The following is a 230,686-nucleotide window of genomic DNA, read 5'->3' as shown; positions in this document are numbered from 1 at the left end:
ATCGCACATCAACATCAGCGCCTGATAATGCTTTTCACCGTTCACCACTTTCTGCGGATTATTGATCCTCTCTGTCGAACTGTATTCCGGCCAGTCGTCAGGGTTATTGACCAGTTCAGGATCGACCATGCGCTTGAAGCGATCCGGCACATAAAAGGGCTCATGCGGATCAAAACTCTCTATTTGCAATAACCAGTTATCCTGCTGATAGTTTTCCGCCAGGAAAGCCAGCCCGGCCTGATAACAGCGCGCCTGCGGGAAATCTTTCTCTTCACGCATATAACTGCGGTTAATCTGATCGTGCTCGATCATATTACGGCGCAGCGGTTCGGCGTTTTTCCATGAATCCAGTTCACGGGCGCCGTCGAAGCCAATCTTCGCTTTCCAGAGATCCCCCTCCTGCCCGCGCATAAACTCATAACTGCTGTAGCGATTATGGTAGGTCGCCCCGCCATCTTCCCAGTAGTGCTGATGGTCGGTAATTAAATGGCAATAGACGCCGTGCTTTTTAATGATTTCAAAAATAGAGTCATCAAAGGGTTCCAGCGGCCCCCAACTGCGATGCAGGAAATTCAGCCGTCCGGTATGCAAATCGCGTCGGGCTGGCATGCAGGGCATTGAGCCAACATAGAAATTATCAAAACGAACGGTTTTCCCCTCCAGTCGTTTAAAATTAGGCAGAGGAAATGCGTCGGCCTGATAAGCCGGGAGCTTATTACGACGCAGGGTATCAAACATCAGCATAACAACTTTCATATTACTCCCCATCCCCGAGCAGTTTCATGCAGATCGCCTGATGATTTTTTTTGTTCAGGGTATAAAAAATCATCGAAAACAGTGACAGGAGTTGCCCGCAAACCGGCGTCAGGACCATCAAAATAAGCAATCCATGTAATGTTCCCGCCGTTTGCGCCTGCGCGCCGGGTAGATAACCAATAAGATCAAGGACGCCGCCCAGCACAAAGGCACCCAGCGCAGAACCAAATTTGTTGGAGAACGTTAATGTGGAGGAGGCAATTCCGGCGGCATTCTTTTTCGTTTTCCAGCGTAATTCATCCGCGCAATCAGTGACCATCATCCAGGTAATCAGCGACCCGCCCTGACAAAACGCCATCACGCAGGCGAGAAGTATCAAAGTAAAGGTGACATTTTCAGGCGAGAAGGTGAGCCAGAGTATCAGCGAGGGAACCATGGCAATAAAACAGATGATCACAAATGCCGTTTTATTTCCATAGCGAGATACTAACCACTTAACCAGCAGATATATTGATGCGCCAAACAGCATATTCAGTAATGCTCCCGTCGCAACCAGCTTTGTATTGTGGAGAACCCACGTATAAAACTGAACGGTCACCCCGGCGGTAATCGCTAAGGACAGCGTGTTCGCCGAAGAGGCCAACGCCAGGCATCCCAGTGAACGACTACGAAAAGCCAGCGACAGCTGTTTGAAAACGGCCACCACAATATTCTGCTGTTCACCCGCCGGGTCGGTCTGTAATCCCTTTTCATCGTGCACAATACGTTGCCAGTTATCCTGTCTACGGGCGCCGTAAGCGCAAATCCAGAATCCCAGCGTGGTCACGACCCCAAATAAAATGCCGAGGTAGTGATAGCTATGAAAATCAACCACCACATTACCCGTCGCATCCCGGGTCTGGCTGAATGCAGATAAAATATAAATGCCGCCCGCGCTGACGATAAACTGGGCGATAATCCCGGTAAATTGCTTGAATAACACAATATTACTGCGTTCATTGACCTTGTCTGTAATGTAGGCCGTTAATGAGTGGTACGGGATATTCGACACGGTAGAGACAAGGGAGTAGAGCATATAAACGCAGGCGATATAAACCACCCTGCCCGTCGCGGAGAAATCCGGAGAGGCAAAAACCATCCAGGTTGTAAAACCCAGTACCGGTGCTGATGTGATTATCCAGAAGCGGTATTTACCCAGTCGCGTCCGGGTTCTGTCACCCATCGCGCCCATCACCGGATCGATAAACGCATCAATCCCCCGTGCGGCAAGCGTGATGGCGCCCACCGTGGCCGGATTCACACCATAGACATCAGAAGCATAGGTAATAAAGAAAACCAGCATCGCGTAAAAACTGAGGTTGGAGGCAAATCCGCCCCCCATTGCGTAGCAGAGTTTGTCAGAGACCGTCAGACGTTCCATTTTATTATCCTTGTATTTTGTATGGCCTCCTTATTGTTAAAAAAGAGAGACTCGGGACGACAATTGTTTGCATCCTGAACCTATAGTAAAAACCTATAATCCCCCGCGCCTGCGCATCGCGTGGGTAAATAATATTTTGTAATTATTCAGTTTTTATTCCGCAACCGTAACCGGCATTGATTAAACACGCCGCTGGACAATATTCATATTTGTGACCCTGGTTCAATTTCCGCCACCGACAGTACGGGTGGCGCAATGGCCTGACATTGGCCCACACTCTGTCTTTACGCTCCTCTGTTCGTGATGTCTGGCATCCGATTGTGCCGCCCGGCTCAACAAACCTTCGGGGCCAACTTGACGGTCATGCCATGAACCTCAGTCCTGGCGTTTTTATACACAATTTGACATAAGGACAGGAAATATCGACTGTTGTGGGGTAAGTCCATTTTGTCAGGTAACGAGGCAGGCTATACTCTTTCAAACACTCATCTCAGAGGCAGCAACTGGCGTGAAGGATATGTATTACAACGATGAAGGGATCAATGCGTTAATCCAGAATGAACTGAATGCGTTCATTAAGGACTACAAAAATACGATCTACGCATATGCGATTATGAACAAGAAAGATCCCTCGCAAATGCAGATTATCAATAATAATCCTGAGTGGTTTAACATCTATCTTGAAAGAAAATACCAGTTTATTGACCCTGTTATTATTAGGGCTTTAAGCAGTGTTGAAGATTTTTTCTGGGAGAACAAGGTGCTGCTGGCGAACGGTTATAACCTGACGCGCATTTTCAGTGAAAGTTCTGAACACAATATTTATCAGGGTCAGACGTTTCCCCTGCATGACTATCTGAATAATCTTGTCGTATTATCCATCATCAGCCAGAAGGATTCGGGGATAGAGATGGAAGCCTGCCGCGCGCACTTCATGCATTTTCTCATTCAGTTACATCAAAAGACCCTTAATCTTTACAGTAAAGTGCATCAGAAAAAGAACGTTTTTTTGTCACCGCGCGAACGACAAATTTTGAAGTGGGTTAGTGCGGGTAAAACCTATGCCGAAGTCTCGGTTATATTGTCAATTGCAGAGCGAACCGTGAAATTTCATATGAGCAATGCAATGAAAAAGCTGGGCGTAAACAACGCCAGGCATGCGGTTAAACTTGGAATGGAGCTCAGATTACTGGATAACTGAACTCCGTGCGGGATTACAGACGGCGAAGTTGTTGAAGTATCTCGCGGAGCCAGTGGCTGGCCTTATCTTTGCTGATGATGCTCTCAATTGCGCTTTCACTCGCCGGCATAAAAATATAGTAGATAGTTTCACCTTTCTCAGAAAGTCCTTTCTGAATCACGTCAATTTTCCAGTTCGCATGCCGGAAAATGGCATACATACCGCGACTGGCAACGGCGAACATGCCCCGATACTGTTTCTTCATGCAATAGACAATCATTGCCAGAAACAGTGCCTTACTGGCGGGCATCCCACGAAGGTTTCCGCAATCACGTCTCTCTTTATCTAAAAACAGGCGGCTCACTTCACAGCAGGGAATATCCGTAGGGAGCGTAATATTATCGAAGTACTCATGGAATATTTCGCTGATCATCGTCGGTTGCGTGGCATCGATAAATCGGGCGCCGCACAGGATTTCTCCCTCATGCATCCCTAACAGGTAAGTCGTGTTTTCGTTATCAAATTGATCCTTTTCCAGGCCATCAGTACATTCTACTTTCCAGTTGAGCCGCTCACGAAATGTTCGGTTTCTCAGGCGGTAGAGTTCAGTGGCAAAACCTGACGGCAACTCATCGCGATCAAGCAAAAAAAACTCAACAAAAGAGTTCATTTATTCATTCCTGATAATAACATTCCGAAATTATTATCCCCTGTCTTTTAGGACAGCTTTTTTTCAGGTCGGGTCTTCCTTATACTTAAAAAATACCTGACTAATAGCGCTCGCGGCACATACTAGTCAGGCGGTCAAAGACCAACGTAACACCAGGGATAAATCCACCCGAGATTATCTAACATTTAGACTCCCGGGTACAGAATGCAATAAGCACTTAATCAATAAAAAACTATTAAAACACGACAAATATCAAATATTTTACCTTATTATATTGCCCCTTGTATTTTCAAGGGGTAATATTTAAGGTTGAGTTAACTATTAAGCTCAATGCTGTTCCTCGCTCGATCACATCCTTTTACATCACGCGCCATTTTCTCTTTCTGTCCCTCTACCTCCATCCTTATTTCTCTCTTGTAAGAAAATAGTCCTGTTTGCAAAGATTGCGTGAGATCAGCGGAAGTTACGCTTCCGTAAGATGGTCGAATTTTATCCTTCCGATGAATAATCTCGCAGAACGTGCGCAACGCGGATGCGGTAAAAAGAGAATATCGACTCCCGGCCTTCCCTTTGCGCTGCCCGGTGTTTCATGTTGCTCTTCCACACCGCGACGGCGTCTTCACTCTCCCACCAGGAAAGCGATAAAATCTTCCCTTCCGTACTCAGGCTTTTGAAACGCTCAATCGAAATGAAGCCCTCAATATTAACAAGTTCGTTCCTGAGTTCAGCGGCAAGCTGTAAATATCGCTCCTGCTGAGTCGGTACTGCATCCGCTTCAAAAATCACCGCTATCATAACAATCTCCTGGGTTAGCATTTCCGCTACTTTAGCGGTAAGTACCGGGCAATACTTCGCTGAAGACCGAATCATGCCTGGTTAGGGATCATGACGGCACATCCGCATTGAGCTTACTGTAGAACCCCTGTTCCAGTTTCGTTTCCAGTATTGACTGGACCTCAATCGCCAGGTTTTTATAGAACTCAGACAGTTCATCATCCTTACAGAGCAGGACAATTTTGCGGCGTTCTTTGCGATTGTTGATCCGGATGATCTTCAGCGAGTCAGTAAAGGCGGGAAGTGTGGTAATAAACAGCGGCGTGGTCAGCGTCCATCCGTAGCCGCAGGAAATTAATTTCAGAATGTCATCAGCATTATCCATTTCAAACTGGATAGACGGAGACAGGTTATTCCATTTCAGCCAGTTGAGCGTCTGGATGCCGGTCGGCGTATTGCGGGTATAGGCGATGTAGTCCCTGTTTTTACACAACTCTTCCAGCCGCGTTTCCGGCCAGGCTTTGGGACAAACGCACAGAAACTCCTCTTCAATCAGCGGGTACATTCTGACATTAGGCGGCATCTCGGTATGCAGCATCGTGATGGCCAGGTTAATGCTGCCCGTATTCAGCGCAGAAAGCAGCCCCGATGCTGTACCGGTAACCTGGAAAATATGTTTCACCTGCGGTTGCAGGAAGGTCAGGATATCCAGGCCGATAGATTTACCGATCGAATCCACAAAGCCGATTTTCAAATGTGAAATATGCCCGTGACTGATCGCGTTGATATGTTCCTGCAGATAAACACCGCTATCGATAATCTTTTTTCCCAGCGGGTACAGCGCCTGCCCGGCTATCGTCATCTGAATGGGTCGCTGTGAACGGTTAATCACTTCAGTCTTTAAGCCATTTTCCAGATTCGCGATCTGCTGAGAAATCGAGGATTGAGTCAGGTTGAGTTTCTTTGCCGCAGCGGTAAATGACCCCGTCTCAATGACTGCTAAAAACGCCTGTAACTGCTTAAAATCGAAGTTAATATCCTTCATTACCGCCTCTACTATTACATTTTTTAATAATGAGTATTTATCTTTTCAATGCTTTTTTTTCTTTGAGCCACTTCAAATTATCTGTACTGCCAGCCAATTAAGGTAGCGATACACCTTAATACAGGAAGAGACATAACGATGCGTGAAGAAAAGGATCTATTAGGAACGTTAATGGTGCCGGAGGAAGCCTACTACGGTATTCAAACGCAACGGGCGGTACTGAATTTTTCAGTTTCGGGGAAAACGGTCGGGGACATTCCGCATTTCCTGTGGTCAATCGCCGCGATAAAACAGGCGGCTGCTCAGGCCAACGCGCAAATTGGCGCGTTGGATCAGCAGAAAGCCGCCGTCATCGTGACGGCGTCGCAGGAGGTGATGAACGGCGATTTTGACGCCCATTTCCCGATTGATATTTTTCAGGGCGGCGGCGGCACCTCGACCAATATGAACATGAATGAAGTGGTGGCTAACCGCGCGAATGAACTGCTCACCGGCGTACGGGGATATGATGCGATTCACCCAAATACGCACGTTAATATGGGACAGTCGACCAACGACGTCATTCCTGCGGCGATGAAAATGACCAGTCGCATGAATATCAAGCATTTGCTGGTGCAACTGGAAAAACTGGAAGCCGTACTGGCGGATAAAAGCCGTGAGTTTGCCGACAAAGTGAAATTAGGCCGCACCTGCTTACAGGATGCGGTGCCAATGACGTTTGGCCAACAGTTTGGCGCCTATCGCACACAGGTCAACCGGCTTAGGGAAAAACTGGCCGAGGTCAACGAGGAGGCGCTGTATTTACCCCTGGGAGCGACGGCGATTGGTACGGGGTTGTCCACCCATGAGGGATATCTTCCGGCGGTGTATCAATGGCTGGAGACCCTCACTGGCGAGCCATATCGCCCGGAAGCGGATTTTTTCGATGGTCTGCAACACGGTGATTTCTATATTGAATTCTCCGCACAGCTCAAGAAAATCGCCGCCTTTCTCTCTAAAATGGCGACCGATTTTCGTATTCAGGGTTCAGGGCCGCGCGCCGGTTTTAATGAAATTATTGTCCCTGCCGTGCAACCGGGTTCGTCCATCATGCCGGGCAAAATTAACCCGGTCATGCCCGAACTGATGAATCAAATTGCGTATCAGGTTATCGGTAATGACGTCACGGTAACCATGGCGGTTGAGGGCGGCGAGCTTGACCTGAACGTGTGGGAACCGGTGTTGCTAAAGGCGCTCTTCGAATCCTGCTCGTTACTGAGCCGGGGGATACCGCTGTTCATCGATAAATGTCTGAAAGATATCGCGATAAATGAAGAAGTGAGTGCTCGCTACGCAGAGGAAAGTACGGCGCTGGCCACCGTCGTGGCAACCCTGTTTGGCTATCAGGTGGGATCGCGAATTGCAAAAACCGCGTATCAACAGCAGTGCAGCGTAAAGCAGGTCGTGCTGGCAGAAAAACTGCTGACACCGGAACAGGCGGATTATCTGCTTGATCCGATGAATATGACCGATCCGCAAAAGAGTACGGCAGCGATTAAACGTTATCAAACAGAAATGAATATGTCGTAATCATCTGTTATCGAGAAATAAGCGTTAACTGCAGGTAATGAATATTCCCTATTCATTACCTCGCCCTCTCGTTGCCGATAAATAAAATATAACAAAGAGCAGGTTAATTATATGGTGATATTACATGTCGTTTTATTACTGGGAACCATCATGCTTGCCGCCCGCTGGGGCGGAATTGGCGTCGGGTTTGCCGGCGGGATCGGATTAGCGATTTCGGTATTTATTTTTGGCGTTCCGGCAGGTTCTCCACCTGTCGACGTGATGCTGATTATTCTGTCTACCATTGTGGCGCTCTCAGCCATGCAACAGGCCGGCGGAATGGATTATCTCGTCACCCTGACCGAAAAATTACTGCGCCATAATCCCGGCTATCTTAATATTCTTGCCCCCACCGTAACGTTTATTCTGACGGTACTGTCCGGTACTGGTTATACCGCCATGTCGGTGATGAACGTGATTCAGGAAGTGGCGAAAGACAACGGTATCCGACCCAGCCAGCCGTTAAGCTCTGCGGTTGTGGCTTCGCAACTCGGGATTACCGCCTCCCCGATCTCTGCCGCCACGGCGATTATGTACGGCACCGTTGAGGTGATGGGCGTGAGCTTCGGCGACGCAATGCTGATTATCCTGCCCACCGCGTTATTTGCCATGCTGATCGCGGCGTTCATTGCCAGCAGACAAGGTGCCAAACTGGCCGACGATCCTGTGTGTCAAAAAATCATGCAGGAAAATAAAATTGTGCTGAATAAACAGGCCAGCCGCCCTATTCCCGCCAGAGCAAAATCCTCGGTTGCCATATTTCTGGTGGGAGTGGTCTTCGTGGTCTGTATGTTGCTGTTTAAATCCCTGATTGGGCATACCATTAATTCCCGCGACTTAATCATTATTACGATGTTTGTCGTGTCCACGATCATTATTTTCACCTGCAAGCTGGACATGAAAGAGCTGAAGAACTCACCGATATTTAAATCCGGCGCGGAATCACTGGTGGTGGTATTAGGGATTGTCTGGCTGAGCAGCACGCTGATCGGTGCCCATATCGATGAGATTAAAATGGAAGCCAGCGACATATTACGCGCCTGGCCGTTCTTACTGGCGGCGGTATTTTTCTGTACCAGCGCCATGCTGTTTAGCCAGGGGGCAACCAGCGCATTGCTGATGCCTATCGCCGCCTCCATCGGAATTAGCCCGGAGGCAATATTAGCCAGTTTTGTCGCGGTCAGCGCACTTTATATCACGAATATTTACCCGACAACCGCGTTTGCGATAGCCACTGATGATACGGGTTCATTTCTCAGTTCGCGCTGGAATGGCTCAAAGATCGTTAATCACCCCTTCTTCCTGCCGGGATGTTTATCGATTATCTTCTCGGTACCATTTGGCTTTTTACTGGCACAGATGATTTTGTAATGGCGAAGACAGAACAGACCTGCCGTTGGCGGCTTTCTCTATCCCCCACGACATCACCAACGTAACCGTATTAAATATGTCGTGATGAACAGCAGAACAGGTTGAGGTTAATCTGTTCTGCTATTCATCCATATGTTAGTTATTCGGCAACTACTGGTATGTCATCGTAAAAGACAGTACGCCATTAGCCGTCCCTGTGGTGATGTGATCGCCCGTCTGGTAGTAACGCGCCTTAAGCGGGACCGTGAAACCGCCCCCTGTGCTCGATGTCCCAGCCGCCACATCGGAGCCCAACCTCATTGGCTGGTTGTTATAAAGCAGTTGGATCCCGACCCCTGTGGCGGCGTTACTCCCGCTGGTCGTATTGATGACGCCTTTCGTTGCGTCATTAATATCGCCTTCCATCCTGACGCTGACGGCGGTTCCGGCATTGCAGGTCATCGGCAAATTGAATGACTGGGTATATGTCTCTCCCGGCGTCGTTCCTTTGCCATTAAAGGCGTTTTTATCAACCTCTTTCATATCGACAGGGATGGATGCCGTGGTCAGTTTGCAGGCTGGCGTGGTCACCGTGAACGCATTGATATTGACTGCGGCTTCTGGGGATTGCCAGAGCAGCGAGTTATTCAGCAATATCAACGACCCCACCATTCTTGCCGATATCGTACCAGAACCGGTCTCCGTCGCCGTTTTATAAAATGTCACCGTGACCGAACCATTCAATCCGGGACTTATCATTCCCGTGGTATTTTGACAAAGCCTGGCGGTGTTAATATCGCCCCGAATCGTATTCGCCCCCGTTACGGCGGCATTCCCTCCGGCACACTTTGCCGTCGAGCCGGAAATCGCATAGCCAATACCGTCAACGTTGGTTTTATAGACCCGTACCCCATTGACCATCGAATCGAAGGTACCTATCGCCTTTACGCCAAATGTTTGATTGGAAATAACCCCGTCCGCTGAATCAAAACAACTGAACGCATTCACTGTCGGCGTCATCATCTGCGTACCAATAACGGCCCCCACCGGCAGATCCCTGGAGATAGTGATATTCTGCGGCGATAAGGTTGTTGATGGCGTGACCGTCGAACAATCCCACGCCAGCGTAGTCCGTGAAAACAGTCCCAGAGCTACCCACAATAAACTCACTATAATTCGATTCATCTTACTCTCCACTTACCTGCACTCCGCGGTGACGTTATGCGTTTTGTCAGAAGCCTGCGCAATCTGATAATGTGCCAGACAACTTTCCCCAGCCCAGTTCACCACCACGGAGCCTTTTTCCGGTGCACCGCTAAACCAGACTCGCTGACGATCGTCAATAATCCCTTCTGGTGTATTGTCGCGATGGTTAATTGTTGCCGTCGCCCCAAACGGAATCGTTTTGCCCGTCAATTGCAGCAGGATTCGGTAGCCGGTAACGGTCGGGAAATCGGCCAGGGTCAGCGCGCCTTTTGTTGGTACGACGGTCTGCGTGTCATTCAACACATCCGTATTGTTGTTCAACCTGTCGGTATTTAGCGTCAGACTGTTCTGTCGATATGGCGCAACGTACGGCACAACGGCAAAACCTTTACTGTCTGTGTAAATGCCGCTGTTATTCGCCACTTTCACATCAGCGGCATTCTCGGCCTTCACCAACGCCATTGTCTCGCCAAGAGGTTGAGTCGCGGAGACGCCATACGGATGAACCACCAGTCCCCCCATTGCGCCAACCGAGACCTGACGATTATCGCGAGAGTAGTTATAACCAAGCTGATATTCACCATGCCGGCCCTTATAATTCGCCGACGCACTGCCCGTCACATCTGCACCCTTACTGTTGTATCCCTGCTGTACGTTCCAGTTCAGATTGTTGTCTTCCAGCGCGGTACCGGACAGCCCAACCTGTGAAGTGGCGTCGCCTTTTTTATTCGCGTTTGCCGATAGCGTCATCCAACTGTTTGGCAAGAAACGTGAGAACGGAATCTGCATCGTAAAAGAGACGATATGATCGTTGTCGTTGTGCCAGGGACCACGGGAATAGCTATAGTTCAGGCCATAATTAATATTGTTAATACTGGTGTTGTAACCCAGACTGACGTTACGCTCGGTATCACCGCCCCAATAGTCCTGGTGCCAGGCCGAAAGGTTGATATTCCCGAAATCGCCAAGCTGCTGGTTCAATGTCACCTGTGCCTTACTGCGTTTGTTACGCTGATAACGCCAGTCATTGCCTTCCAGAACGTTATCGCTCGCCATCCGGTATTTATTGACATCACCATTCGCTTCCTGAAAATCATGAAAGCCGGAAGAGGAATACCGATATCCCATCAGACTCAGCGAGGTGCCCGTTGATGAAAAATCTTTGGCATACTGCGCGCGAAGCGAGATACCACCTTCCGTTTTGCCTGGCATCTGCGTATGAGCAAAGGTAGTGTCAAAAGAGAACGAACCGAAATCGCCCAATCCTTTGCCGATACCAATAGCCCCGGCCTGGTAATCTCTCGACGCCAGCGTGCCGCCATATATTGTGGTGTCCCACGGCAACCCGTAGCTCATTGTGGTCTGAAGAAAATCCGGTTCTTTATCTGTACTGTTTGATGCACGATATTTTCCCACTGCCAGAGCATATTTAAACTGGCCCTCACGCTGCATGATCGGCACAGCCGAAAATGGCTGAATAAACTGATGCACCGAACCATCTGCCTCACGCACAACCACGGTAAGATCACCGCTGGCAGCAGTAGGATAGAGATCATCAATCACAAACGGGCCTGGCGGAACATAAGACTGCCAGATAATATTCCCGCCCTGACGAATGGTGACTTGTGCGTTACTTTGCGCAATGCCACGGACTACAGGCGCAAACCCCCGAACGCTTTCCGGCAACATGGTGTCATCCGAATAAATTTGCGCGCCACGGAAGTGAACACTGTCGAATACACCAGACTGCGTATAACCATCCCCCATACTGAACTGGCTTTTCAGCACTTTAATATCACGCTCCAGTGACGTGCTGAGGGTATTCCAGCGCCCGTCCCCTTCGTTATTGTTATATGTCGAGTAATTACGCAACCGCCAGGGACCGACGTTAATCCCACTACGCAGGTTTAGATAGCTGTCATTACGCGAATCTCCCTTGCCATGGCTGTTGGCAGCAGAGAAGTTATAATTCAGGAACAGCATATTCAGTCCATCGTCCCACTGTTCCGGTGCAACGGAGCCGCGTGGATCGCGCTGCATATATTCTTGCGGCACCGAAATATCCAGACGCATCCCATCAAACTGAAAATTGAGTTGGCTCCCGGGGAGTAACGCACCAATATTATCGATGGTCGCGGAATCCTCCATACTCATCCAGTCAGGCTGTGCGTTACGCTTCACACCCCATTTCACGAAATCGGCGTAGGTTAAGGATGGTGCCAATTCACTCTCTTTACCCAGAAAGCTGATATCACGAGATTCGATATAATTTCCGTTCAGATAGACATCAATGTGATAAATACCGGGAACCTGTCCGTCAGTTTTGCTGAAACGGGAGATATCAATATCACGTGGAATATTCCCTCGGGTTTCAATGAGATCGGGTGAAAAATAATCCTCAGCCAACACGGTTGATGCTTGTGTAAACAGATAGACCATGACTGATAATTTCGTTAACGTTGCAAAACCTGAAACCGTATTGAGCTGGAGCATAAGCATTTAACCTACATTTTAACTTTTTGTTCAGTCGTGACGCCTCCAAAATCATTAATCGCACGCCACGATACGTCACCGCCGTTTATCCCCGATAGGGGTAGCGTGACGGTTTGAAATGGTAATACCATTGGAGGCTTAGTGATCGTCTTGCCGTTCACCTTTATTTCATTGAGCGACACGCTATAAGGCGTTGGATTATTTACAGTTAATTTCCCACCCTCACGTGAAAAAATTAACTGCTGGTATGCCAATGACGGATCGCCTTTTAACCCGGTGGGACGATAAAACAGCTTCATTTTGCTTTTTACCGCGATCAACAATTCATTTTTCGCATCCGGTGAGGATGAGGGAATCGCTTTGATATTCAGCCAGTAAACGCTTTCTCTGTCGGTTGGTAAGTTATTTTCAGCCAACATGACGCGAACAGAGTTCTGCGCATTTGGATTTAATTTAAACAAAGGTGGTGTAGTAGTGAATTCGCTACCACTCTCATCACCATTTTCACTTTTACTCACCCATGACTGAATTAAATACGGTTTATTGTCCGGATTTTTAACACTGATTGCAGCCTGACTGGCATTACCATTATAAATAAGACGAGTACCGCCTATTTCAACACCACTAATTGCCGCTGTTGAGATAAATATCATCCCTATAGCAACCGTGTTATATAATTGCTGAAACATGAGAATTCCTGCTTAATTACTCAGGGCCACGAGTGGCCCTGCTTTTACTGATAAGTTACGGTGAAAGAGGTTGACGACTTGGCCGACCCTGCTCCGACAACGCCTGTGGCCATATATTTCGCGAAATAGGTCAACGTATTGTCGATGTCTTCCTGCAATGCCACGCTAGCCGAAGAAGTACCGACCGGGATCAATGTCGCGCTGTCCTGTTCATAAATAGCGACGCCAACATTTGTCGCAGTCTGACCTGTGGTCAACGCCAGAATCGAAGGGTTAGTCGTATTGGTGGTACCGTCAAATCGAACACTGGCGCTGGTTACACTTGCCGGACAGGATTTCAGCACAATGTTGAAGCGCTTAGCGGCAGCTGTTGCACCACTTCCACCAGAAAATGCCGCCGTTGAAACGGTTCCAAGCTCAACGGGTTGTGAAATCGCGGAAGGATCCACCACACACGCCGTTCCCGTAATGGTTCCGTTAAAGTTAATTACGCCATCGGCTGCATATGTCGCCTGTAGAGCAGACAGCGATAAAATCGCAGAAATCAGTGCTAATTTTTTCATATCGTAAAATCCTGATAGTTAAGTTAATATTTAATTAAAAGCGTTGATGTTAAAAACAATTATTTCTGCACTCACCTCCTCTGCATATTCTCGTTTCCCGACATTAACGCAACAATTTATGTAAGGTCAGGCTCATGAACACAGGGTTTGCACATTCTTATTCGCGCGATATTTCGATACAGAGATACACGATTACCGAGTTGAAGTTTAAATATCAGACTGCGACGGTGTGCATAGAATGTCTTCATCGACATGCCCAATAACTCACCAATCTCATTCGCCTCCATTCCTTTTTGTATACAATCAAGAACTTCACTTTCCCGGAATGAAAGCGTGTATTTCACCCGATAAGCATACCTGGAGTCATTGACAAACAGGCATGAGAGGATTTCATTTATCCGGCGTCTCTTATCAATGAAAGTTATATCTCTCAAATGGCATAACGCGTAGTAGTCGAGATCATTGGTGATAAATGCAATGATCTTCCTGCCAGGAAACAAATACTCTGTACTCCGTTGAAGGAGCGACTCATCGACATCGACTATAGTGTAATTTTCATCAATTAACTCCGGCGTTAACAACGCACTTATGCCGACAATAAAAAAATAATCATCAGAAAAAACGGAGTCTGACAATTTCATAGAACTTCCCTTTTCGACACTTCCTGCTTGCTGTTTTAACGTCTGTAAGTCGCCACATGTTTCGCTGTAAAATTTACAGAAAATAATTCAGCATGACATCACAAAAGTCGTGGATTTCGTAAGAAAACATAAAAACGATCGTTTCTACTATCTTTTTACTTTCAAAAGAACAACGATCCACACCTGGCTATTTTTGTCAAAACAAAAACCCAGAATATGCAACAAAAAACAGAATTAAACACTAGCTATATGGATAGGTTTGGTTTAATGATCCGGGCGTGTTTGATAGTTGAAACTTGTAATAAACCAAAACATGGATTTTTCTTAGGAAATATACCAGGTTTAATTAACTAATTTTATTCTGTTGGAACAGGGCTTATTTTACCTGGTTAACACAGGAGCAACATCAGCGATGCCTTATTATTCTGTCAGGCACCGCCTACACATGTAGGAAGGAAAATTAAGGTGTGAATTTCTCGATTGCCTGCTCCAGCTCGTCCAGTAGTGTCTGGATATACTCAAGCTCAGCAGGCAGTTCGGTGACAGTCATTGCGTCCGGGAGTTTATCCTCCAGAGACTGTGAAGCCTTCATTAAAGTCTCAACCCCCAATAACTGAGCAGTCCCGTTAATGCGATGAATATGATGTTTAACCAGACGATAATCACCAGACTCACTGGCGTTATAAGCCGCCGTTAAATCACAGCGATTTTCTTCCTGCGCATCTTTTAATGCGCGAAGCATCAATGCCCGATTCCCTTGCGCCAGCATCGCCAGTCTTTCGAGATCAAATGCCGTGTCGTGGGTATCACTGACGCCGGAGAGTAAATGAGAGAGTTGTGACAACGTGATGGGTTTGAAAAGACAAGCATTCATGCCCGCCGACAGACAACGTTCGCGCTCGTGCTCCTGCGCCGTTGCCGTGAGCCCCCAGATGACAAGCGTCGTATTACTTTTTCTGACCTGGCGGGCAAGCTCAATACCATCCATAACCGGCATATTGAGATCGGTAATCAACAAGTCATAATTTCCTTGCTGAAGATAATGCAATGCAATCTCGCCATTGTCGGCTTCATCAGCGATGATACCCAGCGTCATAAGCTGACGTTTCAAAAGTAATCGGCTGAAAGGAAGGTCATCCGCGATTAATACCCGGAGTGTTGTTCCTTGCAATACTGGCAGAGGCGCGTCAACGTCCGCAACGGTAGGCGTGATATCAAACGACGTCTGGACTGGCAGGCTCAACGTAACGGTCGTCCCCCGATTCACCTCACTTTGCAGTTCGATTGTCCCTCCCATTTGCCTCATTAATCCCCGACTAATGGCTAATCCGAGCCCCGAACCGCGGTGATGTTCTCCCGCTATTCCCTGGCTAAAGGCGGTGAATAAACGACGTTGTTCTTCTTCGCTCATTCCCGGCCCAGAATCACGCACCGAGATCACCAGCGTTTGCTCACGCTTGACCGCAGAAATTCGCACATCACCACGTTCGGTAAATTTCACCGCGTTACCGATAATATTGGTGAGAACCTGCCCCAGTAATTGGGGATCCAGTCGCATCGCCTCGCGTGCCTCTAAACGAGAATCGTAACGTAGCGCGATCCCTTTTTGCGCCGCCAGCGCGCTGAATAATGCAATGTTGTCTTGTATCAGGCTGTCCGGATATTTCCACTGGGGAACGGTCTCTAATAAGCCCGATTCGATCTTCTCCAGATCGAGGATCTCGCCAATAAGTTTTAATAACGAACGTGAGGCCTGGGCCGCCTGGTCCACTGATGCTTTATCTTCCGGGCTAAACTTCGCAGGAGAAAATTGCAGGAGTTCAAGAAATCCCATAATGGCACTTACCGGGGTTCGTATCTCATGGCTCATGTGAGAAAGAAATTCCCGCTTCTCTTCATTGGCCCTGAGAGCCCGGTTTCGTTCCTCTTGCAGTAAGCGTTGAGAACGTTTTCTGATACGAACTTCCCGCACCAGATAGACTGCCCATAACAAGGTGCTGAGTACCAGTAACGACGCTAAGGTAGCCACCAGATAAAAAGGCCTGTTATATAATTCCCAGGTATCTATTTTGACATCCGGCAGACGAATCCATTTACTGACGATCTGCAGGACCTCTTTTTGCGGAATATCATCTAACGCTTTATCCAGAATTTGCCGTAACTCCGGCTCAGAGCGGGGCACCGCGAAACTGATTGCCGCGGGTTCTTCTCCGGTAAGCGGTATCCAGGAAAGCTGATCGGGATAGTAATGCTCGCTCAGATAACGCGCGGTCAGCTGATTCGAAATGGCGGCATCCACTTTTCCTGTTGCGACCAGATTCAATGCCACGCTGGAATTTTCCACCTCTTCCCACACAATGCCTGAATATTTCGCCTTCAGTGTGGCCAGTAAAGTGTGATCGGCGCTGATTGCAACATGGTTACCGGGCCGCAGCGCATGCTCTTTACTTTCCTCTTTTCTGATCACGGCCACGAACTGTGTGGTGATAAATGGATGCGTAAAAGAGAGATAATCTTCTCGGCTGAGATCATAGGTAGCTGCCTGCACAATATGCCAGTTACCTTTCTTCATCTCTGCGACCATCTCTTTATTCGATTTGACGACCACCGTCTCAAACTGAATACCCGTTTGTAAGCCAATCAAATTAAGGACATCGCCAACAATACCCCGCGTTTGCTGGCTTCCATCAACCATCGTGTAAGGGGCAAACCAGGGATTGATAATCACACGGAGTGTTTTGTGATTATTTAACCACTGCTTTTCGCGTGGCGTCAGGTCCAGAGGTTCAATCAGGAAGGAGAGATTGCCTTTATCAATCATCGACTGGGCAATTTGCCCATGGATGTTTTCATCAATTGCGCTAAGGGTATTGTTCACAATTTCCCGCAGCCGTTGCTGTGCGGGCAAAAATAAAAAGTAGCTCTTTCTCTGTGGCGCAGGCCAATACTTCACCGTTGTCAGCGCAAGACTGAACTCCTGGGAAAGCCAGGTGCTGGTCGTGAGTGAATCGCCGAAAAACCAGGCATTGCGCCCATTATTAACAGAATTCAGCGCTTCCTGGTAACTGCCATAGTTATCGATCTCGGCATCGGGAAAGGACTGGCGGATAAAATCGACATCTGGATAGTGATTAACAATCGCTACCCCCGTACGTTGTGCGCTCTGCAATGGCGCCATAACGTTGCCAAGAGAGGTGACTAAATTGGGCCAGGAATGAATCAGTGGCAGAGAAACCTGAACACTTGCTTCACGCCAGGATTGACTCTCCAGCCCGGTCAATACCATATCGACCTCTCCCTTTTTTAACGCCTCAACAGCGTCAGCCTGATCCGGATACGCCATCACACTTATTCGTGTATTAAGGGAATGTTGAATCAATGCCAGATAATCAGCATTCATTCCCCGATAACGTCCAGTCAGCGTTGTCATAACAAGCGGCGGCTGAACGGGCTCATAAACGGCGACTCTGAGACTTTTTTTCTGCTGCAACCAGCGTTTGTCATCCTCACTCAAATAAACCGGTACAGGCGATATATAATTGAATCCTGATAGTTCCAGCTCAACGGGAAGTCTTAGTTGTGCGTAAACAGCACGCCCGCCGATGGATAAAATAATGAGCACCGCCATCAGCCATTTATTTATCATCATGTCAGCTTATTCTGATGAGCAAACGAGAGCAGTTCGATTAATGATTTACAGCCGAGTTTTTCCATGAGCCGCGTTTTATAAGTACTGACGGTTTTACCACTAATATGCATCGCCTCACCAATTTGCGAATTGTCCAGACCGTTAAGCACATGCCCCATGACTTTCATCTCTTGTGTCGAAAGGGATTCCAGACGCTGCGCATCGGTGAGGATTTCGGAGGCTTCTTCGGAGAAAAATGGAAAATAGGTATACCCATTCTGTGCGGCATTAATGGCCGCCAGGATATTATCCATGTTCTGCTTTTTACTGATAAACGCGTTCGCTCCCGCCTGTGCACAGCGCTTGCTGAAGTAACGATCGTTTTTCGCTGAGACGACCACTAACACGCCGTGATAGTGATTCGCTCTGAGTTTCTCCACCAGCTCTACCCCATTGACGCCGGGGATCTCAACGTCAATAACCACAATATCCGCAGTCGTTTTTAGCAAACTCTTCAGCGCAATCGCCCCGTCCTCATACTCTCCGAGAACCGTAACGCGATCTTTCTCCAGTACACCACGAATAGCCATACGCGCCAGAGGATGGTCGTCCACGATAATTGCCGTGCGGGAACGCATTCCACTCATAATTCCCCCAAAGATCGTGATGTTCTAAACACGCTATGTCATTAATAATAGCGTAAACGATACGGTAGATTACCCTCTACATTAACCTTTGTCGTGCGGAGTACTTCACTGTTCTCATCACTTCCCCCACCCTGGCTGTATATATTTCACTGGATACTCACTCATATGCGATCGTGATGACTGAGGCTATTGCACATCATGAAGCGATGTTCTGAATGTTTAAAACCATGCCGTTGAATCCACTATCCTTACAAAAATGGAAAAGAAATTATCTGGCAATGTTAAAACGAGGCAGAAATTGGCGGGTCGTTTTAATCCTGATATTTCTGTCACCCTATGCAAGAAACGCATAGCGCGAAACATTCTGGCATTTTCCCCATATCCCTATGGCTGGTAAGGTCATTGAGTTCGGGCCACTTCTGGCCTGTCGCAACAAACACACATTATCAAAAAAAAAACGGGGTTCGCTATGGCGCAACAAGGGGAACAGGCGGCGCTGCCGCTTGCAACAGAAAAGGTCGGACTTAAGGGATATCTGGCATTTTTTCTGACCATCATTTTCTTTTCCGGCGTATTTTCCGGAACGGAAGGTTGGTGGCGTGTTTTTGATTTTAGCGTGCTGAACGGTTCGTTTGGTCAGATCGCGAATGGCGCGGCACAAACGACCGTCACCTTCCGGGGCGCGGGCGGTACGGGCGCAAAAGATGGTTTTCTTTTCGCGCTGGAACTTGCGCCGTCAGTCATTTTGTCACTGGGCATTATTTCTATCACCGACGGTCTTGGCGGATTGCGTGCGGCGCAACAACTGATGACGCCGATCCTGAAGCCGCTGTTGGGCATTCCGGGCATCTGCTCGCTGGCGCTTATCGCTAACTTACAAAATACCGATGCGGCTGCAGGTATGACGAAAGAACTGGCGCAGGATGGTGAAATCACCGAGCGCGATAAAGTCATTTTTGCCGCATACCAGACCAGCGGCAGCGCGATTATTACCAACTATTTTTCCTCTGGCGTTGCCGTCTTCGCGTTTCTGGGAACGTCTGTTATCGTCCCGCTGGCCGTGATTCTGGTGTTTAAATTTGTCGGCGCCAACCTGCTACGTATCTGGATCAACTTTGAAGAACGCCGTAACCCAACGCAAGGAGCACAAGCATGACCACTCAGGTACGCAAAAATGTCATGGACATGTTTATCGACGGTGCCCGCCGCGGCTTTACAATTGCCACCACTAACCTGCTGCCAAACGTGGTGATGGCGTTCGTCATTATTCAGGCGCTGAAAATCACCGGTTTACTTGACTGGGTTGGACACATTTGTCAGCCCGTCATGGCACTTTGGGGACTTCCTGGTGAAGCCGCCACCGTGCTGTTAGCGTCGCTGATGAGTATGGGCGGCGCGGTAGGCGTTTCCGCCAGTTTGCTCACTGCAGGAGCATTAAATGGTCACGACGTCACGGTTCTGCTCCCGGCGATATACCTGATGGGTAACCCGGTACAAAACGTGGGTCGCTGCCTCGGTACCGCCGAAGTGAACGCCAAATATTACCCCCACATCATTGCGGTATGTGCCATCAACGCATTACTGTCGATCTGGGTTATGCAGCTTATTGTTTAAAAAGGGAATTATCATGCCTGATTTATCCTTCGCAGAATTTACGTTACTGCAAGGTGCGCACCTTTATACCCCTGAAGATCAGGGGATTTGCGACGTGTTTCTCGCCAACGGCAAGATTATTGCCGTTGCACGCGATATCTCGCCTCACATTGTGCCGGATTGTAAGGTTATCAATCTCCAGGGACGGATCCTGTGTCCTGGCTTTATCGATCAGCATGTACACCTGATTGGCGGCGGTGGTGAAGCGGGCCCCACGACCCGAACACCAGAAGTCAGACTGAGCAGACTGACCGAAGCCGGGGTCACGACCGTCATTGGTTTGCTCGGCACCGACTCCGTAACCCGTCATCCGGAATCACTGCTGGCGAAAACCCGAGCGCTGAATGAAGAAGGGATCACCGCCTGGATGCTAACCGGCGCTTATCATGTCCCTTCACCGACGATCACCGGTTCCGTCGAAAAAGATGTGGCGCTGATCGATCGCGTTATCGGCGTAAAATGCGCCGTCTCTGACCACCGCTCTGCCGCGCCTGGCGATTATCAACTGGCAAACATGGCAGCAGAATCTCGTGTGGGTGGCCTGCTGGGCGGCAAACCGGGTGTCAGCGTGTTCCATATGGGCGACAGTAAAAAGGGGCTCAAACCGCTGTACGACATTCTCGAAAATAGCGATGTGCCGATGAGTAAGCTGCTTCCCACCCACGTAAACCGCAATGAGGCGTTGTTCGAAGAAGCACTGGCCTTTGCGCTCAAGGGCGGCACCATCGACATCACCAGCGGTATCCCCGATCCGGTTGCACCGGCTGAGGGGGTTGCTCGCGCAGTCAAAGCCGGTGTACCGCTTGCCCGGATAACGGTCAGTTCTGATGGTAATGGTAGTCAGCCGTTGTTTGATGATGCCGGAAAACTCACCGGAATTGGCGTGGCGGGCTTCGAGAGCTTGCTTGAAACCGTGCAATCGCTAATCAACGATTACGGATTTACCCTGACCGACGCACTGCGTCCGTTGACGACCAGTGTGGCTACCTTTCTTAACCTGTCCACTAAAGGCGAAATCGCCCCCGGTAAGGATGCCGACCTGCTGGTGATGACGCCGGAATTGTGTATTGAGCAGGTTTATGCTCACGGCAAACGCATGGTGGTTGACGGGAAAGCCTGCGTGAAGGGTACTTTCGAGTAAGCGCAATCGGTTGTCAGCCGTGTGAATGCCCGTAAAATGGCGCAGACAGACGGCTGACAGGTGATGATAAATGGATGTGAGTGGTGCAGGTTTGTATAACATTGAAACGAAATGGCTTTATGACTTTCTGACGCTGGAAAAGTGCCGAAACTTCTCCCAGGCCGCGATTATTCGTAATGTCTCGCAACCCGCCTTCAGCCGTCGTATTCGCGCCCTGGAAAACGCGGTCGGGGTTGAATTGTTCAATCGTCAGGTCTCGCCACTGCAACTCTCCGAACAGGGCAAAATCTTTCACTCTCAGATACGTCATCTGCTACAACAGCTGGAAAGTAACCTGGCTGAACTCCGTGGCGGCAGCGATTTCACACTGCGTAAAATTAAGATTGCCGCTGCGCACTCCCTTTCACTGGGGCTGTTACCCGGTATCGTCAGCCAGATGCCAACCCAGTTTACCTGGTCGGTTGAGGCGATCGATGTCGATCAGGCGGTCGATATGTTGCGGGAGGGGCAAAGCGACTTTATCTTCTCTTATTATGACGAAAACCTGCTCCAGCCACCGTTTGCCAATATTCACTTGTTTGAGTCACAACTGTTTCCCGTCTGTGCAAGCGATGAAAACGGAAAACCGCGATACACACTCGACCAACCCGCGTTCCCGTTGCTCAACTATAGCCAGAACTCCTATATGGGGCGGCTTATCAACCGAACGTTAACCCGCTATACCGAGCTGAGTTTCAGTACATTTTTTGTCTCTTCGATGAGTGAATTGCTTAAGCAGGTTGCGCTGGACGGTTGTGGAATCGCCTGGCTCCCGGAGTATGCGATTCGTCAGGAGATTCGTAATCGACAGCTCATTGTGCTGAACCAGGACGAGCTGATTATTCCTATTCAGGCTTATGCTTACCGGATGGATACGCGGATGACGCCCCTGGCGGAGCGGTTCTGGAAAGAACTGCACCATCTGCATACTGTCCCCTGAGCGCAATTCAAACGCAGGCAACCTGCTGCACAGGCTCATCCATCTGCGTATCTGGCCATGACTCATACCAGCGAATGGCGGCGTGTACCAGAGACGCGGTTGAGTCAATAAACCGGCACCCAAAATTGCTCTCATGCCCGGCCACAATTAACGGGATCTCGGTGCAGCCCATAATAATGATCTGCGCACCATGGGAAATCAGTCGCTCAATTTGTGGAAACAGCAACCTTTGCGCGGTGGCTTTATCTCCGCTTTTCAATGCGTAAATTGCCTGCATCACCTGCGCCTGCCCCGCCTCTTCCGGCTGAATCAGTGAGAGCCCCTGCGCAGTCATTTTTTTCTGGTATAACCCTGTCGCAAGCGTGGCGTTTGTTGCCAGCAGGCCGACGCGAGTCACGCCGGGAGGAATTTCACTCAGCGTGGCATCCAGAATGCTGATCATTTCCGCCTTTGCCACTGCCCGTAAATCATCAAACCAGTAGTGTGCGGTGTTACAGGGTATGACGATACACTCAGCCCCTGCATCTTCCAGCATATGCAGATAACGCTCCAGATAGTGCAAGGGAGAGGGGCCGCCAGAAAGCAGACAGGCTGTACGATCGGGAATGTCCGGGATTGAGCTAACGATGAGCGGGATATGTTGCTGATCGCAGTTGGCGCTGCGCAATTCAACAAATTTTTCCAGCATGTCCGCCGTTGCTGCGGGCCCCATGCCGCCCAGAATCCCAATGGTATGTTTCATCATCTGCACCGTGCTTTCTCTGTCATTTCAATTGACACTATCACCTTGATGCTTATGTAAAAAATGCCATTTTCTAAGCAGCTATGCGTAAAAGTTATCACCTGACAGACGCGAATCGGTTTACACAGACTACTGTCTGCGCTCCCGGGCACCAACGACGTACCGGTTTCTGTAGCCTGCCTCACTAAACAGTGACTAAACAGCGAACACCCCGTTTCGGTTTTGTAACACGCGCCCGGAAATTAGCGATACCCGCCACAAAATTCACATATCACTCATCTTGATGAAAGGAAGCATATTGCATTTGCACAGTGAGTCGGATAGCGTCTGTAACGTTACACTAAAACGTTACAGAAAACAGAATCAGCGACTTTTTCGTTAAACCAGCTGGCTGCGTCCACCTTGCCAGATGGCGTTATCACGACCTCTACACTGTGAGAAAGGATAATCATGATGAAAACAACCCCGTTTCGTTCAGCCAGACGTTTTCTGGCACTCGCTTGCCTCAGTAGCGCCCTGATTGCAGGCAGTGTGCTGAGCACTTCAGCACAGGCAGCAATCAATTTTCGTGTTTACTCGTCTCTGCCAGGAGATGACTCCTCTGCGCACTATATTTGGTTCAACCGCTTCCAGGAAAACCTTAATAAAAACGAGAAGTTAAAAGGACAGATTAAGCTTAATTACTTTGCCAACGCCATGCTGGGAAAAGAAGCCGATGCAACACAGCAGGTCCGTATCGGCGCCATTAACATGATGATTTCAGGGACCTCAATCTGGGCCACGCTGGTGCCGGAAGTCGGTGTGCTGGATCTGGGATATCTGTTTAAAGACTATGACCAGGTCGGGAAAGCGCTGGACGGCAAAGCCGGTGAGCAGCTTTCTAAACTGATGATGGATAAAGCAAACGTAATGGTGCTGGGCTATGGCTATAACCTTGGCGCGCGCAACGTGTACACCAAAAAGGCAATTGAAAAGCCGGAGGATTTAAAGAATCTGAAAATCCGCGTACTGCCGGTGCCTAACTTTATCGCCACGCTGAATCACATGGGGGCGGTGGCCATTCCCATGCCGGGCGGAGAAGTCTATTCCAGCCTGCAAATGGGCGTGATCGATGGCGTCGAGCATGATGCGCCCACCATCTATGCCAGCAAATATTATGAAATCATCAAAAATGGCACGTTGACCCGCCATAGCTATAACCCGCTGATGATTGCCATGAACAAGAAGAGCTTCGAGCAGATCCCAGAGTCATTACGTGCCGACGTGCTGGCCGCAGCGAAAGAGGCCACGGAATACGAACGCCAGCAGGCCAGCCAGAAAGAACTGGAAGCGATTAAAAACCTGGAGGCGAAAGGCGTCACTTTCCGGGAAACCGATCGCGCGTTCTTCGCACAGGCCGTACAGCCTGTCTGGAAAGCCTTCCTGGATAAATACCCGGATCTGAAACCGATGGTGGACGAGATCAGCGCCGCCGCGCCGAGCGACAAACCATAAGCCGAGCATCGTCGGCCTGTGGCGTTTAGCGGGTCGGCGATGTTGCCCACACAAACCATGAAAGGAGTTCATCATGGCTGATATCCCGATGAAAACAAAGGATGAAAAGTCTTTGTTGACGCTGTTGGGGCGGCTGAGTCGATTTCTGACCACGTTAACGTCCTGGGCCGGAGCGCTGGTGTTGTTTATCAACGTGCTGGTGGTATTTGCTTCGGTGATCTGGCGCTACGCCCTGCATTCACCGATCCACTGGGCGGAAGAGGTGGCGCGAGCGTTGATGATTGCGCTGGTCTTTTTTGGCGTCGCCACCTCAACCGGCCGAGGCGGACACATTGGCGTCGATCTGTTCTTACGCTTTCTGCCAGAAAGCGTTCGCCCTTACGTTGTTCATGCCAGCCGCTGGATCCTGTTTCTGGTCTCCGTTGGACTGGTCGTTTCCAGTTACGATCTGGTGCAGGCCGCGCGACTGCAAACCACCGAGACGGGTCTGCCGCAGACCATTTACGTGATTCCGGTATTAATCGGTTCCGTGGTGATGATGGTGGCTGCGCTGGAACATGCGCTGCATGAACGCGCAAAAGTGGTGTTGCTTAGCGGCGCAGGGATCATTGTGCTGGCGGCGCTGGGTTATCTGAAACTGTCGCTGATGGCCGATCCGGCCAGCGCGGCGGCGGGCCTGATGCTGATTTGCTTCGTGCTTGGCATTCTGGCCGGTGTGCCAATCGCCTTCACACTCGGCATGTCGGCAATGGTCTTTTTTATCTGCGACCCTTCCCTGCCGTTTGTCTTTTTCTCCCAGCAGGTAGCGGCGGGCGTTGACCACTTTGTTCTGTTGGCGATTCCGTTCTTCTTGCTCGCCGGAGCGGCAATGGAAATCAACGGCATGTCCACGCGTCTGGTCGAACTGATTGTGCGTGGTATGGGACGCTTTCGCGGCGGTCTGAACATGACCACCGTACTGTCGATGGCCTTTTTCTCAGGCATCTCCGGTTCCAAACTGGCGGATGTGGCCGCCGTCGGCGGAGTGTTAATGCCTGCGGTACGTCGCGCGAAGCAGGACAGCGAAGAAGCCGCCGGGGTATTTGCCGCCTCCGCGGTAATGGCGGAAACCATTCCACCCTGCGTGAACCTGATCGTGATGGGCTTTGTCGCCAATATTTCCATCGGCGCGTTGTTTATCGCAGGCCTCATCCCTGCAGCTTGCCTGTTGGTGCTGTTAATGGTCGCCGCCAACCGTTTCGGCGGGAAAATTAACGTCAGCGAAGCCTATCCGGTATTACGCCCGCGGACTCAGCTTTACCTCGGTGCCGCTGTCGGTCTGGTCATGATCTTCATGATTGGCCGCGGGGTCATGATGGGGATCGCCACCTCCACGGAAATTTCCGCCTTCGCAGTGATCTACGCCATTGTGGTGGGTCGCCTGGCGTTTGGTGAGCTGACGCTGAAAGCCACAGTGAAAATGTTCGTTGATATTGCGGCAATGTCCGGCGTCTTGCTGTTCATCGTGGCCTGTGCGACCAGCCTTTCTTATGCCCTGACCATTCAAATGATCCCACAACAGATCGCTGAACTGCTGGTTGGCATTGGCATGGAGCAAGGGGCCTGGCTGTTCCTGATATTGACCATTGTTATTCTGATCATCTTTGGCGCGGTTCTTGAAGGTGCGCCTGCGCTGATCATTTTCGCCCCGATTCTGGTGCCAATAGCCATTCAGCTTGGCTTTAACCCGCTGCACTTTGGCATTGTGATGATCATGGCGATGGGCTTTGGTCTGTTCTCACCGCCGATCGGCCTGGGTCTCTATACCACCTGCGCCATTTGTGGCGTGGAGATGAAGCACGTCATCAAACCGATGGCGAAATATCTGGCGGTGGTTTTTGTCGGCATCATTATTGTCGCCATGGCGCCACCATTAACCACCTGGCTGCCCGGACTGGCCGGCTACTGATAATGAAGTCCTGTATTTGCCACGCTCAGGTGGCAGGGATATCCACGCACAAAAAACGGTAAAACGATGTCACGTCATTACCTGATGCCGTTTAAATATGAATAATGGGAGTATGAAATGGGATTATTAACGGGTAAAAAAGCGTTTATTACAGGTGCAGAACAAGGCATTGGTAAAGAGAGCGCGAAAAAACTGATTGAGGCGGGATGCGATATTTATATTCATTATTTCAGTGGCGAAGAAGGCCCACGGGAATTAATGGCGCTCGCCGAACAGCAAGGCTGTCGCGCGGCCTGTGGTTTCGCCGATTTAACCGATGAAGAAGATGCAGCCCGCTGTGTGGCACAGGCAGCGGAATTCCTCGGCGGTATCGATATTCTGATCAATAACGTTGGCGGCATTATTGCCCGCAAATGGCTGGGTGAGATTGAGCCACATTTCTGGCGCACGGTGATCGACGTCAATATGACGACGATGCTGAATGTCACTCAGCAGGCATTACCGTGGCTGAAGGCCGCGCCAGACGGCGCCAGTATTGTTAACCTGGCCTCCCTGGCCGGGCGCTCTGGCGGCCATGCGGGTTCTCTGGTCTACTCCACCACCAAAGGCGCGGTGCTGACCTGGACTCGCTCGCTTGCCGCGGAGCTCGGTGAACACGGCATCCGCGTCAATGCCGTTGCGCCGGGACTGATTCTCGGCACGCGTTTTCATAATCAGCATACTACGCAGGCCTCTGCCGAGCAGACAATCCAGGCCATTCCTCTGGGACGCGCGGGCACCCCGGAAGATGTGGCAAGGGTCATCTGTTTCCTCGCTTCTGAATATGATGGCTTCGTTTCCGGTGCCACCATCGATATTAACGGCGGTATTTACCGGGCATAAAAATGCGGCGGGCGATAATGCCCGCCAGTTTTAAAAGGTATGACATATGATCAAGTCAGATATTATTCATCCTGATTTATTACAGGCGCTGGCACAGTGCGGACACAAGGCGAATATTTTAATCACCGATGCCAATTACTCTTTTCTAACCAATACTTCTGCGCAGGCACGGATTATCTGGCTTAATTTCACTCCAGGGATGATCGGGAGCGTCGTCATTCTGGAGAAAATCCTTGGCTATATTAATGTGGAAAAAGCCACGTTAATGGCAAGCCCGGCGGATTTTGATAATACGGTCGAGCGTGAATACCGTGGCATGCTTTCTGAGGCGATCGAAGTTGAACATGTTGAACGTAACGCGTTTTATTCGCTGGCCAAATCGTCTGACACGCTCCTGGTCATCGCCTCCGGCGAAACCCGCCGCTTCGCCAATATTCTGCTGACCGTAGCCCCAACGCTGGTATGACAGAGCGAGAAGAACGTATCGTTCTTCTCGTGCCTCGCCGCTACTGTACCGATTGTCGGGAAACCAGCGACGGAGGGAACAGAAACTCCTCTGGCGGAATGGCCGGATTTTCAGTCCGCTCGATCAACCGCTCCACCATCACTTCTGCCATCTCCCGAAGCGGCGGCATGATGGACGTCAGGCCAGGGAAAACCAGTCCGGAGAGCGGAATATTGTCGATGCCCACAATAGAGATCTGTTCCGGCACATGGATCCCGGCCTGATGCAGACCAGCCATCAGCCCAATGCCCAACGCATCGTTGATCGCGACAATACCATCCGGGAACACCGGCTGCTGGCTGATTTTTAACGCCAGCGCCCGCCCGAGTTCTGTCATTTCTGTGTCGCCATAGGCCGCCATGGCCTGGCCTTCAACGATCATTCCTTCCCGATAAAGCCCGTGGTCTTGCACCGCGCGGAGAAAGCCCTCAATTTTGTGCGCACGGCTGGGGGTCATCCCTTCCACCGTGGCAAACGCGAGGCGACGGCACCCCTGTGCAATCAGGTGTTCTGCTGCCATTCGCCCGGCCTCAATGTTATCCATTGATACACTGTCCAGCGCAAAATGACCCGACTGAGCACGCACAGGCATACGGCCATCATAGTTCACCATCACCATGCCCTGCTCTGCCGCTTGCGCAAAATGCGCTTTTTCAATATCGCAGGCGGCAACGATAATCCCGCGGACGCCGTGGGAAAACATGTCGTCCAGAAAGGCTTCTTCTTCTTCAATTTGTCGGTAGGTATTTCCAATCAGCACCCGCAGTTGGCGCTTTTTGGCGGCCAGATCGACTTCACGGGCCAGGGCAGCAAAGCTGGGATTCACAATGGACGGCACCAGCAGACCAATCATTTTGGCCTGTCCGGTCTTGAGCTGTTGAGCCACCCGGTTTGGAAAGTAATTCAGCGTCTGCATGCTCTGCTGGATACGCGCCAGGGTTTCAGCCCGCATTTGATCGGTCCGACCGTTGAGCACATTGGATACCGTACTGACGGAAACGCCAGCATGCTTTGCGACATCACGAATATTCGCCATACATCTCCTTTGCGGCAATCGATGAATGGCGGAAGACACTCATACCCGGCATCGCCATCTTCTCAGGAATTATGAACTACAACGGTTTAGTGTAACGTTACAGACGGAGCTGTCAATGCAATGTATCAGGCATAATTAAGCAAGTGAACCACTCGCTGGCACTGGATGCGCTGCTGATTGCAGTCTGGCGACATAAACCTGACGACGAGGTTATCGTGCACTCAGACCAGGGCAGCCAGTACGACAGTGGCGACTGGCGGCGGTTCTGTTGGACCAATAACCTGGCCTCCAGTATGAGCCGACGTAGTAACTGCTGGGATACTGCGGTGGTCAAATCGTTCTTCAGTTCGCTGAAAAAAGAACGCCGTTATTCGTTAAGTGATAACTTTCAGATACAGTGCCGGTTAATCACGCTACTTAAACCCGGGAATCCCCTGACCGGGGTGTGATTGCATTGTGGCACATCAGAAGGAATTATTTCTCCAGTTCTCATGAACGCATGTCAATTAGCAGGACTGGATAGTCCTGCTCGGTTTATTATTTGAGTACGTATTATTTGATCGGCATTGTTTAAATAAACGCTAAACAACCACTCATTTAACATGGAGATACTGCTTTTATCCGTTAAGCTGTTCTGGCTAACAAACGAACAGCACTCCTGGAGGAAGCTGTCGACTCGAAATGGAAAACTTTTGGCCACCCGTGGCCTTTTTTCCTACCGTCCCAACCGTTATGTTAGCCCCATGACAACTGGCCTTGCTCACAGTGACCTGGTTTGTGGAATAACTCTTGTTTTCATTGCTTAGCCGCCTGCGCAGGCGGCTCTTTTTCAAGGAGGTAGCATGCCACTCAATAAAATGAAGCGTCATGCCATACTCCATACGCTCTCTATACCTGAACGTAAACTGCGCCCCCTAAAATGGCTTGCTCTCATCTCATCTCTGCTATTTATTTTACAACTGGCAATTGAGAGCCTGCTCTTAAGCGAATAGCAGAATAGTAATTCCTGTCCAAAGACTCAATCTGGAATGATTTTCTGATACCTGTCGGGTACAGAGCACAAATATTAACGTATTTTTTCAGCAATATAAGTTATACGTAGGGTTGTACCTTTGTTCAATTTCACAGATACAGGCCTGACTGACAGAGTGTGAATAAGGAAATGAGCCGTGGAAAACTATACGCTTCATCGTGGCAGACTTATCGACCATATCCAGCTCGTGGTAAACAACTTTGACGCAAGCAAAGCATTTTACACTGCTGTGCTGGCGGAACTTAAGATCCCCCTGGTTATCACAGATGACGATTATATCTGGGCTGACGAACTGGTCATTTCATCGGTAAAAAGTTCGGGGCCTGGAGGGGTGCCTACAGGACGGCACCATCTGGCCTTTCAGGCCACAGACCGTGAATCGGTGGACGCATTTTACCGCGCAGCGCTAAATCATGGCGGACGTGATAACGGCGCCCCCGCCGAACGAACCTACCATCCCGGATACTATGCCGCTTTTGTTCTGGATCCGGACGGTAACAATATTGAAGCTGTTTACCATGGTGAGGGCGATCGCAGTGCCCGCTCTGTAGAAATCAGCTTCACTGTCTGAGAAAACAGGGAGCATATTTTCCCCCTGTAGCTCCCGAAAACCGCAATGTAGAGCTTTATCTATGACCGTTATTCCGGTATCAGCTAAAGACTCGTTTGTCTGGCTGATCAATGATAACCCGGTGGCAATAGCCATCGTAACCCACAGAATGGACAAAGCGCATCTGACCGAATTTGGTGTGCTGCCCGAGTACCGGAGCCAGGGACTGGCAAAACAATGCTGATGTATCTATGCCAGAAATGCTGGCACCATTATTTACTGCGGCGGGTTATCAGGCTGAACCGTTATGCCAGTTTGAAATGGAACTGACATTTTAAACTATCGTTATGCTGCATTCCGGATGACAGGAGAACAATGATGAGTTGCAAGTTTGAATGGATCAATGAGCCCGCCGTATGGTGCTACGAAAATAACGCCCTGTCGGTAATCACAGATGATCACACCGATTTCTGGTGCCGTACCTGGTACGGGTTTGAGCGTTTTTCAGGTCACATCTACGCCACTGACGTAACAGATGATTTTACTTTTCAGGTCAGGATCCGCGCAGACTTCACCACACTCTATGACCAGGCTGGAATTATGATGCTCTCTGACGAACAGCACTGGCTCAAAGCTGGCATCGAATTTAACGATGGAGCACCTGCAATCGGGAGTGTACTCACGCAGGGATATTCCGACTGGGCTACAGGGCTCTTTCCCGGGGATCCGAAGGAATTCTGGCTGCGTCTGACCCGTAAAAAAGATGCGTTACGATTGCAATACTCCTCAGATGGACAGCACTGGCCATTACTTCGCTTATGTCATTTTCCCATGGGCCCAGTAAGAACGGGCGTCATGTGTTGTACACCTCAGCGCCAGGGGTTGGAGGTAGAATTTCTTGATCTCAGACTGACTCCTGCGATGGATAAAGAACTGCACGATCTGAGTTGATTAAAATCAAGGGATTATAAAAAAACGGAGAACCCGTTTATGAAGCCATTTACGGGACGCCTTAGCAGGTATGGCAGCGTTCTATTATTTCCACTGGCGATGGTCATCTACGATTTTTCAGCCTATCTGACCACGGATCTCATCCAGCCGGGCATCATCCACATCATCCGTGAGCTTCAGGCTGATATCACTCTCGCGCCTGCCTCTGTCAGTCTTTATATGGCCGGAGGTCTGGCGCTCCAGTGGCTCCTCGGTCCTCTCTCTGACCGGATTGGTCGCCGTCCCGTCCTGCTCACTGGTGCAATGATCTTTGCCCTGGCCTGTCTGGGCATGATGTTTGTCACCACGATCGAGCAATATTTTATTGCCCGTTTTATACAGGGAACCAGTATTTGCTTCATCTCCACCGTTGGTTATGTGTCAATACAGGAGGCCTTTGATGAAAAGGATTCCATCCGTATCATGGCTGCTCTGACCTCAATCGTATTGCTTGCGCCTGTCATCGGCCCACTGGCTGGAGCAGGTTTGATGTCCTTTATGTACTGTGAGTTCAACTGATGGACGCAACACACTTGTTGAACCGTTCTGCGGGTGATTATTGCCAGCATCATCGTCGCGAATTTTATCAAAGACCCCACTTCACCGCGCTTTATCTGGCGTACCGTTCCAGTTCAACTAAGCGGGCTGTGTATCCTTCTGCTTGGTAATCTGGGTTGGCCGCATGTCTGGTTATGGTCGGTGATGGGAATAAGTATTTATGCCCTCGGGACAGGAATGCTGTATCCCGTCCTGTTCCGTTTTGCGCTTTTTTCTCATTCCCTGCCTAAAGGCACCGTATCAGCAACCATTAACATTATTGCATTAAGTTTTATGGCGACCTCAGTAGAGCTGGCCCGCTGGTTCTATTTTCAGGCTGGTGGCAGGATAGCTTTCCATTTTCTGGCGATGGTGGCAGGAATTATCGTCATGATACTGGTTTTTCGTTTGTTAAAACTACGCCAGCAACATCTGAATCAGACCGTCTGAGAATATGAGTTACGGCTCTGCCAGCAAAATTGGCAGGCTAATAGATGGGGCTACGGCCCCATGTCCTGCATGGTACAGGTCGCTTCGAAACCGAACCTCCGGATGGTTTCAAGCATGGCCGCTGGCTTGACACAGTTTTGCTGCAACTGCAACTTGGTGAAGGAATAGTGCTCTGCCAGAAGATTCGGGTCTTATGCTCTGAGGCAGGAATAAGGGAGCATCTGCCCCCTTCATCTTTATTTCAATCGCTTACCTGTTTCATCAACGACTTTCTCGCCATCTTCCTTAGCAAATGCGCCTTTTTGCGCATCCGGAAGAATATCCAGTACCACTTCGGAAGGGCGGCAAAGGCGCGTTCCCAACGGTGTCACCACAATCGGGCGGTTAATCAGGATCGGATGCTGCAACATAAAGTCTAGTAATTGGTCGTCAGTAAACTTATCTTCCGCAAGCCCCAGTTCTTCATAAGGCTCGACGTTTTTACGCAGCAAAGCCCGGACGGAAATGCCCATATCCGCAATGAGTTTGACCAGCTCATCGCGAGACGGTGGATTTTCAAGGTAATGAATAACGGTCGGTTCATTACCGCTGTTGCGGATCATCTCAAGCGTGTTACGCGACGTACCGCAGGCCGGGTTGTGATATATGGTGATGTTGCTCATATCAGTATCTCATTACAAAGTGAAAGAGAGACGTAGCGCCAGCGCCGCCAGCGTTACAAACAGCACAGGCAGAGTCATAATAATCCCGGTGCGGAAATAGTATCCCCACGTGATGGTCATATTCTTCTGTGAAAGTACATGCAGCCAGAGCAGCGTTGCAAGGCTACCAATAGGTGTAATTTTCGGCCCCAGATCGCAGCCAATCACGTTAGCGTAGATCATCGCCTCTTTAATAACGCCGGTTGCAGTGCTTCCCTCGATAGAGAGCGCGCCAACCAGCACCGTAGGCATGTTGTTCATAATGGAAGACAGGATTGCTGTCAGGAAGCCAGTCCCCAGCGTCGCGACCCAGAGTCCTTTATCCGCCAGTACGTTCAGCACACCTGAAAGGTATTCGGTTAGTCCGGCGTTGCGCAGACCGTAGACCACCAGGTACATCCCCAGTGAGAAGATGACTATCTGCCAGGGTGCGCCACGCAGCACTTTGCCGGTGTTAATGGCATGGCCTCGTTTCGCCACAGTAAACAGTATTACCGCCCCAACTGCAGCAATGGTGCTAACGGGAATCCCGAGTGGCTCGAGGACAAAGAACCCAACCAGCAGAAGAATCAACACTATCCAGCCAGTTCTGAAGGTTGCCAGATCTTTAATCGCGTTTGTCGGTGCCTTAAGGAGAGCCCGATCGTAAGTCGGCGGGATATCCTTGCGGAAGAACAGATGCAGCATCACCAGCGTGGCAACAATGGCGGCAATATCCACCGGCACCATCACCGATGCATATTCAGTGAAGCCCAGACCAAAGAAGTCCGCCGAGACGATATTCACCAGGTTCGACACGATAAGCGGCAGGCTGGCAGTATCGGCAATAAACCCGGCAGCCATGACGAATGCCAGTGTCGTACCTTTACTGAACCCTAATGCAAGCAGCATGGCAATGACTATCGGCGTCAGAATCAGTGCCGCGCCATCGTTGGCAAACAGTGCCGCCACCGCTGCGCCGAGCAGGACGATATAAGTAAAGAGCAAACGGCCACGACCATTACCCCAACGTGAAACATGCAGTGCCGCCCATTCGAAAAAACCAGATTCATCGAGCAGCAGGCTGATAATAATTACGGCAATAAAGGTTGCCGTCGCGTTCCAGACGATATTCCACACCACCGGAATATCGCTTACATGCACAACGCCAGAAATCAAAGCCAGTCCTGCGCCCAGCGTCGCGCTCCAGCCGATCCCTAAACCCTTAGGCTGCCAGATAACCAAAACAATGGTCAGGACAAAAATAACGCCTGCCAGTAACATACATCCTCCTGACAGGGCGACTTTGCCGCCCTGTAAATACTAAAAAATTAACTCATCAACTTTCTGAGCTTTTCAATACCGGCGGGCTCTGACGCCAATACCGGAACGAGCGCTATACGGTCAGCGTGCTGATTCTTAACAACCTCAATCTGAGGCCGTTCCTGCCGGGCACGCTGGCAAAGCAACGGAGAACGCGTATCCGCAATGGAAAGGCTGTTATTGATAATCCAGCCCCACGGATGAATCCCCGCTCTTTCAAGGTCAGACTGCAGGTTTGCCGCTTCCAGCACCGGTGTGGTTTCAGGAAGCGTAACCAGCAGAACTTTGGTTCGCTCTGGGTCCTGAAGCTGCATCATTGGTGTGGTGAAATGTCCCTTTTCACCCATTTTTTTGGCAATTTCGCGGTGATACGCCCCAGTGGCATCCAGCAGCAAAAGCGTATGCCCGGTTGGTGCCGTGTCCATGACCACAAAACGCTTACCTGCTTCACGAATTACCCTTGAAAAGGCCTGAAAGACGGCAATTTCTTCAGTACAGGGAGAACGTAAATCCTCTTCCAGTAGCCGTTTCCCGGCCTCATCCAGATCCCTGCCTTTCGTCTCAAGAACATGCTGACGATAGCGTTCAGTTTCATCGTGAGGGTTGATTCGGCTGACCTGCAGATTCTTGAGGCTGCCGTTCAGCGTTGTACTCAGGTGCGCAGCAGGATCAGAGGTCGTGAGATGCACGTCAAATCCCATGTCTGCCAGCCTTACGGCTATAGCCGCAGCCATCGTGGTTTTCCCTACGCCACCTTTGCCCATCAGCATAATCAGGCCGTGTTCACTGCGAGCGATATCCTCGACCAGGCCAGAGAGCGATAAGTTTTCAGGCATGTACAGAACGTTCGTTGCCGGGAGCGGTAACGCCTCAGAATGGATATCCAGCAGTCCCTTCAATGCGGACACACCAACCATATTGACTGGCTGGAGTAATAAGGTATCTGTCGGTAGCTCAGATAAACCGACAGGAAGATTTGCCAGTGCCTCCTGCTCCCGTTGCCATATCGCAGCGGCAAGGGCGTCATGCTCTGCTTCGGCTTTAGGCAGCACACCATTAATCACCAGGTACTGGTTTTTCAGGCCAATTGCAGCCAGTTCTTCATGGGTGCGGGCGACTTCCTGCAGCGTAGATTTTTGCAGTCGTGCAACCAGAACCAGGCGGGTACGTTCAGGATCGGATAACGCCTCTACTGCATGAGCATACTGCTCACGCTGCTTTTCCAGACCGGCCATTGGGCCAAGACAGGAAGCACCATCTGGATTACTTTCAATGAAGCTACTCCAGGCACCGGGAAGCTGGAGAAGGCGAATCGTGTGGCCCGTCGGCGCTGTATCAAAAATAATGTGATCGAAGCGGGTCAGCAGGGAAGCGTCTGTCAATAAGCCGGTGAACTCATCAAACGCCGCAATCTCAGTGGTACAGGCTCCTGAAAGCTGCTCGCTGATACTGTTAACAACGTCATCAGGCAGAAGACCTTTGATAGGATCAACGATTCTGGCGCGGTATTGTTGGGCGGCTTCCTGCGGGTCGATCTCCAGAGCGGAAAGTCCAGGAACTGCTGTCACTGGGCGAATGGTATTACCGATAGCCTGATCGAATACCTGGCCGACATTGGAAGCTGGATCGGTACTGACCAGCAAAACCCGCTTCCCCTGTTCGGCAAGGCGGATAGCCGTCGCGCAGGAAATGGACGTTTTTCCTACACCTCCCTTACCGGTAAAAAACAGGTAAGGCGGGATGTTCTGTAAGAATTTCATATGTCCTCCTGACATACTCAGCAACAGGAAGTATTACCACCACAGCAGCTGGTGGGCGCTAACCCAACCTTCTCCAGCGGAATGCCGAACCAGCGAGCCAGCTCAGCGCGTTTTGGGTATCGCCCTGCCATCACCGTTTCGCCGTCCAACAGCAGCAGCGGAAGCCCTTCTGCTCCAGATGCTTCGAGGAATGCTTTCGCTTTCTCGTTCTGAACAAAGCTCATGGGCTGCTGCGCCAGGTTGTAACGTTCAACCTGTACGCCACGTCCTTTCAGCCACTGCACATCCGCAGAGAAATCAACCAGAACTTGATCAACATCTGAACCACAAACGCCGGTACTGCAGCACATCGCAGGATCAAACACGGTTAACGTTTTCATCTTTAACACCTCACATCCGTAAAAACATATATGTACAGGCAAATTTTTTAGATACAAACAGCCTTACCACTGCCAGAGCAGTTTGCTGATGCCAGCTTACGGGCGATGGCCTGTACGTCGTCCTGTTGGCTTAACCAGGCCTGCTCAATCACCTGAGCGGCCCAGGAAGGAATATGCGGGGATAAACGGTAGTGAACCCACTTGCCCTGTTTGCGATCCAGCAATAGTCCACTTTCCCGGAGCATTGCCAGATGGCGGGAGATCTTGGGCTGTGACTGTTCCAGCGCCGTACAGAGATCGCACACGCACAGCTCTCCCATCTCTCTGAGCAGCAACACAATGCCCAAGCGGGTTTCATCGGAGAGGTTTTTGAAGAGTTGTAGAGATGATAATTGTGGCATAAGTCCCCCCGGCTATTGTTTCGCAATATCTCGCTGTAACCGTACAGTGTCAAATTATATTTGAATTTCCATATATGAATAAAGCAAGACTTCTCACTAACCCTGTGAGGGTTATACCGTCGGTTACAGTAAGGAACTCAGCAAGGAGGCTTTAAGCTATTTCCCTTTGGATTCAGTAAACTGGAGAGTTTTAAGTATGAAGTGTCATGGAGCGGGCGAAGGGAATCGAACCCTCGTATAGAGCTTGGGAAGCTCTCGTTCTACCATTGAACTACGCCCGCTTTGGAGTGCGTAAGGCATTATAAACCTTACGCTCTTGTTGGCAAGGGACAGACCAGCTGACTGGCGATTAATTCACCGTCAGCACTTCGGTTTGCTGCCCTGCGGCGGCAGGTAACGCAGTGGGTCGATGGCCGTCGCACGGTAGCGAATCTGGAAGTGCAACCGCACCGAGGCCGCATCAGTACTGCCCATCGTGGCGATTTTCTGTCCCGCCTTCACACTTTGCCCGTTATTCACCAGCATCGTGTCGTTGTGAGCGTAGGCGGTAATGTAATCTTCACTGTGTTTAATCATAATGAGATTACCGTAGCCCCGCAGTTGGTTGCCCACGTAGACCACCTTCCCTGCCCCGGCGGCATAAACCGGCGTACCGCGGGCAGCGGAAATGTCGATCCCCTTATTCCCTCCATCCGCAGTGGAATAAGGCAGGATCACCTTACCGCTGGCAGGCCACTGCCAACAACGTTGCCCTACCGGTGGCCAGGACGATTGCGGCACGGAAGAAGACGGTCTCGCGGAGGCTGTTTTGGTAGACGACTTTTTAGTGGATTTCGATGAGGCCGTTTTCGAACCACCGAGCTTCAGCTTTTGCCCAACTTCAATGGTGTACGGCGGCGAAATACCGTTCAGACGCGCAAGGTCTTTGACGCTGGTGCCTGTTGTGCGTGAAATACGGTAAAGGGTATCTCCCCGTTTGACGGTATAAACGGCGCCAGAATCAGACGATTTGCTCCCCGAGCAGCCCACGACAAGCAATCCCGCACAAAGCAGCATGGCAATACCCAGGCTATTTTTCTTCAGGCGTCCTGCGCTCAAAACCGTTCCTCGCAATATTCACAGACGCCATATGATAGCAGCCATAATCCGGATGCCAAATTTATTGAATCGGTATGTCCCCTCATGGACCGCCTGATAAACGCTATCACCGCCACTTACCGTGTATCACAATGAGTTGATTAAACTCATAATGATACGCAAAGTGCTCATCGTCAAAGGTCGGATCCCTCTCCCGACAGACCATATTATTATCTCCGTCACACTTCCCTTTTCTCACGGCGCAACTTTGCGCTTCTGGCGTAATTCTTGCCTGATTTAACGGTTGTTCAGGAACCGAATTGTTAAATCAAGGGGACGTTTATGGATGCGCGGGAAGCAACCGTTACCGGAGAGTCATGCATGCGCGTGGATGCCATCGCTAAAGTGACCGGGCGGGCTCGATATACTGATGATTACATGATGGCGGGCATGTGTTATGCCAAATACGTTCGCAGTCCGATTGCCCACGGTTACGCCACCAGCATCAACTGTGACGAGGCGAAAAGCCTGCCCGGTGTACTGGCCGTGTTTACCTGGGAAGATGTACCGGATATTCCCTTCGCCACGGCAGGGCACGCCTGGACGCTGGATGAGAACAAACGTGACACCGCCGACCGTTTTCTGTTGACCCGCCACGTACGCCATCATGGCGATGCGGTCGCGATTGTTGTGGCAAGGGACGAGTTAACCGCAGAAAAAGCGGCCTTGCTAGTGAATGTGGTATGGGAAAAACTCCCGGTGATCACCACGCCAGAAGCGGCTCTGGCGGATGATGCTGTCCCTATTCACCCAGGCGGTAATTTGCTCAATCGCAGTGAAATGACCACCGGGAATGTCCAGCAGGCCATTGATGCCGCTGATTACCAACTCCAGGGACATTACCAGACGCCGGTGATTCAACATTGCCATATGGAAAGCGTCACTTCATTGGCCTGGATGGAAGATGACTCGCGAATCTCCATCGTCTCCAGCACGCAGATCCCACACATCGTACGCCGGGTCGTGGGCCAGGCATTGGGCATTCCGTGGTCATGCGTGCGGGTTATCAAACCTTACGTCGGCGGCGGATTTGGAAACAAGCAGGATGTGCTGGAAGAACCCATGGCCGCTTTCCTGACGCGCAAACTGGGCGGTATTCCAGTGAAAGTCTCTCTCAGCCGTGAAGAGTGTTTTCTCGCTTCCCGTACCCGCCATGCGTTCACGATGGATGGACAGATAGGGCTCAATCGCGACGGCACGTTGCAAGGCTATCGTCTGGATGTTCTGTCAAATACTGGCGCTTACGCCTCACACGGGCACTCCATCGCCTCGGCGGGCGGCAACAAAGTGGCCTATCTCTATCCCCGTAGCGCATACGCTTACCGTTCCACCACCTGCTATACCAATCTTCCTTCCGCTGGCGCGATGCGCGGCTACGGCGCGCCGCAGGTGATCTTTGCCGTAGAATCGATGCTGGATGACGCCGCAACGGCGCTGGGTCTCGATCCGGTCGAGGTTCGGTTGCGCAATGCGGCCTGCGAAGGCGACACGAACCCGATTACCGGCAAACGCATCTACAGCGCGGGGCTCCCGGAATGCCTGCAAAAAGGCCGCGCGCTGTTTGAGTGGGACGCCCGTCGCGCTGAATGTCTGCACCAGCAAGGCAACATCCGCCGGGGCGTCGGCGTCGCCTGTTTTAGTTATACCTCCAACACCTGGCCGGTCGGCGTGGAGATCGCTGGTGCCCGTCTGCTGATGAATCAGGACGGAACGATCAACGTGCAGAGCGGAGCCACGGAAATCGGTCAGGGGGCGGATACCGTTTTCTCACAGATGGTGGCGGAAACTCTCGGCGTACCGGTCAGCGATGTGCACGTTATTTCCACCCAGGATACCGATATTACCCCCTTCGACCCTGGCGCCTTCGCCTCTCGCCAAAGCTATGTCACCGCACCGGCACTGCGCAAGGCAGCACTTCAACTGCGCGATAAGATCCTTCTTCACGCTGCCGACATGCTGCATCAGTCCGTCATGAGCCTGACGCTGACGGCAGGCCACATCGTCCTTATCGATCGCCCGGACTCACCGTTGCTGTCCTTAAAAGAGCTGGCGATGGATGCGTTTTATCATCCGGAGCGCGGCGGTCAGTTGTCTGCGGAATGCTCGGTGAAAACCACCACTAACCCACCGGCGTTTGGCTGCACGTTTGTCGATCTGAGCGTCGATATCGCCCTGTGCAAGGTCACCATCAACCGCATCCTCAATGTCCACGATTCCGGCCATATTCTGAACCCTCAACTGGCGGAAGGTCAGGTGCATGGCGGGATGGGAATGGGCATTGGCTGGTCGCTGTTTGAAGAGATGATCATCGATGGGGAAAGTGGTCTGGTGCGTAACCCGAATCTCCTTGATTACAAAATGCCGACCATGCCTGACCTGCCGCAACTGGAGAGCGCATTCGTTGAAACGCAGGAGCCGCAGTCGGCGTATGGACATAAATCCCTCGGCGAGCCGCCCATTATTCCTGTTGCTGCCGCCATTCGTAACGCAGTGAAAATGGCCACAGGCGTTGCAATTGATACGTTGCCACTGACGCCAAAACGGTTATATGCGGAGTTCCACCAGGCTGGCTTGATTTGAGGATATGATCATGTTTGACTTTGCTTCTTATCATCGCGCTTCAGACATTGCCGGGGCTGTCAGCCTGCTGGCGCGCTATCCGCAGGCGAAACTGCTCGCCGGCGGAACCGACGTACTGATCCAACTTCATCATCACAATGCGCGTTACCGTCATATCGTCGATATCCATGATCTGCCCGAATTACGAGGCATTACCCTGTCGAAGGAAGAGAGGTTGCGTATCGGTTCCGCCACCACCTTTAGCGAGATTATCGAGCATCCCGTCGCGCAACGACATCTGCCAGCCCTGTGTGCGGCAGCTACCTCCATCGCCGGACCGCAAATCCGTAATGTCGCGACCTACGGCGGGAATATCTGTAATGGCGCAACCAGCGCAGACTCGGCCACGCCAACGCTGATTTATGACGCCACGCTTGAGATCGCCTCGCCAAAAGGGGTGCGTTTTACCAGCATCAACGGTTTTCACACCGGCCCCGGAAAAGTTGCTCTTGAGCAAGATGAAATCCTTGTCGCCTTTCATTTTCCACCGCAGCCGAGGGCGCATACTGGCAGCGCGCATTTTAAATATGCCATGCGCGATGCGATGGACATCTCGACCATTGGTTGTGCGGCACGATGCCAACTGGATAACGGCGGTTTTAAAGAACTTCGTCTGGCATTCGGCGTTGCGGCTCCGACGCCAGTTCGCTGTCAGCATGCGGAGAGCGCGGCGCAAAATGCGCCATTGACCCACCAGACGCTGGACGCGATCGCCGAATCCGTTCTGCAGGACGTCGCCCCGCGATCTTCCTGGCGGGCAAGTAAGGAATTTCGTCTGCATCTCATCCAGACGATGACCCGGAAAGTGGTTACTGAAGCCGTTGTCGCGGCGGGAGGAAAGCTGCAATGAATGACACTAACCGAATCACGCTGGAATGCGTCATTAATGATCACCCTTTTCAGCTCAGCATCATGCCGGGGATGCCGCTCTCTGAACTCCTGCGCGAACAAGGGTTGTTGAGCGTCAAACAGGGATGCTGTGTCGGTGAATGCGGAGCCTGTACGGTGCTGGTTGACGGTACAGCCATCGACAGTTGCCTGTACCTTGCCGCGTGGGCAGCCGGAAAACAGATCCGTACCCTGGAAGGTGAATCGGCTGGCAGTCAGCTCTCGCGTGTTCAGATGGCTTATGCGACATCCGGTGCCGTGCAGTGTGGTTTTTGCACGCCGGGTCTGATTATGGCGACCACCGCATTGCTGGCAAAACCGCGGGAAAAACCATTAACCATTCTGGAGATCCGTCGTGGTCTGGCGGGGAATTTGTGCCGTTGTACTGGCTATCAGATGATTGTCGATACCGTCCAGCGCTGCACTGAGCCTGAATAATTAACACCGCATCCTTCAGGCTGCCTCCGGGTCAGTAGCGTTCACACACTCGCCCCCTGATGCAACCTGAACGCGGTTGTGCGTTGAGTTATGCGTTCAGCAGCTCGTACTTTTTAATTTTGCGATAAAGCGTGGCAATCCCAATGCCTAACTCATCCGCCACCTGTTTTTTGTTGGAGTGGCGAGATAGCGCTTCGCGAATCATCTGCTTTTCCATCTCTTCCAGCGCGGTTCCGCCGGTATCCTCAGACAGCAACTGCGCCGCATGAGCGACCGCTCCAACGGATTCCGGCGCTTTACCGTTGTTGATCAGATTTGGCGGTAAAAGCGTACTGTCGATCACCTCGCCTGAAGGGACCACGTTGACCAGATATTCCATCAGGTTGCTTAATTCACGCAGATTTCCCGGCCACTGATGGTGTCTGAGCAGGGTCACCACATCCGGTGCAATCCCCGGATAGACCAGCCCTAAACGGCGAGTATGCAGATGTAGGAAATAGTGCACCAGTAGCTCAATATCATCCTGTCGTTCACGTAGCGGGGGCAGAGTCAGTGGGATGACGTTCAGTCGATAGAACAGATCTTCGCGGAATTTGCCTTCGGCGATAAACTGCCCGAGGTTCTGATTGGTAGCTGAAATAATGCGGATGTCGACCTGAACCGGACTGCTCGCGCCAAGCGGCAACACTTCCCTCGCTTCAATCGCCCTGAGCAATTTAGCCTGTAGCATCAAGGGCATATCGCCAATTTCATCGAGAAACAGCGTTCCACTGTTTGCCGCCTGAATCAGGCCCGTTTTCCCATTGGCGGAGGCGCCGGTGAATGCGCCTTTAACATAGCCAAACAGTTCACTTTCCAGCAACTGTTCCGGTATCGCCGCGCAGTTGATGGCGATAAACGGTTTATTGCGTCGATCGCTGAGTTTGTGAATGGCGCGCGCGACCACCTCTTTTCCGGTGCCGCTCTCCCCCACAATCATGACGCTGGACGGACTGGGGGCAATACGGCCGATCAGCCGCTTAAGCTGGCGCATAACCCGGCATTCACCCACCAGTTGTTCAATATGCGGTTCATCGGTGGCAATCGATACAGAGGAACTGGTATGCGACTGATGGAAGGCCATCAGGAATAACTGCCGTCCCTGCACATGATGCAACTGACCAATGATCAGTTCACTTTTATCATCCCAGGAGACGATATGCTGCATATGCCCGTGCGTGAAATTACTTTCAAACGTTAATGGCCGAAACCTGACCGACTTTCCCACCATATTATTCTGCACCGCACCAAGAATTTTTAACGCGGTTTGATTCGCGAACTGTACGCGGTTGTCTTCATCAATGACCAATACACCTTGATCCATATTCTCGATCATTGTCGAAAATATTTTACTGATGTTGTCACTCCCACTCTGATCTTCGAGAAGTTTTGAAACAAAAATAGTGGATATATGGCGAACACAGTCTGAAAACTCGCGCAGGTTGTCATTGATATGTTCCTGCTGTTCATGCGTTACGGCAATCAAACTGATCACTCCTACACAGCGGTCCTGCAGAATGACGGGGGTTCCCAGAAAAGCCTTCTCGCGACAGTTATCTTTGCTATCGCAGCCTTCACAGAGCGGGTCAAAGCGGGAATGCGTCACAACCTTTTCTTTTTTACTTTCCAGCACATAGCGCAACAGTCTGGAGTTACCGCTCAACGGGCGTCCGAGGTATTTCCCGTAAGCGCCGGTTCCCGCGACGCGGCAGAGGTTATCATCGACGATCTCAACTTCGAGTTGCAAAACGCTGGCAAGCATTCTGGCGAAACGCTGAATGGTAGGTTGAATCTGCATCAAAATGGACTGCGTTGTTGCAAGCACCATAGTCTTACCTTCCGGAATCACTTAAATGATTGATCATTGAAGACATTGATGGTTCGTAGAATATAAGGATACTAACTCAGACAAAATTTGCTTTGATAAAAACACAGGCTCTTTATCATTTTATAATGAAAATATGCAAGAGAAATCACATTTCTATATCAATATGAGAATCAGCGCAGTGAGTTTATCAAACTGACGGTATTTACTCTTCATCCGGGTATTATTCTGTCAGTCAGTTCATTGACACATTGCGTTATTTATTAAGCCAAACGTTTTCGTATATTCATGACGAATTACAGATAGCTTTATTCTGTGATCAGTGCCACATATTGCCTGATGATTTCCTATTTATCCGCCGTCGGATTCATTTTGGCACGCTTATTGTTAGTCCCTGGTATATCGGTGATGCCGCTTGTCATTACCGCGAATAAGCCACCTTGCCGTCATTCCACTACCAGGACCTTACCATGAAAACTGTTAATGAGCTGATAAAGGATATCAATTCGCTGACCTCACACCTTCACGAGAAGGATTTTTTGCTTACGTGGGAACAGACGCCGGATGAACTGAAACAAGTCCTGGACGTCGCTGCTGCGCTGAAGATGCTGCGTGCCGAAAACATCGCGACCAAAGTCTTCAATAGTGGATTAGGGATTTCCGTTTTCCGCGATAACTCCACCCGTACCCGCTTTTCTTACGCGTCCGCCCTTAACCTGCTCGGCCTGGCTCAGCAGGATCTGGACGAAGGAAAATCACAAATCGCACACGGCGAAACCGTCCGCGAAACGGCCAATATGATCTCCTTCTGCGCCGACGCCATTGGTATTCGCGACGACATGTATCTTGGTGCGGGCAACGCCTATATGCGTGAAGTCGGCGCCGCGCTGGATGACGGCTACAAACAGGGCGTGCTGCCGCAGCGTCCGGCGTTAGTTAACCTGCAATGCGATATCGACCATCCAACACAGGCGATGGCGGATTTGGCCTGGCTACGTGAACATTTTGGTTCGCTGGAAAACCTTAAGGGTAAAAAAATCGCCATGACCTGGGCCTACTCACCCAGCTACGGCAAACCCCTCTCTGTGCCACAAGGCATTATCGGTCTGATGACCCGCTTCGGTATGGACGTCACCCTGGCGCATCCGGAAGGATATGACCTGATCCCGGACGTGATTGAAGTGGCGAAAAACAACGCGAACGCGTCCGGCGGCAGCTTCCGCCAGGTCACCAGCATGGAAGAAGCCTTCAAAGATGCCGACATCGTCTATCCGAAATCATGGGCGCCTTACAAAGTGATGGAAGAACGTACCGAACTTCTGCGCGCCAACGATCACGCGGCCCTGAAAGAGCTGGAAAGACAGTGTCTTGAGCAAAACGCAAAGCATAAAAACTGGCACTGCACTGAAGAAATGATGCAACTCACCCGCGACGGCGAAGCGCTGTATATGCACTGCCTGCCCGCGGATATCAGCGGCGTCTCCTGCAAAGAAGGGGAAGTCACCGACGCCGTATTCGAAAAATACCGCATCGCAACGTACAAAGAAGCCAGTTGGAAGCCCTACATCATCGCCGCGATGATCCTCTCCCGCAAATATCCGAAGCCAGGCGTACTGCTGGAGCAGTTGTTGAAAGAAGCGCAACCACGCGTGAAATAACCCCCTGAGCCGACCTGCCGGTCGGCTCTCCTTTCCGGAGGCCAAAAGGATAGGATATGTCCGTTTTCTCACTGAAGATCGATATTGCCGATAACCGCTTTTACAACGGTGAAACATCGCCCCTTTTTTCGCAAAAACAGGCCAAAGTGGCTCGCCAGTTCCATCAAAAGATCGCTGGCTACCACCCAACGCCGCTCTGTGCGCTGGATGACCTCGCCCAACTGTTTGGCGTGAAAAAAATCCTCGTCAAAGATGAGTCAAAACGCTTTGGACTGAACGCGTTCAAGATGCTCGGCGGGGCTTTTGCCATCGCCTGCCTGTTGTGTGAGAAATATCATCTTGATATTGAGACGCTCTCTTTCGAACAGCTCAAAAACACCATCGGCGAAAAAATGACGTTTGCCACTACCACCGACGGTAACCACGGTCGCGGTATTGCCTGGGCGGCACAACAACTCGGACAACATGCGGTGGTTTACATGCCGAAAGGCTCAGCGCAAGAACGCGTGGACGCCATTCTCAACCTCGGCGCGGAGTGCATTGTCACCGACATGAACTATGACGATACCGTTCGTCTGACCATGCAGCACGCTCAACAAAACGGCTGGGAAGTGGTGCAGGACACCGCCTGGGAAGGTTACACCAAAATCCCCACCTGGATTATGCAGGGCTACGCCACGCTGGCCGATGAGGCCGTTGAGCAAATGCGCGCCCTGGACGTCACACCGACCCACGTGCTGTTACAGGCTGGCGTTGGCGCCATGGCGGGCGGCGTGCTGGGCTATCTGGTCGACGTCTATGGCCCGCAAAACCTGCACAGCATTATCGTCGAACCGGACAAAGCGGACTGCATTTATCGTTCCGGCGTGAAAGGCGACATCGTCAACGTTGGGGGAGATATGGCAACCATCATGGCCGGTCTGGCCTGTGGTGAACCTAACCCGCTCGGCTGGGAAATTCTGCGCAACTGCGCCACCCAATTTATCTCCTGCCAGGACAGCGTCGCCGCGCTGGGCATGCGCGTGCTGGGTAATCCTTTTGGCAGCGACCCACGGGTGATCTCCGGCGAGTCCGGCGCCGTAGGATTGGGCGTTCTGGCTGCCGTCCATCATCACCCACAGCGCCAGGCCCTGATGGACAAACTGGCGTTAGATAAAGATGCCGTTGTGCTGGTCATCAGTACCGAAGGCGATACCGATGTGAAGCACTACCGGGAAGTGGTCTGGGAAGGCAAACATCCGGTCGCACTGTAACCCCCTATTGGAAAACGCTCCCCAGGAGATTCGGGAGCGAACACTGGAGAAAAGTCATGGCTAAGCACATTCCTTTTAAACTGATTCTTGAAAAAGCAAACGACTACAAAGAAGACATGACGCGTTTCCTGCGCGACATGGTCGCCATTCCCAGCGAAAGCTGCGATGAAAAACGGGTTATCCATCGCATCAAACAAGAAATGGAGAAAGTCGGTTTCGATAAAGTCGAGATCGACCCGATGGGCAACATTCTGGGATACATCGGCCATGGCCCGCGCCTGGTCGCAATGGACGCGCATATCGACACGGTCGGTATCGGCAACATCAACAACTGGAATTTTGATCCCTATGAAGGGATGGAGACCGATGAACTGATCGGTGGACGCGGCACATCTGACCAGGAAGGCGGCATGGCGTCCATGGTTTACGCCGGGAAGATCATTAAAGATCTCGGTCTGGAAGATGAGTACACGCTGCTGGTCACCGGCACGGTACAGGAAGAGGACTGCGATGGTCTGTGCTGGCAGTACATCATTGAGCAATCCGGTATCCGTCCGGAGTTTGTTGTCAGTACCGAGCCGACTGATTGCCAGGTTTATCGTGGACAGCGCGGGCGCATGGAAATACGCATTGATGTGCAGGGGGTCAGTTGTCACGGTTCCGCCCCGGAACGCGGCGATAACGCCATTTTTAAAATGGGACCAATCCTCAACGCGTTACAGGAATTGTCACAACATCTGGCTTATGACGAATTCCTCGGTAAAGGGACCTTAACCGTTTCCGAAATCTTCTTCACCTCGCCAAGCCGCTGTGCAGTGGCGGACAGTTGCGCCGTCTCCATCGACCGTCGTCTGACCTGGGGTGAAACCTGGGAAGGCGCGCTGGAAGAGATTCGCGCCCTGCCGGCTGTAAAAAAAGCCAATGCGGTGGTCTCGATGTACAACTATGACCGCCCTTCCTGGACCGGGCTGGTTTACCCGACCGAATGCTACTTCCCAACCTGGAAAGTGGAAGAAGATCATTTCACCGTCAAAGCGCTGGTCAATGCCTATGAAGGTCTGTTCGGCAAAGCACCGGTGGTCGACAAGTGGACGTTCTCCACCAACGGCGTATCGATTATGGGACGTCACGGTATTCCGGTGATCGGTTTTGGTCCGGGTAAAGAACCCGAAGCCCACGCGCCAAACGAAAAAACCTGGAAATCACATCTGGTGACCTGCGCCGCGATGTACGCTGCCATTCCACTGTCCTGGCTGGCAACGAAATAACGATCCATCTGTCTCCCCCGGTTTACCGGGGGATTTCTGGAGTGTGCTATGCGCGTATTGATTAAAAATGGCATTGTCGTTAACGCCGACGGACAGGCTAAACAGGACCTGCTGATTGAGAACGGTATCGTTCGTCAACGGGATGCGGAGATTACGCCGCCCCCTTCGTGTGAAGTGATTGATGCTGCGGGATGTTACGTTTTTCCCGGCGGCGTGGATGTACATACGCATTTCAATATCGACACCGGCCTCGCCCGTAGCTGTGATGATTTTTTTACCGGCACCCGCGCCGCGGCGTGTGGCGGTACAACAACCATTATTGACCATATGGGATTTGGCCCGTCAGGCTGTCGCCTGCGCCATCAACTGGAAGTCTACCAGGGGTACGCCGCGCACAAAGCGGCGATCGACTACAGTTTCCATGGCGTCATTCAGCACGTCAATCATGCCATCCTCGACGAGATCCCGATGATGGTGGAAGAAGGCATCAGCAGCTTCAAGCTCTATCTGACCTACCAGTACAAACTCAACGATGATGAAACCTTGCAGGTGCTGCGCCGTTTGCACAAGTCCGGCGCGCTGACCACCGTCCACCCGGAAAACGACGCCGCCATCGCCAGTAAACGGGCCGAATTCATTGCCGCTGGCTTAACGTCGCCACGCTATCACGCCCTGAGCAGACCGCTGGAATGTGAAGCCGAAGCCATCGCCCGGATGATTAACCTTGCGCAGTTAGCGGGAAACGCGCCGTTGTATATCGTCCACCTGTCCAATGGCCTGGGATTGGACTATTTACGCCTGGCGAAAGCGAATCATCAGCCCGTGTGGATAGAGACCTGTCCGCAATATCTGCTGCTGGATGAACGCCGTTATGACGGGGAAGACGGTCTGAACTTCATTCTCAGCCCGCCGTTACGCAATGTACGCGAGCAGGACAAGCTCTGGTGCGGCATCAGTGACGGCGCCATTGACGTGGTGGCGACTGACCACTGCACCTTCTCAATGGCGCAGCGCCAGCAGATCTCAGGCGGCGATTTCAGCCGCTGCCCGAATGGTTTGCCCGGCGTGGAAAACCGCCTGCAACTGCTCTTTTCTGAAGGTGTGATGAGCGGGCGAATTACCCCTGAACGCTTTGTCGCGTTAACCAGCGCGACGCCTGCCAGGCTGTTCGGCGTGTGGCCGCAGAAGGGGCAACTGGCACCTGGCGCTGATGGCGATGTGGTGATTATCGATCCCCGCCAGAGCCAGACGATCCATCATGCTCACCTGCACGATAACGCTGATTATTCGCCCTGGGAGGGGTTCCGCTGTCAGGGTGCGATTGTCAGAACGCTGTCGCGTGGCGAAACGATCTTCTGCGATGGCGTCTTTACAGGGAAAGCAGGCCGGGGCCGCTTCTTACGACGTAAGCCGTTTACCCCGCCCGGCGTGGGTGAAACAGATAACTGTGTATGATAAGTGAGGAAAAATGAGGAAGAAAATTGTTCTCGCGCTGGGTGGTAACGCGTTGGGTGAGGATCTGGCCGGACAGATGCAGGCCGTCAAAATCACCGCGCAGGCCATTGTGGATCTCATTGCGCAGGGTCATGAGGTTATCGTGACTCATGGTAACGGGCCGCAGGTGGGTATGATCAACCAGGCATTCGAAGCCGCGGCAAAAACAGAGGCGCACTCGCCAATGCTACCGATGTCCGTCTGCGTGGCATTGAGCCAGGGCTATATCGGTTACGATCTGCAAAACGCGCTGCGCGAAGAATTGCTCTCACGCGGGATGCACAAACCTGTCGCCACACTGGTGACGCAGGTAGAAGTCGACGCCCACGATCCTGCGTTTCTGAACCCCACCAAACCCATCGGTTCATTCTTCACACAGCAGGAAGCGGAACAGCTGGAAAAACAAGGTTATACGCTTAGAGAAGATGCCGGACGTGGTTATCGTCGTGTCGTGGCCTCGCCTAAGCCGGTGGACATCATTGAGAAAGAAACCGTTAAGGCGCTGGTTGAGGCCGGACAGGTGGTTATTACCGTGGGCGGAGGCGGTATTCCGGTGATTCGCGAAGGCAACCATCTGCGGGGGGCCAGCGCGGTGATCGATAAGGACTGGGCCAGTGCCCGCCTGGCAGAGATGATCGACGCGGATATGCTCATCATCCTGACGGCGGTCGAAAAAGTGGCTATTAACTTCGGTAAAGAAAATGAGCAATGGCTGGATCGCCTGTCGTTGAGCGATGCGGAACGCTTTATCAGCGAAGGGCATTTCGCTAAAGGTTCTATGTTGCCGAAAGTGGAGGCCGCAGCGTCGTTCGCCCGCTCCCGCCCCGGTCGGGAAGCCTTGATCACGGTGCTCAGTAAAGCGAAAGAAGGGATTGAGGGAAAAACCGGAACGGTTATCTGCCAGTAATATGATGCGTTTTATTCGCCGGGGGCGCTTTGCGTACCCGGCCTGGCGCCTCCCAGGCCGGATAAACATAGCGCCATGTGGCCATTCGCATTACGCCACTTCAAGCACCTCATTTGTTGACTTCACTCCCTGATGCATCAGCATCATGAGCGCTTCCAGCACTCCGCCGCCTATCGCTCTCGCTTTATCAGAGACGCTGGTAAAATCCGCCGTCTCGCCGCGCGGGTCGATATCGCCGATTTTAAAACCGCCCACCACCGCCAGCCCGTCACTTAACAGGCCGCGCACCATCCCCGACAGCGGTGCCATGATTTCGTTTTCGCCAATCCAGGCAATCACCTCGCCCTCTTCTACCAGATCGCCTAATTTCACTCTGGCGCGCATGATGCCTGCGGCGGGTGCACGAATCACCCGTCGTGCGGTATGCCCCATGATATTGCCGGGTATCCCGGTATTTTCCTGTGCACAACCGGCGTAAATCACCTGACCCAGCCAGTGTCCACGATTTGTTTCAATCACCGCATGGCAGTCTTCACCCGCAGTAAACCCAGGCCCCAACGCAATGGTCACAGGAGCCATATCTTTTCGCGTACCCAGATTTTGTTTTGCCAGAATCGCATCCACTACGCAGACGGGTTTCAGTGCGTCAATCAGCGAACCGGCTGGATCGACCAGAATCGGGATAAAACCACGCTCGGCTAACGCCGCCGCTTCTGCTGACGAGGTGGCCAGTCTTGCCGTCACGCCTTCCACGATCATTTCACCATCAAAGACGGCCTGCGCGAACGCAACGCTGCGGCGAATGACGGTCGGTTTCTCCACTTCCAGCATGATCACTTTGAAACCGGCATGGAACAATCGCAGCGCCACGCCGCTGGCGATATCTCCCGCGCCACGAATCACCACCCGCTGATGGCCGGACGGATGCGCGGTGCGCATCATCAGTCCACCAGGCGCATTATTTTTAACCTGTAAGATCTCCGCCAACACGCTGACCGCAATCTCCTGCGGCGTTTCAGCACCAATGTTGTAACCCACCGGCGCATGCAGGCGGGCAATGTGCTCTTCACCGACGCCCTTCTCCCGTAACTGACGCATAAACAACTGCACTTTACGACGGCTTGCCAGCAAACCCAGCCACGCGACGGGTTGCTCGATCAATTTGTCCAGCGCTTCCCGATCCTGATTGTTCGTCGCGATAAGCACAAAGTTGTCCGGACGGATCTCCAGCGCATCCACTGCCGCGGTAAAAGAATCGGCATGTAACAACTGTACCGAGGGAGGAAAAGCGTCCGGGTTAACGCTTTCGCGATAAACATCCGCTACGGCAATATCAAACCCTAACAGCGCTGCCCCCTGGGCAATCGCCCGGTTGACATGCCCGCCGCCGATTAACACCAGTCGCGGGCGCAGGCCGTGCACGCTAATAAAAACCGACATCGCGCCGCCGCAGTCCGAGCCAACGGCATCGGCGCCGTTGCGGGCCATCCGGCCATGAAACATACGCGGCTTTCTTTCCTGTAACGCCAGCAGCGCTTCGTCGATCACCTTGCGCTCCACCATGCCTCCGCCGATAGTCCCGACGATAGACCCATCCTGATGTACCAGCATCTGTGCCGAATGGCGGGGCGTGGACCCCCGGCTATCGACAATCTGCGCCAACGCAAATGGGCGGTTTTGCTCTTCAAGTTTTGCAGCCTCTGTGAAAATATTCATACAGACCTCAATGGATATCTTTTCAGGAACCCGGTGTTCCCGGCGTCGCTATCTCACAAATCTGCGCGTGATTGCAGGCGTTTCCTGTGCATTCCCCAGCCAGATAGCCTGCACATCACCGTCTGACAACAGTTGGATGAGCTCGCGTTCATCAATGGCATTCTCAGATTGAGAAAAACGATTGAGAAACCAGACGCGTCGACTGGCTGGCGGGGCATTTTTGAATGCTCCCTGTGGATGCTGAACCAGGCGAACCAGCGCCTTCAGCGATAAGGGGGATCCCTCCGTCAGGCCTGTCATCCCGGCGAACGGCGACCAGCGATGCACCTGCTTTGCCCCCACGCGTTTCCCCAGCAGGTGTCCACCCATAACGGCAATCACGCAGCAACTGCTTTCAGGTATGCAAGGTTCGTGCTCATCTGGCGCTTTAAGCGGCATTCCGCGTGCGCCGTCTGCCTCGACGAGAACCACGTCACATTCCGATCGTCTGGCTAAGGCATCGATGGCGTCGGGTGAGAAACCACGTGCTTTTCCCAATGGGGCTTTCCACGACCGAAAGCAGGTAATGATGGGTTGCATTAACACGTGATACGGCAACCCGGCGGGCTCCCGACAGAAAAGGGTCGGCCAGGAGTGGTCTGGCAGAAACATATGCGTCGTCGTGGTGATGAATACCCGTCGACCTGATAACTGAAAGAGATGAGCGAGCCAGAAAAGCGTACTGGTTTTCCCACCCGCACCGACAATTGAAATCACCGTTGGCCGTTTCTGTGCACCTAAATCAAAGAATAAAGAAGCATGCCCCGGTATACTCATAAGCCTCTCTGAAGTGACATAACATCTAATAGACATTATGGAATCGCCATGCCTGTCGTCGACTGTATAATTACTGCTGCTGGGTTATCATCCAGAATGGGAAAATGGAAAATGATGTTACCCTGGCACGCAGGAACAATTCTTGATGCAAGTATCAAAAACGCGCTGCAATTTTGTAACCGGGTGATATTAGTTTCTGGTTACCGCGCCACGGAGATACATAATCGCTATGCGAATCAGCCTAATATTATTATTACGTACAATCCGGATTATGCTCAGGGTTTATTTACGTCAATTAAGGTTGGCGCTGCCGCCGTGAACAGCGGGCACTGCTTCATCACGCACGGTGACATGCCTGAACTGAATAACGATATTTTCCGTAAAATCTGGGCGTTACGTAACGATAACGCACTTATCCCTTGCTATCAGGGCCAGCCCGGCCATCCTGTATTACTTTCCAAAAAATGCCTGTTGCAGGCCATCTCACAACCGGATGTCAGCAATATGCGTCAGGCATTGCTGCGCGGAAAACATAATCTTATTGAAATAAACGATGCCCGAATCACTCTGGATATTGATACACCAGAGGATTTTATCAATGCGCAGAATCGACACAAATAAATAGGAAATACGGAGTTAAACGATTGCGTTCAAATATTCCCCGATTCATTTTTCACTTATCATAATGATAAGCGATCGCCATTTTTGAGAAAACAGAATGCGATGATGAAATACCTTATCGCCATACCTCTCCCGGCTGATTTTCATTCTCATTTAGCGTTTGTGAGATATTTCACAAAGCGGACTTAAGATTAGAAGCGCCTCACAAAATTATATTTTTATGGCTCTGCTTTGTGAGTAGTGGTGCGAATGTTGCTCTATTTCTCCAAACCGCCGGCTTTATCAGTCCCGGTCAACCAATGACATCTATGAACACGCGCACCTTCCGGTTGTCTTGCCACGACCTGAAGAAAGCCGAGTAAAGCTAAGGAGAGGGGTATGGGGGATATAATGCGTCCGATTCCGTTTGAGGAACTTTTGACGCGCCTATTTGATGAATATCAGCAGCAGCGCTCGATCTTTGGTATTCCTGAGCAGCAGTTCTATTCACCGGAAAAAGGCAAATCGATAAGCGTATTTGGTGAAACCTGTGCCACCCCCGTCGGCCCCGCCGCCGGCCCGCACACCCAGCTCGCACAAAATATCATCACCTCCTGGCTGACTGGCGGTCGGTTTATTGAACTCAAAACAGTGCAAATTCTCGATCGGCTCGAACTGGAAAAACCCTGTATTGATGCGGAAGATGAGTGCTTCAATACCGAATGGTCGACGGAATTTACCCTGCTGAAAGCATGGGATGAGTATCTTAAAGCCTGGTTCGCCCTGCATTTACTGGAGCAACTGCTGCAACCTTCAGGTAGCGATACCGGTAAATCGTTCATTTTTAATATGAGCGTCGGCTATAACCTCGACGGCATCAAGCAACCGCCCATGCAGGCGTTCATCGACAACATGATGGACGCATCCGCGCACCCTAAATTTGTGCAGTACCGCGACACGCTACAGCGATGGCTGCACGATGAAACATTCCTCGCGCGCCACGGGTTGAACGCACATCGGGAACGTCTACAGGCGCTGCCGGGACGCATTCCCACAAAACTGGTGCAGGGCGTCACGCTGTCCACGATGCACGGCTGCCCACCGCACGAAATCGAAGCCATCTGCCGCTATATGCTGGAAGAAAAAGGGCTGAATACCTTTGTGAAGCTGAATCCGACGCTGCTGGGCTATTCACGCGTACGTGAAATTCTGGACAGCTGTGGCTTCGGTTATATCGGCTTAAAAGAAGAGTCATTTGAGCACGATCTGAAGCTCACCCAGGCGCTGGAAATGTTGCAGCGCCTGATGGCGCTGGCAAAAGAAAAGTCGCTGGGTTTTGGCGTAAAACTCACCAACACCCTGGGCACCGTCAATAACAAAGGTGCGCTTCCCGGCGAAGAGATGTATATGTCTGGCCGGGCGCTGTTCCCGCTCTCAATCAACGTGGCGGCCGTGCTTTCCCGGGCCTTCGACGGCCAATTGCCCATCTCCTATTCCGGCGGCGCCAGCCAGTTGACCATCCGCGATATCTTTGACACCGGCATTCGTCCGATCACCATGGCGACCGACCTGTTAAAGCCAGGCGGTTATCTGCGACTCAGCGCCTGTATGCGTGAGCTGGAGTCTTCAGATGCGTGGGGAATGGAACATGTCGATGTCGAACGACTGAATCGACTGGCGGAAGAGGCCGTCACGATGGCCTACACCCAAAAACACTGGAAACCTGAAGAGCGCATTGACGTGGCCGGCGGCTTGCCGCTGACCGACTGCTACGTCGCCCCGTGTATTACGGCCTGCGCCATCAAACAGGACATTCCGGAGTATATTCGCCTGCTGGGCGAGCAGCGTTATGCCGACGCGCTGGAACTGATTTATCAGCGAAACGCCCTCCCGGCAATCACCGGTCATATCTGCGATCATCAGTGTCAGTACAACTGTACCCGTCTGGACTATGACAGCGCTTTGAACATCCGTGAACTGAAAAAAGTGGCGCTGGAAAAGGGGTGGGATGAATACAAACAGCGCTGGCACAAACCCGCAGGCTCAGGCTCACGTCATCCGGTTGCAGTCATCGGTGCGGGTCCGGCCGGGCTTGCGGCCGGTTACTTCCTTGCCCGGGCAGGACACCCGGTGACGCTATTTGAACGCGAAGCCAACGCGGGCGGCGTGGTGAAAAATATCATTCCTCAGTTCCGTATTCCGGCAGAACTCATCCAGCACGATATCGATTTTGTCGCCGATCACGGCGTGAAGTTCGAATATGGCTGTGCGCCAGATCTGACCGTACAGAGCCTGAAAGAAAAGGGGTTCCACTACGTTCTGATCGCAACCGGTACGGATAAAAACAGCGGCGTGAAGCTCGACGGCGATAACCCCAACATCTGGAAATCGCTTCCCTTCCTGCGTGAATACAATCAGGGAACTGCGTTGACGCTCGGTAAGCATGTGGCGATCGTCGGCGCGGGCAACACGGCGATGGACTGTGCCCGTGCGGCACTGCGCGTGCCGGGTGTGGAGAAAGTCACCGTGGTCTACCGCCGTTCGTTGCAGGAGATGCCCGCCTGGCGTGAAGAGTATGAAGAAGCCCTGCACGATGGGGTTGAGTTCCGTTTTCTCAACAACCCTGAACGTTTTGATGCGGATGGCACACTCACCCTGCGCGTCATGACGCTCGGAGAGCCGGATGAGAAAGGACGGCGCCGCCCGGTTGAAACCGACGAAACGCTGACGCTGTACATCGATAGTCTGATTACCGCCATTGGTGAACAGCAGGATACCGAAGCACTGAATGCAATGGGTGTTCCGCTTGACAGCAAAGGCTGGCCAGAGGTGAATCACAACGGCGAAACCCGCCTCACCGACGTGTTCATGATTGGCGACGTCCAGCGTGGTCCATCATCCATTGTTGCCGCCATCGGCTCTGCGCGTCGGGCCACGGATACCATCCTCTGGCGGGAAAATATCCGCTCCCACCATGGCGATAAACGCTGGAATAACGTCAGCCCCGCTGAAATCTATCAGCGTAAAGGCGAGATCGCGGTCGCGAAGGTCGATAAAGATGACCGTGACGCCTTTGTCGCCCAGGAAGCGGCCCGCTGCCTTGAATGCAACTATGTCTGCAGCAAATGCGTGGATGTCTGTCCGAATCGCGCCAATGTGTCAATTCCTGTGCCGGGATTCCAGAATCGCTTCCAGACGCTACATCTGGATGCTTACTGCAACGAATGCGGTAACTGCGCTCAATTCTGTCCGTGGCAGGGCAAGCCGTATAAAGACAAAGTCACGCTCTTTAGCCTGCCACAGGATTTCGACAACAGCAGTAACCCGGGTTTCCTGGTGGAAGACGATCGGGTCAGGGTCCGGCTGAATGACCAAAGCTGGGTATTAAACATCAGCCATGATGGGCAGTTCGCCAGCATCCCGCCGGAACTGGATGACATGTGCCGCGTCATTAGCTATGTCCACCAGCATCACCATTACCTGTTAGGCCGCGTGGAGGTGTAATCATGTTGATTCTGAAAAATGTCACCGCCGTACAACTTCATCCGGCCAGCGTGCGTGAAGGGGTGGATATTGCAATCGACAAAGACGTTATTGTTGAGGTGGGTGACGCCCTGACGCAGCGCTATCCGCAAGCGCAATGGAAAGAGATGCATGGGCGAATCGTGATGCCAGGCCTGGTCTGTGCGCATAACCACTTCTACTCCGGTTTATCGCGCGGGATCCAGGCCAATATCGCCCCCAGCCCGGACTTTATCTCAACGTTGAAAAACCTGTGGTGGCGTCTGGATCGGGCGCTGGACGAAGAATCGCTCTACTACAGTGGGCTGATTTGCTCACTGGAAGCGATTAAGAGCGGATGCTCTGCGGTTATCGATCACCATGCTTCACCGGGCTACATCCAGGGCTCGCTCTCTACGCTGCGTTCAGCCTTTTTAAAAGTCGGTCTGCGAGCAATGACCTGCTTTGAAACCACCGACCGTAACGAAGGTATCAAAGAGCTACAGGCAGGCGTCGAAGAGAATATTCGATTCGCCCGTCAGATAGACCATGCGCGAGAGAGCGGTAGCGAGCCGTACCTGGTGGAAGCGCACATTGGCGCGCATGCCCCCTTTACCGTGCCCGATGCCGGCCTGGAGATGCTACGCGAGGCCATCAACGCGACCGGGCGCGGGCTTCACATCCATGCGGCGGAAGACCGCTACGATGTCTCCCACAGTCATCATCTGTACGGTAAAGACCTGCTGGTCAGGTTGGCGGAATATGGGCTCATTGACCGTAAAACGCTGGTCGCACACGGCTTGTACCTGTCTGCGGAAGATATCGCCCTGCTGAATCAGCAAGATGCCTTCCTGGTACACAATGCCCGCTCCAACATGAACAACCATGTGGGCTATAACCACCACCTTACCCATATTCGCAATCTGGCGCTGGGGACGGACGGCATCGGCTCCGACATGCTTGAAGAGATGAAATTTGCCTTCTTCAAACATCGCGACGCGGGCGGTCCTCTGTGGCCTGACAGCTTTGCGAAAGCACTGGCGAACGGCAACGAACTGTTGCACCGCAACTTCGGAGAAAAATTTGGCCAACTGGAAGCCGGTTATAAAGCCGATTTAACCCTTCTCGACTATTCGTCGCCGACGCCGCTGATCGCTGAAAACGTTGCCGGGCATATCGCTTTCGGTCTCGGTTCAGGCAGCGTGCACAGCGTGATGGTGAATGGCGTGATGGTGTATGAAGACCGTCAGTTCACTTTCGATACCGATTCCATTTATGCGCAGGCCCGAAAAGCCGCCGCCAACATGTGGCGGCGAATGGATGCGCTGGCATAGCCCATACCCTCTCCTGAACGGGAGAGGGAGTGATGAGGAATGATGATGATTGAACAATTTTTCAGGCCCGACTCCGTTGACCAGGCGCTGGAACTCAAGCGCCGCTATCAGGAGGACGCCGTCTGGTTTGCCGGGGGCAGCAAACTTAACGCCACGCCAACGCGTACCGATAAGCGGATTGCCATTTCATTGCAGGATCTGGAACTGGAGTGGATCGACTGGGACAATGGCGCATTGCGTATCGGGGCGATGACTCGCCTGCAACCGTTGCATGACGCCCGCTATCTCCCGGCGGCACTGCGTGAGGCGATAGGCTTTATCTACTCCCGCCATCTTCGCAACCAGTCGACCCTCGGCGGCGAGATTGCCGCGCAACAGCAAGAGTCCGTGTTACTCCCCGTCCTGCTGGCGCTGGACGCCCAGTTGGTGTGTGGTGATGGCGAAACCCTGTCGCTGGAAAGCTATCTCGCCGATCCACGCGATCGCCTGCTCACCGAAATTATCATTAAAGATCCCTTCCGCCCTTGCGCCACGCGCAAAGTGAGCCGTTCACAGGCCGGATTAACCGTCGTGACAGCGGCGGTCGCGTTAACAGAACACGGTGGCATGTGCATCGCGCTGGACGGCGTGGCGGACAAAGCACTGCGCCTGCGTGACGTGGAAACACAAACGCGAGAAGGTACGGAACTGGAACAGGCGGTCGCAAACGCCCTGTTCCCACAGGATGATATTCGGGGCAGCGCGGCCTATAAGCGCTATATCACCGGCGTGGTTGTCGCCGATCTGTATGCCGACTGTCTGATGGCCGGGGAGGACGTTGTATGATGATTCACTTCACATTGAACGGCATGGCCCGTGAAATGAAGATTAACCCGGGCGAAAACGTACAGAAGCTGCTGTTTAGCTTCGGCATGCACTCCGTGCGCAACAGTGATGACGGATTCGGTTTCGCCGGTTCGGACGCGATTCTCTACAACGGTCGCATCGTCAATGCCTCATTACTGATTGCCGCGCAGTTGGATCACGCGGAGATTCGCACCAGCGAATCACTCGGTCAATGGAATGCGTTGAGCCTGGTACAACAGGCGATGGTGGATGTCGGCGTCGTGCAGTCCGGTTATAACGATCCGGCGGCCGCATTGATCATCACCGAACTGCTGGAACGAATCGCGAATCCTACCCGTGAAGAGATTGACGATGCGTTGTCCGGCCTGTTCAGTCGTGATGCGGGCTGGCAGCAATATTATCAGGTGATCGAACTGGCGGTGGCGCGTAAAAACGATCCACAAGCCCGTATGACTGTCGCCCCCACTTTCCGCGACGATCTCGCGGTGATTGGTAAACCCTGGCCAAAAACCGATGCGGCCAAAATGGTCCAGGCCAAACCCTGCTATGTGGAAGACCGTATCACCCCAGACGGCTGCGTAATTAAAATGCTGCGCAGTCCGCACGCCCATGCGTTGATCACTCATCTCGACGTCAGCAAAGCCGAAGCATTGCCCGGCGTGGTTCACGTGATCACCCACCGCAACTGCCCGGACATCTATTATACGCCCGGCGGGCAGAGCGCGCCTGAACCCTCCCCGCTTGACCGCCGCATGTTCGGCAAAAAAATGCGCCATGTCGGCGATCGTGTTGCCGCCGTGGTTGCAGAGAGCGAAGAGATTGCGCTGGCCGCGCTCGAACTCATTGATGTGAAATATGATGTGCTTAAGCCGGTATTGTCGATAGACGAAGCCATGGCAGACGATGCACCCGTCGTACACGATGAACCGGTAGTGTACGTTGCAGGCGCGCCACAGACACTGGAAGAAGATAACCGCCATGCCGCCCAACGTGGCGAGCACATGGTCATCAACTTCCCGATTGGTTCACGCCCGCGGAAAAATATCGCCGCCAGCATTCATGGTCATATCGGCGATATGGAGAAAGGGTTTGCCGAAGCGGATGTGATCATCGAGCGCACTTATCACTCCACACAGGCGCAGCAGTGTCCGGCAGAGCCTCACATCTGTTTTACGCGCATGGACGGCGATCGCCTGATCATTCACGCCTCAACTCAGGTACCGTGGCACCTTCGCCGCCAGGTTGCCCGTCTCGTTGGCATGAAGCAGCACAAAGTCCACGTCATTAAGGAACGCGTCGGCGGTGGCTTTGGTTCTAAACAGGACATCCTGCTGGAAGAAGTCTGCGCATGGGCGACCTGCGTGACCGGACGCCCGGTCTATTTCCGCTATACCCGTGAAGAGGAGTTTATTGCCAATACCTCCCGTCACGTTGCAAAAGTCACGGTCAAACTTGGCGCGAAGAAAGATGGTCGCCTGACGGCGGTCAAAATGGACTTCCGCGCCAATACTGGCCCATATGGCAACCATTCGTTGACGGTGCCGAGCAACGGCCCGGCGCTCTCGTTACCGCTGTACCCCTGCGACAACGTCGATTTCCAGGTCACCACCTACTACAGCAATATCTGTCCGACGGGGGCGTATCAGGGCTATGGCGCGCCGAAAGGCACCTTTGCGATGACGATGGCGTTAGCCGAACTTGCCGAACAACTGCACATTGATCAACTGGAGATCATCGAACGCAATCGGGTTCACGAGGGACAGGAACTGAAAATTCTCGGCGCGATCGGTGAAGGGAAAGCGCCAACCTCCGTTCCTTCCGCCGCCAGTTGCGCACTGGAAGCGATCCTGCGTCAGGGACGGAAGATGATCGACTGGTCGTCGCCCAAACCACAGGACGGTGACTGGCGTACCGGTCGCGGGGTCGCCATTATTATGCAGAAATCAGGGATCCCGGACATCGATCAGGCGAACTGCATGATCAAACTGGAGTCCGATGGCACTTTCATCGTCCACTCCGGCGGCGCAGATATTGGCACCGGGCTGGATACGGTTGTCACTAAACTGACGGCGGAAGTGCTGCACTGTGCGCCAGAGGAAGTGCATGTCATTTCCGGCGATACTGACCATGCACTCTTCGACAAAGGCGCTTACGCCTCATCCGGCACCTGCTTCTCGGGGAACGCGGCACGTAAGGCAGCAGAAAACCTGCGTGAGAAAATCCTCTTTCATGGGGCGCAGATGCTGGGTGAACCCGTTGCTGATGTTCAACTGGTAGCACCTGGCGTTGTACGCGGCAAGCAGGGCGAAGTGAGTTACGCTGAGATCGCGCACAAAGCGGAGACGGGAACTGGTTTTGGCACGCTGGTCGCCACGGCCAGTTACATCACCGCAGACTTCGCATTTCCGTATGGGGCGAACTTCGCCGAAGTCGCGGTGAATACCCGAACCGGCGAAATCCGTCTCGACAAGTTCTACGCACTGCTGGACTGTGGCACACCGGTCAACCCGGAACTCGCACTCGGGCAAATCTACGGTGCGTCAATGCGGGCCATTGGCCATAGTCTGAGCGAAGAGATCCTCTATGATGCCGAAGGCCATCCGCTGACCCGCGATCTGCGCAGTTACGGTGCGCCAAAAATTGGCGACATCCCTCGGGATTTTCGTGCCGTTCTGGTGCCAAGCGACGATAAGGTTGGCCCCTTTGGTGCCAAATCGATCTCTGAAATTGGCGTTAACGGCGCGGCACCGGCCATTGCCACCGCTATTCATGATGCCTGTGGCGTATGGTTACGCGAATGGCATTTCACACCGGAGAAAATACTGACCGCGCTGGAAAAAATGTAACAACGTGGGCCGCTCAGGCGGCCCGCTCACATGACTCAATAACGATTAAATGCCGTCTGCGGAAATGAGATAAGCCGTTCTCAGGGCAACCTGCGCCTCAAATTCGCAGAATTTAATTCTGCTGATTCAGATGATCAAATTTACTTATTAAGGAGTGAAGGGATGTCTGATATATCACGTGCAGGCTCAGATCTGATTTACGAACTGGAGGATCGCCCTCCCTTTCATCAGTCTATTATCGGCGCGATCACCCACCTGCTGGCCATCTTTGTCCCCATGGTCACGCCCGCATTAATTGTTGGCACCGCGCTGCAGCTCTCAACGGAAACCACCGCCTATCTGGTCTCAATGGCGATGATTGCATCTGGCATCGGCACCTGGCTGCAGGTCAATCGCTATGGCATGGTCGGTTCCGGCTTACTCTCGATTCAGTCGGTCAACTTTTCGTTTGTCACGGTAATGATTGCACTGGGCAGCGGGATGAAAAACGATGGATTCCACGAAGAGTTGATCATGTCATCGCTGCTTGGCGTTTCATTTGTCGGGGCATTTCTGGTGGTGGGATCGTCTTTCATTTTGCCTTACTTGCGCAGGGTCATCACGCCGACCGTCAGCGGAATTGTGGTGCTGATGATTGGCCTGAGCCTGATTAAAGTCGGGATTATCGATTTTGGCGGCGGCTTTGCGGCGAAAAGCAGCGGCACCTACGGAAATTACGAGAATATCGGCGTCGGGTTGCTGGTGCTGATCGTGGTGATCGGTTTTAACTGCTGCCGCAGTCCGTTACTGAGAATGGGCGGCATCGCGATCGGGCTGTGCGTGGGTTATATCGTCTCTTTGTGCCTGGGCATGGTGGATTTCAGCAGTATGCGCAATCTGCCGTGGGTCACCATCCCGACCCCTTTTAAGTACGGTTTCCAGTTCAACTTTCATCACTTTCTGGTGGTGGGGACCATTTATCTGCTCAGCGTGCTGGAAGCCGTCGGCGACATTACCGCGACCGCGATGGTGTCCAGACGCCCCATTCAGGGAGATGAATACCAGTCACGCCTGAAGGGCGGCGTGCTGGCCGATGGGCTGGTCTCCGTTATTGCCTCTGCAGTGGGTTCACTGCCATTGACGACCTTTGCGCAAAACAACGGCGTTATCCAGATGACCGGCGTCGCCTCTCGCTATATCGGCCGCACCATCGCCGTCATGCTGGTGCTGCTTGGACTGTTTCCCATGATTGGCGGCTTCTTTACCACTATTCCTTCGGCGGTGCTGGGGGGCGCGATGACGCTAATGTTCTCGATGATCGCAATCGCCGGGATCCGCATCATCATCACGAACGGGCTTAAGCGCCGTGAAACGCTGATTGTTGCCACCTCGTTGGGACTGGGGCTGGGCGTCTCCTATGACCCGGAAATATTCAAAATCCTGCCGGCCTCAATTTATGTGTTGGTGGAAAACCCCATCTGCGCGGGCGGTCTGACCGCCATTCTACTGAATATCATTCTCCCAGGAGGCTACCGGCCTGAAGAAGTGCTGCCGGGCATCGTCTCCCCGGAGGAAACGGATTAACGGTAAAGGAGTTTACGATGTCTGGAGAACACACGTTGAAAGCGGTACGCGGCAGCTTTATTGATGTCACCCGCACCGTTGAAAACCCGGAAGAGATCGCCTCAGCGCTGCGATTTTTGGAAGACGGATTGCTGCTGATTCGCCAGGGAAAAGTCGAATGGTTTGGTGAGTGGGAAGCAGGAAAACAGCGGATCCCTGACGCCATCCGTGTCCGTGACTATCGCGGAAAACTGGTCGTGCCGGGATTCGTTGATACGCATATCCATTACCCCCAGAGTGAAATGGTCGGTGCCTATGGCGAGCAGTTGCTGGAATGGCTGAATAAGCACACCTTCCCGACCGAAAGACGCTATGAGGATCTGGAATACGCACGCGAGATGTCAGCTTTTTTCATCAAGCAACTGTTGCGTAACGGCACCACCAGCGCGCTGGTTTTTGGCACGGTGCATCCGCAGTCCGTGGATGCGCTATTTGAAGCCGCCAGCCATATCAATATGCGCATGATCGCCGGCAAAGTGATGATGGATCGTAACGCGCCGGATTATCTTCTGGACGACGCCGAGAGCAGCTACCTGCAAAGTAAGGCGTTGATTGAGCGCTGGCATAAAAATGGCCGCCTGCTGTATGCCATCACGCCGCGCTTTGCCCCGACCTCGTCACCGCAACAGATGGCGATGGCGCAGCGTCTGCGGGAAGAATATCCCGACACCTGGGTACATACCCATCTCTCTGAAAACAAAGACGAAATTTCCTGGGTTAAAGAACTCTATCCTGAACATGACGGCTATCTGGATGTGTACCACCAGTACGGGCTGACCGGCAAAAATTGCGTCTTCGCCCACTGTGTCCATCTGGAAGAGAAAGAGTGGGATCGCCTGAGCGAAACCCACTCCAGCATCGCCTTTTGTCCGACCTCAAACCTCTACCTCGGCAGCGGTTTGTTCAATCTGCAAAAAGCCTGGAGGAAGAAGATCAACGTCGGTATGGGAACCGATATCGGCGCCGGTACCACCTTCAACATGCTGCAAACGCTGAACGAAGCCTACAAAGTGGTGCAACTACAGGGGTACCGACTCTCGGCATACGAAGCCTTTTACCTGGCGACGCTCGGCGGCGCGAAAGCGCTGGGCCTCGACGATCTGATTGGTAACTTTATGCCGGGCAAAGAGGCGGACTTTGTGGTGCTGGAACCGACAGCGACGCCGCTGCAACAACTGCGCTATGACAACTCTACATCCCTGGTCGACAAATTGTTCGTGATGATGACGCTGGGCGACGATCGCTCAATTTACCGCACTTACGTCGACGGACGTCTGGTGTACGAACGGACCTGACAGAACGCTAACATCCTGCTGAGGACATCATTATGTCTGGAGATATTCTGCAAACCCCCGGCGCGTCGAAACCACGCAGCGCGCTGGATAATTACTTCAAGATTACGGCGCGTGGCAGTACCGTGCGTCAGGAAATACTGGCCGGGTTGACCACCTTTCTGGCGATGGTCTATTCGGTCATAGTCGTGCCCGGAATGCTGGGGAAAGCGGGATTCCCACCCGCCGCCGTCTTTGTCGCCACCTGCCTCGTCGCAGGCTTCGGCTCGCTGTTGATGGGCCTGTGGGCCAACCTGCCGATGGCGATTGGCTGTGCTATTTCGCTGACCGCCTTCACCGCATTCAGCCTGGTGCTGGGACAACACATTTCTATTCCTGTCGCCCTCGGCGCGGTTTTCCTGATGGGGGTCATTTTTACCGCTATCTCGGTCACCGGCGTCCGGACCTGGATCTTACGAAACTTACCCATGGGTATCGCGCATGGCACAGGGATTGGCATCGGGTTGTTCCTGTTGCTGATCGCGGCGAACGGCGTCGGTATGGTGATTAAAAACCCGTTGGAAGGGCTTCCGGTGGCACTCGGCGCATTTACCTCTTTTCCGGTTCTGATGAGTCTGCTGGGTTTGGCGGTCATCTTCGGGCTGGAGAAATGCCGCGTCCCTGGCGGGATCCTGCTGGTGATTATCGCCATCTCGATTATCGGATTGATATTTGACCCTGCCGTTAAATATCACGGCCTGGTCGCCATGCCCAGCCTGAGCGGTGAAGACGGTAAGTCTCTGATTTTCAGTCTTGATATCATGGGCGCCTTACAGCCTGCGGTGCTGCCCAGCGTACTGGCGCTGGTGATGACGGCGGTATTTGATGCGACCGGCACCATCCGCGCCGTCGCCGGACAAGCGAATCTGCTGGATAAAGACAACCAAATCATCAACGGCGGTAAAGCGTTGACCAGCGACTCCATCAGCTCCGTATTCTCCGGTCTGGTGGGCGCAGCGCCGGCCGCCGTCTATATTGAATCCGCTGCGGGAACCGCCGCCGGTGGAAAAACAGGACTGACCGCCGCCATCGTCGGCTGTTTGTTCTTGCTTATCCTGTTCTTATCGCCTCTCTCTTACCTCATACCCGGCTATGCGACGGCGCCTGCGCTGATGTACGTCGGCTTACTGATGCTCAGTAATGTCTCAAAACTGGATTTCAATGACTTCATCGATGCGATGGCCGGTCTGGTCTGCGCGGTCTTTATCGTCCTGACCTGCAATATCGTCACCGGCATTATGCTCGGTTTCGTGACGCTGGTTGTCGGTCGCGTTTTTGCCCGGGAATGGCAGAAGCTGAACATCGGTACCGTCATTATTACCGTCGCGCTGGTGGCGTTCTACGCCGGCGGATGGGCTATTTAAGCGAGGCTCCGCGCCAACGCGCGCGGAGCTGTTCTATCGGCCTCGCCATTCAGGAGAAAACGCATGAGCGCCATAGATTCCCAACTTCCCTCACCGTCGGGGCAAGGCCGCGCCACCGATGAGGTCGACCGTATATTATCGCCTGGCAAGCTGGTTGTCCTCGGTTTACAGCATGTGCTGGTCATGTACGCAGGCGCGGTCGCTGTACCGCTGATGATTGGCGACAGACTCGGCCTCAGCAAAGAAGCTATTGCGCTGTTAATCAGCTCGGATCTCTTCTGCTGCGGGATCGTGACCCTGCTGCAATGTATTGGCATCGGTCGCTTTATGGGGATTCGCCTGCCCGTGATTATGTCGGTGACGTTTGCCGCGGTGACGCCGATGATTGCGATTGGCATCAATCCGGATATCGGTCTGTTGGGCATTTTTGGCTCAACCATTGCCGCTGGCGCGATCACCACACTCTTAGCGCCGCTTGTCGGTCGCCTGATGCCCTTATTTCCACCGCTGGTAACGGGCGTGGTGATCACCTCGATTGGTCTGAGCATTATTCAGGTGGGCGTTGACTGGGCTGCTGGCGGAAAAGGTAATCCTGAGTATGGGAATCCGGTCTATTTAGGGATTTCATTTGCGGTCTTAATCTTTATTTTATTAATCACCCGATTTGCCAAAGGCTTCATGTCCAACGTCGCGGTCCTGCTGGGGATCATCTTTGGCTTTGCGTTGTCATGGATGATGAATGAAGTGAATTTGTCAGGCCTGCACGATGCCTCGTGGTTCGCGATTGTCACACCGATGGCCTTCGGCACCCCTGTCTTTGATCCGGTGTCGATTCTGACCATGACGGCTGTGTTAATCATTGTGTTTATTGAATCGATGGGGATGTTCCTGGCGCTCGGCGAAATCGTCGGTCGCAAACTCTCATCGCAGGATATCATTCGCGGCCTGCGCGTGGATGGCGTCGGGACAATGATTGGCGGACTGTTTAACAGCTTTCCCCACACCTCATTTTCCCAAAACGTTGGCCTGGTCAGCGTCACGCGCGTGCACAGTCGATGGGTCTGCATCGCTTCCGGCGTCATCTTAATTTTGTTTGGCATGGTGCCGAAAATGGCGGTTCTGGTCGCCTCCATTCCGCAGTTCGTCCTCGGCGGCGCGGGTCTGGTGATGTTTGGTATGGTACTGGCAACCGGGATCCGCATTCTCTCGCGCTGCAATTACACCACGAACCGTTACAACCTCTACATTGTGGCCATCAGCCTGGGCGTCGGCATGACGCCGACGTTATCGCATGACTTTTTCTCTCGCCTGCCTGCCGTTCTCCAGCCGTTACTGCACAGCGGAATTATGCTTGCCACCTTCAGCGCTGTCGTACTGAATCTGTTTTTCAATGGCTACCACCACCATACCGGGCTGGTGCAGGAATCCGTCTCGGATAAAAACCTGAAGGTCAGAACGGTTCGAATGTGGTTACTGATGCGCAAGCTGAAAAAAAATCAGCAGGATGAATAGCATGAATCTCTTTTGGCGCTGCCTGATTACCTTGCTGTTGCTCATGCTGATGTCGATACCCGCCATTTCTGACGGCATTGCGCTGGGTATCGAAAGTCGCTTCCGGTTTATGCTGCTGTTTTTCTAAAATCACGCCCCGCTCCCGACATCCGTACCGCAAGATGCGGATGTCACATTCCTGTGTTAAACGCTCCCGGCGTTAATCATTTCATCGTGAGATCTCATATACTGGTGTGCGCTTGAGATTGACAGTGAGACATTATGCGACAGGAACACGTCATTTTACTGGATGCACAGGACACCCCTTCCGGCACGCTGGAAAAATATACCGCCCACACCGTTAACACACCATTGCATCTCGCCTTCTCCTCCTGGCTGTTCAATACAGAGGGACAGCTTTTGGTGACTCGCCGTTCGCTGGAAAAAAAAGCGTGGCCAGGCGTCTGGACTAACTCGGTCTGCGGCCACCCTCAACAAGGTGAAAGTCACGAAGAGGCTGTTATCCGCCGCTGTCGTTATGAGCTGGGCGTAGAGATTGCCAGTCTGACTCCCGTCTACCCGGCATTTCGCTATCGCGCGACCGATCCCAGTGGGATCGTCGAGAATGAGGTCTGCCCGGTCTATGCAGCACGGGTGACCAGTGAACTGCAGGTCAATCGCGATGAAGTGATGGATTATCAGTGGAGCGATCTGGAGGAGGTTTTACGCGGAATTGACGCGACGCCGTGGGCTTTCAGCCCGTGGATGGTGATGCAGGCGTCAAACGATACGGCGCGAGCGTCACTCCTTAACTTTAGCCGTCAGCAATAAAAAACCCCGGCATGTCAGCCGGGGTTTTTTATTAGCCGTCGCCGTGAAGCTTATTTGACCGGACGCATCGCCGGGAACAGGATCACATCACGGATGGTGTGGCTGTTGGTGAACAGCATCACCATACGGTCGATACCAATACCCAGACCCGCGGTCGGCGGCAGACCGTGCTCCAGCGCGGTGACGTAGTCTTCGTCGAAGAACATCGCTTCGTCGTCGCCCGCCGCTTTCGCGTCAACCTGATCCTGGAAGCGCTGCGCCTGATCTTCCGCATCGTTCAGCTCGCTAAAGCCGTTACCGATCTCACGACCGCCGATGAAGAACTCAAAGCGATCGGTGATTTCCGGGTTCTCGTCATTACGACGCGCCAGCGGAGACACTTCTGCCGGGTATTCGGTAATGAACGTCGGCTGAATCAGATGCGCTTCGGCCACTTCTTCGAAAATTTCCGTCACGATACGGCCCAGACCCCAGCTCTTCTCGACCTTGATACCGAGAGATTCAGCGATCGCTTTGGCGGAGTCGAAGTTATCCAGTTCAGCCATTTCCGTTTCCGGACGGTATTTCTTGATAGCCTCGCGCATAGTCAGTTTTTCGAACGGTTTGCCGAAGTCGAACACTTCATCGCCGTAAGGCACTTCCGTTTTACCCAACACGTCCTGCGCCAGCGTACGGAACAGAGACTCGGTCAGTTCGATCAGATCTTTATAGTCCGCATAGGCCATGTAGAGTTCCATCATGGTGAACTCTGGGTTATGACGCACGGAGATCCCTTCGTTACGGAAGTTACGGTTGATTTCGAATACGCGCTCGAAGCCGCCAACCACCAGACGCTTCAGGTACAGTTCCGGCGCAATACGCAGGTACATGTCCAGATCCAGCGCATTGTGATGGGTGATAAACGGACGCGCAGACGCGCCGCCTGGGATCACCTGCATCATCGGGGTCTCAACTTCCATAAAGCCGCGACCGACCATGAACTGGCGGATGCCTGCCAGGATCTGAGAACGCACTTTAAAGGTGTTGCGGGATTCATCGTTAGAGATGAGATCCAGATAGCGCTGACGATAACGCGCTTCCTGATCCTGCAAACCGTGGAATTTATCCGGCAGCGGACGCAGCGCTTTGGTCAACAGACGCAATTCGGTGCAGTGGATAGACAGTTCGCCGGTTTTGGTTTTGAACAGCTTTCCTTTGGCGCCGAGGATGTCGCCGAGATCCCATTTTTTGAACTGCTCGTTGTAAACACCTTCCGGCAGATCGTCACGGGCAACGTACAGCTGAATGCGGCCACCCACGTCCTGCAACGTCACAAAGGACGCTTTCCCCATGATACGACGGGTCATCATGCGGCCTGCAACGGACACCTCGATGTTCAGCGCTTCCAGCTCTTCGTTCTCTTTCGCATCGAAGTCAGTATGCAGTTGGTCTGAGGTGTGATCGCGACGGAAATCGTTCGGGAAGGCGATACCCTGCTCACGCAGGCCAGCCAGTTTCTCACGACGCGTTTTCAGTTCGTTATTAAGATCGGCTACCGCGTCAGCGCCCTGTGCGTGTTGTTCAGACATGTTGGTTCCTCATAACCCTGCTTTCAAACTTGCTTCGATAAATTGATCCAGGCTGCCATCCAGCACCGCCTGCGTGTTGCGGGTTTCAACCCCGGTACGCAAGTCTTTAATGCGGGAGTCATCAAGGACGTAAGAACGGATCTGGCTTCCCCAGCCGATGTCGGATTTAGTGTCTTCCATCGCCTGCTTCTCAGCGTTTTTCTTCTGCATTTCCAGTTCATAAAGCTTCGCTTTCATCTGCTTCATGGCCTGGTCTTTGTTCTTGTGCTGGGAGCGGTCGTTCTGGCACTGCGTCACAATCCCGGTCGGGATGTGGGTAATACGCACCGCGGATTCCGTACGGTTAACGTGCTGACCGCCCGCACCGGATGCGCGATACACGTCGATACGCAGGTCCGCCGGGTTGATTTCGATATCAATATCGTCATCCACTTCCGGGTAAACGAACGCGGAGCTAAACGAGGTATGGCGACGACCACCGGAGTCGAACGGGCTCTTACGCACCAGACGGTGAACGCCGGTTTCCGTACGCAGCCAGCCGTAGGCATATTCGCCAGAAATCTTAATGGTCACGGACTTGATCCCGGCCACTTCCCCTTCTGACTCTTCAATAATTTCGGTCTTGAAGCCGCGTGCTTCTGCCCAGCGCAAATACATACGCTCCAGCATGCTTGCCCAGTCCTGCGCTTCAGTACCGCCGGAACCGGCCTGGATATCGAGGTAGCAATCGGCGCTGTCATATTCGCCGGAGAACATACGGCGGAACTCCAGTTGCGCTAGTTTTTCGTCAAGCGTATCGAGTTCAGCAACGGCTTCGTTAAAGGTTTCTTCGTCGTCGGCTTCTACAGCCAGATCCAGCAGGCCGGAAACATCTTCCAGACCCTGAGACATTTGGTCGAGGGTGTCGACAATCGCTTCAAGCGAGGAACGTTCCTTACCCAGCGCCTGTGCGCGTTCGGGTTCGTTCCAGACGTCAGGCTGTTCCAGCTCGGCGTTTACTTCTTCCAGACGCTCTTTCTTGGCATCATAGTCAAAGATACCCCCTAAGAACGTCAGAGCGCTCCGTGAGGTCCTGAATGCGGTTTTTTACCGGATTAATTTCAAACATGGTCTGATTTCTTTTATTGGACTTGTCAAAATGCGGTGATAAGAGCGGGATTGTACCCAATCCACGCGCTTATTTATAGAGAATAGTGACGGGAAATTGGTCAGATTACACGGGCCAGATATTATCGATGATGATCTGCAAACTGCGGTTGCCGCGAAATTCGTTAATATCCAGTTTGTAGGCCAGATCGACTTCGCGCACGCCGTTATCCGGCCAGCAGGCAGTGTCGACGTTAAAGGCGATGCCGTCTAACAGCGGTCCTCCGCCAACGGGTTCGACCATCACTTTCAAATGTCGCTCGCCAACCAGACGCTGCTGAAGCAGGCGAAAACGCCCGTCAAACAGCGGTTCCGGGAACATTTGCCCCCACGGACCGGCATCACGCAGCAGTTGCGCAACCTCCATCGTCATCTCCGCGGCGCTGAGCGGGCCGTCAGAGACCACTTCCCCCTGTAACAGCGAGGGATCCAGCCATTCCGTGACCAGCTCGCCAAAACGCTGCTGGAACAGGTCGAATTTTGCCTCTTCCAGCGACAGTCCCGCCGCCATCGCATGGCCGCCGAATTTAATCATCAACCCCGGATGCAACGTATCCAGCCGCTCCAGCGCATCACGCATGTGCAGTCCCTGAATGGAACGTCCGGAGCCTTTTAGCGTGCCATCGCCAGCCGGTGCGAAAGCGATCACCGGGCGGTGAAAACGCTCTTTAATGCGCGAGGCGAGGATCCCGACCACCCCCTGATGCCACTCAGGATGATACATCGCCAGACCTCCGGGCAGCGTTTCGCGACTGCGTTCCAGCTTCTCGCACAGGGTCAGCGCTTCCGCCTGCATTCCCTGTTCAATCTCTTTACGGGTCTGGTTTAACGCATCCAGTTCGTTAGCCAGTACCCGCGCTTCGCCAATGTTATCGCACAACAGCAGCGCCACGCCAACGGACATATCATCCAGCCGACCCGCCGCATTCAGACGCGGACCAAGCGCAAACCCTAAATCGCTGGCGGCGAGTTTTTGCGCATCACGGTTGGACACTTCCAGCAACGCTTTGATCCCCGGACGGCATTTCCCGGCACGAATGCGGCTTAAGCCCTGCCAGGTGAGGATTCGGTTGTTGGCATCCAGCGGCACCACGTCCGCCACAGTGCCCAGCGCGACCAGATCGAGCAGATCCGCCAGGTTTGGCGGCGCAATGCCGCGTTCGTCAAACCAGCCTTTGTCGCGCAGGAAGGTGCGCAGGGCGAGCATCAGGTAAAACGCCACGCCCACACCGGCCAGCGATTTCGAGGGGAAATCACAATCGGGCAGATTCGGGTTGATGATGGCTTCGGCGGCGGGCAGCGTCTCGCCCGGCAGGTGGTGATCGGTGACCACGACCGGGATCCCCAGCGCCCTGGCGTGATCCACACCGGCATGGGAAGAGATACCGTTATCGACGGTGACGATCAGCTGCGCGCCACGCGCATGGGCCTGATCGACCACTTCCGGACTTAAGCCGTAACCATCCTCAAAGCGGTTTGGCACGAGGTAGCTGATGTTATCGCAGCCCAGAGCGCGCATACCCAGCACGCTCAGGGCGGTACTGGTCGCCCCATCCGCATCGAAATCGCCGACAACAATGATGCGCGTCCCCTCGCGAAAGGCGTTATAGAGAATTTCGACCGCTTTTTCGACGCCACTCAGTTGCTGCCATGGCAGCATGCCTTTGACGCTGCGCTCAAGATCCTGAGCACTGCGTACGCCACGGCTGGCATACAGGCGACGTAGCAGCGGCGAAAGGTCGGCAGGCAGTTCTACCGACTCATCGACTTCCCGCCGACGAAGTTGTATCTGTTGTTTCACGCGAATTACTTACCACTGGTCTGTTTTTGGTGCTCGTCAAGAAACGCTTTCATCTCTTTCGGTCCCTGATAGCCTGGCACGACATAGCCGTTGCTCAGCACAATCGCAGGTGTACCGCTTACGCCAAACTGTACGCCCAGCGCATAGTGATCCGCGATGTTCACCTCGCAGGTCGCCGCTTTCACGCCTTTGCCTGCCATCGCGTCGTCAAACGCTTTGGCTTTGTCTTGCGCGCACCAGATGGACTTCATATCCTGCTCGGCCTGACTATCCAGTCCCTGACGCGGGAAGGCGAGATAGCGCACGGTAATGCCCAGCGCATTGTAATCCTTCATCTCTTCATGCAGCTTGTGGCAGTAGCCGCAGGTGATATCGGTAAAGACGGTAATGACGTGTTTTTCCTGCGGCGCCTTATAGACGATCATTTCGTTTTCCAGCGCGTTCAGATGCTTCATCAGCAGCTGGTTGGTCACGTTGACTGGCGTCGCGCCGCTGACATCGTACATTGGCCCCTGAATGATGTGTTTACCATCTTCAGTCACATACAGCACGCCGCTGTTGGTCAGCACCGTTTTCATCCCGGCAACCGGGGCGGGTTGAATATCCGTGCTCTGCACGCCCAGTTTCGTCAGAGACTGACGGATCGCGGCGTCGTCGGCGTGTGCCAGGCCGGAAAACGCAGTGGTCAGCAGGGTAAACAGCATTAAACCTTTTTTCATAACCTTTCCTGTTCGCTCAGCATTCACGCTCTTGGGTGATGCTGTTGATGAAGTTGACGCAGGCGCGCTGTCGCAACATGAGTATAAATCTGCGTGGTGGAGAGATCGCTGTGACCCAGCAACATCTGCACCACGCGTAAATCGGCGCCATGATTGAGCAAATGCGTGGCAAATGCGTGGCGTAAAACGTGCGGCGACAGCTTTTCACTGTCGATTCCCGCTAAGACGGCATAGTGCTTAATGCGGTGCCAGAAGGTCTGGCGCGTCATCTGCTGCGCGCGCTGGCTGGGAAACAGCACGTCAATCGATACGCCGTTCAGCAGCCACGGACGCCCATGTTCCAGATACGTCTCCAGCCAGTACACCGCCTCTTCGCCCAATGGCACGAGACGCTCTTTATTGCCTTTACCAATCACCCGCACTACGCCCTGACGCAAGCTGACATCGCTCATCGTCAGTCCGACCAGTTCAGACACGCGCAGTCCGGTGGCATATAAAATCTCAAGCATGGCTTTATCGCGTAACTCCAGCGGTTGGTCAACCACGGGAGCTTGTAATAACCGTTCTACTTGCGCTTCACTGAGATCCTTCGGCAGACGCTGCGGGAGCTTGGGCGATGCCAGCGTCGCGCTTGGATCGTCGGTGCGAATTTTCTCGCGGTAAAGATGCTGGAATAGCCGCCGCACCGCGCTCAGCAGTCGTGCGGTACTGGTAGCTTTATACCCACCGTCCATCCGCTCGGCCAGCAAGGCCTGCAGATCATCACTTTGCGCGGTTTCCAGCGACACCTGACGGTGCGCGAGCCACTCCACCAGCATGGTCAGATCGCGGCGATAGGCGCTCAGCGTATTTTCCGCCAGATTTTTCTCCAGCCAGAGCGCATCAAGGAATTGTTCGATGCGCGCAAGATCCTGTTCCACATCTGCTCCTTTGATTCTGCAGTCTGCCATTATGACTCAATGATACGGGTTTCTGGTACACTACGCGCAAAGTCATAGCAAGTATTGAGACGTTTACGCGATGAATATTGGTCTTTTTTACGGTTCCAGCACCTGCTACACCGAGATGGCTGCGGAGAAAATTCGTGACATCATCGGCCCGGAACTGGTGACGCTGCATAATCTGAAAGATGATGCCCCGGCCCTGATGGAGCAGTACGATGTGCTGATCTTAGGCATTCCCACCTGGGATTTCGGTGAAATTCAGGAGGACTGGGAAGCCGTCTGGGATCAACTGGACGAACTCAACCTCGAAGGCAAAATTGTCGCGCTTTACGGTATGGGCGACCAGTTAGGCTACGGCGAGTGGTTCCTTGACGCGTTGGGCATGTTGCATGACAAACTGTCGACCAAAGGCGTCAAATTCGTCGGTTACTGGCCTACCGAAGGCTATGAGTTCACCAGCCCTAAACCGGTCATTGCCGATGGGCAGTTGTTCGTCGGTCTCGCACTGGATGAAACCAATCAATACGATCTCAGCGATGAGCGTATTCAGGCGTGGTGCGAGCAGATTCTCGGTGAAATGGCCGAGCACTATTCCTGATAACCGTTTTGCCGGATGATGGCGTGAACGCCTTATCCGGCCTACATGACACACCGCATCGTAGGCCTTAAAGCTGCCCGCCATCAGGCATTCGTCGGCACTACCCTTGCGTCGACGGTTGCATCATCAGGCGGCGTAAATCTCGCCATTCCGCCTTATCCATACTGTCAGCCGCGAGCCACAAATGCTGGCGTTTACCGGTTTCTGAGCGCAAGCGCAGCATCATGCCGGTTTTGATCATCCACGGTGCACTGACGATAAGCCAGTCCTGCCCCTGCCAGCGGAGTCGTCCATCCATCAGAAGTTTGACCTCTCCCTGACGGGCGTTAATTCGCCGCTGGCTGCGGACACAGTCAAATACCACCAGCGAAAGCAGTATCAACCACAGCGGCGTGTAGCTCAGCGGCCATGGCATTAATAGAATCGCCGCGGCCACCAGCCCATGCAGAAGGAGTGATAGCCACTGTGCGCGCCATGAGACGCGGAGATCAGATTGCCACAGGACCACGATCCCGATTCCGTGTCTGGATGAGTCGTACCATCTGCTCCAGTTCAGCATCTGCCGGTTTACCGTGATTCATCAACCAGTTGAATAAATCCGGGTCATCACACTCCAGCAGGCGGATAAAAATACGTTTTTCATCATCACTCAACGTGTCGTATTCATGTTCGAAAAACGGCATGATGGAAATATCGAGTTCACGCATACCGCGTCGGCATGCCCAGTGAATACGTGCTTTATTGTTAATATCCATGTTCTTCTTCCTGTCTCACTCAAATGAACTACCCGGCTATTGTAACGTGTTTTTCATCCTGTTTTGCGGGAATATCCGTAACCACAAGCGCGATCGCTAATTAAATCCCCAATAAGTCAATGGGTTCATGTTTTCTGAATGCCGCCTCGCAATCTGTAAGATAAGGCACAAATGGGACTATCAAAGCGCTTGCATTGGGCCATAGCTCTTTTACCATTAGTCATTATCACTGCGTTAAGCAAATCAGGACATTTTTATGGCATTTACTCCATTTCCACCTCGTCAACCCTCAGCTTCAGCGCGTTTGCCCTTGACGCTGATGACGTTAGATGACTGGGCGCTGGCCACGATTACCGGGGCTGACAGCGAGAAGTATATCCAGGGTCAGGTGACAGCTGACGTGAGTCAACTGACTGAACACCAACACGTCCTGGCCGCCCACTGCGACGCTAAAGGAAAAATGTGGAGCAACCTGCGGCTGTTCCGCGACGGCGACGGTTTTGCCTGGATTGAACGCCGTAGTCTGCGTGATGCGCAGGTGGGCGAACTGAAAAAATACGCTGTGTTCTCGAAAGTGACGATTGCCCCAGACGACGAACGCATACTGCTGGGTGTGGCGGGTTTCCAGGCGCGTGCCGCACTGGTGAATCTGTTCAGCGAACTGCCCGACAGCGAAAAGCCTGTCACGCATGAAGGAGCGACGACCCTGCTGTGGTTTGAACATCCGGTAGAACGCTTCCTGTTGGTTACCGATGTGGCAACCGCGGAAACCGTAACCGAAAAACTGCGTGGTGAAGCCGAACTGAATAACAGTCAGCAATGGCTGGCGCTGGATATTGAGGCCGGTCTGCCGGTGATTGATTCAGCAAACAGCGCGCAGTTTATCCCGCAGGCGACTAATCTCCAGGCGCTGGGCGGTATCAGCTTTAAGAAAGGCTGCTATACCGGTCAGGAGATGGTGGCGCGAGCGAAATTCCGCGGGGCGAACAAACGCGCGTTATGGTCTCTGGCGGGTAAGGCCAGTCGTGTACCGGAAGCGGGTGACGATCTTGAAATGAAAATGGGTGAGAACTGGCGTCGTACTGGCACCGTCCTCGCGGCAGTGCAACTGGATGACGGTCAGCTACGGGTACAGGTGGTGATGAACAACGATATGGAGGCCGACAGCGTATTCCGCGTGCGCGACGATGCCAACACGTTGCACATCGAACCGCTGCCCTATTCACTGGAAGAGTAATTCATCAGCACCTGATGGCGCTTCGCTTATCCGGTCTACGGGGAATAGTCGTAGTCCGGATAAGACGGTAAAGCATCACATCACGCCTGTCCTACGTACAAATAGATGGCCAGAAAGTGGCATACGCTGCCGCCCAGCACAAACCCGTGCCAGATAGCATGGTTGTAGGGAATACGCTTACTGACGTAGAAAATCACTCCCAGCGAATAGACCACACCGCCTACGGCCAGTAGCGTTACGCCGCCCACCGCCAGTTTGATCGCCAGTTGATACACCACAATCAGTGACAGCCACCCCATCGTCAGATAGGTCACCAGCGACAGCACTTTAAACCGGTGGGCTATCGTCAGTTTGAATAAAATGCCGAGCAGCGCCAGACTCCAGATAACGATCATTAGCCCACGCGCCAGCGGTGAATTTAGCCCAACCAGCAGAAACGGCGTATAGGTCCCGGCAATGAGCAGGTAAATCGCACAGTGGTCGAATTTTTTCAGCCAGATCTTCGCCCGCTGATGTGGTATCGCGTGATACAGGGTCGACGCCAGAAACAGCAAAATCATGCTGCCGCCGTACAGGCTGTAACTGGTAATCGCTGTCGCACTGGCATTCATGTCCACCGCCTGCACCAGCAACAACACCAGACCGACGATACCAAACACCAGCCCAATACCATGACTGATGCTGTTGGCGATTTCCTCTGCCAGTGAATATCCTTGCGCGATTAATGGCTTCTGGACCATAACTTACTCCGGAGAAACGAACTTGTTCGTGATTGCGCCTCTAGCGTAACTGAGAATGGTTCCAGTGAACACCTGTTAGCTAAAATAAATATCATTTTAAAACTAATCGTTATAAATCAAAATGTTGAAACGAACTTTTCAACTAACAGTTGTTCATTTAATTCAAAGGCATTTAAAATCAATCACATAAAACTGTGACTGATTCGGGTAAATCTCGCCAATCACCCGCTTCAGTTCCTCCAGCGTCATGTTTTCCTGTTGTGCATGTTTTTCCGTCAACGTGTCGAGCGTGACGGTTGACGTTCCCAGCACCTCAATTGTGCAAAAATAGCCATCGTCCTCGAAACGCCCTACCCGCAGAATGTCACCGGTCCTGAAGTGAGATTCTGACTCATCACGAATAGTGATCGTTTTACGCCCTGCCAGAATGTCGTCCTGGAAACGCTGAAAAAAAGTGATGTCATTTGGCTGCATGTTATTATTCCCTTTAGGTAAAATCTGATGAGTGAGTATTGCCATAGTGAGTATGTTCTCCCACGCTGCCATCGCCAGTCTCAACAACATTGAGATGTTGGTCTACAACTATGTCATCAAGAACCGTGACAAAGTCATGTACATGACCATTCGGGAGCTGGCTGAAGCGGCGGGAGTATCGACCACCACCGTGTTGCGTTTCTGTCGCAAGTTTAATTGTGAAGGCTACTCTGAATTTCGCGTACGCTTTAAATTATATTTAGAGCAGAACGAACCGCAACAGGCTAATTTTGGCGCCAGCGAAATTATCAGTTTCTTTAAAGGCGTAAATAACGATGAATTTGAACAATTACTCGATCAGGCTGTAGAGATTATTTTATCGTCCGAGCGCATTATATTTGTCGGTGCCGGTACCTCAGGTGCCCTGGCGAAATATGGCGCGCGTTTTTTCTCAAACGTCGGGAAATTCAGCAACCACATTGATGATCCTTATTTCCCGGTGACAAACGATATGGCACGTAATGCGCTGGCGATTGTGTTATCGGTCTCTGGCGAAACCGAAGAGATCCTGCGCTTTGCCAGCCAGTTCAGCCTGCATAACTGCAAAGTGCTTTCGATTACCAGCCATGAACACTCGCGCCTCGCCAAACTGGCGGACTTTAATCTCTCCTGGCATGTGCCGCAAACCCGCATTGCTGGCGTGTACGATATCACCACGCAAATTCCCGTTATTTATATTCTCGAATCCCTTGGCCGAAAGCTGGCGAAAAAAATAGCGTAAAAAAACAGACTGTTTTTTGGCGGTAACAAATTACCGTTTCGCTATTTTGTTATATCGTGACATTTACCTTCCCTTTGTTAGACTCAAATCAGTTTGTATTAATTTGAGATGACGCAACGATGAAAAAACTCACCTTACCAAAAGATTTTCTCTGGGGCGGCGCGGTTGCTGCACATCAGGTTGAAGGCGGCTGGAACAAAGGCGGTAAAGGACCGAGCATTTGTGACGTTCTGACCGGCGGCGCGCATGGCGTACCCCGTGAAATCACTCAGCAGGTGGTGCCGGGTAAATATTACCCGAACCACGAAGCGGTCGATTTTTATGGTCACTATAAAGAAGACATCAAGCTGTTTGCCGAAATGGGCTTTAAATGCTTCCGCACGTCCATCGCCTGGACCCGAATCTTCCCACAAGGTGACGAAACACAGCCAAATGAAGAAGGGCTGAAATTCTACGACGACATGTTTGATGAATTGCTCAAGTACAATATCGAACCGGTCATTACCCTTTCTCACTTTGAAATGCCGTTGCACCTGGTTCAGCAGTACGGCGGCTGGACTCACCGCAAGGTCGTTGATTTCTTTGTTCGTTTTGCCGAAGTGGTGTTTGAACGCTATAAGCATAAGGTCAAATACTGGATGACCTTCAACGAAATCAACAACCAGCGCAACTGGCGTGCGCCGCTGTTTGGCTATTGCTGCTCTGGCGTTGTTTATACCGAGCACGAAAACCCGGAAGAGACCATGTACCAGGTGCTGCACCACCAGTTTGTTGCCAGCGCGTTAGCCGTGAAGGCGGCGCGTCGCATCAATCCGGAGATGAAGGTGGGCTGCATGCTGGCGATGGTCGCGCTGTATCCGTTCTCCTGCAAGCCAGAAGACGTCATGTTCGCCCAGGAATCCATGCGCGAGCGTTATGTTTTCACTGACGTTCAGTTGCGCGGTTACTACCCGTCCTATGTCCTCAACGAGTGGGAGCGTCGCGGCTTTAACATTAAAATGGAAGACGGCGATACCGCGATTCTGCGTGAAGGTACCTGCGATTACCTCGGCTTCAGTTACTACATGACCAACGCAGTGAAGGCCGAAGGCGGCAGTGGCGATGCCATTTCGGGGTTCGAAGGCAGCGTACCGAATCCGCACGTCAAAGCCTCCGACTGGGGCTGGCAGATTGACCCGGTGGGTCTACGCTACTCGCTGTGCGAACTGTATGAACGTTACCAGAAACCGTTGTTCATCGTTGAAAACGGCTTTGGCGCTTACGATAAAGTCGAAGACGATGGCAGCATTAACGACGACTACCGCATTGACTATCTGCGCACCCATATCGAAGAGATGATGAAGGCGGTCACGTATGACGGTGTGGATCTGATGGGTTACACGCCATGGGGCTGTATCGACTGCGTCTCTTTCACCACCGGCCAGTACAGCAAACGTTATGGCTTTATCTATGTGAACAAGCACGACGACGGCACGGGTGACATGTCCCGTTCACGCAAGAAGAGTTTCGACTGGTACAAAGCCGTGATCGCCAGCAACGGCGAGGTGCTGTGAGCTTTTGCCGGATGACGGTGTAAACGCCTTATCCGGCCTACATGCTCTTTCGGGAAAGGGAATATAAGCCGGATATCGCGCAGCGTTATCCGGCAAACATTACATTACTTCCCGCCCGCCAGTTCCAGAAAACTGCCCGTGACATACGACGCTTTCTCGCTCAGCAGCCAGGCAATGGCCTGCGCCACCTCTTCCGGCTGTCCGCCGCGCTGCATAGGTAACATCGACTTCACGCGATCCACCCGTCCAGGCTCGCCGCCGGAGGCGTGGATTTCGGTGTAAATTAGCCCCGGACGCACACCGTTGACCCGTATACCCTGCGCCGCCACCTCCAGCGCCAGTCCCGTCGTCAGAGAATCGACAGCCCCTTTCGACGCCGCATAGTCAACATATTCCCCCGGCGCGCCCAGCCGCGACGCCGCTGACGACACGTTCACAATCGCCCCGCCGTGACCGCCGTGTTTGTGCGACATCCGCTTGACCGCTTCGCGACAGCAGAGGAAATACCCCGTCACGTTGGTCGCTAACACGCGGTTAATCCGCTCGGCAGAGAGGTTTTCGATTGTACTTTGTTCAAACAAAATTCCGGCATTATTGACCAGCGCCACCAGCGGCTCATTTTCACGGTCGATCGATTCGAACATCGCCACGACCTGCGCTTCGTCACTGATATCTGCGCGCAGGGTAAACGCGTTCCCGCCAGCGGCGACTATCTTATTCACCACCTCGGTGGCAGCCCGAATATTATGATGAAAATTAACGGCAACCGTGTAACCCTCATCTGCCAGCTGCAACGCGGTCGCGCGCCCAATGCCACGACTGCCGCCGGTAACCAGTGCGATTCCCATAGCGTTCTCCCGATATGAAAAAGCCGGGTGGCGGCTTCGCCTTACCCGGCCTACAAATGATTTACTACCGTGGCAAAATTACTGGTATTCGCTCATCGGCACGCAGGAGCAGAACAGGTTACGGTCGCCATAAACGTCATCAAGACGCTTCACGGTTGGCCAGTACTTGTTCGCTACACCCGCCGGGAAGACCGCCACTTCACGGCTGTAACCGTGATTCCACTCTGCTACCAGCTCGTTTTGGGTATGCGGCGCGTTAACCAGTGGGTTATCTTCCAGCGTCCATTCGCCGCTCTGCACGCGATCGATTTCCGCACGAATCGCCAGCATCGCGTTGATAAAGCGATCCAGTTCCACTTTGCTTTCTGATTCCGTTGGCTCAACCATCAGCGTACCCGCGACCGGGAACGACATGGTCGGCGCATGGAAGCCGTAGTCGATCAGGCGTTTGGCAATATCCAGTTCACTGATACCGGTCGCTTCTTTCAGCGGACGGATGTCGAGAATACACTCGTGCGCCACGCGACCATCGCGGCCGGTATACAGAACCGGGAATGCGTCTTTCAGACGGCTGGCAATGTAGTTGGCATTCAGAATTGCCACCTGACTTGCCTGCTTCAGTCCTTCGGCGCCCATCATGCGGATGTACATCCAACTGATTGGCAGAATTGATGCGCTGCCGAACGGTGCGGCAGACACCGCGCCCTGACGGGTCAGCATCCCTTCAATCTGCACCACACTGTGGCCTGGTACAAACGGCGCAAGGTGCGATTTCACGCCAATCGGTCCCATGCCTGGGCCACCGCCGCCGTGCGGAATGCAGAAGGTTTTGTGCAGGTTCAGGTGCGAAACGTCAGCGCCGATAAATCCCGGCGAGGTGATACCCACCTGAGCATTCATATTTGCGCCGTCGAGATAAACCTGACCACCGAATTGATGCACGATCTCGCACACTTCGCGGATCGTCTCTTCGTAAACGCCGTGGGTAGACGGATAGGTCACCATGATGCAAGAGAGATTTTCGCCCGCCTGAGCGGCTTTTTCACGCAGATCGCCAAGATCGATATTCCCGTTCTTATCACAGGCCACGACCACTACCTGCATCCCCGCCATCTGTGCGGAAGCCGGGTTAGTCCCGTGCGCAGAGGCCGGAATCAGGCAGATATCGCGATGCCCTTCATTGCGGCTTTCGTGATAATGGCGGATCGCCAGCAGACCGGCGTATTCCCCTTGTGCACCAGAGTTCGGCTGCATACAGACGGCGTCGTAACCGGTCAGTTTGACCAGCCAGTCAGAAAGCTGACCAATCATCTGATGGTAGCCTTCCGCCTGTTCTGGCGGGCAGAACGGATGCAGTTCGGCAAATTCCGGCCAGGTAATCGGGATCATTTCCGCTGCCGCATTCAGCTTCATGGTGCAGGAACCCAGCGGGATCATCGCCTGATTCAGCGCCAGATCTTTGCGCTCCAGCGAGTGCATGTAGCGCATCATCTCAGTTTCACTGTGATAGCGATTGAATACCGGGTGGCTCAGGATGGCGTCATCACGCAGCATACTTTCCTGAATTGAACGACTGTCGTGCGCCACCTCTTTGTCCAGGGTGTCGATGTTCAGACCGTGGCCGTCACCCAGCAGAACCGTAAACAACTGCAAGACATTTTCACGGGTGGTGGTTTCGTCAAGCGTAATGCCGACTGCGTTATGGATATCACTGCGCAGGTTGATTTCTGCCGCTTGCGCACGCGCCAGCACTGCGGCTTTGTCCGCCACTTCCACGCACAGTGTGTCAAAATAGTAGGCATGACGCAGTTTCAGCCCTTTTTGTTGCATGCCCACGGCCAGGATATCGGTCAGACGGTGGATACGATTCGCAATGCGTTTCAGGCCAACCGGGCCATGATACACGGCATACAGGCTGGCGATATTTGCCAGCAGTACCTGTGAGGTACAAATGTTGGAGTTCGCTTTCTCGCGGCGAATATGCTGCTCACGCGTCTGCATCGCCATACGCAGCGCGGTATTGCCCGCCGCATCTTTCGATACGCCGATAATACGGCCCGGCATGGAGCGTTTGAATTCATCTTTTGCTGCAAAAAATGCCGCGTGTGGACCGCCATAGCCCATCGGTACGCCAAAGCGTTGCGCAGAGCCGAAAACAATGTCCGCGCCCTGTTTGCCCGGCGCGGTCAACAGCACCAGCGCCATAAAATCGGCAGCAACGCTGACGATCACTTTGCGTGATTTCAGTTCGCTAATCAGCGTGCTGTAGTCGTGGACTTCACCGGTGGTACCCACCTGCTGTAACAGCACGCCGAACACATCCTGGTGATCCAGTACTTTCGCCGCATCATCCACAATCACGTCAAAACCAAAAGTTTCCGCACGCGTACGAACAACATCCAGCGTTTGTGGATGCACATCTGCGGCAACAAAGAAACGGTTCGCGTTTTTCAGTTTGCTGACGCGCTTCGCCATTGCCATCGCTTCTGCAGCCGCAGTGGCTTCATCGAGCAGCGAAGCGGAAGCCATGTCCAGACCGGTCAGATCCAGTGTCACCTGTTGGAAGTTCAGCAGTGCTTCCAGGCGGCCCTGAGACACTTCCGGCTGATAAGGCGTATAGGCGGTGTACCAGCCCGGGTTTTCCAGCATGTTACGCAGGATAACCGGTGGCAGTTGCACGGCGGTATAACCCATGCCGATGTATGACGTGAAGCGCTTGTTACGCCCGGCGATGGCCTTTAATTCTGCCAGCGCGGCGTATTCGGTCGCCGCCTCGCCCACCTGCGGCGGGGTTGCGAGCTGAATGTCTTTCGGCACAATCTGGCCGATCAGCGCGTTTAACGACCCGGCACCAACGGCATTCAGCATCTCTTGCTGTTGCGTGGCGTCCGGTCCGATGTGGCGTTCAATGAAAGCGCCGCTGTTTTCAAGCTGGCTTAACGTCTGTGTCATGGGCGATGGTTCCTGAAACGTGCAGTGAATCGTGATTGTCTCTGTCTGCGAGCCCGGTTGCGCTAACGCTTACCGGGCCTACGCATGCCTTCCAGGCCGGATAAGCGCAGCGCCATCCGGCAAAGGCAGATTTACTCGTCTTCTAACAATGCTTCGTACGCAGTGGCATCCAGCAGCGAGTCCAGTTCGCTCTCATCACTGGCTTTGATTTTGAAAATCCAGCCGTCGGCGTACGGCTCGCTGTTCACCAGTTCCGGGGAGTCGCTCAGCGCATCGTTAACGGCCACGATCTCACCGCCGATCGGCGCATAGATATCAGAAGCGGCTTTGACAGATTCGGCAACCGCGCAGTCATCACCCGCGCTCACGGTCGTGCCGACTTCCGGCAGGTCAACAAAAACCATGTCGCCCAACAGTTCCTGAGCGTGTTCGGTAATGCCAACGGTGTAAGAGCCGTCAGCTTCTTTGCGCAGCCATTCGTGTTCTTTACTGTATTTCAGTTCTGCTGGTACGTTGCTCATCAATCAATCTCCAGAAAAGGATGAATCACGCGACGGCTTTGCCGTTACGCACAAAAACAGGTTTAGTGACTTTTACCGGCATTTCGCGGTTGCGAATCTGCACAATGGCCGTTTCGCCAATTCCCTCAGGGACGCGCGCCAGCGCGATGCTGTAGCCCAGCGTCGGTGAGAAGGTACCGCTCGTGATAACGCCTTCCTGCTGATTGCCCTGGGCATCGGTGAAACGTACCGGCAGTTCGTTACGCAGCACACCTTTTTCGGTCATCACCAGACCAACCAACTGCTCGTGGCCTTTTTCACGCTGGAGTTCCAGCGCTTCACGCCCGATAAAGTCGCGATCGGCGGGTTCCCAAGCAACAGTCCAGCCCATATTAGCCGCCAGTGGAGTGATCCCCTCATCCATCTCCTGGCCATACAGGTTCATACCCGCTTCCAGACGCAGCGTATCGCGCGCGCCCAGACCACACGGTTTCACCCCCGCTTCCACCAGCGCACGCCAGAAATCCGCCGCCTTTTCATTCGGCATCGCAATCTCATAGCCCACTTCACCGGTATAACCGGTCGTGGCGATAAACAGGTCGCCGGCCTGCACGCCGAAGAACGGTTTCATGCCTTCAACGGCTTTGCGCTGCTCGTCAGTAAACAGGGATGCCGCCTTCGCCTGCGCGTTAGGCCCCTGCACCGCGATCAGCGACAGGTCATCACGCACGGTAATGTCGATGGCATAAGGTTCAGCGTGTTGGGTAATCCAGGAGAGGTCTTTTTCGCGAGTGGCGGAGTTAACAACGAGGCGGAAGAAGTCTTCGGTAAAGTAATAGACAATCAGGTCATCTATCACGCCGCCCGAGGCGTTAAGCATACCGGAATAAAGCGCCTTGCCGGTTTTCGTGAGCTTTGCCACATCGTTCGCCAGCAGATAACGCAAGAACTCCCGAGTGCGACTGCCGCGTAGATCGACGATGGTCATGTGCGACACATCAAACATTCCGGCATCGGTGCGAACCGCATGGTGTTCATCGAGCTGAGAACCATAATGCAGCGGCATCATCCAGCCGTGGAAATCGACCATGCGCGCGCCGCATAGCGTGTGTTGTTCGTACAAAGGCGTCTGTTGAGCCATCTTGTCCTCATTGAATAAGCGGGGCTGACCACCCTTTCGCAGCGAAAATTGTCGCCACGAAACCCGGCATCGACGTCACTCCTGGACTCCGACGCAAACGTTCTCTTTGCCCCTGAACTTACCACCGAAATCCACGCTAAACCATAAAACAAAATTAACCATCACATTAGCTTATGACCAAAAACCACCAAAACACCATCAGCATAAAAAACCATTGAAAAGGCCATTAATAAAGATAAATGATAAGCACTCATCCATAACAGCCGCACATATCAATATTAAACGCTAAAAAAATGTCAAAACTGGCGTTGCGAGAAAATCATGACATTAGAAAATATAATGCGAAAAGAAGAGTGAAATTAGTTTATTTCAAATGAGGAAAGCCTCCCGGCGAAGACGCCGGGAGAAGGAAATGTGACGGGTTTCAAATTCTTTAAAAAGAGGGAATGCTTAGCGAAGCCACTCAGGCAGATCGTTTAATCCCATTGCCTGACGGAGAAGTTGCGGTTTAACGCCCGGGAGCGTATTAGCCAGTTTCAGCCCTATATCACGCAGCAGTTTTTTCGCCGGATTCGTCCCCGCAAACAGCTCGCGGAATCCCTGCATGCCCGCGAGCATCATCGCGGCGCTGTGCTTACGGCTACGCTCATAGCGACGCAAATAAAGGTACTGACCGATGTCTTTACCCTGACGATGCAGACGTTTGAGTTCATCCACCAGTTCTGCTGCATCCATAAAACCGAGGTTTACGCCCTGTCCGGCCAGCGGATGGATAGTATGCGCAGCGTCGCCCACCAGCGCCAGACGATGCGCGGCAAACTGACGCGCATAGCGTCCTGTCAGCGGAAACACCTGGCGGTCGCTTTCCACCTGACACAGCCCCAGACGATTATCAAACGCGATGTTCAGCGCCTGATTAAATTGCTCATCGCTAAGCTGCTGCATCCGTTCAGCCGCTTCCGGCGCAAGCGACCAGACGATGGAGCACAAATGCGGATCGCTGAGCGGCAAAAACGCCAGAATGCCTTCACCGTGAAACGCCTGACGGGCAACAGCACCGTGCGCTTCTTCGGTGCGAATAGTCGCGACCAGCGCATGATGGCGGTAATCCCAGAAGGTCAGCGGAATGTCTGCCTTATTGCGTAGCCACGAATTCGCCCCATCGGCGCCAATCACCAGACGCGCGGTGAGCATTGCGCCATCTTTCAGCGTCAGGAAGGCTTCGTTTTCCCCCCACGCCACCTGCTGCAATTCGGCAGGCGCCATCAGCGTGATATCGGAGGATTGCTGCGCTTTTTGCCACAGCGCGTAATGGATCACGGCGTTCTCTACGATATGGCCCAGATGGCTGTAGCCCATGCTTTGGTCATCAAATTCAATGCGGCCAAAGCTGTCCTTATCCCACACTTCCATCCCGTGATAACAACTGGCGCGACGAGCCACAATGTCTGACCAGACGCCCAGACGGGTAAGCAGTTTTTCACTGGCGGCATTGATTGCCGACACGCGAAGCGCAGGATCGGCATCCATCGCCAACGGCTGCGGTTCGCGCTGTTCGAGCACAGCGACACGTAAACCGCTGCCCTGTAACCCGCACGCGACAGCCAGGCCAACCATGCCTCCACCCACGATTGCTACATCAACACTTTGCACTGTTTACTCCTGGAAATCGGAAACCGCCATCGGGCGTCATGTTCGTATAAATACCGGATGGCGCTTCGCTTATCCGGTCTGGAGATGTTTACCGCGCCACCCAGCCTAACGTCCGCTGCGCAAACGCATTGCGGGCGGGAGGGCATAATTCCATGGTCATCAGTCCCATGTTGCGCCCAACAACCAGCGGCGCCCAGCGGTTGGCAAACAGATGGACCAGACTGTCCGTCACGCCGACCGTAGCCTGGCGATCCTCCTGACGACGCTGTTGATAGTGCGAGAGCACGGCGTAATCACCGACGTCCCTGCCCGTTGCCTGCGCTTCAGTCAGCGTTTCGGCGAGGCTCATGACATCGCGCAGTCCGAGGTTGAACCCTTGCCCTGCAATCGGATGCAGCGTCTGCGCGGCGTTACCCACCAGCACGGTACGGTGCGTGAACGCCTTCGCCGCCGTGGTGAGCGACAGCGGATACGCGCTCCGTTTGCCTGCGTGCGTGATTTTCCCCAACCGCCAGCCAAATGCCGTCTGGAGTTCGCGACAGAAACGTTCATCTGACCAGCTCAGAATCTCCTCACGGTGTTCCAGCGGATGGCACCACACCAGCGAACTGCGCCCTTCAGACATCGGCAGCATCGCCAATGGTCCATGCGCCGTAAACCGTTCAAACGCGCGGCCATTATGTGCAACGGCGGTTGAGACGTTAGCAATCACCGCCAACTGCTCATAGGGTTCCTGTTGCCAGTCAACGCCGCAGGCGGTGGCCAGCGCTGAACGGGTACCATCCGCTGCCACCAGAACGCGTCCGACGATCGTTTCGCCCGTCTCCAGCGTGACATTCACCTGGTCTTCGGTACGCGACACGCTGGCAACCCGATCCGGGCAGTGCAACGTGACGCCAGGCGCTTTTCGCAGCAGAGCAAACAGGCGTAACCCCACGTCATGCAGCTCAACCACCTGACCCAGCGCCGGAATGCGATAGTCCTCAGCGTGGAGCGTCACAAAACCGGCATGACCCCGATCGCTGACGTGGACGGTATTGATCGCGGTGGCGCAGTCGGCAATTGCCTGCCAGACGCCAATGCGTGCCAGTTGTTGGCAGGTCCCCGCCGCGAGCGCAATCGCCCGGGCATCAAACCCGGGATGACTGTCCGCTTCGGGGGCAGTCGCTTCAATCAGATGAACCGGCAGCATCCCCTGACTCAACCGGGAAATCGCCAGCGCCAGCGTCGCGCCCACCATGCCACCGCCAACAATGATCACGCTCATGCCTTTTTCGCCGCCGCCATTAACGCTTCAATCTCATCCGCCTTTTTGACGACGCCAGCGGTCAGATTTTCGTTGCCGTTTTCGGTGATCAGAATGTCATCCTCAATACGGATCCCGATCCCCCGATACGCTTCCGGGACATCGGCATCAGGCGCAATATACAGCCCTGGTTCAACGGTAATCACCATTCCTGGCTTCAGGATGCGGGAACGATCCTGCTCATATTCGCCGACATCATGGACATCCAGCCCCAGCCAGTGGCTCAGACCGTGCATAAAGAACGGACGATGCGCATTATCGGCGATCAGTTGATCCACTTCGCCCTGCAAAATACCCAGCTTCACCAGCCCGGTAATCATAATGCGCACGACTTCGCCGGTGACTTCCTGAATCGAGGTGCCCGGACGGTACAGACGCAGGCTGGTTTCCAGTGATTCCAGGACGATGTCGTAGATTTCACGTTGCGCCGGGGTAAATTTGCCATTCACCGGGAACGTTCGGGTGATATCCCCGGCATAGCCCTGGTATTCACAACCTGCATCAATCAGCACCAAATCGCCGTCGCGCAGTTCACTTTCATTTTCGGTGTAATGCAGAATACAGCCATTTTCACCGCTGCCCACAATGGTGTTGTAGGACGGATAGCGTGCGCCGTGGCGAGTAAATTCGTGGTGAATTTCGCCTTCCAGGTGATACTCAAACATCCCCGGACGGCATTTCTCCATCGCCCGGGTATGCGCGAGTGCCGTAATTTCTCCGGCGCGACGCATCACCGCAATCTCTTCGGGCGACTTAAACAGGCGCATTTCATGCACCATCGGGCGCCAGTCGATCAGGGTCGACGGCGCTTTCAGGTTCTGGCGCGAGCCTTTGCGCAGTTTTTCCAGCGCGGTGAAGACAATCTCATCCGCATACGCATATTCGCCCTGCGCGTGATACACCACGTCCAGACCATTAAGAAGTTGAAAAAGCTGTTGATTAATTTCGCTGAAGGCCAGCGCGCGATCCACCGCCAGTTTTTCCGGCGCGGCATCTTGCCCCAGACGTCGACCAAACCAGATTTCTGCAGTCAGATCGCGAACGCGGTTGAACAACACGCTGTGGTTATGGGTATCGTCGCTTTTAATCAGTACCAGAACGGCTTCCGGTTCGTTAAAACCGGTGAAATACCAGAAATCGCTGCTCTGGCGATACGGGTATTCACTGTCCGCGCTGCGCGTGACTTCCGGCGCGGCAAAAATCAGCGCGGCGCTGCCTGGCTGCATTTGCGCAAGCAGTGCCTGGCGACGACGTTGGTATTCCTGCGGTGTCATGACGTGGCCTCCATTATCGTTTTCTTTTTAGTGTAGGGTCGGTTTACGCACTTCCGGTGCGGTCGGCGGCTGACGAGTGAAGGTATCGTGGCACAGCAGCGCCGCGACACGCACATACTCGATGATCTCTTCGAGCGACATCTCCAGCTCTTCCTGATCTTCCTCTTCGTCATAGCCGAGCTGCGCGATATTGCGCAAATCGTCGATGGCTTCGCCCGTTTCTCCGGTCACTTTATCGAGCTTCGGCTGCGTGACGCCGAGGCCAAGCAGGAAGTGATTAACCCATCCCGCCAGTGCGTCTGCACGATCGAAAACGCTCACGTCATCGCCTTCAGGCAGATAAAGCTGAAAAAGGAAACCATCATCTTCCAGCGCGTCGCTGGTCGCGGAGTGCATCTTACGCAGCGCCTGAGCCAGTTCATGACCGAAGGCCAGCCCTTCGTTCGTCAGGTCGTGAAGCAGCGGCTGCCAGGAGCTGTCGTTATTACCACCGCAAATCATCCCGCTGATCAAACCGTGCATTTCCGCTGGGGTCAGTCCGGCCCCTTGTTGGTTCAAATACTGGTTCATTTCACTGTAACCAGGCATTTCGTTCTGTATAGACATAAGCATTCGTCATCAAAGGGAGGATATTCATGGTATGCTACCACTTTGGACCCTGGTGAACCAGAATAGGGCTTGTATCTTCACACCAGGGTAGCTATAGTGTCGCCCCTTCGCGGACCCAGGGTCTGGAGACGAAGGCAGCACAGTCAATCAGCAGGAAGGTGGCATGTCTGCACAACCCGTCGATATCCAAATATTTGGCCGTTCACTGCGAGTGAATTGCCCGCCTGAACAAAGGGATGCGTTGAATCAGGCTGCGGACGATCTGAATCAGCGGTTGCAAGATCTGAAAGTTCGCACTAGAGTCACAAATACTGAGCAACTGGTATTCATTGCTGCACTGAATATTAGCTACGAACTGGCTCAGGAAAAAGCGAAGACCCGCGACTACGCGGCGAGCATGGAACAACGTATTCGGATGCTCCAACAGACCATTGAACAGGCACTGCTTGATCAGGGTCGCATAACCGAAAAAACGAACCAAAACTTTGAATAACACTTTTCGGTTTACTATGGTAGAGTGACCGTGAAGACAAAAATTTCTCTGAGATGTTTGCAAGCGGGCCAGTCCCCTGAGCCGATATTTCATACCACAAGAATGTGGCGATCCATGGTTGGTGAGCATGCTCGGTCCGTCCGAGAAGCCTTAAAACTGTGACGACGCATTCACCTTGAACCAAGGGTTCAAGGGTTACAGCCTGCGGCGGCATCTCGGAGATTCTCCTTCTACCTGGCGACAGCCATGACATTACTTTCTGAACTCCCTTTATCACGACAAACCATTCGCCAGATGATTAGGCAACGTCGTCGTGCGCTCACACTTTCGCAGCAAATCACCTTCGGTCAGCAGGCCGCAACACGCATGCTTGCATACCCTCCCGTAGTGATGGCGCACACGGTCGCCGTGTTTTTGTCATTTGATGGCGAACTCGATACTCAGCCCCTAATTGAACAACTCTGGCACGCGGGAAAACGCGTCTATCTCCCGGTCCTGCACCCATTCAGCCCCGGTAATTTGCTGTTTCTGCACTATCACCCGCACAGTGAACTGATCACTAATCGGCTGAAGATTCAGGAACCTAAACTCGACGTTCGTGATGTTCTGCCGCTTTCGCAACTGGACGTGCTGGTCACGCCACTGGTGGCGTTTGATGAGTACGGTCAGCGTTTAGGGATGGGTGGCGGATTCTACGATCGCACCTTGCAAAACTGGCAACAGCATGGTCTGACGCCCGTAGGGTATGCCCACGACTGTCAGCGTGTGGAGAAATTGCCGGCAGAAGAGTGGGATGTCCCCTTACCGGCCGTCGTAACGCCGTCAAAAGTGTGGGAGTGGTAAGCGCTTCTTTGCTGATTGACACCGCCGTTTTTTTGACCTAAATTTCCTCGGTAAGGGTGAGGGAGGCGAACCTCCCTCCTGCGTTTTCGCTGTTAATATGCTGGCCAGGCGATGATTAACAGGATAAGCAGCATGATGACATAACTCATCATCGTCCCTTTCCTTTTTAGAGCCCCTGCTTCGGTAGGGGCTTTCCCGTTTCAGCGTCGTGCTGCGCCTCTATCGTAAATTCCTTTTGTTGATGTACAACGCGTAGCGAAGCCTTTAATCATCAATTGCGGCAAGGCACGAAAACAAGATGTATACGTTACAAAAAGGATGGCGATGTCGGGAAAACGAAAGGAGAAAGGAAGAAATGACGGGCAGACTCAGCGCCTGCCCGCATCGGTAAGGATCAGTACAACAGGCGCGCGCGAATAGTGCCCGGAATGGCCTTCATCGCCAACAGCGCTTTCTCGGCGACTGCTTCATCCGCTTCAATGTCGATAACGACATAACCCATTTGCGCCGACGTTTGCAGATACTGCGCGGCAATGTTGACGCCCTGCTCGGCAAAAATCTGGTTCAGGGAAGTCAGCACGCCAGGACGGTTTTCATGGATGTGCATCAGACGACGCCCGCCGTGGAGCGGCAGCGACACTTCCGGGAAGTTAACCGCAGAAAGCGTAGAGCCGTTATCAGAATACTTCGCCAGTTTACCTGCCACTTCCAGACCAATGTTTTCTTGCGCTTCCTGAGTGGAACCTCCTATATGCGGCGTCAGAATCACGTTATCAAAGTCGCAAAGCGGTGAAGTGAACGGATCGCTGTTGGTTGCCGGCTCGGTCGGGAACACGTCGATTGCTGCCCCTGCCAGGTGTTTGGTCGCCAGCGCATCGCACAGCGCGGGAATATCTACCACGGTGCCACGTGCGGCGTTGATCAGCAGCGAGCCAGGCTTCATCAGCGCGATCTCTTTCGCGCCCATCATGTTCTTCGTTGAGGCGTTTTCCGGCACGTGCAGGCTGACCACGTCGCTCATGTTGAGCAGTTCAGACAGATGCTGAACCTGAGTGGCGTTACCCAGCGGCAGCTTGTTTTCAATATCGTAGAAGTAAACGTGCATCCCCAGCGATTCCGCCAGAATACCCAACTGAGTCCCGATGTGGCCATAGCCAATAATGCCGAGTCTTTTACCACGTGCTTCAAACGAACCGGCAGCCAGTTTATTCCACACACCGCGGTGCGCTTTGGCGTTTGCTTCCGGTACGCCGCGCAGCAGCAGTAGCAGCTCACCAATCACCAACTCCGCCACGGAACGGGTGTTAGAGAACGGCGCGTTAAACACCGGAATACCGCGCTTTGCTGCCGCCTTCAGGTCTACCTGGTTGGTGCCGATACAGAAGCAACCGATAGCGACCAGTTTTTCCGCCGCGTTGATCACCTCTTCTGTCAGATGGGTACGGGATCGCAGGCCAATGAAGTGGGCATCACGGATGGACTCTTTCAGCTCTTCAGCATCCAGTGCCCCTTTGTGAAATTCGATGTTGGTATAACCTGCTGCCCGAAGGCTATCCAGCGCCTTTTGATGCACGCCTTCAACCAGCAGAAATTTAATCTTGTCTTTCTCCAGCGATACCTTTGCCATTTCCCGACCCTGTCTTTTTATGCAATCTGATATTGTGTGTGTGGATTTGCATCCGCCTTTCAACATATCAAAAATAATTATTGCGGCAATATGAACGTTTGCGTCGCTCTGTTGAGGAACGTTCATTCAGTGGCAAATGCCAGAGGAAAATGCTGGGGATAAGTTTTTCTTTGGAGAAATCAGCAGGGCAAGATTCAAAACGTGATACATGTCACCAAATTTGCCCTGCAAAAAAATTTTAACCGGGGAAGCGCTCCCCTGGTCAGATCATTTCACGATGGTTTTGACGCCGTCAGCGGTCCCGATTAACGCCACATCCGCGCCACGGTTAGCAAACAGGCCGACAGTCACCACGCCGGGAATAGCGTTAATGGCATTTTCCATCGCCACCGGATCGAGGATCTCCATGCCGTGCACATCAAGGATCACGTTACCGTTGTCAGTCACCACACCCTGACGGTATTCCGGACGACCGCCCAGTTTGACTAACTGGCGAGCCACTGCGCTGCGCGCCATTGGGATAACCTCAACCGGCAGCGGGAAGTTACCCAGAATATCCACTTCCTTGGACGCGTCGGCGATACAGATAAATTTCTTCGCCACGGAGGCAATGATTTTTTCACGGGTCAGCGCCGCGCCGCCGCCTTTAATCATCTGCATGTGACCGTTAATTTCGTCCGCGCCATCAACGTAAACGCCAAGGCTGTCCACTTCGTTGAGATCAAACACAGGGATGCCGAGGCTTTTGAGTTTTTCGGTTGAGGCATCCGAGCTGGAAACCGCGCCTTCAATCTGACCTTTCATGGTGCCCAGCGCGTCAATAAAGTGCGCGGCTGTTGAACCGGTACCTACCCCTACAATGGTGCCGGGCTGTACATACTGAAGTGCCGCCCATCCTACTGCTTTTTTCAGTTCATCCTGCGTCATGATTGTCTCGCCTTTGTGGAGAAAAATTCACGCGCATTATAGACCATTGCGCGGAAAAATCTTCCCGACCCGCTCGCAGGCTGCGGATTTCGTCTTTACCCAATGCAAATTTATGTCATAGTGCAGAACAAGCAAAAATTTCAGGAGTGTGTCAGATCAATGAAACGTCCGGACTACAGAACACTACAAGCACTGGATGCCGTTATACGTGAACGCGGGTTTGAGCGCGCGGCGCAAAAGCTGTGCATCACCCAATCTGCCGTTTCGCAACGCATCAAGCAGCTTGAGAATATGTTCGGACAACCGCTGCTGGTCCGCACCGTTCCGCCGCGTCCGACCGAGCAGGGGCAAAAACTGTTGGCGCTGCTTCGTCAGGTCGAACTGCTGGAAGAGGAATGGCTGGGCGATGAGCAGACCGGCTCCACGCCGTTGCTGCTGTCGCTGGCGGTTAACGCCGACAGTCTGGCGACCTGGCTGTTACCGGCCCTGGCGCCGGTACTGGCTGACTCCCCTATTCGTCTTAACCTGCAGGTGGAAGATGAAACCCGCACCCAGGAACGTCTGCGTCGCGGCGAAGTGGTAGGCGCGGTGAGTATTCAGCATCAGGCGCTGCCCAGTTGTCTGGTGGATAAACTCGGCGCGCTCGACTATCTGTTTGTGGGTTCCAAAGCGTTTGCCGAACGCTACTTCCCGAACGGTGTCACCCGCTCCGCGCTGCTGAAAGCGCCTGCGGTGGCGTTTGACCATCTGGACGATATGCACCAGGCCTTCCTGCAACAGAACTTTGATCTGCCGCCGGGCAGCGTTCCGTGCCACATCGTCAACTCTTCGGAAGCCTTTGTGCAACTGGCGCGTCAGGGCACCACCTGCTGTATGATCCCGCACCTGCAGATTGAAAAAGAGCTGCAAAGCGGTGAACTGATCGATCTCACGCCAGGCCTGTTTCAGCGCCGGATGCTCTACTGGCATCGGTTTGCGCCTGAAAGCCGGATGATGCGCAACGTCACCGACGCGCTGCTGGCCTACGGTCACAAGGTGCTGCGTCAGGACTGAGCCGGTCTCATTCCGCGGTGTAGAAGTGTCTGAGCTCATCGAACTGCATGGCAAATTCGATGTAGCTCATCAGCGCGGGAGAGTTCAGCTTACGGCTGGGATACACCAGCCAAAGATCGTTTCCCGCCACTGTCCATGGCGCCAGTACCGGTATCAGAGCGCCCTTTTCGATTTTATCTTCCAGCATAAACGCCGGCAGCAGCGTGATCCCCGCCCCTGCGATGGCGCTTTCGCGGGCATAGACCAGATTATCCGTCAGATGCACCCGCTCAGGCATGTACTGATAGTCTTCATCACCGCGATGAAATAACCACTCAGCCCAGGCTTTGTGCGCGATGCAATGGTGTTCGACCAGTTGACGGGGATGGTTCAACGGCGCATAACGTGACAGATAATCGGGCGAGGCCAGCAAATAGCGCGGGCAATGGCCAATCATACGTCCGATCAGCGAGGAATCCTGCGGCTTACCAGTGCGCAACGCGACGTCAAAACCGCTGTCCACCAAATCCAGCAGTTCATCGGAGATACTGACCTCAAGATAAACATCGGGGTAGCGTTGCTGGAACTGCGTGTTCAGGCGCGCGAGCAGTGTCGCGCCAATGCCCGCCGGCGACGTGATGCGCAATCGTCCGCTGGGGTTGTCGCGCAGGCGCTGAACCGCATAATCGGCGCGTTCGCTGGCAGCGAGTATTTCCCGGCAGTGCACCAGATAGTGTTCACCGGCGTAGGTCAGGTTCAGTTTGCGGGTGGTACGGTTGATCAGGCGAATGCCAACGTGCTGCTCAAGCTGGCTGATACGCTGACTGACGCTCGACTTCGGCAGCCCCGCCTTTTGCGCGGCGACGGTAAAGCTGCCGTGTTCGGCGACCAGGGCAAACAGCGCCATATCCTGCAAGTGCTTAAACATCGCGTTCACCCCTGGCGAGGATCACCCCTGCTCACCCATCATCTCTTTGACCAGCTCGACGCAACGCAGGAAACGGCCATCGTAATCCGCCTCTTCGACATGCACGAAGTCGATATTGTTTTCGCGCAACATCTCCACCAGCAGCGTCTGAAATTCTTTGCGATCCACTGAACTACCGAGGCTGCGCAGACCGTCCGCCACCCACGGCGTGTTATTTTCCAGCAAGATCACCAGGTCGAAGCGGTATTCATCGATCAACGCCTGCACAAACGGATGTTCTCGCCCTTCGTACTTTTTGCAGAAGGCCTGAGTCGTGACGAAGTCGGTGTCGACAAACGCCACTTTATTGGCGTACTTCACTGCAAAATCAATGTACTGCGCGTGGCCCAGCGCGATTTTATCGTAGTCAGAATATTGTAGCGCCATCTCATCCCCCCCGAGGTGAGAGAAGACATAATCCCGGCCATACTCCCACGCACTGGTGGTATTGAAGATATTCGCCAGCTTATTGACCAGCGTCGATTTCCCACTCGATTCTCCGCCCAGCACCGCCACGGTACGCACGAAGAACGGCTTCACTTCGGTAGGAATATATTCCCAGTAGCGGAAGGGGTTTTCACGGATTTGCGCGCCGCTGATGCTCATAAAGGTCCGTTTCGGGTCGATAAGCACCGTTTCGATACCCAGATGTTCCAGGTACTGCGGGGCATCGGCTTCCTCTGAGGTATAGATCCAGTTTGGCGCAATCCCCTTCTCCGCCATAAACGCTTTGATGCCCTTACTCCAGACGTCCCAGCCGTGCGGATACGGCTCCATCCCCTCTTCGTTGAAGGCATGAATGCGGATATTTTTCTGATATTTGAACGTTTGTAACAGCCAGCGCAGACGATCCGGCACGGTCGGTTGCTGGGACATGGCGCTGTCTTCAAACAGCGCGCGGTCGCGCGTATCGTCATAGCCCATGATGATATGCAACTCGTCCACCTGGCTACAGGCGCGCTGAATCAGATAGATATGACCGGTGTGCAGCGGATAAAATTTGCCGAACACCACACCGATATTTTTCTGCTGCCGGGGAAACTCCAGCCCCAGAAAACGGTGCAACGCCTCCAGCTTTTGCGCGCTGGGGCTTTTGATCTTGGCATTGAGAAGTTGGCTGAGATAGCCCTTGGTCATTCCACTGGCATCCGCCACTTGTTGCAGGGTACAGCCCTTTTGCTTGATCGCGGTTTTCAGATAATCAAATGACGACATGGGTAACCTCCGTTTCACTCATTATAAGTCGTCAAACACGTTTAACGCATCCGCCAGCTTCTTGACACCAAAAACCTGCATCCCTTCCGGCGTTTTTTTCGGCACGTTAGCTGCCGGAACAATCGCGCGACGGAAACCATGTTTTGCGGCCTCGGAAATACGCTCCTGACCGCTGGGCACCGGGCGAATCTCTCCTGCCAGCCCCACTTCGCCAAACACTACCAGGTCCTGCGGCAGCGGCCTGTCGCGCAGGCTGGAGACCATCGCCAGCAGCAGCGCCAGATCCGCGCTGGTCTCTGTGACTTTGACGCCGCCCACCACGTTAACGAACACGTCCTGATCGGCCATTTGCAGACCGCCGTGACGGTGCAACACCGCCAGCAGAATCGCCAGACGGTTCTGCTCCAGCCCCACCGCGACGCGACGCGGGTTGGCCATCATCGAGTGATCGACCAGCGCCTGGATCTCCACCAGCAGCGGTCGCGTCCCTTCCCAGACCACCATCACCGAACTGCCGGAGGTGACTTCATCGCCACGACTCAGGAAGATCGCCGAAGGGTTGCTCACTTCGCGTAGTCCCTGTTCGGTCATCGCGAAGACCCCTAACTCATTCACCGCGCCAAAACGGTTTTTGTGGCTGCGCAGGGTACGAAAACGGGAATCGGCATCGCCATCCAGCAATACCGAGCAGTCGATGCAGTGTTCAAGCACTTTTGGCCCGGCCAGCGAGCCGTCTTTGGTCACGTGGCCCACCATCACAATCGCCACGCCGCGCGTCTTGGCAAAGCGCGTCAGGTAGGCCGCCGTCTCACGCACCTGCGCCACGCTGCCGGGTGATGACTGGATATCCGCCATGTGCATAACCTGAATGGAGTCGATCACCATCAGCTTCGGCTGCTCTTCTTCTGCAATCAGGCAAATCTGCTCAATACTGGTTTCCGAAAGCATGTTGAGATTGTTGGTCGGCAAACCGAGGCGGTGCGCGCGCATTGCCACCTGCTGCAGGGACTCTTCCCCGGTGACGTACAGGGTTTTCATCTGCTCCGCGAGCTTGCACAGCGTCTGCAATAACAGCGTGGATTTACCCGCGCCGGGGTTACCGCCAATCAGAATCGCACTGCCGGGAACGACGCCGCCGCCCAGCACGCGGTCAAACTCTTTAAAACCGGTGGAAAAACGCGGCAGCTCTTCCAGGCTGATATCGGAAAGCTTCTGAACCTTTGCAACGCCAGCGCTCCCGGCATAACCACTCAGTCGCTCATTACGCGCCACCGTCGGCGATGCAGCCAGGCGCACCTCGGTGATGGTGTTCCAGGCATGACAGGCGCTGCATTGCCCCTGCCAGCGCGGATAATCCGCCCCGCATTCATTACATACAAAGGCGCGTTTTGGAGCTTTTGCCACGGTTTACCTCGTTATCTCTGTACCGCCTGTGTGCCGGATGGCGGCGGCGCCTTACCCGGCCTACACCTTAATACCAGCCGGTATCTCAATTATTTCTGGTTCATGCTGCCGGAGAGAATGCAGAACACCCCCATCAGGTCAGCGTGACGGATAGTAATCTCCGTCTTTTCATTCACTTTCGGCTTGGCATGGTACGCAATCCCCAGCCCCGCCGTTTTGATCATCGGCAGATCGTTGGCGCCATCGCCAATCGCCACGGTCTGCGCGATCGGGATTTCATATTCCTGCGCCAGTCGGGTCAGCGTTTTGGCCTTATACTGCGCATCGACGATATCGCCAATCACGTTGCCGGTAAATTTACCGTCCATGATCTCCAGTTCATTCGCCACTGCCGCCGTTAGCCGCAGTTTCTCACGCAGATATTCGGCAAAGAAGGTAAAGCCGCCGGAGGCGATTGCCACCTTCCAGCCTAGTGTTTCCAGCTTCAGCACCAGTTGCGTCAGGCCTGGCATCAGCGGCAGACTTTCACGTACCTGATGCAAAATATTGGCATCCGCGCCTTTCAGCGTCGCCACACGACTGCGCAGGCTGGCGGTGAAGTCGAGTTCGCCGCGCATCGCCCGTTCGGTCACTTCCGCGACCCTTTCGCCGGTACCGGCCAGTTTGGCGATCTCATCAATGCACTCGATCTGAATCGCGGTGGAGTCCATGTCCATCACCAACAGGCCAGGAGTACGCAAATGCGGGATTTTCCCCAGCGGCGCAACGTCTAATTGCGCATCATGCGCCAGTTTCGTCGCGCGAGGCGTGAGCGAACCGGCAAGGCGAATGACCTGATAGTCCTCGACACACCACGCCGCGACAATCACCATCGCCGCGCCCAGTTTGCTCTGGTACTGAGTCAGACGTTGTTTATCCAGCCCGCGTCCGTACAACAGCCAGCCGCTACGTCCAGCGTGGTAATCCAGTGGCATCACCTCGTCACCACTCAAAGAAAGGGGCAAACCTGGCCATAAAGAGACATCTTCAGGCAAATCGCACCAGGTAATGTTAGGCATTAAAGCTCCTGTAAAATCGTTCGGGCCGGGAAGGTTCACGGGGAAAATAACGCATGAGGCTACCCTGTAACCATCGCTTCTGGCAACATTAAGCCTCAAATTTTCAGCAGGTGGAATATGGCTCGCGCAAAACTGAAATTCCGACTTCATCGTGCAGTGATTGTATTGTTCTGTCTCGCACTGCTTGTTGCGCTCATGCAGGGCGCCTCCTGGTTCAGTCAAAATCACCAGAGACAGCGTAATCCGCAGCTTGAAGAGTTGGCGCGCACGCTGGCGCACCAGGTCACGCTGAACATCGCGCCGCTGATGCGTACCGAAACGCCTGACGAAAAACGCATCAAGACGATTCTGCAGCAGTTAACGAAGGAAAGCCGCATACTTGATGCCGGCGTTTATGATGAACAAGGCGATATGATTGCCCGCGCAGGCGAAAGCGTAAATGTGCGCGACCGTCTGGCGCTGGACGGTAAAAAAGCCGGCGGCTACTTCAACCAGCAGATTGTTGAACCCATCCAGGGGAAAAATGGCCCACTGGGCTATCTTCGCCTGACGCTGGATACGCATACCTTAGCCACTGAAGCTCGGCAGGTGGACAACACTACTAACATTTTACGCCTGATGCTGCTGCTTTCACTGGCCATCGGCGTGGTGCTGACCCGCACTCTGCTGCAGGGTAAACGAACCCGCTGGCAGCAATCGCCCTTCCTGCTCACCGCCAACAAGTCGGTGCCGGAAGAGGAAGAGAGCGAGAAAAAAGAGTCATTCGTTACAGGAAAGGAAAACTGACATGTCGACACTTCGCCTGCTTATTTCTGACTCTTATGACCCCTGGTTTAACCTGGCGGTCGAAGAGTGTATTTTCCGTCAGATGCCCGCCACTCAGCGAGTGCTGTTTTTGTGGCGCAATGCCGATACGGTCGTCATTGGGCGTGCGCAAAACCCGTGGAAAGAGTGCAATACGCGGCGGATGGAAGAGGACAACGTGCGCCTGGCGCGCCGCAGCAGCGGCGGTGGCGCGGTCTTCCACGATCTCGGCAATACCTGTTTCACCTTTATGGCCGGGAAGCCGGAATACGATAAGACCATCTCGACGTCAATTGTCCTGAATGCGCTTAACGCACTGGGCGTGACGGCTGAAGCCTCAGGACGTAACGATCTGGTGGTGAAAACGGCGGATGGCGACCGTAAGGTTTCTGGCTCAGCCTACCGCGAAACCAAAGATCGCGGTTTTCATCACGGCACACTATTGTTGAACGCCGATCTCAGCCGACTGGCAAACTACCTGAATCCAGACAAAAAGAAACTGGCGGCCAAAGGCATTACCTCTGTACGCTCGCGCGTGGCGAATCTCACCGAACTGTTGCCGGGCATCACCCATGACCAGGTGTGTGCGGCGGTAACCGAGGCCTTTTTTGCCCACTACGGCGAACGCGTTGAAGCGGAGGTGATCTCCCCGGACAACACGCCCGATCTGCCGAACTTTGTCGAAACCTTCGCCCGCCAGAGCAGTTGGGAGTGGAACTTCGGGCAGGCACCGGCCTTCTCGCATCTGCTGGATGAACGTTTTACCTGGGGAGGAGTCGAACTGCACTTTGACGTTGAGAAAGGGCATATCACCCGTGCGCAGGTGTTTACGGACAGTCTCAATCCGGCACCGCTAGAAGCGCTGGCCGCACGTCTTGAGGGCTGCCTGTATCGTGCCAGTGTCGTACAGCAGGAGTGCGAATCTTTGACGAGGGATTTTCCGGAGCAGGAAAAAGAGTTGCGGGAATTGTCAGCGTGGATTGCACAGGCGGTGCGCTAATAAAAAGCCCGCTGGCACTGCTCAGCGGGCCTGGAAAACCGTAGGCCGGGTGAGGCGAAGCCTCCCCCCGGCACACCAGGTCTTACGCTTTATCGCCCAGCAGAACGGATTCCAGCGCGATTTTAATCATGTCGTTGAACGTGGTTTGACGTTCAGCCGCCGTCGTCTGCTCGTGCGTACGGATGTGGTCAGACACGGTGCAGATAGTCAGTGCTTTCGCGCCAAATTCTGCCGCCACGCCGTAGATACCCGCCGCTTCCATTTCCACGCCCAGGATGCCGTATTTTTCCATCACGTCGAACATTTCGCCGTCCGGAGAGTAGAACAGATCCGCAGAGAACAGGTTGCCAACGCGTGCGTCCACACCCAGTGCTTTTGCCGCGTCAACCGCGTCACGTACCATGCCGAAATCAGCAATCGCGGCAAAATCATGGTCTTTGAAACGAATGCGGTTCACTTTGGAATCGGTGCAGGCACCCATACCAATTACCACGTCACGCAGTTTTACGTCCGGACGCACAGCACCACAGGACCCTACGCGAATGATTTTCTTCACGCCGAAATCGGTGATCAGCTCTTTGGTGTAGATGGAGCAGGACGGGATACCCATACCGTGACCCATGACGGAGATCTTACGGCCTTTGTAAGTCCCGGTGAAACCTAACATGCCGCGAACGTTGTTTACTTCGCGTACATCTTCAAGGAAAGTTTCCGCAATGTGTTTTGCGCGCAGCGGGTCGCCCGGCATCAAAACGACGTCAGCGAAATCACCCATTTCTGCATTAATGTGAGGAGTTGCCATCTTCAGTTCCTTTTGTATTGTTGTTTTTGCCTGATGCCGGCTATGCCTTATCAGGCCTACAAAACGTATTCAAATACCCTAAGGATTTCGCGTTGTAGGAAGGCGACGAATTCGTGAATCCCCGGGAGCATAGATTAACTATGTGACCGGGGTGAGCGAATGAAGTCAACGCATCTACAGCGCGAAAGACAACGGGTATTACAGCATGTTTTTACCGTATTCCATTGGCGACGTGCCAAAGTACGAAGCGAGAGTCTGACCAATATCCGCAAAAGTTTCGCGGTGGCCTAACGAGCCCGGTTTTACTTTCGGGCCGTACACCAGCACCGGAATGTGTTCACGGGTGTGATCGGTACCGGTCCAGCTCGGATCGCAGCCATGGTCAGCGGTCAGGATCAGAATGTCATCTTCACCCACCAGCTCCATCAGCTCCGGCAGACGGCGGTCGAACAATTCCAGACCGGCCGCATAACCGGCGATATCACGGCGGTGGCCCCAGGAGGAGTCGAAGTCAACGAAGTTAGTGAAGACAATCGTCTTGTCACCCGCTTCTTTCATCTCTTTAATAGTGGCGTCAAACAGCGCGTCCAGGCCGGTGGCTTTCACTTTTTTAGTGATGCCGCAGTTGGCGTAGATGTCCGCGATTTTACCGACGGAAACTACGTGGCCGTCTTTCTCATCAACCAGTTTCTGCAACACGGTAGGCGCTGGCGGTTCAACGGCCAGATCGTGACGGTTGCCGGTACGCTGGAAGTTACCCGCTTTGTCGCCAATGAACGGACGCGCGATGACGCGACCGATGTTGTAACCGCCTTCGGTCAGCTCTTCACGGGCGATCTCGCACAGCTCGTAAAGTTTATCCAGGCCAAACGTCTCTTCATGGCAGGCAATCTGGAACACGGAATCCGCGGAGGTATAGAAAATCGGTTTGCCGGTTTTCATATGCTCTTCGCCCAACTGGTCCAGAATCACCGTACCGGAAGAGTGGCAGTTACCGAGATAGCCCGGCAGGTTCGCACGTTTGACCAGTTTATCCAGCAGTTCCTGCGGGAAGCTGTTTTCGTGGTCGCTGAAATAGCCCCAGTCAAACAGAACCGGCACACCGGCGATTTCCCAGTGGCCAGACGGCGTATCTTTACCGGAAGAGAGCTCATGCGCCCAGGCGTATGCACCAATCACTTGTGCGTTAGCGTCCATACCGGCTGCGATTTTACCGGTAGACCCTTCATGCGCTTTCACCAGACCCAGGCGGGTCAGGTTTGGCAGATTCAGTGGGCCTTTACGCCCTTTGTCAGCCTCGCCTTTGGCACAGGCTTCAGCGATATGCCCCATGGTGTCGGAACCGACGTCGCCAAAGCGATCTGCGTCTTCCGTCGCACCAATACCAAAGGAGTCCAGCACCATAATAAATGCACGTTTCATCTTGTTCTCCATTCATCTGCGCTGCAAAAAAGCGATCAGATCAGTATATAGCTATTCGGTGATACGACGATAGACCGTTGGTGTGCTTTCAGGCGCTTTATCGTCAAGGATAATTGCCGCTTTGACGGCTTTCGCCGCGTCCTGCCAGCTGGCTTCATCTTTCGCGTGGATCACCGCCAGCGGACGCTGCCCGTCTACGCTGTCGCCAAGACGCGCCATATCGGTAAAGCCGACGCTGTAATCAATGGTATCCGACGCCTGGCGACGACCGCCGCCCATCGACACCACCGCCATACCCAGCGCACGCGTATCCATCGCGCTGACGAACCCTTCGCTATCAGCGTAAACCGCTTTACTGAGCATTGCCGTCGGCAGGTATTTCGCGTAGTTCTCCACGAAGTCGGTCGGGCCTTTCTGGGCGGCAACCATCCGGCCAAAGATCTCAGCGGCTTTACCGTTATCCAGCACCGCCTGCAATTTCGCCCGCGCGTCAGCGTCGTCTTTCGCCAGATTGCCGGAGATCAGCATTTCAACACACAGCGCCATCGTCACATCGAACAGGCGTGGGTTGCGGTATTCGCCGGTCAGGAACTGCACCGCTTCGCGTACTTCCACCGCGTTACCCGCGCTGGACGCCAGTACCTGGTTCATGTCGGTCAGCAGCGCGGTGGTGCGCACGCCAGCACCGTTCGCCACGCCCACAATCGCTTCCGCCAGCGCTTCAGAGAGCTCATAGGTCGGCATAAACGCGCCGCTGCCGACTTTCACATCCATAACCAGCGCATCCAGCCCTTCCGCCAGTTTTTTCGCCAGAATGGAGCCGGTGATAAGCGGAATGGAATCCACCGTTGCAGTAATATCGCGGGTGGCATAAAAACGTTTGTCCGCCGGTGCGAGCGAGCTGGTTTGCCCGATGATCGCCACACCCACGTCCTTAATGATTTCGCGGAAACGGTTGTCGTCCGGGAAGATGTCGAATCCCGGAATAGCTTCCAGTTTATCGAGCGTACCGCCGGTATGACCCAGCCCGCGACCTGAAATCATCGGAATGTAGCCGCCACAGGCTGCGACCATTGGGCCGAGCATCAGCGACGTCACGTCGCCCACACCGCCGGTGGAGTGTTTATCCACGATCGGGCCGTTCAGATTCAGGCTCTTCCAGTCCAGGACGGTTCCTGAATCCCGCATTGCCATGGTCAGCGAAACGCGTTCTGGCATCGTCATATCGTGGAAGAAAATGGTCATCGCCAGGGCGGCGATCTGCCCTTCTGAAATGGTATTGTCACGAATACCATTGATAAAGAAACGAATTTCTTCATCGCTCAACGCATGACCATCACGTTTTTTACGAATAATTTCTTGTGCGAGAAACACGATAACCTCCCGATTAGGGCCGGGTAAGCCATGTGCTCCCCGGCGAGTCGTATTGATGCCGGATAGCGGCTAACGCCTTATCCGGCCTACGATGGGCAATTCAAATTTAGTAGCTGCTTGCGCTCTTACCATCGCCGTGACCCAGCGCTTTCAGCAGGCTTGCCAGCAGACTGGATGCCCCAAAGCGATAGTGACGAGAATCCGCCCAGTCCGCGCCGAACAGTTCATCAGCGATAGCCAGGAACTGCTGAGCATCTTCTGCGGTACGCACGCCGCCCGCAGGTTTGAAGCCCACAGTTTTGGATACACCCATATCGCGGATCACTTCCATCATGATGCGAGCACTTTCCGGCGTGGCGTTTACGGGTACCTTACCGGTAGAGGTTTTAATGAAATCCGCACCTGCTTTGATAGAGATTTCAGAGGCCTTACGAATAAGCTGCTCTTCTTTCAGCTCACCGGTTTCGATGATCACTTTCAGCAGCACGTTTGCCGCCGCGCACGCGTCTTTACAGGCTTTCACCAGATCGAAGCCGACCTGCTCGTTACCAGCCATCAGCGCACGGTACGGGAAGACCACGTCCACTTCATCCGCCCCGTAAGCAATCGCCGCGCGGGTTTCCGCCAGCGCGATCTCAATATCGTCGTTGCCATGCGGGAAGTTAGTCACCGTCGCAATACGGATATCCGGGGTGCCCTGCTCTTTCAGCGTTTTACGCGCAATCGGGATAAAACGCGGATAGATGCAGACTGCTGCCGTGTTGCCAACCGGAGTTTTCGCCTGATGACACAGGGCGATCACTTTTTCATTGGTGTCGTCGTCATTCAGGGTGGTCAGGTCCATCAGTTTCAGTGCGCGCAGGCTGCTTGCAGTTAAATCGCTCATAACATTCTCCAACGGCGTCGCCGTATAAAATTCTCACCTTGCGAGTCTGTTAGTATTCTAACATCGACTCACCGTTACACTTCGATATACATCACAGTTAATGAAAACTACGTACAAATTTGCATTGCTGTAATGAGATCAACTTCAAAAAATAGTCCTTTTCTGTCGATTTCTTCTCCACTCAGGCGCATCAGGATCAAAGTGCTGACAGCACATCTTTCTACAATGACGTTATGATCTTCGGCCTATAAAGGAATTACGATGCCTACGACCCATGAAACCGCGCTGCAACAACGTTGCCAGCAAATCGTCACCAGCTCACTCCTCAGTCCGGAACAGAAACGTCATTTTCTCGCGCTGGAAGCAGAGAACAACCTGCCTTACCCTTCACTGCCCGCCGGGGCGCGCCAGGCGCTGGACGACGGGGTTATCTGCGATATGTTCGAAGGTCACGCACCGTATAAACCGCGCTATGTGCTTCCCGATTACGCGCGTTTTCTGGCCAACGGTTCAGCCTGGCTGGAACTGGAAGGGGCGAAAGATCTGGACGATGCACTGTCTCTGTTGACCATTCTGTATCACCACGTGCCTTCCGTCACATCGATGCCGGTTTACCTGGGGCAACTGGATACGCTGCTGCAACCATATGTGAAAATTCTAACACAAGAAGCGATTGATATTCGAATAAAACGTTTCTGGCGGTATCTCGACAGAACGCTGCCTGACGCTTTTATGCACGCCAACATTGGCCCGGCAGATACTTCCATCACCCGGGCTATTTTACGCGCCGATGCAGAGTTAAAGCAGGTTGCGCCTAATCTGACGTTCATCTACGACCCGGAGATCACCCCTGATGATCTGCTGCTGGAAGTGGCAAAAAACATCTGTGAATGCAGCAAGCCGCATATTTCCAATGGGCCGGTAAATGATAAAATTTTCACAAAAGGTCACTATGGTATCGTCAGCTGTTACAACTCTCTGCCGCTTGCCGGTGGCGGCAGCACGCTGGTTCGTCTCAATCTGAAAGCCATTGCCGAGCGCAGCACTTCTGTCTATGACTTCTTTAACCGCACACTGCCGTACTATTGTCAGCAGCAAATTGCCATCATCGATGCGCGATGTGAGTTCCTCTATGAAAAATCACATTTCTTTGAGAATAGCTTCCTGGTGCAGGAAGGTCTGATCGATCCACAACGTTTTGTGCCGATGTTCGGTATGTACGGCCTGGCGGAGGCGGTTAACCTGTTGTGCGAAAAAGCGGGTATGAATGCGCGCTACGGCAAAGATGAGACGGCGAACGATCTGGGCTATCGCATCAGCGCCCAGCTTGCGGATTTTGTCGAGAACACGCCGGTGAAATATGGCTGGCAGCAGCGCGCAATGCTGCATGCCCAGTCAGGGATCAGTTCAGATATTGGTACTACGCCGGGCGCACGTTTGCCCTATGGCGATGAACCGGATCCGATCACCCACCTGCAAACCGTCGCACCGCACCATGCGTATTATCAGTCCGGTATCAGCGACATTCTGACGCTCGATGAGACCATCAAGCGTAACCCGCAGGCGCTGGTGCAACTCTGTCTGGGCGCGTTCAAAGCGGGAATGCGCGAGTTTACCGCCAACGTCAGCGGCAACGATCTGGTCCGCGTTACCGGGTACATGGTGCGCCTGTCGGATCTGGAAAAATACCGCGCCGAAGGCTCGCGGACCAATACCACCTGGCTGGGGGAAGAGGCCGCACGCAATACGCATATTCTGGAACGCCAACCTCGTGTCGTCAGTCATGAACAGCAGATGCGCTTCAGTCAGTAAGGTTATCCCGTTCTCCTGCGTGGACGGGCCGGGCAGTCGTCTGGCCCTCTTTCTGCAAGGGTGCAATCTGCGCTGTAAGAATTGCCATAACCCGTGGACGATGGGACGCTGCAACGACTGCGGCGAATGCGTTCCACAGTGCCCGCATCAGGCGTTGAGTTTCAGTACAGGGAAAGTTATCTGGCAGGCTGACGTGTGCGAGCAGTGTGATACCTGTTTGCAGATGTGCCCGCAGCAGGCAACGCCGATGGCGCAAACAATGAGCGTGGACGAGGTGTTGCGCCAGATCCGCAAAGCATCATTGTTCATTGAGGGAGTCACCGTCAGCGGCGGCGAAGCCACAACGCAGTTGCCTTTCGTTGTGGATTTGTTTACGGCGATTAAGGCCGACCCGCAGCTCCGGTCGCTGACTTGTCTGGTCGACAGCAATGGGCTGTTGAGCGAAACCGGCTGGCAGAAACTGCTACCGGTTTGCGATGGCGTGATGCTCGATCTCAAAGCCTGGGATAGTGAGCGCCACATCGCACTCACCGGTCGGGATAACGCGCAGATCAAGCGCAGTATTACGCTGTTGGCGCAGCGAGGAAAGCTGGCAGAACTGCGCCTGCTGGTCATCCCCGGGCAGGTGGATTATCTGCAGCACATTGATTCACTCGCCGCATTCATCGGACAACTGGGAAATGTCCCGCTACGACTGAATGCCTTTCATGCGCACGGGGTATACGGTGAGGCAAAATCCTGGCCGAGCGCGACGCCACAAGAGGTGGAGACGCTGGCGCAGGCATTACGGGAACGCGGCGTGACTGAGCTTATCTTCCCTGCACTATATCTCTAGAGTAAATAATGCTGTCGTATTGCGATACAGCGTCTCAGCGATCGCCTCTGCGGGTTCCGGGCGCAGTTCGCATAACACATCGAACACTCTCGCCGCCTGTTCCGGACGATTTGGCTGCCCCTGAAAACCATTCAACGGCATATCCGGCGCGTCGGTCTCCAGCAGCAGCGCCTCCAGCGGCAATCGTGCCATCACGTCACGGGTTTTACTGGCGCGCGGATAGGTTATCGTGCCACCGACGCCGATTTTGTATCCCAGTTGTACAAAGCGTTCGGCCTGTTGCAGGCTGCCGGCGAATCCATGCACCACACCCGTACGCGGTAAATCATGACGTTTAAGATGCATCGCCAGCGTGTCATGCGTGCGCCGGGAATGGAGGATCACCGGAAGATCGAACCGTTTTGCCAGCGTCAATTGCGCTTGCAGAAACCGCTCCTGCTTCGCAAATTGCGGATCGTCGCGATACCGATCCAGGCCTATCTCACCAACAGCGACCACCTTTGCCGGACGCTGTTCCAGCGCCTGTCGCAGCCGTTCGAGATGCTCTTCCGTATGCTGTTCAATCACAATCGGATGTAAACCGAGCGCGGCATAGAGAGGCGAAAAGCGTTCCGCCAGCGCCTGCACGCAGGCAAAGTTTTCCGCTGCGGTGGCCGGAATGATGATCTTCTCAATGCCCGCCTCACCCGCGAGTTGCAGGCTGTGGGTTTCATCCCCGGTAAAAGGCGGAAAATCAAAGTGACAGTGGGTATCGATAAAGCGAAAACTCACGCCAGATCCTCATTGCTGAATGTCGTATCGTTAGCCTGCGGCGCATCGCTCACCACCGCAGCATGGGTATCGTTGACCACCGGTGCTGGTGGAACCACCACTGGCGTCGGCGTGACGATTTGCGGCAGATGGCGTGATAACGGCGGTTCCGCTGCCAGTAGTTTTCCCACGGTCGCCAGGAAGTAGCGCCCACACAGCCGCCCGGTTTTATAATCTTCCCGCAATGCCGGAATCCGGCTTCCCAGCGCCATACTTTTTAGCGGCTTCGGCGGGTAGATTTCAAAGATCTTCAGCTTGCCCGGCGGTTTTTCAATGAATCGCTGAATTTCCGTATAGCTGGCTTCGTGGTGTTGAACCAGATTGAGCAGCGGCTGCAGGCTGCTTTCGCCCAGCCAGCGCTCCATCCGCTTGAACCACTGCGGAGTGTAATACATTTGCGAAGGCACCGTCCGAATCACCACCAGCGTTTTCGCCCCCTGCTTCACGGCCTCACGCACCGGAATGGCATCGCTGATCCCACCATCCAGGTAATTGATCCCCTCCAGCGATACGCCGCTACGATAGAACCCAGGGATCGCGCTGGACGCCCGGATCAGATCGAGCCAGTTTTGCGTATTGGGAGAGAAATAGTACGGTGTGTAGTCATCACCCCGACAGGCGCACATGTAAAACGATTTCCCGGTTTCGAACAGGCGCGAGGCGGTATCCATCTGTAACGGCATCTGACTGGCCGTAGATGCCACCAGCCAGTCGAGATCGATCAGATTCCCGCCGCGCACGAAGCGTACCGGGTCAAAGAATTCCCGTCTGGTGGTATAGCGCATGATGACTTTGCGCCCGTAGCCGGGCTGGTTGCACAGATAGGCCGACAGGTTTTGCGCCCCCGCCGAGGTGCCGTAATAGAGATCGAACGGATTAAACTGCGCGCGCATGAACTCGTCCAGTACACCTGCGGTAAAGATGCCACGCTGCCCGCCGCCCTCGCAGACCAACGCCAGGCGACCCGGTTTGAACCTTCTTAATGACAACGGCGCAATATTGCCGAGCGTGACGGGTATACGCTGCCCCACCTCTGCCTTCCTGTTTCTTATTACGTAATGTGCCAAAATAACGCAAATAGACGGCGGCTAAAACCGAAAAAGCCAGTCCACTGGACTGGCTTGACAGCAAAATCGTTGTACGCTTTACGCGCTAGGGCCGCTTACGCCCTGTAAACAGGCTGACCAGGAAGAGAATAATCCCGACGACGAAGACAATTTTCGCCGCGCCCGCTGCCGTACCGGCCAGTCCACCAAATCCCAGAGCGGCGGCAATTAACGCGATAACCAGAAATATAATGCCCCAACGAAACATACGCTTCTCCTTTACCATAGTTAATGTCGACCGCTTGATATGAGCGCTCAGGCTGCTCATTCACGCTATTGTTTGTGTAGTGCTAGTGCTCATGACGTCCTCCGACCGGGGCCGGAGGAGAAACCGAAGACTTACTGCGCTTTCAGATCGTTTTTGACGCTTTTTACGCCATCAACGGCTTTCGCGATGCTCTCAGCGCGCTCGATTTGCGCCTGGGAATCCACGGTGCCGGAAAGCTGGACCACACCATCGGTCGTTTCTACTTTCACTTTGCGAGAAGGAACGATGTCATCCGCCAGCAGTTTCGCTTTGATCTCGCTGGTGGTTGCCGTATCGCCGGCATAGCCTTTTACGGAGTCTGATTTGCTGTCGCGCACGTGGAGTTTGTCACTGACGGAGGTTACGCCTTCAACACCTTTCGCCACGGTCACGGCCGCTTCCGCCTGCGCCTGGCTTTCGACGAAGCCGCTCAGCGTTACGACTTTCTGCTCGGTTTTGACGGAAATATCGGTACTCTTAATGTTTTCATGATCCACCAGTGCCGCTTTCACTTTGGCGGTAATGGCGCTGTCATCCATGAAATTACCGACTTTATTCATAGAGCTATCGACTTTCTGCCCTGCACTTTCTACACCGGATTGCGCTTTATCCATTGTGGTGTTTTCTGCATACGCAGAACCCGTTGCCACAGCGGAGGTCAACATCACGGCCAGCAGAGTTTTAGAAATCTTCAGTCTTGTCATAGTCATCGATTTTTTCCTGTATGGTTTGCTCATAATTTGAGCTCAGGCAACATAAGGTTGCATTGCTGAATATGGTGAAAAATTCACCCAGCTCAGAAGTCAATGGCGGCGGTCACAATCACGCAACAGAAAAGGTGATGATGGTGCGCTGACAGGTGCCCCTCTGAGTCAGTTATTAATATCGTGACTACACCAGACATTAGCTTTAACTACTTAGATTCACGAGTTGAACGGTATTTAAAGCCAATGTTTATGTCATCACTTTGTTAAATATAGATCACAATTTTGAAAAAGCGCGGAGGATTGCATAAAAAACAGGCAGTCATAAGCAAAACAGAGGGATTTAAGAACATTCCGCAAGGGGATAATAAGGCTGGAAAAGTCGCAGGGCGCAGCGGTAGCCGCGCCCTGAAGGGGTAATTAGTGTTCGCGCGTCTTACGGAACTGAACGTCTGGATAACGCTCTTGCGTCAGGTTGAGGTTCACCATCGTCGGTGCGATGTAGGTCAGGTTATCACCGCCATCCAGTGCCAGCTGAACTTCATTCTTACGCTTAAACTCTTCGAATTTCTTCGCATCAGCACATTCCACCCAGCGTGCCGTCGCCACGTTGACAGATTCATAAATGGCTTCAACGTTGTACTCGCTCTTCAGACGGGCAACAACCACGTCGAACTGCAGTACCCCGACCGCGCCCACAATCAGATCGTTATTGGCGATCGGGCGGAACACCTGTACCGCACCTTCTTCGGAAAGCTGTACCAGCCCCTTCAGCAACTGTTTCTGCTTCAGCGGATCTTTCAGGCGAATACGACGGAACAGTTCCGGCGCGAAGTTCGGTATACCGGTGAACTTCATCATTTCACCCTGGGTGAAAGTATCGCCAATCTGGATTGTACCGTGGTTGTGCAGACCGAGGATATCGCCCGGGTAAGCCTCTTCTACATGCGAACGGTCACCGGCCATAAAGGTCAGCGCGTCAGAGATCACCACGTCTTTGCCGATACGGACCTGACGCATCTTCATGCCTTTTTCGTACTTGCCGGAAACAACGCGCATGAATGCCACGCGGTCACGGTGTTTCGGATCCATGTTGGCCTGAATTTTAAAGACAAAGCCAGTGAACTTCTCTTCTTCCGCTTCCACCACGCGCGTATCGGTCTTGCGTGGCATTGGCGCTGGCGCCCACTCCACCAGACCATCCAGCATGTGGTCAACGCCGAAGTTACCCAGTGCGGTACCAAAGAAGACCGGGGTAATTTCGCCCGCCAGGAACAGCTCTTTATCAAACTCGTTAGAGGCGCCCTTCACCAGTTCCAGTTCGTCACGCAACTGCTGCGCCAGATCCTCGCCAACGGCCGCGTCGAGATCCGGGTTATCCAGACCTTTAACGATGCGCACTTCCTGAATGGTATGGCCTTTACCCGTCTGATACAGATAGGTTTCATCTTTATAGAGGTGATAAACCCCTTTGAACAGCTTGCCGCAGCCAATCGGCCAGGTGATCGGCGCACAGCCGATTTTCAGCTCGTTCTCAACTTCATCCAGCAACTCCATCGGGTCACGGATGTCGCGGTCGAGTTTGTTCATAAAAGCCAGGATCGGCGTATCGCGCAGACGGGTGACTTCCATCAGCTTACGGGTACGATCCTCAACACCTTTCGCGGCGTCGATCACCATCAGACAGCAGTCCACTGCCGTCAGGGTACGATAGGTATCTTCGGAGAAGTCTTCGTGCCCCGGGGTGTCGAGCAGGTTAACCAGGCAGTTGTGATACGGAAATTGCATCACGGAGGTGGTAATGGAGATCCCACGCTGCTTTTCCATTTCCATCCAGTCTGATTTCGCATGCTGGCTGGAACCACGGCCTTTTACCGTACCGGCAGTCTGGATCGCCTGTCCGAACAGCAACACCTTCTCAGTGATAGTCGTTTTACCCGCATCCGGGTGAGAAATAATGGCAAAAGTGCGGCGCTTGGCCACCTCCTGCAAATAAGGAGACAACGTCATAGTTCATTCTTCTTGAGTAAACGCGGCATCGCACCGCGCATGTTGAATACGAAAAATTGCGGCTATTTTACCCATCAGCGGGGGGGAGGCAATCAGTGTTTACACAGGAGCAGCTCCAGTTCGTGTAATGACGATACGGTCCAGGTCGGCTCGATGCCTTCGGGCTGCTCGCGATGATGCGCATTCAGCCAGCAGGTAGAAAGCCCGGCGTTGATGCCGCCAAGAATATCGGACGCGGCGGTATCTCCAACCATCAGCACCCGATCACGATCGGGATTGCCCGCCTGCGCCAGGGCGTAATCAAAAATCTTCGGATCCGGCTTCGCCACGCCCACTTCTTCAGAAATGACCAGCAAATCAAAATAGTCGCGTAGTCCCGTGCGCTCCAGGCGGATCTGCTGTAAGGAGGTGAAACCGTTGGTAATAATGCCAATTTTGGCTTTGCCGCGTATCGCATTGAGCAGCGAAACGGCCCCTGGCAGCGGCGCGCAAATTTCGGCCATCGCGTTCATAAAGGCATCGTTAAGCGAGCCCGGTTCCACCTTTAACCGTTCTGCCCAGCTCTGGAAGCGGGCATGCTGAAGCTGTAATGAGGTGATCGCGCCGTTCTGATAATCCACCCATAGCGGTTTATTCACGGCCTGGTAGTCCTGAAAATCCTCAGCGGTAAAGGTGATGCTGTAGTCGAGAAACATCCGCTGTAAGCCAGTAAACGAGTCAAACGTGAACAGCGTTTCGTCGGCATCAAAGAAAATCCAGTCCCACTTCATCATTACACCTTCTTTTACATACTGATTGGCAGTGCCATTATGATGGCGTCCTCACGACCGTCAGCGGTCGGATAATAATTGCGGCGAATCGTTGCCTCGTTGAAGCCTAAGCTTTCATACAGTGCGATGGCGGCAACGTTGGAAGCGCGAACCTCCAGCCACAGCGTCAGGACGCCGCGTTTTTCTAATTCATCAATGAGATGTTCCAGCAGCGCTTTCCCTATTCCCCGGCGCTGAAAGTCGGGATCAACGGCAATGTTGAACAGCGTAGCTTCATCCAGCACTACCTGCGTAATGGCAAACGCCGCCATTCTCCCCTCTACCGTCAATTGATAGTTGAGATAACGCTCCCCCTGATTACTGGCAAACGTGTGCTCACTCCAGGGAAACGCATGGGCGCGCTTTTCAATCTGAAACGCGGCGGGTAAATCACTCTGACTGAGGGAAGAAATCGTGTTCATGTGTGCAGATTTGTTGCCATAGTGCGGCGCGTGCCGTTGGGTTTACCCGCAATTCATCAAATGCCGGCGTTGCAATCTGCGCGCCTTCCAGCGTCAGCGGCGCATCTGTACCCACTCGCCAGCTGTTGCAGCGGCTGCCCTGCGGCAGCATCGCGACGCGTTCGGGCGTCACCTGCAATACCTGATCGGGGCTCAGCGTTAAGGCTCGCAGAATGTCACTGACCAGAGGTTCTGTCAGCGGCGGCAGTGTTTCACCGACCATCACCAGACGGACGTGCGCAGGAATGGAAATCGCGATCTCTCCCTGCAACGCGCCGGGGCGACGCAGCGACCACTGGGTAATGCCCAGTTGCTGTAACTGCCAGTCTCGTCGGGTTGTCATAGCGAATCGCTCCTGTATTCAGGGGCGCAAATATAGCAAATTAGTCGAATAGACGCCATCAAACGTCTATAATCGCCCGCTGTATGAATTAAGGAGTTTTCCATGTCTGCTTTTACCCCGGCAAGTGAAGTCTTGCTGCGCCACAGTGATGATTTCGAACAAAGCCGTATTCTGTTTGCCGGAGACTTGCAGGATGACCTGCCCGCGCGCTTTGAAAGCGCAGACCGCCGCGTGCATACCCAACAGTTCCACCACTGGCAGGTGCTGAGCCGCCAGATGGGCGACAACGCACGTTTCAGCCTTGTCGCACAAGCGCAAGACGTTGCCGACTGCGACACCTTTATCTATTACTGGCCGAAAAACAAGCCGGAAGCCCAGTTTCAGTTGATGAATATTCTGTCGCTGCTTCCTGTGGGAACCGACATTTTCGTAGTCGGTGAAAACCGCAGTGGCGTACGTAGCGCCGAGCAAATGCTGGCGGAATATGCCCCGCTGAACAAAATTGACAGCGCGCGTCGTTGCGGCCTGTATCATGGTCGTCTGAAAACGCAGCCGATGTTTGATGCCGATAAATTCTGGGGCGAGTACCACGTTGATGGGCTGACGATCAAAACCTTGCCTGGCGTCTTCAGCCGCGATGGTCTGGATGTCGGCAGCCAGTTACTGCTCTCCACGCTGACACCACACACTAAAGGTAAAGTGCTGGACGTCGGCTGTGGCGCAGGTGTACTTTCTGTCGCGCTGGCCAGTCACTCGCCGAAAGTGCGTTTAACGCTCTGCGACGTCGCCGCGCCGGCGGTGGAAGCCAGTCGCGCCACCCTGGCGGCGAACGGCATTGAGGGTGAAGTCTTTGCCAGCAACGTCTTCTCTGAAGTGACGGGACGCTTTGATATGATCATCTCTAACCCACCGTTCCATGACGGCATGCAAACCAGCCTTGATGCCGCACAATCTCTGATTCGCGGTGCCGTACGTCATCTGAACAGTGGCGGTGAACTGCGCATAGTTGCTAACGCCTTCCTGCCGTATCCGCAGGTACTGGATGAGACCTTTGGCTTCCACGAGGTCATCGCCCAGACCGGACGCTTCAAAGTGTATCGTACGGTCATGACCCGCCAGGCGAAAAAAGCCTAGTCGCGATAACGGCCATGCGAATGGCCGTTGAGAGGGATGACAAACCTCATCCCGATACCGGACAAGCAGAGAACACCTCATTAAAAACAAGGAAAATCAACTCATTGATTTTCGGCTGATAACCACAAAGAAGGAAAAACCACGTTTTTTCCTTCTTTGTCAGCAGTCTGAACGGCCATGTGAATGGCCGTTTTTGCAGCAATCACCGCTATCCTACGTAATTAACTATTGACGAAAAACTGAAAACCACTAGAATGCGCCTCCGTGGTAGCGATTCTTTTTAAGAATCGATGGTATGCGAAGGTGGCGGAATTGGTAGACGCGCTAGCTTCAGGTGTTAGTGTCCTTACGGACGTGGGGGTTCAAGTCCCCCCCCTCGCACCATAAACCACGTTGATATTGCTCGCACTGGGCGAAGGTGGCGGAATTGGTAGACGCGCTAGCTTCAGGTGTTAGTGTTCTTACGGACGTGGGGGTTCAAGTCCCCCCCCTCGCACCAACGAGGCGATATCAAAAAGTAAGATGACTGTGCGAAGGTGGCGGAATTGGTAGACGCGCTAGCTTCAGGTGTTAGTGTCCTTACGGACGTGGGGGTTCAAGTCCCCCCCCTCGCACCAATTATCTTACCTTCCTCTCCAGAACATTCGTGATTATTCATCCCTGATTCCAGTTCATCATCACCAGCATCATTCCGCCGATCAACACAACGCATGATGGTAACAATACAAAGTGCCGCAAATGTTTGTGATAAAGCATAGCCGGTGTCAGCAGTAACCCGAATACAATAATGATCTTCCATGCCCCGAGAGAAAGATCGGCAAACGCCAGCCCGGCAATCACGATCCCCGGCAGCAAGACTCCCCATCCACTGCCCAGCGCCCGTTGCAACATGGTTTCACCTCTCATACCGATAATGATAACCAATATCATATGATAAATTTTCTCATTTGTCAGTAATCCATAGACCACTTACATGAGCTTTACTTAAGTAATGATGACACGAATTATTTAAGGTGATAAATTGCACAGCGGTAAACATAGAGACACAATAATCTGAACTTAAGCGAGCATCTTCTCGCCCATTATTTGTGTGACCTGAACAGTGTAATTGTTAGATAAATAATGACGTTAAGATATGACTGCACAATCCTGGCAAACTCTGCGCACGAAAAAATACCAACTCTCTCTGCGACTCTTTTTGTTTCTCAACGCTGTTTCCGCGTTGTTTGCCGTAGCCTTTCCGATCTTTCCCAGTAAAACCATCTCCACACCAGGATCTCTCATCCTTGTGCTGAGCACTGCGTTACTGACATGGCATGTAAAGTATGCGAAGAAGCGGATTAATCTCCATGCTATCTCGCTACTCTTTGGTGGGTTATGGGCAGCGCACATTACGCTGAAATACCTGGCTCAGCAGAATCCTGACTATTCTTTTTTGCTGGTTGCACTGCTGACGGTGTTATTTATTGGCTCAATTGCTTTTGCCAATAATATCATCGCTTTCACCCTTCATTCGCTGCCATCCTTATTCGTCTGTTTATGGCTAAACGGCCACGAACATGGCCTGCAGTTACTCTTTTTTATGGCCCTGCCCATGGCCGGTATCGCGATTCAGCATGTGATTCAAAAGCGCTATGACGACTTCGCCCAGCAACTGATGTTCAAACTGCTCGCCGAAAAAGAGACACTGACTGACCTGAGCATGCTTGACCCATTAACGGGCCTGTACAATCGGCGGGGACTCCAGCATAAGCTGAAAGCCGTGCTGGAACTCGACACGCATGAACATTACGTTTTACTGATCGACATCGACCATTTCAAAGCCTACAACGATCACTATGGGCATATGATGGGCGATCAGGCGCTGATCCGCGTTTCTGCTGCGATCCGCAACGCTGTACGTTCACGTGATGTCGTCGCCCGGTTTGGGGGGGAAGAGTTTATGGTGTTACTGACGGCGATCGACCCACAAACCGCCCGCACGGTAGCGGAACGCATCCGACAGAATGTTTACGATCTCAAAATTCCCCATATGTTCAATGAGAGCGTCGCAACTCACGTCACGATCAGTATCGGTATTGCGCCTCTGGTGGGGAGCGATGTCGAAGGAGCCATTCTTCATGCCGATCAGGCGCTCTATAAAGCTAAGGATTTGGGCCGTAACCATATTTTAGTCAGTGACGATCCGGGTATCGCCTGACGAACGATAGCGCATTCGTGCGCCGTTAAACGTCAGCTGACAAAGATCTTGCTATCGGTTATCGCTATCGTTAGGATTGGCAATCATTATCATTTAGATTACCATCCAGACTATGGCCTATCGTTCCGCACCGATCATTGACGATGTCATCTGGCGAACGCATCTCCAGCCACAGATGCCCTCGCTGGCCGAAGCCGTACGCGCAACCATAGCCCAGACGCGTGAGCATCTGCTGGATTTTATCCGTCTGGATGAACCCGCACCACAAAGTGCGATGACGCTGGCACAATGGTGTCGCCCCTGCGAGCTTCAGTCTCTGCTGGCAATTTACTCCGATCATATTTATCGCAACCATCCCACGCAATCGCGCGAAAATAAGCCGCTAATCTCGCTGTGGGCGCAGTGGTACATCGGTCTGATGGTACCTCCCCTCATGCTTGCCCTGCTCACGCAGGAAACAGCCATTGATGTCTCGCCCGAACATATCCACGTTGAGTTTCACGAAACCGGGCGTGCTGCGTGCTTCTGGATCGACGTACATCAGGATCAACTGGCGACAACGCAATCCCCGCAGGCACGCATGGAAACGCTGGTTAAGCAGGCGCTGACGCCGGTCATCCAGGCACTAGAGGCGACCGGAGAGATCAACGGCAAACTTATCTGGAGCAATACCGGCTATCTGATTAACTGGTATCTCACTGAAATGAAACCGCTGCTGGGTGAAACATTGTTGAATACGCTGCGCCAGACCTGCTTCTTTGAAAAGCAGTTGTCCTGTGGGGCTGACAACCCGCTCTGGCGTACGGTCGTCCCTCGTGAAGGCGTCTTGGTACGCAGAACATGCTGTCAGCGTTATCGTCTGCCGGACGTTCAGCAGTGTGGTGACTGTACGCTGAAGTAGTCAGGGAGCGTTCGCCCCCTGATGATAACTACGCAATCTGCTCGTTTTCCGCGTCTGAACGTTGTGCCTCTTCCGCCTCTTGTTCCAGCAGTTGCTTCTCGTACACTTTAAAGAACGGGAAGTAGATGACGGCTGAAACGATTGCCAGAAGCACCACCAGAATTGCAGCACGATAATCCCAGCCTAATGCCCACGCGGCTCCGACTGGCGCTGGCGCAGTCCATGGCACAACCGAAATTACACGACCAATCAGATCCAGTTTCATCGCCGCCCATGCCAGCACGGCGTTCACCATCGGCGCTAACAGGAAAGGAATAAAGAACACCGGATTCATAACAATTGGCGTACCGAAAATCACCGGCTCGTTAATGTTAAAGATACTGGGTACTACGCTCAGTCGGCCTATTGAGCGCAGATGTACGGAACGACTGCGCAGATAGCAAATCACCAGCCCCATCGTCGCACCCGACCCGCCAATCACGATGAAGAACGTCCAGAATGCCTCCATGAAAATATGCGGTAACGGTGCCCCCTGCGCCAGCGCAGTCTGGTTCATACCCAGGTTGGTCAGCCAGAACATTTGCAGCATCCCGGAGACGATCGCCGCACCATGAATACCGGCAAACCACAACAGATGACCAATCAGTACCGCCAGTAAAATCGCTGGCAGAGAATCGGCAGCGGATACCAGCGGTTTGAAGATGGACATAATGGCTTGTGGGATGAGCATGTCGAACTGTGCCTGAATCAGCAGGCTGAGTGGGTACAATGTCAACACCACCACCAGCACCGGGATCAGCAGATCGAATGAGTTTTTGATCATCGGCGGGACCTGATCGGGTAAACGAATGCCGATGTTATGCGCTTTCAGAAAGCGCATCATTTCTACGCAGTAAAGCGCCACCAGAATCGCCGTAAAAATCCCCGTTCCGCCGAGGCTGTCCACCGGCAGAGTGCCTTTTGTTTTAGGCGCGGCGACCAGTAAGAACGCCATGATAGAGAGCATGGCGCACATGAACGGGTCCAACTGATATGACTTGACGTAATGTTTGCCCAGGTTATAGGCAATGGCGGCACAGATGTAGATCGACATGATCCCCATGGTCATATCAAAGGGGGTCAGGATCTGCCCTTCAAACTGCTTCGCCAGATCCAGCCAGGTCCGGGCAAAGCCCCAGGTGGTATCGGGTGAAAACGGAGGATAGGCAAATACCAACAAAAACGATCCGACAATCATAAATGGCATCGCAGAGATAAAGCCGTCACGGATAGCCATAACATGACGCTGTGAAGAAATGCGCCCGGCAATCGGGCTGACATAGTTTTCAACAAACCGGAAAATCACATTAAAGACTGCATGGTTGGTAGATTTCATAAGTGGCTCTTTTTATGTGATACAGAGGAAGTGACAGCTCCAGTATTAATCGCTCTTTCGAGGACTGCAACCGGTTACGGTAACCGGTTTCCGTGAATGTGAAGAGGATCGAAAAATCGCCCATGTTGCTGGTTTGTTACATTAAAATATTTACAGTACTGGAAGACTTATGCCAAATTACGCCAGCAGTTTTCTGAAGCGTTGAGGACTGTAGAAATGGTGTCAGGAGAATCAAATGAGTCTGCAATCGGTACGGCAATTTTTAGCCGAACATGCCCCGGATATTGAAATCATTGAATTAAATCAAAGCACCGCGACGGTTGAGCTGGCGGCAAAAGCGCATAACGTACAGCCCGGACAGATAGCGAAGACCCTTTCGTTGAAGGTTAAGGACGCCATCATCCTGGTCGTCGCCAAAGGCGATGCAAGACTGGACAATAAAAAACTCAAAAGCACTTTCGGTGCCAAAGCCCGTATGCTGAGCAGTGATGAAGTCGTCAACGCGACGGGACATACCATTGGCGGGGTTTGTCCTTTCGGGCTGGAAACCCCGTTGCCTGTTTATTGTGACGTCTCTTTACGATCGTTCACCGAAGTCCTTCCGGCCGCCGGTGCCACTCATAGCGCAGTGCGTATTACGCCAGAGCGCATGGCTGAGCTGACTTCCGCCACCTGGGTTGATGTGTGCCAGTAAACATCAACCCTTTGCTTTCGCGGCGATTAAAGCAGAATATCCGCCGCATGCAGTAAACTGGCGTCAGAATTGACGCCCAGTTTCGACATCACATTAAACTTGTGCGCCCGGATGGTTTTAATATTTCGCGCCAGTTCTGTCGCGATTTGCGGCATTGAATAACCGCAGGACATGAAGCGCAAAATCTCACGCTCTGTCGGGCTCAGCATACGACTCTGATTGAGATACCAGAGATTGCTGTTACTTTCGCTGATCCGCCGCGTACCGCCTAGCGCAGTAAATAACGCCTCCTGCAGCGCGGGGAGCGAAGCGGCTTTGCTCAGTACGCCATCCAACGGTAAGGGCGACAGTGCACTGATTAAACGCGCTTCAACATCATCATCCGCGATCACCAGGCGACGCATGCCGGGATAATTTTCAGCCAGTTCGATCAGACTCATCAACCCCACCCGCCTGTCTTTTCTGATCGAGGAGAGAGAGAAAATAATGGCAGAAAAAGCAGTCGTACCCATCGCCTGTTGAAAATCATCCAGCGTCAAATAGAGGTGTAATTTATATTGGCTATCAAACGTTGCGTTAAATAAACTCTGAATACCAATACCACTCATAACACATTTTTCTATGAGTGCGACATTTCGCGTACAGTTTCTATTTTCCATTCTGCTGTCTCTCCATATACTGAAGGTAAATTCAGCTCCCTGGCTCCCTGAGAACTGTTAATCCATGCGTACATTTCCGCATTACTGTGTATTGATAATCGGCGCATCGCGCTATTTTTTTGGGCGCTGATGGTTTTGTTACTTTTTTTAAGTAATGCCGGGTGATGCTGCCAACTTACTGATTTAGTGTATGATGGTGTTTTTGAGGTGCTCCAGTGGCTTCTGTTTCTATCAGCTGTCCCTCCTGTTCAGCTACTGACGGGGTGGTGCGTAACGGCAAAAGCACTGCCGGACATCAGCGCTATCTCTGCTCTCACTGCCGTAAAACATGGCAACTGCAGTTCACTTACACCGCTTCTCAACCCGGTACGCACCAGAAAATCATTGATATGGCCATGAATGGCGTTGGATGCCGGGCAACCGCCCGCATTATGGGCGTTGGCCTCAACACGATTTTACGTCACTTAAAAAACTCAGGCCGCAGTCGGTAACCTCGCGCATACAGCCGGGCAGTGATGTGATTGTCTGCGCTGAAATGGACGAACAGTGGGGCTACGTCGGTGCTAAATCACGTCAGCGCTGGCTGTTTTACGCGTATGACAGGATACGGAGGACGGTTGTGGCGCACGTATTCGGTGAACGCACTATGGCGACGCTGGGGCGTCTTATGAGCCTGCTGTCACCCTTTGACGTGGTGATATGGATGACGGATGGCTGGCCGCTGTATGAATCCCGCCTGAAGGGAAAGCTGCACGTAATCAGCAAGCGATATACGCAGCGAATTGAGCGGCATAACCTGAATCTGAGGCAGCACCTGGCACGGCTGGGACGGAAGTCGCTGTCGTTCTCAAAATCGGTGGAGCTGCATGACAAGGTCATCGGGCATTATCTGAACATAAAACACTATCAGTAAGTTGGAGTCATTACCCAAAAAACAAAACAATAGACAATATGAATTGTTTATCCCTGGTGTTTTAACGTTAATTCCGTAAAATGCGGTTATACAACTATCACGGGGTATAATACAAGTCGATATTGTCGATAGATACGTCGCATTCCAGAACAGGATATTAAACATTCTTATTTTATATATGAATTTTTTATTTATCCAAATTTGGACAAGCTATTTATTCTTAATATATTCCCGGTATGCCTTCGGAGACAACGCGGCGTGTTTTTTAAAGAAGCGGGAAAAATAGGTAACATCGCTGAATCCCAGATAGTCGGAGATCTGGCTTACCGTCATGCTGGTATATTGCAGGCTACGTTTGGCTTCGAGCATCAACCGCTGATGCAAAACGCTTAATGCACTGCAATGATGAAATTCACGGCATAACTGATTCAGGTAATTTGCGGAAAGCCCGATTCGATGCGCGTATTCTGCAAGGGGAAGATGTTCGCGATAGTGGCTCTCAATCTGCCGGGCAAAAAGGCGTATTGCGCTACGCCGGCGCGCCAGGGTGTCATTCGGTGGCTGAACCGGCAGACGCTGCCGACGAAGCCAGACCAGCAGCGCGCTCAGCAATGAAAACAGCATCATTTCCCGCGCCTCGTTATCCGTCTGATACTCCCTCTGCAAGGCGGAAAACAACGTGCGGATGTGGCTGCGAGACTGAGCCACCGGCACGCACTGAGGGGTAGTGAGCAATGACAACGGCTGTGGGAACTGAGACTCCAGGCGGCCAATCAGCGGTAACGCCAGAGAAAGAACGTAACCTTGCGTTCCGGGGGAAAAGCGAAAACCGTGGACACAAAGCGCAGGGACGACCTGAATACAGGCATCACGCATCACCGTCGTCTGCCCCTCGATTTCAATCGTTGCCTCCCCCCGATGCAAGTAGAGCAACTGGACGATCTCCGCATGCTGATGCACCCGAATATGCCACTCATATAAACTGCTGCGCTGATGAATTGATTCGCAGTGCAGCAGGTCGGGAGTGGGCCATCCCTGGTGTTCACCATACAATTTAAAAACAGGGACAATGTCAGCCGGTGGCATCATTTTTCCTCATTACTCACCAATCTTTTCGTAAGGCAGTCCGACATAGTTCTCCGCGATCGTCGTCAGTCCCGCTTGCGAGCCCAGATAGTACTGACGGTCCGCCTCCTGCATCTTGCGATCAAAATCGCTCTTTCCCTGAAAATCATGCAGCAGATGGGTCATAAACCAGCTGAAACGCTCCCCCTTCCATACCCGGTTCAGGGCCAGTCGGGAATAGGTCGCCAGCAGGTCGTTACGCCCGTGCTGATAGTACTGCGTCAAAATACGCCATAAATAATTCACATCAGACGCGGCCAGATTCAGTCCCTTTGCACCGGTCGGCGGCACGATATGCGCCGCATCACCAACCAGAAAGAGCTTGCCATATTGCATCGGTTCCACCACGTAGCTACGTAATGGCGCGATACTCTTTTCAAGTGAGTGACCAGTCACTAACTTCATGGCCAGTTCATCAGGCAGACGCCGTTTCAGCTCGCCCCAGAAACGCTCATCGCTCCAGGAGTCCACCTGCTCGCTGAGCGGGACCTGCAAATAGTAGCGACTTCGTGTTAGTGAGCGCTGACTACAAAGTACAAATCCGCGCTCATGATGCGCATAAATCAACTCCGGATTGACTGGCGGCGTATCGGCCAGCAGCCCCAGCCAACCAAACGGCCAGATGCTTTCGTATTCGCGAATGACATCACGCGGAATACTTTGTCGGGAAACGCCGTGGAATCCATCACACCCGGCAATGAAGTCGCACTCAATGCGGCACTTCTCCCCTTCTTTCTCAAACGTGACAAAAGGACGGTCACTTTTAGCATCGTGAATGTCTACCTGCTGAACGCCATAAATCGTAGGCGCACCACAGTCGCTACGCGCTTGCATCAGGTCCCGTGTGACTTCCGTTTGTCCGTAGACCATCACGCTTTTGCCGCCGGTCAATTCACTCAGCGCGACGGGAATGCGTTTGCCATCAAAAATAAACTCAACGCCATGATGTACGAGACCTTCGCTGTCCATGCGCTGCGCCACACCAGCTTCCCGCAAAAGCGAAACCGTCCCACTCTCGAGGATCCCCGCCCGGATGCGCCCCAGCACATACTCCGGCGTCTGACGTTCAATGATGAGTGTGCGGATCCCCACCTTATGCAGTAGTTGTCCCAGTAGCAGGCCGGAAGGTCCTGCCCCAATAATTGCGACCTGAGTTTTCATCACATTCCTCATCTGCATCGTTGATTATTTGTTTAATCAATGTTGAATAAAAGTTTCAAATTGCATTTTTGATAAGCAGACACAGAAAAAGAAGGGCTAAATGCGGTTAAAAATTGCACTTTTCACCGATTTAGCAAAACTGTGGCGCAGTTCAAATTCCGGCCACCGTAGAGCGGGTTCTTTTTTCAACAGAAAGATTGATCTCAGCCGGAGCCAAAAAACGCGCACTTCGTGATACAAAGATGTCTTTCGTCATTCGACAGTACGTAACGCGTCTTTTCAGCCAGGGCGAGTCATGCAAGAAGAGCAGTCATTACAGCGAACGGTTACACGGTTATGCATTCAGTGTGGGCTTTTTTTACTGCAACACGGCGCGGAGAGCGCGTTGGTTGATGAACTCTCTACCCGACTTGGACTGGCATTGGGGATGGACAGCGTCGAAAGCGCTATCTCCTCCAATGCTATCGTTCTGACCACTATTAAAGATGGGCAATGCCTGACCTCCACGCGAAAAAACCAGGATCGCGGCATTAATATGCACGTGGTCACCGAGGTTCAGCACATTGTCATTCTCGCCGAACACAAGCTGCTGGATTACAAAGGCGTCGAGAAGCGTTTCAGCCAGGTCAGACCCCTGCGCTATCCGCGCTGGCTGGTCGCGTTGATGGTCGGCCTCTCCTGCGCCTGCTTCTGTAAGCTGAATAACGGCGGTTGGGACGGCGCGGTGATTACCTTTTTTGCCAGCATGGTGGCGATGTATATTCGTCAAATCCTGGCGCATCGCCATTTGCATCCACAGATCAACTTTTGCGTCACGGCTTTTGTCGCGACCACCATTTCCGGTCTGATGTTACACCTTCCCGCCTTTAGCCAGACGCCCACGGTGGCGATGGCCGCCAGCGTCCTGCTGCTGGTTCCCGGTTTTCCGCTGATCAACGCGGTGGCGGATATGTTTAAAGGACACATCAATACCGGCCTGGCGCGCTGGGCGATCGCCAGCTTGCTGACGCTCGCAACCTGCGTGGGCGTGGTCATGGCGCTGACACTTTGGGGGCTTCGCGGATGGGTATAATCGATTTCATTCTCGCGCTGATGCAGGACATGCTGCTTTCCGCGATCCCGGCACTGGGGTTTGCGATGGTCTTTAACGTCCCCCACCGCGCCCTGCCCTGGTGCGCGCTGCTCGGTGCGCTCGGTCACGGTTCGCGTATGGTGATGATGACCGCCGGGTTTAATATTGAATGGTCAACGTTTGTTGCCTCGCTGCTTGTCGGCAGCATCGGCATCCAATGGTCGCGCTGGTATCTGGCGCATCCCAAAGTGTTTACCGTTGCGGCGGTGATCCCGATGTTCCCCGGAATTTCAGCCTACACGGCAATGATCTCTGCGGTGAAAATCGGCCACTTCGGCTACAGCGAACCGTTGATGATTACGCTGCTGACCAATTTCCTGAAAGCCTCGTCGATTGTGGGCGCGCTTTCGATCGGACTCTCCGTGCCCGGCCTGTGGCTCTACCGAAAACGCCCACGCGTTTAATCGCCGCGGCAGGCGCATCCCTGCCGCTCCTCCTCATCGGTGTGTTACTATAGAAGCAGTGTCCCTTCTCGGTTGTAGTCGGTATTGAGAAACGTTATGTCATCCAGAATTTTGACCCCGGACGTCATTGGTATTGACGCCTTATTACACGATCACCAGACGGTGCTGGCGAAGTCTGAAGCTGGCGCGGTGGCGGTGTTTGCCAATAACGCCCCGGCTTTTTATGCGCTGACCCCCGCACGCCTGGCGCAACTGCTGGCGCTCGAAGAAAAGCTCGCTCGTCCTGGGAGCGATGTGACGCTGGATGCACAGTTTTATGAAGAACCGCAACCGGTGCCGGTCGCCGTACCGCTGGGGAAATTCGCCATGTATCCCGCCTGGCAGCCGGATGCCGACTTTCAGCGTCAGGCCGCACTGTGGGGCGTGGCGTTAAGAGAGCCGGTCACCACCGAAGAGCTGGCTTCGTTCGTGACTTACTGGCAAGCGGAAGGCAAAGTGTTTCATCACGTGCAGTGGCAGCAAAAACTGGCGCGCAGCGTCCAGATCGGCCGCGCAAGCAACGGCGGCTTGCCGAAACGTGATGTGAATACGGTCAGCGAACCAGATAATCAAATTCCACCGGGCTTTAGAGGTTAACCATGAAAAACGTTGGCGATCTGATGAAACGTCTGCAAAAAATGATGCCCGCCCATATCGAACCGGCGTTTAAAACGGGTGAAGAACTACTGGCATGGCAGAAAGAGCAAGGTGAAATTCGCGCCGCCGCACTGGCTCGCGAAAATCGGGCGATGAAAATGCAGCGCACTTTTAACCGTTCCGGCATCCGTCCGTTACATCAAAACTGCTCTTTCGATAACTATCATGTGGAATGCGAAGGCCAGATGAATGCGCTAAGCAAAGCGCGTCAGTACGTGGAAGAGTTCGACGGCAACATCGCCAGTTTTATCTTCTCAGGCAAACCGGGAACGGGGAAAAACCACCTCGCCGCGGCAATCTGCAACGAGCTGCTGCTGCGCGGAAAGTCGGTACTGATAATCACCGTGGCGGACATCATGTCGGCGATGAAAGAGACGTTCAGCAATCGCCAAACCAGTGAAGAGCAGTTGCTCAACGATTTGAGCAATGTTGATCTGCTGGTCATTGATGAGATCGGCGTGCAAACCGAATCGCGCTATGAAAAAGTGATCATCAACCAGATCGTCGATCGTCGTTCCTCTTCAAAACGCCCGACCGGCATGCTCACTAACAGTAACATGGAAGAAATGACCAAACTGCTGGGTGAACGCGTGATGGATCGCATGCGACTGGGCAATAGCCTGTGGGTGATCTTCAACTGGGACAGTTTTCGCAGTCGGGTAACCGGCAAAGAGTATTAAGACCATTCTTAGACTGAGCGGCGCTATACTCCGACCATGGTTTATACACGAGTAATCACAATGAAAACGACAAAACGTTTGCTGTGCTGCGTAATCGCGGCCAGTGCCTGCTTCGCCGCCAATACTTTCGCCGCCTCCTGGCAAGACTCGCTCTCCAGCGCCGCCAGCGAACTGAGCAAGCAGAGTACCACCTCATCGCAAAGCGGCACCTCGCTCTCTTCCCTGACCAGCCTGCTGAACGGCGGCAACCAGGCGCTGAGTGCGAACAATATGAATAACGCCGCCGGGATTTTGCAATACTGCGCGAAGCAGAAGCTGGCGTCCGTTACCGATGCGGAAAATGTGAAAAATCAGGTACTGGATAAGCTTGGCCTCGGCGCGACCGAGCAAAAGCAGGACACCAACTATCTGGACGGTATTCAGGGTCTGCTCAATACCAAAGACGGTCAGCAGCTTAACCTGAACAATATCGGCAGCACGCCGCTCGCAGAAAAGGTGAAAACCAAAGCCTGCGACCTGGTACTCAAACAGGGTATGAACTTTATTTCCTGATCCCCGACGCCGCGTTTTGGTCGTTTTTCGCCAGTCGCGGCGCTTCTCCCCCCTTTTCGCCCTTCTTTCATGCTCATCCCAGGCATGGCGGGAAGTGACGGCGATCAAAAAAGCCTCTTTCTAAACCAATTCTGAATAACAAGGTAATTAAATGTCACTAGAATTGCAGCTAAGTGACAACACCATTACATTGTACTTTCTGTAAACGCTAATCTGCCAGTCGAAGGCCTGGTTTAAAGCCTAATCACAAGGCTATTTGTGAGGATCGTCCGTTGTCTGAGTTACTCTCCATCGCGCTGTTTCTTGCCTCTGTATTGATTTATGCCTGCAAAGCGGGTCGCAACACCTGGTGGTTTATCGCTACCCTGACGGTGCTGGGACTTTTTGTGATTCTGAATATCACGCTCTTCGCCAGCGACTATTTCACCGGTGATGGAATTAACGATGCCGTACTCTACACGTTGACGAACAGTCTGACAGGGGCCGGTGTCGGCAAATACATTCTGCCGGGCATCGGCATTGCATTAGCGCTCGTGGCGGTCTTTGGCACGCTGGGCTGGGTGCTGCGTCGTCGTCGCCATCATCCCCACCATTTTGGTTACAGCCTGCTGGCACTGCTGTTGGCGCTGGGCTCCGTCGATGCCAGCCCGGCATTTCGTCAGATCAGCGAACTGGTTAAATCCCAGACCCGCGAGGGCGATCCCGATTTCGCGGCCTACTATAAAGAACCGGCGAAAAGCATCCCCAACCCGAAACTGAATCTGGTGTACATCTACGGTGAAAGCCTGGAGCGTACCTATTTCGACAATGAGGCCTTCCCGGAACTCACCCCGGAACTCGGCGCGTTGAAAAACGAAGGTATGGATTTCAGCCACACCCAGCAGTTACCGGGTACAGACTACACCATCGCCGGAATGGTCGCTTCCCAGTGCGGTATTCCCCTGTTCGCGCCGTTTGAAGGCAACGCGTCAGCGTCAGTCTCCAGCTTCTTCCCGCAAAATATCTGCCTCGGGGATATCCTGAAAAACTCCGGCTATCAAAACCACTTTGTGCAAGGGGCAAACCTGCGTTTTGCCGGGAAAGACGTGTTCCTGAAGTCCCACGGCTTCGATTATCTGTATGGCGCCGAAGAGTTAAAAAGCGTCGTCGCCGATCCGAATTACCGCAATGACTGGGGCTTCTATGACGATACGGTACTGGATGAAGCGTGGAAGAAGTTCGAAGAGCTCTCCCGTTCCGGCCAGCGTTTTTCGTTGTTTACCCTGACCGTTGATACCCATCATCCGGATGGCTTTATCTCACGTGCCTGTCAGCGAAAACGCTATGATTTCGACGGTAAACCTAACCAGTCTTTTAGCGCCGTCAGCTGTAGTCAGGAAAATATCGCGGCATTTATCAATAAAATCAAAGCATCACCGTGGTTTAAAAATACGGTGATTGTGGTCTCTTCAGACCATCTGGCGATGAACAACAGCGCATGGAAATACCTGAACAAGCAGGATCGCAACAACCTGTTCTTCGTGATACGTGGCGACAAACCTCAGCAGGATACGCTGGCGGTCAAACGTAACACCATGGATAACGGCGCCACGGTGCTGGATATTCTCGGCGGCGATAACTTTATTGGCCTGGGGCGTAGTAGCCTGTCAGGTCAGTCGATGTCGGAAGTGTTCCTCAACAGCAAAGAAAAGATCCTCGCCATGAAGCCGGACATCATTCGCCTGTGGAACTTCCCGAAAGAGATGAAAGATTTCACCGTCGACCGGGATAAAAATATGATCGCCTTCTCCGGCAGCCATTTCCGTCTGCCGCTGCTGCTGCGGGTGTCGGATAAGCGCGTCGAGCCACTGCCGGAAAGTGAATACTCCGCTCCGCTGCGCTACCAGCTTGCCGACTTTGCCCCACGCGATAACTTCGTCTGGGTCGATCGCTGCTACAAGATGGGCCAGTTGTGGTCACCGGAACTGGCGCTCTCAACCGACTGGTGTGTCTCGCAGGGGCAGCTTGGCGGCGAGCAAATCGTCCAGCATGTTGATAAAGCGCAGTGGAAAGGTAGGACGGCCTTTAAAGACACAATGATCGACATGGAACACTATAAAGGCAACGTCGATACCCTGAAAATTGTCGACAACGACATCCGCTATAAAGCCGACAGCTTTATCTTCAACGTGGCAGGCGCGCCGGAAGAGGTGAAGCAGTTCAGCGGGATTTCTCGTCCGGAATCCTGGGGACGCTGGTCTAACGCGCAACTGGCAGAAGAAGTGAAGATCGAGTACAAACAGCCGCTGCCGAAAAAATTCGATCTGGTGATCACCGCGAAAGCCTTCGGCGACAATGCGAATCGCCCCATTCCGGTGCGCGTAGGCAAGGAAGAGCAGACGCTGGTGCTAGGTCACGATGTCACCACCACCACGCTGCATTTCGACAACCCGACAGAGGCCGATACGCTGGTGATTGTCCCGCCCGATCCGGTCCCGACCAACGAAGGCAACATCCTCGGTCACTCACCGCGTAAGCTGGGGATCGGAATGGTTGAAATCAAAGTGGTCAGCGCTCAGGGCTGACCACCGACAATAAAAAAAACAGCGCCCAACACCACTCCGGGCGCTGCATGGCAATCGTCAGAACGTAATCACTCCTTTGATCAACGCCCGGTTGTTAATCACATCCTGTTCGAAGATCTCCGCAAGCTGGCTGAACGGATAGCGATGCGTAAGCATCATTTCAGCGCTCAGTTTGCCTTCTGCCATCAGTCGTCCCACTTTCGCAAAATCCTCCGGCGTGGCGTTACGACTGCCCATCATGGTGGTCTCTTTCTTGTGAAATTCCGGGTCAGAGAACTGCAAGTCGCCTTTAAACAGCCCGACAAAAACGATGGTGCCGCCGTGGCGGATCAAGTTAACGCTATTGTTCATGGCATGCGGGTTCCCCGTCGCATCGAGCACTTTCTGCGCCAGTGAACCGCCAAACAGCGCGCGCAGTTGAGCCTCAAAATCTGCCGCAGAGGGATCCACTACCGGCAGGTCAAGACGAGAAGCAACGTGTTCGCGACGTGCAGCGCTGGTATCGGCCACCACCACCTGCGCCCCTTCTGCTTTGGCAATGGCCGCCGCGCCGATCCCAATCGGTCCGGCTCCAACGACCAATACCTGCTCACCGGGGGCGATAGCGGCACGGCGTATCGCATGCGCGCTAATCGCGTAAGGCTCGATCAACGCCGCAGCCTGAGGATCAATCCTCTCCGCCAACAGCAGATTGGTCGCCGGCACGCTGAGATACTCGCTAAACCCCCCGTCCTGATGCACGCCGATCACCGAGATCTTCTCGCAGCAGTTCGTTCGTCCTCCCAGGCACGCCGGACACTGCTGACAGGCGACATACGGGATCACCGCTACCTGTTGACCCACTTTAAACTGCGTCACCTTCTCGCCGAGCGTCACAATATCCCCACATATTTCATGGCCTAACACGCGCGGATAACTAAAAAAAGGTTGATTACCTCCCCAGGCATGAATATCGGTTCCGCAAATACCGACAGACTTAATTTTAATTAGCGCTTCCTGTTTATCCGGAATTGGAATTGCGCGTTTCTCATGAATTAATTTTTTGGGTTCCTGGCAAATCAACATATTCATTGTGGACATCGTTATGCGCTCCTGTTTCTTTGTTGCTTCAGATATTGATGAAAATAGAAATAGCCGCGTAACGAGAAAGCTAATTTGTGAAACTCTGCGCATTAAAATGTTTTAAATCGGGTTTTAATGCAGTCAAAAGGAGATCCCGATGAGCCGTTCGCAAAATTTACGTCACAATGTTATTAACCAGGTGATCGATGATATGGCTCGCGGCCACCTTCCTTCACCGTTGCCGTCGCAAAGCGCCTTAGCTGAGATGTACAACATCAGCCGTACCACCGTGCGCCACATGCTGAACCACCTCAGCGAGTGCGGCGTGCTGACTCTGGTCGGCAACGACCACGTCATTACCCGAAGCCCCGAACATGATGATGGTTTTGCCTGTACCACCGCCTCCATGGCCGAGCAGAACCGTATTTTTGAGCAGGCGTTTTATACGATGATTAACCAACGCCAGCTTCGCGCTGGCGAGACGTTCTCTGAACTTCAACTGGCCAGAGCGGCTGGGGTCAGCCCGGTGGTGGTACGAGAATACCTTTTAAAATTTGGACGTTACGATCTCATCCAGAGCGAGAAACGCGGCCAATGGAGCATGAAAAAGTTCGATCAGTCCTATGCAGAACAGCTTTTTGAGCTGCGTGAGATGCTGGAAACCCATGCGCTACAGCATTTTCTCAATCTGCCGGATGACGATCCGCGCTGGCTGCAGGCCAAAATGCTGTTGGAACGCCACCGTACGCTGCGCGACAGCGTCGGCAGCGACTTCCGTATGTTCTCCCTGCTGGACCGTGATTTTCACGCACTGCTGCTCTCCGCTGCCGATAATATATTTTTCAATCAATCACTTGAGATTATTTCAGTAATCTTCCATTTCCATTACCAGTGGGATGAGCGCGATCTTAAACAACGCAATATCATCGCCATTGATGAGCACATGACCATCCTCAGCGCGCTGATTTGCCGCAGCGATCTCGATGCGCTTCTTGCACTGCGTAACCACCTGAATACGGCGAAGCAATCGATGATTCGCTCTATTCGACAAGAAAACGAGTAAATTAAAAACACATTAAAAACAACAAACCTTTAGCAAGAGCACGATTTCATACAACGCATACAGCACCATGATGACTTTCTGCTTACTTTCTGATTAGGCAGGATTCACTCTGAATTTTTTCGCCAGTAAAAAAGTTGGTTTTATTCGTTGACCCCTGGGAGCAAGTAGAAAATGAACAAGATAATAGCCGTGCTGATTACTGTTTGTACTTTTTTTCTGCCATTCACCATTCAGGCTAAACCGCTTTCTATTAAAGTCGCATATGAGAATAATCCAGGCGAGCCATTAGATGTGGTGATGCGCTACTGGGCTGACATTCTGAATAAAAAAAGTAATGGAGAAATAACCCTGGTTCTCTATCCCAGCTCACAGCTAGGGTCAAAACAAGATGTGACTGAACAAGCCATGATGGGAATGAACGTCATCACGCTCACCGACGTGGCTTTCCTTGCCGATTATGAACCTGATTTAGGTATTTTGTTTGGACCTTATCTGACTGACGATCCGCAAAAACTCTTCAAAATCTATGAGAGCGACTGGTTCCGTCAAAAAAATGAAGACCTGAAGAAAAAAGGGATTCATGTGGTGATGAACAATTATCTGTACGGCACCCGTCAGATTATTTCTAAAAAACCGATTCGCAAAGTGGAAGATCTGGCGGGGATGAAAATCCGCGTACCAAATAATGTCATGCAAATTAAAGCCATTCAGGCAATGGGCGCCACGCCAACCCCTATGCCGCTGGGTGAAGTTTACCCTGCACTGACTCAGGGCGTTATTGATGGCGTTGAAAACCCGATTTCTGTTCTGCAAGGACAAAAACTGTTTGAGCAGGCGAAATATCTGTCGATGGTCAATTACCTGACCAACACCTCGGTATGGATTGGTGGCGAAGCCTTTTTCAGTACGCTCTCTCCTGAGCAGCTGGAATTGATTCACTCAACGGGTTATGAAGCGGGTCTCTATAGCCAAAAATTAACGATTGAACGCGACGCCGAAATGCTGAAGGCCATGGAAGCGGAAGGCGTCGAAGTAATTTACCCGGATACTGAAGCATTCCGCCAGAAAGCTCGCGACGTGTACACGCAATTCCCGGAGTGGACGCCGGGTTTGTATGAAACCATTCAACAGCAACTGCAATAAATACAGGCCCAGATCGCCCTAAACCTTTTTCTCTCAAGGCCAGGGCGACTCTCTGAAGGAGGATTAATGCGTTTCTTTGGCAAGCTTGTAGAACTGAGCGCAGCACTGGCACTGTTTATCCTGGTGATAATGACCATTGCCGCCGTATTCATGCGCTATTTTGTCGGACAGCCCATTCAATGGACCGAGGAAATGTCCGGACTGCTGATGATTTGGGTAGTGATGTTGGGGGGCGTGGTGGCTGAGCGCGACCGGGCGCATCTGACGATTCCTTTTGTCGTCGATATGCTCCCGCATAAAATCAAACGCATTATTGCCTCGCTGGTTGCTGTGCTGTCCATCGGATTGCTGGTTTATATGGCCTGGCTGGGTTATCGACTGGCGGAAATGGCGCAGTACAAGGTCACGCAAATCTTAAAAGTGTCCTGGTTCTGGATTGATGTCGCCGTTCCGGTCGGTACCCTGGCAACGGCAGCGTACACGCTCTACTGGTTAATTAATGACATTAAACAGGCCGATGTCGGTGAGGAAAAACAATGAGCTGGTTATTAATTATTCCACTAATGATCGTGTGCTTATTTCTGAATATTCGTGTTTATCTGGCAATGTTTATCGGCATTATTGCCTATTTCCTCTTCTTTTCCACGGTTCCGATTGAAATTGCGGTTCAGCGGTTGATTGCGCCAACCCAAAGCCCATCCCTGCTGGCAATACCCTTCTTTATCTTGTTGGGTACGCTGATGAGTTATACCGGTATTGCAGAACGTATCCTGCAGGTGGCGAATATTCTGGTCGGTAAAATGCGGGGCGGACTCGGTGTCGCTAATATTCTGGTCAGTACCATGATGGGAGGGGTCAGCGCCTCAAACCTGGCCGACGCTGCGATGCTGTCACGCATGATGGTCCCCGAGATGGAGCGTAAAGGCTACAACCGCGCCTTTGCAGCGGCGATCACCGCCGGGGGATCGCTTGTCACCCCGATTATCCCACCGGGAATTGCCCTGATTATTTATGGGCTGGTGGCAGACGTCTCCATCGGAAAAATGTTCATGGCTGGTCTGATTCCGGGTCTGCTCTGTGCGGTGTTGTTAATGTTTACGGTTTATCTGGTTGCCCGTAAAACCAACGCTAAGCCCTCACGCGACACCTGGCCTACCGGTAAGGAAGCGCTCTTCTCGCTTGGGCAGGCATGGCCCGCTCTGTTTTTGATTTTTGCCGTCGTCGGGGGGATTCGCGCCAACATCTTCACCCCAACAGAAGCCGGTGCGGCAGCGGTGCTCATCGTGTTGATTATCGGTTTCTTCATTTATCGTCAAATGACTCTCGGCCATGTCGTGAAAGCGCTGGGAGAAACGGCACGGGCAACGGCATCGGTCATGTTAGTCATCATGGCAAGTGCCGCGCTCGGTTGGATCTTCTCAATGGAACATGCTGGCGTCGCGGTGGCGAACTTTGTCACGACGCTGACAGAAAACAAATACATATTCCTGTTAATTATCAATATTCTTTTGCTAACACTGGGGATGTTTCTTGAAGGGAATGCCATTCTGCTGATTCTGGTTCCCTTGCTTAAACCTGTCGTGGCGCATTTTGGAATCGACCCGGTACACTTCGGTATCATCATGATTTTCAACCTTTCTATTGGCGCCTTCACGCCGCCGGTTGGCACCGTCATGTTACTGGTCTGCAATATTACGCAGGTTTCCGTCGGTCAGTTTTTCCGCCAGTCTCTACCGTTACTGGGTTCCTTGTTACTCATGCTGATGTTGGTGACCTACATACCGGCTATTTCGTTATTTCTCGTCTAACCTGTTGACCCCATAGTGTCCCCGCTCGCGGGGACTTTTCCCTGTGACCGGACAGCGCGTTATACTGCCCTCACTGTCACCTTATTCCCGGTATCGTTATGCACATTACGGTTCGCCCCACTACACTGGCAGACGCTGCCGTTCTGCCTGCGATTGAACGCTCAGCAGGACAGCGTTTTTTAACGGTGCCTGCGCTGGCATGGATCGCGGACGATCATATTGTCAGCGCGGAACTGCACCGTGAATATGCCGCTAAAGGATTGAGCTGGCTGGCGCTGGTTGACGATCGGCCCGTTGGATTTCTGCTGGGCGAAGCGATGGAGACGTCGCTGTATATTGCCGAATTTTCGCTGCATCTGGCGTGGCAAGGTAAAGGCATTGGCCGCCAGTTAATCAACACCGTCGCGCAATGGGCGTGTGAGCAGGGCTTTACCTCCCTGACGCTCACCACGTTTCGCCATGTCGCCTGGAACGCACCGCTGTATCAACATCTGGGATTTGAAATACTGGAAGAGAACGCGTTACCGGCGGCATTACGCCAGAAGCGAGAGGAAGAAACGGCGCATGGCATCCCGTTTGAATCGCGTTGTGCCATGCGCCTGATGCTTAATTAAAACGTTTCCCAGTTATCCCCGGTTTCCGCTACAGCGGCTTTACGCGGTTGAACCGTTGTGGAAACGGACTTCACGCTGGCAACGTCACGCGCACGCTGCTGTTCCTGCTGGATACGAAACACGGCGACGGCCTGCGTCAGACGGCTGGCCTGCTCTTCCAGCGCCGCAGCGGCGGCGGCTGACTCTTCCACCAGCGAGGCGTTCTGCTGAGTTACGCGATCCATTTCCGCCACGGCCAGACCGACCTGGTCAATCCCACGGCTTTGCTCATCGGAAGCCGACGCGATTTCGCCCATGATGTCGGTCACGCGGGTTACCGCATTCACAATCTCATCCATGGTTTCACCGGCGCTTTCTACCAGCGTAGAACCGACGTCAACACGGCTCACGGAGTCTTCAATCAGGCTCTTGATCTCGCGCGCTGCCTGCGCACTGCGCTGCGCGAGGTTACGTACTTCACCGGCAACCACCGCAAAGCCGCGTCCCTGTTCACCTGCACGTGCCGCTTCTACCGCAGCGTTCAGCGCCAGAATGTTGGTCTGGAAGGCAATGCCGTCGATCACGCTGATAATGTCAGCAATTTTCTGTGAACTGGAGGCGATATCGCGCATGGTTTGCACCACGTTATCCACCACTTTTCCGCCTTTTTGCGCCGTTTCGGACGCGCTCAGCGCAAGATGGCTGGCCTGACGGGCGTTTTCGGCGTTCTGCTTAACGGTCGCCGTCAACTCTTCCATGCTCGCCGCCGTCTCTTCCAGAGAGGCTGCCTGCTGCTCGGTACGGGAAGAGAGATCGTTGTTACCCATCGCGATTTCGCTGGCGCCGCTGTAAATGGCGTTCGCGCCGTTACGCACATCGCCCACGGTACGCACCAGTTCACCCTGCATGTGGCGCAGGCTTTCCGCCAGTTGGCCCATTTCATTGGTGCCTTCTACATCAATCCGCTTCACCAGATCGCCGCTGGCAATGTGACGAATGCTCGCGATCAGGCGGTTCATTGGCGCGATCAGCGACAGTTTGATGCCAAACCAGACGGCAATAATGACCACCAGCACCGCCAACAACACGCTGCCCAGAACCCACATCGCCTGGCTGTAAGAGCTGTTGTTGTCCTCTACCGCCAGGTCATACAGACGGTCGTTCTGTTGCAAGTAGTTCACATACTGCTTCTCAAAACCATCCTGATACCCCTGGGTTGGCTGATCGAAAAACTCGTTGATTTTCCCGGCCCCCAGCAACTGGATCAGTTCGGCTAACGCGTTGTGATAGATATCGTAATTGCGTTTAATTTCCGCCGATGCCGCTTCACTTTGACGTGGGTCACGCGGTAACGCTTCATAGTCCGCCCAGTTTTTCTCCGCCTGTTTCAAAGAGGCGCTGGCAATCTGCATCAGCTCCGCAACGGTCGCGCCGCTGCCGATATTGTTCTGATCCATCATGTAGCGGATACCCGCACGGTTAAGGGTGTTACGCGTTTGCAGCAGAGCCACCCAACTGCCGTTCAGCGTAGACTGCTGCTGGCGAATAGTTTGCAGAACGGTGAAATTCTCTTTGTCATTTTTCAATGCGTTAAAGAACAAACCGCCCGAAGTGAGTTGTAAAAGGCCAAATAAAGCCAGAACCAGCAATAAGCTGGTCACAATCTTGATACGTTTTAACATGTTTTCTCTTTCCGCTAGACAGATACTCTGGTTGTCGGCCTGGAACGAGAAAACTTTATGCAATCGCGAGGGGTATCACAGGAAATTTGTTCAATTAACTGGCAAAAAATGCGATTACCCTCTACCCGAACGGGAATCAGGCGAGGATGCCTCGCCCGTTCTGCCTTATCTCAGTGCGGAAATGTCCTCAAACAGGGAACGGGTAATCGTCACCCCTTCCAGCAACGATTTCTCACGCGAACTGAAGCGTCTTTCTCCTGGTAAGCGTGCGCCTTGCTCTTGCATTGCGGCAAACAGGGTTTCGGCGCGATCCATATGATGATGCGCCTCATCCCCGAGGAACCGGGACGGGTCAAGTGCCAGAATCAGCTCGCCGCCGTATGGCAGACCGCCTGCCCCCTCATCCCAGGCCAGCGATTCCGCACTGGTCATATCACCGATGAGCGGCCCTGCCAGCAGTTCAACCATTGCCGCAAACGCCGAGCCCTTGTGTCCGCCAAAGGTCAGCATCGCGCCATTTAATACCGCCTGCGGATCGGTTGACGGTCGCCCTTCGCTGTCGATACCCCACCCTTCCGGAATCGCTTTTCCAGCTCGCAGATGCAACTGGATCTCGCCGCGCGCCGCCGCGCTGGTCGCCATATCAAAAATGTAAGGCGGTTTGCCTTTGCGCGGCCAGCCAAACGCGATGGGATTGGTGCCAAACAGCGGACGCGTACCGCCTGACGGTGCGACCCAGGCGTGACTTGGCGTACAGGCGTAGCCCACCAGTCCGGCGTCCGTCAGAGGTTCAATATCTGCAAATAATGCGGAAAAGTGAACGCAGCGGTTGATCGCCAGCGCCGCAATTCCGCATGCGCTGGCTTTACTGATGAGCAACGGCAGCGCCTGTTCATAGGCCACCAGCGAGAACGCGCCGCCAGCATCTGCTTTGACGATAGCGGGCGCCTGATCGAAAATCTGCGGACGGGCATCAGCGGAGACTTTTCCTTTACGCAGGGTCTCGACAATCCCCAGCAAGCGCCATAACCCGTGAGACGCGCAGCCGTCGCGCTCGCCCGCCGTCACATTGCGCGCGATAGCATCCGCATGTTCCGCGCTAAAGCCGTTGCTGCTCAGCACCTCACGCGCCAGCGTGTAAGCCTCAGATAAAGTGAGGTTTACTGTTTCCATGTTGTTCTCCTTATGATGTTGTCGGCAATAAGCGTAGTCGGTATTCACCCTTCGTTGGCGGATTTTTCTTTGTGATCTCAGTCACATAATATTTACCGCCCGGCGATCCTCTTTACCGCTTACTGACACTTCTGACCGCTTAACTCACCATTTGACCGCTCACTTATTTACCTTACTTTACACGCGCGACTCTCTGGCAAGATCGTCACCAACATAGCAGTCAAATTACCTCTTCAAACGCAACCCAAACCAAACGGCTTCGGCCAATTATTCATCTTATAAAACCAGGTTTTACTATGGATACGAAAAAGATATTCAAGCACATACCCTGGGTGATCCTCGGGATCATCGGGGCATTCTGCCTCTCGGTTGTCGCCTTACGCCGGGGTGAACACGTCAGCGCCCTGTGGATCGTGGTCGCTTCCGTGTCGGTATATCTGGTGGCTTACCGCTACTACAGCCTGTACATCGCCCAGAAGGTGATGAAGCTCGACCCTACACGTTCGACACCTGCGGTCATCAATAACGATGGCCTGAACTACGTTCCGACCAACCGCTATGTCCTGTTCGGACACCACTTTGCCGCAATCGCGGGCGCTGGTCCGCTGGTCGGTCCGGTTCTGGCAGCGCAGATGGGTTACCTGCCTGGTACCCTGTGGCTGTTGGCGGGTGTGGTGCTGGCGGGTGCGGTCCAGGACTTCATGGTACTGTTTATCTCTTCTCGCCGTAACGGCGCGTCGCTTGGCGAGATGATTAAAGAAGAGATGGGCTCCGTGCCGGGGACCATTGCCCTGTTTGGCTGCTTCTTAATTATGATCATCATCCTCGCGGTACTGGCGCTGATCGTCGTAAAAGCGCTGGCAGAAAGCCCGTGGGGGGTCTTCACCGTTTGCTCCACCGTACCTATCGCGCTGTTCATGGGGATCTACATGCGCTTCCTGCGTCCGGGGCGTGTGGGTGAAGTGTCGGTGATTGGTATTGTTCTGCTGGTTGCGTCTATTTACTTCGGCGGCGTGATTGCTCACGACCCGTACTGGGGCCCGGCGCTGACCTTTAAAGACACCACCATTACCTTTGCACTGATCGGCTATGCGTTCGTTTCTGCACTGCTGCCAGTATGGCTGATCCTCGCTCCACGCGACTATCTGGCCACCTTCCTGAAAATCGGCGTGATCGTCGGCCTGGCGCTGGGTATCGTGATCCTCAACCCAGAGCTGAAAATGCCGGCCATGACCCAGTACATCGATGGTACCGGTCCGCTGTGGAAAGGTGCACTGTTCCCGTTCCTGTTCATTACCATCGCCTGTGGTGCGGTCTCTGGCTTCCACGCCCTGATCTCTTCCGGTACCACGCCGAAACTGCTGGCCTGTGAAACAGACGCCCGCTTCATCGGTTACGGCGCGATGCTGATGGAATCCTTCGTGGCGATCATGGCGCTGGTTGCGGCGTCCATTATCGAACCGGGCCTCTACTTTGCGATGAACACCCCGCCGGCAGGCCTGGGCATTACGATGCCGAACCTGCATGAAATGGGGGGTGAGAACGCGCCGCTGATTATGGCACAGTTGAAAGACGTGACCGCGCATGCGGCGGCAACCGTCAGTTCCTGGGGCTTCGTGATTTCGCCAGAGCAGATCCTGCAAACGGCGAAAGACATCGGCGAACCGTCCGTTCTGAACCGTGCTGGTGGTGCACCGACGCTGGCGGTAGGTATCGCGCACGTGTTCCACAAAGTGTTGCCGATGGCGGACATGGGCTTCTGGTACCACTTCGGTATTCTGTTTGAAGCGCTGTTCATCCTGACCGCGCTGGATGCCGGTACCCGTTCTGGTCGCTTTATGTTGCAAGACCTGCTGGGTAACTTCGTTCCGTTCCTGAAGAAAACCGACTCTCTGGTTGCCGGTATCATCGGTACGGCGGGCTGCGTGGGTCTGTGGGGTTACCTGCTGTATCAGGGCGTGGTCGATCCGCTGGGCGGCGTGAAGAGCCTGTGGCCTCTGTTCGGTATCTCTAACCAGATGCTGGCAGCCGTGGCGCTGGTTCTGGGTACCGTGGTACTGATTAAAATGCAGCGCACCAAATACATCTGGGTGACCGTTATCCCGGCAGTATGGCTGCTGATCTGCACCACCTGGGCGCTGGGCCTGAAACTGTTCAGCTCCAACCCGCAGATGGAAGGCTTCTTCTACATGGCTAACCAGTACAAAGAGAAGATTGCCAACGGCGGCGAACTGACCGCACAGCAGATTGCTAACATGAATCACATCGTTGTGAACAACTACACCAACGCCGGCCTGAGTATTCTGTTCCTGGTGGTGGTGTACAGCATCATCTTCTATGGTTTCAAAACCTGGATGAATGTGCGCAACGTCGACAAGCGTACCGATAAAGAAACACCGTACGTTCCGATTCCTGAAGGCGGCGTGAAGACCTCTTCACATCACTAAGCTGATGCCGGGTAACGCTTCGCGTACCCGGCCTACAAAATGCTTTAAGCGTAGGCCGGATAAGGCGAAAGCCGTCATCCGGCTTTAATCATTCACGAGGCGGCACAATGTTTGGTAACTTAGGTCAGGCAAAAAAATATCTCGGCCAGGCGGCAAAGATGTTGATTGGTATTCCAGACTACGACAACTATGTCGAGCATATGCAAACCAACCATCCGGACAAGCCGTACATGAGCTATGAAGAATTCTTCCGCGAGCGCCAGCAGGCGCGCTACGGCGGCGACGGTAAAGGCGGCATGCGCTGCTGTTAGAAGGAGAAGTGAATGACCCCGATTGCAGTCACCCTACTCACCGGTTTTCTTGGCGCAGGTAAAACCACCCTGCTACGCCACATCCTCAACGAAGAACACGGCTACAAGATTGCCGTTATCGAAAACGAATTCGGCGAAGTGTCCGTGGACGATCAGCTAATTGGCGATCGCGCCACGCAGATCAAAACCCTGACCAACGGCTGTATTTGCTGTACACGCTCCAACGAGCTGGAAGACGCGCTGTTAGACCTGCTCGATAACCTCGATAAGGGCGCCATCAATTTTGATCGTCTGGTGATCGAGTGCACCGGCATGGCCGACCCCGGCCCGATTATTCAAACCTTTTTCTCCCACGACGTGATTTGCCAGCGCTATCTGCTGGACGGCGTGATTGCGCTGGTTGATGCGGTCCATGCCGACGATCAAATGAACCAGTTCACCATTGCGCAGTCGCAGGTCGGCTATGCCGATCGCATTCTGCTGACTAAAACCGACGTCGCTGGCGAAAGTGAAAAGCTTCGCGAACGTCTGGCGCGCATCAACGCCCGCGCCCCGGTGTATACCGTTACGCACGGCGATATCGATCTTTCTCTGCTATTCGACACCAATGGCTTTATGCTGGAAGAGAACGTCGTCAGCGCCAAACCGCGCTTTCACTTTATCGCCGACAAGCAGAACGATATCTCTTCCATTGTGGTGGAACTGGATTACCCTGTGGATATCGGCGACGTCTCCCGCGTGATGGAAAACCTGCTGCTGGAATCCGCCGAAAAACTGCTGCGTTACAAAGGTATGCTGTGGATTGAAGGCGAACCGAACCGTCTGCTGTTCCAGGGGGTGCAACGCCTGTACAGCGCCGACTGGGACCGCCCGTGGGGCGACGAACAACCGCACAGCACGCTGGTGTTTATCGGCATTCAGTTGCCGGAAGACGACATCAGAGCCGCCTTTGCGGGGCTGAAGAAGTCGTGATTCCCGTGCCCGATGGCGCTACGCTTATCGGGCGCCCTACCCCGTAGGCCGGATAAGGCAAAGCCGCCATCCGGCATTGGCTCGATAATCCCCTTATCACTCCACCACAAATCGTGTCGCCGCAAAGCAGTTCAGTATTCGGTGGACCAGAAAGACCATCGTCAGCGTTGCCAGCAGCGCGACGGTGACTGAGGTGATGCGATACAGGTCGCTGAACACTAAATCGCTGTTCGGGTGCAGGTTCTGGCCGAACATAATACCGATTGTGGTGATGCTGGCGAACCCCACGCCTGCACCCACTTTTTCCATGACGTGCAGACGGGCGCTAAAAGCCAATCCAAGACCGATCAGCGGCATCATTAACAGCATGTGATTACTGAAATCATAAATCAGTAACTGCACCACCAGAATATAGAGACAGGCCAGTACCACACCGACGACGCGCCAGAGGGAACTCAGGACCGCGCCGCGATAGTGCATCGGAAAGAGGATCAAAATCCCCGCCATCAGCGCTGACAGCGAATCGCTCAGATCGCAAATCTGGAAGATCACAAAGATCATCGTCGCCACGGTGCCGGAAAGCAGCGATTCGTGGCGAATGCGGGCGTCGTCTTTCTCAATGCGCGGCGGCGAGTTACGCGGTTCCACATCGGGGATCAAATAGTGCAGCAGCGCACTCAGCGCTACCGCCATCACGCAGGCTTCCATGTTGGAAAACATCAGCGTGTGCCAGTCTGTGGTGGGATAGCTCATAAAATTGAGCATCGTACTCTGGCAGACCACACCCATTGACCCCAGCAGAAACAGCGGACCCTTGCTCATAAAGCGAAAGCGCATCACGTAAAGGCCAAACACCACCAGCGTCATGATCACTGGCCACTGCGAGAGATAACCGACAATCAATACCATTTCGACGCAGTTCACCGCCGCACTGAACACAAACTGCCGCGCTACGTGGCGGTTAAACACCGGTACCAGCGACATCAGCATCAACGGATAGACCACGAAGAAAACGCCGTACTGGACGTTGTAAAAGGTCGAAATACTGAGCGCGATCGTCCCGGCAACGGCTATCCGCAGAGTCTGGCGAAAGTCGTTGGCTGTATAGACGATGTTGTCATGTGGCGTGAATACGCGCGCCAGGGTGTTAATAGACATAATGCAGCCAACTGACCAGGCGGATTTGCGCGCCAGCAAAAGTACGGGCAAAGGGGCCTTCGCTGTTATACAACTGCACCGTGGCGCGGGCACCGGTCGGTAACGGTTTGTCCAGTGGTTCACTCAGCGTCACGTGAATACGCATCCGCTGCGCATCGCGCACCCAACGAGTGGATTGCTCTGGCTGCGACAGTTGACCGTTGACCTCTTCCTGTCCGGCGAGGATCCCCCGCATCGCTGCTGGTCACACGCGCACGGAACACTTTACCCGGCATGGCATCAAACACCACGGCGGCATCGGTATTGACGCGGGTATGTCGCAGGCTCTTCTCGCGGAAATCGGCCACGATATCCGTCTGATTACTGACCAGCGCCAGCAGTGGCGTGGCGGCGGTAGCGTAAAGCCCGGCGTTAAGCTGGAGATTACTCACCGTTCCGTCCGTCTCTGCGCGCACTTTTGTCCATGCCAGATTCAACTGCGCCTCTTCCAGCGCGTTGCGATACTTTTGCAGCGTCACGTTATGGCTGTCTTCGCGCTCGCCGCGTTGGATCAGCAGATTCTGGATGTTGGCATGCAGCGCGGTTACCGACTGTTCGCTGGTCTGCCAGGTCGTCCGCACCCTGTCGAGATCCGCCTGCGAGACGTTTTGCATCGCGCTTAGCCGCTGATAACGATCGAACGTCAGTTTGTCATTACGCGCCGTATATTCAGCAGTACGCAGGTTGGCGCGGGCAGAAGCAATCTGTGCATCCAGTTGCTGATTGCTCAGTCTGGCCTGCGCAAAGGCGATTTGCGCGGCCTCGACTTTGTTGATAAATGGCGTGGGATCCAGCTCGTAAAGCAGATCGCCTTTTTTTACCGTGCTGTTGTTCTGCACGTAGACGTGCGAAACATACCCGGAAACGCGTGCTGAAACCGGCGTAACTGTACGCATCACCGTGGAATCTGGCGTCAGCGGGATCCAAATATCGGCAACGATAAACCAGGCGAATATGGCAAGGAAAGCGGCAATACTCACCCTTACCCAACGGGCAAATTTTTGTTCTGGGGTCATCATAGTTTTTAGTGTTGATTATCTTCTTCGCGGATTGTCCGCAGATTGCAGGCGATTACATTTAAGGTGGCGCTGAAGGAAGCGAGATCTGCTTCAGGAATGGTACGCGTGACGCGACATTGATAGGCTTCAATCATCCGGTTCAACTCTACCAGCCGGGCACGGCCTTCCGCAGTTAGCATTAGCAGACGGATGCGTTTGTCATAAGGCGATGTGGAACGCACCAGATAGCCCTGATTTTCCAGTTGTGTGAGAGTGCGCATCAGCGGTGGCAGTTCAATACCCTGCACCTGTGCCAGTTCACTGACCGAAACGTTATCGCCCAGTTGATACAGTTGCATCAGCACCGTCCAGCTGGACTGGGTCAGGCCGGTATCGGTAATAGCCGCATCAATAATGGCCCGCCATTGACGCACGACCATCGCCATACGCATCCCCAACGGGCGGCGGGCAAACAGCTCATCTTCAGTCATGTCTCTTTCCTCTCTAAGCGAAAGGAAAATAATACTTATCAGGATAAGTATCAAGAAACACACTGTCTGTAAGCATGAATTGATAAATTTTATGAATGTAACAAAGGCCGGACGGGTTCAACCTCCAGCCTCTGACTTCTACAGTCACGCTATTCAATCTGATCCCGGCGTAATCCCAGATCCTTGAGTCGCTCATCACTCATCTGTTGCAGGATCCGTCGGGTTTGCGCCTGCAGATGCCATTTTTTAAACGCTCGCCAGATCAGGACAAAACCAATAAACGGCTGCTTTGCTTTGTTTTCATGAAATTCCATACTCCACCCCCTCTCATACCAGAGCCTGTATTCTGGCGGTTTTCGAGTGGATCGATACAGATTCAAAAACAGCTTTTATTTAACATACAGATTCGCTAATACTGTCTCTGCATCGCACATTTTGCACCTGTCTGTACTGGTTTTTACATCTGTATGGCATCTTCGAGGGATACAGCATGACGCGTTACCAACATCTGGCCAACCTGCTGACCGAGCGTATTGAACAAGGGCTGTATCGTCACGGAGAGAAATTGCCGTCAGTACGCAGTCTGAGTCAGGAGCACGGTGTCAGTATCAGCACCGTACAGCAGGCGTATCAGGTACTGGAATCATTGCAGCTCATTACGCCGCAGCCCCGTTCAGGCTACTTCGTCGCGCCTCAGAAAGCGCTGCCGCCGGTCCCGCCGATGTCGCGTCCGGTACAGCGTCCGGTTGAGATTACCCAATGGGAGCAGGTACTGAACATGCTGGAAGGCCATCACGACCAATCGGTTATCCCGCTTAGCAGCGGTATTCCGGATGTTAGCCAACCCAGCCTGAAACCGCTCTGGCGCGAACTCAGTCGCGTAGCACAACACAATCTGAGTGCGGTTCTGGGCTACGATGAACTGGCTGGCAGCCTCGCACTACGCCAGCAAATCGCCCGGCTGATGCTGGATGGCGGATCGGTGGTTAACGCCGACGATCTGGTGATCACCAGCGGCAGTCAAAGCGGCATGTCACTGGCCCTGCTGGCCGTCTGCCAGCCAGGAGACATTGTCGCTGTGGAATCCCCGGCTTATTACGGCACCATGCAATTGCTGCGCGGTTTAGGGATCAAAGTGATTGAGATCCCGACCGATCCGGATACCGGCATCAGTATTGAAGCGCTGGAGCTGGCGCTTGAACAGTGGCCGATCAAAGGCGTTATCCTGGTGCCCAATTGCAATAACCCGCTCGGTTTTATCATGCCGGACGCCCGTAAGCGGGCGGTGCTGGCGCTCGCCCAACGCCACGACATTGTGATTTTCGAGGATGATGTTTACGGTGAACTGGCGACAGAGTATCCCCGCCCCAGAACCATTCACTCCCGGGATATCGACGGTCGGGTTATCCTTTGCAGTTCATTCACCAAATCGGTCGCCCCTGGCCTGCGCGTCGGCTGGGTCGCTCCGGGTCGTTATTACGACAAATTACTGCATATGAAGTATGCGGTTATTGGCACCAACGTTCCCGCCACACAACTGGCGGCTGCGACGTTTGTCCAGGAAGGACACTACCATCGCCACGTCCGGCGTATGCGCCAGATTTATCAGCGTAATATGGAGATTTATACCTGCTGGGCGCGGGAATATTTTCCCTGCGGCATCTGCGTTACGCGACCAAAAGGCGGTTTTATGCTGTGGGTCGAATTGCCGGAACAAGTGGATATGGTTTGCGTTGCCAAACAGCTTTGCCGCCTGAAAATTCAGGTCGCGCCGGGCTCACTGTTTTCCGCATCAGGGAAATACCGCAACTGTGTGCGCATAAACTGTGCGCTTCCGCCCAGCGAGAAGCACCGGGACGTGATGCAGAAGCTGGGCGAGGCGATCAAAGTCGCGATGGAGTAAACATTCGACTTACCGGACGGCCTGAACGCGACACAGCGTATTCAGTGAATCACACTCTGCAGCTCTTCTGCGGAAAGTCCGGTAAGTCTTTGTACCGTGATATAACAAAGCATGACTATGCCGGAGGCACTAATTGTGACCCACACCCGAGATATTCCACAATCGTTCTGGCGCGATGAGCGACTTGCATGGCTGGAGCTGCGCAGCACCTGGCGCAGCCATCAGGCCTATAAGCGCCATCATCATCCGCAGCTCTCCATTGGGGCCATTCTGGAAGGTGAAACCTGCTGTGTCAGCGATGGCAAAGAATACCGTTTGCAGGCAGGCGATCTGATTGTGATCCCACCGCATGTGCCGCACAGCTGTAATCCGGTCGATGGACAGTGTCGCAGCTACCATATGCTCTACCTGGACGCGGACTGGTGTGTTGCCCAGTTGCCCGAACAGACAATCCCTGCACCGTTTTTCGCCCCGAACCCGGTGATCCGCGATCCACAACGCTTTCAGCGCTTTCTCGACCTTGTGGCGTTAATGGAGAAACAACAAACCGCGCCGCTTATCGATGCCGTCCGTCTCCTGCTGCGCGCACTCCCCTTGCAGTCAGGAAATCCGCCGCGCACGCGAGCGACCAGTCAGTCTCTGAAAGCGCGGCTGCACAACAATTTGCTCTCTCCACCGTCGCTAGATGATATCGCGCAAGAGTTCGGCATGCGCAAAGAGACGCTGATTCGCACCTTTAAGCAGGACACCGGTCTGACGCCGGGCAGCTATCTGAACATCGCGCGGATCGATTTTGCCAGGACGCGACTGCGCGCCGGAGACGATATCGCCGACGTCGGTTATCAGAGTGGTTTTGCCGACCAGAGCCATTTCCACCGCACCTTTGTCAGCTATACCGCCGCCACACCGCGTCAGTATGCGCGGGGGCGATCAATATCAGACAATAATTAGCGTTTCACCGGGCGTAGCGTGAACTCAGGTTTACACACTGAGGTCACTATGGAACCGTTGTCTGTACTCTTTCCCCCTGCCTTTCCCGCCCTGGCGCTGGCTCACTTTGTGGCGCTGCTCAGCCCCGGACCGGATTTCTTTTTACTGGTGGGCTACGCCGTTCGCTATCGACTGCGCGGCAGTGCCGGGCTGTGCCTGGGGATCGCCGCCGGTAACGGCATCTATATCCTGCTGGCGATTGCCGGCTGGGGGATCCTCCGTCAGTTTCCCCAGCTCTTCACGTTGATCGCACTGTTGGGCGCACTTTATTTACTGTGGATCGGCAGCCTGCTGCTACGCAGTCGTCCGCAAACGCTGACGGGCGCAGATGCCCAGTCCACGCGTCCGGGATTGGGCAAACAAGTGCTGCTGGGGCTGGGTTCGTCGCTGCTCAACCCGAAAAACGCCTTGTTCTATCTGGCGCTGATGACCGCCCTGCTTGGCCCGTCAGTGACGCTGGTGCAGCAGGCCGTCAGCGGGATCTGGATGACCAGCGTCGTACTGTGCTGGGATCTGTTGATTGTGATGGGGATTGGCCTGCCGTTTATCCAGCGACGGCTAAGCCACGGGATCGTGTGGATCGAACGTCTCGCCGGGGTCGTGTTGATCGCCTTTGGCTGCGGGATCGTCTGGCGCTTTCTCTTCCCGTAGCTCATTGAGATACTGAATGAATTCAGCCCATTCTATTGACTAACATCAAATTATAATGACACTTAAGGTGTATATTTTCCGTTCAACTTACTTTTCCCGAGGTGTGATGTGCTGATAACCATCTGTAATCGCTACACATTCTGACAAACGTCAGAATGTGTTCCCCTGTCTGTGATTCTCATGGGCAGTGCTTTTGATTACATGAAATTCAGTACATCCGCAGTCTGCTGTTCTCTCTTTTCTGCCTGATGTCCCTGTGACAGTATTGAATTTCGTTGTTCCCGTTAAGGGGTTCTCCACATGGAGTTCGTTTTGTATGCAATGGATTATTGAGTTTTTCAAGCGGCACGCCACGACGCTGTTCTTTCCGATGGCGCTGATTCTGTACGATTTTGCCGCCTATCTGTCGACGGACCTGATTCAGCCGGGCATCATCAACGTCGTGCGTGAGTTTGACGCCGATGTCAGTCTGGCACCGGCGGCGGTCAGTCTCTATCTCGCCGGAGGGATGGCGCTGCAATGGCTGCTGGGGCCGCTTTCCGACCGGATCGGTCGTCGTCCGGTATTGGTCACGGGGGCGCTCATTTTTTCCCTCGCCTGTACCGCCACGCTGTTCACCACTTCAATGACACAGTTTCTGATCGCGCGCGTGGTGCAGGGCACCAGCATCTGCTTTATCGCGACGGTCGGCTACGTCACGGTGCAGGAAGCGTTCGGACAAACGAAAGCTATCAAGCTGATGGCAATCATCACCTCTATCGTGCTGGTAGCGCCGATCATTGGCCCGCTTTCCGGCGCGGCGCTGATGCACTTCGTCCACTGGAAGGTGCTGTTCGCCATTATTGCGGTAATGGGCTTTATCGCCTTTATGGGCCTGTTGCTGGCGATGCCGGAGACGGTCCAGCGCGGCGCGGTGCCGTTTAGTGCGATCAGCGTCGTACGCGATTTTCGCGATGTCTTTCGCAACCGCGTGTTCCTCTTTGGCGTCGCCACGATCTCGCTAAGTTACATCCCAATGATGAGTTGGGTCGCCGTTTCCCCGGTGATCCTGATCGACGCGGGTGGCATGACGTCCTCCCAGTTCGCCTGGGTACAGGTTCCGGTGTTCGGTGCGGTCATCGTCGCCAACATGGTCGTTGCTCGTTTTGTGAAAGATCCGACCAACCCGCGCTTTATCTGGCGTGCGGTGCCCATTCAGCTCAGCGGCCTGTTTGTACTGATCGCCGGGAACCTGCTCTGGCCTCACGTGTGGCTGTGGTCGGTGTTGGGCACCAGTCTGTATGCGTTTGGCATTGGGCTAATCTTCCCGACGCTGTTCCGCTTCACGCTGTTTACCAACAACCTGCCGAAAGGAACCGTGTCGGCCTCGCTGAACATGGTCATTCTGGCGGTGATGGCCGTTTCCGTCGAAATCGGTCGCGGACTGTGGTTTAACGGCGGCCGGATCCCGTTTCACCTGCTGGCAGTCATTGCGGGAGTGGCGGTGGTATTCACGTTGAAAGGGTTGTTAACGCGGGTACGCCAGTATCACGCAACGGAACTGGCAACAGAGAAGTAAAATCAGGCCCCGCCATGCGGGGCCGTTTTTTTAAGCAATGCGGGCAAATCCGGCTTCAAGGTCGGCAATCAAATCGCCGACATCTTCCAGGCCGATATGCACCCTCACCAGCGTCCCGCTGAAATCAACCTCACCGGCCGGGCGAATGCTGTTCAACTCTTCCGGTTGGTTCGCCAGAATCAACGACTCAAATCCGCCCCATGAGTAAGCCATGTGGAACAGCGAGAAGTTATCGAGGAAGTTCGCTAACTGTTCATCCGTCAGTCGCTTTTTCAGCACGAACGAGAACAAACCAGAACTGCCGCTGAAATCACGCGTGAAGTATTCGTGGCCCGGACATTCCGGCAGTGCCGGATGATTCACCCGCGCCACTTCTGCGCGTGCCGACAGCCAACGGGCAATCTGAATGCTACTCTCCTGATGCTGCTTCAGACGCACCGACAGCGTACGCAGGCCGCGACTGCCGTTATACGCGGTATCGGCATCCAGCGTTTGCCCCATCAGATACGAGTTTTCACGCAATTGGTCCCAGCAACGGGCGTTGGATACCGCCGTTCCCAGCATGCCGTCAGAGTGACCAATCGTGTATTTGGTGCCTGCCTGAATCGAGATATCCACGCCGTAGTCCAGCGCCTTAAACAACACGCCAGCCGCCCAGGTGTTGTCGATCATAATGACGATCTCCGGGTTCACCGCACGAATAGCCTTCACCATTCCCGGTACATCCTGCACTTCCATGGTGATCGAACTCGGTGATTCAAGGAACACCACTTTGGTTTCTGGGCGGATCAGATCGACAATTCCGGCGCCGATCATCGGATCGTAGTACGTCGTTTCGACGTTGAATTTGCTCAGGATCTTATTGCAGAAATCCTGTGTTGGTTCATATGCCGCCCCGGTCATCAGCAGATGATCGCCACGTTGTACAAACGCGAGGATCGCGTTTGTCACCGCCGCTGCACCGCACGGATAGAGCGCACAGCCGACGCCGCCTTCCAGTTCGCTCATCGCTTTCTGAAACGCGAAGTGGGTATAAGTGCCGCGACGACCATAAAACAACTCACCGTTTGCGCGATTGGCGGTGGCGAATTTTTTGTCCTTCACGGTATCAAACACCAGCGAAGAGGCGCGCTGGATAACCGGGTTTACCGCGCCCTGAGTATAGCGTTTATCGCGTCCGGCGATGACCAACTGGGTTTCGAGTTTCACTGAATCTTTCATAACCTTCTTATCCTTAATCCGTGCGTTAAACCTCGGCGGCCGTCGCCGTCGCATTCATCTCTGCATTCACCGACTTTTTCCCGGAGAAGCGTTCTACAATTTGTGCCGCATTCAAATCATGAATCACGTTAATTAGCGTCGCCGGGGCATCGGTAATGGTACCCAGCACCACCAACATCGGAATGGTTTCCATCGGCAGTCCCAGCGTGGTGACGATAAAGATCTCCCCAAGGAACGCCCCGCCCGGTACGCCGCCGACGATAATCGCGGAAAGCACGGCAATCAGCATGGTCAGGAAGAAGGTTTCCGTGGTGAATGGGATCCCCAGCACCGAGTAAATAAAGACGATCTTCAGCGCCGCAATCATCGCCACGCCGCCTTTGTTCAGGTTGACCAGCAGTGGGATCGAGACATCCACAATTTCCGGGTTAATCCCCATCGCTTTGCCCGCGCGCAGCGTCACCGGCAGCGTGCCCAGCGAAGAACAGGTACCCAGCGCCGTGACAGAAGGCTCAATGGCGTGACGCCAGAAGGCCTTCACCGCCGGTACGCCGCCGCCAATGTAAGAGTAGAGAATAGAGCCGAAAATGTAGTAAGCCAGCGTGGCAACCATGAACAGACCAATTGCCCGGGCAAAGGTGAGCAGCAGTCCGGAATCCTGGCTGGCCATCGTCGCCGCAAAGTAGCAACCGAGCCCCAGCGGCGCGACCTTCATGATGATCGACACGATCTTCATAATGACGGTGTTGGCATCGTCCAACAGCGAGGCAATACGTTTACCCGCCTGTTCTGACTGACCAATCGCGATCCCGGCAATGATCGCCATCACGATCAGCGCGAGAATATTCGACTTAGAAAACAGACCAATAAAGTCGTTGGTGGTGATCATGCTGACAAAATCCATCTTGCCGCTGCCCGCCTGCACGGACTGCGAGAGATCGATAGTGACCCCCTGCGCCGGGTTGTACCACAGGGCTAACGCCACGATGCCGGCCGCCGGAATAAACGCCATCGCGATGGAAACGATAAAGATAATCGCCATAATTCGCCCTAAGCGTTTCAGGTCGGTCATACTGGCGATAGAGGACATTACGCTGATTCCCACCAGCGGAACGATAATCATAAATAACAGGTTCAGGAAAATCTGACCTATCGGCTGGAGTTTACTGGCAAACGCGGGGGCTAAAATCCCTAATAAACCACCTGCCACCAGAGCAAGTAATAAAATAATTGACGATTTGTAGGGTTCGAGTCGTGTCCACATAATCGGTACCTTTTATAAGAATGGAATTAAATGAGAGTAAATTCACAATTTGGCGACGTTCTGTTTTTGCCTCCTTACTATTTGTGACGCACCTCACTTAAGTTGTTATTTTTTCATTTTGTGCGCATGTCGTTTCCTGTGATTCAATAGTTACATGTTTCAAAACCCAATGTAACGGCCTATTCGTACCGTTTTTGCAAATCACTTATGAGCAAAAGGAAACAATGAGCACACCCATTTCTCTCAAGCACTTAGAATTTTTTGTCCGGATTGTGGACTGCGGAGGTTTATCTGAAGCCGCGGTGCAACTTAACGTGTCACCGTCCGCGGTCAGTAAAAGTCTGGCGGCAATGGAAGATACGCTGGGGACAACATTAATTAAGCGCACGACCCGCAGTATTACGCTGACCGACGCCGGGCAATATTTGTTTAACCGGGCCAATAAATTACTGAAAGAATTTGATGAAACGCTTAATACCACCTCTGGTTATTATCATAATCCGCAAGGTGAATTACGCATTACCTGTTCGATTGCCTTCGGCTATTCCCGACTGGTCAATCTGGTGGACAAATATCGCACCCAATACCCGGATGTGAACCTGTATATCGATCTCAACGATAACTTCGTCAATCTGAACGACACGGATTTCGATATCGCCCTGCGCATCTCCACCGCCCCGCCGCAAAACTATGCCACGCGTAAACTGGTGCCGATCCGCTGGGCGTACTGCGCCTCCCCCGGTTACCTCGCGAAGAAAGGGATGCCGCTGCGTCGTACCGATCTGGTCGATCACGATTGTCTGGTTTATCCTGGCCTGACCCCGGTTCTGAAGGTTGCCGACGAGCAGGATCGCCTGCATCAGCTAAAACTGCATATGCCGATCCAGGCCAACAGCAGCCTGGTCCTGCTGAAGTCGGTGCTGGAAGATCAGGGCGTGGCCTATCTGCCGACCTATCTGATTGGCGATCATATCCAGAAAGAGGAGATCACCCCGCTGATGCTCGACGGCACGATCGCCTGCGAAACGCACACCCTTTACGCGCTCTATTTCCCCAGCAAATACAGCAATCCGAAGGTGCGTTCGTTTATTGATTTTTTGGTCGCGGAATTAGGGACACTGCCAGCGTGGGACAACTGGATCCCCGGCTGATCCCCGGTTGTTTTTGCACGATCCCTCCGTCTGGCTCTATCCTTAAGCGTATGAATAAAATTGCTGAACTTAAACGCGCCAAACTGCTGGCGCTTTCGTTACTGCTGATCGCGGCCACCACGTTCGTCATCACCCTCTTCCTGCCGCCTGGTTTTTGGGTCAGCGGGATCAAAGCCATTGCCGAGGCGGCGATGGTCGGTGCCCTGGCGGACTGGTTCGCGGTGGTGGCGCTGTTTCGCCGCGTCCCTCTCCCGTTCATTTCGCGGCACACGGCGATTATTCCCCGCAATAAGGACCGCATCGGCGAGAATCTGGGGCAGTTTGTGCAGGAGAAATTCCTCGACACCCAGTCCCTGGTTGCGCTGATCCGCCGCCATGAACCCGCGCTGCTGATTGGCAACTGGTTCAGCCAGCCGGAAAACGCCCAGCGGGTCGGACAGCATCTGTTGCAGATCATGAGCGGCTTTCTGGAACTGACCGACGATGCCCGTATCCAGCGCCTGCTAAAACGGGCGGTGCATAAGGCGATTGATAAGGTCGATCTCTCCGGCACCAGCGCCCTGATGCTGGAAAGCATGACCAAAAATGATCGCCATCAGGTTCTGCTCGATACGCTGATCGCCCAGTTGATATCCCTCCTCCAGCGCGACAGTTCGAGGACCTTTATCGCCCGGCAAATCGTCCACTGGCTGGAGACCGAGCATCCGCTGAAGGCTAAAATTCTGCCTACCGAATGGTTGGGCGAGCACAGCGCGGAGCTGGTATCGGAAGCGGTGAACTCGCTGCTCGACGACATCAGCCATGATCGCGCGCATCAAATCCGCCACGCCTTCGATCGCGCCACGTTCAGGCTTATCGACAAACTGAAAAACGATCCGGAGATGGCGAACCGGGCAGAAAGCATCAAAGATTACCTGAAAGAAGATGAAGCCTTTAACCGCTACCTCGGCGAGCTGTGGGCGGATTTACGTCAGTGGCTGAAGCAGGATATCAACGCCGACGATTCCAGGGTGAAGCAGCGAATCGCCCATGCCGGACAGTGGTTTGGCGAAACGCTGATCGCCGACGATGCGCTGCGCGCTTCGCTCAACGGCCATCTGGAGCAGGCCGCCCATCGGGTGGCGCCGGAGTTTGCCGCCTTCCTGACCCGCCACATCAGCGATACGGTGAAAAGCTGGGATGCCCGCGATATGTCGCGGCAGATTGAACTTAACATCGGGAAAGATTTACAGTTTATCCGCGTCAACGGCACGCTGGTGGGCGGGACGATCGGGCTGGTCTTATACCTGTTATCGCAACTTCCCTCACTGCTGCCCGCACTGTCCACTTTTTAAGGAGAAAAAATGGCTGACATTACCCTTTCCCCGGCGCAGCGCGACGGTCTGCGCGATGCGCTCAGAGACTACTGCCGCGATCATTTCGAACTGGAGCTGGAACAGTTCGACGCTGAGTTTTTTATTGATTTCATTAGCGAAAAACTAGGGCCTGTGTACTACAACGCGGGCATTGAGGAGGCGATTCGCACGCATCTGGCCTGGAGCGAGCGCATCCAGGAAGAGATGGATCTGAAGAAGATTTTATAATGCCTTACCTGGCGGGAGATCAATAAACCCATAACATTGACATGGTTATAATGCGAGCACTTTTAACATCTCCCGTGTCACGGGGAAGGAAAATCCATGTCGCTTATCACCGATCTGCCCGCCATTTTCGACCAGTTCTCTGAAGCCCGCCAGAAAGGCTTTCTCACCGTGATGGATCTCAAAGAGCAGGGTATCCCGCTGGTGGGAACCTATTGCACCTTCATGCCGCAGGAGATCCCGATGGCGGCGGGTGCGGTGGTGGTCTCGCTGTGCTCAACGTCGGATGAAACCATCGAAGAAGCCGAAAAAGATCTACCGCGCAACCTCTGCCCGCTGATCAAAAGCAGCTACGGCTTCGGCAAAACCGACAAATGCCCCTATTTCTACTTTTCCGACCTGGTAGTGGGTGAAACCACCTGCGATGGCAAAAAGAAAATGTATGAATATATGGCGGAGTTCAAAGCCGTTCACGTCATGCAGTTGCCAAACAGCAGCCAGGATGCCGCCTCACGCGCGCTGTGGAAAGCAGAAATTCTGCGTCTGCAACAGGCTGTGGAAGCACGCTTTGGGACGCCGGTTACCGAAGCGGCACTGCGTGACGCCATTGTCCTCAAAAACCGTGAGCGTCGTGCACTGGCGAATTTCTATCGTCTCGGGCAGCTTAATCCCCCTGCATTGAGCGGCAGCGATATCCTGAAAGTGGTGTACGGCGCGACCTTCCGCTTTGATAAAGAAGCCCTTATCGACGAACTGAACAGCATGGCTGAACGCGTGCGCCAGGCATGGCAGGATGGTAAACGACTGGACGCCCGTCCGCGTATTCTGATCACCGGCTGTCCGATCGGCGGCGCGGCAGAAAAAGTGGTGCGCGCCATTGAGGAAAACGGCGGTTGGGTGGTGGGATACGAAAACTGTACCGGCGCGAAGGCGACCGAGCAGTGCGTCGCGGAAACTGGTGACGTATACGAGGCGCTCACCGACAAATATCTCGCCATCGGCTGTTCGTGCATCTCTCCAAACGATCAGCGCCTGACGCTGCTCAGCCAGATGGTGGAAGAGTACCATGCAGACGGCGTGGTGGACGTGATTTTGCAGGCCTGTCATACCTATGCCGTTGAATCACTGGCAATTAAGCGCCATGTTCGCCAGCAACACAACATTCCTTATATCGCCATTGAAACCGACTACTCTACCTCGGATGTCGGCCAGCTCAGCACCCGCGTCGCGGCCTTTATTGAAATGCTGTGAGGAGCAGGCGTGACGTATTCGATAGGAATTGATTCCGGCTCGACGGCGACCAAAGGCATTTTACTCACCGGCGGTGTGATTGAGCGCCGTTTCCTGTGCCCGACGCCATTCCGCCCTGCCGATGCCATCCGCGAGGCCTGGGAGGTTCTCGCGGAAGGTCTGGAAACGCGCCCCTACCTGACCTTAACCGGCTATGGCCGCCAGCTGGTTGATTTTGCCGACAAGCAGGTGACGGAAATCTCCTGTCACGGACTGGGTGCGCGGCTGCTCGCACCTGCCACCCGCACGGTCATTGACATCGGTGGACAGGATAGCAAGGTGATCCAACTGGATGACGATGGTAACCTCACCGACTTTCTGATGAATGACAAATGCGCGGCGGGCACCGGGCGCTTTCTGGAGGTCATTTCACGCACCCTGGGCGCCAGCGTGGAGCAACTCGATACCATTACCGCTGGCGTTGCGCCGCACGCCATCAGCAGTATGTGCACCGTTTTTGCCGAATCCGAAGTGATTAGCCTGCGCTCTGCGGGTATCGCCCCGGAAGCGATCCTCGCGGGGGTGATCAATGCCATGGCGCGACGCAGCGCCAATTTCATTGGTCGACTCTCTTCAGAAGGGCCACTGCTGTTTACCGGCGGCGTCAGCCACTGCGCAGCGTTTGCCCGGATGCTGGAAGGCCATGTCGGTATCCCGGTAAACACCCACCCGGACGCGCAGTTTGCCGGCGCCATCGGCGCGGCGCTGATCGGCCAGCGGCAGAGAACGCGCGGATGACGGAATACCTGTTTTTATTTCATTCGACGGTTGGCGTGATCCAGACCCGCAAAGCGTTGCAGGCCGCAGGCGTGACCTTTCAGGTCGCCGACATTCCCCGCCAGTTGCGCGGGGGCTGCGGACTGTGCGTCTACCTGCATTGCCAGCCTGGTGAACAAGATCGGTGGGTGATCCCCGGTCACACCGAATCAATCTACCGCCTTGAGCAGGGCGACTGGCAATGTGTGGCAACCTTCGACGCGCCAGCACGTTGCCCCGCGAAACCACGATAAATGTCACTATGCAATTATCACCCGTTTAAGGATTCATTAAGATTAATCTTTATACTTTCTCCCTTAATGTCTTTGATTTTATTTAAGGAAGAATAATGAGATTGTCCGCCCGATATCTGAATTCACCTCTGCGAATCATGCTTCTTCTTACTTTACTCATTGCGGGGGCGAGTTATGTCATATCGGGTAACGCCATGCCCGACAATGACAATAACTCCCTTGCCGATTATCGCGCGACGATAGACGCTAAACAGATCGCGGGCGTGAAAAAAAATGTCTCCTCACTCACCTGGTCCGATAAAACGAATACGTTGTTCAGCACAATCAATAAACCCGCCGCGATTATTGAATTAACCCGCCAGGGTCAACTGCTGCGTACCATCCCACTCGATTTTATTCGCGATCTGGAGACGATCGAGTTCATTGGTAACGACACATTTGTCATCAGCGATGAAAGTGACTATTCCATCTACGTGATTACCCTCAATGCGCAGTCACAGGTCAACATCATCAAAAAGTTAACGCTTAATCTCTATGAAACCCCGACCAACGACGGTTTTGAGGGCCTCGCCTGGTCACGTGAAAAAGAGACATTCTGGTTTTTTAAAGAAAAGAGACCGATTGGGATCTATAAAGTGACGGGGCTGCTCAATAATGACAATCTGACCATCAGTAAAGAGCATGCGCTGCAACAACAGCTAGGTGTGCAGGATATTTCAGGCGCGGAGTTTAATCCGCAGCGGAACAGCCTGCTGATCCTATCTCACGAATCACGAGTGCTCAAAGAGGTCAGAACCGACGGCAACGTTCTCGGCGTCATGCCGCTAACCGAAGGTCACCACGGGTTGGCGCACACCATACAGCAGGCTGAAGGGATCGCGATGGATAACCAGGGGACGCTGTTTATCGTGGCAGAGCCCAACCTGTTTTACCGCTTCACGTCTAAGAGCGCACAATAATACCGCCATCGCCTTACCCATTTGTTATAAATTTGTTACTCTCGCATTTCGCTCACGACAAATAACAATGGGTACGGCATGAGCCAGCAACCGCACATCGCAGACCGGTATTCACTGCGCACCGCCCTTTTCGGGATGATGGTCCTCGCGCTGGGCATGGGAATTGGCCGTTTTCTCTATACCCCAATGCTGCCCGTACTGCTGGCTGAGGGGCGCTTCACGTTTTCCGAACTGTCGTGGATAGCCAGCGTCAACTATGCGGGATACCTGGTCGGCAGCCTGTTGTTCTCGTTCGGGCTTTTTCATCTGCCGGGACGTTTACGCCCTATGCTGTTGAGTTCAGCGGTGGCGACCGGCGCACTGATCCTCGCGATGGCGCTATTCTCCAATCCCATGGTGGTGATGCTGGTGCGCTTTTTGGCGGGAGTCGCCAGCGCCGGGATGCTGATCTTTGGCTCCACGCTGGTGCTACAACATACCCGCAATCCTTTTGTCATTGCCTCGCTGTTTTCTGGCGTCGGCGTCGGGATTGCGCTGGGTAACGAGTACGTGATTGCTGGTCTGCACTTTGCGCTCTCCTCCCACGCGCTGTGGATCGGGGCGGTGGTCTTCTCGGCCGTCCTGGCGATGTTGCTGGTGCTGCTGCTTCCGTCCCACGCCCACACGCTGCCTGCCGCCACCCAGGCAAAAAGTGACCCGCAGCCGATGCGCTGGTGGCTATTGGCGCTGCTCTACGGACTGGCAGGATTCGGTTACATCATCGTTGCCACCTATTTACCGCTTATGGCGAAAGGAGCGGGTTCTCCACTGCTGACGGTTCATCTGTGGACGTTGGTCGGTGTCTCAATTGTGCCGGGCTGCTTCGCCTGGCTGTGGGCCGCGAAACGCTGGGGAGTGCTGCAATGCCTGACGGCAAACCTGGTGATTCAGGGGGCCTGTGTGATCCTGACGCTGGCCAGCGGCTCTCCGCTGTTGCTGGTGCTGAGCAGCGTGGGGTTCGGCGTAACGTTTATGGGCACCACCTCGCTGGTCATGACCCTCGCGCGACAGCTTATTGTGCCGGGAAACCTCAACCTGCTCGGGTTTGTGACGCTGACCTACGGTATCGGCCAGATTCTGGGTCCGCTGTTAACCACGCTGTTAGGCAGTGGCACGCAGGCGATTACCGATGCCACGCTGTGCGGCGCGCTGGCGTTATTTATCGCCGCGACGATCAGCGCCCTGCAATTCTATAAACAAAAGCGTTTGTTGACGTGCCGCATCAAAGACATGCGCTGACCATAATACGGGGGACCTGGTGGATCCACTCCAGTAATTCGTAAAGCAGCGAAGCCGTGACGATTTTACTGGTTGTCGCGGTTGACCAGGGAAAGAGCGTTACGCTGAGTTCCCACGTCATGAGCGAGACGGTTGTCACGACCAGGGTCAGTCCTAATGCGGTGACGGTAATACACGCCATGGCGCGCCAGAGAGGTAAAAACATCATCCTGTAAAATCCGCCCGCACTTATTCACGGCCGCCTTCATTGGCGGTGCGATGCAGCATGAGCGCTTCGGCAATAATGTCCTGTTTGCTTTTACGCGTTTCTAACGCCAACGCCCGAACGTAGTCCCATAGCGTAGTCTCAACACGGGCGCTTAACAGCACCATATCTTTAGAACGGGTTCCCCTGGCTTTACGGGTATCGGGATAATCGCGGGAAGGCATCGTCGGCTCCTGAAGGCTATGTCGTCTTAACTGGGGAGGAATATGCAGTTGGTCGAATAACAAGTCAACGTACAAAATTTCAGCAGCCGGGTGATAGAAATGTTAAGAAAACGCCTTAAAATGGAACGCTGTTTCAAGTGAAAGATAGCCCGTAGCAGGCTAATGATGTCAGGGTTTATTTACATGTTCTGATTAATTCAGTGCATTTCAGCCCCTGCGCTTCCGGCAAAACATTCACCACGATTATTGAAAATTCCTATGCGCCAATAAGTTACTTACAGGATAAATGTTTACTTTGAAGGCAATAACTGGCTTTTTTAGAGAGAGTTACGACGATCTCTTTCAATAATTTTCGCTAACGTCACTTCTTTTCTTTGTTATCAGACGTCTTACCACCGCCACCATAAACGCAATAAAGGTAAACAAGTCGTAAATAAGGACATTTTTTAACGACGCAAATTAAGTGCGTATCAATTGATATGGATCAATTTTAAAAGCTGAATTTTGCCAGCTTTTGGTAAGAATCTGATGAAGCGCACAAATACCGACTGCTTTTGTACACTAAATTTTACGCCACCAGACATGCCTGTCATCCGCGGGTGATATTGACTTTACTTTTCATCGCCACACTTCCAGCACGACGGAACCAAAGTTATTCCAGTACATCCCCGACATATCATTTGCAAACACCACTAACTCACCGCTGCGGGGCGCAATCCAGCCATTATTGAGCCGGGTGCCGTCGCCAATCACAAACATGGTATCGGTTGATTTATCAATAGTACCAATCAGGGTAAACCAGGTCGCAGATTCGTGGCGGCAACGCAGCCAGAGTCGGGCAAAATTCAAATAGCCGACGGTGTAACCGTTCGCGTCACAATAATGCCCCATATCGCACCACTTTCCGGTGACATGAAAGAAATACCTGACGCCCTGCTCAACAAACAGCTCCGTTTCAACCCATTTATCGCGTGAGCGAATTTGAGTTCGCTTCACCCGTCGTGAAGCCAGTGGCGGAACGCACATTCGATCAACCATACATCATCACCTTTGCGCAAACACAGTTATGCAGGCCGCCCGGATAAAACGATGACGAACAGGAGGGGTAACACTAATTTTTATGAACTCTGCGGCCGCGCTCCATAACAGGAAAGTTGTAATCAGCGCGTGCCGTTTCATACCTTTCATTGACCTGACGCGATAGCGCCTACAGATGCGCCGTTCAACGTGCGGGTAAGCAGTCCACGCGCTTACCCGCACAGTATCCTACGGGTTACCGGTAGTTGACCTTCATATTTTTCGACAACGGTTCAATGACCGTGGAGACCAGAATAAAGCACAGAACACAGAACCCGGTCATCGCCATGAATACCGCATCCCAGTTGTAAGCATCCAGAATAATACCCACGATCAGCGGCATACACATGCCACCCAGTTGCCCGCCCATGTTGATCACGCTGTAAGCGATCGGATAAATGTCTTTATTCGCCCGCCCCATCGCGTAGACCGAGTAAGCCGAATAGCCCAGCGACAGCATCAGCCCCAGCAGGAACAGCATCAGCGACAGAACGATTTTGCTTTCTGGCGCATAAACCAGCGAGTACATGGTGAAGATCGTCGCCCCGGCACTGAGCAACATCAGCGGTTTACGACGCTTGTTCAGCACCCGGTCAGAAAGCACGCCGCCGATAAAGTTGCCCATGACCGTCCCGAGGAACGGCGCCGCCGCCAGTGCGGCAGAACTCGTCAGATCGAATCCGCGTTCGGTGATCAGATACTTGGGCAGCCATGACATCAGCACGCTGACAATCCCCACCATCGAGAAGTATCCCAGCGCGACGCCATAAATATCCCAGCAGCGGAAGACCTGTTTTGAACAGGAGAGTTCTTCAACCTGCTTTGTGCGAATTAGCTTGTCGAGCCAGCAGTAATTGAACTCAGGAACGGCCGGTGCGGCGGCTTCCTGAGTCGTCGCCGGAAGCTGTTCTTCGCGGATGTAAGCGACCTCTTGCTCATTCACGAAGCGGCTCTCTTCCGGCTTATTGCGAACCATCAGATACCAGAAGATCGCCAACAGCAAGCCCGGAATGGCAAAGAAGACAAAGATATAGCGCCATCCCCAGACGGTGATGATCCAGGCGCACAGCGGCGGGACGATCAGTGGACCAAACTTGGATCCTGCCAGAAACAGCCCGGTTGCCGTCCCTTTTTCCTTCGGGGGAAACCACTGGTTGATAGTCACCGTCGAGCCAATAACCACCGGTGACTCACAGACGCCCACCATAAAACGCAGGATCTTCAGCAGGAAAATGTTATTCACCATTCCCATCAACCCCGTAAATACGGAGGTTAATAACATCCCCATCGCAAATGCATTACGCATGCCGAACTTCTTAATCAAGTACCCGGCAGGAATTTGAAAAAACGCATAGCCGGCAAAGAACAGGCTGATTAACAGTCCTGCCATGGTATTTGAGATTTGAAATTCTTCCTGAATAAACGGAATAGCAAAGCCGATATTTGCGCGATCGGCGTTAGCTACGGTGTAGGTTACAAAAATAAAACTCATGACCCACCATCTGTAATGGGTCATCTTCGGCTTCCCGATATTATTATTCATCATGTCTGTTTCCGTATCAGAGGTCAGATTTTTTCGCTGCAAAAATCAAATTCACTGTAGGTTCTGGCTCGCGAAAGACTGCTCAACAACGTCGGTTCAATCGTGCTGCGGATCAGGTTTGCGATATCCAGCAGGTCAGGCAGTGAGATACCGGTATCGAACCCCATTCGGTTAAACATATTCACCGCATCCTCGGTGGCGGCATTACCGGCGGCCCCAGGCGCAAACGGGCACCCGCCCAGTCCACCGACAGCGGTCTCAAAGCGCGTTATGCCCGACTGAACGCCAGCAAACATACAGGCCAGTGCCATACCGTGGGTGTTATGCAGATGCAAACCAATGTCCATTTTGGGGAATTTCTGCTGGATCCCGCGCAGTACAGATAATGTCTGAGTCGGATTGGCGACGCCGATGGTGTCGCACAGGGTTACCGCCGAAATCCCGAGATCATCGGCAAACTTGATCATATCCATCAGCGTTTCACGACTGGTCTCGCCAATAAACGGGCAGCCAAATACCGTCGCCAGCGACAGCGTAATAGTCATATCCGGGAACGTGTGGCGAATTTTATAAAGATCCTCCAGCGACTCGGCATGCGTCCGGTTAATGTTGGCCTTGTTATGCGCCGGACTGACCGAAACCACATAGTTAATATTTTTAATACCGGCCTCACTGGCGAGACTGGCCCCCTTCACGTTCGGTACTAACACTGACGGAATAATATGCGGATGCGTGTTCAGAACATGCTGAATAACCTCACGGGCATCACTCATTTGTGGAATCGCCTTAGGACTAACCATCGAGGTGATTTCCATCGCGCCGATCCCCGACTCGACCAGACGATCGATAATTTTTATTTTTAAATCGGTAGGAATAAACGCTTTGATGTTCTGAAAACCATCTCTTGGCCCGACTTCAGTAATCTGGATAAATGTCGACATGGCAGAACCCCTTACAGAATGCCGGAACGAATAAGCTGCTCAATTTTTTCATCTGAATAGCCCAGACGTTCTTTAAGCACTTCGTAATTATGTTGACCAAGCGTGGGCGCAGGCATTCTGATGGTCGCCTTGTTGTTCGTGAATTTAACCTGATTGCCGGTCATGGTAATTTTCCCGGCGACGGGGTGTTCAATATCGACAAACATTTCGCGGGCACCAGCAATATGCGGATCCTGAGTCACGCGGTCGATGGTATTGATCGGCGCAGAAGGTATACCGGCATCCAGTAGCATCGACACGATGGTGTCGATATCTAAATCGCGGGTCCAGCATTCGATAATGTCTTTCAGCTCGGCGTGATGAGCAACGCGGTCGAGGTTAGATTTAAATTTCTCATCTTCCAGCGCGCTGATTTGCAGAACGTTTTTCAGCAGGCCATATAATTTGTCGTTGCCGCAGGCAATAATGACGTAACCGTCACGCGCCTGGAAAGAGTCATACGGATAAATCGCTTCATAGCGGTTACCAATACGTGTCGGAATACGTCCTGTATTTAGGTAAATAATGTTGATAATTTCCAGCGACGACACCATCGAATCGACCAGCGCAATATCCACTTTTTCGCCAACACCAGTTTTCAGGCGATTGACGTAAGCGGCAAGCACGCCAATAGCGCAACTCATCCCCCCGACCACATCCGCAATAGCAGTCCCGGTGCGCGTAGGCGGCGTATCAGGCCAACCGGTGGTGCTCATCAGTCCGCTCATGGCCTGGCCGATGATGTCGTAACCCGCGCGTTTCGAATACGGGCCGGTATGACCAAAGCCGGAAACGGCGCCGTAAATAATCGCCGGATTCACCTTACGCAAATCCTCATAGCCAAGTCCCAGTTTTTCCATCACACCCGGACGGTAGTTTTCCAGAACCACATCGCTGTCGCGAACTAAATCGAGAAATATCTGCCGACCTTCTTCAGATTTAAGATTCAGCGTCATTCCGCGCTTATTGCGGTTTAAATTCATAAAGTAGGCGCTTTCGCCATTAATTTGCGGCGCGTTGGCCCGTGAATCATCCCCTTTCCCCGGCAATTCGATTTTAATCACATCCGCGCCAAAATCCGCCAGCATCATTCCGCAATAAGGGCCAGCCAGCACCCGGGTTAAATCCAGCACACGAACACCGCTTAATACACCAGACTGTTTGTTCATTCCTTCCCTCACTTTTTAGTAGATAAAGCACAAGGCCGCTTGCCTTATAGATTGTCTAATCCAATATGTGTGCCAGGAATGAATAAATCGGAAGTATTTAATCTAACCAAATGAAACAAATAGATTTATTGCATTTTGCTATTTATCTGAGAGAAAGAAAAATGGCTTTCAATTTTGAAATTCATAACAGTTGTGATATTGGTTTGTGATAACCACAAATTTTCCATGGTGATTTATGTCACATAAAACGTTACCGAATCTGGCCTTAATAACCCCCTATCCGGCACTGGCAGCCGTGGTGACTGAGCAGTGCGCCGGTATTTTTAACTGCCATGTTTTTCACGGAAGCCTGGAAAAAGCCGCGGGGATTGCGCGAAATCTCGACCCTGATTTTTATGACATCATTATCAGCCGTGGCGGTACGGCGGACTATATCGATCGCGTAACCAAAATTCCGGTAGTACGTATTCTCACGTCCGCGCTGGATTTGCTTAAATCGCTCACGCCACTGAAAAAACATCCGCATAAAATCGCCTTTTTCAATTATCAGAACTATTTATCTGACGTAAATCTGGTAGCAACCGCGCTGGACGTGGAAATCGAAGAATTTATCTTCCTGTCGCACGCCGATATGGTCGATAAACTCAAAAAATGCCGTGCACGAAATTTCCAGACGGTGGCAGGAGGATTACCGGTTTCAGACACGGCGGAACACTATGAGATGCACGGGATTCTGATCGAAAATGGTCTGGAATCGGTGAACAGCGCGCTGCGCGAAGCGATGGCAATCGTGGAGACGACCCGCCGCAAGCAACAGGATATGGCGCGACTGGAGATCATTCTCTCCTCAATTACGGAAGGGATCATCGTCACCAACGAAAATAACGAGATCCAGATCTTCAATAAATCCGCCGAGAACATATTTGGCCTGATGGCCTCGCAGGTGATTGGCAAACCGGTGGATACGGTCATTAAAAATACGCGGATTAACCAGGTATTGCTGACAAAATCCCCCGAGATCCGGGAGATTATGGATCTGGACAATACCTCCATCATTACCAGCCGGGTGCCAATATTTCGTGGTACGCAGTGTATTGGGGTGGTGTGTTCGTTTACCGATACGCCGCAAATCCAAAAAGTGGAGCGGATTATTCGCGGCAAGCTGATGAAAAAAGGCTTCACCGCCCGTTACCGTTTTGAGCATATCCTCACGCAAAATAAACACATGGAGTCGGTCATTCATCTGGCAAAAATTTATGCCAATACCCACTCCCCGGTGATGATTTATGGGGAATCCGGCACCGGTAAAGAGCTATTCGCGCAGAGTATTCATAACCAGAGTAAACGCCACCGGGGTCCATTTGTCGCCATTAACTGCGCCGCCATTCCGGAAACCCTGCTGGAAAGCGAACTGTTTGGCTATGAAGGGGGCTCTTTTACCGGCGCGCGGCGCGAAGGAAAAGAAGGTCTGATAGAACTGGCGCACCAGGGAACCTTATTTCTCGATGAAATTGGTGAACTGCCACTGCCTATTCAGAGCCGCCTGTTACGCGTCTTACAGGAATACGAAATTATGCGGGTGGGGGGAAAGGATATTATCCCTGTCGATGTGCGTATTATCGGCGCCACTAACCGATCGCTGGAAAAAATGGCGGAGGAAGGCTCGTTTCGCGGCGATCTCTACTACCGGTTGAACGTCTTACCGCTAATGGTGCCGCCGCTACGGGAAAGAGACGGCGACGTCCGTTTTCTGGCTGAGCACTTCCTCGAAAAATCGGGCTGCGGGCATAAACTGGCGCAGTTCATCGCCCTGTTTTCCACTTACAACTGGCCGGGAAACGTGCGTGAACTGAATTTTATCATTGAACGACTGGCACTATTATCGGCCGGATTTCCGGACGCTTCGCTGTTTGAGATATTAAATCTGACCGGTTTTAACGCGCTTAAATCCTGCAACGCGTCACAGACAAATGGGAGGATCGTCGCGGACCTGAGTAAAGGACAACTGAAAGTCATCATTAAAGATCTCGAGCGACAGATTATTGCGTTCTACATGGATCTTTTTGAACAGGATCAAGAGAAAGTCGCCGCCCATCTGGGGATCAGCAAAATGAGTTTATGGCGAAAATATAATCAGATGGACCGCTAAGGGAGGGCAACGACGCAATGCCGGTCGCCTGCTGAGTCCAATATTATTTCAACTCATTCGTTGCTTTAATTCTTCTGGGGTCAATGGCGGATTATGTCGGTGTAACATCGCATGGCAATTCGGGCAAACTGGTATCAGATCGTCAATGGGATCCAGATGATAATCCTCTTTAATCGCCGAAAGCGGTACCAGATGGTGAATATGGATAAACCCCTTGCCGATTTCGCCGTATACCTTTGACATGTCGAGGCCGCACACCTTGCATTGATAGCCATGATACTCAAGCGCTTTCTGCCGAGCATTGCGATCGCGTTCATAACGATTCACCACCACCTGCGTAGCCGCTCCTTCCACATAGTCGATTTGCGATGTTAGCTCATCGGGGAAAAGGGTATCGCTGACAGTTGCAGCCCCCTTTTCTCCCTGCACGATGTGAAATCCTTGCTCAATCAACAAACGCACGCATTTCGATTTGATACCTCCCGAGAAATCCTGCGGCGTGAATGTTTTCCCGGTCATCAACGTTGCCGCGATCCCCACGATCGCTTTTGAAGGATAGCGGCGGCCATCAAACACTACCTCATAGCGTCGAGCCTCTTTGAAAAGATGAGGGAACCCGTCATCGTAGGCTCGAATGGCTTTAATAATGTATTTCCGTGGCAATCGATCGGGTAATTCATTCATTTGATATGATCCATGTAATCCGGGGCTTTGCTTGTCTCATTGGCAAGACTCCGTGACCCCACCAGTGTATCCCTCCTTCACCGCTTGATCAGGCCGTATTTTGCGAGCATCATCGCAATTATTTCTCGAGTAATGAAATCAATGGGTTCCATTCAGATGCTGCAACAGGCAATTGCCGACATGACGATCTGGCGCAAAGGCGAGCAGCGCGCGCCGCATAAGCCATTACTGCTGTTATACGTACTGGCGGGTTATCAGCAAGGTCATGGGCGTCTGTTTGATTATGCTTCGGAAGTTCGCGATAACCTACGTAGCCTATTGGAGCGATTTGGCCCCCAACGCGCCCAGTACCGACCGGACATGCCCTTCTGGCGTTTACAGGGAGACGGTTTCTGGCAACTGCAAAACGCGGAGCGCTGTTCCACATTTGGCAGTAGCCGACAACCTCCCGCTGGTGAACTGGTTGAATTTAACGTTGCTGGCGGCTTTGATAAGCAACATTACGACCATCTGATAAAAAGTAAGAAACTGATTAATTCACTCGCCCGACAAATCCTCGAAGCCCATTTTACCGAAAGTATTCAGGAAGAACTCGCCGATGAACTGGGATTTGAACTCCAGTTGCTTCGTAAACAGCGCGATCCCCTGTTCCGCCAGCAGGTACTGCGAGCCTACAACTATGAATGCGCCATTTGCGGCTACAACATGCGGCACGACAATACCTCTGTCGCGCTGGAAGCTGCCCATATCAAATGGAAGCAGTACGGTGGTCCTTGCGAAATTCCGAATGGTCTGGCCCTCTGCGCAATCCATCATAAAGCTTTTGATAAGGGATCCATTGGATTAGATGAGAATATGCGAGTACAGGTTTCAGAAGCGGTTAACGGTAGCGGGATCGTCGGCAGGCTGTTTTGGGATTTTCAGGGGAAGATCATTTCTCTACCGCAGGTAAAAGCATACTACCCGCAGGACGAATTCGTGGATTGGCATAGGAGAGAGGTGTTCAGGAGATGATAAAGATCAGGCTTGCTCAGGCAACATTAGAACTTTCAGTAGCCATGACAAAAAATAGGGTATGATACTTTCGTTTAACTAGCGTTAGATTAGGTCAAACTCTTTTATCATATATCTCACAAGTGGTCTTTCTATAAGGCTAACATCATTGAAAAGCACAAAAATTACCCTTTTCACAGCATAGAGTTAATATTTATGAATGAGAAAAAAATCATTGAAATTGCGAATCTGGAAAATGATTGTAAAATTGGCAAGGACAGGCACTTTATTGCTGCCGACAGAAAAAACAAATGGCGAATCTATCTGGGTTTATTTGCCGTCGTAGGCTCCGCTGTAATATCATCTGGAATAGGCAAGAGCATATTAGAATTACTAAATTCTTATCTTCAAATAGAACATTGGGCCTCCTGGGATACGGCTTTGAGTCATATTCTTCCATTATTAGTTGGTATTTCAACTGCAATTATCGGTTTTCTTGGTTTAGAGAAACAAACGGCACAACATCGATATGTCGGCAATGCCTATATTGAAATATCCAGGAAAGCAAGATCTCTTTTAAATGAAATCAATAAAAACAATTATAATGAGAAAATAAAAGAATACGAACCTTTATTAGAAAAATATCTGGAGATAAACAAAGAGGGTGAGTCATGTCCGACGAATAATAGCGACTCATTCAAAGCGATGAGTATGAATGCTTACCGACGCAATGCCATCAAAGGAAAACTAGCCGAGATGGAAAAGGATATTATAAAATTTAGCACCAAGAAAAAACGTACGACATTAAAGCTAAGTACTATTGTAAGTGTGAATATAAAGATAAAAATCGCCTACGTATTATGGTCATTAAAAATCATCAGGAAAAGAGATTATTTACGCTATGTGAAATGCTATCTGACATTATCCTGTTAATCTCATCGTACAACGGGCGATTAAGCCCGTTCTCAATCAAACCGGTGCAGGTCGCCCACACAGAACGATTCATCAACTCAGCGTGCCCTGTAACACCTGCACTTATCCGGCCTGAAACCTGCATCATGCCAGCGTGTCCGGCATTGCTTTTCACCCTCGAAAATAGTACGGTCACACAAGAAGAATTCTTCGTGGACGGTGGAAAATTATGCCAATAATTCAGTCTGTTGAACGTGCTTTGCAGATCCTCGACTTGTTTAATGAACAGGCTACGGAACTCAAAATCACCGAGATAAGCAAACTGATGGGATTGAGCAAAAGTACCCTCCACTCTCTTCTTAAAACGCTTCAGTTGCATGGCTATATCGATCAGAACCCGGAAAACGGAATCTATGGTCACTCCCGTTTTTGCAACACCGATTTTGACGACAAGTTGGCTTGCTTGAATCTATCCGGCGTCTGAATGGGATTTTATTCCCGCGCCTCGATGAGTTCCGCGCCTGATGAACCTCCAGAAAATATACGGCTTCAATGAGCCTTTCCGTTTTACAGGTTCCTCAACAGGCCGGTGGGCCGTTAGTATCATCAATATCAGTATTCGCAAAACCAGATGAATGATTGTTTAAACTGGTGTATTTCTGCCTTTATGCTTCGTAAGTTTGCTGTCGCGCCGTCAGTGCCCAGGCTATTCTGGCCAGCTTGTTTGCCAGAGCACAGGTGACGACAAAGTTGCTTTTCCGACACAACAACTCCCTGACCCAGTCGGCCAACTTGCCAGACTGGTGTTCCAGTTTTTGTATGAATACCCTGGCACACTGAACCAACAAAGTTCGGATCTTTTTGTTGCCCCGCTTGCTAATCCCTAACAATGTCGTCCGACCTCCCGTGCTGTACTGTCGGGGTACCAGCCCTGTTGCCGCCGCAAAGTCACGGCTGCTGGCGTACTGCTTCCCGTCGCCAATCTCAGTTGAAATAGTACTGGCAGTCAGCGTTCCAACGCAGGGAATACTCAGCAAGCGCTGTCCAACCTCATCTTCGTCCAACTTTCGTTTCAACTGAGATTCCAGATCTTTAATCTGCTCAACAAGATAGTGATAATGCTGTTGTAATTTCAGCAGTAACTGGCTGAGATAAAGAGGCAAACTACTGTCCTCAAGAAGGGTACTCAGTCGACTAATAACGGCAGCACCTCGCGGAACGCTGATACCAAATTCCAGCAGAAAAGCATGCATCTGATTAGTTGTTTTCACCTTATCCTGAACCAGGGATTCACGGACACGATGCAGAGCTCGCATTGCCTGCTGAGATTCGGTTCTGGGCTGCACGAAACGCATAGATGGACGTGATGCTGCTTCACAGATAGCTTCAGCATCAACGAAGTCATTTTTGTTGCTTTTAACGAATGGGCGGACAAATTGCGGTGATATCAGCTTTGGAAAATGCCCTAACTCTTCCAGCTTGCGTGCCATAAAGTGAGAACCGCCACAGGCTTCCATCGCGATGGTTGTTGCCGGGCATGTCGCCAGAAATTCGATTAGCTTTGGTCGGGTGAATTTTTTACGGTAAACGGCCTTCCCACGATGATCCTGACAATGAATATGGAAAGAGTTCTTACCCAGATCGATACCAATAAGCGCAATGTTTTCCATGATGGTTCTCCGAATGAAAGCCTGTCCTCAGCATAGTACTGGGAAGGAGGGAGTGACCATCTCATTAAATACCGTCTGGGAATGAAACTGGTCGAGCGTGGCCACTTTGTCGTTGGCACAATGGATATTCGCCAGAAGGCAAAAAGCTGGTTGATCCGGCTCTCGCAGGAAACGGGACAAACCACCCATTTGGGTATTCTGGACGGCAACGAAGGCGTCTATATTGAGAAAATAGAAGGTAAGCAGGCTGCCATCGCTTATTCACGAATTGGTCGCCGCTTGCCTGTTCACGCCACGGCTATCGGTAAGGTATTGCTCGCCTGGCTGGATGAGGAAGAACTTGCTGCGGTGTTGGAGGGGTATCAGTTCAATGGCTTTACCCCCGCCACCCTTACCGATCGCGCCTCACTGCTTGCCGCGCTGAAAGAAACCCGCCATAACCAGTATGCGATGGATAACGAAGAGAATGAGCCCGGCGTGCGCTGCGTCGCGGTACCGGTCTGGAATCATGAATCACGGGTTATCGCAGCCCTTAGCCTCTCCACTCTCACTTCTCGCGTAAACGACGCCGAGTTGGCCGCCTGGCGTCAGAAACTGATGGATGCCGGGCTGGGGCTGTCGATAACGCTGGGCTATCGTCAACCCTGACCCTGTGTCTCGCTAAACTTTCGGTTGATAAGAGAAGGTGGCGAAATCGGCGTAGCAGCCGTCGCCGCTAATATCCTCACAGTGCAAACCAACAAATGCCCCGGTAAAGAAGCCTCTGCCGCCAATATAGTCATCCGACAGTTTCCACGCCTCAAACGTTAGCGGAATGGTCTGCCACTGGTCACCGTCAAATGAATAGCTATAGCGGTATTCCAGATTGTCCACATCCACTCGCAGCCAGACGTTTTCCGCATTCTCCGGCACCAGAATCGGATTATCGTAAAGATGCCAGTGCGCCACGTTGTGATCGAGTTGAATAATCTTCAGCGTTCGTCCGCGCCCCTCTTCCCAGTCCATAAAGCAGTACGTCCAGTTTTTACTGTTGTAGTAACAGGTTAGCCCCGCACTTTGTTGGAAGTAGCGCGGGGAAAAGGCCATCTGCGTTTCAGCACGAAAACAGAAATGCTGCCAACGGCGAGCGACCGTTGACTGGGTAAAGGTGGAGTTCAGCGAATCATTGCCATACAGACGTAAAAATCCAGGTCGGGCGGTCAGCGAGCCAAGCTGGTCATCAAACGGAATACGTAGGGTCTGCAATTCCGGATCGAGCCTTTCACTGTCAAAATCCGTTCGCCACGCTCCCGTTCCAACGCTCGCCTGCTCTGTCATTCGTGGCCCCGGCACCGTCAGCGCCGCGTGTTTGCCCCCTTCAACATAGGGCCAACCGTCACGCCACTCGATACGCGCAATCCCTGTCTCACGCCCGAGCGGACAGTATCCCCGCCCGCCTGCCGCTAATCGCGGAATTCCCGGAAGATGTAACGGACGGCTGGTCAAATACGCCAGATACCATTCGCCGGTATGGGTCTCCAGCAGTGAACCGTGACCACTCTTCTGTAGGGGGTTTTCCGGCAGATGCCAACTGGTCATCATCGTCACATCGGGATGCAGTTCGTACGGCCCATCAATATTTTTTGCCCGCAATACCACCACGGCATGTTCGTAACTGGTTCCCCCTTCCGCCACCATCAGATAGTAGTAGCCCTCGCGACGATAAATATGCGCCCCTTCGGTATAGCCCAATGGAGTACCCGTAAAGAGCGTTGAACGCTGCGGCGAAAGGGTTTGCGTGTCAGCAAAAAACTCCTGCAACACAATGGTGTTATGAGGATTACTGTGATGACGCGGCCCCCACGGGCGATAGATGTAATACTTTCGTCCATCCGCATCATGAAAGAGTGAAGGGTCAAACCCGCCGTTGCCCATTGGCACAGGCGCGCTCCACGGCCCTTCAATAGATGGCGCGGTAACCAGGAAGTTACGGCCATTTTTCCACGGCGAATCAACGATTTTTACGTCGGTATACAGCAACCAGAATTTGCCATCGGCATAGCTCAGGCAAGGTGCCCAGATGCCGCCAGAATCCGGATTGCCTTTCATATCCAGCAGCGCCACGCTGTCGAGCGGAGTACTGACCAGAGACCAGTGTTTCAGGTCGCGAGAATGATAAATCCGCACACCGGGAAACCATTCAAAGGTTGAGGTGGCGATATAGTAATCCTCGCCCACACGACACAGAGACGGGTCCGGGTTGAAGCCGGTCAGGATCGGGTTTTCAATCTGATACATGATTCTCTCCTCAGTTCACTGCCACAGCGGCATCGGCAGGTTTGCTCTCAGGCTGCGCGGTGCGCTGACGTTGCAGCTGCTGGCTGATCTCTTCCACACGCTTGCTGCTCAGTTTGTAGAACGAAAGCAGTGTGAACATACCGACGTAAAGCACGACCGGTACGATGCAGAAGAGGATTTTGATGGTCATCAGGACGTTATCTGGCTGCACGGCGTTGCTTGCCGAGTAGCTGGAGAAGGCAAGGATCCAGCCCACCAGCGCGCCGCCAATGGCCAGACCGATTTTCAGGCTGAAAAGATAGGTAGAGAATACCAGGCCATCAAGGCGACGCCCACTTCGGCTCTCTTCATAATCCACCACATCGGAGGCCATCAACCATTGCAGCGGTGTGGTGGTATTGAAGACGAACAGGAACACAATATTCAGCGCAAATATCAGCGCGATATTGTCCGACGGAATAAAGAAAATACTCAGGCTGATCAGTGAATAAATGCCGATGATCCACTTAAACGACGCCACGCGATCGAATCGGCCAAGCAGACGAGACGAACAAAGAGAACCAAACATCGTCGCCAGGCTGCCATAGAGCAGGAACTGCGTTGCCAGCTCAGGATGGTCCATCACGTATTTGACAAAATAGAGCGTTGCGCCGCCGCGAACCACGTTCGAACCGGTTGCCATCATTTTAAAGGCGCACATAATTCGCCACTGGCTATTCCCCATCAGCAATTTAAGGTCTTTCTTAACCGATGATTCAGGTTGAATCTCGAACGTATAACGCTCTTTCGTTGTAAAGAAACACACGAACAGCAGCACTACGCCACAAATACCCAATACACACATCGCGCCGAAATAGCCGACCTGTTCATCCCCCTGGCCAATAATTTTTACCAACGGCAGGGCAATGCCGCTAATGGCTAATGAACCGGCAGCGGCCAGGAAAAAACGCCACGATTGTAAAGCATGACGCTCTTTTGGATCAGCGGTAATGGCGCCGGGCATGGCACAATAAGGGACATTCACAAAGGTATAAACCAGCGTCAATAAAATATAGGTGACGCAGGCATAAATGATTTTGCCCTGAGCGGAGAAATCAGGCGTATAAAACGTTAATACGCAGACAATACCAAACGGGATCGCTCCCCACAACAAATAGGGACGAAACTGGCCGTAGCGGGTACGCGTTCGGTCAACCATTAATCCCATTAATGGATCGGTTATCGCATCCAGCACGCGTGAAATCAGGAATAATGTGCCCATTACGCCTGCCGACAAACCAAAAACATCGGTATAAAAGTAGGCCAGTAAAAACATCGTGGCCTGCCAGACGAAACCGCAGGCGGTGTCCCCCAGTCCATAACCAATTTTATCTTTCATTGTTAACTGCATTTCTACCTCCAGAGAATATGAGAGAAATACGTTCCGAATGACCGGGACCTACAAAATTAAATATCTGAACGTGAACTTTGTGAGGAATACACCCTTTATCCGTATGCTTACCAGATGATGCTTACGAGGAAGATTGTAGAGAGGGATTCGATGAGACAACAATTGTCATATTTGCTTTAGCGGTTATGTATTTTAACTTCTGTGATAACGATGCACTTTTCAAGAAAATAAAAAAAAGACATCCTCCCGTGAAGGATAATATATTTCAGGACAATATTATTCGTCGCCGAAAATAGTGTTCCGGCGACTGATTAATTAATTTTAATTATTCAAAGCCCAAGTGCTTTTTTCCCAGCGTTAATCACCTCAATAATTTTATCCGTATCGTAGATGCATCCTTTCCAGGTTCCACCGCTTACCGCCTGCAATGCAGCCCACAGTCGGGTGTCGTCAGGCAGATAGTCATGGGGCTTCAGGTCGGGATGTAACTCGCGCTCCGCCAGAACTGTCGCGCCCTCTTCCGGCGTCAGTCGTGCTTGTGCGCTGCCGATAAAGTTCACGCTTCCTTTCAATGACAAGCGATCGACCACAATTTCAATCACATCCCCCGTGCGCAATTTGCCGATCGGCCCTCCCGCGAGCGCTTCCGGCGCAACGTGCCCCAGGCAAGCGCCGGTGGATACGCCGGAAAAACGGGCATCGGTAATGAGCGATACGGTTTTTCCCCATGAGATATGCTTCAGCGCCGAAGTGAGCTGGTAAGTCTCCTCCATGCCAGTGCCGGATGGCCCACCGCCGATAATAACCATGATATCGCCCTGCTGGATCTGCCCTTGTTTGATGGCTTTGATCGCCGCCTCTTCCGAGACAAATACGCGCGCCTTGCCCGTATGGCGATAAACACCGTCATCATCCACCACAGACGAGTCGATCGCCGTCGCTTTGATCACTGACCCTTCTGGCGCGATATTACCCACCGGGAACGCCACTGTGGAGGTCATCCCTTTCGCTTTTGCCCCTTCCGGCGACAGGATCACGTCATCAGGATCCACACCGTCCTGATCGCGCAGGCACTGACGGAATTTCGCCCGACGTTCGGCGTGCTCCCACCAGTCGAGGTTTTCACCGAGTGTTTGCCCGGTTACCGTCATCACATCTTCATGCAGTAGTCCCAGTCGACGCAGGTGCAGCATCACCTCCGGCACGCCCCCCGCCAGGAATGCACGCACCGTCGGGTGATAATCCGGGCCGTTGGGCAACACGCTGACCAGGCGCGGCACTTTGCGGTTGATCGCGCTCCACTGCGCCACATCCGGCAGGCGGCATCTGGCGGCATGGGCGATCGCCGGTATATGCAGCAGCAGATTCGTCGAGCCTCCGAAGGCCGCATGCACCACCATCGCATTCTCTATCGCTTTGTCGGTGAGGATGTCGCGGGCAGTAATCCCTTTTTCATCCAGCGCCATCACTGCCCGCGCCGATTGACGCGCAATCTCCAGCCACACCTCCTGGCCCGACGGCGCCAGCGCTGAGTGCGGCAGCGCCAGTCCTAACGCTTCCGCCACTACCTGTGATGTCCCTGCGGTCCCCAGGAACTGGCATCCGCCGCCGGGCGACGCGCAGGCGCGACACCCCAGTTCGGATGCCTCTTTCAAACTCAACTCATTATTTGCGTAACGAGCACCGATGGTTTGTACCTTTCCGGCATCTTCGCCGAAGGTGGGCGGTAATGTCGCCCCGCCCGGTACGAGGATCACCGGCAGATCGTGCATTGACGCCAGCGCAATCATCGTTGCGGGCAACCCCTTATCACAGGTCGCCACGCCAATGACCGCCCGCCGTGTCGGTAGAGAACGAATCAAACGGCGAAAGACAATCGCCGCGTCGTTACGATAAGGCAGCGAATCAAACATGCCGTGCGTCCCCTGCGAACGACCGTCACACGGATCGCTGACAAATGCCGCGAAAGGAATGCCACTGAGACGGGTAATTTCCTTCGCCGCCGCCGACATTTGCAGGCCAATCTCCCAGTGCCCGGTGTGATAACCGAGAGCAATAGGGCGGCCATCTGAGTGGCGAATACCACCCTGCGTGCCAATTAATAACACTTCTCTGCCCGTGAGTTTGTTAGCATCCCAGCCCATTCCGGCATTTTGCGTCATGCCGAAAAGGTTACCGCTGGGAGACTCCAGTAACATTTGCGGCGTCAGCGGCAATGCCCCCTGGGGGCCGGCAGCGTGGGTTTTCACCGCATAGAACGGTTCATCCTGCGGCGTAAAAATGGTGTTGATAGACATTGTCTCACTCTCCCGAGCGTCGGGGTTCAGGTCGCTCCATTATTGTTCTACATTATAGAACAATGTTCTTATTTATAGATTCACTGTAATGCAGGCCATGCGTAGAGGTAAATCAGAGAGAGGAGCAGGCTGTGCGTTTTTTAGCCTTGATCACAAAACGGTAAGCAACGAAATGTAACGAGAAGGTTACGCTAACGAAATGGTCGGACAGCCACTGACTATCCGACCGTTGATGATCCCGAAAGCTAATACCCGGCAGGCTCAACCGGATGACTGTCACCCGGTATATGAGGCGATTTCACAAAGACCCCTTTCCACGGCACTTCCCCTTTGTTCACCAGAAAATGCGCTTCACCGGGATCGCAGTGCATCACATCCCCGGAGCCTAATGTGTAGGGTTCACCGTTCAGGTACAGCGTCACTTCGCCTGCCAGGGTATAAAAAATTTCACAGGCTTCGATGTGGCGATGGTTGGGAAAAGACTGACCGGGCTGGAGCATGACGACGCCCATGTCACATACCGGGCCACGAATGAGGTATTTCGGGCCACTGTCGCCAAAACGGTACTCATGCTGCGCTTCATTCGATTTAATCATGACGATCTCCTGTTATAAACCCGGCGCTTTCCACAAAGAGGTCGTCAACCCGTGATCGACCAGACCTAACTGTTCCTGATATACCGCCTGCCATTTCTCGCGCGATTCCCGATAAAGCGCATGTTTCTCCTTGTCCGGAACATGCTCCCGCTCCCAGCGCACCAGTCGTTCGCCCGTTTCAGCCATGGATGACCAAATCCCGGCCCCCACGCCAGCGGCAATCGCACAGCCCAGCGCCGTCGCCTCTTTGACGACCGGAACGTTGACCGTCAGCCCTGACACGTCTGCCAGAATCTGGCTCCAGAGTTTGCCCTTCGAGCCTCCCCCGGCAAACACCAGCGACGTGGGATGGATCCCGGTAAAATCGGCGATTTGCTGTAAATTGCAGGTCGACACAATGGCCGCATTCTCTTCCAGCGCGCGGAACAGCGTGGCCTTATTACATTTTTCCGGATCGATGGACAGGTTGATGAACGAAGGGGCGGCGTGATACCAGCTCTTGAAACGCATCCGGTCGGAGAAAATCGGCATCACGCCCCATGCCCCTGCCGGCACCCGGGAAGCCATCTCCTCCAGCAGTGTATAAGTGTCGACGCCCAGGCGCTCGGCGATCAGCTTTTCTTCGGCACAGAAGGCATCACGGAACCAGCGCATCGTCAGGCCGGTAAAAAAGCTGATCGATTCAGTTTGTACCATTCCCGGAATGACGTGCGGATTAACGCGTACGTTCATCTCAGGATCAACAATCGGCGCAGGTAAATTCACGACCTGCTGCCAGAATGTGCCACCCAGTACGGCGGTTTGCGCCGGACGAACAACCCCAAGGCCGAGACAGCCCAACTGCACATCCCCGCCGCCCACCACCACCGGCGTGCCGGCTTTCAGCCCGCACAGGGCTGCAGCCTGAGCCGTCACCCTACCCAGCAGCGTGCCGGTCTCTTTGACCGGCGAGAGAATATCCGACCGCAGTCCGGCCATTTGCAGTAATGAGGGTTTCCAGTCGCGCGTTTTGAGATCCAGCAGGCCCGTGGTTCCGGCATTGGAAGGATCGACCGCCAGCTCGCCGCTGAGCATATAGGCCATCCAGTCGCTGATCATCGTGACCGTCGAGGCGCGACGATAGATGTCCGAACGATGGTGCGCCAGCCAGAGCAGACGCGGAATGGCACTCAACGCCAGCGTCTGGCCGGTGCTGCGATAGACTTCGCTTTCGAAAGTGTAGTCGTGGATCTCTTTAAGCTCGCTGACTTCCCGTGCCGCTCTGGCATCCACGTTGGCACAGGCCCAGACCGGCGTTCCCTCTGCGTCATAGACCACAATGCCTTCGCGCATCGAACAGGCGGAAACGGCAGCTATTGCTTCCGGCGCAATACCGGCGATATGCAGTGCCTGGCGAATGCAATCACAGGCCAGTTGCCAGTTTTTTCCCAGATCAAATTCCATCGAGCCGGGCACATCCGGTACGGCAAGGTGTCGCCATTCCGCTTGTCCCACCGCAATTTGTTTGCCTTCCAGGTCGAAAATCACGGCGCGGACGCTGCCAGTTCCGGCGTCCAGTGCCATCAGGTAATGTTCTGAGTCAGAGAGGGTACAGAGTCGGGCCATCGTTTTAGTCCTCGGCTTATTATATCTGTCAGGTCGTCAATGCTTTCTCCACGGTACAAACGGAAATTCTGTTACTCCCCTGCCGTACGCCTGCACGACAGATACGCATTACTGTCCGCTGACAATGGCGGCGGCAGTTTCCTGGTCGGTGACCAATGCGTTGATATAACCCCCTTTCATCGCGGCGGCGATCGCTTCCGCTTTATTCACGCCCCCGGCGACGCCAATCACGGTCGGGATCGTCTTCAGGGTATTGAGGGTTAACCCAATCAGTTCATCGTGAATCTTCATCTCCGGGATCACCTGCCCTTCACCATCGAAGAAGTAACCCAGAATGTCGCCCACCGCGCCTTTGCGGCCAATCATCAGTTGTTCACCCTTCGTGATATAGCCTGAGCGAATAATGGTGGCCTCATCTTTCTGGTTGATAGCGCCGATACCGACAATGGCCGCATCGGCTGCCTGGGCGGCCAGCAGGACATCCTGGACGCTATTTTCATTTTTTAACGTCCGGGCAATCTCCGCAGAAGAGGCGCGAAGCGGCGCCGGAATAATACTGACCGGACAGGCCGCGTTGAGTTGTCCAATCCCGGTCATGTAAGGCCCCACGCCACCCGACAGCGTCACCAGGCGAATTTGCTGAGCAGAAATAAACCCGCTGAGCCGTTTTAAGGTATTCATGGTCGCTTCGCCGAAGCCCGCCGCCAGAATCTGCTGTGGCTGGAGTGACTCCATCAACATATGCGCAGCGCCGATCCCCAGGCGAACACATGCATCCGCTCCGGGAAGTCCCGGGATGACCCGCACATTATTCAGGTCAAAGCGACGACGTAATTCGGTTTCATATTCCAGACAGCCTTCAAAGCGAGAATTAATCTGTACGCGAATAATCCCGGACTGATGCCCCTTTTCCAGCAGGCGCGACACCTTAAGCCGCGTCAACCCCAGTCTGTTGCTGATGTCGCTTTGCGTCATACCGTCGTGGTAATAGAACCACGCAATACGTGCCACCAGCTCTTCTTCACACATCCCTTGCTCGGAAATCATCGGGTCATTAATAGTCATCATTCTGTCTTCACTTTGAACATATCGAATTTCTGAACACAATTGTTCATTCATTGGTCGTTAATAACTGTGATTAAACCCACAATTCAGTGGCTTTCGTTTGAACAAATTTAATATTGACGATCATTTTAGCATGAAACGTGATCTATTCGTCGGTTTTATGAGCAGTTAGGTCATAAGGTTATGAACAATTCGAATCGCACAATACATTTGTTCAACCTGATTCTACCCAGGCCGAACGGAGGTGGCATGCAAATGAGTCAAGAAAAGATCGCCCCACTACTCAGCGCGCAGTCTGTCTGCAAGCAGTATTCCGGCGTCAACGTCCTGAAAGGGATTGATTTTGTCTTACGCAAAGGCGAAGTCCATGCGCTCCTGGGCGGGAATGGCGCCGGGAAATCCACGCTGATGAAAATCATCGCCGGCATTACCCCTGCGGATAGCGGAATCATTGAGATTGAGGGAGCCCGCTGTACAAAACTGACGCCCATTCTGGCGCATCAGTTAGGCATCTACCTTGTCCCGCAAGAGCCTCTGCTCTTCCCCAGCCTGACGGTAAAGGAGAATATTCTCTTTGGTCTGCCCAAACACCAGAGCTCGGCGCAAAAAATGGCGGCGATGCTGACCGCGCTGGGCTGCCAGTTTGATATCAACAGCCCGGCGGGTTCACTGGATGTGGCCGACCGGCAAATGGTCGAAATCATGCGCGGGCTGATGCGCGATTCACGAATTTTGATCCTCGATGAACCCACCGCCTCACTGACGCCTGCGGAAACCGATCGTTTATTCAGCCGCCTGCGTGAATTGCTGAGCACTGGCGTAGGGATCGTCTTTATCTCCCACAAGCTGCCAGAGATACGCCAGATAGCGGATTACATTAGCGTGATGCGGGACGGCATCATTGCGCTATCCGGAAAAACGGCGGATCTGACCACGGACGAGATTATCCAGGCCATCACGCCTGCCTCACGCACCAACGCGCTGAGCGCGACGCAAAAACTGTGGCTGGAATTGCCCGGCAACCGTCCGCAGCACGAGGCGGGCACGCCGGTGTTGAGTCTTGAGAATGTGACCGGCGAAGGGTTTATGAACGTCAGTTTCGAGGTCCGCGCCGGGGAAATTTTAGGGCTGGCCGGTCTGGTCGGCGCCGGACGTACAGAACTTGCCGAAACGCTTTACGGGCTACGACCGCTACGGGCCGGAAGCATCGTACTCGGCGGCAAGGATATCTCCTCACTTTCCACCCGCGAACGTCTACAGCACGGTCTGGTGTATTTGCCGGAGGACCGGCAATCGTCAGGGCTGAATCTGGATGCCTCGCTGGCGTGGAATGTTTGCGCATTAACCCACAACCACAGCGGTTTCTGGGCTAATCCGGCCAAAGACAGCGCCACGCTCGAACGCTATCGCCGCGCGCTTAATATCAAGCTCAACGATCCTGAACAGCCTGCCCGCACGCTCTCTGGCGGTAATCAGCAAAAAATCCTGATCGCCAAATGCCTTGAAGCCTCGCCGCAGGTGCTGATTGTGGATGAGCCGACGCGCGGTGTGGACGTCTCGGCGCGTAATGACATCTATCAGTTGCTCCGCAGTATTGCCGCCCAGAACGTCGCGGTGCTGTTCATCTCTTCTGATCTGGAGGAGATAGAACAGATGGCCGATCGCGTTTACGTCATGCACCAGGGAGAAACGGGCAACGATGCTCTGCAAGGCGACGAGATTAATGTCGACACCATCATGCACGTGGCATTCGGCGACCGCACGTCAGGGGCTACACCACATTCCGGGGAGGCGCCATGCTGAAATTTATCCAGAATAACCGCGAGGCCACCGCCCTGTTAGCCGTGCTGCTGCTGTTCGTGCTGCCAGGGATGCTGGACAGCCAGTACCTCAGCGTTCAGACGCTGACAATGATTTTCAGCAGCGCCCAAATCCTCATGCTGCTGGCGATGGGCGCAACGCTGGTGATGCTGACCCGCAACATCGACGTGTCGGTCGGCTCAATCACCGGGATGTGCGCGGTACTGCTGGGGCTGTTGCTGAACGCGGGGTATCCCTTGCCGGTGGCCTGCCTGGCGACGCTGCTGCTGGGGCTGCTGGCAGGATTTATCAACGGCGTGCTGGTCGCCTGGCTGAAGATCCCGGCGATTGTCGCCACGCTGGGCACGCTTGGCTTGTATCGCGGCGTCATGCTGCTGTGGACGGGCGGTAAATGGATTGAAGGATTACCGGCACAACTTAAGCAACTCTCCGCCCCGGTTTTCCTCGGTATCTCCGCCATTGGCTGGCTGACCCTGCTGCTGATGTTGCTGATGGCCTGGCTGCTGGCAAAAACCGCTTTTGGTCGCTGTTTTTATGCCACCGGGGATAATTTACAGGGCGCGCGGCAACTGGGCGTGCGTACCGAAGCCATTCGGATTCTGGCCTTTTCGCTCAATGGCTGCATGGCAGCGCTGGCCGGGATCGTCTTTGCCTCACAGATTGGCTTTATCCCGAATCAGACGGGAACCGGGCTGGAAATGAAAGCCATTGCCGCCTGCGTGCTGGGGGGCATCAGCCTGCTGGGCGGTTCCGGGACGATCATTGGTGCCGTGCTCGGTGCCTATTTCCTTACGCAAATCGACAGCGTACTGGTCCTGCTGCGCATTCCGGCGTGGTGGAATGACTTTATTGCCGGTCTGGTCCTGCTGGCGGTGCTGGTATTTGACGGCCGGTTGCGCTGCGCGCTGGAACGCAATATCCGTCGGCAAAAATATGCCCGCTTCACGCCGCCGCCCCAACCGCGTCCGTCGGCAAAAAACACCGACTCTGTGCGCACTGCCAAAAAACGTGAGGTTGCCTGATGACTCGTTTACATCGTTACGGCTGGGAACTGGCGCTCGCCGCGCTACTGGTGATTGAAATTCTGGGATTCGGCGCCCTGAACCCACGCCTGTTGGATCTGAACGTCCTGCTGTTCAGCACCAGCGACTTTATCTGCATTGGCATTGTCGCCCTGCCTTTAACCATGGTGATCGTCAGCGGCGGGATCGACATCTCCTTTGGCTCGACGATGGGGTTGTGCGCCATCGCGCTGGGCGTGATGTTCCAGGGCGGCGTACCGCTGCCGCTGGCCATTATTCTGACGCTCGCGCTGGGCGCACTGTGCGGACTGATCAACGCCGGACTGATTATCTACACTGGTGTGAACCCGCTGGTCATCACCCTGGGAACGTTATACCTGTTCGGCGGCAGCGCACTGCTGTTGTCGGGGATGGCGGGAGCGACCGGTTATGAAGGTATCGGCGGCTTCCCGCAGGGCTTCACCGATTTTGCCAATCTCGATGTGCTGGGTCTGCCCGTCCCCCTGATCTTCTTTCTCGTCAGCGTGATCTTTTTCTGGTTGCTGATGCACCGGACCCATGCCGGACGCAATGTCTTCCTGATTGGGCAGAGCCCCCGCGTGGCGCTGTATAGCGCTATCCCGGTGAACCGGACGCTGTACGCGCTGTACGCGATGACCGGCTTTGCGTCGGCGGTCGCGGCGGTGCTGCTGGTCTCTTACTTTGGCTCTGCACGTTCCGATCTGGGTGCCTCTTTCCTGATGCCAGCTATTACAGCGGTCGTCCTGGGCGGCGCCAATATCTACGGCGGCTCCGGGTCAATTCTCGGTACCGCCATCGCCGCGCTGTTGGTGGGCTATCTGCAGCAGGGATTGCAGATGGCTGGCGTGCCCAATCAGGTATCCAGCGCCCTCTCCGGCGCATTGCTAATTGTCGTTGTCGTAGGTCGTTCTGTCAGCCTGCATCGTCAGCAAATCAAAGACTGGCTGGCGCGTCGTCGCGCTATCCGGCAGGCCTAAAACCCATTGCCATAAAGGAAAAGTACATGACTATTCAGAGCATTAAAAAAATTGCCGTAATCAGTACCCTTAGCCTGGCGGCGTTCACTCTCAACGCTTATGCCGCAGAGCGAATCGCGTTTATCCCAAAACTGGTTGGCGTGGGATTCTTTACCAGCGGCGGTAACGGCGCCCTCGAGGCAGGCAAAGAGCTGGGCGTCGATGTCACCTACGATGGCCCGACGGAGCCCAGCGTGTCCGGCCAGGTTCAGCTCATCAATAACTTCGTCAACCAAGGGTATAACGCCATTGTGGTGTCCGCCGTGTCGCCTGATGGCTTATGCCCGGCGTTAAAGCGTGCCATGCAGCGAGGCGTGAAGGTGCTGACCTGGGATTCTGACACCAAACCGGAATGCCGGTCGTACTACATCAACCAGGGCACTCCTGCCCAGTTAGGCGGCATGCTGGTCGATATGGCCGCAAATCAGGTCAAAAAAGAGAAAGCCAAAGTGGCCTTCTTCTACTCCAGTCCGACCGTGACCGATCAAAACCAGTGGGTAAAAGAAGCGAAAGACAAGATCGCCAAAGATCATCCTGGCTGGGAAGTCGTCACCACGCAGTTTGGTTATAACGACGCCACCAAATCGCTGCAAACCGCAGAAGGCATTATTAAGGCTTATGCCGATCTCGACGCCATCATCGCGCCGGATGCCAACGCCCTTCCCGCCGCCGCTCAGGCTGCTGAAAACCTGAAAAACACCAGCGTGGCGATTGTCGGCTTCAGCACGCCAAACGTGATGCGCCCTTATGTTGAGCGCGGCACGGTGAAAGAGTTTGGCCTCTGGGACGTGGTCCAGCAGGGCAAGATCTCCGTGTACGTGGCTGACGCGCTGCTGAAAAAAGGCGAAATGAATACCGGCGACAAGCTGGACATTCCGGGCGTGGGCCAGGTTGAAGTCTCGCCGAACAGCGTACAGGGCTACAGCTATGAGGCGAAAGGCAACGGCATTGTGCTGCTGCCTGAGCGCGTGGTGTTCACCAAAGAGAATATCGATAAGTACGATTTTTGAGTTTCATTCCTTAACCGTGGAGTAAAAAATGGCTGATTTAGATGACATCAAAGATGGTAAGGATTTCCATACCGATACGCCGCAACGCAATACCCCATTCACATTAAAGGGGTGCGGCGCACTTGACTGGGGGATGCAGTCCCGACTGTCGCGCATTTTTAATCCTGAGACGGGAAGAACGGTCATGCTCGCGTTTGACCACGGCTATTTTCAGGGGCCGACGACGGGACTGGAACGTATCGATATCAATATCGCCCCCCTGTTCCCGCTCGCCGATGTGCTGATGTGCACACGCGGTATCCTGCGCAGTGTGGTACCGCCCGCCACCAACAAACCGGTAGTCCTGCGCGCCTCGGGCGCTAACTCGATTCTCACCGAGTTAAGCAATGAGGCGGTTGCGCTCTCCATCGATGACGCGGTTCGTCTCAACAGCTGCGCCGTGGCGGCACAGGTGTATATCGGCAGTGAGTATGAGCACCAGTCGATCAAAAATATCATTCAGTTGATTGATGCCGGTATCAAGGTCGGCATGCCGACGATGGCGGTAACTGGCGTGGGGAAAGACATGGTGCGCGATCAGCGCTACTTCTCGCTCGCCACGCGTATCGCCGCAGAGATGGGCGCGCAGATCATCAAAACCTACTACGTCGATAAAGGTTTTGAGCGCATCGCCGCAGGCTGCCCGGTTCCGATTGTTATCGCCGGTGGTAAAAAATTACCGGAACGCGAAGCGCTTGAGATGTGCTGGCAGGCCATCGACCAGGGCGCATCCGGTGTCGATATGGGACGTAACATCTTCCAGTCCGAACACCCTGTCGCCATGATGAAGGCCGTCCACGCGGTGGTACATCGTAATGAAACCGCAGACCGCGCGTATGAACTCTATCTGAGCGAGAAAAACTAAGAAGTCATGGGCCTGCCAGGCGGGCCCATACTTTTCAAGGAGAACAGTATGCATGTCACTCTGGTGGAAATTAACGTCCACGACGATAAAGTCGATGAATTTATCGACGTCTTTCGCCTCAATCATCTGGGATCGGTGCGTGAAGAGGGAAATCTCCGCTTCGACGTGTTACAGGATCCGGAAGTGAAGAGCCGCTTTTATATTTATGAAGCCTATAAGGATGAAGCCGCCGTTGCGTTCCATAAAACCACGCCCCACTACCTTGCCTGCGTGGAAAAACTGGAATCGCTGATGAGCTGCCCCCGAAAAAAACGCGTCTTCAATGGATTGATGCCATAAGGATCTCAAAATGAACCGTCCCTTTTCCGGGTTGAATCGCGCAGAGTGCGTCTCGTTAATGAAGCGTTACCCGTTAAGCATCGGTATTCTTGCCGGTCAGTGGCTCAAACTCGGTGAGTACCTGCAAACGCTTCGCGCGCTTGAACAACCCGTTCTTCACCTGGATCTGATGGACGGGCATTTTTGCCCTCAGTTCACCGTCGGTCCCTGGGCTATCACGCAATTACCAGCGCAGATAATTAAGGATGTTCACCTGATGGTGGATAATCCCTGGCCCGTCGTGCAGGCAAGCGTAAAGGCGGGAGCACACTGCGTCACGTTGCAGGTAGAAAACTCGCCGCATCTGCACCATATGCTCCACTGGCTGGGTGAGCAAAATGCGGAAGTCTCCGGCGGCACAATGCCGGTGTTGCGAGGGGTCAGTCTGTGCCCGGCGACACCGCTGGAACACATTCTGCCGGTCATTGAAGACGTTGAAATCGTACAAATTCTGGCGGTCAATCCGGGCTACGGGAGCAAGCTCAGCAAGCCTGCCTTACTCAGGCGCATCGCTCAGGTTGTCGCATTACTCAATGCGTCCGGGAAGCGGGATTCCATTCTGCTGGCCGTCGACGGTTCGCTAGCACTGGAAGAACTGCCGGAGATAATCGCCAGCGGCGTCGATCGCGTAGTATCCGGCAGCGCCCTCTTCAAAAACGATGCGTTGAATGAAAACATCACTCACTGGCTAACGACGATACATTCAGCAAAGGGGTGATGAGGGGGTCTGCTGGATGGGGCATTTTTGGGCAGTACCTTGATGAATTCGGTGAAGTTCGTAGACATGGATGAGGATGGTTATGATTGAAAGAGAAATCTTGCGTGGCGCGGATTTAAGGTACAAAAACTGCTTTTGAGGGCTTTATATTTAGATTTGGTGCGAAGGCCGCACCGCGATTCTCGACGTAACTCACTGAATTAAATAAGATTACAAAATAAGAGAACCGCTATATATACTCACATGTATACTCATGCGCGATTCTCTGAAAACGCAGCTAACTTAAAATCACTCCTCATCTTCTTCCACAGGCTCAAGCGCGTCAAATACAACTCGTACCATCGCGATAGAACCAATACGGATAAAAGCATCTTCTCCATCTATGTCGGTTATCATAAAACGCTCCGTTGTTTCAGGCTCGCAATCCAGAGCTTCAAAGAACGCATTCAACTGACCTATTTCGCACGTCTCTTCATTTGCTGCCATATCAGGCTCGACACTCAGCGGTATCACTGGTCCGCCGTTCACCAGAGTGATATGGACATTAAAATAGTCGTCTTCATAGTCATCGTCCTCTTCACTCATGATGGGAGCAAAGCCATCAGACAAAAACTGGTGAAATACCACTTCACGCATATTTAACGCATAACGATACTCGGAAGAATCAAAAACGAAGAAGCGCTCTGTGTTTGGGGCGGTTTTTTCCTGAAAATAATAATAAAACCTCCGCTTATCCGCCGCTGAAATGGGCAACAGCAAATAGTCCTGATGTCCCTGTAGCCAAAGTTTTACGGTCCAGAGACCACTGTCCATTTCAATGCCGCTTGTGGCTATCGCTTCAAGATCTTCATCGGTTTTACGACGCTTCTTGCGGAAGTCGTTTATCAACCGATCACTTTCCGGGAACACTACGTTTAGAGGCTTATCCAGAGCATTGCATATTGCTTGGGCGAGACCCAGCTTTGCAGCAACCTTCCCGGTCTCGATACGCTGAATTTGTTGCTGGCTGGTGCCGACCATAAACGCCAGCTCGCGCTGGGTGATAGATAGCTGGGTACGGAGCTGTTTAATGTTGTTCTGTAACATGGCATCCATCCTTCAGAAGGAGTAGAAAGTGCCATTAAAACACAAAATTGAGTATAAACACGATTATGTGTTTATACTCACTAATCAACACCCTTGAACGCAAAGAAAATCTCTTCATCGTTCTTCTCTGGTATGCCAGAGATCCACGATATAGATATTATTGTCACAAAGTTCGTAATGAACCTCATAGTCATCAAATAACACTTTTCGGACTTCCCGAGGTTCATACCGAGGCTGCTGTACGCCAATTGCCGGATGCTCAGCAAGGCCAGCGCAGCCAGTAATCAGGCGATCCAAAACGTCATCGGCGTACTGGCGGCTATACTGAAGAGCGAAACGGTAGATACGTTCCAGGTCATCCTGAGCTTTAAGCGTCCAGTAAATTTCCATTTATCAGGATTTCTTTAAGCGATTAGCAAAATCCACCATGTCCGAGTGGCTCACCACGCGACCGGCATCCACATCCGCAAGACCGGCCTGGATGCTCTGGTGACGCCGTTCTCTTTCGGCCAGCATACTGGTCAACGCTTCCTTAATAATCCAGCTCTTAGAACGATCTAACTCAATTGCCAGATTCTCAACAGCAGCGGCCAATTCAATAGGTATCTGTGCGCTGATGGTTTGTTTAGTAAGCGAACCCATAGGGATTACCTCGTTTAATAATATTTAATAACTCCTATTAATATTAGCATAGAGGTGCCTATAAAAACATCACATCTCATTTCGCAGGCAACATCCCCGGAAAGTGCTTCGCCACGATATCATTCATCTTCTCCACCAGATCCAGGCGTTTGAAAGTGATATGCCCACTGCCTTTCTGAAAGTAGCGAATAGTGAACAACTCATCTTCGAAAATCTGCTGATGCGGATTATCGCGCACAAAATCCATAAACCGGATCGAGACATCATGGCGGTTATCGGGAATGGTTTTACCATCCAGCAGGTAGAGCATTCGCTCTAGATCGGCTAATTGGTCGCGCCGCCAGCCCCAGTTCAGACTGAAGCCCCATCTGTCATGCTTCACCAGATTGTTGACGATAATCTTCTTACCGAAGTAACAGGGATTATTGGTTTTGTAGTCCCAGCTTAACCCTTTAAATACATTGATAATCCCACGTTCGAAAACATCCTGTTTATTGTGGTGGAGTTGTTCAAAGGTACTTAGGATGTTGGCTTCACTGATGGCCGGAAGATCACCCTCTTCGAGGTTTTTAGCCCACTGGCTGCGGGCTTCGGCATCCATCAAGGTCAACATCCCGGACTTCAGCATGAGATCGCGCCAGATACTGCGATCGATATTGCGGGTAATCACTGGCATCGCTTTATCTACTGGTTGCATTAACCAGCAGTCAAAGGAATGGCCCTGTCGCATCGCCCAATGCTCCGCCACATCACCACCGATGCTGGAGGTTAGCCGTGAGATATCATCAAGCTTATGGATCAGGATTTCTATCAGGCTCAGCGCAGCATCACGCCCTGTGACGATGCGTTCTATACTGGTTGAGCAAATTAGCTCATTATGATCGGTTAAAACTTCAGCTTCTGTTTGCATGATAATTTGTCCGTAAAAAGCAAACACGCCCGCCGGGAGTGGCAGGCGCATTATGCAATGAGTAAATAAGGAAGACAGATCGGGAATGTAATTCGGGAAGGAGGCTCGCAAGATTCAGCGTGTCGAAAGATTATGGCCTTGTCGTAACAACCCCATTGCCTGTCGCGCCCGCAAAATGTCTACAGCCCGCAGATAAGGCGATTGTTCCTGCCAGCTAAATCCCCTGCGATCGATGCGCACGAGTTCGTACTTTTCCACCAGAAAGTTAACGGCATCGGCTAGTGTGATACCGGCGTTGATATGTTCCTGAATAATACTTTCATCATTGAATGGAGTATCGCTAAGGGTCAGGCCATAGTGCTGCTCAAGTAGACGGGCAAGTAACATCTGCCAGACGGCCACAGGCGACGGGCATGGCTTCGCCGCCCGCTGAGTTGTTGCAGGAAAGGTTTTCATGATGTTGTTCTCGTAGAAGTGGAAGCTAAAATTGATCAGTGTTGAGTGGGGTAAATGGCGACATAGACGTAGCCACAAGAACCAAGCGTATCGGCTTCACAGGTTAATCTTTTCGCATACAACGTGATGCAGTGCTGGTGCCGGGGATTAAGTTCTCCGCTGGTGAGCATGAGCTCCATTTGCTTCATCAACAAGGGGAAAGCCTGGTTGAGATGGCGTAAATCAGCTTTGCTGAACTGACCAATTATGCTGGCCCGATCGGCGAGGTAATGCAGGCGGTTGCCTTCCTGCACCAGACGGGCCCCGAAATGTGGTGTGATGTCGCATTTCAGTCCCCATCGCAGCGTATCCACTACTTCATTGGCTGTGTCTTTTTTCATGTTTGTGTTCCTTTTCCTGACGGTTAATTGAGGCTGACACAGCGCAGGATGATATGAGGCCCCTGACGGTCCTGTCGGCGCTCAGCAAAAACTGCCAGCACACCGCGAATATCCTGCACTTCCCGACCGTAGTAATGGCAGACGCTGCCGGACCAGTGATATTTGCCCGTACAGAAGCGAGACAACCGGGATTCAGAATGCTGGCGGTATATCGCCATTGCCTGACGTTTGCTTATGATATTCATCAATATTCTCCTACAGCCAGCCTCTTTCCGCGAACGACAACGCATCACCATCACCGATGATGAAATGATCCAGCACCCGGATATCCACCAGAGTCAGTGCATTCACTATCCGGGAAGTAATCGTTCGGTCTGCTTTACTGGCATCCGTTATTCCCGATGGATGGTTATGAGCGAGGATCACCGCTGCCGCGTTGTGCCGTAGTGCAGATTTCACAATTTCACGGGGATGGACTTCGGTGTGGTTAATCGTGCCAAGGAATAGCGTTTCATGTTCCAGCAGACGATGTTGGTTATCGAGATAGAGCACGACAAAAACCTCACGTTCCTGCCGTCCCAGGTGCAGTTGCAGCCAGCTTTTCGTACAACTCGTGTCAAGGAACTGCTCGCCAGGCTGGCGCTGGTATTTCTCCAGCAGTCGCATAGCGCGACGGATAATACGTTGCTCATTGACTGGAAAAGCCGGAGGTAATATCAGTTCAGACATGGAAACTCCTTAAAATAAAAAGCCCCATAGCAGCAAGCTACAGGGCTATAAACAGAGATGAGTATGTGATTCATGAGGCGAGTTGCAGCATGTTCTCTGCCATCACCCACAAGGCTCGATTAAGCTTCACATCGCCATCGATCCCCTTAATAGCGCGGGTATGTGTGCGTCCTCCTTTCGCATTGCGCCCGTTCAGACCACCTTTAATCAGGTTCTCCTGAATGCGCTGATAGGTTGTCCAGAGGTCACCGGACTCATCCTGCCAGCGACGGGGAGCCAGTAGCTGAGATTCCGTCACCGGCTGATGCTCTTCGCCAAAACGATACGTCAGCGCCGCCTGTGCCAGCGCCTGTTGCGCCGGGGAAGGTAATATAAGTGACTGCATGGCGTCGCGTTTTTCTTCTACCCGGTCAAATATCCCCAGCACTTCGTAGGCTCCTTCGATGACTTTCTCTACTACGTTGCCTTTATGTTGCACACGAACCTCACCAAAACTCTCACCGCAAATCAGCCCATTTTGGCAAACCGCTCTGAATAACCCCGGCAGCATCTGGTATGAGCTGGAGCCATCATGGCTGTTAAGCAGAATGATTTCCGGTACCTGTTTGCCAGTGATTTGTCCTTCTCGGCGTAGGCGCAGCATGTGTTTGGTGTGCTCACGCTTGCTCTGGTCCCGCACTCGGGTCTGGCAGGCAAAGAACGGTTGAAAGCCTTCACGCTTCAGGTTATCGAGTAAAGTGATGGTTGGAATGTAGGTGTAGCGATCGCTACGGGATTCATGCTTTTCTTCACTGAAGACGCTGGGCACATATTGGGCCAATTCGTCGCGGGTTAACGGGCGGTCACGGCGTACAAGGTTGACCGCGCCAAAGCGGCTGGCTAAACGGGTCATAGGTGCTTCCTTTAAAAATGGGCATAAAAAAGGCCACCCCGAAGGATGGCCTGGATTGAAAGGCAGAATTATTTAGGTAAAACAGAAGGGGGTATCTGCGATGCAGTTTTTTCTGAATCTGGTAACAACGGCGATGCAGATAGTTCGGCAGGACTAAGCTTTCCTGCGCGGTAAAGTTGCAGTTTCACCAGAATCGGCGCTTTTTGCGACTGAAGGTAACTCAGGCACCATTCCCGCTTCAGGACTATCCTGACCGGGGCAGGCAAAAGCTCATATGATTTGCTGAAAACAACTTCAACAAAAGCATCATCACTAAGTTTATCCTCAGCAATATTCAACAGACCATTGATGACAATATTTTCCAGCAACAGCCTGTATTTGTCAGAACCAATTACCGAGGGTTTAATCGTGTTTTCCGGTAAGTGTTCAGAAGATGTATCATGATTTTCTGCAGGTACTTTTCTGCGTGGGAAATTCAGCTTTTCTTTAAGGCTACGAAGTTTTCCTGTGCTATTTTCAGACATCGTATTTTTATCCTGTGATCTCCGCGTCTTGCCATCAGGCAAGTACGGCGAGTTTTTTTATCGTTTTTATCAGGCTAAAGGTGGTCAAACCTGCACCCAGAGCCCTGACCGTGACCGAATGGCTTCGCATCAACGTAATCCCCGTTACGCACAGGACAAGTTGCCACGTACAATCAGGCCATGGGAGCATGTTCGTAACCACTTCGCTTTGACTATGCACGGAACACTCCTCTACTTATAGCCATTAGGGAGCCATTGGCCCTGTTTGCGAATATCAGTAATAATGCCCCCCTCTTTGACAGAAATGGTACGCCAGCCGGGTTCTTTGCTGGATGCACTCCCATAGGTGTACCCGACAGTCATTGTCAGGTTTTCGCCTGAAGTTGTGGTGAGATCAGCCTCATACTTAGCTTCGGTATTTTGTTTGCGAATAAAACGCACGGTGTTGATTGCAGAACAGCGAATACTGCTTTTCGCATATTCAAAGGAATTGTTAGCCATTTGGCATCCGTCGTTTTTAATTTCATCCGTCAGGTTTGCAGAAGCATTAAAGTTCTTAGGTGCAGGGGCAAATTTAGCCATGTCGTTTCGCATAGTCGGTGGATCTGTTTGAAAAACAAGATAAACAGGACAATCTGATTTGCCTACTTCACACGCTTTTGCCACGTAATCACGTACTGGCCATCCAGCATTACCGAAATATTCCGCACCACTTTCATCTTTGCATTGTGACCAGGTAGCTTTTTTCCCCATCATAATGCCGTCTACCAGCACACAGGTGACGGCTTTTACAGGCTTACCATCCCACCGGACTGCATCAAAAGGCTGAATGCCTGTATGGTTCACGTCAAGCGTGTAGGCCTGTGGATTCCTGGCTAGTCGATCATTCGCCTGTTTTAGCTGGCTACTGCCTTCTTGGGTCAGGAAAAATGTATAACGTTCGGGATGTATATCTCCGTGAATTGTCAATGCAGAAGATATAGATGGAATAAGCAGAGCGACTGAACTGAGCGATAAAACAATTAATTTATGCATTATATTCCCCTTTGATTAATTAGTGATTAATACAGTCTTGCCATGAGGTATCGGCCAGCGCTTCATTCAGCCCTTTAGCACTGAATTTTTTAGAGATAGCTGAATTCATAGAGGTGATTTTTATTACGTCTTTTTCACTTGTTGCTTTTAGTGCAGTAAAGGCCGTTTCATCCAGAGAATGATTTGTACCGTTAACGCTGATGCCCGGTTCTGCAAGTCCTGTCAGGGAAGAAACGCGGTAGTCTTCTGCGGGAACGCTATAAGCAACAGCTAACTTTCCGCTTGTACAGGTTAGTGTGAGCACTTCACCTGAGTTGTTTTGGGTATTGATTTCAATCTCCATCGCACTGATGTTACCGAACCAGTTCCCCCATTGCTGGTCCTGGATAACGGCGTGTGCAGTGGTACTGAATAAAGCAGCGCTGAAAAGCAAGGTAGAGGTAGTCTTCAACATAGTTGTTCCTTTGTGAGTGTTTTATAAACGAAAAATGGTCTTCAGCTGGACAAAAGTCCATCTGATCGTATGCATTTGAGAGGGGATGAGATAATCGTTAATACAGATCGGTTTTAAGAAATCGATCGGCATTATCTATGGCGATACCGATCAATAATTAGAAATCAATAGAATTAATCTATCATTTATTTGATATCGATCGGCACAACAGATCGGTGTATTGAGGCACAACAGCATACTTAGCTGTTGTGCCTCAATAAGATGATATAGGCATGAAAAATAATAGGATGCTGACAGAGAGAATATGCTTACTTGATGTTTTTCTTATCCTTGATTTTACTCGCCGTTTTCACTATTGCGTCAAAACTGTCACTTACCATGCTTATCATCTGGTATGGAAAAGTATTTTTCAGGGAGGAAGGCTGCAAATATTTAATTACTATTCCACGGGGATTTATACCTTTTGGGCTACTCCCTGGTTGAGTTGGCTTCATAACTTTAACATTCTCATTTTTATAATTTTGATATGCTTCACCTGGTTCCACAATGCTCCCTATGTCATGTTCACTGTGCAGAGGCTGTGCTAAATCAGGGTTGAATTGATGAGTATTATTCTCAGACAAGAAATCCTTATAACCGTCCAGCCCTGGTCCCGAAGTTACAGATTTTGCTACACCATTTTCTTTTTCAGTTCCGTAGCGTTTTGATAACTTATTCTTTTTAGATGCAGCTGAGAGCCTGTACTTATGTAGTCCCCATGCTTTTTTGAATCGCTGAATAAATAAATCATCTTTTACGAATTTAAAAATATATGAAAATTTTACAGCCATGTATTTCTCATAAGCACCTGAGGGTCTTAATGCGGAAAGCATGTTACTGTTAGTTTCAGATGGAACATTTAAATAATCAGAATATGTGCCATCCGGATTTTTTCTTTTACCACGCATGTTACTCCTGTCTTTTTGTATGTATTCCCAAGCCCAATCACATTTCTTTTTCTCTTTTGGAGTCAGTGGAAAGTTATTACTTAAATAATAAAGATCGTCCCATTTATTTCGAATGCAATGCATCAAATTGAGTTTGTTTCTCAGAGTGGTAGGTGCGCGATCAAAAAAATCCTCAATTGCAACCATTCGTTCTTTATTATCCACAGGATAGGGATTTATCAGTAATCTCTTATACAAAAAGTCATGTCTGGCAGCAGTGTAATCAGTATTTCTTATTTTCCCGGCAATCTCAGGAATAAGTTGTAACTCACTGTTTGAGTCATGAACCATAGTTTTTATATACAACCATAAAAAATAGCATGCATCAGGAGATTTTTTTATCCATGAAAACTCAGCAGGGGGTAATTGAAGTGATTTAAAGTAATTAAAAGATGTGGAGTAAATCCCCTTAACAACTTTGTCCTTGATCAGTAAGAGGGCTTGATTAACAGCACTTGATGCGATTTCAACATTACTTCCAAATATATCACCTTCATTATAAACGCTTTTTGACGATCCTAACGTGCTAATAAGAACCGCAATATCTTTAGCGGAGAGATACCAAAGAAACAATCTGAGATCTCTTTTGTTCTTTATATTGACATAGTGAAGTGAGCTTTCCACAAATCCTTTCCTGTAAAGCACTAGAGCTTAGTTTCTGGTCAGTATACGACTCATGATTTCAGTAGTCAAAAAAGTAGAAAAATAATAGTTAAAAATGTAGTAGTTAAACAGCGCGAATCCAGCATTATAACTGACCTTAACAAGGTGTTTCACTACTGAAAAAATCATAAAACCACACTAGTTCGCACCATCAAAGTGGTACTCAACGGATAGTGTAAAGAATGCTGGTTTGACGGCAGGTAACAGACAGGATGTATCAATTAAAAAAACAGACGTATATGCAGAAGCAACACATAGACAGAAAAATGTAAAACGATACATATGCGACCTATGACATGAAAGGATGCCGCCCGGTGTCCTCCTGTTACATTCCCGGAGTCCTCTCATGAACACCATTGATATTCACAGCGACCAGATGGTTGATATGGCATTTATTGTTCGTTTTACTGGTATGACTGATAAATGGTTTTATAAATTAATTCAGGAAGGAAAGTTCCCGAAGCCAATTAAAATGGGGCGCAGTTCTCGCTGGTTGGAAAGTGAAGTAGTCATGTGGTTTAAAGAGAAAATTAACGAATCCCGCATTGAGTAAACTTACTCTTTTATCCTAAAACAATAATCACTAACTTTATACATACCTTTTAGTCTATCAAGGCTTACGCTTCCTGGATAAATGCCTTATTTTAATTAAGGTTCTTATTTTATTGGTGTTATCATTATTCACCCATCAGACATACCACCAGTAAAGCAATAGGAATGTTCCTGTGTGTATAAGTACATTTTAATCCTTAAAGCCACAATCACTTCGATGTATTGTGGTTATATTACGAATGTGAAAAAGATGAGCGAAATAGAGGGTATCTTCCAGAACTGTGCTGAGATTCATAACGAAAAGAATTCAATAATAATATCTGTAACAGACAACAGCATTAATATTGAAAAACTCCACCACACTTATGTGTTACTGAAAAAGATAATACGTAAAAAAACCTTCCCCTTTAGCATCTTGCTTAATAACTCAGGATACAAACAAACCAGTCGAACTATTGATGTTTTGGAGGTTATGCATCTGCTTGACCAGATACCTGATATGTTCCTGCAATTTCGTAAACTTCATCCACTAATCACCCGTTTCCAGCAAACCCTAAGCCGGTACGATTTTTATTGCAGAGTTTATAACGGTGCCATCACCAGGGTTGATTCGACGAATACTGCCGTGATGCTGAATAAGCTGGTAAGTGAATATCGTGACGAGGTGAATAAATCTGCTTTTAAACAAGACCTCAGAAAATACCAAAGAAATTCAATGAAGAATCTGAAAGGGGTGATGAATTATATTCAACATCTTTTTACCCGGCATGCAAGACTGTTGGTAATACGTCTGGACCTGGCCTGGGGAAAAGCACATTCAGGCAGCATTACCCCTGAAATAGCGAAACAACAGCGTCAGCAATTGCTGCGTAACATGAAACGAAACCGAATATTCAGACACGTTTTGGGCACGGTATGGAAACTGGAATATGGGCCTGACAGAGGCTTCCATTACCACACCTTATTCTTCCTTGACGGCAATAAATCCCGCTGTGGGATCAATATCTGCGAGCAGTTTGGCAAATACTGGGTTTCGGTTATTACAGAAGGGAAAGGCACGTACTTCAACTGTAATGTCAGACCTGAACGTTATGAGAAATCTGGCGTCGGGATGGTTAAGTATGACGACATCCTGAAGCAGGAAGGGCTACAACGTGCTGTGAACTATCTAACCAAAATAGATACCTTTGCACGCCTGGCGTTACCCGGCAACGTAAGAACTTTTGGACGAAGTGAAATTAAAGCATGCAACCTAAAGGGCAGGCGTGGACGGAGACGCGCTCAGCCATCGTAACCCCTTCCTGCACTAGCGCATGATACCTGTGTTTCTCGCAGGCATTTTTCATTTTCCAGGAGTTAATTATGTATAAACCTGTCTATGTGCCTTTTGCTGTTACACAACATGGCGAAAGGGTCGAACCGAAAACGGCGACACAAGACGATTACGATACTCTGCTCTGCGAATTCTGTAGGCTGAAAATCAGCGTGGTTATTGACGAACTTACTGGTGTAAAAAGTTTTGTTCATACGCCACTGCGACTGGAGGCGACAATGCGACTTACAACATGCCCCTACAACAAAACTGCAAGCAAGTTCGGCGATGGGCAGAAAGCAGAATACGGTCCCTTACCGCCAGTAAAACCCCGCCAACCTCCCCGCAATACAACGATACAAAACTGGCAGTGTTGCTGGTGCCATCTCTGTTGGAATGGTGAAAAAGTATGTCCGCAATGTGGCGAATGGATTTATACGCTTGAAGATAATCATTTATAAAAATGGTCAAGGGGGGCGTTAAGAACTGCGGAATAACGCCCTGGCTATGCTAACGAGCGCGTTGTTTTATTGGCTCAAAAAACATATCCCATAGATGCTCAGCCATACCTTCGTTAGTGAGCAAAGTATCCCTTGAGTATCCAGCACTAAACACTCCCATTGATGGGCGAAAACCAAGGATCTGGCCGTTATTGTCAATGGTTAAAATTTCATTGTAAGCATTGCCAATTACGCCATCCTGGCTATAACCGATATCACCCATCCCCATATTTCGTCCGCTATTACGCCAGATTGCACATTGACCGACTTTGCTCCCACCCATGTAGATCGCACAAGTGAAGGCGTCTGCGTCACGCTTATGAAAATCGATATCTAATCCAGCATGGCGTTTTTTGAGTTCAGCCAGCGATCCTTCAAAATAACGGGCGACATATTCAAAACCAGCACGGCAGGCACGATCCTTATCAAGATCGGTAAAACGCTTTGGCAGCGAAAGATTGCTGGAGCGAGGAGCCCAAACGATATCCGTTGCCTGGAGCATTGGGTTCTCTGGTGCAGGGGCATAAGTACTCTGCTGTGGTTTCTTCGCTTCCATATTAGCAATAGCGCGGGAGACTGCGTTGACGACCTGAACGTAGCCTTCATCATGGCTGGCAAACTTGGTTATGGGTTTACCATCAATTGTCGCTGCCATAATGCTGCCGAACGGTAACTGATGCCAAGCACACTCTCTTAAGATCACAGGAATGACAACAGCTTCCCCCCGTTTATGCCGCTCCAACGCATTGGCCATCTCTACTTGGTAACAATAATCAGAAGCGATAAAGTCACTGCTGACCAGCAGCAGGATGATATTTGCCTGCGAAAAGTAGTGGTCTATTTGGTTCTCAAACTCTTGCCCAGGAATGATACAACGATCGTGCCATGTGGTGATCTTGCCCATGCGCTTCAGAGGCGACAGATGCTTCTCAAGCTCATTGCGCAGCGCTTCGTCTGCATGAGAATAGGAAAAAACGAGAGTGGTCATAGCGCGTAAGATGCTCCGGTAGGGAAATGGAAAATACCGTTATTTTGCGCCGATAAGTGTAAAAGAGTAATCCCCCTTTGCCACAAGGTATTGATGCGGAAATCAGCCCTTCATCTTGGTATCGCTCTGACGTCAGGGTATGATCTCTGGCAATTTCCCCGATTTTACACAACCTGGACATCGAACCAGGCATAAATGATTTTTTGAGGTTTTGATGGACAACGCTGAACAGCAATTTCTGAACGATCTGGATACTAAGTTCTGGAAAGCCGCAGACAAGCTACGCGCCAATATGGACGCAGCCAACTACAAGCATGTGGTACTGGGGCTTATCTTTCTGAAGTATGTTTCAGATGCCTTTGACGCCCGTCAGAAGGAACTGAAAGGACTGTTTGAAGACAAGTCCAACCCGGACAACATTTACGCGCTGTCTCGTGACGATTACGACACGGAAGAGGCGTACCAGCAGGCGATCGCAGAAGAACTGGAAGTCCAGGACTATTACACCGAGAAAAACGTCTTCTGGGTGCCAAAGCTGGCTCGCTGGGAAACGCTTAAAACCAATGCTGCTCTGCCTGTAGGGACGGTTCTGGGGAAAGACGATAGCGGCAAAGATATCGTTATGACGTCAGTATCGAAGCTGATTGATATTGCTCTGGATACTATCGAAAACAGCAACCCGAAACTGAAAAACATCCTTAACCGTATCGGCCACTATCAGCTTGGCAATGACCTGTTAATCAGCCTGATTAACGTTTTCTCCGATACCCGCTTCAACGAGCCTGAATACAATGGCGTTAAGCTCAATTTGAAGAGCAAAGATATCCTCGGCCACGTTTACGAATATTTCCTTGGTCAGTTCGCACTGGCGGAAGGTAAACAGGGCGGTCAGTACTACACGCCAAAAAGTATTGTCACGCTGATTGTTGAAATGCTCCAGCCCTACAATGGCCGCGTGTATGACCCGGCGATGGGGTCTGGTGGGTTCTTTGTTTCCAGCGATCGCTTTATCGAAGCACACGCTGATGAAAAGCATTACAACGCCGCCGAGCAAAAGCGCAATATCTCCGTTTATGGACAGGAATCCAACCCGACTACCTGGCGTCTGGCTGCGATGAATATGGTGATTCGCGGTATTGATTTTAACTTCGGTAAACAGAACGCCGATACGTTCCTGAACGACCAGCACCCGGATCTGCGTGCTGATTTTGTTATGGCTAACCCACCGTTCAATATGAAAGAGTGGTGGAATGCGAAGCTGGAAGATGACGTGCGCTGGCAGTACGGTACACCACCGCAGGGTAACGCCAACTTTGCTTGGATGCAGCACATGATCCACCACCTGGCACCGAAAGGTTCGATGGCGTTGTTGTTGGCAAATGGTTCGATGAGCTCTAACAGTAATACAGAAGGTGAGATACGCCGTCAGATTATCGAAGCTGATTTGGTTGAATGTATGGTTGCTTTGCCGGGTCAACTCTTCACTAACACGCAGATCCCCGCTTGTATCTGGTTGTTGACGAAAGATAAATCTGGAGGTCATGGCAAAGCGCATCGTAAGGGTGAAGTCCTGTTTATTGATGCCCGACAGATTGGGTTTATGAAAGATCGCGTATTACGTGATTTCTCAACGGATGATATCAAAAAGATTGCCAATACTTTCCATGCCTGGCAGACGGATAAAGATTATGAAGATGAGGCCGGTTTCTGTTTTGCAGCCACACTGGACGATATAAAGAAAAACGATTTTGTACTGACGCCTGGGCGATATGTCGGTGCTTCCGAGCAGGAAGAAGAAGATGAGCCGTTTGCGGAGAAAATGACGCGACTGACGGCGCAGCTAAAAGAACAGTTTGAAAGCAGTGTGAAACTTGAAACGCAGATTAAGGCAAACCTTAAGGGACTTGGTTATGAATGCTAATTGGGAGATAAAAAAACTTGGAGACATAATAACATTACAGAGGGGGCATGATCTTCCTTCTCAGATTCGAACACATGGTCAAATACCAATTATGGGATCCTCAGGGGTCACTGGTTATCATAATCAATTCAAAGCGAAAGGCCCCGGAGTAATTATCGGACGCAGCGGTAATTCCATGGGGCAGGTTTCTTATGTCTCAGAAAATTACTGGCCTTTGAATACTTGTCTTTATGTTACTGATTTCAAGGGTAACTGCCCAGAGTTTATTTATTACTTTCTTAAACAAATAAATTTTGAACAGTTTAATTCTGGAAGCGCCCAGAAATCTTTGAATAGAAATGCTGTTTACCCTTTCGAAGTTAAATTCCCTACTTCCTACAAAACTCAGTCAGAAATTGCATCAATTCTCTTTGCTTTAGAGAATAAAATAAATTTAAATCAAGATATTAACCAAACCCTCGAACAAATGGCACAAGCCCTGTTCAAAAATTGGTTTGTTGATTTTGAACCAGTAAAAGCTAAAATTGCGATACTGGAAGCGGGTGGTTCGCAGGAAGAGGCAATGCTTGCTGCTATGGCAGCAATCTCTGGAAAAGATGCTGATTCTTTGGCTATTTTTGAGCAAGAGCATCCTGAGAAATATGCTGAACTTAGAGATACAGCGGAGTTGTTCCCATCGGTAATGCAGGAAAGTGAATTAGGGATAATTCCTGAACAATGGAATGTTGAGAGCATCAAGTCATTAACTTTGATACTTTCCAAAGGAACAACCCCAGCCAAAAAAGATATCATCCTAGATGAACCTCAAGTAATAAATTTCTTAAAGGTTAAGGATATAAGTAACAATGGAGAAATTAATTCATCCGGACTAGATAAGGTTTCAAAGAGAGTTCATGAAAATTTATTGAAACGCTCTATATTAAAAGAAAATGATATACTTTTCTCAATAGCCGGAACTATTGGAAGAGTGAGTGTTGTAACCGCAGACATACTTGATTGTAACTGCAATCAGGCCATTGCATTTGTTAGGTTAGAACAGCCTTCATCACATTTACATTTAGTTCGAATGAATTTATTATCTTCACGAATTCAACAAGAAGTCGAATCCAAGCTAGTGCAGGGTGTTCAGGCTAATCTAAGTTTGACATCATTGGGTAATTTGAAAATTATTCTACCATCAAATGATATACTGAATGTTTTTGATGGAGTTATCGCGCCGATTTGGGAAGAGCAACTTTCAATTAATAGACAAAGTAATTACTTATCTCAACTCCGTGACACTCTACTCCCCAAACTCCTCTCCGGTGAAATTACGTTACCGGAAGCCGAGGAAATAGCCAAGGAAGCTGACTATGTTTAAAGTCGATCAGCCCAGCAATAGCCTGCAACCGCTTCAGGAAACCACCTTCACTAACGCGGGTTTCACCGAACGCTACCACTTACAGGAATGGTTGGCGAAGCATCCGCAGGCATTGACCCGCAGCAGCGATGATGAATTACTTATTATTCAGAAAGAGTTTGCCGGGTTTGACGACACCAAAGAGCGACTCGATCTGCTGGCGATCGACAAAGACGGTAATCTGGTGATCATCGAGAACAAGCTCGACGATTCCGGGCGCGATGTCGTCTGGCAGGCACTTAAATATGCGGGTTACTGCGCCAATTTGCGCAAAGAACATATCGTTGAGATCTTCCAGCGTTACCTCGATCAGAACGATCCAGAAGAAACCCGCCCAGCCTCTGATGTGCTGGCAGAATTCCTCGAACATGAAAGCCTGGATGAAGTGCAAATTAACCAAAGCCGTTCCCAGCGCGTGATGATGGTTGCGGCAAATTTCCGCAAGGAAGTTACCAATACTGCGCTCTGGCTGATGCAGTTCAATATCCGTATCCAGTGCTTTAAGGTCACGCCTTACCGTTATGGAAATGATGTATTCATCGATATCCGCCAGGTTATTCCCACACCGGAAGCCGAATCCTACATGATCGGTATGGCGCAAAAAGAAGCGGAAGAACAGTCAACCAGCGGTGAGCTGAAACAGAGCCAACGCCTGCGCAAGGCTTTCTGGACTCAGATGCTGGAGAAATTTCATGCCAGCGACTGTACGCTGTATAACAACATCAGCCCGTCTATGGATCACTGGTTATGTGCAGGCTCCGGCATAAGTGGTATGCCGTATAGCCTAATATTCAGCAAGAAGGAAATCCGCGTAGAATTATGGATTTCGCGAGCATCGGCAGACATCAACACCATGGCGTTGAACTGGCTTGAACAACACCGCACATCTGTCGAAGAGGTATTCGGCAACCCACTGGAGTGGCTCTCGCTACCTGGTAAAAAAGCCTGTCGTATTCAATACCGCCAAAAAATAGATGGTTTCCAGCAGGAAAATTGGCCGCAAATGATCGACTGGCTGGTGGAACATATGACCCGTTTTGAGAATGCGCTTTCGCCGTATCTGCCACAGCTTAACCAGTTGATCAAACAGACCTTTAACGGGCATGATGAAGCTGAAATTACCACTGAAGAAGCCGAACACGTATAACACAGGACGTTACCGATGCTAACTGAAGACGACTTAGAACAGCTTTGCCTGGGCTGGTTTGCAGAACAAGGTTGGGAAATTCATCACGGGCCGGATATTGCCCCTGATGGCAGTAATCCGCAACGCGCCAGCTATCATGATGTGTTCCTCACGCCCGTGTTGACCTCCTGCCTGCAAAAAATCAACCCGCACCTGCCTACTGACGTCTTCGAACAGGTCATCTCCCGTATTACTCGCGCTGAAAGCCCGGATCTGATTGCCAGTAACAAAGCCTTTCATCACTGGTTGCTGGAAGGAGTTCCGGTACAGTACCGTCGCGACGAAGAACTTATCCACGACCACGCGCTGCTGGTGGATTTTAGCCAGCCACAAAACAACCGTTTTATGGTGGTCAATCAAATGACTATCAGCGGAACGAAACAGCCTCGTCGCCCGGATATCATCTGCTTTATTAACGGAATACCGCTGGCTGTTGTGGAACTAAAAAGCCCTATCGATGACAAGGTAGATATCTGGGATGCGTACCACCAGTTACAGACCTATAAAGACGAAATATGTGACCTGTTTATCAGCAATGAAGCGTTGATTGTCAGTGATGGTTATCTGGCGCGAGTGGGTTCCATGACCGCCACGGAAGAACGTTTTATGCCGTGGAAAACCATCAGTAATGAAAATGATAAGCCGTTGCTGGAATGGCAACTGGAAACTATGGTACGGGGTTTCTTCAACCGGGAATTGCTGCTCGACTATATCCGCTATTTCGTTCTGTTTGAAAATAACGACGAAAGGCTAATTAAGAAAATAGCTGGTTATCACCAGTTCCACGCGGTGCGTGAGGCCGTGCAGGCGACGATTGTCGCTTCTACCGGTAAGCAACTGGCCCTGCACAGCAACATTCAGCCAGGCAGTAAGAAAGCAGGCGTGGTCTGGCATACGCAGGGGTCCGGTAAAAGCATCTCCATGTGTTGCTATGTCGGCAAACTGCTGCAACAGCCGGAGATGGGCAACCCGACGATTGTGGTTGTGACCGATCGTAACGATCTGGACGGCCAGCTTTACGGTACATTCTGCCAGGCACAGGAGCTGCTCAAGCAAATGCCTGTACAGGCAGATGACCGTGAAACATTGCGTGATCTGCTTGCAACTCGCGATGCTGGCGGCATTATCTTTACCACCGTGCAGAAGTTCTCCCCGGAAGAAGGGGAAAACGCCCATCCGATTCTCAACGGACGCAGCAATATCGTTGTTATTTCCGATGAAGCACACCGCAGCCAGTACGGCATGAAAGCCAACCTGGACCGTAAAACCGGAGTCTATAAATACGGTTACGCCAAACATATGCGCGATGCGCTGCCTAACGCCTCGTTTCTGGGATTCACCGGAACACCGGTTTCGGCAGAGGATCGCGATACCCGCGCTGTATTTGGTGATTACGTCTCAATTTACGATATTCAGGATGCGGTGGACGATGGAGCAACGGTGCCTATTCACTACGAATCCCGGCTGGCGAAACTCGATCTCAATCATGAAGAACTGGCGGCGCTCTCCGATCAAGTTGATGAGCTGATTGAAGATGATGAGCTGGACCTGCGTGAAAAAACCAAAGGTGAATGGAGCCGTCTGGAGAAACTGGTTGGTGCAAAACCACGGCTTCAACAGGTTGCCGCCGATCTGATCACTCATTTTGAGAAGCGCAATACCGTAATGGACGGCAAGGCGATGATTGTCGCGATGAGCCGAGAAATCTGCGTCCATCTTTACGATGAAATTATCGCGCTACGCCCGGAGTGGCACAATGACGATCCTGAAAAAGGACAAATCAAAATCGTGATGACCGGTACAGCGTCCGATAAGGCAATGCTGCAACCGCATATCTACAACAAGCGAACTAAAAAGCGGCTAGAGTCACGCTTCAAGAATGTGAACGATCCGCTGAAGCTGGTGATTGTGCGCGATATGTGGCTGACTGGCTTCGACGCCCCCTGCTGTCACACTATGTATATCGACAAGCCAATGCGCGGACATAACCTGATGCAGGCCATTGCCCGCGTCAACCGGGTATTTAAAGATAAACCCGGCGGTCTGGTGGTTGATTACATTGGAATCGCCAATGAACTGAAATTGGCGCTGAAAACCTATACCGATGCAAATGGTAAAGGCGATGCGACCATCAACGCTGAAGAAGCGCTGGCAATCATGCTGGAAAAGCTGGACATCATCCACGGTATGTTTGCCAAAACAGCAACGTCAGCGGGTTTTGACTACACCGGCTTTGAAGCTCACGCACAAAAGCTGTTGGTGCCTGTTGCAAACTACGTGCTCGGCCTTGAGGACGGTAAGAAGCGTTTTGTTGATAACGTACTGGCAATTACTAAAGCCTGGTCGCTTTGCTGTACACTGGATGCGGCTCAGCCTTATAAGCTGGAGATTGCTTTCTTGTCTGCAGTGAAGGCCGCTATCAGTAAATTCACCAGCGTGGACAAAAAAATAAGCCAGGCCGAGAAGAATTCTGCGCTGAAACAGATTCTGGATAATGCCGTTATTGCTAACGGCGTGGATGATATTTTCACGTTGGCCGGGCTGGATAAGCCCAATATTGGCTTACTTTCTGATGAGTTTTTGCAGGAAGTCCACGATATGCCATATCGCAACCTAGCGGTAGAGTTGCTGGAAAAACTGATTAATGATGGTATCCAGTCCCGCACTAAAAATAACGTAGTGCAGGAGAAGAAGTATTCTGAACGTCTTCAGGCCGTGCTGATTAAATACAACAACCGGGCTATTGAGACGGCGCAGGTGATTGAAGAGCTTATCCAGATGGCGAAGGACTTTCAGTCCGCAATGGCGCGTGATGATGCACTTGGCCTGAATCCTGACGAGATCGCCTTCTACGACGCACTTGCAGAAAATGAAAGCGCCGTCCGGGAGTTAGGGGATGAAGTACTTAAGAAACTGGCGATAGAAGTGACGCTGAAGCTGCGCCAATCCACTACCGTTGACTGGCAGGTACGGGAAAGCGTTCGTGCAAGGTTGCGTATCTTGGTTCGCCAGACTCTGCGTCGGTATAAGTATCCGCCAGATAAAACGCCGGGTGCGGTGGAGTTAATTTTGAAACAAGCGGAAGTTATTTCGAATCATTGGACGATGTAACAAGTTTAAATTTCTGTCAGGAGCATGTTATAAGGAAATAGTAGTATGGCCAAAATGATTCCGGCATTCGGACCCATTGATAATGATAGTTATGGAGAAAAAACGGTCTATACCCTGTTAAAAGAAGGGTTGTCCGATGATTTCACCGTGATTCATAGTCTCCCGTGGTTGAGTTCGGCGGCTCGGCATTTGGGTATGAAATTACCTCCAAGTGGAGAAATAGATTTTCTTGTTCTCCATCGTATCTATGGTGTTTTGGTTTTAGAGGTAAAAAGTGGGATATATCGTGTAGATGGCCCTATTTTTGTACATATCAAAACAAATACTAAAGTAGATGTGGTTAAGCAAACACGTAACAATGTCCATGGATTAGCCCGTTGGTTAGGGGGAGCAACAACGTTACGGTTGCGCATTGGTTATGGTTTTATTTTTCCTGATAGCTATTTCGATGATAAAGTTATAAATGCAGCAATGGTCGATGCGTCTGTCAGACCATTTAGAAGAATATTCATTGATAAAAGCCAACTCCCGGAAATTGCAAAGTATACTATTGATATAATGCAATACTGGAAACATGCATTAGAAAATAATCCTTTGGGGAGTGAGAAACTTCAATTAATAATAAAATTTCTATGCCCAGATTTTGATGGCACTCCTGACTGGGGGACCCGGATTATTTATGATAACCAACTCTGGTTAAGACTCACACATGAACAAATCAAGGTCATTGAACTTTTGTCAGAATATCAACGATTTGTTGTATCTGGATGGCCTGGAACAGGAAAGACCCTGATTGGGATTGAATTCACCAGGCGGTTGGTTAAAGAACAAAAAAAAGTTTTATTTATTACTTTCAATAACCGCCTGTCTGAATATATTCGGCAACAAACTCCTGATTCATTATGCGACGTTTTTACCTGGCACAAACTCTGTCATCAGGCTCGTAGTAGATTAGCTCTGCCTCCCGAGACGCCAACAGGCTGGTTTGAATCAGGATGCTGCGAGGATTTGCGTAGTGCATTAAATAAAAATAAGCTAAAAGATTATGATGCTTTAATTATTGACGAAGCACAGGCGTTACATTCTTCATGGTTGGAAACTTTATTTTGTTGGTTTGAAAATAAAAAGATTATTGCATTTTGTGATGAAACACAAACGTTCTCTTTTGAAAAAGGGGCGAATCACGCTGATCTTCAAAAGATTATTAACTCCCAATTTTCCTTCAACTTAACTATTGTGTTAAGATGCCCCAAAGCCGTTACTGATTATTTAATGGCTATCAGGCCCTCTTCATATCAAATTACTTCCCCCAGGAATAACGAACCAGATACGTTAAAGGAATTAGTTGTAAGCGATCCATATGCCACACTGCTTGATGAAATCTTACGACTGAAAAAAAGTTCTGTGCCATCTGATGAAATTACAGTCCTTGTTCCTACTGATTTAGTGAAAAAGTTTCTTCAGGACGACATGAAAACTTTTGATATAAATATTGAAACTGTATCTCGTTTTCGTGGTATGGAGTCACCTGTTGTTATTACTCTGGATTCCTCAAATATGGAGGATGCTCAATTGTTTTGTGCTTACTCAAGAGCCACGACTGTTTTTATTGCAATTTATGACTCGGAGAAATTAGCATGGAGACAAAATCATAATTTTTTACAACAGTTGATTAATAAAAAAGAAACCCAGAGAGCAATTACCGAAGCCAAACATAACTCCTCATCCAAAGTTCTTATGGCTAATTTTTTCAGAAAAGGGGACCTGAAACTTAACAGTGTAAAATTAGCATGGTCAGAAGATCTTTATTCATGGCTTATTGAGTTTGATGCAGACAATTCACCAGCGGAAACATGGGTTGATTACTTATACTCTCATTATACTTGGCCGATAATATATTGGTCCGTAAACTCACGAAGAGTTGTTTATTACATTACAAATCAACAATTCGAATTAAACACATTAGGTGTAGGGACAAGCTTATCAATAAAAAATTGTGCCATATGTGAAAAGATGATACCTTTTGATTCTGAGAATAATTGTTTGCTTTGCAATAAGAAAACTAAAGAATCGTCACCAACCAGACATGAAATTAATGAAATTCGCGAGTTTGATTTAACAATCTCTCAGGGCAATTTTAATTCAGCTGTTCAAAAAGAAAAGAGACGACTATTACCCATACCGTTAGCGGCGGCTAGTGCCCGAAGAGTGGCATTTGAAAAGTCATATAGAAATAAAGTACTAAGCGAATCATTACCTGGCGGAAAACTTCTCTACAGAAGTGCATTAGCTTTTATACAGGCTTGGGTTGCGTTATTACCACCAGATAAAACACTAGTATTGGATGAGATAACAGACGCGCTACGTAAACGCTATATTAATCTTGAGCAATTAGGTCGCGCTGAATTACGGAATGCTATAGCCTGTGCACTGTCAACTTGCTACAATAAAAAGCATCTTATTAAAGTTGAAAAAGGGAAATATTCACCTATTGACGACTAATAACTCTTATATAACTTTATTTAAAGTTGGGATGGACATGTCTTCTATGAGACTTTTTTCTCGGCGGTGTAGACAATACAAAAGTTCTAAAGGCGCTTAAGCCACACATTTTCTTTAAAGATCAGTATGTGCATTTGATGGTGGCTATAAGCTCCTTATGACAGTAACTCTAAACGTGCAGAATGTGAAACATCGTATATTGTCGTAGTCATCAAGGCTAAATTGTATTAGCTCAAAATTGACTTAGCAGTTTTCACCGGCAGCACACAAGCAAACCTGACGGTCAGCTTCGAGCGTTCGGCGGACATGGTAATGCTCCCAACTTACTGATGTAGTGTATGATGGTGGTATTTAGGTACTCCTGTGGCTTCCATTTCCGTCTGTTGTCCCTCCTGCTCCGCTGCTGAAGGCGTGGTGCGTAACGGCAAAAGTACTGCTGGGCATCAGCGTTATATCTGCACTCACTGCCGTAAAACATGGCAACTCAGTTTTCAACGAATTGTCTTGTAAACGACTCTGTTTTTCAATTCAATTTCCAATTTCGATAACTGGTCACTCACTCTTTTAGAAAGAACCTTATAGTCTTCAGTAACCTGCTCCTGACTCTTGTTTGCAAGGAAAAATAAGGTACCTGACATCTCTTTCAACAAGAGAATAGCGCGATCAGTATTACTGAGATTATTGTTATTAGACCACCGTTCTATGGCTTTCTCGGTTAGACTTAATAACGGCTCACGGAATAATCCTGAACCATTGACTACTTTCAATGCTTCTCTTTGAGCTTTGATTCTATTACTAAACTCACTCATATTTGCCACCAATTACTTTTATTATTTCTCGCATCCAAGACTCAATTAGGCTTAATTGAGTCTTGACTTTTTTAATGTCATCAGCATTCAGGATTTCACCAGTACCTCTGGTACAAAGCACTCTGGCCCTTTCTAATAATTCATAGGTCAAATCACAAATTGGTATGCTATGAATGCCCAAATTACGTGCGGAATTTCGCGAAAAATCAGGCCTTACATTGTAATCTAAAGAAAAACATGTCGCAAAATTTCGTATCGACAAAAACACTGAAGATAGATCAAAGATCTCTGTAAGGTCAGATGTTTCAATCGAATTTTTAGCGCTAATAAATATCTCTAGAAACTTTTCACAATCAGCCAAGCCTGAATTATAGTTACTCGGTTTACCTAAACTCCGCAAATAATCAATGTTATCGGGTGAATAAATAATCTTGGATTCCAAAAAAAGATGCCAAGCGAATGGATTACCTTCTTTCCAGAGTTCATTTATCCGTTCATACGAGTAAATCGAGTAATCTCTCGGATTAAATCTTTCATCCCGACCACTGACAATAGCTAACATGTCGATGTCTGAAAATGAATCAACCTCTCCGCGACATATCGAACCAAAAGCATAGATATGCATAATTATCGCCTATTAAACCGTTTAATTATTATGGACATAAAGAAACCAAACATAATTAGTCTTACTAGAACGACTATTGTCAAAAACGATGTTGAATACTCAGGGAGTTGTAATGTCCCTAAAAATAGCTGTGGGGACATTGCTAACGCGTCAAAATATGAGCTAAGTAGTTTGGGATCACCATAGTTAAGAACGTGATGCAAAGCTATGATGCACAGAATAACAATAACAGCCCTGCATAATTTAAAAACAGACTCTCCGTTTCCCCAAATAAGATCTAACGCCTTAAACTCAAACCATTCGCCAAAGATTTTAAAGCGGTCAAGTCCTTTATATTTCTTTCGGTAATAAGATTCTTTGGATTTCCATGCTTTATGAAGGTGCTCTCCTGTAGCCTGTAGTTCGATTGCTATGGCTTTATTTGCTGATTTTGAATCACCTATTTGCTGATAATTCAAACGTAAAGATCGCGCAAACTTGAGCTTAAGGTTGTCCAGTCCAGGACACCCATTTTCGAGAATGTCATTATCAATGTGGGTCTTATCAAAAGTGGCATAGTCAAATTTGCAGCCACTAAAGCTTGACCCTATTAAGTTGCAATTTAAAAATCTGCAACCAGTAAAGTCACAATCCTGAAAACTACAGTTTCTGATGTAAGCAGCATCAAAAATACAGTAGCTGAAGTTAACATTTTTAAATTGAATATTTAATGCAACTAATCTTTCAAATAATTTATTAACAAACTTATCCTTGGCTACTACAGAGTCAAATCTTTTGTCTGACAGCTTTTCTCTTCCGCTATCTTTTATCATTTTTTTCTCTATAAGCTAATAGACTAATTTTCTTGAATTATAATGCTTTTTTGGGCTGATTTGAAGCCATGCTGACCTACTATAGCAACGACCGTTTCTGGCACAGAACTGCCTGACAGATTAGGTTTGATCTCTGTGCAATAGATGTGTAAGGTCAAATCTAAGCTAATACAGCTGAATAGTTTGTATACTACATGCAAAATAACTGCCCTACCCCAGATCAATACACTCCTCTGAATACCTCTTCCCTATGCCACTCCACAAACTGCTCGCCCGGATAATTTTCTTTAACCGGTGGCAACGCAATCGCCTTTCCCGCAAAATCCCAAAACAGCCGCTGTACCACCCCACCACCATTTACCGCGCCTGAAACCATCACACGCATGTTTTCATCCAAACCAATCGAACCACGATCAAACGCTTTATGGTGGATTGCGCACAATGCCAGGCCATTAGGTACTTCACAAGGGCCATGGTGCTGCTTCCATCTGATATGGGCAGCTTCCAGAGCAATCGGCGCATTATCGTGGCGCATGTTAAAGCCGCAGATCGCGCACTGATAATTGTAAGCACGTAGCACCATCTGGCGGAACTTCGGATCGCGTTGACGGAGAGAGGTGCGAATATCAAAACCCATCTCGTCAGCGATATCTTCCTGAATACTAGCCGGGAAATGCGCCTCCAGGAGCTGCTGCGCCAGCGTATCAATTAACCTGTGATTTTTTGCCACCAACGCAAAATTATCGGCATCAAATCCACCCGCGACATTATATTCGATGAGTTCACGTCGGGGCGGCTGGCGGCTACCATTGGTTGAGCACAGTTCCGCGTTTTGTAGTTCCCAGAAGCCATCGCCCTTCAGACGCCAGAACGGCATGTCCGGGCGCTGGTCACGGCGCTGCGGTCCATAACGTTCCAGGAGATCCAACAGGGGTTCGTAGATTTCAGAACCATAGTTAAACAGGCGATCGTGACCCTGCCGATAGTGTGAGAGGACGTGCAGCAGCAATAATGGCTTATGTGGCGCACGCTGTTCGCCTTTGCGCCAGATAGTAATATTTGATATCGCTTGCTTTAGGGTTTTGTCAGAGGTCATTACATTGAAGAATTCATGAGCACATATTTGCGATGATGCTCGCAACTATATGTACATTCAAGGCATTATTGCAGACATCTTTTTTGTCTAGCGGATGGAATTTTGATAACAACGGTAAAAAAATACAGTGACCAACCAGTCCTAATTGAGCTGGTTGGTCGCTTTAATTTAAACATCAACTGAGAAATAAAGGCATTCAACTCACTCTCCATTCCCCCGGTTGATCTTCGCATAGTCAAACGGCGTAATTCCCTTCTCCCGATTCGCATCCAAAAAATCCGCCCACCACTGCAACATCAGCTTGCGCTCATCCAGATGTTCCGCTTTATGGATATACGCTGCCCGCACCGAGTTACGTTCCATATGGCTCATCTGCCTTTCCACCGCATCTTTCGACCATAGTCCTGACTCAATTAACGAACTACAGGCCATCGTACGAAAACCGTGACCACAAACTTCAACTTTAGTGTCATAACCCATAACCCGCAGAGCACTGTTGACCGTGTTCTCACTCATGGGCTTGCGCGGATCGTGATCGCCAATGAAAATCAACTCGTGTTCCCCGCAAAACTGTTTTATCTGCTTCAGGATTGCCAGCGCCTGCTTTGAAAGCGGCACCAGATGAGGTGTACGCATCTTTGATCCTCGCTGAGAATGTTTCACGCCGGGAATAGGCTCTCGCTCAGGCGGGATGGTCCACATTGACGTTTCAAAATCGATCTCTGACCAGCGAGCAAAACGCAGCTCACTGGACCGAATAAAGATAAGCAGGGTAAGTTCCGTTGCCCAACGGGTTAGCGGCCTGCCAGTGTAACCATCTATTTTCTGGAGTAACTCAGGGATACGCTTTAACTCCAGCGCCGGACGATGCTGTCGATTACTGGAAGCAACCGCCCCCGCCATCTCTTGCGCCGGGTTGTAATCAATTAACCCGCTTTGCACTGCATAACGCATGATGGCCGTGGTACGCTGTTGAAGACGAGAGGCCACCTCAAGACGTCCAGACATCTCTACGGCTTTAATGGGAATTAACAGATCGCGAGTACCCAATTCAGCGATGTTGCGAGTACCAATTGCCGGGAAGATATTGTCCTCCAGGCTCTTTTTTACGCGATTAGCATGATCTTCCGACCATTTTTGGTTGGTCACGAGCCACTCTCTGGCAACCTTCTCGAAAGTAATAATCTCTTTCGCCTGCTCTTCTTTCACAGCACGTTTATGCTCACGAGGATCGATACCAGCAGCTACCAGCTTTCTGGCCTCTTCCCTTTTCTTCCTGGCATCCGCCAGCGAAACATCCGGGTAAACGCCGAACGCCATCAAATGTTGTTTACCACCAAAACGGAAACGAAATCGCCAATACTTTGAACCACCAGGTTTTACCAGTAAGGACATGCCGTCACCGTCAACAAGTGAATACTCTTTATCCTCAGGTTTCGTAGAACGAACTTTAGTATCCGTTAGGGCCATAATGGTCCTCCTTCCATTGGTATCTCGTGAGTATACAAGCAATATCGAATCGGCAAATATACTCATTAGTATACTCACAAGCTTGTTGATGTGGGTTGACTCAGGTTGACTTCAGTTGAGGAGAAATGCTGAAAAATCCTTGTGTAGCGCGGATTTCAGGCATAAAAAAAGACCTCAGTTGAGGTCCATTTACATGCTTTTGGTGCCGAAGGCCGGACTCGAACCGGCACGTATTTCTACGGTTGATTTTGAATCAACTGCGTCTACCGATTTCGCCACTTCGGCACTGAAGAGGTATGCGGAAAACGTTGTGGATTATACCTGTAGCACGCAACCATGCAAGCGCTAGCGTGTGTCTTCTCCGTTAAGTGTCGAAAAAATCAGCATACATCCATCCCGCGCTCTTCTTAATCCCCCCTTCTGCAAAGCGACGCCGTTTCCCATGCTCTACACTTTTTTATTCAACACCACACTGAGGGAAACACGATGTCGATGATTAAAAGCTATGCCGCAAAAGAGGCGGGCAGCGAACTCGAACTCTTTGAATACGATGCAGGCGAACTCAAGCCGGAAGATGTCGAGGTGCAGGTCGATTACTGCGGTATCTGCCATTCCGATTTGTCGATGATCGACAACGAGTGGGGATTCTCTCAGTATCCACTGGTTGCCGGACATGAGGTGATTGGTCGCGTGGCCGCCCTCGGTAGCGCGGCGCAGGCGAAAGGCCTGAAGATCGGCCAGCGCGTGGGGATTGGCTGGACGGCGCGCAGCTGTGGTCACTGCGATGCTTGTATCAGCGGTAATCAGATCAACTGCCTGGAAGGAGCGGTGCCCACCATTCTTAATCGTGGCGGCTTTGCCGAGAAGCTGCGCGCAGACTGGCAGTGGGTGATCCCGCTTCCAGAAAGCATCGATAGTGAATCCGCCGGTCCGCTGCTGTGCGGCGGTATCACGGTGTTTAAACCGCTGCTGATGCACCACGTCACTGCCACGAGCCGCGTTGGGGTGATCGGTATTGGCGGACTGGGACATATCGCTATCAAGCTGTTGCATGCAATGGGATGTGAAGTCACCGCGTTCAGCTCTAACCCGGCGAAAGAGAAAGAAGTGCTGGCGATGGGTGCCGATAAAGTGGTGAACAGCCGCGATCCGCAGGCATTAACGGCGCTGGCAGGCCAGTTCGATCTCATTATCAACACCGTCAATGTCGATCTCGACTGGCAACCCTACTTCGAAGCGCTGGCTTACGGCGGCAACTTCCATACCGTCGGCGCGGTACTGAAGCCGCTGCCGGTCCCTGCCTTCACGCTGATTGCCGGCGATCGCAGCGTCTCCGGTTCGGCGACTGGTACACCGTATGAACTGCGTAAGCTGATGAAGTTTGCCGGACGCAGCAAGGTCTCGCCAACCACCGAACTGTTCCCGATGTCGAAAATCAACGAGGCAATCCAGCACGTTCGCGACGGTAAAGCCCGCTACCGTGTGGTGCTGAAAGCCGATTTCTGACAGTCTGACTCAGCGCTTCTCAACTCAGAGTGAGGTGCTGAGTCGCTCTCGTGCCTGGCGAAACGCCAGAACCGCCTGTTGGCACTGCGCCGTCACATTCTCAATGTCATGATTAATGTCGATACGCGCAATATCGGCTTCCTCCGCCAATGGACACTCCAGCGCCTCAAACTGACTTTTCAGCAAACCGACCGGCATAAAATGCCCTGCCCGACGCTGCATCCGTTCCAGGATAATATCGTAGTCGCCATCCAGCCAGAGAAAATGCACGTTAGGACTGCCCTTACGTAAAAAATCGCGATACTGCTTTTTTAATGATGAGCACACAATAAACCCGGTCTCATTCTTTTTATACAGACTATAAGATGCATCATTTAAGCGTTCTAACCACGGCAGTCTGTCTTCGTCGGTTAATGGTATTCCCTGGGACATTTTATCAATGTTTTTGGCAGGATGGAGATCGTCACCATCAATAAACTTCGCCGATAATAATGCCGCCACCTTACTACCAATTAACGATTTACCACTTCCTGAAACGCCCATCAAAATATAGCTTTCCCCGGCCATGTAAAACCCTCTGCGTCATATTTCATGGCGCGATATTACGCCTGCACAATCGGCAATTTCACGCTTTTTTGTTTCCATAGATGAGAATTATAAAGCGCATCACGTTATGCGTAACATTGTAGTGTAACAATTTTCCAGTGTGATCTAACTCACAAATAAGGACAATTAAAACCGCTTAAATGCACCGGAGATGAAGACCTGACCCAGTGAGGCATTTATGGAAGTGAAAACTCAATCCTGCGTTGTCGCGGGTAAGCGCTCTGTTGCCGTAACACAACAGAATATCGAATGGAATAATAAAGGCACGCTCGTAAAAATAACCCGCGGAGGAATTTGCGGCTCCGACTTACATTATTATCAGGAAGGTAAAGTCGGTAATTTTACCGTCAAAGCACCGATGATTTTAGGCCATGAAGTTATTGGTAAAGTGGTCCATAGCGATTCAGAAACATTACGCGAAGGGCAGTCGATTGCCATTAATCCGTCTAAACCATGCGGTCATTGTAAATACTGTCTTCAACATGAAGAAAACCAGTGCACTGAAATGCGCTTTTTTGGCAGTGCGATGTATTTTCCGCACGTCGACGGCGGCTTTACCCAGTTTAAAACGGTCGATACCGCCCAGTGTATTCCTTACCCGGAACAGGCGGACGAAAAGGTCATGGCCTTTGCTGAACCGCTGGCCGTTGCCATCCATGCTGCGCATGAGGCTGGCGATCTCCAGGGTAAGAAAGTGTTTATCTCCGGCGTCGGCCCCATCGGTTGCCTGATCGTCAGCGCGGTGAAAACGCTGGGTGCAGCGGAAGTGGTCTGTGCCGATGTCAGCCCCCGTTCGCTATCGCTGGCTCAACAAATGGGCGCGGATACGCTGGTTAATCCCCAGCATGACGCGCTCGACCAGTGGAAAACGGAGAAGGGCTATTTCGATATCAGTTTCGAGGTCTCCGGTCATCCCTCCTCCATTACCACCTGTCTGGAAGTCACCCGCGCAAAAGGGGTGATGGTGCAGGTTGGTATGGGTGGTGCCGTTCCGGACTTCCCGATGATGATGCTGATCGGCAAAGAGATCGCCCTGAAAGGCTCGTTCCGCTTTACCACCGAATTTAATACCGCAGTCTCCTGGCTGGCACATAACGTTATCGATCCGCTGCCGCTACTGAGTGCGGAATATCCGTTTACCGACCTGGAACAGGCGCTGATTTTCGCCAGCGACAAAACCCAGGCGGCAAAAGTTCAGCTCGTCTTTGAGAATGAAAAATAAGGAATAACATCATGAACGATCTTTTTTCACTGGCAGGTAAAAATATTCTGATCACCGGCTCCGCCCAGGGGATCGGTTATTTGCTGGCAACGGGTCTTGGTCAGTATGGTGCGCAGATTATCGTCAACGATATTACGTCAGAGCGGGCAGAAGCCGCGGTTGCTAAACTGCAGCAGGAAGGGATCCGTGCCGTTGCCGCTCCTTTTAACGTGACGCATAAACAGGATATTGACGCCGCAATTGATCATATCGAAAAAGATATTGGCCCGATTGATGTGCTGGTCAATAACGCCGGGATCCAGCGCCGCCACCCATTTACCGAATTCCCTGAGCAGGAATGGAACGACGTGATCGCCGTTAACCAGACCGCCGTGTTCCTCGTCTCCCAGGCGGTAACCCGCCGAATGGTGGAGCGCCAGGCCGGGAAAGTGATCAACATCTGCTCAATGCAAAGTGAACTGGGTCGCGACACCATCACCCCGTACGCCGCCTCGAAAGGTGCGGTGAAGATGCTGACTCGCGGTATGTGCGTTGAACTGGCGCGCCATAACATCCAGGTTAACGGCATCGCACCGGGGTACTTCAAAACGGAAATGACTAAAGCGCTTGTGGAAGATGAAGCCTTCACCTCATGGTTATGCAAACGTACCCCTGCCGCCCGCTGGGGCGATCCGCAGGAGCTGATTGGCGCGGCGGTATTCCTCTCCTCCAAAGCCTCGGACTTCGTCAACGGACACCTGCTGTTCGTCGACGGCGGCATGCTGGTCGCAGTGTAACCACTGAACAACCCTACGCAGCGCGCCAGCGCTGCCTTTTTGGCACACATAAGAGATAAGATTATGCCATTAATCATAATTGCGGCAGGCGTCGCGCTGCTTCTGGTCCTGATGATTGGCCTTAAAGTCAATGGCTTCATCGCCCTGGTCCTGGTCGCAGCCGTCGTGGGATTCGCCGAAGGGATGGACGCACAGGCCGTTTTACATTCCATTCAAAACGGGATCGGCGGCACGCTCGGCGGGCTGGCGATGATCCTCGGTTTTGGCGCAATGTTGGGAAAATTGATTTCTGATACGGGGGCCGCGCAGCGCATCGCGACCACCCTGATCGGGACGTTTGGTAAAAAGCGCGTACAGTGGGCGCTGGTCGTCACCGGACTGGTCGTTGGGCTGGCGATGTTCTTCGAAGTCGGCTTTGTACTGCTGCTGCCGTTGGTATTTACGGTGGTGGCCTCATCCGGTTTGCCGCTGCTGTATGTCGGCGTGCCGATGGTCGCTGCCCTTTCGGTCACCCACTGCTTCCTGCCGCCGCATCCGGGACCGACAGCCATTGCGACGATTTTTGAAGCCAGCCTCGGCACTACGTTGCTGTACGGGTTTATTATCACCATTCCTACGGTGATTGTCGCAGGCCCACTGTTTTCAAAACTGCTGACCCGCTTTGAAAAAGCGCCGCCGGAAGGGTTGTTTAACCCGCACCTGTTCACCGAAGAGGAGATGCCGTCCTTCTGGAACAGTATCTTTGCGGCGGTGATCCCCGTCATACTGATGGCCGTTGCCGCCGTGTGCGAAATTACACTGCCCAAAACCAACTCGGTACGGGTATTCTTTGAGTTTATCGGGAACCCTGCCGTCGCGCTGTTTATCGCCATCGTGCTGGCGATTTTCACTCTAGGCCGACGCAATGGCAGGACGATTGAACAGATCATGGATATCGTCGGTGACTCTATCGGTGCCATCGCCATGATTGTGTTTATCATCGCCGGTGGCGGCGCGTTTAAACAGGTTCTGGTGGACAGCGGCGTGGGTCAGTATATCTCGCACCTGATGACCGGCACCTCGTTGTCGCCACTGCTGATGTGCTGGACAGTGGCCGCGTTACTGCGTATTGCACTGGGATCGGCGACCGTCGCCGCGATCACGACCGCTGGCGTGGTATTGCCGATCATTAACGTCACCCATGCCGATCCGGCGTTGATGGTGTTGGCGACCGGGGCCGGTAGCGTAATCGCTTCGCACGTAAACGATCCGGGATTCTGGCTGTTCAAGGGCTACTTTAACCTCAGCGTCGGTGAAACGCTGCGGACGTGGACCGTGATGGAAACGCTGATTTCAATCATGGGACTGCTGGGCGTGCTGGCACTGAATGCGGTTCTGCATTAAGGCGTGATTAACCACCGGGGGGCGATGTCGCCGCCGCTCCCCGGTACCGGAGAGAAGATGAGGAACCACAGAATTTCTTTGCAGGACATCGCCACGCTCGCGGGCGTAACCAAAATGACGGTGAGCCGCTATATCCGCTCACCGAAAAAGGTCGCAAAGGAAACTGGCGAGCGTATCGCGCAGATCATGGAGGAGATCAACTACATCCCGAACCGTGCGCCAGCCATGTTGCTGAACGCGCAAAGCTACACGCTTGGCGTGCTCATTCCCTCCTTTCAGAACCAGCTCTTCGCCGACATTCTTGCCGGTATCGAATCGGTGACGTCCGACCATAACTACCAGACGCTGATTGCCAACTACAACTACGATCGTGAGTCGGAAGAAGAGTCGGTGATCAATCTGCTCTCCTACAATATCGACGGCATCATTCTTTCCGAGAAGTATCACACCCTGCGCACGGTGAAATTCCTGCGCTCGGCGGCCATTCCCATTATCGAGCTAATGGATATTCAGGGCGATCGGCTGGATATGGAAGTCGGGTTTGATAACCGCCAGGCGGCATTTGATATGGTCAGCACCATGCTGGATAAACGCCAGCGGCGCAAAATTCTTTATCTCGGCTCGAAAGACGATATCCGTGATGAACAGCGTTTTCGCGGTTACTGCGATGCGATGACGCGGCGAGGCCTGACGCCGCTGCGCGTGAACCCGAAGGCGATCTCGTCGATTCGTCTGGGCATGCAGCTGATGCGCGACGCGCTGATTGCCCACCCGGATTTAGACGGTGTGTTTTGCACCAATGATGATATTGCGATGGGCGCGCTGCTGTTCTGCCGGGAACGCGACCTGTCCGTGCCGGAACAGGTCTCCATTGCCGGTTTCCACGGTCTGGAGATGGGCCGACAGATGATCCCAAGTCTTGCCAGCGTCATCACCCCCCGCTTTGACATTGGCCGCATGGCGGCGCAGATGTTGCTGAGCAAAATCAAGAACAACGACCACAACCACAATACGATCGATTTGGGATACCAGATTTACCACGGCAATACGCTATAAGTGATTTTCTCTCCCCGGCGCATATTCTCTTGCACTCACATTGCCTATACTCGACGCAGGATAAATGGAGGAAATCTCATGAGCTCACCCCTGCTGATTGCCCGCACGCCAGACACTGAACTGTTTTTACTCCCCGGGATGGCGAACCGCCACGGGCTGATTACCGGGGCGACCGGGACCGGGAAAACCGTCACGCTACAGAAACTGGCCGAGTCGCTGTCGGAAATTGGCGTACCGGTTTTTATGGCCGATGTAAAAGGTGACTTAACGGGCATCGCTGCCGAAGGCCAGGCTTCCGAAAAACTGCTCGCCAGACTGAAAAATATCGGCATTACCGACTGGCAACCGCACAGCAATCCGGTGGTACTGTGGGACATCTTCGGCGAAAAAGGTCATCCGGTTCGCGCCACGGTCTCAGACCTCGGGCCGCTGCTGCTGGCGCGTCTGCTGAACCTCAACGAGGTGCAGTCCGGCGTGCTGAACATTATCTTCCGTATTGCCGATGACCAGGGTCTGTTGCTGCTGGATTTCAAAGATCTGCGGGCCATCACGCAATACATCGGCGATAACGCCAAATCCTTCCAGAATCAGTATGGCAACATCAGCAGCGCTTCGGTCGGAGCGATCCAGCGTGGGCTGCTGACGCTTGAACAGCAAGGTGCGACGCACTTCTTTGGCGAGCCGATGCTCGACATCAAAGACTGGATGCGGACCGATGCCAGTGGCAAAGGGATCATCAATATTCTCAGCGCCGAGAAGCTCTACCAGATGCCAAAACTCTACGCAGCCAGCCTGCTGTGGATGCTCTCCGAGCTTTACGAGCAACTGCCGGAAGCCGGCGATCTGGAAAAACCGAAGCTGGTCTTCTTTTTCGACGAAGCGCATCTGCTGTTCAACGACGCCCCGCAGGTACTGTTGGATAAAATTGAACAGGTGATCCGTCTGATCCGCTCGAAAGGGGTTGGCGTCTGGTTTGTTTCGCAAAACCCGGCGGATATTCCGGATAACGTCCTCGGTCAGTTGGGCAACCGCGTTCAGCATGCCCTGCGCGCCTTTACGCCGAAAGATCAGAAGGCGGTGAAAACCGCCGCGCAGACCATGCGCGCCAATCCGGCGTTTGATACAGAGAAAGCGATTCAGGAACTGGGCACCGGTGAAGCACTGGTTTCATTCCTCGATGCGAAAGGCAGTCCATCGCTCGTCGAGCGGGCAATGGTGATCGCCCCGTGCTCACGGATGGGACCGGTGACGGATGATGAGCGCAATGGGCTTATCAACCACTCTCCGGTTTATGGCAAATATGAAGACGACCTGGATCGTGAATCCGCGTTTGAAATGCTGCAACAAAGTGTCCAGGCAACGACCGAAGCGCAAAGTAACCCGACGGCGAAAGGCAAAGAGGTAGCGGTTGACAACGGGATCCTCGGCGGGCTGAAGGATATTCTCTTCGGCAGTACCGGACCGCGCGGTGGCAAGCGCGATGGCGTAGTGCAGAGCGTGGCAAAAAGCGCAGCGCGTCAGGTCACCAATCAGCTCATTCGCGGGATGTTAGGCAGCCTGATGGGCGGCAGAAAACGCTAGTACCGAGGATAAGCGCAGCGCCATCAGGCACTGCGCTTTACGTTGCCGGATGGCGGCGAACGATTATGACTTACGCATCATCAGCCAGAGACTGATCAAGAAGAACGAGGCGCTTGGCAACAGGGCGCCGATAATCGGCGGAATACCGTACACCAGCGTCAGCGGGCCAAAGATCTGGTCCAGCACATAGAAAACAAAACCAAAGCTTATCCCCGTCACCACCCGCACGCCCATTGGCACGCTACGCAGCGGACCAAAGATGAACGACAGCGCCATCAGCATCATCACCGCAACGGACAGCGGCTGGAAGACTTTGCTCCACATATTGAGCTGGTAGCGCCCGGCCTCCTGGCCGCTCGACTTCAGGTATTTCACATAGTTGTGCAGACCGCTGATAGAGAGCGCATCCGGGTCCAGCGCCACCACGCCCAGTTTGTCTGGCGTAAGGTTGGTTTTCCAGGTACTGCTCACCATTTGCGAACCGGTGATCTGCTTCGGATCGGTCAGATTCGACTCATCCACCTGCGACAGACGCCAGACCTTCTGTTCCGGGTCAAACTTCGCCGACGCAGCATAGCGCACGGATTGCAGACGACGCTGATCGTTGAAGGCATAAATGCTGATGCCGCCTAACTCTTCGTCACCTTTCACTCGTTCGATGTAAACAAAGTTATTGCCGTCTTTCGCCCACAGCCCCTGCTGGGTGGAAAGCAGCGAACCGCCGTACATCGCCTGCGCACGGTAATTACGCGCCATCTGCTCGCCCTGCGGCGCAACCCACTCGCCGATGGCCATGGTCAGCAGCACCAGTGGGATCGCGGTTTTCATCACCGAGAACGCAACCTGCATACGGGTAAAACCCGACGCCTGCATCACGACCAGCTCGCTGCGCTGCGCCAGCATCCCGAGTCCCAATAGCGCACCAAGCAACGCCGCCATCGGGAAGAAAATCTGCACATCTTTCGGCACGCTGAGCAGGGTGTACATCCCCGCGCCCAACGCGTCGTAGCTCCCCTGCCCGGCTTTTTTCAGCTGGTCGACGAACTTGATGATGCCGGAAAGCGACACCAGCATGAATAACGTCATCATGATGGTGGTGAAAATGGTTTTACCGATATAGCGGTCAAGGACACCAAATGGCTGCATCACACCGCTCCTTTACGCGAAAAACGGGCGCGCAGACGGCGCACCGGCACTGTATCCCACAGGTTAAGACCCACCGCCAGCGCCAGATACAGCAGGTTGACCACCCACATCCAGATAACCGGGTCCAGCTTTCCTTTCCCGCCATTGGATTTCAGGGAGGTCTGGATCAGGAAGAACATCAAATAGAGCAGCATCGCGGGCAGCATCGACAGCACGCGGCCCTGACGCGGGTTGACCACGCTCAGCGGGACGACCATCAGCGCCATCATAAATACGGTGAATACCAACGTGATACGCCAGTGCAGTTCCGCACGGGCGCGATCAGTATCAGTGGACCACAGCGTGCGCATGTCCATCTGGTCGGTGTCGTTCGGATCCAGCGCCACCGCCTGGTGACCGATAATCGCCTGATAGTCCTGGAAGTCGGTAATACGGAAATCACGCAGCAGTGCGGTGCCTTCAAAGCGGGTGCCTTTGTTCAGCGTGACCACCTGTGAACCGTCGCGCATCTGCGACAGATGTCCGGAATCGGCGACCACCACAGAAGGACGGGCGTTACCTTTCGGGCGAATTTGTGCGAGGAACACATCCTTGAAATCGCTACCGTCAACGCTTTCAATAAACAGTACCGAGCTGCCATTGGTGGCCTGCTGGAACTGCCCCTGCGCCAGTGCGGCCATACCGGGGTTGGCTTTCGCTTCGGCCAGCACTTCATCCTGATGTTTTGACGACCACGGCCCCGCCCACATGACGTTAACGGCGGCGATGATCCCGGTGAACAACGCCAGGATCATGGCGGCTTTCACCAGCACGGCCTTGCTCAGACCGCAGGCGTGCATCACCGTAATTTCACTTTCGGTATACAGTTTGCCCAGCGTCATCAACAATCCGAGGAACAGGCTGAGCGGCAGGATAAGCTGCGCCATTTCAGGCACGCCGAGGCCCAGCAGCGAGAGCACCAGATTTGCCGGAATGTCACCGTCAACCGCTGCGCCGAGGATCCTCACTAACTTTTGACAAAAGAAGATCAAAAGCAGAATGAAGAGGATGGCAAGCTGGCTTTTGAGCGTCTCCCGCACCAGATATCTTATGATTATCACTTTAAATACGCCCGTAAAAACTCGTCTTTTGCAGGAATTTAGCTTGTTTCATGGCTTAAACGTCATTTATTCTCTTGAGTCGTCGAAATCGTCGCTAAAATTATTATACTCAGCGGATTCGCCACTCAGAACGCGTTCTGATGTGCCAATGCCGTAATAACGTTAAGATTAACACGAAGTCACCGCAACTGCGGATATGAGTTACGAAAGCTTGCAATTCTAACCGCAGGCGCCGCCGTTGTCTTTAAGATTCAGGAGCGTAGTGCATGGAGTTTAGTGTAAAAAGCGGTAGCCCGGAGAAACAGCGGAGTGCCTGCATCGTCGTGGGCGTCTTTGAACCACGCCGCCTTTCTCCGGTTGCAGAACAGCTCGATAAAATCAGCGACGGGTACATCAGTGCCCTGTTGCGTCGTGGCGAACTGGAAGGCAAACCGGGTCAGACCCTGTTGTTACACCATGTCCCCAACGTACTGTCCGAGCGTATCCTCCTCATCGGTTGTGGCAAAGAACGCGAGCTGGATGAACGTCAGTATAAGCAGGTGATTCAGAAAACTATCAACACTCTGAATGATACCGGCTCAATGGAAGCCGTCTGCTTCCTGACCGAACTGCACGTCAAAGGCCGCAACAACTACTGGAAAGTGCGTCAGGCTGTCGAGACGGCCAAAGAGACGCTGTACAGCTTCGATCAACTGAAAACCACCAAAAGCGAGCCGCGCCGCCCGCTGCGTAAAATGGTCTTCAATGTGCCGACCCGCCGTGAGCTGACCAGCGGCGAGCGTGCGATTCAGCACGGTCTGGCCATTGCTGCCGGCATTAAGGCCGCGAAAGATCTCGGCAACATGCCGCCGAACATCTGTAACGCCGCCTATTTAGCCTCTCAGGCGCGCCAGTTAGCTGACAGCTACAGCAAGAATGTGGTCACCCGCGTCATCGGCGAGCAGCAGATGAAAGAGCTGGGAATGCACGCATACCTCGCCGTCGGTCACGGTTCGCAGAATGAATCGCTGATGTCAGTGATTGAGTACAAAGGCAGTCCGTCCGAAGACGTGCGTCCGATTGTGTTGGTCGGTAAAGGGCTCACCTTTGACTCCGGCGGTATCTCCATCAAGCCAGCTGAAGGCATGGACGAGATGAAGTACGACATGTGCGGTGCGGCGGCAGTGTATGGCGTAATGCGCATGGTGGCGGAGCTTCAGTTGCCAATCAACGTCATCGGCGTGCTGGCAGGCTGTGAAAACATGCCAGGTGGTCGCGCCTATCGTCCGGGCGACGTACTGACGACCATGTCCGGTCAGACGGTTGAAGTGCTGAACACCGATGCCGAAGGCCGTCTGGTACTCTGCGACGTCTTAACCTACGTTGAGCGTTTCGAGCCAGAAGCGGTAATCGACGTGGCGACCCTGACGGGCGCCTGCGTGATTGCGCTGGGCCACCACATTACCGGTCTGATGTCGAACCATAACCCGCTGGCGCACGAGCTGATCGGCGCGTCCGAACAAGCGGGCGACCGCGCATGGCGTCTGCCGCTGGGTGATGAGTATCAGGAACAGCTGGAATCCAACTTCGCGGATATGGCGAATATCGGCGGCCGTCCTGGCGGCGCAATCACCGCAGGCTGTTTCCTGTCGCGCTTTACCCGCAAGTACAACTGGGCGCACCTCGACATCGCCGGTACCGCATGGCGTTCCGGGAAAGCCAAAGGCGCAACCGGTCGTCCGGTGGCGCTGTTGTCGCAGTTCCTGCTCAATCGTGCCGGTTTTTCCGGCGAAGAGTAAGTTTGAAATTGCCCCGTAGGCCGGATAAGCGCAGCGCTTATCCGGTCTACGGTGTGCAAGAAGACAACGCATTTAAATCCACCACAAGAAGCCCCATATCATGAGAAACGCAACGTTCTATCTTCTGGACAACGACACACAACACGATGGCCTTAGCGCCGTCGAGCAACTGGTGTGTGAGATTGCCGCAGAACGTTGGCGCAGCGGCAAACGCGTGTTAATTGCCTGCGAAGACGAAAAACAGGCGATTCGCCTGGATGAGGCGCTATGGGCCAGACCGGCTGACCGTTTCGTCCCGCACAATCTGGCCGGTGAAGGGCCGCGCGGCGGTGCGCCGGTAGAAATCGCCTGGCCGGAAAAACGCAATAGCAGTCCGCGCGATCTGCTCATCAGCCTGCGCGTTGGCTTTGCAGATTTTGCCACCGCTTTCACAGAAGTGATAGACTTCGTCCCTTACGAAGATTCTCTGAAACAATCGGCACGCGAACGCTACAAAGCCTACCGCGTGGCTGGTTTTAACCTGAATACGGCAACCTGGAAATAATGGAAAAGACATACAACCCCCAAGATATCGAACAGCCGCTTTACGAGCACTGGGAAAAGCAGGGCTATTTCAAGCCTAACGGCGATGAAAGCAAAGAGTCCTTCTGCATCATGATCCCGCCGCCGAACGTCACCGGCAGTTTGCATATGGGTCATGCTTTCCAGCAAACCATCATGGATACGCTGATCCGCTATCAGCGCATGCAGGGGAAAAATACCCTGTGGCAGGTCGGGACCGATCACGCCGGTATCGCGACCCAGATGGTGGTTGAGCGTAAAATTGCCGCTGAAGAAGGAAAAACCCGCCACGACTACGGTCGCGATGCCTTTATCGATAAAATCTGGCAGTGGAAAGCGGAATCCGGCGGTACCATCACCCGTCAGATGCGTCGTCTCGGCAACTCCGTGGACTGGGAGCGCGAGCGCTTCACCATGGACGAAGGTCTTTCCAATGCCGTGAAAGAAGTCTTTGTCCGCCTGTACAAAGAAGATCTGATTTACCGTGGCAAACGCCTGGTGAACTGGGATCCAAAACTGCGCACCGCCATTTCCGATCTGGAAGTGGAAAACCGCGAGTCTAAAGGCTCGATGTGGCACATCCGCTACCCGCTGGCCGACGGCGCAAAAACGGCTGACGGCAAAGATTACCTGGTGGTGGCGACCACCCGTCCGGAAACCCTGCTGGGCGAT

General features: G+C 52.3%; 210 protein-coding genes, 5 tRNA genes, 1 other RNA gene and 8 pseudogenes (2 of these 224 running past the window's edge). 112 read left to right on the top strand and 112 right to left on the bottom strand.

Features of this window, described 5'->3' with window-relative positions:
- Positions 1-756 carry the start of a sulfatase gene (locus tag C2U53_RS14315; RefSeq protein ID WP_104446041.1) on the bottom strand. 1,008 nt of this gene lie to the left of the window's left edge, so only the first 756 of its 1,764 coding nucleotides appear in the window; its start codon is at positions 754-756; its stop codon lies off the left edge, out of view.
- Position 757: 1 nt separating this feature from the next.
- On the bottom strand, positions 758-2,176 hold the full coding sequence (locus tag C2U53_RS14310) for an MFS transporter (protein WP_104446040.1): 1,419 nt from the start codon (positions 2,174-2,176) through the stop codon (positions 758-760).
- Between the two features lie 517 nt (positions 2,177-2,693).
- On the opposite strand from C2U53_RS14310, the gene C2U53_RS14305 reads away from it, so the two are divergent.
- Positions 2,694-3,377 (top strand): LuxR family transcriptional regulator, encoded by a 684-nt coding sequence (locus C2U53_RS14305; RefSeq protein WP_192926969.1) that lies wholly within the window; start codon positions 2,694-2,696, stop codon positions 3,375-3,377.
- A gap of 13 nt (positions 3,378-3,390) precedes the next feature.
- Here C2U53_RS14305 and C2U53_RS14300 read toward each other — a convergent pair whose 3' ends face one another.
- From C2U53_RS14300 to C2U53_RS14290, 3 genes are all read right to left on the bottom strand, one after another.
- Complete coding sequence (locus C2U53_RS14300) at positions 3,391-4,026, bottom strand: acyl-homoserine-lactone synthase (protein ID WP_042999420.1); 636 nt, start codon at positions 4,024-4,026, stop codon at positions 3,391-3,393.
- Between the two features lie 489 nt (positions 4,027-4,515).
- On the bottom strand, positions 4,516-4,821 hold the full coding sequence (locus C2U53_RS14295; RefSeq protein ID WP_042999419.1) for an antibiotic biosynthesis monooxygenase: 306 nt from the start codon (positions 4,819-4,821) through the stop codon (positions 4,516-4,518).
- 88 nt (positions 4,822-4,909) lie between these two features.
- A complete protein-coding gene (locus tag C2U53_RS14290; RefSeq protein WP_042999418.1) occupies positions 4,910-5,845 on the bottom strand; it encodes a LysR family transcriptional regulator in 936 nt (311 codons plus the stop codon).
- Positions 5,846-5,983: 138 nt separating this feature from the next.
- On the opposite strand from C2U53_RS14290, the gene C2U53_RS14285 reads away from it, so the two are divergent.
- Together C2U53_RS14285 and C2U53_RS14280 are read left to right on the top strand one after the other, a co-directional pair.
- On the top strand, positions 5,984-7,414 hold the full coding sequence (locus C2U53_RS14285; RefSeq protein WP_104446039.1) for an aspartate ammonia-lyase: 1,431 nt from the start codon (positions 5,984-5,986) through the stop codon (positions 7,412-7,414).
- Between the two features lie 111 nt (positions 7,415-7,525).
- On the top strand, positions 7,526-8,824 hold the full coding sequence (locus tag C2U53_RS14280) for an anaerobic C4-dicarboxylate transporter (RefSeq protein ID WP_042999416.1): 1,299 nt from the start codon (positions 7,526-7,528) through the stop codon (positions 8,822-8,824).
- Between the two features lie 150 nt (positions 8,825-8,974).
- Here C2U53_RS14280 and C2U53_RS14275 read toward each other — a convergent pair whose 3' ends face one another.
- The 7 genes from C2U53_RS14275 to evgA form a co-directional block, all read right to left on the bottom strand.
- Positions 8,975-9,988, bottom strand: a complete 1,014-nt coding sequence (locus C2U53_RS14275; protein ID WP_044254094.1) for a fimbrial protein — start codon at positions 9,986-9,988, stop codon at positions 8,975-8,977.
- A 12-nt stretch (positions 9,989-10,000) separates the two neighbouring features.
- A complete protein-coding gene (locus tag C2U53_RS14270) occupies positions 10,001-12,508 on the bottom strand; it encodes a fimbria/pilus outer membrane usher protein (RefSeq protein ID WP_246876154.1) in 2,508 nt (835 codons plus the stop codon).
- Between the two features lie 5 nt (positions 12,509-12,513).
- Positions 12,514-13,191, bottom strand: coding sequence for a molecular chaperone (locus C2U53_RS14265; RefSeq protein ID WP_042999414.1), 678 nt, complete (start codon positions 13,189-13,191; stop codon positions 12,514-12,516).
- Between the two features lie 44 nt (positions 13,192-13,235).
- Positions 13,236-13,754 (bottom strand): fimbrial protein, encoded by a 519-nt coding sequence (locus C2U53_RS14260; protein ID WP_042999413.1) that lies wholly within the window; start codon positions 13,752-13,754, stop codon positions 13,236-13,238.
- 116 nt (positions 13,755-13,870) lie between these two features.
- Positions 13,871-14,395 carry a LuxR C-terminal-related transcriptional regulator gene (locus C2U53_RS14255; RefSeq protein ID WP_044254092.1) on the bottom strand — a complete coding sequence of 175 codons (525 nt, stop codon included), beginning with the start codon at positions 14,393-14,395 and terminating at the stop codon, positions 13,871-13,873.
- A 460-nt stretch (positions 14,396-14,855) separates the two neighbouring features.
- On the bottom strand, positions 14,856-18,044 hold the full coding sequence (locus C2U53_RS14250; RefSeq protein WP_246876153.1) for a transporter substrate-binding domain-containing protein: 3,189 nt from the start codon (positions 18,042-18,044) through the stop codon (positions 14,856-14,858).
- Positions 18,041-18,670 (bottom strand): acid-sensing system DNA-binding response regulator EvgA, encoded by a 630-nt coding sequence (gene evgA, locus C2U53_RS14245; RefSeq protein ID WP_042999412.1) that lies wholly within the window; start codon positions 18,668-18,670, stop codon positions 18,041-18,043. The genes C2U53_RS14250 and evgA overlap by 4 nt, the downstream gene beginning before the upstream one ends.
- 469 nt (positions 18,671-19,139) lie before the next feature.
- Here evgA and C2U53_RS14240 point away from each other — a divergent pair, with 469 nt between their 5' ends.
- From C2U53_RS14240 to hypT, 4 genes are all read left to right on the top strand, one after another.
- Positions 19,140-19,826, top strand: coding sequence for a nucleoside recognition domain-containing protein (locus tag C2U53_RS14240; RefSeq protein ID WP_042999411.1), 687 nt, complete (start codon positions 19,140-19,142; stop codon positions 19,824-19,826).
- On the top strand, positions 19,823-20,284 hold the full coding sequence (locus tag C2U53_RS14235) for a YjiG family protein (protein ID WP_042999410.1): 462 nt from the start codon (positions 19,823-19,825) through the stop codon (positions 20,282-20,284). Before C2U53_RS14240 ends, C2U53_RS14235 begins: the two co-directional genes overlap by 4 nt.
- 13 nt (positions 20,285-20,297) lie before the next feature.
- Complete coding sequence (iadA, locus tag C2U53_RS14230; RefSeq protein WP_044254084.1) at positions 20,298-21,464, top strand: beta-aspartyl-peptidase; 1,167 nt, start codon at positions 20,298-20,300, stop codon at positions 21,462-21,464.
- Between the two features lie 70 nt (positions 21,465-21,534).
- Complete coding sequence (hypT, locus tag C2U53_RS14225) at positions 21,535-22,443, top strand: hypochlorite stress DNA-binding transcriptional regulator HypT (RefSeq protein WP_042999408.1); 909 nt, start codon at positions 21,535-21,537, stop codon at positions 22,441-22,443.
- Between the two features lie 7 nt (positions 22,444-22,450).
- Here the strand turns inward: hypT and C2U53_RS14220 are convergent, their stop codons facing one another.
- Positions 22,451-23,185 (bottom strand): aspartate/glutamate racemase family protein, encoded by a 735-nt coding sequence (locus tag C2U53_RS14220; RefSeq protein WP_042999407.1) that lies wholly within the window; start codon positions 23,183-23,185, stop codon positions 22,451-22,453.
- Between the two features lie 450 nt (positions 23,186-23,635).
- Here C2U53_RS14220 and C2U53_RS14215 point away from each other — a divergent pair, with 450 nt between their 5' ends.
- From C2U53_RS14215 to C2U53_RS14200, 4 genes are all read left to right on the top strand, one after another.
- Positions 23,636-24,679: a TRAP transporter substrate-binding protein gene (locus tag C2U53_RS14215; RefSeq protein ID WP_051642301.1), complete on the top strand. Its 1,044-nt coding sequence runs from the start codon at positions 23,636-23,638 to the stop codon at positions 24,677-24,679.
- Between the two features lie 73 nt (positions 24,680-24,752).
- Positions 24,753-26,627 carry a TRAP transporter large permease subunit gene (locus C2U53_RS14210; protein WP_042999405.1) on the top strand — a complete coding sequence of 625 codons (1,875 nt, stop codon included), beginning with the start codon at positions 24,753-24,755 and terminating at the stop codon, positions 26,625-26,627.
- Between the two features lie 117 nt (positions 26,628-26,744).
- Complete coding sequence (locus C2U53_RS14205) at positions 26,745-27,509, top strand: SDR family NAD(P)-dependent oxidoreductase (protein WP_054176822.1); 765 nt, start codon at positions 26,745-26,747, stop codon at positions 27,507-27,509.
- A 46-nt stretch (positions 27,510-27,555) separates the two neighbouring features.
- The gene (locus C2U53_RS14200; protein WP_044254078.1) at positions 27,556-27,975 is read left to right on the top strand and encodes an RbsD/FucU family protein; all 420 of its coding nucleotides are present in this window, start codon (positions 27,556-27,558) and stop codon (positions 27,973-27,975) included.
- A 40-nt stretch (positions 27,976-28,015) separates the two neighbouring features.
- Here the strand turns inward: C2U53_RS14200 and C2U53_RS14195 are convergent, their stop codons facing one another.
- The gene (locus C2U53_RS14195; RefSeq protein WP_042999402.1) at positions 28,016-29,050 is read right to left on the bottom strand and encodes a LacI family DNA-binding transcriptional regulator; all 1,035 of its coding nucleotides are present in this window, start codon (positions 29,048-29,050) and stop codon (positions 28,016-28,018) included.
- A 143-nt stretch (positions 29,051-29,193) separates the two neighbouring features.
- Between C2U53_RS14195 and C2U53_RS14190 the strand changes: the two are divergent.
- From C2U53_RS14190 to C2U53_RS14170, 5 genes and pseudogenes are all read left to right on the top strand, one after another.
- Positions 29,194-29,415 (top strand): annotated as a pseudogene (locus C2U53_RS14190) (DDE-type integrase/transposase/recombinase); the annotation flags it as partial.
- A gap of 804 nt (positions 29,416-30,219) precedes the next feature.
- Complete coding sequence (locus tag C2U53_RS14185) at positions 30,220-30,654, top strand: VOC family protein (protein ID WP_044254073.1); 435 nt, start codon at positions 30,220-30,222, stop codon at positions 30,652-30,654.
- A gap of 61 nt (positions 30,655-30,715) precedes the next feature.
- A complete protein-coding gene (locus C2U53_RS14180) occupies positions 30,716-30,877 on the top strand; it encodes a GNAT family N-acetyltransferase (RefSeq protein WP_225738836.1) in 162 nt (53 codons plus the stop codon).
- 134 nt (positions 30,878-31,011) lie between these two features.
- Positions 31,012-31,584 (top strand): DUF1349 domain-containing protein, encoded by a 573-nt coding sequence (locus C2U53_RS14175; RefSeq protein ID WP_104446038.1) that lies wholly within the window; start codon positions 31,012-31,014, stop codon positions 31,582-31,584.
- 39 nt (positions 31,585-31,623) lie between these two features.
- Positions 31,624-32,610: pseudogene (locus tag C2U53_RS14170) on the top strand (MFS transporter).
- Between the two features lie 236 nt (positions 32,611-32,846).
- Here C2U53_RS14170 and arsC read toward each other — a convergent pair.
- The 7 genes from arsC to actS all read right to left on the bottom strand — a co-directional run bounded on the left by arsC (position 32,847) and on the right by actS (position 38,252).
- Entirely contained in the window at positions 32,847-33,272 is a 426-nt protein-coding gene (gene arsC / locus C2U53_RS14160; RefSeq protein WP_099433728.1) for a glutaredoxin-dependent arsenate reductase, read from the bottom strand.
- A gap of 12 nt (positions 33,273-33,284) precedes the next feature.
- Positions 33,285-34,574, bottom strand: a complete 1,290-nt coding sequence (arsB, locus tag C2U53_RS14155) for an arsenite efflux transporter membrane subunit ArsB (RefSeq protein WP_104446037.1) — start codon at positions 34,572-34,574, stop codon at positions 33,285-33,287.
- Between the two features lie 47 nt (positions 34,575-34,621).
- A complete protein-coding gene (gene arsA, locus C2U53_RS14150; RefSeq protein ID WP_042999395.1) occupies positions 34,622-36,373 on the bottom strand; it encodes an arsenite efflux transporter ATPase subunit ArsA in 1,752 nt (583 codons plus the stop codon).
- 17 nt (positions 36,374-36,390) lie between these two features.
- Positions 36,391-36,753, bottom strand: a complete 363-nt coding sequence (gene arsD, locus C2U53_RS14145; protein WP_000855179.1) for an arsenite efflux transporter metallochaperone ArsD — start codon at positions 36,751-36,753, stop codon at positions 36,391-36,393.
- A 47-nt stretch (positions 36,754-36,800) separates the two neighbouring features.
- Complete coding sequence (gene arsR / locus C2U53_RS14140; protein WP_042999394.1) at positions 36,801-37,154, bottom strand: As(III)-sensing metalloregulatory transcriptional repressor ArsR; 354 nt, start codon at positions 37,152-37,154, stop codon at positions 36,801-36,803.
- 207 nt (positions 37,155-37,361) lie between these two features.
- Positions 37,362-37,435: transfer RNA gene (locus C2U53_RS14135), tRNA-Gly, on the bottom strand.
- A gap of 79 nt (positions 37,436-37,514) precedes the next feature.
- Positions 37,515-38,252: an amidase activator ActS gene (actS, locus tag C2U53_RS14130; RefSeq protein ID WP_042999392.1), complete on the bottom strand. Its 738-nt coding sequence runs from the start codon at positions 38,250-38,252 to the stop codon at positions 37,515-37,517.
- Positions 38,253-38,573: 321 nt separating this feature from the next.
- On the opposite strand from actS, the gene xdhA reads away from it, so the two are divergent.
- The 3 genes from xdhA to xdhC are packed head-to-tail and all read left to right on the top strand — an operon-like array spanning position 38,574 to position 42,236.
- Positions 38,574-40,871, top strand: coding sequence for a xanthine dehydrogenase molybdenum-binding subunit XdhA (xdhA, locus tag C2U53_RS14125; RefSeq protein ID WP_104446036.1), 2,298 nt, complete (start codon positions 38,574-38,576; stop codon positions 40,869-40,871).
- Positions 40,872-40,881: 10 nt separating this feature from the next.
- On the top strand, positions 40,882-41,760 hold the full coding sequence (gene xdhB, locus C2U53_RS14120; protein ID WP_044327729.1) for a xanthine dehydrogenase FAD-binding subunit XdhB: 879 nt from the start codon (positions 40,882-40,884) through the stop codon (positions 41,758-41,760).
- Positions 41,757-42,236 carry a xanthine dehydrogenase iron sulfur-binding subunit XdhC gene (xdhC, locus tag C2U53_RS14115; protein ID WP_042999389.1) on the top strand — a complete coding sequence of 160 codons (480 nt, stop codon included), beginning with the start codon at positions 41,757-41,759 and terminating at the stop codon, positions 42,234-42,236. The genes xdhB and xdhC overlap by 4 nt, the downstream gene beginning before the upstream one ends.
- Before the next feature lie 88 nt (positions 42,237-42,324).
- Here the strand turns inward: xdhC and C2U53_RS14110 are convergent, their stop codons facing one another.
- A complete protein-coding gene (locus C2U53_RS14110) occupies positions 42,325-44,103 on the bottom strand; it encodes a sigma-54-dependent Fis family transcriptional regulator (protein ID WP_104446035.1) in 1,779 nt (592 codons plus the stop codon).
- 467 nt (positions 44,104-44,570) lie between these two features.
- Here C2U53_RS14110 and ygeW point away from each other — a divergent pair, with 467 nt between their 5' ends.
- The 5 genes from ygeW to arcC are packed head-to-tail and all read left to right on the top strand — an operon-like array spanning position 44,571 to position 50,680.
- Positions 44,571-45,758, top strand: coding sequence for a knotted carbamoyltransferase YgeW (ygeW, locus tag C2U53_RS14105; protein WP_042999387.1), 1,188 nt, complete (start codon positions 44,571-44,573; stop codon positions 45,756-45,758).
- A 56-nt stretch (positions 45,759-45,814) separates the two neighbouring features.
- Positions 45,815-47,011: a diaminopropionate ammonia-lyase gene (gene dpaL / locus C2U53_RS14100; protein ID WP_104446034.1), complete on the top strand. Its 1,197-nt coding sequence runs from the start codon at positions 45,815-45,817 to the stop codon at positions 47,009-47,011.
- Positions 47,012-47,067: 56 nt separating this feature from the next.
- Positions 47,068-48,279 (top strand): YgeY family selenium metabolism-linked hydrolase, encoded by a 1,212-nt coding sequence (locus C2U53_RS14095; RefSeq protein ID WP_104446033.1) that lies wholly within the window; start codon positions 47,068-47,070, stop codon positions 48,277-48,279.
- Between the two features lie 48 nt (positions 48,280-48,327).
- A complete protein-coding gene (gene hydA, locus C2U53_RS14090; RefSeq protein WP_044264387.1) occupies positions 48,328-49,734 on the top strand; it encodes a dihydropyrimidinase in 1,407 nt (468 codons plus the stop codon).
- A 13-nt stretch (positions 49,735-49,747) separates the two neighbouring features.
- The gene (gene arcC / locus C2U53_RS14085) at positions 49,748-50,680 is read left to right on the top strand and encodes a carbamate kinase (protein ID WP_042999383.1); all 933 of its coding nucleotides are present in this window, start codon (positions 49,748-49,750) and stop codon (positions 50,678-50,680) included.
- A 90-nt stretch (positions 50,681-50,770) separates the two neighbouring features.
- Here arcC and yqeB read toward each other — a convergent pair whose 3' ends face one another.
- Both yqeB and yqeC read right to left on the bottom strand, forming a co-directional pair.
- Positions 50,771-52,396, bottom strand: a complete 1,626-nt coding sequence (yqeB, locus tag C2U53_RS14080; protein WP_042999382.1) for a selenium-dependent molybdenum cofactor biosynthesis protein YqeB — start codon at positions 52,394-52,396, stop codon at positions 50,771-50,773.
- Positions 52,397-52,444: 48 nt separating this feature from the next.
- Positions 52,445-53,212, bottom strand: coding sequence for a selenium cofactor biosynthesis protein YqeC (gene yqeC / locus C2U53_RS14075; protein ID WP_044254046.1), 768 nt, complete (start codon positions 53,210-53,212; stop codon positions 52,445-52,447).
- Positions 53,213-53,260: 48 nt separating this feature from the next.
- Between yqeC and mocA the strand changes: the two genes are divergently transcribed.
- The 11 genes from mocA (at position 53,261) to idi (ending at position 68,958) form a co-directional block, all read left to right on the top strand.
- Positions 53,261-53,833, top strand: a complete 573-nt coding sequence (mocA, locus tag C2U53_RS14070; RefSeq protein WP_104446032.1) for a molybdenum cofactor cytidylyltransferase — start codon at positions 53,261-53,263, stop codon at positions 53,831-53,833.
- A gap of 378 nt (positions 53,834-54,211) precedes the next feature.
- Positions 54,212-57,316 (top strand): putative selenate reductase subunit YgfK, encoded by a 3,105-nt coding sequence (gene ygfK, locus C2U53_RS14065; RefSeq protein ID WP_104446031.1) that lies wholly within the window; start codon positions 54,212-54,214, stop codon positions 57,314-57,316.
- 2 nt (positions 57,317-57,318) lie between these two features.
- Positions 57,319-58,647, top strand: a complete 1,329-nt coding sequence (gene ssnA, locus C2U53_RS14060) for a putative aminohydrolase SsnA (protein ID WP_044254038.1) — start codon at positions 57,319-57,321, stop codon at positions 58,645-58,647.
- A 45-nt stretch (positions 58,648-58,692) separates the two neighbouring features.
- Positions 58,693-59,472 carry a molybdopterin-dependent oxidoreductase FAD-binding subunit gene (gene ygfM / locus C2U53_RS14055; protein WP_042999377.1) on the top strand — a complete coding sequence of 260 codons (780 nt, stop codon included), beginning with the start codon at positions 58,693-58,695 and terminating at the stop codon, positions 59,470-59,472.
- Positions 59,469-62,339, top strand: coding sequence for a molybdopterin-dependent oxidoreductase Mo/Fe-S-binding subunit (locus C2U53_RS14050; protein WP_104446030.1), 2,871 nt, complete (start codon positions 59,469-59,471; stop codon positions 62,337-62,339). The genes ygfM and C2U53_RS14050 overlap by 4 nt, the downstream gene beginning before the upstream one ends.
- Positions 62,340-62,501: 162 nt before the next feature.
- Entirely contained in the window at positions 62,502-63,902 is a 1,401-nt protein-coding gene (locus tag C2U53_RS14045; protein WP_042999375.1) for an NCS2 family protein, read from the top strand.
- 17 nt (positions 63,903-63,919) lie between these two features.
- Positions 63,920-65,236 (top strand): guanine deaminase, encoded by a 1,317-nt coding sequence (gene guaD / locus C2U53_RS14040; protein ID WP_104446029.1) that lies wholly within the window; start codon positions 63,920-63,922, stop codon positions 65,234-65,236.
- Positions 65,237-65,268: 32 nt separating this feature from the next.
- Positions 65,269-66,636 (top strand): guanine/hypoxanthine transporter GhxQ, encoded by a 1,368-nt coding sequence (ghxQ, locus tag C2U53_RS14035; RefSeq protein WP_042999373.1) that lies wholly within the window; start codon positions 65,269-65,271, stop codon positions 66,634-66,636.
- A gap of 63 nt (positions 66,637-66,699) precedes the next feature.
- Complete coding sequence (locus C2U53_RS14030) at positions 66,700-68,148, top strand: nucleobase:cation symporter-2 family protein (protein WP_044327227.1); 1,449 nt, start codon at positions 66,700-66,702, stop codon at positions 68,146-68,148.
- A 1-nt stretch (position 68,149) separates the two neighbouring features.
- On the top strand, positions 68,150-68,275 hold the full coding sequence (locus C2U53_RS30320; RefSeq protein ID WP_099433739.1) for a hypothetical protein: 126 nt from the start codon (positions 68,150-68,152) through the stop codon (positions 68,273-68,275).
- 134 nt (positions 68,276-68,409) lie between these two features.
- Positions 68,410-68,958: an isopentenyl-diphosphate Delta-isomerase gene (idi, locus tag C2U53_RS14025; protein ID WP_054176761.1), complete on the top strand. Its 549-nt coding sequence runs from the start codon at positions 68,410-68,412 to the stop codon at positions 68,956-68,958.
- Positions 68,959-69,008: 50 nt separating this feature from the next.
- On the opposite strand, the gene lysS is transcribed toward idi, so the two are convergent.
- From lysS to xerD, 5 genes are all read right to left on the bottom strand, one after another.
- The gene (gene lysS, locus C2U53_RS14020) at positions 69,009-70,526 is read right to left on the bottom strand and encodes a lysine--tRNA ligase (RefSeq protein WP_044254020.1); all 1,518 of its coding nucleotides are present in this window, start codon (positions 70,524-70,526) and stop codon (positions 69,009-69,011) included.
- 9 nt (positions 70,527-70,535) lie between these two features.
- Positions 70,536-71,634, bottom strand: a protein-coding gene (prfB, locus tag C2U53_RS14015; RefSeq protein ID WP_099433741.1) for a peptide chain release factor 2 whose coding sequence is annotated in 2 segments (ribosomal slippage) — positions 70,536-71,558 and positions 71,560-71,634 — 1,098 coding nt in all. Because the reading frame shifts where the segments join, the coding sequence is not laid out codon by codon here.
- A 105-nt stretch (positions 71,635-71,739) separates the two neighbouring features.
- Positions 71,740-73,473 (bottom strand): single-stranded-DNA-specific exonuclease RecJ, encoded by a 1,734-nt coding sequence (recJ, locus tag C2U53_RS14010; protein ID WP_104446028.1) that lies wholly within the window; start codon positions 73,471-73,473, stop codon positions 71,740-71,742.
- Between the two features lie 5 nt (positions 73,474-73,478).
- A complete protein-coding gene (gene dsbC, locus C2U53_RS14005) occupies positions 73,479-74,192 on the bottom strand; it encodes a bifunctional protein-disulfide isomerase/oxidoreductase DsbC (RefSeq protein WP_042999368.1) in 714 nt (237 codons plus the stop codon).
- A 23-nt stretch (positions 74,193-74,215) separates the two neighbouring features.
- On the bottom strand, positions 74,216-75,112 hold the full coding sequence (gene xerD / locus C2U53_RS14000) for a site-specific tyrosine recombinase XerD (protein WP_042999367.1): 897 nt from the start codon (positions 75,110-75,112) through the stop codon (positions 74,216-74,218).
- 100 nt (positions 75,113-75,212) lie between these two features.
- Here xerD and fldB point away from each other — a divergent pair, with 100 nt between their 5' ends.
- The gene (gene fldB, locus C2U53_RS13995; RefSeq protein WP_042999366.1) at positions 75,213-75,734 is read left to right on the top strand and encodes a flavodoxin FldB; all 522 of its coding nucleotides are present in this window, start codon (positions 75,213-75,215) and stop codon (positions 75,732-75,734) included.
- A 100-nt stretch (positions 75,735-75,834) separates the two neighbouring features.
- Here the strand turns inward: fldB and C2U53_RS13990 are convergent, their stop codons facing one another.
- Together C2U53_RS13990 and sdhE are read right to left on the bottom strand one after the other, a co-directional pair.
- The gene (locus C2U53_RS13990; protein WP_044254016.1) at positions 75,835-76,242 is read right to left on the bottom strand and encodes a protein YgfX; all 408 of its coding nucleotides are present in this window, start codon (positions 76,240-76,242) and stop codon (positions 75,835-75,837) included.
- Positions 76,223-76,489, bottom strand: coding sequence for an FAD assembly factor SdhE (gene sdhE / locus C2U53_RS13985; RefSeq protein ID WP_042322123.1), 267 nt, complete (start codon positions 76,487-76,489; stop codon positions 76,223-76,225). Before sdhE ends, C2U53_RS13990 begins: the two co-directional genes overlap by 20 nt.
- A 256-nt stretch (positions 76,490-76,745) precedes the next feature.
- Between sdhE and ygfZ the strand changes: the two genes are divergently transcribed.
- Positions 76,746-77,726: a tRNA-modifying protein YgfZ gene (ygfZ, locus tag C2U53_RS13980; RefSeq protein WP_042999364.1), complete on the top strand. Its 981-nt coding sequence runs from the start codon at positions 76,746-76,748 to the stop codon at positions 77,724-77,726.
- A gap of 80 nt (positions 77,727-77,806) precedes the next feature.
- On the opposite strand, the gene C2U53_RS13975 is transcribed toward ygfZ, so the two are convergent.
- Positions 77,807-78,466 carry a hemolysin III family protein gene (locus C2U53_RS13975; protein ID WP_042999363.1) on the bottom strand — a complete coding sequence of 220 codons (660 nt, stop codon included), beginning with the start codon at positions 78,464-78,466 and terminating at the stop codon, positions 77,807-77,809.
- Positions 78,467-78,628: 162 nt separating this feature from the next.
- Entirely contained in the window at positions 78,629-78,940 is a 312-nt protein-coding gene (gene yqfB, locus C2U53_RS13970) for a N(4)-acetylcytidine aminohydrolase (protein WP_042999362.1), read from the bottom strand.
- A 52-nt stretch (positions 78,941-78,992) separates the two neighbouring features.
- Here yqfB and C2U53_RS13965 point away from each other — a divergent pair, with 52 nt between their 5' ends.
- Complete coding sequence (locus C2U53_RS13965) at positions 78,993-79,721, top strand: MurR/RpiR family transcriptional regulator (protein WP_104446027.1); 729 nt, start codon at positions 78,993-78,995, stop codon at positions 79,719-79,721.
- Between the two features lie 119 nt (positions 79,722-79,840).
- Positions 79,841-81,274 carry a 6-phospho-beta-glucosidase BglA gene (gene bglA / locus C2U53_RS13960; RefSeq protein WP_044264420.1) on the top strand — a complete coding sequence of 478 codons (1,434 nt, stop codon included), beginning with the start codon at positions 79,841-79,843 and terminating at the stop codon, positions 81,272-81,274.
- A 104-nt stretch (positions 81,275-81,378) separates the two neighbouring features.
- On the opposite strand, the gene C2U53_RS13955 is transcribed toward bglA, so the two are convergent.
- From C2U53_RS13955 to C2U53_RS13915, 8 genes are all read right to left on the bottom strand, one after another.
- Positions 81,379-82,122 carry an SDR family oxidoreductase gene (locus C2U53_RS13955; protein ID WP_042999359.1) on the bottom strand — a complete coding sequence of 248 codons (744 nt, stop codon included), beginning with the start codon at positions 82,120-82,122 and terminating at the stop codon, positions 81,379-81,381.
- Between the two features lie 78 nt (positions 82,123-82,200).
- On the bottom strand, positions 82,201-85,074 hold the full coding sequence (gcvP, locus tag C2U53_RS13950; RefSeq protein ID WP_104446026.1) for an aminomethyl-transferring glycine dehydrogenase: 2,874 nt from the start codon (positions 85,072-85,074) through the stop codon (positions 82,201-82,203).
- 131 nt (positions 85,075-85,205) lie between these two features.
- Entirely contained in the window at positions 85,206-85,595 is a 390-nt protein-coding gene (gene gcvH, locus C2U53_RS13945) for a glycine cleavage system protein GcvH (RefSeq protein WP_042999357.1), read from the bottom strand.
- 25 nt (positions 85,596-85,620) lie between these two features.
- Complete coding sequence (gcvT, locus tag C2U53_RS13940; protein WP_104446025.1) at positions 85,621-86,715, bottom strand: glycine cleavage system aminomethyltransferase GcvT; 1,095 nt, start codon at positions 86,713-86,715, stop codon at positions 85,621-85,623.
- Positions 86,716-87,165: 450 nt separating this feature from the next.
- Positions 87,166-88,368 carry an FAD-dependent 2-octaprenylphenol hydroxylase gene (gene ubiI, locus C2U53_RS13930; RefSeq protein ID WP_104446023.1) on the bottom strand — a complete coding sequence of 401 codons (1,203 nt, stop codon included), beginning with the start codon at positions 88,366-88,368 and terminating at the stop codon, positions 87,166-87,168.
- Positions 88,369-88,456: 88 nt separating this feature from the next.
- Complete coding sequence (gene ubiH / locus C2U53_RS13925; RefSeq protein WP_042999354.1) at positions 88,457-89,635, bottom strand: 2-octaprenyl-6-methoxyphenyl hydroxylase; 1,179 nt, start codon at positions 89,633-89,635, stop codon at positions 88,457-88,459.
- Positions 89,632-90,948: a Xaa-Pro aminopeptidase gene (gene pepP / locus C2U53_RS13920; protein ID WP_042999353.1), complete on the bottom strand. Its 1,317-nt coding sequence runs from the start codon at positions 90,946-90,948 to the stop codon at positions 89,632-89,634. The genes ubiH and pepP overlap by 4 nt, the downstream gene beginning before the upstream one ends.
- 27 nt (positions 90,949-90,975) lie before the next feature.
- A complete protein-coding gene (locus C2U53_RS13915) occupies positions 90,976-91,554 on the bottom strand; it encodes a YecA family protein (RefSeq protein WP_125339144.1) in 579 nt (192 codons plus the stop codon).
- A gap of 166 nt (positions 91,555-91,720) precedes the next feature.
- Here C2U53_RS13915 and zapA point away from each other — a divergent pair, with 166 nt between their 5' ends.
- The 3 genes from zapA to C2U53_RS13895 all read left to right on the top strand — a co-directional run bounded on the left by zapA (position 91,721) and on the right by C2U53_RS13895 (position 92,893).
- Positions 91,721-92,050: a cell division protein ZapA gene (zapA, locus tag C2U53_RS13905; RefSeq protein WP_042999351.1), complete on the top strand. Its 330-nt coding sequence runs from the start codon at positions 91,721-91,723 to the stop codon at positions 92,048-92,050.
- A 42-nt stretch (positions 92,051-92,092) separates the two neighbouring features.
- Positions 92,093-92,276, top strand: a non-coding RNA gene (ssrS, locus tag C2U53_RS13900) — 6S RNA.
- A gap of 20 nt (positions 92,277-92,296) precedes the next feature.
- The gene (locus tag C2U53_RS13895) at positions 92,297-92,893 is read left to right on the top strand and encodes a 5-formyltetrahydrofolate cyclo-ligase (protein ID WP_044253985.1); all 597 of its coding nucleotides are present in this window, start codon (positions 92,297-92,299) and stop codon (positions 92,891-92,893) included.
- Positions 92,894-93,287: 394 nt separating this feature from the next.
- On the opposite strand, the gene serA is transcribed toward C2U53_RS13895, so the two are convergent.
- Together serA and rpiA are read right to left on the bottom strand one after the other, a co-directional pair.
- On the bottom strand, positions 93,288-94,520 hold the full coding sequence (gene serA / locus C2U53_RS13890; RefSeq protein ID WP_042999349.1) for a phosphoglycerate dehydrogenase: 1,233 nt from the start codon (positions 94,518-94,520) through the stop codon (positions 93,288-93,290).
- Between the two features lie 267 nt (positions 94,521-94,787).
- On the bottom strand, positions 94,788-95,447 hold the full coding sequence (gene rpiA / locus C2U53_RS13885; RefSeq protein WP_042322083.1) for a ribose-5-phosphate isomerase RpiA: 660 nt from the start codon (positions 95,445-95,447) through the stop codon (positions 94,788-94,790).
- A gap of 159 nt (positions 95,448-95,606) precedes the next feature.
- Here rpiA and argP point away from each other — a divergent pair, with 159 nt between their 5' ends.
- A complete protein-coding gene (gene argP / locus C2U53_RS13880) occupies positions 95,607-96,500 on the top strand; it encodes a DNA-binding transcriptional regulator ArgP (protein ID WP_042322080.1) in 894 nt (297 codons plus the stop codon).
- Positions 96,501-96,507: 7 nt separating this feature from the next.
- Here the strand turns inward: argP and C2U53_RS13875 are convergent, their stop codons facing one another.
- From C2U53_RS13875 to serB, 4 genes are all read right to left on the bottom strand, one after another.
- The gene (locus tag C2U53_RS13875; protein WP_042999348.1) at positions 96,508-97,407 is read right to left on the bottom strand and encodes a LysR family transcriptional regulator; all 900 of its coding nucleotides are present in this window, start codon (positions 97,405-97,407) and stop codon (positions 96,508-96,510) included.
- A gap of 21 nt (positions 97,408-97,428) precedes the next feature.
- The gene (nadR, locus tag C2U53_RS13870; protein WP_042999347.1) at positions 97,429-98,661 is read right to left on the bottom strand and encodes a multifunctional transcriptional regulator/nicotinamide-nucleotide adenylyltransferase/ribosylnicotinamide kinase NadR; all 1,233 of its coding nucleotides are present in this window, start codon (positions 98,659-98,661) and stop codon (positions 97,429-97,431) included.
- 21 nt (positions 98,662-98,682) lie between these two features.
- Entirely contained in the window at positions 98,683-100,065 is a 1,383-nt protein-coding gene (radA, locus tag C2U53_RS13865; protein WP_042999346.1) for a DNA repair protein RadA, read from the bottom strand.
- An 89-nt stretch (positions 100,066-100,154) separates the two neighbouring features.
- Positions 100,155-101,123, bottom strand: coding sequence for a phosphoserine phosphatase (gene serB, locus C2U53_RS13860; protein WP_042999345.1), 969 nt, complete (start codon positions 101,121-101,123; stop codon positions 100,155-100,157).
- 117 nt (positions 101,124-101,240) lie between these two features.
- Here serB and C2U53_RS13855 point away from each other — a divergent pair, with 117 nt between their 5' ends.
- Both C2U53_RS13855 and lplA read left to right on the top strand, forming a co-directional pair.
- On the top strand, positions 101,241-101,909 hold the full coding sequence (locus C2U53_RS13855; protein ID WP_042999344.1) for a YtjB family periplasmic protein: 669 nt from the start codon (positions 101,241-101,243) through the stop codon (positions 101,907-101,909).
- A 1-nt stretch (position 101,910) separates the two neighbouring features.
- Entirely contained in the window at positions 101,911-102,927 is a 1,017-nt protein-coding gene (lplA, locus tag C2U53_RS13850) for a lipoate--protein ligase LplA (RefSeq protein ID WP_104446022.1), read from the top strand.
- Positions 102,928-103,009: 82 nt separating this feature from the next.
- Here lplA and deoD read toward each other — a convergent pair whose 3' ends face one another.
- The 4 genes from deoD to deoC form a co-directional block, all read right to left on the bottom strand.
- Positions 103,010-103,729, bottom strand: a complete 720-nt coding sequence (gene deoD / locus C2U53_RS13845) for a purine-nucleoside phosphorylase (protein WP_042999343.1) — start codon at positions 103,727-103,729, stop codon at positions 103,010-103,012.
- A 198-nt stretch (positions 103,730-103,927) separates the two neighbouring features.
- A complete protein-coding gene (deoB, locus tag C2U53_RS13840) occupies positions 103,928-105,151 on the bottom strand; it encodes a phosphopentomutase (RefSeq protein WP_042999342.1) in 1,224 nt (407 codons plus the stop codon).
- A 51-nt stretch (positions 105,152-105,202) separates the two neighbouring features.
- Positions 105,203-106,525, bottom strand: coding sequence for a thymidine phosphorylase (gene deoA / locus C2U53_RS13835; RefSeq protein WP_042999341.1), 1,323 nt, complete (start codon positions 106,523-106,525; stop codon positions 105,203-105,205).
- Between the two features lie 106 nt (positions 106,526-106,631).
- A complete protein-coding gene (gene deoC, locus C2U53_RS13830) occupies positions 106,632-107,411 on the bottom strand; it encodes a deoxyribose-phosphate aldolase (protein WP_044253966.1) in 780 nt (259 codons plus the stop codon).
- A 261-nt stretch (positions 107,412-107,672) separates the two neighbouring features.
- Here deoC and C2U53_RS13825 point away from each other — a divergent pair, with 261 nt between their 5' ends.
- Together C2U53_RS13825 and C2U53_RS13820 are read left to right on the top strand one after the other, a co-directional pair.
- Positions 107,673-109,223 carry a YjjI family glycine radical enzyme gene (locus C2U53_RS13825; protein ID WP_104446021.1) on the top strand — a complete coding sequence of 517 codons (1,551 nt, stop codon included), beginning with the start codon at positions 107,673-107,675 and terminating at the stop codon, positions 109,221-109,223.
- A complete protein-coding gene (locus C2U53_RS13820) occupies positions 109,195-110,058 on the top strand; it encodes a YjjW family glycine radical enzyme activase (protein WP_104446020.1) in 864 nt (287 codons plus the stop codon). Before C2U53_RS13825 ends, C2U53_RS13820 begins: the two co-directional genes overlap by 29 nt.
- Here C2U53_RS13820 and C2U53_RS13815 read toward each other — a convergent pair.
- From C2U53_RS13815 to C2U53_RS13780, 8 genes are all read right to left on the bottom strand, one after another.
- Positions 110,047-110,829, bottom strand: coding sequence for a metal-dependent hydrolase (locus tag C2U53_RS13815; RefSeq protein ID WP_104446019.1), 783 nt, complete (start codon positions 110,827-110,829; stop codon positions 110,047-110,049). The two genes, C2U53_RS13820 and C2U53_RS13815, sit on opposite strands and share 12 nt — an antisense overlap.
- Positions 110,826-111,899 (bottom strand): patatin family protein, encoded by a 1,074-nt coding sequence (locus C2U53_RS13810; protein ID WP_104446018.1) that lies wholly within the window; start codon positions 111,897-111,899, stop codon positions 110,826-110,828. Before C2U53_RS13810 ends, C2U53_RS13815 begins: the two co-directional genes overlap by 4 nt.
- A gap of 121 nt (positions 111,900-112,020) precedes the next feature.
- Positions 112,021-112,182 (bottom strand): DUF1328 domain-containing protein, encoded by a 162-nt coding sequence (locus C2U53_RS13805; RefSeq protein WP_003019081.1) that lies wholly within the window; start codon positions 112,180-112,182, stop codon positions 112,021-112,023.
- A gap of 131 nt (positions 112,183-112,313) precedes the next feature.
- Complete coding sequence (osmY, locus tag C2U53_RS13800) at positions 112,314-112,931, bottom strand: molecular chaperone OsmY (RefSeq protein ID WP_042999335.1); 618 nt, start codon at positions 112,929-112,931, stop codon at positions 112,314-112,316.
- Between the two features lie 414 nt (positions 112,932-113,345).
- Positions 113,346-114,935: a peptide chain release factor 3 gene (prfC, locus tag C2U53_RS13795; RefSeq protein ID WP_104446017.1), complete on the bottom strand. Its 1,590-nt coding sequence runs from the start codon at positions 114,933-114,935 to the stop codon at positions 113,346-113,348.
- 92 nt (positions 114,936-115,027) lie between these two features.
- Positions 115,028-115,705 (bottom strand): pyrimidine 5'-nucleotidase, encoded by a 678-nt coding sequence (gene yjjG, locus C2U53_RS13790; protein WP_044264694.1) that lies wholly within the window; start codon positions 115,703-115,705, stop codon positions 115,028-115,030.
- Positions 115,706-115,719: 14 nt separating this feature from the next.
- Positions 115,720-116,166, bottom strand: a complete 447-nt coding sequence (rimI, locus tag C2U53_RS13785; RefSeq protein ID WP_044253929.1) for a ribosomal protein S18-alanine N-acetyltransferase — start codon at positions 116,164-116,166, stop codon at positions 115,720-115,722.
- A complete protein-coding gene (locus tag C2U53_RS13780) occupies positions 116,135-116,548 on the bottom strand; it encodes a DNA polymerase III subunit psi (RefSeq protein ID WP_104446016.1) in 414 nt (137 codons plus the stop codon). Before C2U53_RS13780 ends, rimI begins: the two co-directional genes overlap by 32 nt.
- Positions 116,549-116,650: 102 nt before the next feature.
- On the opposite strand from C2U53_RS13780, the gene rsmC reads away from it, so the two are divergent.
- The 4 genes from rsmC (at position 116,651) to C2U53_RS13760 (ending at position 118,299) form a co-directional block, all read left to right on the top strand.
- Positions 116,651-117,682: a 16S rRNA (guanine(1207)-N(2))-methyltransferase RsmC gene (gene rsmC, locus C2U53_RS13775; RefSeq protein ID WP_104446015.1), complete on the top strand. Its 1,032-nt coding sequence runs from the start codon at positions 116,651-116,653 to the stop codon at positions 117,680-117,682.
- A gap of 297 nt (positions 117,683-117,979) precedes the next feature.
- Positions 117,980-118,066: transfer RNA gene (locus C2U53_RS13770), tRNA-Leu, on the top strand.
- Between the two features lie 28 nt (positions 118,067-118,094).
- Positions 118,095-118,181, top strand: a tRNA-Leu gene (locus tag C2U53_RS13765).
- Positions 118,182-118,212: 31 nt separating this feature from the next.
- Positions 118,213-118,299, top strand: a tRNA-Leu gene (locus tag C2U53_RS13760).
- Positions 118,300-118,336: 37 nt separating this feature from the next.
- On the opposite strand, the gene C2U53_RS13755 is transcribed toward C2U53_RS13760, so the two are convergent.
- Entirely contained in the window at positions 118,337-118,573 is a 237-nt protein-coding gene (locus C2U53_RS13755) for a DUF1435 domain-containing protein (protein WP_082195356.1), read from the bottom strand.
- 244 nt (positions 118,574-118,817) lie between these two features.
- Between C2U53_RS13755 and C2U53_RS13750 the strand changes: the two genes are divergently transcribed.
- Positions 118,818-119,882: a GGDEF domain-containing protein gene (locus tag C2U53_RS13750; RefSeq protein WP_042999330.1), complete on the top strand. Its 1,065-nt coding sequence runs from the start codon at positions 118,818-118,820 to the stop codon at positions 119,880-119,882.
- Positions 119,883-119,994: 112 nt separating this feature from the next.
- Positions 119,995-120,783: a siderophore-iron reductase FhuF gene (fhuF, locus tag C2U53_RS13745; RefSeq protein WP_044328575.1), complete on the top strand. Its 789-nt coding sequence runs from the start codon at positions 119,995-119,997 to the stop codon at positions 120,781-120,783.
- A 28-nt stretch (positions 120,784-120,811) separates the two neighbouring features.
- Here the strand turns inward: fhuF and C2U53_RS13740 are convergent, their stop codons facing one another.
- Positions 120,812-122,158 (bottom strand): PTS sugar transporter subunit IIC, encoded by a 1,347-nt coding sequence (locus C2U53_RS13740; RefSeq protein WP_042999328.1) that lies wholly within the window; start codon positions 122,156-122,158, stop codon positions 120,812-120,814.
- Positions 122,159-122,393: 235 nt separating this feature from the next.
- Between C2U53_RS13740 and C2U53_RS13735 the strand changes: the two genes are divergently transcribed.
- Positions 122,394-122,852, top strand: coding sequence for a YbaK/EbsC family protein (locus C2U53_RS13735; RefSeq protein WP_104446014.1), 459 nt, complete (start codon positions 122,394-122,396; stop codon positions 122,850-122,852).
- 26 nt (positions 122,853-122,878) lie between these two features.
- Here C2U53_RS13735 and bglJ read toward each other — a convergent pair whose 3' ends face one another.
- Positions 122,879-123,511 (bottom strand): DNA-binding transcriptional activator BglJ, encoded by a 633-nt coding sequence (gene bglJ / locus C2U53_RS13730; RefSeq protein ID WP_044253909.1) that lies wholly within the window; start codon positions 123,509-123,511, stop codon positions 122,879-122,881.
- Positions 123,472-123,669, bottom strand: a pseudogene (locus tag C2U53_RS13725) (DNA-binding response regulator); the annotation flags it as partial. The pseudogene C2U53_RS13725 and the gene bglJ, both read right to left, overlap by 40 nt.
- 57 nt (positions 123,670-123,726) lie before the next feature.
- Here C2U53_RS13725 and C2U53_RS13715 point away from each other — a divergent pair.
- Positions 123,727-124,424 (top strand): IS1-like element IS1A family transposase gene (locus C2U53_RS13715; RefSeq protein ID WP_223195251.1). Its coding sequence is split into 2 segments (ribosomal slippage): positions 123,727-123,976 and positions 123,976-124,424, totalling 699 coding nucleotides; the frame shifts between segments, so codons are not numbered across the junction.
- Positions 124,425-124,634: 210 nt separating this feature from the next.
- On the opposite strand, the gene C2U53_RS13710 is transcribed toward C2U53_RS13715, so the two are convergent.
- A complete protein-coding gene (locus C2U53_RS13710; protein WP_042999324.1) occupies positions 124,635-125,510 on the bottom strand; it encodes a helix-turn-helix domain-containing protein in 876 nt (291 codons plus the stop codon).
- A gap of 12 nt (positions 125,511-125,522) precedes the next feature.
- Positions 125,523-126,710 carry a 4-hydroxybenzoate 3-monooxygenase gene (pobA, locus tag C2U53_RS13705; RefSeq protein ID WP_042999323.1) on the bottom strand — a complete coding sequence of 396 codons (1,188 nt, stop codon included), beginning with the start codon at positions 126,708-126,710 and terminating at the stop codon, positions 125,523-125,525.
- Between the two features lie 295 nt (positions 126,711-127,005).
- Between pobA and C2U53_RS13700 the strand changes: the two genes are divergently transcribed.
- The 6 genes from C2U53_RS13700 to opgB all read left to right on the top strand — a co-directional run bounded on the left by C2U53_RS13700 (position 127,006) and on the right by opgB (position 132,738).
- Positions 127,006-127,782, top strand: coding sequence for a threonine/serine exporter ThrE family protein (locus C2U53_RS13700; RefSeq protein WP_042999322.1), 777 nt, complete (start codon positions 127,006-127,008; stop codon positions 127,780-127,782).
- Positions 127,773-128,246 carry a threonine/serine exporter gene (locus C2U53_RS13695; RefSeq protein WP_042999321.1) on the top strand — a complete coding sequence of 158 codons (474 nt, stop codon included), beginning with the start codon at positions 127,773-127,775 and terminating at the stop codon, positions 128,244-128,246. The genes C2U53_RS13700 and C2U53_RS13695 overlap by 10 nt, the downstream gene beginning before the upstream one ends.
- A gap of 96 nt (positions 128,247-128,342) precedes the next feature.
- Entirely contained in the window at positions 128,343-128,882 is a 540-nt protein-coding gene (dnaT, locus tag C2U53_RS13690; RefSeq protein WP_044264448.1) for a primosomal protein DnaT, read from the top strand.
- Positions 128,883-128,884: 2 nt separating this feature from the next.
- A complete protein-coding gene (gene dnaC / locus C2U53_RS13685; protein ID WP_042321989.1) occupies positions 128,885-129,622 on the top strand; it encodes a DNA replication protein DnaC in 738 nt (245 codons plus the stop codon).
- 60 nt (positions 129,623-129,682) lie between these two features.
- Positions 129,683-130,174: a DUF2501 domain-containing protein gene (locus tag C2U53_RS13680; RefSeq protein WP_042999319.1), complete on the top strand. Its 492-nt coding sequence runs from the start codon at positions 129,683-129,685 to the stop codon at positions 130,172-130,174.
- A gap of 272 nt (positions 130,175-130,446) precedes the next feature.
- Positions 130,447-132,738 carry a phosphatidylglycerol--membrane-oligosaccharide glycerophosphotransferase gene (opgB, locus tag C2U53_RS13675; protein ID WP_104446013.1) on the top strand — a complete coding sequence of 764 codons (2,292 nt, stop codon included), beginning with the start codon at positions 130,447-130,449 and terminating at the stop codon, positions 132,736-132,738.
- A gap of 57 nt (positions 132,739-132,795) precedes the next feature.
- Here opgB and C2U53_RS13670 read toward each other — a convergent pair whose 3' ends face one another.
- Positions 132,796-133,818: a zinc-binding alcohol dehydrogenase family protein gene (locus C2U53_RS13670; RefSeq protein WP_104446012.1), complete on the bottom strand. Its 1,023-nt coding sequence runs from the start codon at positions 133,816-133,818 to the stop codon at positions 132,796-132,798.
- Positions 133,819-133,957: 139 nt separating this feature from the next.
- On the opposite strand from C2U53_RS13670, the gene C2U53_RS13665 reads away from it, so the two are divergent.
- From C2U53_RS13665 to C2U53_RS13645, 5 genes are all read left to right on the top strand, one after another.
- Positions 133,958-134,863 carry a GntR family transcriptional regulator gene (locus C2U53_RS13665; RefSeq protein WP_042999316.1) on the top strand — a complete coding sequence of 302 codons (906 nt, stop codon included), beginning with the start codon at positions 133,958-133,960 and terminating at the stop codon, positions 134,861-134,863.
- Between the two features lie 171 nt (positions 134,864-135,034).
- Entirely contained in the window at positions 135,035-136,006 is a 972-nt protein-coding gene (locus tag C2U53_RS13660; protein WP_042999315.1) for a C4-dicarboxylate TRAP transporter substrate-binding protein, read from the top strand.
- 66 nt (positions 136,007-136,072) lie between these two features.
- Entirely contained in the window at positions 136,073-136,546 is a 474-nt protein-coding gene (locus C2U53_RS13655) for a TRAP transporter small permease (protein WP_044264459.1), read from the top strand.
- A complete protein-coding gene (locus C2U53_RS13650; RefSeq protein WP_042999313.1) occupies positions 136,543-137,814 on the top strand; it encodes a TRAP transporter large permease in 1,272 nt (423 codons plus the stop codon). The genes C2U53_RS13655 and C2U53_RS13650 overlap by 4 nt, the downstream gene beginning before the upstream one ends.
- A gap of 98 nt (positions 137,815-137,912) precedes the next feature.
- On the top strand, positions 137,913-138,428 hold the full coding sequence (locus tag C2U53_RS13645; RefSeq protein ID WP_042999312.1) for a GNAT family N-acetyltransferase: 516 nt from the start codon (positions 137,913-137,915) through the stop codon (positions 138,426-138,428).
- Here the strand turns inward: C2U53_RS13645 and tsr are convergent.
- Entirely contained in the window at positions 138,425-140,089 is a 1,665-nt protein-coding gene (gene tsr / locus C2U53_RS13640) for a methyl-accepting chemotaxis protein (RefSeq protein WP_042999311.1), read from the bottom strand. The genes C2U53_RS13645 and tsr overlap by 4 nt on opposite strands.
- 165 nt (positions 140,090-140,254) lie before the next feature.
- A complete protein-coding gene (locus C2U53_RS13635) occupies positions 140,255-141,262 on the bottom strand; it encodes an Ldh family oxidoreductase (protein ID WP_044253886.1) in 1,008 nt (335 codons plus the stop codon).
- A gap of 296 nt (positions 141,263-141,558) precedes the next feature.
- Between C2U53_RS13635 and btsT the strand changes: the two genes are divergently transcribed.
- The 3 genes from btsT to yjiA all read left to right on the top strand — a co-directional run bounded on the left by btsT (position 141,559) and on the right by yjiA (position 144,992).
- Positions 141,559-143,709, top strand: coding sequence for a pyruvate/proton symporter BtsT (gene btsT, locus C2U53_RS13630; RefSeq protein ID WP_042321961.1), 2,151 nt, complete (start codon positions 141,559-141,561; stop codon positions 143,707-143,709).
- A 107-nt stretch (positions 143,710-143,816) separates the two neighbouring features.
- Positions 143,817-144,020, top strand: coding sequence for a YbdD/YjiX family protein (locus C2U53_RS13625; RefSeq protein ID WP_024130742.1), 204 nt, complete (start codon positions 143,817-143,819; stop codon positions 144,018-144,020).
- A 12-nt stretch (positions 144,021-144,032) separates the two neighbouring features.
- The gene (yjiA, locus tag C2U53_RS13620) at positions 144,033-144,992 is read left to right on the top strand and encodes a GTPase (RefSeq protein WP_042999308.1); all 960 of its coding nucleotides are present in this window, start codon (positions 144,033-144,035) and stop codon (positions 144,990-144,992) included.
- A 96-nt stretch (positions 144,993-145,088) separates the two neighbouring features.
- On the opposite strand, the gene C2U53_RS13615 is transcribed toward yjiA, so the two are convergent.
- From C2U53_RS13615 to C2U53_RS13600, 4 genes and pseudogenes are all read right to left on the bottom strand, one after another.
- Positions 145,089-146,150, bottom strand: coding sequence for a DUF2955 domain-containing protein (locus tag C2U53_RS13615; protein ID WP_042999307.1), 1,062 nt, complete (start codon positions 146,148-146,150; stop codon positions 145,089-145,091).
- A pseudogene (locus C2U53_RS13610) lies at positions 146,140-147,208 on the bottom strand (HlyD family secretion protein). Before C2U53_RS13610 ends, C2U53_RS13615 begins: the two are co-directional and overlap by 11 nt.
- 5 nt (positions 147,209-147,213) lie before the next feature.
- Complete coding sequence (locus C2U53_RS13605) at positions 147,214-147,678, bottom strand: MarR family winged helix-turn-helix transcriptional regulator (protein ID WP_042999305.1); 465 nt, start codon at positions 147,676-147,678, stop codon at positions 147,214-147,216.
- 149 nt (positions 147,679-147,827) lie between these two features.
- The gene (locus tag C2U53_RS13600) at positions 147,828-147,992 is read right to left on the bottom strand and encodes a DUF1127 domain-containing protein (protein ID WP_071888362.1); all 165 of its coding nucleotides are present in this window, start codon (positions 147,990-147,992) and stop codon (positions 147,828-147,830) included.
- A gap of 176 nt (positions 147,993-148,168) precedes the next feature.
- Between C2U53_RS13600 and C2U53_RS13595 the strand changes: the two genes are divergently transcribed.
- The 4 genes from C2U53_RS13595 to mdtM all read left to right on the top strand — a co-directional run bounded on the left by C2U53_RS13595 (position 148,169) and on the right by mdtM (position 152,780).
- Entirely contained in the window at positions 148,169-149,581 is a 1,413-nt protein-coding gene (locus C2U53_RS13595) for a PLP-dependent aminotransferase family protein (protein ID WP_104446011.1), read from the top strand.
- A 135-nt stretch (positions 149,582-149,716) separates the two neighbouring features.
- The gene (locus C2U53_RS13590; RefSeq protein ID WP_061069590.1) at positions 149,717-150,532 is read left to right on the top strand and encodes an AraC family transcriptional regulator; all 816 of its coding nucleotides are present in this window, start codon (positions 149,717-149,719) and stop codon (positions 150,530-150,532) included.
- 48 nt (positions 150,533-150,580) lie between these two features.
- Positions 150,581-151,222 carry a LysE family translocator gene (locus C2U53_RS13585; RefSeq protein WP_104446010.1) on the top strand — a complete coding sequence of 214 codons (642 nt, stop codon included), beginning with the start codon at positions 150,581-150,583 and terminating at the stop codon, positions 151,220-151,222.
- 325 nt (positions 151,223-151,547) lie between these two features.
- Positions 151,548-152,780, top strand: a complete 1,233-nt coding sequence (gene mdtM, locus C2U53_RS13580) for a multidrug efflux MFS transporter MdtM (protein WP_099433781.1) — start codon at positions 151,548-151,550, stop codon at positions 152,778-152,780.
- Between the two features lie 30 nt (positions 152,781-152,810).
- Here the strand turns inward: mdtM and metC are convergent, their stop codons facing one another.
- Together metC and C2U53_RS13570 are read right to left on the bottom strand one after the other, a co-directional pair.
- On the bottom strand, positions 152,811-154,001 hold the full coding sequence (metC, locus tag C2U53_RS13575) for a cystathionine beta-lyase (protein ID WP_042999301.1): 1,191 nt from the start codon (positions 153,999-154,001) through the stop codon (positions 152,811-152,813).
- Between the two features lie 25 nt (positions 154,002-154,026).
- Complete coding sequence (locus tag C2U53_RS13570; protein ID WP_044253866.1) at positions 154,027-155,265, bottom strand: dicarboxylate/amino acid:cation symporter; 1,239 nt, start codon at positions 155,263-155,265, stop codon at positions 154,027-154,029.
- 224 nt (positions 155,266-155,489) lie between these two features.
- Here C2U53_RS13570 and C2U53_RS13565 point away from each other — a divergent pair, with 224 nt between their 5' ends.
- The 8 genes from C2U53_RS13565 to C2U53_RS13530 all read left to right on the top strand — a co-directional run bounded on the left by C2U53_RS13565 (position 155,490) and on the right by C2U53_RS13530 (position 162,533).
- On the top strand, positions 155,490-156,416 hold the full coding sequence (locus tag C2U53_RS13565) for a LysR family transcriptional regulator (RefSeq protein WP_042999299.1): 927 nt from the start codon (positions 155,490-155,492) through the stop codon (positions 156,414-156,416).
- A gap of 50 nt (positions 156,417-156,466) precedes the next feature.
- Positions 156,467-157,750, top strand: coding sequence for a DUF445 domain-containing protein (locus tag C2U53_RS13560; RefSeq protein ID WP_061069589.1), 1,284 nt, complete (start codon positions 156,467-156,469; stop codon positions 157,748-157,750).
- A 9-nt stretch (positions 157,751-157,759) separates the two neighbouring features.
- The gene (locus C2U53_RS13555) at positions 157,760-157,999 is read left to right on the top strand and encodes a DUF2164 domain-containing protein (protein ID WP_042999297.1); all 240 of its coding nucleotides are present in this window, start codon (positions 157,760-157,762) and stop codon (positions 157,997-157,999) included.
- Positions 158,000-158,095: 96 nt separating this feature from the next.
- Entirely contained in the window at positions 158,096-159,247 is a 1,152-nt protein-coding gene (locus C2U53_RS13550) for a double-cubane-cluster-containing anaerobic reductase (protein WP_042999296.1), read from the top strand.
- Between the two features lie 9 nt (positions 159,248-159,256).
- The gene (gene yjiL, locus C2U53_RS13545; RefSeq protein ID WP_042999295.1) at positions 159,257-160,024 is read left to right on the top strand and encodes a putative 2-hydroxyacyl-CoA dehydratase activator YjiL; all 768 of its coding nucleotides are present in this window, start codon (positions 159,257-159,259) and stop codon (positions 160,022-160,024) included.
- Positions 160,021-160,296 (top strand): DUF3343 domain-containing protein, encoded by a 276-nt coding sequence (locus tag C2U53_RS13540; RefSeq protein ID WP_104446009.1) that lies wholly within the window; start codon positions 160,021-160,023, stop codon positions 160,294-160,296. Before yjiL ends, C2U53_RS13540 begins: the two co-directional genes overlap by 4 nt.
- Positions 160,297-160,490: 194 nt before the next feature.
- The gene (locus tag C2U53_RS13535) at positions 160,491-161,255 is read left to right on the top strand and encodes an SdiA-regulated domain-containing protein (RefSeq protein WP_224788354.1); all 765 of its coding nucleotides are present in this window, start codon (positions 160,491-160,493) and stop codon (positions 161,253-161,255) included.
- 78 nt (positions 161,256-161,333) lie between these two features.
- A complete protein-coding gene (locus C2U53_RS13530; protein ID WP_104446008.1) occupies positions 161,334-162,533 on the top strand; it encodes an MFS transporter in 1,200 nt (399 codons plus the stop codon).
- On the opposite strand, the gene C2U53_RS13525 is transcribed toward C2U53_RS13530, so the two are convergent.
- From C2U53_RS13525 to C2U53_RS13500, 6 genes are all read right to left on the bottom strand, one after another.
- Positions 162,517-162,741, bottom strand: coding sequence for a hypothetical protein (locus C2U53_RS13525; RefSeq protein ID WP_042999291.1), 225 nt, complete (start codon positions 162,739-162,741; stop codon positions 162,517-162,519). The two genes, C2U53_RS13530 and C2U53_RS13525, sit on opposite strands and share 17 nt — an antisense overlap.
- A gap of 20 nt (positions 162,742-162,761) precedes the next feature.
- The gene (locus C2U53_RS13520) at positions 162,762-162,962 is read right to left on the bottom strand and encodes a hypothetical protein (RefSeq protein WP_042999290.1); all 201 of its coding nucleotides are present in this window, start codon (positions 162,960-162,962) and stop codon (positions 162,762-162,764) included.
- A 618-nt stretch (positions 162,963-163,580) separates the two neighbouring features.
- Positions 163,581-164,000, bottom strand: coding sequence for a hypothetical protein (locus C2U53_RS13515; RefSeq protein ID WP_042999289.1), 420 nt, complete (start codon positions 163,998-164,000; stop codon positions 163,581-163,583).
- 235 nt (positions 164,001-164,235) lie between these two features.
- Positions 164,236-165,585 (bottom strand): MFS transporter, encoded by a 1,350-nt coding sequence (locus C2U53_RS13510; RefSeq protein WP_044253848.1) that lies wholly within the window; start codon positions 165,583-165,585, stop codon positions 164,236-164,238.
- 20 nt (positions 165,586-165,605) lie between these two features.
- The gene (locus C2U53_RS13505) at positions 165,606-166,523 is read right to left on the bottom strand and encodes a hydroxymethylglutaryl-CoA lyase (protein WP_044264501.1); all 918 of its coding nucleotides are present in this window, start codon (positions 166,521-166,523) and stop codon (positions 165,606-165,608) included.
- Between the two features lie 11 nt (positions 166,524-166,534).
- Positions 166,535-167,731 (bottom strand): CaiB/BaiF CoA-transferase family protein, encoded by a 1,197-nt coding sequence (locus C2U53_RS13500; RefSeq protein ID WP_044253842.1) that lies wholly within the window; start codon positions 167,729-167,731, stop codon positions 166,535-166,537.
- A gap of 235 nt (positions 167,732-167,966) precedes the next feature.
- Between C2U53_RS13500 and C2U53_RS13495 the strand changes: the two genes are divergently transcribed.
- Positions 167,967-169,880, top strand: coding sequence for a sigma-54-dependent Fis family transcriptional regulator (locus C2U53_RS13495; RefSeq protein ID WP_104446007.1), 1,914 nt, complete (start codon positions 167,967-167,969; stop codon positions 169,878-169,880).
- Between the two features lie 48 nt (positions 169,881-169,928).
- Here the strand turns inward: C2U53_RS13495 and C2U53_RS13490 are convergent, their stop codons facing one another.
- Positions 169,929-170,564 carry an HNH endonuclease gene (locus C2U53_RS13490; protein ID WP_046401429.1) on the bottom strand — a complete coding sequence of 212 codons (636 nt, stop codon included), beginning with the start codon at positions 170,562-170,564 and terminating at the stop codon, positions 169,929-169,931.
- 141 nt (positions 170,565-170,705) lie between these two features.
- Here C2U53_RS13490 and C2U53_RS13485 point away from each other — a divergent pair, with 141 nt between their 5' ends.
- The 3 genes and pseudogenes from C2U53_RS13485 to C2U53_RS13475 all read left to right on the top strand — a co-directional run.
- A complete protein-coding gene (locus tag C2U53_RS13485) occupies positions 170,706-171,578 on the top strand; it encodes a phosphorothioated DNA-binding restriction endonuclease (RefSeq protein ID WP_061069586.1) in 873 nt (290 codons plus the stop codon).
- Between the two features lie 195 nt (positions 171,579-171,773).
- Positions 171,774-172,490: an SLATT domain-containing protein gene (locus C2U53_RS13480; RefSeq protein ID WP_052443875.1), complete on the top strand. Its 717-nt coding sequence runs from the start codon at positions 171,774-171,776 to the stop codon at positions 172,488-172,490.
- A 208-nt stretch (positions 172,491-172,698) separates the two neighbouring features.
- Positions 172,699-172,884, top strand: a pseudogene (locus C2U53_RS13475) (helix-turn-helix domain-containing protein); the annotation flags it as partial.
- Positions 172,885-173,134: 250 nt separating this feature from the next.
- Here C2U53_RS13475 and C2U53_RS13470 read toward each other — a convergent pair.
- Entirely contained in the window at positions 173,135-174,139 is a 1,005-nt protein-coding gene (locus C2U53_RS13470; RefSeq protein ID WP_000427619.1) for an IS110-like element IS5075 family transposase, read from the bottom strand.
- 66 nt (positions 174,140-174,205) lie between these two features.
- Between C2U53_RS13470 and C2U53_RS13465 the strand changes: the two are divergent.
- Positions 174,206-174,787, top strand: a pseudogene (locus C2U53_RS13465) (IclR family transcriptional regulator); the annotation flags it as partial.
- Between the two features lie 12 nt (positions 174,788-174,799).
- On the opposite strand, the gene C2U53_RS13460 reads toward C2U53_RS13465, so the two are convergent.
- The 6 genes from C2U53_RS13460 to lsrR form a co-directional block, all read right to left on the bottom strand.
- Positions 174,800-176,416 (bottom strand): glycoside hydrolase family 43 protein, encoded by a 1,617-nt coding sequence (locus C2U53_RS13460; protein WP_044264505.1) that lies wholly within the window; start codon positions 176,414-176,416, stop codon positions 174,800-174,802.
- A 10-nt stretch (positions 176,417-176,426) separates the two neighbouring features.
- Complete coding sequence (locus C2U53_RS13455; protein WP_104446006.1) at positions 176,427-177,806, bottom strand: glycoside-pentoside-hexuronide (GPH):cation symporter; 1,380 nt, start codon at positions 177,804-177,806, stop codon at positions 176,427-176,429.
- 329 nt (positions 177,807-178,135) lie between these two features.
- Positions 178,136-180,103, bottom strand: coding sequence for a YjhG/YagF family D-xylonate dehydratase (locus tag C2U53_RS13450; protein ID WP_054176787.1), 1,968 nt, complete (start codon positions 180,101-180,103; stop codon positions 178,136-178,138).
- A gap of 245 nt (positions 180,104-180,348) precedes the next feature.
- A complete protein-coding gene (locus tag C2U53_RS13445; protein ID WP_042999277.1) occupies positions 180,349-180,699 on the bottom strand; it encodes a dimethylsulfonioproprionate lyase family protein in 351 nt (116 codons plus the stop codon).
- 12 nt (positions 180,700-180,711) lie between these two features.
- The gene (gene lsrK / locus C2U53_RS13440; protein WP_042999276.1) at positions 180,712-182,304 is read right to left on the bottom strand and encodes an autoinducer-2 kinase; all 1,593 of its coding nucleotides are present in this window, start codon (positions 182,302-182,304) and stop codon (positions 180,712-180,714) included.
- 108 nt (positions 182,305-182,412) lie between these two features.
- Positions 182,413-183,369, bottom strand: coding sequence for a transcriptional regulator LsrR (lsrR, locus tag C2U53_RS13435; RefSeq protein WP_043001820.1), 957 nt, complete (start codon positions 183,367-183,369; stop codon positions 182,413-182,415).
- A gap of 255 nt (positions 183,370-183,624) precedes the next feature.
- Between lsrR and lsrA the strand changes: the two genes are divergently transcribed.
- The 7 genes from lsrA to C2U53_RS13400 are packed head-to-tail and all read left to right on the top strand — an operon-like array spanning position 183,625 to position 190,259.
- On the top strand, positions 183,625-185,172 hold the full coding sequence (lsrA, locus tag C2U53_RS13430) for an autoinducer 2 ABC transporter ATP-binding protein LsrA (RefSeq protein ID WP_229233574.1): 1,548 nt from the start codon (positions 183,625-183,627) through the stop codon (positions 185,170-185,172).
- Positions 185,166-186,212: an autoinducer 2 ABC transporter permease LsrC gene (lsrC, locus tag C2U53_RS13425; protein WP_042999274.1), complete on the top strand. Its 1,047-nt coding sequence runs from the start codon at positions 185,166-185,168 to the stop codon at positions 186,210-186,212. The genes lsrA and lsrC overlap by 7 nt, the downstream gene beginning before the upstream one ends.
- The gene (lsrD, locus tag C2U53_RS13420; protein WP_042999273.1) at positions 186,212-187,210 is read left to right on the top strand and encodes an autoinducer 2 ABC transporter permease LsrD; all 999 of its coding nucleotides are present in this window, start codon (positions 186,212-186,214) and stop codon (positions 187,208-187,210) included. The genes lsrC and lsrD overlap by 1 nt, the downstream gene beginning before the upstream one ends.
- Before the next feature lie 26 nt (positions 187,211-187,236).
- Positions 187,237-188,259 (top strand): autoinducer 2 ABC transporter substrate-binding protein LsrB, encoded by a 1,023-nt coding sequence (lsrB, locus tag C2U53_RS13415; protein WP_054176788.1) that lies wholly within the window; start codon positions 187,237-187,239, stop codon positions 188,257-188,259.
- Between the two features lie 28 nt (positions 188,260-188,287).
- On the top strand, positions 188,288-189,163 hold the full coding sequence (gene lsrF / locus C2U53_RS13410) for a 3-hydroxy-5-phosphonooxypentane-2,4-dione thiolase (protein ID WP_000774153.1): 876 nt from the start codon (positions 188,288-188,290) through the stop codon (positions 189,161-189,163).
- A gap of 48 nt (positions 189,164-189,211) precedes the next feature.
- Complete coding sequence (lsrG, locus tag C2U53_RS13405; protein WP_044264508.1) at positions 189,212-189,502, top strand: (4S)-4-hydroxy-5-phosphonooxypentane-2,3-dione isomerase; 291 nt, start codon at positions 189,212-189,214, stop codon at positions 189,500-189,502.
- Positions 189,503-189,512: 10 nt separating this feature from the next.
- On the top strand, positions 189,513-190,259 hold the full coding sequence (locus C2U53_RS13400) for an epimerase (protein WP_061069582.1): 747 nt from the start codon (positions 189,513-189,515) through the stop codon (positions 190,257-190,259).
- 288 nt (positions 190,260-190,547) lie between these two features.
- Here the strand turns inward: C2U53_RS13400 and C2U53_RS13395 are convergent, their stop codons facing one another.
- The 13 genes from C2U53_RS13395 to C2U53_RS13330 form a co-directional block, all read right to left on the bottom strand.
- Entirely contained in the window at positions 190,548-191,345 is a 798-nt protein-coding gene (locus tag C2U53_RS13395; protein WP_104446005.1) for a helix-turn-helix transcriptional regulator, read from the bottom strand.
- Between the two features lie 114 nt (positions 191,346-191,459).
- Positions 191,460-191,735: a type II toxin-antitoxin system RelE/ParE family toxin gene (locus C2U53_RS13390; protein WP_104446004.1), complete on the bottom strand. Its 276-nt coding sequence runs from the start codon at positions 191,733-191,735 to the stop codon at positions 191,460-191,462.
- Between the two features lie 3 nt (positions 191,736-191,738).
- On the bottom strand, positions 191,739-191,987 hold the full coding sequence (locus tag C2U53_RS13385; protein ID WP_000535212.1) for a CopG family ribbon-helix-helix protein: 249 nt from the start codon (positions 191,985-191,987) through the stop codon (positions 191,739-191,741).
- Positions 191,988-192,063: 76 nt separating this feature from the next.
- Positions 192,064-192,897 (bottom strand): DUF4942 domain-containing protein, encoded by an 834-nt coding sequence (locus tag C2U53_RS13380; RefSeq protein WP_032676675.1) that lies wholly within the window; start codon positions 192,895-192,897, stop codon positions 192,064-192,066.
- 114 nt (positions 192,898-193,011) lie between these two features.
- Positions 193,012-193,353: a TA system toxin CbtA family protein gene (locus C2U53_RS13375; protein WP_104446003.1), complete on the bottom strand. Its 342-nt coding sequence runs from the start codon at positions 193,351-193,353 to the stop codon at positions 193,012-193,014.
- Positions 193,354-193,388: 35 nt separating this feature from the next.
- Complete coding sequence (locus tag C2U53_RS13370; protein ID WP_104446002.1) at positions 193,389-193,733, bottom strand: type IV toxin-antitoxin system YeeU family antitoxin; 345 nt, start codon at positions 193,731-193,733, stop codon at positions 193,389-193,391.
- Positions 193,734-193,756: 23 nt separating this feature from the next.
- Complete coding sequence (locus C2U53_RS13365) at positions 193,757-193,978, bottom strand: DUF987 family protein (RefSeq protein WP_104446001.1); 222 nt, start codon at positions 193,976-193,978, stop codon at positions 193,757-193,759.
- A 10-nt stretch (positions 193,979-193,988) separates the two neighbouring features.
- On the bottom strand, positions 193,989-194,462 hold the full coding sequence (gene radC / locus C2U53_RS13360; RefSeq protein ID WP_047399355.1) for a DNA repair protein RadC: 474 nt from the start codon (positions 194,460-194,462) through the stop codon (positions 193,989-193,991).
- Between the two features lie 70 nt (positions 194,463-194,532).
- Positions 194,533-195,354 (bottom strand): DUF932 domain-containing protein, encoded by an 822-nt coding sequence (locus tag C2U53_RS13355; RefSeq protein WP_104446000.1) that lies wholly within the window; start codon positions 195,352-195,354, stop codon positions 194,533-194,535.
- A gap of 68 nt (positions 195,355-195,422) precedes the next feature.
- Entirely contained in the window at positions 195,423-195,878 is a 456-nt protein-coding gene (locus tag C2U53_RS13350) for a hypothetical protein (protein WP_104445999.1), read from the bottom strand.
- Positions 195,879-196,109: 231 nt separating this feature from the next.
- On the bottom strand, positions 196,110-196,913 hold the full coding sequence (locus tag C2U53_RS13340) for a hypothetical protein (RefSeq protein WP_104445998.1): 804 nt from the start codon (positions 196,911-196,913) through the stop codon (positions 196,110-196,112).
- 19 nt (positions 196,914-196,932) lie between these two features.
- Positions 196,933-197,367 carry a hypothetical protein gene (locus C2U53_RS13335; RefSeq protein WP_104445997.1) on the bottom strand — a complete coding sequence of 145 codons (435 nt, stop codon included), beginning with the start codon at positions 197,365-197,367 and terminating at the stop codon, positions 196,933-196,935.
- Positions 197,368-197,675: 308 nt separating this feature from the next.
- Entirely contained in the window at positions 197,676-198,977 is a 1,302-nt protein-coding gene (locus tag C2U53_RS13330; RefSeq protein ID WP_104445996.1) for a hypothetical protein, read from the bottom strand.
- Between the two features lie 385 nt (positions 198,978-199,362).
- On the opposite strand from C2U53_RS13330, the gene C2U53_RS13325 reads away from it, so the two are divergent.
- The 3 genes from C2U53_RS13325 to C2U53_RS13315 all read left to right on the top strand — a co-directional run bounded on the left by C2U53_RS13325 (position 199,363) and on the right by C2U53_RS13315 (position 201,341).
- Positions 199,363-199,569: an AlpA family transcriptional regulator gene (locus C2U53_RS13325; RefSeq protein WP_104445995.1), complete on the top strand. Its 207-nt coding sequence runs from the start codon at positions 199,363-199,365 to the stop codon at positions 199,567-199,569.
- Between the two features lie 249 nt (positions 199,570-199,818).
- A complete protein-coding gene (locus C2U53_RS13320; RefSeq protein WP_104446888.1) occupies positions 199,819-200,862 on the top strand; it encodes an inovirus-type Gp2 protein in 1,044 nt (347 codons plus the stop codon).
- 68 nt (positions 200,863-200,930) lie between these two features.
- Positions 200,931-201,341 (top strand): hypothetical protein, encoded by a 411-nt coding sequence (locus C2U53_RS13315; RefSeq protein ID WP_104445994.1) that lies wholly within the window; start codon positions 200,931-200,933, stop codon positions 201,339-201,341.
- A gap of 49 nt (positions 201,342-201,390) precedes the next feature.
- On the opposite strand, the gene C2U53_RS13310 is transcribed toward C2U53_RS13315, so the two are convergent.
- Positions 201,391-202,368, bottom strand: coding sequence for a toll/interleukin-1 receptor domain-containing protein (locus tag C2U53_RS13310; RefSeq protein ID WP_104445993.1), 978 nt, complete (start codon positions 202,366-202,368; stop codon positions 201,391-201,393).
- 214 nt (positions 202,369-202,582) lie between these two features.
- On the opposite strand from C2U53_RS13310, the gene C2U53_RS13305 reads away from it, so the two are divergent.
- From C2U53_RS13305 to C2U53_RS13275, 7 genes and pseudogenes are all read left to right on the top strand, one after another.
- Positions 202,583-204,289 carry a type I restriction-modification system subunit M gene (locus C2U53_RS13305; RefSeq protein WP_104445992.1) on the top strand — a complete coding sequence of 569 codons (1,707 nt, stop codon included), beginning with the start codon at positions 202,583-202,585 and terminating at the stop codon, positions 204,287-204,289.
- Positions 204,279-205,649 (top strand): restriction endonuclease subunit S, encoded by a 1,371-nt coding sequence (locus C2U53_RS13300; RefSeq protein WP_104445991.1) that lies wholly within the window; start codon positions 204,279-204,281, stop codon positions 205,647-205,649. The genes C2U53_RS13305 and C2U53_RS13300 overlap by 11 nt, the downstream gene beginning before the upstream one ends.
- Positions 205,642-206,835: a DUF4268 domain-containing protein gene (locus tag C2U53_RS13295; protein ID WP_104445990.1), complete on the top strand. Its 1,194-nt coding sequence runs from the start codon at positions 205,642-205,644 to the stop codon at positions 206,833-206,835. The genes C2U53_RS13300 and C2U53_RS13295 overlap by 8 nt, the downstream gene beginning before the upstream one ends.
- Positions 206,836-206,850: 15 nt before the next feature.
- The gene (locus C2U53_RS13290) at positions 206,851-209,985 is read left to right on the top strand and encodes a type I restriction endonuclease subunit R (protein ID WP_104445989.1); all 3,135 of its coding nucleotides are present in this window, start codon (positions 206,851-206,853) and stop codon (positions 209,983-209,985) included.
- A 45-nt stretch (positions 209,986-210,030) separates the two neighbouring features.
- Positions 210,031-212,487 (top strand): nuclease-related domain-containing DEAD/DEAH box helicase, encoded by a 2,457-nt coding sequence (locus C2U53_RS13285; protein WP_104445988.1) that lies wholly within the window; start codon positions 210,031-210,033, stop codon positions 212,485-212,487.
- Between the two features lie 53 nt (positions 212,488-212,540).
- Positions 212,541-212,633 (top strand): annotated as a pseudogene (locus tag C2U53_RS30745) (5'-nucleotidase); the annotation flags it as partial.
- 217 nt (positions 212,634-212,850) lie between these two features.
- Positions 212,851-212,979: pseudogene (locus tag C2U53_RS13275) on the top strand (IS1 family transposase); the annotation flags it as partial.
- Here C2U53_RS13275 and C2U53_RS13270 read toward each other — a convergent pair.
- The 6 genes from C2U53_RS13270 to C2U53_RS13245 form a co-directional block, all read right to left on the bottom strand.
- Positions 212,979-213,296 carry a hypothetical protein gene (locus C2U53_RS13270; protein WP_104445987.1) on the bottom strand — a complete coding sequence of 106 codons (318 nt, stop codon included), beginning with the start codon at positions 213,294-213,296 and terminating at the stop codon, positions 212,979-212,981. The pseudogene C2U53_RS13275 and the gene C2U53_RS13270 overlap by 1 nt on opposite strands.
- Positions 213,289-213,921 carry a nucleotidyltransferase domain-containing protein gene (locus C2U53_RS13265; protein WP_104445986.1) on the bottom strand — a complete coding sequence of 211 codons (633 nt, stop codon included), beginning with the start codon at positions 213,919-213,921 and terminating at the stop codon, positions 213,289-213,291. The genes C2U53_RS13270 and C2U53_RS13265 overlap by 8 nt, the downstream gene beginning before the upstream one ends.
- A gap of 2 nt (positions 213,922-213,923) precedes the next feature.
- The gene (locus C2U53_RS13260; protein WP_104445985.1) at positions 213,924-214,733 is read right to left on the bottom strand and encodes a pentapeptide repeat-containing protein; all 810 of its coding nucleotides are present in this window, start codon (positions 214,731-214,733) and stop codon (positions 213,924-213,926) included.
- 220 nt (positions 214,734-214,953) lie between these two features.
- Positions 214,954-215,829, bottom strand: coding sequence for a phosphorothioated DNA-binding restriction endonuclease (locus C2U53_RS13255; protein WP_104445984.1), 876 nt, complete (start codon positions 215,827-215,829; stop codon positions 214,954-214,956).
- 201 nt (positions 215,830-216,030) lie between these two features.
- Positions 216,031-217,299, bottom strand: a complete 1,269-nt coding sequence (locus C2U53_RS13250; protein ID WP_104445983.1) for an integrase arm-type DNA-binding domain-containing protein — start codon at positions 217,297-217,299, stop codon at positions 216,031-216,033.
- A 200-nt stretch (positions 217,300-217,499) separates the two neighbouring features.
- Positions 217,500-217,584: transfer RNA gene (locus C2U53_RS13245), tRNA-Leu, on the bottom strand.
- A gap of 201 nt (positions 217,585-217,785) precedes the next feature.
- Between C2U53_RS13245 and C2U53_RS13240 the strand changes: the two genes are divergently transcribed.
- Positions 217,786-218,805 (top strand): NAD(P)-dependent alcohol dehydrogenase, encoded by a 1,020-nt coding sequence (locus C2U53_RS13240; protein WP_042999265.1) that lies wholly within the window; start codon positions 217,786-217,788, stop codon positions 218,803-218,805.
- Between the two features lie 24 nt (positions 218,806-218,829).
- Here C2U53_RS13240 and idnK read toward each other — a convergent pair whose 3' ends face one another.
- Complete coding sequence (gene idnK, locus C2U53_RS13235; RefSeq protein ID WP_042999264.1) at positions 218,830-219,372, bottom strand: gluconokinase; 543 nt, start codon at positions 219,370-219,372, stop codon at positions 218,830-218,832.
- Between the two features lie 217 nt (positions 219,373-219,589).
- Between idnK and idnD the strand changes: the two genes are divergently transcribed.
- The 5 genes from idnD (at position 219,590) to C2U53_RS13210 (ending at position 225,429) form a co-directional block, all read left to right on the top strand.
- Entirely contained in the window at positions 219,590-220,633 is a 1,044-nt protein-coding gene (gene idnD / locus C2U53_RS13230; RefSeq protein WP_042999263.1) for an L-idonate 5-dehydrogenase, read from the top strand.
- Between the two features lie 11 nt (positions 220,634-220,644).
- Entirely contained in the window at positions 220,645-221,409 is a 765-nt protein-coding gene (gene idnO, locus C2U53_RS13225) for a gluconate 5-dehydrogenase (protein ID WP_042999262.1), read from the top strand.
- Between the two features lie 63 nt (positions 221,410-221,472).
- Complete coding sequence (gene idnT / locus C2U53_RS13220; RefSeq protein WP_104445982.1) at positions 221,473-222,792, top strand: gnt-II system L-idonate transporter; 1,320 nt, start codon at positions 221,473-221,475, stop codon at positions 222,790-222,792.
- A gap of 57 nt (positions 222,793-222,849) precedes the next feature.
- A complete protein-coding gene (locus C2U53_RS13215) occupies positions 222,850-223,848 on the top strand; it encodes a LacI family DNA-binding transcriptional regulator (protein WP_042999260.1) in 999 nt (332 codons plus the stop codon).
- A gap of 78 nt (positions 223,849-223,926) precedes the next feature.
- A complete protein-coding gene (locus C2U53_RS13210) occupies positions 223,927-225,429 on the top strand; it encodes a helicase HerA-like C-terminal domain-containing protein (protein ID WP_042999259.1) in 1,503 nt (500 codons plus the stop codon).
- Between the two features lie 63 nt (positions 225,430-225,492).
- On the opposite strand, the gene lptG is transcribed toward C2U53_RS13210, so the two are convergent.
- The 3 genes from lptG to ytgA form a co-directional block, all read right to left on the bottom strand.
- Positions 225,493-226,575: an LPS export ABC transporter permease LptG gene (gene lptG / locus C2U53_RS13205; protein ID WP_042999258.1), complete on the bottom strand. Its 1,083-nt coding sequence runs from the start codon at positions 226,573-226,575 to the stop codon at positions 225,493-225,495.
- Positions 226,575-227,675 carry an LPS export ABC transporter permease LptF gene (gene lptF / locus C2U53_RS13200; protein WP_042999257.1) on the bottom strand — a complete coding sequence of 367 codons (1,101 nt, stop codon included), beginning with the start codon at positions 227,673-227,675 and terminating at the stop codon, positions 226,575-226,577. Before lptF ends, lptG begins: the two co-directional genes overlap by 1 nt.
- A gap of 62 nt (positions 227,676-227,737) precedes the next feature.
- Positions 227,738-227,788: a protein YtgA gene (ytgA, locus tag C2U53_RS30310; protein ID WP_211180521.1), complete on the bottom strand. Its 51-nt coding sequence runs from the start codon at positions 227,786-227,788 to the stop codon at positions 227,738-227,740.
- 153 nt (positions 227,789-227,941) lie between these two features.
- On the opposite strand from ytgA, the gene pepA reads away from it, so the two are divergent.
- The 3 genes from pepA to C2U53_RS13180 form a co-directional block, all read left to right on the top strand.
- Positions 227,942-229,453, top strand: a complete 1,512-nt coding sequence (pepA, locus tag C2U53_RS13190; protein ID WP_044253264.1) for a leucyl aminopeptidase — start codon at positions 227,942-227,944, stop codon at positions 229,451-229,453.
- A gap of 100 nt (positions 229,454-229,553) precedes the next feature.
- Positions 229,554-229,997 (top strand): DNA polymerase III subunit chi, encoded by a 444-nt coding sequence (holC, locus tag C2U53_RS13185; protein WP_042999255.1) that lies wholly within the window; start codon positions 229,554-229,556, stop codon positions 229,995-229,997.
- Positions 229,997-230,686: the 5' portion of a valine--tRNA ligase gene (locus tag C2U53_RS13180; protein WP_042999254.1), read on the top strand. 2,166 nt of this gene lie beyond the right edge of the window; the window shows 690 of its 2,856 coding nt (coding positions 1-690); its start codon is at positions 229,997-229,999; its stop codon lies off the right edge, out of view. Before holC ends, C2U53_RS13180 begins: the two co-directional genes overlap by 1 nt.

The organism is Citrobacter sp. CFNIH10 (assembly GCF_002934585.1).
Classification (GTDB): domain Bacteria; phylum Pseudomonadota; class Gammaproteobacteria; order Enterobacterales; family Enterobacteriaceae; genus Citrobacter_A; species Citrobacter_A amalonaticus.
The sequence above is the reverse complement of the archived record's forward strand: the minus strand, read 5'-3'. Positions and strand labels throughout refer to the sequence as shown.

Excerpts from the sequence above, each read along its gene's own strand:
- C2U53_RS13540 (WP_104446009.1), top strand. The coding sequence starts at position 160,021 with ATGACGGAATACCTGTTTTTATTTCATTCGACGGTTGGCGTGATCCAG.
- ubiH (WP_042999354.1), bottom strand. The coding sequence starts at position 89,635 with ATGAGCGTGATCATTGTTGGCGGTGGCATGGTGGGCGCGACGCTGGCG.
- C2U53_RS13825 (WP_104446021.1), top strand. The coding sequence starts at position 107,673 with ATGCCTACGACCCATGAAACCGCGCTGCAACAACGTTGCCAGCAAATC.
- radC (WP_047399355.1), bottom strand. The coding sequence starts at position 194,462 with ATGTCTGAACTGATATTACCTCCGGCTTTTCCAGTCAATGAGCAACGT.
- C2U53_RS13460 (WP_044264505.1), bottom strand. The coding sequence starts at position 176,416 with ATGTATCAGATTGAAAACCCGATCCTGACCGGCTTCAACCCGGACCCG.
- C2U53_RS13215 (WP_042999260.1), top strand. The coding sequence starts at position 222,850 with ATGAGGAACCACAGAATTTCTTTGCAGGACATCGCCACGCTCGCGGGC.
- C2U53_RS14095 (WP_104446033.1), top strand. The coding sequence starts at position 47,068 with ATGGCTAAGCACATTCCTTTTAAACTGATTCTTGAAAAAGCAAACGAC.
- C2U53_RS13595 (WP_104446011.1), top strand. The coding sequence starts at position 148,169 with ATGACGCGTTACCAACATCTGGCCAACCTGCTGACCGAGCGTATTGAA.
- C2U53_RS13210 (WP_042999259.1), top strand. The coding sequence starts at position 223,927 with ATGAGCTCACCCCTGCTGATTGCCCGCACGCCAGACACTGAACTGTTT.
- ygfZ (WP_042999364.1), top strand. The coding sequence starts at position 76,746 with ATGGCATTTACTCCATTTCCACCTCGTCAACCCTCAGCTTCAGCGCGT.
- C2U53_RS13740 (WP_042999328.1), bottom strand. The coding sequence starts at position 122,158 with ATGAAATCTACCAACCATGCAGTCTTTAATGTGATTTTCCGGTTTGTT.
- dpaL (WP_104446034.1), top strand. The coding sequence starts at position 45,815 with ATGTCCGTTTTCTCACTGAAGATCGATATTGCCGATAACCGCTTTTAC.
- C2U53_RS13505 (WP_044264501.1), bottom strand. The coding sequence starts at position 166,523 with ATGTCGACATTTATCCAGATTACTGAAGTCGGGCCAAGAGATGGTTTT.
- C2U53_RS14285 (WP_104446039.1), top strand. The coding sequence starts at position 5,984 with ATGCGTGAAGAAAAGGATCTATTAGGAACGTTAATGGTGCCGGAGGAA.
- C2U53_RS13755 (WP_082195356.1), bottom strand. The coding sequence starts at position 118,573 with ATGTTGCAACGGGCGCTGGGCAGTGGATGGGGAGTCTTGCTGCCGGGG.
- pobA (WP_042999323.1), bottom strand. The coding sequence starts at position 126,710 with ATGAAAACTCAGGTCGCAATTATTGGGGCAGGACCTTCCGGCCTGCTA.
- C2U53_RS13290 (WP_104445989.1), top strand. The coding sequence starts at position 206,851 with ATGCTAACTGAAGACGACTTAGAACAGCTTTGCCTGGGCTGGTTTGCA.
- lptG (WP_042999258.1), bottom strand. The coding sequence starts at position 226,575 with ATGCAGCCATTTGGTGTCCTTGACCGCTATATCGGTAAAACCATTTTC.
- C2U53_RS13495 (WP_104446007.1), top strand. The coding sequence starts at position 167,967 with ATGTCACATAAAACGTTACCGAATCTGGCCTTAATAACCCCCTATCCG.
- bglJ (WP_044253909.1), bottom strand. The coding sequence starts at position 123,511 with ATGGAAAATAGAAACTGTACGCGAAATGTCGCACTCATAGAAAAATGT.
- C2U53_RS13265 (WP_104445986.1), bottom strand. The coding sequence starts at position 213,921 with ATGCATATCTATGCTTTTGGTTCGATATGTCGCGGAGAGGTTGATTCA.
- C2U53_RS13955 (WP_042999359.1), bottom strand. The coding sequence starts at position 82,122 with ATGGGAATCGCACTGGTTACCGGCGGCAGTCGTGGCATTGGGCGCGCG.
- arcC (WP_042999383.1), top strand. The coding sequence starts at position 49,748 with ATGAGGAAGAAAATTGTTCTCGCGCTGGGTGGTAACGCGTTGGGTGAG.
- C2U53_RS13600 (WP_071888362.1), bottom strand. The coding sequence starts at position 147,992 with ATGGAATTTCATGAAAACAAAGCAAAGCAGCCGTTTATTGGTTTTGTC.
- C2U53_RS14255 (WP_044254092.1), bottom strand. The coding sequence starts at position 14,395 with ATGAAATTGTCAGACTCCGTTTTTTCTGATGATTATTTTTTTATTGTC.
- C2U53_RS13635 (WP_044253886.1), bottom strand. The coding sequence starts at position 141,262 with ATGGAAACAGTAAACCTCACTTTATCTGAGGCTTACACGCTGGCGCGT.
- tsr (WP_042999311.1), bottom strand. The coding sequence starts at position 140,089 with ATGTTAAAACGTATCAAGATTGTGACCAGCTTATTGCTGGTTCTGGCT.
- arsR (WP_042999394.1), bottom strand. The coding sequence starts at position 37,154 with ATGCCACAATTATCATCTCTACAACTCTTCAAAAACCTCTCCGATGAA.
- C2U53_RS13555 (WP_042999297.1), top strand. The coding sequence starts at position 157,760 with ATGGCTGACATTACCCTTTCCCCGGCGCAGCGCGACGGTCTGCGCGAT.
- C2U53_RS13370 (WP_104446002.1), bottom strand. The coding sequence starts at position 193,733 with ATGAAAAAAGACACAGCCAATGAAGTAGTGGATACGCTGCGATGGGGA.
- C2U53_RS14290 (WP_042999418.1), bottom strand. The coding sequence starts at position 5,845 with ATGAAGGATATTAACTTCGATTTTAAGCAGTTACAGGCGTTTTTAGCA.
- gcvT (WP_104446025.1), bottom strand. The coding sequence starts at position 86,715 with ATGGCTCAACAGACGCCTTTGTACGAACAACACACGCTATGCGGCGCG.
- argP (WP_042322080.1), top strand. The coding sequence starts at position 95,607 with ATGAAACGTCCGGACTACAGAACACTACAAGCACTGGATGCCGTTATA.
- C2U53_RS13250 (WP_104445983.1), bottom strand. The coding sequence starts at position 217,299 with ATGGCCCTAACGGATACTAAAGTTCGTTCTACGAAACCTGAGGATAAA.
- C2U53_RS13260 (WP_104445985.1), bottom strand. The coding sequence starts at position 214,733 with ATGATAAAAGATAGCGGAAGAGAAAAGCTGTCAGACAAAAGATTTGAC.
- C2U53_RS13820 (WP_104446020.1), top strand. The coding sequence starts at position 109,195 with ATGAACAGCAGATGCGCTTCAGTCAGTAAGGTTATCCCGTTCTCCTGC.
- C2U53_RS13735 (WP_104446014.1), top strand. The coding sequence starts at position 122,394 with ATGAGTCTGCAATCGGTACGGCAATTTTTAGCCGAACATGCCCCGGAT.
- arsC (WP_099433728.1), bottom strand. The coding sequence starts at position 33,272 with ATGAGCAACATCACCATATATCACAACCCGGCCTGCGGTACGTCGCGT.
- C2U53_RS13485 (WP_061069586.1), top strand. The coding sequence starts at position 170,706 with ATGGGTTCCATTCAGATGCTGCAACAGGCAATTGCCGACATGACGATC.
- deoD (WP_042999343.1), bottom strand. The coding sequence starts at position 103,729 with ATGGCAACTCCTCACATTAATGCAGAAATGGGTGATTTCGCTGACGTC.
- hydA (WP_044264387.1), top strand. The coding sequence starts at position 48,328 with ATGCGCGTATTGATTAAAAATGGCATTGTCGTTAACGCCGACGGACAG.
- C2U53_RS13285 (WP_104445988.1), top strand. The coding sequence starts at position 210,031 with ATGGCCAAAATGATTCCGGCATTCGGACCCATTGATAATGATAGTTAT.
- C2U53_RS13320 (WP_104446888.1), top strand. The coding sequence starts at position 199,819 with ATGAGCGAAATAGAGGGTATCTTCCAGAACTGTGCTGAGATTCATAAC.
- xdhC (WP_042999389.1), top strand. The coding sequence starts at position 41,757 with ATGAATGACACTAACCGAATCACGCTGGAATGCGTCATTAATGATCAC.
- ssnA (WP_044254038.1), top strand. The coding sequence starts at position 57,319 with ATGTTGATTCTGAAAAATGTCACCGCCGTACAACTTCATCCGGCCAGC.
- C2U53_RS13965 (WP_104446027.1), top strand. The coding sequence starts at position 78,993 with ATGTTCTCCCACGCTGCCATCGCCAGTCTCAACAACATTGAGATGTTG.
- C2U53_RS13310 (WP_104445993.1), bottom strand. The coding sequence starts at position 202,368 with ATGACCACTCTCGTTTTTTCCTATTCTCATGCAGACGAAGCGCTGCGC.
- C2U53_RS13710 (WP_042999324.1), bottom strand. The coding sequence starts at position 125,510 with ATGCCACCGGCTGACATTGTCCCTGTTTTTAAATTGTATGGTGAACAC.
- idi (WP_054176761.1), top strand. The coding sequence starts at position 68,410 with ATGCGACAGGAACACGTCATTTTACTGGATGCACAGGACACCCCTTCC.
- arsA (WP_042999395.1), bottom strand. The coding sequence starts at position 36,373 with ATGAAATTCTTACAGAACATCCCGCCTTACCTGTTTTTTACCGGTAAG.
- C2U53_RS13650 (WP_042999313.1), top strand. The coding sequence starts at position 136,543 with ATGAGCTGGTTATTAATTATTCCACTAATGATCGTGTGCTTATTTCTG.
- lsrB (WP_054176788.1), top strand. The coding sequence starts at position 187,237 with ATGACTATTCAGAGCATTAAAAAAATTGCCGTAATCAGTACCCTTAGC.
- lsrR (WP_043001820.1), bottom strand. The coding sequence starts at position 183,369 with ATGACTATTAATGACCCGATGATTTCCGAGCAAGGGATGTGTGAAGAA.
- hypT (WP_042999408.1), top strand. The coding sequence starts at position 21,535 with ATGGATGTGAGTGGTGCAGGTTTGTATAACATTGAAACGAAATGGCTT.
- C2U53_RS13315 (WP_104445994.1), top strand. The coding sequence starts at position 200,931 with ATGTATAAACCTGTCTATGTGCCTTTTGCTGTTACACAACATGGCGAA.
- C2U53_RS14265 (WP_042999414.1), bottom strand. The coding sequence starts at position 13,191 with ATGTTTCAGCAATTATATAACACGGTTGCTATAGGGATGATATTTATC.
- C2U53_RS13805 (WP_003019081.1), bottom strand. The coding sequence starts at position 112,182 with ATGTTTCGTTGGGGCATTATATTTCTGGTTATCGCGTTAATTGCCGCC.
- C2U53_RS14175 (WP_104446038.1), top strand. The coding sequence starts at position 31,012 with ATGAGTTGCAAGTTTGAATGGATCAATGAGCCCGCCGTATGGTGCTAC.
- yqeC (WP_044254046.1), bottom strand. The coding sequence starts at position 53,212 with ATGAGTATACCGGGGCATGCTTCTTTATTCTTTGATTTAGGTGCACAG.
- C2U53_RS13255 (WP_104445984.1), bottom strand. The coding sequence starts at position 215,829 with ATGACCTCTGACAAAACCCTAAAGCAAGCGATATCAAATATTACTATC.
- C2U53_RS13300 (WP_104445991.1), top strand. The coding sequence starts at position 204,279 with ATGAATGCTAATTGGGAGATAAAAAAACTTGGAGACATAATAACATTA.
- xdhA (WP_104446036.1), top strand. The coding sequence starts at position 38,574 with ATGGATGCGCGGGAAGCAACCGTTACCGGAGAGTCATGCATGCGCGTG.
- fldB (WP_042999366.1), top strand. The coding sequence starts at position 75,213 with ATGAATATTGGTCTTTTTTACGGTTCCAGCACCTGCTACACCGAGATG.
- C2U53_RS13365 (WP_104446001.1), bottom strand. The coding sequence starts at position 193,978 with ATGAATATCATAAGCAAACGTCAGGCAATGGCGATATACCGCCAGCAT.
- C2U53_RS13625 (WP_024130742.1), top strand. The coding sequence starts at position 143,817 with ATGTTTGGTAACTTAGGTCAGGCAAAAAAATATCTCGGCCAGGCGGCA.
- C2U53_RS13390 (WP_104446004.1), bottom strand. The coding sequence starts at position 191,735 with ATGGAAATTTACTGGACGCTTAAAGCTCAGGATGACCTGGAACGTATC.
- arsB (WP_104446037.1), bottom strand. The coding sequence starts at position 34,574 with ATGTTACTGGCAGGCGTTATTTTTGTCCTGACCATTGTTTTGGTTATC.
- C2U53_RS13780 (WP_104446016.1), bottom strand. The coding sequence starts at position 116,548 with ATGACAACCCGACGAGACTGGCAGTTACAGCAACTGGGCATTACCCAG.
- lsrD (WP_042999273.1), top strand. The coding sequence starts at position 186,212 with ATGACTCGTTTACATCGTTACGGCTGGGAACTGGCGCTCGCCGCGCTA.
- dnaC (WP_042321989.1), top strand. The coding sequence starts at position 128,885 with ATGAAAAACGTTGGCGATCTGATGAAACGTCTGCAAAAAATGATGCCC.
- C2U53_RS13645 (WP_042999312.1), top strand. The coding sequence starts at position 137,913 with ATGCACATTACGGTTCGCCCCACTACACTGGCAGACGCTGCCGTTCTG.
- deoC (WP_044253966.1), bottom strand. The coding sequence starts at position 107,411 with ATGAGCGATTTAACTGCAAGCAGCCTGCGCGCACTGAAACTGATGGAC.
- pepP (WP_042999353.1), bottom strand. The coding sequence starts at position 90,948 with ATGACACCGCAGGAATACCAACGTCGTCGCCAGGCACTGCTTGCGCAA.
- rsmC (WP_104446015.1), top strand. The coding sequence starts at position 116,651 with ATGTCTGCTTTTACCCCGGCAAGTGAAGTCTTGCTGCGCCACAGTGAT.
- C2U53_RS13445 (WP_042999277.1), bottom strand. The coding sequence starts at position 180,699 with ATGATTAAATCGAATGAAGCGCAGCATGAGTACCGTTTTGGCGACAGT.
- C2U53_RS13570 (WP_044253866.1), bottom strand. The coding sequence starts at position 155,265 with ATGTGGACACGACTCGAACCCTACAAATCGTCAATTATTTTATTACTT.
- C2U53_RS14305 (WP_192926969.1), top strand. The coding sequence starts at position 2,694 with ATGTATTACAACGATGAAGGGATCAATGCGTTAATCCAGAATGAACTG.
- C2U53_RS14235 (WP_042999410.1), top strand. The coding sequence starts at position 19,823 with ATGACCACTCAGGTACGCAAAAATGTCATGGACATGTTTATCGACGGT.
- lsrA (WP_229233574.1), top strand. The coding sequence starts at position 183,625 with ATGAGTCAAGAAAAGATCGCCCCACTACTCAGCGCGCAGTCTGTCTGC.
- C2U53_RS14275 (WP_044254094.1), bottom strand. The coding sequence starts at position 9,988 with ATGAATCGAATTATAGTGAGTTTATTGTGGGTAGCTCTGGGACTGTTT.
- nadR (WP_042999347.1), bottom strand. The coding sequence starts at position 98,661 with ATGTCGTCATTTGATTATCTGAAAACCGCGATCAAGCAAAAGGGCTGT.
- C2U53_RS13530 (WP_104446008.1), top strand. The coding sequence starts at position 161,334 with ATGAGCCAGCAACCGCACATCGCAGACCGGTATTCACTGCGCACCGCC.
- C2U53_RS14295 (WP_042999419.1), bottom strand. The coding sequence starts at position 4,821 with ATGATAGCGGTGATTTTTGAAGCGGATGCAGTACCGACTCAGCAGGAG.
- idnK (WP_042999264.1), bottom strand. The coding sequence starts at position 219,372 with ATGGCCGGGGAAAGCTATATTTTGATGGGCGTTTCAGGAAGTGGTAAA.
- C2U53_RS13325 (WP_104445995.1), top strand. The coding sequence starts at position 199,363 with ATGAACACCATTGATATTCACAGCGACCAGATGGTTGATATGGCATTT.
- serA (WP_042999349.1), bottom strand. The coding sequence starts at position 94,520 with ATGGCAAAGGTATCGCTGGAGAAAGACAAGATTAAATTTCTGCTGGTT.
- C2U53_RS13305 (WP_104445992.1), top strand. The coding sequence starts at position 202,583 with ATGGACAACGCTGAACAGCAATTTCTGAACGATCTGGATACTAAGTTC.
- yjiA (WP_042999308.1), top strand. The coding sequence starts at position 144,033 with ATGACCCCGATTGCAGTCACCCTACTCACCGGTTTTCTTGGCGCAGGT.
- C2U53_RS14195 (WP_042999402.1), bottom strand. The coding sequence starts at position 29,050 with ATGGCGAATATTCGTGATGTCGCAAAGCATGCTGGCGTTTCCGTCAGT.
- C2U53_RS13375 (WP_104446003.1), bottom strand. The coding sequence starts at position 193,353 with ATGAAAACCTTTCCTGCAACAACTCAGCGGGCGGCGAAGCCATGCCCG.
- C2U53_RS13895 (WP_044253985.1), top strand. The coding sequence starts at position 92,297 with ATGACATTACTTTCTGAACTCCCTTTATCACGACAAACCATTCGCCAG.
- C2U53_RS14110 (WP_104446035.1), bottom strand. The coding sequence starts at position 44,103 with ATGGTGCTTGCAACAACGCAGTCCATTTTGATGCAGATTCAACCTACC.
- mocA (WP_104446032.1), top strand. The coding sequence starts at position 53,261 with ATGCCTGTCGTCGACTGTATAATTACTGCTGCTGGGTTATCATCCAGA.
- lysS (WP_044254020.1), bottom strand. The coding sequence starts at position 70,526 with ATGTCTGAACAACACGCACAGGGCGCTGACGCGGTAGCCGATCTTAAT.
- lsrG (WP_044264508.1), top strand. The coding sequence starts at position 189,212 with ATGCATGTCACTCTGGTGGAAATTAACGTCCACGACGATAAAGTCGAT.
- C2U53_RS13660 (WP_042999315.1), top strand. The coding sequence starts at position 135,035 with ATGAACAAGATAATAGCCGTGCTGATTACTGTTTGTACTTTTTTTCTG.
- C2U53_RS14050 (WP_104446030.1), top strand. The coding sequence starts at position 59,469 with ATGATGATTCACTTCACATTGAACGGCATGGCCCGTGAAATGAAGATT.
- C2U53_RS13605 (WP_042999305.1), bottom strand. The coding sequence starts at position 147,678 with ATGACTGAAGATGAGCTGTTTGCCCGCCGCCCGTTGGGGATGCGTATG.
- C2U53_RS13655 (WP_044264459.1), top strand. The coding sequence starts at position 136,073 with ATGCGTTTCTTTGGCAAGCTTGTAGAACTGAGCGCAGCACTGGCACTG.
- C2U53_RS13520 (WP_042999290.1), bottom strand. The coding sequence starts at position 162,962 with ATGCCTTCCCGCGATTATCCCGATACCCGTAAAGCCAGGGGAACCCGT.
- C2U53_RS13560 (WP_061069589.1), top strand. The coding sequence starts at position 156,467 with ATGAATAAAATTGCTGAACTTAAACGCGCCAAACTGCTGGCGCTTTCG.
- C2U53_RS13695 (WP_042999321.1), top strand. The coding sequence starts at position 127,773 with ATGGGTATAATCGATTTCATTCTCGCGCTGATGCAGGACATGCTGCTT.
- pepA (WP_044253264.1), top strand. The coding sequence starts at position 227,942 with ATGGAGTTTAGTGTAAAAAGCGGTAGCCCGGAGAAACAGCGGAGTGCC.
- guaD (WP_104446029.1), top strand. The coding sequence starts at position 63,920 with ATGTCTGGAGAACACACGTTGAAAGCGGTACGCGGCAGCTTTATTGAT.
- C2U53_RS13550 (WP_042999296.1), top strand. The coding sequence starts at position 158,096 with ATGTCGCTTATCACCGATCTGCCCGCCATTTTCGACCAGTTCTCTGAA.
- arsD (WP_000855179.1), bottom strand. The coding sequence starts at position 36,753 with ATGAAAACGTTAACCGTGTTTGATCCTGCGATGTGCTGCAGTACCGGC.
- C2U53_RS13385 (WP_000535212.1), bottom strand. The coding sequence starts at position 191,987 with ATGGGTTCGCTTACTAAACAAACCATCAGCGCACAGATACCTATTGAA.
- C2U53_RS13515 (WP_042999289.1), bottom strand. The coding sequence starts at position 164,000 with ATGGTTGATCGAATGTGCGTTCCGCCACTGGCTTCACGACGGGTGAAG.
- gcvH (WP_042999357.1), bottom strand. The coding sequence starts at position 85,595 with ATGAGCAACGTACCAGCAGAACTGAAATACAGTAAAGAACACGAATGG.
- prfC (WP_104446017.1), bottom strand. The coding sequence starts at position 114,935 with ATGACGTTGTCTCCTTATTTGCAGGAGGTGGCCAAGCGCCGCACTTTT.
- C2U53_RS13670 (WP_104446012.1), bottom strand. The coding sequence starts at position 133,818 with ATGTCCACAATGAATATGTTGATTTGCCAGGAACCCAAAAAATTAATT.
- idnD (WP_042999263.1), top strand. The coding sequence starts at position 219,590 with ATGGAAGTGAAAACTCAATCCTGCGTTGTCGCGGGTAAGCGCTCTGTT.
- C2U53_RS14180 (WP_225738836.1), top strand. The coding sequence starts at position 30,716 with ATGACCGTTATTCCGGTATCAGCTAAAGACTCGTTTGTCTGGCTGATC.
- C2U53_RS14205 (WP_054176822.1), top strand. The coding sequence starts at position 26,745 with ATGGGATTATTAACGGGTAAAAAAGCGTTTATTACAGGTGCAGAACAA.
- bglA (WP_044264420.1), top strand. The coding sequence starts at position 79,841 with ATGAAAAAACTCACCTTACCAAAAGATTTTCTCTGGGGCGGCGCGGTT.
- C2U53_RS13455 (WP_104446006.1), bottom strand. The coding sequence starts at position 177,806 with ATGCAGTTAACAATGAAAGATAAAATTGGTTATGGACTGGGGGACACC.
- ghxQ (WP_042999373.1), top strand. The coding sequence starts at position 65,269 with ATGTCTGGAGATATTCTGCAAACCCCCGGCGCGTCGAAACCACGCAGC.
- C2U53_RS14045 (WP_042999375.1), top strand. The coding sequence starts at position 62,502 with ATGTCTGATATATCACGTGCAGGCTCAGATCTGATTTACGAACTGGAG.
- evgA (WP_042999412.1), bottom strand. The coding sequence starts at position 18,670 with ATGAGTGGAATGCGTTCCCGCACGGCAATTATCGTGGACGACCATCCT.
- fhuF (WP_044328575.1), top strand. The coding sequence starts at position 119,995 with ATGGCCTATCGTTCCGCACCGATCATTGACGATGTCATCTGGCGAACG.
- C2U53_RS13490 (WP_046401429.1), bottom strand. The coding sequence starts at position 170,564 with ATGAATGAATTACCCGATCGATTGCCACGGAAATACATTATTAAAGCC.
- C2U53_RS13295 (WP_104445990.1), top strand. The coding sequence starts at position 205,642 with ATGTTTAAAGTCGATCAGCCCAGCAATAGCCTGCAACCGCTTCAGGAA.
- ygeW (WP_042999387.1), top strand. The coding sequence starts at position 44,571 with ATGAAAACTGTTAATGAGCTGATAAAGGATATCAATTCGCTGACCTCA.
- rimI (WP_044253929.1), bottom strand. The coding sequence starts at position 116,166 with ATGAACACGATTTCTTCCCTCAGTCAGAGTGATTTACCCGCCGCGTTT.
- C2U53_RS13680 (WP_042999319.1), top strand. The coding sequence starts at position 129,683 with ATGAAAACGACAAAACGTTTGCTGTGCTGCGTAATCGCGGCCAGTGCC.
- C2U53_RS13700 (WP_042999322.1), top strand. The coding sequence starts at position 127,006 with ATGCAAGAAGAGCAGTCATTACAGCGAACGGTTACACGGTTATGCATT.
- ygfM (WP_042999377.1), top strand. The coding sequence starts at position 58,693 with ATGATTGAACAATTTTTCAGGCCCGACTCCGTTGACCAGGCGCTGGAA.
- C2U53_RS13510 (WP_044253848.1), bottom strand. The coding sequence starts at position 165,585 with ATGATGAATAATAATATCGGGAAGCCGAAGATGACCCATTACAGATGG.
- C2U53_RS13535 (WP_224788354.1), top strand. The coding sequence starts at position 160,491 with ATGCCCGACAATGACAATAACTCCCTTGCCGATTATCGCGCGACGATA.
- C2U53_RS14270 (WP_246876154.1), bottom strand. The coding sequence starts at position 12,508 with ATGCTTATGCTCCAGCTCAATACGGTTTCAGGTTTTGCAACGTTAACG.
- C2U53_RS14250 (WP_246876153.1), bottom strand. The coding sequence starts at position 18,044 with ATGATGATAAATAAATGGCTGATGGCGGTGCTCATTATTTTATCCATC.
- C2U53_RS14260 (WP_042999413.1), bottom strand. The coding sequence starts at position 13,754 with ATGAAAAAATTAGCACTGATTTCTGCGATTTTATCGCTGTCTGCTCTA.
- C2U53_RS13400 (WP_061069582.1), top strand. The coding sequence starts at position 189,513 with ATGAACCGTCCCTTTTCCGGGTTGAATCGCGCAGAGTGCGTCTCGTTA.
- C2U53_RS13335 (WP_104445997.1), bottom strand. The coding sequence starts at position 197,367 with ATGTTGAAGACTACCTCTACCTTGCTTTTCAGCGCTGCTTTATTCAGT.
- deoB (WP_042999342.1), bottom strand. The coding sequence starts at position 105,151 with ATGAAACGTGCATTTATTATGGTGCTGGACTCCTTTGGTATTGGTGCG.
- C2U53_RS13615 (WP_042999307.1), bottom strand. The coding sequence starts at position 146,150 with ATGTCTATTAACACCCTGGCGCGCGTATTCACGCCACATGACAACATC.
- C2U53_RS13270 (WP_104445987.1), bottom strand. The coding sequence starts at position 213,296 with ATGAGTGAGTTTAGTAATAGAATCAAAGCTCAAAGAGAAGCATTGAAA.
- yjjG (WP_044264694.1), bottom strand. The coding sequence starts at position 115,705 with ATGAAGTGGGACTGGATTTTCTTTGATGCCGACGAAACGCTGTTCACG.
- dnaT (WP_044264448.1), top strand. The coding sequence starts at position 128,343 with ATGTCATCCAGAATTTTGACCCCGGACGTCATTGGTATTGACGCCTTA.
- C2U53_RS14300 (WP_042999420.1), bottom strand. The coding sequence starts at position 4,026 with ATGAACTCTTTTGTTGAGTTTTTTTTGCTTGATCGCGATGAGTTGCCG.
- C2U53_RS13350 (WP_104445999.1), bottom strand. The coding sequence starts at position 195,878 with ATGTCTGAAAATAGCACAGGAAAACTTCGTAGCCTTAAAGAAAAGCTG.
- yqfB (WP_042999362.1), bottom strand. The coding sequence starts at position 78,940 with ATGCAGCCAAATGACATCACTTTTTTTCAGCGTTTCCAGGACGACATT.
- C2U53_RS13470 (WP_000427619.1), bottom strand. The coding sequence starts at position 174,139 with ATGGAAAACATTGCGCTTATTGGTATCGATCTGGGTAAGAACTCTTTC.
- btsT (WP_042321961.1), top strand. The coding sequence starts at position 141,559 with ATGGATACGAAAAAGATATTCAAGCACATACCCTGGGTGATCCTCGGG.
- C2U53_RS13340 (WP_104445998.1), bottom strand. The coding sequence starts at position 196,913 with ATGCATAAATTAATTGTTTTATCGCTCAGTTCAGTCGCTCTGCTTATT.
- C2U53_RS13355 (WP_104446000.1), bottom strand. The coding sequence starts at position 195,354 with ATGACCCGTTTAGCCAGCCGCTTTGGCGCGGTCAACCTTGTACGCCGT.
- lsrK (WP_042999276.1), bottom strand. The coding sequence starts at position 182,304 with ATGGCCCGACTCTGTACCCTCTCTGACTCAGAACATTACCTGATGGCA.
- xdhB (WP_044327729.1), top strand. The coding sequence starts at position 40,882 with ATGTTTGACTTTGCTTCTTATCATCGCGCTTCAGACATTGCCGGGGCT.
- C2U53_RS13450 (WP_054176787.1), bottom strand. The coding sequence starts at position 180,103 with ATGTCTATCAACACCATTTTTACGCCGCAGGATGAACCGTTCTATGCG.
- C2U53_RS14220 (WP_042999407.1), bottom strand. The coding sequence starts at position 23,185 with ATGAAACATACCATTGGGATTCTGGGCGGCATGGGGCCCGCAGCAACG.
- iadA (WP_044254084.1), top strand. The coding sequence starts at position 20,298 with ATGCCTGATTTATCCTTCGCAGAATTTACGTTACTGCAAGGTGCGCAC.
- C2U53_RS13855 (WP_042999344.1), top strand. The coding sequence starts at position 101,241 with ATGGCTCGCGCAAAACTGAAATTCCGACTTCATCGTGCAGTGATTGTA.
- C2U53_RS13500 (WP_044253842.1), bottom strand. The coding sequence starts at position 167,731 with ATGAACAAACAGTCTGGTGTATTAAGCGGTGTTCGTGTGCTGGATTTA.
- C2U53_RS13240 (WP_042999265.1), top strand. The coding sequence starts at position 217,786 with ATGTCGATGATTAAAAGCTATGCCGCAAAAGAGGCGGGCAGCGAACTC.
- C2U53_RS13480 (WP_052443875.1), top strand. The coding sequence starts at position 171,774 with ATGAATGAGAAAAAAATCATTGAAATTGCGAATCTGGAAAATGATTGT.
- rpiA (WP_042322083.1), bottom strand. The coding sequence starts at position 95,447 with ATGACGCAGGATGAACTGAAAAAAGCAGTAGGATGGGCGGCACTTCAG.
- C2U53_RS14310 (WP_104446040.1), bottom strand. The coding sequence starts at position 2,176 with ATGGAACGTCTGACGGTCTCTGACAAACTCTGCTACGCAATGGGGGGC.
- C2U53_RS14030 (WP_044327227.1), top strand. The coding sequence starts at position 66,700 with ATGAGCGCCATAGATTCCCAACTTCCCTCACCGTCGGGGCAAGGCCGC.
- sdhE (WP_042322123.1), bottom strand. The coding sequence starts at position 76,489 with ATGGATATTAACAATAAAGCACGTATTCACTGGGCATGCCGACGCGGT.
- C2U53_RS30320 (WP_099433739.1), top strand. The coding sequence starts at position 68,150 with ATGAATCTCTTTTGGCGCTGCCTGATTACCTTGCTGTTGCTCATGCTG.
- C2U53_RS13875 (WP_042999348.1), bottom strand. The coding sequence starts at position 97,407 with ATGTTTAAGCACTTGCAGGATATGGCGCTGTTTGCCCTGGTCGCCGAA.
- gcvP (WP_104446026.1), bottom strand. The coding sequence starts at position 85,074 with ATGACACAGACGTTAAGCCAGCTTGAAAACAGCGGCGCTTTCATTGAA.
- C2U53_RS13585 (WP_104446010.1), top strand. The coding sequence starts at position 150,581 with ATGGAACCGTTGTCTGTACTCTTTCCCCCTGCCTTTCCCGCCCTGGCG.
- metC (WP_042999301.1), bottom strand. The coding sequence starts at position 154,001 with ATGAAAGATTCAGTGAAACTCGAAACCCAGTTGGTCATCGCCGGACGC.
- C2U53_RS14240 (WP_042999411.1), top strand. The coding sequence starts at position 19,140 with ATGGCGCAACAAGGGGAACAGGCGGCGCTGCCGCTTGCAACAGAAAAG.
- C2U53_RS14210 (WP_042999405.1), top strand. The coding sequence starts at position 24,753 with ATGGCTGATATCCCGATGAAAACAAAGGATGAAAAGTCTTTGTTGACG.
- lplA (WP_104446022.1), top strand. The coding sequence starts at position 101,911 with ATGTCGACACTTCGCCTGCTTATTTCTGACTCTTATGACCCCTGGTTT.
- yqeB (WP_042999382.1), bottom strand. The coding sequence starts at position 52,396 with ATGAATATTTTCACAGAGGCTGCAAAACTTGAAGAGCAAAACCGCCCA.
- C2U53_RS13525 (WP_042999291.1), bottom strand. The coding sequence starts at position 162,741 with ATGATGTTTTTACCTCTCTGGCGCGCCATGGCGTGTATTACCGTCACC.
- C2U53_RS13975 (WP_042999363.1), bottom strand. The coding sequence starts at position 78,466 with ATGGTCCAGAAGCCATTAATCGCGCAAGGATATTCACTGGCAGAGGAA.
- C2U53_RS13915 (WP_125339144.1), bottom strand. The coding sequence starts at position 91,554 with ATGTCTATACAGAACGAAATGCCTGGTTACAGTGAAATGAACCAGTAT.
- ygfK (WP_104446031.1), top strand. The coding sequence starts at position 54,212 with ATGGGGGATATAATGCGTCCGATTCCGTTTGAGGAACTTTTGACGCGC.
- lsrC (WP_042999274.1), top strand. The coding sequence starts at position 185,166 with ATGCTGAAATTTATCCAGAATAACCGCGAGGCCACCGCCCTGTTAGCC.
- lsrF (WP_000774153.1), top strand. The coding sequence starts at position 188,288 with ATGGCTGATTTAGATGACATCAAAGATGGTAAGGATTTCCATACCGAT.
- zapA (WP_042999351.1), top strand. The coding sequence starts at position 91,721 with ATGTCTGCACAACCCGTCGATATCCAAATATTTGGCCGTTCACTGCGA.
- C2U53_RS13565 (WP_042999299.1), top strand. The coding sequence starts at position 155,490 with ATGAGCACACCCATTTCTCTCAAGCACTTAGAATTTTTTGTCCGGATT.
- osmY (WP_042999335.1), bottom strand. The coding sequence starts at position 112,931 with ATGACTATGACAAGACTGAAGATTTCTAAAACTCTGCTGGCCGTGATG.
- dsbC (WP_042999368.1), bottom strand. The coding sequence starts at position 74,192 with ATGAAAAAAGGTTTAATGCTGTTTACCCTGCTGACCACTGCGTTTTCC.
- C2U53_RS13380 (WP_032676675.1), bottom strand. The coding sequence starts at position 192,897 with ATGCAAACAGAAGCTGAAGTTTTAACCGATCATAATGAGCTAATTTGC.
- C2U53_RS14215 (WP_051642301.1), top strand. The coding sequence starts at position 23,636 with ATGATGAAAACAACCCCGTTTCGTTCAGCCAGACGTTTTCTGGCACTC.
- idnT (WP_104445982.1), top strand. The coding sequence starts at position 221,473 with ATGCCATTAATCATAATTGCGGCAGGCGTCGCGCTGCTTCTGGTCCTG.
- idnO (WP_042999262.1), top strand. The coding sequence starts at position 220,645 with ATGAACGATCTTTTTTCACTGGCAGGTAAAAATATTCTGATCACCGGC.
- C2U53_RS13750 (WP_042999330.1), top strand. The coding sequence starts at position 118,818 with ATGACTGCACAATCCTGGCAAACTCTGCGCACGAAAAAATACCAACTC.
- serB (WP_042999345.1), bottom strand. The coding sequence starts at position 101,123 with ATGCCTAACATTACCTGGTGCGATTTGCCTGAAGATGTCTCTTTATGG.
- C2U53_RS13665 (WP_042999316.1), top strand. The coding sequence starts at position 133,958 with ATGAGCCGTTCGCAAAATTTACGTCACAATGTTATTAACCAGGTGATC.
- C2U53_RS14280 (WP_042999416.1), top strand. The coding sequence starts at position 7,526 with ATGGTGATATTACATGTCGTTTTATTACTGGGAACCATCATGCTTGCC.
- C2U53_RS14200 (WP_044254078.1), top strand. The coding sequence starts at position 27,556 with ATGATCAAGTCAGATATTATTCATCCTGATTTATTACAGGCGCTGGCA.
- C2U53_RS13395 (WP_104446005.1), bottom strand. The coding sequence starts at position 191,345 with ATGTTACAGAACAACATTAAACAGCTCCGTACCCAGCTATCTATCACC.
- holC (WP_042999255.1), top strand. The coding sequence starts at position 229,554 with ATGAGAAACGCAACGTTCTATCTTCTGGACAACGACACACAACACGAT.